General features: G+C 42.2%; 227 protein-coding genes, 7 tRNA genes, 3 rRNA genes and 11 pseudogenes (1 of these 248 cut by a window edge). 145 read left to right on the top strand and 103 right to left on the bottom strand.

Features of this window, described 5'->3' with window-relative positions:
• Positions 1-349, bottom strand: partial view of an IS701 family transposase gene (locus AC4CVD_RS15400; RefSeq protein WP_007116247.1) — the 5' end (the start) only. The gene continues 680 nt to the left of window position 1, outside the view; the window shows 349 of its 1029 coding nt (coding positions 1-349); its start codon is at positions 347-349; its stop codon lies beyond the left edge, outside the window.
• Positions 350-476: 127 nt separating this feature from the next.
• On the opposite strand from AC4CVD_RS15400, the pseudogene AC4CVD_RS15395 reads away from it, so the two are divergent.
• From AC4CVD_RS15395 to AC4CVD_RS15385, 3 genes and pseudogenes are all read left to right on the top strand, one after another.
• Positions 477-824 (top strand): annotated as a pseudogene (locus AC4CVD_RS15395) (hypothetical protein); the annotation flags it as partial.
• 317 nt (positions 825-1141) lie between these two features.
• Positions 1142-1327: a hypothetical protein gene (locus AC4CVD_RS15390; RefSeq protein WP_490753396.1), complete on the top strand. Its 186-nt coding sequence runs from the start codon at positions 1142-1144 to the stop codon at positions 1325-1327.
• Between the two features lie 33 nt (positions 1328-1360).
• Positions 1361-1552, top strand: a pseudogene (locus AC4CVD_RS15385) (transposase); the annotation flags it as partial.
• A 15-nt stretch (positions 1553-1567) separates the two neighbouring features.
• Here the strand turns inward: AC4CVD_RS15385 and AC4CVD_RS15380 are convergent.
• Entirely contained in the window at positions 1568-2596 is a 1029-nt protein-coding gene (locus AC4CVD_RS15380; RefSeq protein WP_007116247.1) for an IS701 family transposase, read from the bottom strand.
• 50 nt (positions 2597-2646) lie between these two features.
• Between AC4CVD_RS15380 and AC4CVD_RS15375 the strand changes: the two are divergent.
• Positions 2647-3399 (top strand): annotated as a pseudogene (locus AC4CVD_RS15375) (IS5-like element ISAha2 family transposase); the annotation flags it as partial.
• Between the two features lie 156 nt (positions 3400-3555).
• Here AC4CVD_RS15375 and bfr read toward each other — a convergent pair.
• The 6 genes from bfr to gmk form a co-directional block, all read right to left on the bottom strand.
• A complete protein-coding gene (bfr, locus tag AC4CVD_RS15370) occupies positions 3556-4020 on the bottom strand; it encodes a heteropolymeric bacterioferritin subunit Bfr (RefSeq protein ID WP_490753395.1) in 465 nt (154 codons plus the stop codon).
• A 251-nt stretch (positions 4021-4271) separates the two neighbouring features.
• Complete coding sequence (locus AC4CVD_RS15365; protein ID WP_010327639.1) at positions 4272-4466, bottom strand: bacterioferritin-associated ferredoxin; 195 nt, start codon at positions 4464-4466, stop codon at positions 4272-4274.
• Positions 4467-4621: 155 nt separating this feature from the next.
• Positions 4622-5005: a RidA family protein gene (locus AC4CVD_RS15360; RefSeq protein WP_004691470.1), complete on the bottom strand. Its 384-nt coding sequence runs from the start codon at positions 5003-5005 to the stop codon at positions 4622-4624.
• Positions 5006-5074: 69 nt separating this feature from the next.
• Complete coding sequence (locus AC4CVD_RS15355; protein ID WP_005401339.1) at positions 5075-7174, bottom strand: RelA/SpoT family protein; 2100 nt, start codon at positions 7172-7174, stop codon at positions 5075-5077.
• Positions 7175-7397: 223 nt separating this feature from the next.
• Positions 7398-7679, bottom strand: a complete 282-nt coding sequence (gene rpoZ / locus AC4CVD_RS15350; RefSeq protein ID WP_004978050.1) for a DNA-directed RNA polymerase subunit omega — start codon at positions 7677-7679, stop codon at positions 7398-7400.
• Between the two features lie 77 nt (positions 7680-7756).
• Complete coding sequence (gene gmk / locus AC4CVD_RS15345) at positions 7757-8380, bottom strand: guanylate kinase (protein WP_005401338.1); 624 nt, start codon at positions 8378-8380, stop codon at positions 7757-7759.
• Between the two features lie 134 nt (positions 8381-8514).
• Between gmk and ispH the strand changes: the two genes are divergently transcribed.
• Complete coding sequence (gene ispH / locus AC4CVD_RS15340) at positions 8515-9465, top strand: 4-hydroxy-3-methylbut-2-enyl diphosphate reductase (RefSeq protein ID WP_004978047.1); 951 nt, start codon at positions 8515-8517, stop codon at positions 9463-9465.
• A gap of 214 nt (positions 9466-9679) precedes the next feature.
• On the opposite strand, the gene AC4CVD_RS15335 is transcribed toward ispH, so the two are convergent.
• The gene (locus tag AC4CVD_RS15335) at positions 9680-10612 is read right to left on the bottom strand and encodes an IS5-like element ISAjo1 family transposase (protein ID WP_490753394.1); all 933 of its coding nucleotides are present in this window, start codon (positions 10610-10612) and stop codon (positions 9680-9682) included.
• A 462-nt stretch (positions 10613-11074) separates the two neighbouring features.
• On the opposite strand from AC4CVD_RS15335, the gene rpsP reads away from it, so the two are divergent.
• The 4 genes from rpsP (at position 11075) to rplS (ending at position 13192) form a co-directional block, all read left to right on the top strand.
• Positions 11075-11332 (top strand): 30S ribosomal protein S16, encoded by a 258-nt coding sequence (gene rpsP, locus AC4CVD_RS15330; protein ID WP_004718284.1) that lies wholly within the window; start codon positions 11075-11077, stop codon positions 11330-11332.
• A 28-nt stretch (positions 11333-11360) separates the two neighbouring features.
• Positions 11361-11909: a ribosome maturation factor RimM gene (gene rimM / locus AC4CVD_RS15325; RefSeq protein WP_490753393.1), complete on the top strand. Its 549-nt coding sequence runs from the start codon at positions 11361-11363 to the stop codon at positions 11907-11909.
• Between the two features lie 27 nt (positions 11910-11936).
• Entirely contained in the window at positions 11937-12677 is a 741-nt protein-coding gene (trmD, locus tag AC4CVD_RS15320; protein WP_005401335.1) for a tRNA (guanosine(37)-N1)-methyltransferase TrmD, read from the top strand.
• 140 nt (positions 12678-12817) lie between these two features.
• Positions 12818-13192 carry a 50S ribosomal protein L19 gene (gene rplS / locus AC4CVD_RS15315; RefSeq protein WP_004691454.1) on the top strand — a complete coding sequence of 125 codons (375 nt, stop codon included), beginning with the start codon at positions 12818-12820 and terminating at the stop codon, positions 13190-13192.
• 58 nt (positions 13193-13250) lie between these two features.
• On the opposite strand, the gene AC4CVD_RS15310 is transcribed toward rplS, so the two are convergent.
• The 3 genes from AC4CVD_RS15310 to AC4CVD_RS15300 form a co-directional block, all read right to left on the bottom strand.
• On the bottom strand, positions 13251-14222 hold the full coding sequence (locus AC4CVD_RS15310) for an esterase/lipase family protein (protein WP_490753392.1): 972 nt from the start codon (positions 14220-14222) through the stop codon (positions 13251-13253).
• 173 nt (positions 14223-14395) lie between these two features.
• The gene (locus tag AC4CVD_RS15305) at positions 14396-15361 is read right to left on the bottom strand and encodes an esterase/lipase family protein (RefSeq protein WP_490748047.1); all 966 of its coding nucleotides are present in this window, start codon (positions 15359-15361) and stop codon (positions 14396-14398) included.
• Between the two features lie 54 nt (positions 15362-15415).
• Positions 15416-16447, bottom strand: coding sequence for a lipase secretion chaperone (locus AC4CVD_RS15300; RefSeq protein ID WP_490747351.1), 1032 nt, complete (start codon positions 16445-16447; stop codon positions 15416-15418).
• Between the two features lie 154 nt (positions 16448-16601).
• Between AC4CVD_RS15300 and truB the strand changes: the two genes are divergently transcribed.
• The 3 genes from truB (at position 16602) to AC4CVD_RS15285 (ending at position 18927) form a co-directional block, all read left to right on the top strand.
• A complete protein-coding gene (gene truB, locus AC4CVD_RS15295) occupies positions 16602-17507 on the top strand; it encodes a tRNA pseudouridine(55) synthase TruB (protein WP_201701724.1) in 906 nt (301 codons plus the stop codon).
• Between the two features lie 35 nt (positions 17508-17542).
• Positions 17543-18310, top strand: a complete 768-nt coding sequence (locus tag AC4CVD_RS15290; RefSeq protein WP_062032328.1) for a sulfite exporter TauE/SafE family protein — start codon at positions 17543-17545, stop codon at positions 18308-18310.
• A gap of 158 nt (positions 18311-18468) precedes the next feature.
• Positions 18469-18927, top strand: coding sequence for a hemerythrin domain-containing protein (locus tag AC4CVD_RS15285; protein ID WP_126035120.1), 459 nt, complete (start codon positions 18469-18471; stop codon positions 18925-18927).
• 42 nt (positions 18928-18969) lie between these two features.
• Here AC4CVD_RS15285 and AC4CVD_RS15280 read toward each other — a convergent pair whose 3' ends face one another.
• From AC4CVD_RS15280 to serA, 3 genes are all read right to left on the bottom strand, one after another.
• Positions 18970-19842, bottom strand: coding sequence for an EamA family transporter (locus tag AC4CVD_RS15280; RefSeq protein WP_490748048.1), 873 nt, complete (start codon positions 19840-19842; stop codon positions 18970-18972).
• A gap of 175 nt (positions 19843-20017) precedes the next feature.
• Complete coding sequence (locus AC4CVD_RS15275; RefSeq protein WP_005401326.1) at positions 20018-20893, bottom strand: EamA family transporter; 876 nt, start codon at positions 20891-20893, stop codon at positions 20018-20020.
• Between the two features lie 138 nt (positions 20894-21031).
• Positions 21032-22264 (bottom strand): phosphoglycerate dehydrogenase, encoded by a 1233-nt coding sequence (gene serA / locus AC4CVD_RS15270; protein WP_004691438.1) that lies wholly within the window; start codon positions 22262-22264, stop codon positions 21032-21034.
• Positions 22265-22628: 364 nt separating this feature from the next.
• Here serA and AC4CVD_RS15265 point away from each other — a divergent pair, with 364 nt between their 5' ends.
• The 7 genes and pseudogenes from AC4CVD_RS15265 to craA all read left to right on the top strand — a co-directional run bounded on the left by AC4CVD_RS15265 (position 22629) and on the right by craA (position 28798).
• Complete coding sequence (locus AC4CVD_RS15265; protein ID WP_004978025.1) at positions 22629-24038, top strand: FAD-binding oxidoreductase; 1410 nt, start codon at positions 22629-22631, stop codon at positions 24036-24038.
• Between the two features lie 140 nt (positions 24039-24178).
• The gene (locus AC4CVD_RS15260) at positions 24179-24550 is read left to right on the top strand and encodes a hypothetical protein (RefSeq protein ID WP_004978014.1); all 372 of its coding nucleotides are present in this window, start codon (positions 24179-24181) and stop codon (positions 24548-24550) included.
• Positions 24551-24644: 94 nt separating this feature from the next.
• Positions 24645-24926, top strand: a pseudogene (locus AC4CVD_RS15255) (AbiH family protein); the annotation flags it as partial.
• Positions 24927-24979: 53 nt separating this feature from the next.
• On the top strand, positions 24980-25912 hold the full coding sequence (locus AC4CVD_RS15250; RefSeq protein ID WP_053579251.1) for an IS5-like element ISAba12 family transposase: 933 nt from the start codon (positions 24980-24982) through the stop codon (positions 25910-25912).
• Positions 25913-25951: 39 nt separating this feature from the next.
• Positions 25952-26341, top strand: coding sequence for a hypothetical protein (locus tag AC4CVD_RS15245; protein WP_490753391.1), 390 nt, complete (start codon positions 25952-25954; stop codon positions 26339-26341).
• An 87-nt stretch (positions 26342-26428) separates the two neighbouring features.
• The gene (locus tag AC4CVD_RS15240) at positions 26429-27319 is read left to right on the top strand and encodes a pirin family protein (protein ID WP_490753390.1); all 891 of its coding nucleotides are present in this window, start codon (positions 26429-26431) and stop codon (positions 27317-27319) included.
• Positions 27320-27568: 249 nt separating this feature from the next.
• Positions 27569-28798 carry a chloramphenicol efflux MFS transporter CraA gene (craA, locus tag AC4CVD_RS15235; protein ID WP_490753389.1) on the top strand — a complete coding sequence of 410 codons (1230 nt, stop codon included), beginning with the start codon at positions 27569-27571 and terminating at the stop codon, positions 28796-28798.
• A 106-nt stretch (positions 28799-28904) separates the two neighbouring features.
• Here craA and AC4CVD_RS15230 read toward each other — a convergent pair whose 3' ends face one another.
• The 5 genes from AC4CVD_RS15230 to AC4CVD_RS15210 all read right to left on the bottom strand — a co-directional run bounded on the left by AC4CVD_RS15230 (position 28905) and on the right by AC4CVD_RS15210 (position 34285).
• Positions 28905-29204, bottom strand: a complete 300-nt coding sequence (locus AC4CVD_RS15230) for a DUF3817 domain-containing protein (RefSeq protein ID WP_004977999.1) — start codon at positions 29202-29204, stop codon at positions 28905-28907.
• A gap of 114 nt (positions 29205-29318) precedes the next feature.
• On the bottom strand, positions 29319-31469 hold the full coding sequence (gene yccS / locus AC4CVD_RS15225; RefSeq protein ID WP_490753388.1) for a YccS family putative transporter: 2151 nt from the start codon (positions 31467-31469) through the stop codon (positions 29319-29321).
• A gap of 216 nt (positions 31470-31685) precedes the next feature.
• Positions 31686-32237, bottom strand: a complete 552-nt coding sequence (sodC, locus tag AC4CVD_RS15220; protein ID WP_005401320.1) for a superoxide dismutase family protein — start codon at positions 32235-32237, stop codon at positions 31686-31688.
• Between the two features lie 145 nt (positions 32238-32382).
• Positions 32383-33504 (bottom strand): AI-2E family transporter, encoded by a 1122-nt coding sequence (locus AC4CVD_RS15215; protein ID WP_490753533.1) that lies wholly within the window; start codon positions 33502-33504, stop codon positions 32383-32385.
• A 136-nt stretch (positions 33505-33640) separates the two neighbouring features.
• Positions 33641-34285 (bottom strand): ParA family protein, encoded by a 645-nt coding sequence (locus AC4CVD_RS15210; protein WP_201706832.1) that lies wholly within the window; start codon positions 34283-34285, stop codon positions 33641-33643.
• Between the two features lie 123 nt (positions 34286-34408).
• Between AC4CVD_RS15210 and AC4CVD_RS15205 the strand changes: the two genes are divergently transcribed.
• Complete coding sequence (locus AC4CVD_RS15205) at positions 34409-34882, top strand: Holliday junction resolvase-like protein (protein ID WP_005401318.1); 474 nt, start codon at positions 34409-34411, stop codon at positions 34880-34882.
• A gap of 62 nt (positions 34883-34944) precedes the next feature.
• On the opposite strand, the gene AC4CVD_RS15200 is transcribed toward AC4CVD_RS15205, so the two are convergent.
• Together AC4CVD_RS15200 and AC4CVD_RS15195 are read right to left on the bottom strand one after the other, a co-directional pair.
• Complete coding sequence (locus AC4CVD_RS15200; protein ID WP_436905873.1) at positions 34945-35589, bottom strand: class I SAM-dependent methyltransferase; 645 nt, start codon at positions 35587-35589, stop codon at positions 34945-34947.
• Between the two features lie 9 nt (positions 35590-35598).
• A complete protein-coding gene (locus tag AC4CVD_RS15195) occupies positions 35599-36480 on the bottom strand; it encodes an IS982 family transposase (RefSeq protein WP_490753387.1) in 882 nt (293 codons plus the stop codon).
• A 264-nt stretch (positions 36481-36744) separates the two neighbouring features.
• On the opposite strand from AC4CVD_RS15195, the gene AC4CVD_RS15190 reads away from it, so the two are divergent.
• Positions 36745-37305 carry a hypothetical protein gene (locus tag AC4CVD_RS15190; protein ID WP_436905872.1) on the top strand — a complete coding sequence of 187 codons (561 nt, stop codon included), beginning with the start codon at positions 36745-36747 and terminating at the stop codon, positions 37303-37305.
• Positions 37306-37522: 217 nt separating this feature from the next.
• On the opposite strand, the gene AC4CVD_RS15185 is transcribed toward AC4CVD_RS15190, so the two are convergent.
• Positions 37523-37855 carry a HopJ type III effector protein gene (locus tag AC4CVD_RS15185; protein WP_104221770.1) on the bottom strand — a complete coding sequence of 111 codons (333 nt, stop codon included), beginning with the start codon at positions 37853-37855 and terminating at the stop codon, positions 37523-37525.
• Between the two features lie 386 nt (positions 37856-38241).
• Here AC4CVD_RS15185 and crcB point away from each other — a divergent pair, with 386 nt between their 5' ends.
• Entirely contained in the window at positions 38242-38619 is a 378-nt protein-coding gene (gene crcB, locus AC4CVD_RS15180; RefSeq protein WP_436905871.1) for a fluoride efflux transporter CrcB, read from the top strand.
• Between the two features lie 121 nt (positions 38620-38740).
• On the opposite strand, the gene AC4CVD_RS15175 is transcribed toward crcB, so the two are convergent.
• Both AC4CVD_RS15175 and AC4CVD_RS15170 read right to left on the bottom strand, forming a co-directional pair.
• Positions 38741-38995 carry a type B 50S ribosomal protein L31 gene (locus AC4CVD_RS15175; protein WP_078389975.1) on the bottom strand — a complete coding sequence of 85 codons (255 nt, stop codon included), beginning with the start codon at positions 38993-38995 and terminating at the stop codon, positions 38741-38743.
• A 129-nt stretch (positions 38996-39124) separates the two neighbouring features.
• The gene (locus AC4CVD_RS15170; RefSeq protein ID WP_490753386.1) at positions 39125-40423 is read right to left on the bottom strand and encodes an ABC1 kinase family protein; all 1299 of its coding nucleotides are present in this window, start codon (positions 40421-40423) and stop codon (positions 39125-39127) included.
• A 193-nt stretch (positions 40424-40616) separates the two neighbouring features.
• On the opposite strand from AC4CVD_RS15170, the gene AC4CVD_RS15165 reads away from it, so the two are divergent.
• Positions 40617-40826, top strand: a complete 210-nt coding sequence (locus tag AC4CVD_RS15165; RefSeq protein ID WP_004691402.1) for a DUF1737 domain-containing protein — start codon at positions 40617-40619, stop codon at positions 40824-40826.
• A gap of 55 nt (positions 40827-40881) precedes the next feature.
• Here AC4CVD_RS15165 and AC4CVD_RS15160 read toward each other — a convergent pair whose 3' ends face one another.
• Positions 40882-42183: an MATE family efflux transporter gene (locus tag AC4CVD_RS15160; protein WP_114837668.1), complete on the bottom strand. Its 1302-nt coding sequence runs from the start codon at positions 42181-42183 to the stop codon at positions 40882-40884.
• A 101-nt stretch (positions 42184-42284) separates the two neighbouring features.
• A complete protein-coding gene (locus tag AC4CVD_RS15155; RefSeq protein ID WP_005401310.1) occupies positions 42285-42746 on the bottom strand; it encodes a DMT family transporter in 462 nt (153 codons plus the stop codon).
• Positions 42747-42870: 124 nt separating this feature from the next.
• On the opposite strand from AC4CVD_RS15155, the gene hemW reads away from it, so the two are divergent.
• On the top strand, positions 42871-44025 hold the full coding sequence (gene hemW, locus AC4CVD_RS15150) for a radical SAM family heme chaperone HemW (RefSeq protein WP_490753532.1): 1155 nt from the start codon (positions 42871-42873) through the stop codon (positions 44023-44025).
• Positions 44026-44170: 145 nt separating this feature from the next.
• Positions 44171-45232 (top strand): annotated as a pseudogene (locus AC4CVD_RS15145) (RNA-guided endonuclease InsQ/TnpB family protein).
• A gap of 215 nt (positions 45233-45447) precedes the next feature.
• On the opposite strand, the pseudogene AC4CVD_RS15140 reads toward AC4CVD_RS15145, so the two are convergent.
• Positions 45448-45651, bottom strand: a pseudogene (locus AC4CVD_RS15140) (IS3 family transposase); the annotation flags it as partial.
• A gap of 163 nt (positions 45652-45814) precedes the next feature.
• On the opposite strand from AC4CVD_RS15140, the gene AC4CVD_RS15135 reads away from it, so the two are divergent.
• The gene (locus AC4CVD_RS15135; RefSeq protein WP_004282344.1) at positions 45815-46516 is read left to right on the top strand and encodes an IS1 family transposase; all 702 of its coding nucleotides are present in this window, start codon (positions 45815-45817) and stop codon (positions 46514-46516) included.
• 96 nt (positions 46517-46612) lie between these two features.
• On the opposite strand, the gene AC4CVD_RS15130 is transcribed toward AC4CVD_RS15135, so the two are convergent.
• On the bottom strand, positions 46613-48436 hold the full coding sequence (locus AC4CVD_RS15130; protein ID WP_279698766.1) for an acyl-CoA dehydrogenase C-terminal domain-containing protein: 1824 nt from the start codon (positions 48434-48436) through the stop codon (positions 46613-46615).
• 231 nt (positions 48437-48667) lie between these two features.
• Between AC4CVD_RS15130 and AC4CVD_RS15125 the strand changes: the two genes are divergently transcribed.
• Positions 48668-51085, top strand: coding sequence for a hypothetical protein (locus AC4CVD_RS15125; RefSeq protein WP_279698765.1), 2418 nt, complete (start codon positions 48668-48670; stop codon positions 51083-51085).
• Positions 51086-51127: 42 nt separating this feature from the next.
• Here the strand turns inward: AC4CVD_RS15125 and aroE are convergent, their stop codons facing one another.
• From aroE to hemF, 3 genes are all read right to left on the bottom strand, one after another.
• A complete protein-coding gene (gene aroE, locus AC4CVD_RS15120; RefSeq protein ID WP_279698764.1) occupies positions 51128-51916 on the bottom strand; it encodes a shikimate dehydrogenase in 789 nt (262 codons plus the stop codon).
• A 100-nt stretch (positions 51917-52016) separates the two neighbouring features.
• Positions 52017-52223, bottom strand: a complete 207-nt coding sequence (locus AC4CVD_RS15115) for a hypothetical protein (protein ID WP_010327619.1) — start codon at positions 52221-52223, stop codon at positions 52017-52019.
• Positions 52224-52510: 287 nt separating this feature from the next.
• On the bottom strand, positions 52511-53452 hold the full coding sequence (hemF, locus tag AC4CVD_RS15110) for an oxygen-dependent coproporphyrinogen oxidase (RefSeq protein ID WP_114836555.1): 942 nt from the start codon (positions 53450-53452) through the stop codon (positions 52511-52513).
• A gap of 268 nt (positions 53453-53720) precedes the next feature.
• On the opposite strand from hemF, the gene hemN reads away from it, so the two are divergent.
• Positions 53721-55085 carry an oxygen-independent coproporphyrinogen III oxidase gene (hemN, locus tag AC4CVD_RS15105; RefSeq protein ID WP_279698772.1) on the top strand — a complete coding sequence of 455 codons (1365 nt, stop codon included), beginning with the start codon at positions 53721-53723 and terminating at the stop codon, positions 55083-55085.
• A gap of 59 nt (positions 55086-55144) precedes the next feature.
• Here hemN and ribA read toward each other — a convergent pair whose 3' ends face one another.
• On the bottom strand, positions 55145-55747 hold the full coding sequence (gene ribA / locus AC4CVD_RS15100) for a GTP cyclohydrolase II (protein WP_058870370.1): 603 nt from the start codon (positions 55745-55747) through the stop codon (positions 55145-55147).
• Positions 55748-56052: 305 nt separating this feature from the next.
• Here ribA and dxs point away from each other — a divergent pair, with 305 nt between their 5' ends.
• A complete protein-coding gene (dxs, locus tag AC4CVD_RS15095; protein ID WP_490753385.1) occupies positions 56053-57951 on the top strand; it encodes a 1-deoxy-D-xylulose-5-phosphate synthase in 1899 nt (632 codons plus the stop codon).
• A gap of 13 nt (positions 57952-57964) precedes the next feature.
• Here the strand turns inward: dxs and AC4CVD_RS15090 are convergent, their stop codons facing one another.
• Positions 57965-58993 (bottom strand): IS701 family transposase, encoded by a 1029-nt coding sequence (locus AC4CVD_RS15090; protein ID WP_007116247.1) that lies wholly within the window; start codon positions 58991-58993, stop codon positions 57965-57967.
• A 183-nt stretch (positions 58994-59176) separates the two neighbouring features.
• Between AC4CVD_RS15090 and AC4CVD_RS15085 the strand changes: the two genes are divergently transcribed.
• From AC4CVD_RS15085 to AC4CVD_RS15055, 7 genes are all read left to right on the top strand, one after another.
• Positions 59177-60007 carry an inositol monophosphatase family protein gene (locus AC4CVD_RS15085; protein WP_004691373.1) on the top strand — a complete coding sequence of 277 codons (831 nt, stop codon included), beginning with the start codon at positions 59177-59179 and terminating at the stop codon, positions 60005-60007.
• A 750-nt stretch (positions 60008-60757) separates the two neighbouring features.
• Positions 60758-62686: a DEAD/DEAH box helicase gene (locus AC4CVD_RS15080; protein ID WP_004691371.1), complete on the top strand. Its 1929-nt coding sequence runs from the start codon at positions 60758-60760 to the stop codon at positions 62684-62686.
• Positions 62687-63088: 402 nt separating this feature from the next.
• Positions 63089-63907, top strand: coding sequence for an ABC transporter ATP-binding protein (locus AC4CVD_RS15075; protein ID WP_114836553.1), 819 nt, complete (start codon positions 63089-63091; stop codon positions 63905-63907).
• Entirely contained in the window at positions 63904-64683 is a 780-nt protein-coding gene (mlaE, locus tag AC4CVD_RS15070; protein ID WP_004691368.1) for a lipid asymmetry maintenance ABC transporter permease subunit MlaE, read from the top strand. The genes AC4CVD_RS15075 and mlaE overlap by 4 nt, the downstream gene beginning before the upstream one ends.
• Entirely contained in the window at positions 64683-65357 is a 675-nt protein-coding gene (gene mlaD, locus AC4CVD_RS15065; protein WP_004691366.1) for an outer membrane lipid asymmetry maintenance protein MlaD, read from the top strand. The genes mlaE and mlaD overlap by 1 nt, the downstream gene beginning before the upstream one ends.
• Positions 65358-65377: 20 nt before the next feature.
• Positions 65378-66013 carry an MlaC/ttg2D family ABC transporter substrate-binding protein gene (locus AC4CVD_RS15060; protein WP_087527364.1) on the top strand — a complete coding sequence of 212 codons (636 nt, stop codon included), beginning with the start codon at positions 65378-65380 and terminating at the stop codon, positions 66011-66013.
• An 11-nt stretch (positions 66014-66024) separates the two neighbouring features.
• Complete coding sequence (locus tag AC4CVD_RS15055) at positions 66025-66312, top strand: STAS domain-containing protein (RefSeq protein WP_004691363.1); 288 nt, start codon at positions 66025-66027, stop codon at positions 66310-66312.
• 82 nt (positions 66313-66394) lie between these two features.
• Here the strand turns inward: AC4CVD_RS15055 and AC4CVD_RS15050 are convergent, their stop codons facing one another.
• Positions 66395-67408, bottom strand: a complete 1014-nt coding sequence (locus AC4CVD_RS15050) for a CorA family divalent cation transporter (protein WP_004691361.1) — start codon at positions 67406-67408, stop codon at positions 66395-66397.
• A gap of 152 nt (positions 67409-67560) precedes the next feature.
• Here AC4CVD_RS15050 and AC4CVD_RS15045 point away from each other — a divergent pair, with 152 nt between their 5' ends.
• Both AC4CVD_RS15045 and AC4CVD_RS15040 read left to right on the top strand, forming a co-directional pair.
• Positions 67561-68160 carry an LOG family protein gene (locus AC4CVD_RS15045; RefSeq protein ID WP_004691359.1) on the top strand — a complete coding sequence of 200 codons (600 nt, stop codon included), beginning with the start codon at positions 67561-67563 and terminating at the stop codon, positions 68158-68160.
• The gene (locus tag AC4CVD_RS15040) at positions 68157-68561 is read left to right on the top strand and encodes an NUDIX hydrolase (RefSeq protein WP_004691357.1); all 405 of its coding nucleotides are present in this window, start codon (positions 68157-68159) and stop codon (positions 68559-68561) included. The genes AC4CVD_RS15045 and AC4CVD_RS15040 overlap by 4 nt, the downstream gene beginning before the upstream one ends.
• On the opposite strand, the gene AC4CVD_RS15035 is transcribed toward AC4CVD_RS15040, so the two are convergent.
• Together AC4CVD_RS15035 and recG are read right to left on the bottom strand one after the other, a co-directional pair.
• Positions 68562-69209 (bottom strand): ComF family protein, encoded by a 648-nt coding sequence (locus AC4CVD_RS15035; RefSeq protein WP_125273538.1) that lies wholly within the window; start codon positions 69207-69209, stop codon positions 68562-68564.
• On the bottom strand, positions 69196-71241 hold the full coding sequence (recG, locus tag AC4CVD_RS15030; protein WP_201706821.1) for an ATP-dependent DNA helicase RecG: 2046 nt from the start codon (positions 71239-71241) through the stop codon (positions 69196-69198). Before recG ends, AC4CVD_RS15035 begins: the two co-directional genes overlap by 14 nt.
• Before the next feature lie 33 nt (positions 71242-71274).
• On the opposite strand from recG, the gene AC4CVD_RS15025 reads away from it, so the two are divergent.
• The 3 genes from AC4CVD_RS15025 (at position 71275) to AC4CVD_RS15015 (ending at position 74003) form a co-directional block, all read left to right on the top strand.
• A complete protein-coding gene (locus AC4CVD_RS15025; protein WP_490753384.1) occupies positions 71275-72090 on the top strand; it encodes an NAD-dependent epimerase/dehydratase family protein in 816 nt (271 codons plus the stop codon).
• 241 nt (positions 72091-72331) lie between these two features.
• Entirely contained in the window at positions 72332-72856 is a 525-nt protein-coding gene (locus tag AC4CVD_RS15020; protein WP_490753383.1) for a hypothetical protein, read from the top strand.
• 214 nt (positions 72857-73070) lie between these two features.
• Positions 73071-74003 carry an IS5-like element ISAha2 family transposase gene (locus AC4CVD_RS15015; RefSeq protein WP_419284437.1) on the top strand — a complete coding sequence of 311 codons (933 nt, stop codon included), beginning with the start codon at positions 73071-73073 and terminating at the stop codon, positions 74001-74003.
• A gap of 137 nt (positions 74004-74140) precedes the next feature.
• Here the strand turns inward: AC4CVD_RS15015 and AC4CVD_RS15010 are convergent, their stop codons facing one another.
• Both AC4CVD_RS15010 and plsB read right to left on the bottom strand, forming a co-directional pair.
• Entirely contained in the window at positions 74141-74581 is a 441-nt protein-coding gene (locus AC4CVD_RS15010) for a hypothetical protein (RefSeq protein ID WP_490753382.1), read from the bottom strand.
• A 320-nt stretch (positions 74582-74901) separates the two neighbouring features.
• Positions 74902-77475 (bottom strand): glycerol-3-phosphate 1-O-acyltransferase PlsB, encoded by a 2574-nt coding sequence (gene plsB / locus AC4CVD_RS15005; RefSeq protein ID WP_490753381.1) that lies wholly within the window; start codon positions 77473-77475, stop codon positions 74902-74904.
• Positions 77476-77766: 291 nt separating this feature from the next.
• On the opposite strand from plsB, the gene AC4CVD_RS15000 reads away from it, so the two are divergent.
• Together AC4CVD_RS15000 and AC4CVD_RS14995 are read left to right on the top strand one after the other, a co-directional pair.
• A complete protein-coding gene (locus AC4CVD_RS15000) occupies positions 77767-78639 on the top strand; it encodes an acyl-CoA thioesterase (protein WP_114836546.1) in 873 nt (290 codons plus the stop codon).
• Between the two features lie 230 nt (positions 78640-78869).
• Positions 78870-80129, top strand: coding sequence for a dicarboxylate/amino acid:cation symporter (locus tag AC4CVD_RS14995; protein ID WP_419277351.1), 1260 nt, complete (start codon positions 78870-78872; stop codon positions 80127-80129).
• Between the two features lie 54 nt (positions 80130-80183).
• Here the strand turns inward: AC4CVD_RS14995 and AC4CVD_RS14990 are convergent.
• The 6 genes and pseudogenes from AC4CVD_RS14990 to AC4CVD_RS14965 all read right to left on the bottom strand — a co-directional run bounded on the left by AC4CVD_RS14990 (position 80184) and on the right by AC4CVD_RS14965 (position 86944).
• A pseudogene (locus AC4CVD_RS14990) lies at positions 80184-81128 on the bottom strand (metal-dependent hydrolase).
• Positions 81129-81267: 139 nt separating this feature from the next.
• On the bottom strand, positions 81268-82128 hold the full coding sequence (gene yihA / locus AC4CVD_RS14985) for a ribosome biogenesis GTP-binding protein YihA/YsxC (RefSeq protein WP_078426166.1): 861 nt from the start codon (positions 82126-82128) through the stop codon (positions 81268-81270).
• 103 nt (positions 82129-82231) lie between these two features.
• Positions 82232-82681, bottom strand: a complete 450-nt coding sequence (locus tag AC4CVD_RS14980) for an RrF2 family transcriptional regulator (RefSeq protein ID WP_270428918.1) — start codon at positions 82679-82681, stop codon at positions 82232-82234.
• A 91-nt stretch (positions 82682-82772) separates the two neighbouring features.
• Positions 82773-83981, bottom strand: a complete 1209-nt coding sequence (hmpA, locus tag AC4CVD_RS14975) for an NO-inducible flavohemoprotein (protein ID WP_078390009.1) — start codon at positions 83979-83981, stop codon at positions 82773-82775.
• Positions 83982-84131: 150 nt separating this feature from the next.
• Positions 84132-85715 (bottom strand): helicase HerA-like domain-containing protein, encoded by a 1584-nt coding sequence (locus AC4CVD_RS14970; RefSeq protein WP_490753380.1) that lies wholly within the window; start codon positions 85713-85715, stop codon positions 84132-84134.
• Positions 85716-85723: 8 nt separating this feature from the next.
• A complete protein-coding gene (locus AC4CVD_RS14965; RefSeq protein ID WP_424904400.1) occupies positions 85724-86944 on the bottom strand; it encodes a PLP-dependent transferase in 1221 nt (406 codons plus the stop codon).
• 149 nt (positions 86945-87093) lie between these two features.
• Here AC4CVD_RS14965 and AC4CVD_RS14960 point away from each other — a divergent pair, with 149 nt between their 5' ends.
• The 31 genes and pseudogenes from AC4CVD_RS14960 (at position 87094) to AC4CVD_RS14810 (ending at position 104267) form a co-directional block, all read left to right on the top strand.
• Entirely contained in the window at positions 87094-87831 is a 738-nt protein-coding gene (locus AC4CVD_RS14960; RefSeq protein WP_490753379.1) for a type 1 glutamine amidotransferase, read from the top strand.
• 264 nt (positions 87832-88095) lie between these two features.
• Positions 88096-88407: a 30S ribosomal protein S10 gene (gene rpsJ / locus AC4CVD_RS14955; protein ID WP_000070912.1), complete on the top strand. Its 312-nt coding sequence runs from the start codon at positions 88096-88098 to the stop codon at positions 88405-88407.
• Between the two features lie 60 nt (positions 88408-88467).
• Positions 88468-89106 (top strand): 50S ribosomal protein L3, encoded by a 639-nt coding sequence (rplC, locus tag AC4CVD_RS14950; RefSeq protein ID WP_004691328.1) that lies wholly within the window; start codon positions 88468-88470, stop codon positions 89104-89106.
• 11 nt (positions 89107-89117) lie between these two features.
• The gene (rplD, locus tag AC4CVD_RS14945; protein WP_004691326.1) at positions 89118-89720 is read left to right on the top strand and encodes a 50S ribosomal protein L4; all 603 of its coding nucleotides are present in this window, start codon (positions 89118-89120) and stop codon (positions 89718-89720) included.
• Positions 89717-90037: a 50S ribosomal protein L23 gene (gene rplW / locus AC4CVD_RS14940; RefSeq protein WP_004691323.1), complete on the top strand. Its 321-nt coding sequence runs from the start codon at positions 89717-89719 to the stop codon at positions 90035-90037. Before rplD ends, rplW begins: the two co-directional genes overlap by 4 nt.
• Positions 90038-90048: 11 nt before the next feature.
• A complete protein-coding gene (gene rplB, locus AC4CVD_RS14935) occupies positions 90049-90873 on the top strand; it encodes a 50S ribosomal protein L2 (protein ID WP_004691322.1) in 825 nt (274 codons plus the stop codon).
• A 19-nt stretch (positions 90874-90892) separates the two neighbouring features.
• Positions 90893-91168 carry a 30S ribosomal protein S19 gene (gene rpsS, locus AC4CVD_RS14930; RefSeq protein WP_004281508.1) on the top strand — a complete coding sequence of 92 codons (276 nt, stop codon included), beginning with the start codon at positions 90893-90895 and terminating at the stop codon, positions 91166-91168.
• Positions 91169-91177: 9 nt separating this feature from the next.
• A complete protein-coding gene (gene rplV, locus AC4CVD_RS14925) occupies positions 91178-91507 on the top strand; it encodes a 50S ribosomal protein L22 (protein WP_004691320.1) in 330 nt (109 codons plus the stop codon).
• A gap of 1 nt (position 91508) precedes the next feature.
• Positions 91509-92325, top strand: a pseudogene (rpsC, locus tag AC4CVD_RS14920) (30S ribosomal protein S3).
• Entirely contained in the window at positions 92265-92678 is a 414-nt protein-coding gene (gene rplP / locus AC4CVD_RS14915) for a 50S ribosomal protein L16 (RefSeq protein ID WP_004691317.1), read from the top strand. Before rpsC ends, rplP begins: the two are co-directional and overlap by 61 nt.
• The gene (gene rpmC, locus AC4CVD_RS14910; RefSeq protein WP_004650482.1) at positions 92678-92875 is read left to right on the top strand and encodes a 50S ribosomal protein L29; all 198 of its coding nucleotides are present in this window, start codon (positions 92678-92680) and stop codon (positions 92873-92875) included. The genes rplP and rpmC overlap by 1 nt, the downstream gene beginning before the upstream one ends.
• On the top strand, positions 92872-93129 hold the full coding sequence (gene rpsQ, locus AC4CVD_RS14905; protein WP_004691314.1) for a 30S ribosomal protein S17: 258 nt from the start codon (positions 92872-92874) through the stop codon (positions 93127-93129). Before rpmC ends, rpsQ begins: the two co-directional genes overlap by 4 nt.
• A 92-nt stretch (positions 93130-93221) precedes the next feature.
• Entirely contained in the window at positions 93222-93590 is a 369-nt protein-coding gene (rplN, locus tag AC4CVD_RS14900) for a 50S ribosomal protein L14 (protein WP_004657680.1), read from the top strand.
• A 9-nt stretch (positions 93591-93599) separates the two neighbouring features.
• Positions 93600-93917, top strand: a complete 318-nt coding sequence (rplX, locus tag AC4CVD_RS14895) for a 50S ribosomal protein L24 (protein WP_004691313.1) — start codon at positions 93600-93602, stop codon at positions 93915-93917.
• 15 nt (positions 93918-93932) lie between these two features.
• Positions 93933-94469, top strand: coding sequence for a 50S ribosomal protein L5 (gene rplE / locus AC4CVD_RS14890; protein WP_004691311.1), 537 nt, complete (start codon positions 93933-93935; stop codon positions 94467-94469).
• Positions 94470-94478: 9 nt separating this feature from the next.
• The gene (gene rpsN / locus AC4CVD_RS14885) at positions 94479-94784 is read left to right on the top strand and encodes a 30S ribosomal protein S14 (RefSeq protein WP_004691309.1); all 306 of its coding nucleotides are present in this window, start codon (positions 94479-94481) and stop codon (positions 94782-94784) included.
• A gap of 12 nt (positions 94785-94796) precedes the next feature.
• On the top strand, positions 94797-95192 hold the full coding sequence (rpsH, locus tag AC4CVD_RS14880; RefSeq protein ID WP_004691308.1) for a 30S ribosomal protein S8: 396 nt from the start codon (positions 94797-94799) through the stop codon (positions 95190-95192).
• 13 nt (positions 95193-95205) lie between these two features.
• On the top strand, positions 95206-95739 hold the full coding sequence (gene rplF, locus AC4CVD_RS14875) for a 50S ribosomal protein L6 (RefSeq protein ID WP_004691306.1): 534 nt from the start codon (positions 95206-95208) through the stop codon (positions 95737-95739).
• A gap of 14 nt (positions 95740-95753) precedes the next feature.
• Positions 95754-96104: a 50S ribosomal protein L18 gene (rplR, locus tag AC4CVD_RS14870; protein ID WP_004650473.1), complete on the top strand. Its 351-nt coding sequence runs from the start codon at positions 95754-95756 to the stop codon at positions 96102-96104.
• A gap of 2 nt (positions 96105-96106) precedes the next feature.
• The gene (gene rpsE / locus AC4CVD_RS14865; RefSeq protein WP_004691304.1) at positions 96107-96604 is read left to right on the top strand and encodes a 30S ribosomal protein S5; all 498 of its coding nucleotides are present in this window, start codon (positions 96107-96109) and stop codon (positions 96602-96604) included.
• A 6-nt stretch (positions 96605-96610) separates the two neighbouring features.
• Positions 96611-96787: a 50S ribosomal protein L30 gene (gene rpmD / locus AC4CVD_RS14860; protein WP_004691302.1), complete on the top strand. Its 177-nt coding sequence runs from the start codon at positions 96611-96613 to the stop codon at positions 96785-96787.
• Between the two features lie 3 nt (positions 96788-96790).
• On the top strand, positions 96791-97231 hold the full coding sequence (rplO, locus tag AC4CVD_RS14855; RefSeq protein ID WP_004691300.1) for a 50S ribosomal protein L15: 441 nt from the start codon (positions 96791-96793) through the stop codon (positions 97229-97231).
• 45 nt (positions 97232-97276) lie between these two features.
• Positions 97277-98596, top strand: coding sequence for a preprotein translocase subunit SecY (gene secY / locus AC4CVD_RS14850; protein WP_171054269.1), 1320 nt, complete (start codon positions 97277-97279; stop codon positions 98594-98596).
• Positions 98597-98615: 19 nt separating this feature from the next.
• On the top strand, positions 98616-98732 hold the full coding sequence (gene rpmJ / locus AC4CVD_RS14845; protein WP_000867907.1) for a 50S ribosomal protein L36: 117 nt from the start codon (positions 98616-98618) through the stop codon (positions 98730-98732).
• 107 nt (positions 98733-98839) lie between these two features.
• Complete coding sequence (gene rpsM / locus AC4CVD_RS14840) at positions 98840-99196, top strand: 30S ribosomal protein S13 (protein WP_004691296.1); 357 nt, start codon at positions 98840-98842, stop codon at positions 99194-99196.
• Between the two features lie 19 nt (positions 99197-99215).
• On the top strand, positions 99216-99602 hold the full coding sequence (rpsK, locus tag AC4CVD_RS14835; protein WP_001040166.1) for a 30S ribosomal protein S11: 387 nt from the start codon (positions 99216-99218) through the stop codon (positions 99600-99602).
• 12 nt (positions 99603-99614) lie between these two features.
• Positions 99615-100241, top strand: coding sequence for a 30S ribosomal protein S4 (gene rpsD / locus AC4CVD_RS14830; RefSeq protein WP_004691294.1), 627 nt, complete (start codon positions 99615-99617; stop codon positions 100239-100241).
• A 16-nt stretch (positions 100242-100257) separates the two neighbouring features.
• On the top strand, positions 100258-101265 hold the full coding sequence (locus AC4CVD_RS14825) for a DNA-directed RNA polymerase subunit alpha (protein WP_004691292.1): 1008 nt from the start codon (positions 100258-100260) through the stop codon (positions 101263-101265).
• 18 nt (positions 101266-101283) lie between these two features.
• Positions 101284-101649: a 50S ribosomal protein L17 gene (gene rplQ / locus AC4CVD_RS14820; protein ID WP_004691290.1), complete on the top strand. Its 366-nt coding sequence runs from the start codon at positions 101284-101286 to the stop codon at positions 101647-101649.
• Positions 101650-101844: 195 nt separating this feature from the next.
• Positions 101845-103335 carry a flavin-containing monooxygenase gene (locus AC4CVD_RS14815; protein ID WP_490753378.1) on the top strand — a complete coding sequence of 497 codons (1491 nt, stop codon included), beginning with the start codon at positions 101845-101847 and terminating at the stop codon, positions 103333-103335.
• 140 nt (positions 103336-103475) lie between these two features.
• Positions 103476-104267: an alpha/beta fold hydrolase gene (locus AC4CVD_RS14810; protein ID WP_490753377.1), complete on the top strand. Its 792-nt coding sequence runs from the start codon at positions 103476-103478 to the stop codon at positions 104265-104267.
• A 35-nt stretch (positions 104268-104302) separates the two neighbouring features.
• On the opposite strand, the gene AC4CVD_RS14805 is transcribed toward AC4CVD_RS14810, so the two are convergent.
• Positions 104303-105475, bottom strand: a complete 1173-nt coding sequence (locus tag AC4CVD_RS14805) for an acyl-CoA dehydrogenase family protein (protein WP_490753376.1) — start codon at positions 105473-105475, stop codon at positions 104303-104305.
• A gap of 192 nt (positions 105476-105667) precedes the next feature.
• Between AC4CVD_RS14805 and AC4CVD_RS14800 the strand changes: the two genes are divergently transcribed.
• The 6 genes and pseudogenes from AC4CVD_RS14800 to AC4CVD_RS14775 all read left to right on the top strand — a co-directional run.
• Positions 105668-105925, top strand: coding sequence for an FAD assembly factor SdhE (locus AC4CVD_RS14800; RefSeq protein ID WP_004977895.1), 258 nt, complete (start codon positions 105668-105670; stop codon positions 105923-105925).
• Positions 105926-105930: 5 nt separating this feature from the next.
• Complete coding sequence (locus AC4CVD_RS14795) at positions 105931-106317, top strand: protein YgfX (RefSeq protein WP_490753375.1); 387 nt, start codon at positions 105931-105933, stop codon at positions 106315-106317.
• A gap of 520 nt (positions 106318-106837) precedes the next feature.
• Complete coding sequence (locus AC4CVD_RS14790) at positions 106838-107875, top strand: hypothetical protein (RefSeq protein ID WP_094148505.1); 1038 nt, start codon at positions 106838-106840, stop codon at positions 107873-107875.
• Between the two features lie 71 nt (positions 107876-107946).
• On the top strand, positions 107947-108519 hold the full coding sequence (gene rrtA / locus AC4CVD_RS14785; RefSeq protein WP_317112542.1) for a rhombosortase: 573 nt from the start codon (positions 107947-107949) through the stop codon (positions 108517-108519).
• A gap of 182 nt (positions 108520-108701) precedes the next feature.
• Positions 108702-110304: pseudogene (locus AC4CVD_RS14780) on the top strand (TRAP transporter large permease subunit); the annotation flags it as partial.
• A 140-nt stretch (positions 110305-110444) separates the two neighbouring features.
• Positions 110445-110984: pseudogene (locus AC4CVD_RS14775) on the top strand (TRAP transporter large permease subunit); the annotation flags it as partial.
• 456 nt (positions 110985-111440) lie between these two features.
• On the opposite strand, the gene AC4CVD_RS14770 reads toward AC4CVD_RS14775, so the two are convergent.
• Genes AC4CVD_RS14770 through rnr form a run of 5 tightly spaced genes read right to left on the bottom strand, consistent with a single transcriptional unit; the run spans position 111441 to position 117609 of the window.
• A complete protein-coding gene (locus AC4CVD_RS14770) occupies positions 111441-111860 on the bottom strand; it encodes a hypothetical protein (RefSeq protein WP_270428927.1) in 420 nt (139 codons plus the stop codon).
• A gap of 12 nt (positions 111861-111872) precedes the next feature.
• Positions 111873-112085 carry a YheV family putative zinc ribbon protein gene (locus tag AC4CVD_RS14765; protein WP_171262515.1) on the bottom strand — a complete coding sequence of 71 codons (213 nt, stop codon included), beginning with the start codon at positions 112083-112085 and terminating at the stop codon, positions 111873-111875.
• A gap of 52 nt (positions 112086-112137) precedes the next feature.
• Positions 112138-114180, bottom strand: a complete 2043-nt coding sequence (locus AC4CVD_RS14760; protein ID WP_490753531.1) for a M3 family metallopeptidase — start codon at positions 114178-114180, stop codon at positions 112138-112140.
• Between the two features lie 52 nt (positions 114181-114232).
• Positions 114233-115114 (bottom strand): VanW family protein, encoded by an 882-nt coding sequence (locus AC4CVD_RS14755; RefSeq protein ID WP_490753374.1) that lies wholly within the window; start codon positions 115112-115114, stop codon positions 114233-114235.
• A gap of 56 nt (positions 115115-115170) precedes the next feature.
• Positions 115171-117609: a ribonuclease R gene (gene rnr / locus AC4CVD_RS14750; protein ID WP_193791714.1), complete on the bottom strand. Its 2439-nt coding sequence runs from the start codon at positions 117607-117609 to the stop codon at positions 115171-115173.
• Between the two features lie 264 nt (positions 117610-117873).
• Between rnr and AC4CVD_RS14745 the strand changes: the two genes are divergently transcribed.
• From AC4CVD_RS14745 to AC4CVD_RS14735, 3 genes are all read left to right on the top strand, one after another.
• Positions 117874-117963 (top strand) — tRNA-Ser (locus AC4CVD_RS14745).
• A 14-nt stretch (positions 117964-117977) separates the two neighbouring features.
• Positions 117978-118054: transfer RNA gene (locus AC4CVD_RS14740), tRNA-Arg, on the top strand.
• 48 nt (positions 118055-118102) lie between these two features.
• Positions 118103-118179, top strand: a tRNA-Arg gene (locus AC4CVD_RS14735).
• Between the two features lie 65 nt (positions 118180-118244).
• On the opposite strand, the gene AC4CVD_RS14730 is transcribed toward AC4CVD_RS14735, so the two are convergent.
• A complete protein-coding gene (locus tag AC4CVD_RS14730) occupies positions 118245-118925 on the bottom strand; it encodes a hypothetical protein (RefSeq protein WP_490753373.1) in 681 nt (226 codons plus the stop codon).
• A 245-nt stretch (positions 118926-119170) separates the two neighbouring features.
• Here AC4CVD_RS14730 and AC4CVD_RS14725 point away from each other — a divergent pair.
• The 3 genes from AC4CVD_RS14725 (at position 119171) to AC4CVD_RS14715 (ending at position 120702) form a co-directional block, all read left to right on the top strand.
• A tRNA-Arg gene (locus AC4CVD_RS14725) sits at positions 119171-119247 on the top strand.
• A 270-nt stretch (positions 119248-119517) separates the two neighbouring features.
• A complete protein-coding gene (locus AC4CVD_RS14720; protein ID WP_004691260.1) occupies positions 119518-120015 on the top strand; it encodes a YcxB family protein in 498 nt (165 codons plus the stop codon).
• 42 nt (positions 120016-120057) lie between these two features.
• Entirely contained in the window at positions 120058-120702 is a 645-nt protein-coding gene (locus AC4CVD_RS14715) for a fumarylacetoacetate hydrolase family protein (protein WP_242759675.1), read from the top strand.
• 60 nt (positions 120703-120762) lie between these two features.
• On the opposite strand, the gene AC4CVD_RS14710 is transcribed toward AC4CVD_RS14715, so the two are convergent.
• Positions 120763-121569 (bottom strand): AraC family transcriptional regulator, encoded by an 807-nt coding sequence (locus AC4CVD_RS14710; protein ID WP_419284096.1) that lies wholly within the window; start codon positions 121567-121569, stop codon positions 120763-120765.
• A 104-nt stretch (positions 121570-121673) separates the two neighbouring features.
• Here AC4CVD_RS14710 and AC4CVD_RS14705 point away from each other — a divergent pair, with 104 nt between their 5' ends.
• On the top strand, positions 121674-122585 hold the full coding sequence (locus AC4CVD_RS14705; RefSeq protein WP_114837379.1) for a DMT family transporter: 912 nt from the start codon (positions 121674-121676) through the stop codon (positions 122583-122585).
• A 134-nt stretch (positions 122586-122719) separates the two neighbouring features.
• Here AC4CVD_RS14705 and AC4CVD_RS14700 read toward each other — a convergent pair whose 3' ends face one another.
• Complete coding sequence (locus AC4CVD_RS14700) at positions 122720-123970, bottom strand: YihY family inner membrane protein (protein ID WP_490753372.1); 1251 nt, start codon at positions 123968-123970, stop codon at positions 122720-122722.
• 115 nt (positions 123971-124085) lie between these two features.
• Here AC4CVD_RS14700 and wrbA point away from each other — a divergent pair, with 115 nt between their 5' ends.
• Positions 124086-124679 (top strand): NAD(P)H:quinone oxidoreductase, encoded by a 594-nt coding sequence (gene wrbA, locus AC4CVD_RS14695; protein WP_114837370.1) that lies wholly within the window; start codon positions 124086-124088, stop codon positions 124677-124679.
• A gap of 64 nt (positions 124680-124743) precedes the next feature.
• On the opposite strand, the gene AC4CVD_RS14690 is transcribed toward wrbA, so the two are convergent.
• The 5 genes from AC4CVD_RS14690 to AC4CVD_RS14670 form a co-directional block, all read right to left on the bottom strand.
• Complete coding sequence (locus AC4CVD_RS14690; RefSeq protein WP_062032472.1) at positions 124744-125097, bottom strand: hypothetical protein; 354 nt, start codon at positions 125095-125097, stop codon at positions 124744-124746.
• A gap of 212 nt (positions 125098-125309) precedes the next feature.
• Complete coding sequence (locus AC4CVD_RS14685) at positions 125310-126362, bottom strand: sensor domain-containing diguanylate cyclase (RefSeq protein ID WP_228254607.1); 1053 nt, start codon at positions 126360-126362, stop codon at positions 125310-125312.
• 276 nt (positions 126363-126638) lie between these two features.
• The gene (locus tag AC4CVD_RS14680; protein WP_004691243.1) at positions 126639-127214 is read right to left on the bottom strand and encodes a xanthine phosphoribosyltransferase; all 576 of its coding nucleotides are present in this window, start codon (positions 127212-127214) and stop codon (positions 126639-126641) included.
• A 90-nt stretch (positions 127215-127304) separates the two neighbouring features.
• Positions 127305-128015, bottom strand: a complete 711-nt coding sequence (locus tag AC4CVD_RS14675) for a DUF3108 domain-containing protein (RefSeq protein ID WP_490753371.1) — start codon at positions 128013-128015, stop codon at positions 127305-127307.
• Positions 128016-128170: 155 nt separating this feature from the next.
• The gene (locus tag AC4CVD_RS14670) at positions 128171-128848 is read right to left on the bottom strand and encodes a hypothetical protein (RefSeq protein WP_004691240.1); all 678 of its coding nucleotides are present in this window, start codon (positions 128846-128848) and stop codon (positions 128171-128173) included.
• Positions 128849-129108: 260 nt separating this feature from the next.
• Between AC4CVD_RS14670 and AC4CVD_RS14665 the strand changes: the two genes are divergently transcribed.
• The gene (locus tag AC4CVD_RS14665) at positions 129109-129966 is read left to right on the top strand and encodes an energy transducer TonB (RefSeq protein WP_490753370.1); all 858 of its coding nucleotides are present in this window, start codon (positions 129109-129111) and stop codon (positions 129964-129966) included.
• 45 nt (positions 129967-130011) lie between these two features.
• Here the strand turns inward: AC4CVD_RS14665 and AC4CVD_RS14660 are convergent, their stop codons facing one another.
• The 4 genes from AC4CVD_RS14660 to miaB form a co-directional block, all read right to left on the bottom strand.
• Positions 130012-130422, bottom strand: coding sequence for a hypothetical protein (locus AC4CVD_RS14660; RefSeq protein ID WP_178904411.1), 411 nt, complete (start codon positions 130420-130422; stop codon positions 130012-130014).
• A gap of 101 nt (positions 130423-130523) precedes the next feature.
• On the bottom strand, positions 130524-131003 hold the full coding sequence (gene ybeY / locus AC4CVD_RS14655) for an rRNA maturation RNase YbeY (RefSeq protein WP_490753369.1): 480 nt from the start codon (positions 131001-131003) through the stop codon (positions 130524-130526).
• Between the two features lie 57 nt (positions 131004-131060).
• Complete coding sequence (locus AC4CVD_RS14650; RefSeq protein WP_490753368.1) at positions 131061-132137, bottom strand: PhoH family protein; 1077 nt, start codon at positions 132135-132137, stop codon at positions 131061-131063.
• 38 nt (positions 132138-132175) lie between these two features.
• Positions 132176-133633 carry a tRNA (N6-isopentenyl adenosine(37)-C2)-methylthiotransferase MiaB gene (gene miaB / locus AC4CVD_RS14645; protein WP_114837373.1) on the bottom strand — a complete coding sequence of 486 codons (1458 nt, stop codon included), beginning with the start codon at positions 133631-133633 and terminating at the stop codon, positions 132176-132178.
• Between the two features lie 308 nt (positions 133634-133941).
• Between miaB and AC4CVD_RS14640 the strand changes: the two genes are divergently transcribed.
• The 5 genes from AC4CVD_RS14640 (at position 133942) to AC4CVD_RS14620 (ending at position 138542) form a co-directional block, all read left to right on the top strand.
• The gene (locus AC4CVD_RS14640) at positions 133942-135909 is read left to right on the top strand and encodes a lytic transglycosylase domain-containing protein (protein WP_114837374.1); all 1968 of its coding nucleotides are present in this window, start codon (positions 133942-133944) and stop codon (positions 135907-135909) included.
• 18 nt (positions 135910-135927) lie between these two features.
• Entirely contained in the window at positions 135928-136590 is a 663-nt protein-coding gene (locus AC4CVD_RS14635) for a ribonuclease T2 family protein (protein ID WP_005401247.1), read from the top strand.
• A 169-nt stretch (positions 136591-136759) separates the two neighbouring features.
• Positions 136760-137746 (top strand): malate dehydrogenase, encoded by a 987-nt coding sequence (locus AC4CVD_RS14630; RefSeq protein ID WP_004691225.1) that lies wholly within the window; start codon positions 136760-136762, stop codon positions 137744-137746.
• 172 nt (positions 137747-137918) lie between these two features.
• Positions 137919-138179 (top strand): DUF2789 family protein, encoded by a 261-nt coding sequence (locus tag AC4CVD_RS14625; RefSeq protein WP_004691222.1) that lies wholly within the window; start codon positions 137919-137921, stop codon positions 138177-138179.
• Positions 138180-138284: 105 nt separating this feature from the next.
• Positions 138285-138542 (top strand): DUF2789 family protein, encoded by a 258-nt coding sequence (locus tag AC4CVD_RS14620; protein WP_004691219.1) that lies wholly within the window; start codon positions 138285-138287, stop codon positions 138540-138542.
• Positions 138543-138625: 83 nt separating this feature from the next.
• Here AC4CVD_RS14620 and AC4CVD_RS14615 read toward each other — a convergent pair whose 3' ends face one another.
• On the bottom strand, positions 138626-139153 hold the full coding sequence (locus AC4CVD_RS14615) for a hypothetical protein (protein WP_004691217.1): 528 nt from the start codon (positions 139151-139153) through the stop codon (positions 138626-138628).
• A gap of 72 nt (positions 139154-139225) precedes the next feature.
• Positions 139226-139828: a 2OG-Fe(II) oxygenase gene (locus AC4CVD_RS14610; protein ID WP_114837376.1), complete on the bottom strand. Its 603-nt coding sequence runs from the start codon at positions 139826-139828 to the stop codon at positions 139226-139228.
• Positions 139829-139943: 115 nt separating this feature from the next.
• Between AC4CVD_RS14610 and AC4CVD_RS14605 the strand changes: the two genes are divergently transcribed.
• From AC4CVD_RS14605 to AC4CVD_RS14560, 10 genes and pseudogenes are all read left to right on the top strand, one after another.
• Positions 139944-140801, top strand: a complete 858-nt coding sequence (locus AC4CVD_RS14605; RefSeq protein ID WP_004691214.1) for a 23S rRNA (adenine(2030)-N(6))-methyltransferase RlmJ — start codon at positions 139944-139946, stop codon at positions 140799-140801.
• Between the two features lie 43 nt (positions 140802-140844).
• A complete protein-coding gene (gene pssA, locus AC4CVD_RS14600; protein ID WP_087011599.1) occupies positions 140845-141675 on the top strand; it encodes a CDP-diacylglycerol--serine O-phosphatidyltransferase in 831 nt (276 codons plus the stop codon).
• A 27-nt stretch (positions 141676-141702) separates the two neighbouring features.
• Positions 141703-142776 (top strand): DUF6670 family protein, encoded by a 1074-nt coding sequence (locus AC4CVD_RS14595; RefSeq protein WP_201701645.1) that lies wholly within the window; start codon positions 141703-141705, stop codon positions 142774-142776.
• A gap of 438 nt (positions 142777-143214) precedes the next feature.
• Positions 143215-144752, top strand: a 16S ribosomal RNA gene (locus AC4CVD_RS14590).
• A gap of 61 nt (positions 144753-144813) precedes the next feature.
• Positions 144814-144890, top strand: a tRNA-Ile gene (locus AC4CVD_RS14585).
• A 68-nt stretch (positions 144891-144958) separates the two neighbouring features.
• A tRNA-Ala gene (locus AC4CVD_RS14580) sits at positions 144959-145034 on the top strand.
• Positions 145035-145429: 395 nt separating this feature from the next.
• A 23S ribosomal RNA gene (locus AC4CVD_RS14575) occupies positions 145430-148323 on the top strand.
• A 175-nt stretch (positions 148324-148498) separates the two neighbouring features.
• Positions 148499-148613, top strand: a 5S ribosomal RNA gene (gene rrf / locus AC4CVD_RS14570).
• Together the 16S, 23S and 5S rRNA genes with 2 tRNA genes alongside form the textbook arrangement of a ribosomal RNA operon.
• 140 nt (positions 148614-148753) lie before the next feature.
• Positions 148754-149519, top strand: a pseudogene (locus AC4CVD_RS14565) (IS5-like element ISAba31 family transposase).
• Positions 149520-149593: 74 nt separating this feature from the next.
• Positions 149594-150544 carry an IS481 family transposase gene (locus AC4CVD_RS14560; protein WP_006582413.1) on the top strand — a complete coding sequence of 317 codons (951 nt, stop codon included), beginning with the start codon at positions 149594-149596 and terminating at the stop codon, positions 150542-150544.
• A gap of 173 nt (positions 150545-150717) precedes the next feature.
• Here the strand turns inward: AC4CVD_RS14560 and AC4CVD_RS14555 are convergent, their stop codons facing one another.
• The 3 genes from AC4CVD_RS14555 to AC4CVD_RS14545 all read right to left on the bottom strand — a co-directional run bounded on the left by AC4CVD_RS14555 (position 150718) and on the right by AC4CVD_RS14545 (position 153077).
• A complete protein-coding gene (locus AC4CVD_RS14555) occupies positions 150718-152115 on the bottom strand; it encodes a dihydrolipoyl dehydrogenase (protein ID WP_171355089.1) in 1398 nt (465 codons plus the stop codon).
• 208 nt (positions 152116-152323) lie between these two features.
• The gene (locus tag AC4CVD_RS14550; protein ID WP_490753367.1) at positions 152324-152749 is read right to left on the bottom strand and encodes a protein tyrosine phosphatase family protein; all 426 of its coding nucleotides are present in this window, start codon (positions 152747-152749) and stop codon (positions 152324-152326) included.
• A complete protein-coding gene (locus AC4CVD_RS14545; RefSeq protein WP_125274947.1) occupies positions 152742-153077 on the bottom strand; it encodes a protein tyrosine phosphatase family protein in 336 nt (111 codons plus the stop codon). The genes AC4CVD_RS14550 and AC4CVD_RS14545 overlap by 8 nt, the downstream gene beginning before the upstream one ends.
• 124 nt (positions 153078-153201) lie before the next feature.
• Here AC4CVD_RS14545 and AC4CVD_RS14540 point away from each other — a divergent pair, with 124 nt between their 5' ends.
• From AC4CVD_RS14540 to AC4CVD_RS14530, 3 genes are read left to right on the top strand one after another with little or no spacing between them, the layout of a single operon-like run.
• The gene (locus AC4CVD_RS14540; RefSeq protein ID WP_010327559.1) at positions 153202-154098 is read left to right on the top strand and encodes an alpha/beta hydrolase; all 897 of its coding nucleotides are present in this window, start codon (positions 153202-153204) and stop codon (positions 154096-154098) included.
• Positions 154099-154530: a thioredoxin TrxC gene (gene trxC / locus AC4CVD_RS14535; protein ID WP_201952554.1), complete on the top strand. Its 432-nt coding sequence runs from the start codon at positions 154099-154101 to the stop codon at positions 154528-154530. It begins immediately after the preceding gene.
• Positions 154531-154547: 17 nt separating this feature from the next.
• Entirely contained in the window at positions 154548-154970 is a 423-nt protein-coding gene (locus AC4CVD_RS14530; RefSeq protein WP_004697616.1) for an acyl-CoA thioesterase, read from the top strand.
• A 73-nt stretch (positions 154971-155043) separates the two neighbouring features.
• On the opposite strand, the gene AC4CVD_RS14525 is transcribed toward AC4CVD_RS14530, so the two are convergent.
• The 3 genes from AC4CVD_RS14525 to AC4CVD_RS14515 all read right to left on the bottom strand — a co-directional run bounded on the left by AC4CVD_RS14525 (position 155044) and on the right by AC4CVD_RS14515 (position 156696).
• Entirely contained in the window at positions 155044-155541 is a 498-nt protein-coding gene (locus AC4CVD_RS14525; protein WP_078425652.1) for a nuclear transport factor 2 family protein, read from the bottom strand.
• 137 nt (positions 155542-155678) lie between these two features.
• Entirely contained in the window at positions 155679-156179 is a 501-nt protein-coding gene (locus tag AC4CVD_RS14520; RefSeq protein ID WP_490753366.1) for a DUF4442 domain-containing protein, read from the bottom strand.
• A 28-nt stretch (positions 156180-156207) separates the two neighbouring features.
• Positions 156208-156696 carry a YajQ family cyclic di-GMP-binding protein gene (locus tag AC4CVD_RS14515; RefSeq protein ID WP_004697619.1) on the bottom strand — a complete coding sequence of 163 codons (489 nt, stop codon included), beginning with the start codon at positions 156694-156696 and terminating at the stop codon, positions 156208-156210.
• A 91-nt stretch (positions 156697-156787) separates the two neighbouring features.
• Here AC4CVD_RS14515 and AC4CVD_RS14510 point away from each other — a divergent pair, with 91 nt between their 5' ends.
• Positions 156788-157102 (top strand): rhodanese-like domain-containing protein, encoded by a 315-nt coding sequence (locus tag AC4CVD_RS14510; RefSeq protein ID WP_004697620.1) that lies wholly within the window; start codon positions 156788-156790, stop codon positions 157100-157102.
• A gap of 99 nt (positions 157103-157201) precedes the next feature.
• Here the strand turns inward: AC4CVD_RS14510 and mnmC are convergent, their stop codons facing one another.
• Genes mnmC through AC4CVD_RS14490 form a run of 4 tightly spaced genes read right to left on the bottom strand, consistent with a single transcriptional unit; the run spans position 157202 to position 160600 of the window.
• A complete protein-coding gene (gene mnmC / locus AC4CVD_RS14505; RefSeq protein WP_431189402.1) occupies positions 157202-159115 on the bottom strand; it encodes a bifunctional tRNA (5-methylaminomethyl-2-thiouridine)(34)-methyltransferase MnmC2/FAD-dependent 5-carboxymethylaminomethyl-2-thiouridine(34) oxidoreductase MnmC1 in 1914 nt (637 codons plus the stop codon).
• A 30-nt stretch (positions 159116-159145) separates the two neighbouring features.
• Positions 159146-159649, bottom strand: a complete 504-nt coding sequence (locus AC4CVD_RS14500) for an SH3 domain-containing protein (protein WP_078390225.1) — start codon at positions 159647-159649, stop codon at positions 159146-159148.
• 4 nt (positions 159650-159653) lie between these two features.
• The gene (locus AC4CVD_RS14495; RefSeq protein ID WP_279678817.1) at positions 159654-159956 is read right to left on the bottom strand and encodes a YciI family protein; all 303 of its coding nucleotides are present in this window, start codon (positions 159954-159956) and stop codon (positions 159654-159656) included.
• Between the two features lie 29 nt (positions 159957-159985).
• Positions 159986-160600, bottom strand: coding sequence for a septation protein IspZ (locus AC4CVD_RS14490; protein ID WP_078390224.1), 615 nt, complete (start codon positions 160598-160600; stop codon positions 159986-159988).
• A 44-nt stretch (positions 160601-160644) separates the two neighbouring features.
• On the opposite strand from AC4CVD_RS14490, the gene AC4CVD_RS14485 reads away from it, so the two are divergent.
• Positions 160645-161496: a PHP domain-containing protein gene (locus AC4CVD_RS14485; protein ID WP_490753365.1), complete on the top strand. Its 852-nt coding sequence runs from the start codon at positions 160645-160647 to the stop codon at positions 161494-161496.
• 67 nt (positions 161497-161563) lie between these two features.
• On the opposite strand, the gene AC4CVD_RS14480 is transcribed toward AC4CVD_RS14485, so the two are convergent.
• On the bottom strand, positions 161564-162475 hold the full coding sequence (locus AC4CVD_RS14480; RefSeq protein WP_004983451.1) for a bestrophin family protein: 912 nt from the start codon (positions 162473-162475) through the stop codon (positions 161564-161566).
• A gap of 75 nt (positions 162476-162550) precedes the next feature.
• Positions 162551-163243, bottom strand: a complete 693-nt coding sequence (gene radC, locus AC4CVD_RS14475; RefSeq protein ID WP_490753364.1) for a RadC family protein — start codon at positions 163241-163243, stop codon at positions 162551-162553.
• Between the two features lie 111 nt (positions 163244-163354).
• On the opposite strand from radC, the gene coaBC reads away from it, so the two are divergent.
• Together coaBC and AC4CVD_RS14465 are read left to right on the top strand one after the other, a co-directional pair.
• Complete coding sequence (gene coaBC, locus AC4CVD_RS14470; protein WP_094148278.1) at positions 163355-164629, top strand: bifunctional phosphopantothenoylcysteine decarboxylase/phosphopantothenate--cysteine ligase CoaBC; 1275 nt, start codon at positions 163355-163357, stop codon at positions 164627-164629.
• Positions 164630-164705: 76 nt separating this feature from the next.
• Positions 164706-165095, top strand: coding sequence for a cytochrome b562 (locus AC4CVD_RS14465; RefSeq protein WP_114837573.1), 390 nt, complete (start codon positions 164706-164708; stop codon positions 165093-165095).
• A gap of 60 nt (positions 165096-165155) precedes the next feature.
• On the opposite strand, the gene secB is transcribed toward AC4CVD_RS14465, so the two are convergent.
• From secB to rsgA, 4 genes are all read right to left on the bottom strand, one after another.
• Positions 165156-165605, bottom strand: a complete 450-nt coding sequence (secB, locus tag AC4CVD_RS14460; protein ID WP_004697631.1) for a protein-export chaperone SecB — start codon at positions 165603-165605, stop codon at positions 165156-165158.
• A gap of 27 nt (positions 165606-165632) precedes the next feature.
• Complete coding sequence (gene grxC, locus AC4CVD_RS14455) at positions 165633-165887, bottom strand: glutaredoxin 3 (protein WP_004697632.1); 255 nt, start codon at positions 165885-165887, stop codon at positions 165633-165635.
• A 19-nt stretch (positions 165888-165906) separates the two neighbouring features.
• Positions 165907-166314 (bottom strand): rhodanese-like domain-containing protein, encoded by a 408-nt coding sequence (locus tag AC4CVD_RS14450; RefSeq protein WP_004697633.1) that lies wholly within the window; start codon positions 166312-166314, stop codon positions 165907-165909.
• A gap of 97 nt (positions 166315-166411) precedes the next feature.
• Positions 166412-167470, bottom strand: a complete 1059-nt coding sequence (rsgA, locus tag AC4CVD_RS14445; RefSeq protein WP_004983468.1) for a ribosome small subunit-dependent GTPase A — start codon at positions 167468-167470, stop codon at positions 166412-166414.
• A 124-nt stretch (positions 167471-167594) separates the two neighbouring features.
• On the opposite strand from rsgA, the gene orn reads away from it, so the two are divergent.
• The 3 genes from orn to AC4CVD_RS14430 all read left to right on the top strand — a co-directional run bounded on the left by orn (position 167595) and on the right by AC4CVD_RS14430 (position 169990).
• Positions 167595-168149, top strand: coding sequence for an oligoribonuclease (orn, locus tag AC4CVD_RS14440; protein WP_004697635.1), 555 nt, complete (start codon positions 167595-167597; stop codon positions 168147-168149).
• Between the two features lie 158 nt (positions 168150-168307).
• Positions 168308-169042: a Bax inhibitor-1/YccA family protein gene (locus AC4CVD_RS14435; RefSeq protein WP_010327547.1), complete on the top strand. Its 735-nt coding sequence runs from the start codon at positions 168308-168310 to the stop codon at positions 169040-169042.
• Between the two features lie 144 nt (positions 169043-169186).
• Entirely contained in the window at positions 169187-169990 is an 804-nt protein-coding gene (locus tag AC4CVD_RS14430; protein ID WP_004697637.1) for an enoyl-ACP reductase FabI, read from the top strand.
• A 92-nt stretch (positions 169991-170082) separates the two neighbouring features.
• On the opposite strand, the gene AC4CVD_RS14425 is transcribed toward AC4CVD_RS14430, so the two are convergent.
• From AC4CVD_RS14425 to AC4CVD_RS14390, 8 genes are all read right to left on the bottom strand, one after another.
• Entirely contained in the window at positions 170083-170346 is a 264-nt protein-coding gene (locus AC4CVD_RS14425; protein WP_078390218.1) for a hypothetical protein, read from the bottom strand.
• A 594-nt stretch (positions 170347-170940) separates the two neighbouring features.
• On the bottom strand, positions 170941-172356 hold the full coding sequence (locus tag AC4CVD_RS14420; RefSeq protein WP_490753363.1) for an efflux transporter outer membrane subunit: 1416 nt from the start codon (positions 172354-172356) through the stop codon (positions 170941-170943).
• Between the two features lie 9 nt (positions 172357-172365).
• Positions 172366-174357 (bottom strand): MacB family efflux pump subunit, encoded by a 1992-nt coding sequence (locus AC4CVD_RS14415; protein ID WP_058870313.1) that lies wholly within the window; start codon positions 174355-174357, stop codon positions 172366-172368.
• 2 nt (positions 174358-174359) lie between these two features.
• Positions 174360-175694 (bottom strand): MacA family efflux pump subunit, encoded by a 1335-nt coding sequence (locus AC4CVD_RS14410; RefSeq protein WP_114837681.1) that lies wholly within the window; start codon positions 175692-175694, stop codon positions 174360-174362.
• Positions 175695-175809: 115 nt separating this feature from the next.
• Positions 175810-176799, bottom strand: coding sequence for a DNA polymerase III subunit delta (holA, locus tag AC4CVD_RS14405; RefSeq protein ID WP_078388511.1), 990 nt, complete (start codon positions 176797-176799; stop codon positions 175810-175812).
• A 12-nt stretch (positions 176800-176811) separates the two neighbouring features.
• Entirely contained in the window at positions 176812-177321 is a 510-nt protein-coding gene (locus tag AC4CVD_RS14400; protein ID WP_130235268.1) for an LPS-assembly lipoprotein LptE, read from the bottom strand.
• Between the two features lie 178 nt (positions 177322-177499).
• Positions 177500-180121, bottom strand: coding sequence for a leucine--tRNA ligase (gene leuS, locus AC4CVD_RS14395; protein WP_490753362.1), 2622 nt, complete (start codon positions 180119-180121; stop codon positions 177500-177502).
• Positions 180122-180253: 132 nt separating this feature from the next.
• The gene (locus AC4CVD_RS14390; RefSeq protein ID WP_419275889.1) at positions 180254-180601 is read right to left on the bottom strand and encodes a DUF4124 domain-containing protein; all 348 of its coding nucleotides are present in this window, start codon (positions 180599-180601) and stop codon (positions 180254-180256) included.
• A gap of 790 nt (positions 180602-181391) precedes the next feature.
• Here AC4CVD_RS14390 and AC4CVD_RS14385 point away from each other — a divergent pair.
• From AC4CVD_RS14385 to AC4CVD_RS14295, 19 genes are all read left to right on the top strand, one after another.
• The gene (locus AC4CVD_RS14385; protein ID WP_490753361.1) at positions 181392-183119 is read left to right on the top strand and encodes an acetolactate synthase 3 large subunit; all 1728 of its coding nucleotides are present in this window, start codon (positions 181392-181394) and stop codon (positions 183117-183119) included.
• A complete protein-coding gene (gene ilvN, locus AC4CVD_RS14380; RefSeq protein ID WP_490753360.1) occupies positions 183116-183607 on the top strand; it encodes an acetolactate synthase small subunit in 492 nt (163 codons plus the stop codon). Before AC4CVD_RS14385 ends, ilvN begins: the two co-directional genes overlap by 4 nt.
• Before the next feature lie 105 nt (positions 183608-183712).
• Complete coding sequence (gene ilvC, locus AC4CVD_RS14375; RefSeq protein WP_004983494.1) at positions 183713-184729, top strand: ketol-acid reductoisomerase; 1017 nt, start codon at positions 183713-183715, stop codon at positions 184727-184729.
• A 1012-nt stretch (positions 184730-185741) separates the two neighbouring features.
• On the top strand, positions 185742-186254 hold the full coding sequence (locus AC4CVD_RS14370; protein WP_078388507.1) for a hypothetical protein: 513 nt from the start codon (positions 185742-185744) through the stop codon (positions 186252-186254).
• 108 nt (positions 186255-186362) lie between these two features.
• Positions 186363-186695: a hypothetical protein gene (locus AC4CVD_RS14365; RefSeq protein WP_490753359.1), complete on the top strand. Its 333-nt coding sequence runs from the start codon at positions 186363-186365 to the stop codon at positions 186693-186695.
• Between the two features lie 13 nt (positions 186696-186708).
• Positions 186709-187125 (top strand): hypothetical protein, encoded by a 417-nt coding sequence (locus tag AC4CVD_RS14360; protein WP_004983505.1) that lies wholly within the window; start codon positions 186709-186711, stop codon positions 187123-187125.
• Positions 187126-187265: 140 nt separating this feature from the next.
• Positions 187266-188546: a glycosyltransferase family 4 protein gene (locus tag AC4CVD_RS14355; protein ID WP_010327534.1), complete on the top strand. Its 1281-nt coding sequence runs from the start codon at positions 187266-187268 to the stop codon at positions 188544-188546.
• 192 nt (positions 188547-188738) lie between these two features.
• Positions 188739-189290, top strand: a complete 552-nt coding sequence (locus AC4CVD_RS14350; RefSeq protein ID WP_004697666.1) for a phosphatase PAP2 family protein — start codon at positions 188739-188741, stop codon at positions 189288-189290.
• Between the two features lie 90 nt (positions 189291-189380).
• Positions 189381-189581 carry a Fe-S cluster assembly protein IscX gene (iscX, locus tag AC4CVD_RS14345; RefSeq protein WP_004697668.1) on the top strand — a complete coding sequence of 67 codons (201 nt, stop codon included), beginning with the start codon at positions 189381-189383 and terminating at the stop codon, positions 189579-189581.
• 110 nt (positions 189582-189691) lie between these two features.
• Positions 189692-190123 carry a nucleoside-diphosphate kinase gene (ndk, locus tag AC4CVD_RS14340; RefSeq protein WP_004983508.1) on the top strand — a complete coding sequence of 144 codons (432 nt, stop codon included), beginning with the start codon at positions 189692-189694 and terminating at the stop codon, positions 190121-190123.
• A 122-nt stretch (positions 190124-190245) separates the two neighbouring features.
• Positions 190246-191481, top strand: coding sequence for a dual-specificity RNA methyltransferase RlmN (rlmN, locus tag AC4CVD_RS14335; RefSeq protein WP_004697671.1), 1236 nt, complete (start codon positions 190246-190248; stop codon positions 191479-191481).
• Positions 191482-191497: 16 nt separating this feature from the next.
• Positions 191498-192298 carry a type IV pilus biogenesis/stability protein PilW gene (pilW, locus tag AC4CVD_RS14330; RefSeq protein WP_010327532.1) on the top strand — a complete coding sequence of 267 codons (801 nt, stop codon included), beginning with the start codon at positions 191498-191500 and terminating at the stop codon, positions 192296-192298.
• Positions 192289-193065 (top strand): helix-turn-helix domain-containing protein, encoded by a 777-nt coding sequence (locus AC4CVD_RS14325; protein WP_010327531.1) that lies wholly within the window; start codon positions 192289-192291, stop codon positions 193063-193065. Before pilW ends, AC4CVD_RS14325 begins: the two co-directional genes overlap by 10 nt.
• 18 nt (positions 193066-193083) lie before the next feature.
• Positions 193084-194205: a flavodoxin-dependent (E)-4-hydroxy-3-methylbut-2-enyl-diphosphate synthase gene (gene ispG, locus AC4CVD_RS14320; RefSeq protein ID WP_010327530.1), complete on the top strand. Its 1122-nt coding sequence runs from the start codon at positions 193084-193086 to the stop codon at positions 194203-194205.
• A 3-nt stretch (positions 194206-194208) separates the two neighbouring features.
• Positions 194209-195504: a histidine--tRNA ligase gene (gene hisS / locus AC4CVD_RS14315; RefSeq protein WP_078425672.1), complete on the top strand. Its 1296-nt coding sequence runs from the start codon at positions 194209-194211 to the stop codon at positions 195502-195504.
• 27 nt (positions 195505-195531) lie between these two features.
• Positions 195532-196230, top strand: coding sequence for a YfgM family protein (locus AC4CVD_RS14310; RefSeq protein ID WP_490753358.1), 699 nt, complete (start codon positions 195532-195534; stop codon positions 196228-196230).
• Entirely contained in the window at positions 196227-197372 is a 1146-nt protein-coding gene (gene bamB, locus AC4CVD_RS14305) for an outer membrane protein assembly factor BamB (protein ID WP_428870897.1), read from the top strand. Before AC4CVD_RS14310 ends, bamB begins: the two co-directional genes overlap by 4 nt.
• 169 nt (positions 197373-197541) lie before the next feature.
• Positions 197542-198951: a ribosome biogenesis GTPase Der gene (gene der, locus AC4CVD_RS14300; protein ID WP_004697684.1), complete on the top strand. Its 1410-nt coding sequence runs from the start codon at positions 197542-197544 to the stop codon at positions 198949-198951.
• Between the two features lie 90 nt (positions 198952-199041).
• The gene (locus tag AC4CVD_RS14295; protein WP_490753357.1) at positions 199042-199716 is read left to right on the top strand and encodes a 4'-phosphopantetheinyl transferase family protein; all 675 of its coding nucleotides are present in this window, start codon (positions 199042-199044) and stop codon (positions 199714-199716) included.
• Between the two features lie 31 nt (positions 199717-199747).
• On the opposite strand, the gene secF is transcribed toward AC4CVD_RS14295, so the two are convergent.
• The 7 genes from secF to queA form a co-directional block, all read right to left on the bottom strand.
• Entirely contained in the window at positions 199748-200722 is a 975-nt protein-coding gene (secF, locus tag AC4CVD_RS14290; RefSeq protein ID WP_490753356.1) for a protein translocase subunit SecF, read from the bottom strand.
• A gap of 8 nt (positions 200723-200730) precedes the next feature.
• Complete coding sequence (secD, locus tag AC4CVD_RS14285; protein ID WP_490753355.1) at positions 200731-202632, bottom strand: protein translocase subunit SecD; 1902 nt, start codon at positions 202630-202632, stop codon at positions 200731-200733.
• Positions 202633-202687: 55 nt separating this feature from the next.
• Positions 202688-203017: a preprotein translocase subunit YajC gene (gene yajC, locus AC4CVD_RS14280; protein WP_004697692.1), complete on the bottom strand. Its 330-nt coding sequence runs from the start codon at positions 203015-203017 to the stop codon at positions 202688-202690.
• A 104-nt stretch (positions 203018-203121) separates the two neighbouring features.
• Entirely contained in the window at positions 203122-204252 is a 1131-nt protein-coding gene (gene tgt / locus AC4CVD_RS14275; RefSeq protein WP_004697695.1) for a tRNA guanosine(34) transglycosylase Tgt, read from the bottom strand.
• A 296-nt stretch (positions 204253-204548) separates the two neighbouring features.
• Positions 204549-205118, bottom strand: coding sequence for a LemA family protein (locus tag AC4CVD_RS14270; RefSeq protein ID WP_490753354.1), 570 nt, complete (start codon positions 205116-205118; stop codon positions 204549-204551).
• Between the two features lie 25 nt (positions 205119-205143).
• Complete coding sequence (locus AC4CVD_RS14265) at positions 205144-206172, bottom strand: hypothetical protein (protein ID WP_490753353.1); 1029 nt, start codon at positions 206170-206172, stop codon at positions 205144-205146.
• Positions 206173-206181: 9 nt separating this feature from the next.
• The gene (gene queA / locus AC4CVD_RS14260) at positions 206182-207222 is read right to left on the bottom strand and encodes a tRNA preQ1(34) S-adenosylmethionine ribosyltransferase-isomerase QueA (protein ID WP_234951141.1); all 1041 of its coding nucleotides are present in this window, start codon (positions 207220-207222) and stop codon (positions 206182-206184) included.
• Positions 207223-207406: 184 nt separating this feature from the next.
• On the opposite strand from queA, the gene AC4CVD_RS14255 reads away from it, so the two are divergent.
• The 4 genes from AC4CVD_RS14255 to AC4CVD_RS14240 all read left to right on the top strand — a co-directional run bounded on the left by AC4CVD_RS14255 (position 207407) and on the right by AC4CVD_RS14240 (position 212906).
• Positions 207407-207493: transfer RNA gene (locus tag AC4CVD_RS14255), tRNA-Leu, on the top strand.
• 358 nt (positions 207494-207851) lie between these two features.
• The gene (locus AC4CVD_RS14250; RefSeq protein ID WP_490753530.1) at positions 207852-209120 is read left to right on the top strand and encodes a sensor histidine kinase; all 1269 of its coding nucleotides are present in this window, start codon (positions 207852-207854) and stop codon (positions 209118-209120) included.
• Positions 209121-209201: 81 nt separating this feature from the next.
• Entirely contained in the window at positions 209202-211946 is a 2745-nt protein-coding gene (gene glnE, locus AC4CVD_RS14245) for a bifunctional [glutamate--ammonia ligase]-adenylyl-L-tyrosine phosphorylase/[glutamate--ammonia-ligase] adenylyltransferase (RefSeq protein ID WP_490753352.1), read from the top strand.
• A 33-nt stretch (positions 211947-211979) separates the two neighbouring features.
• Positions 211980-212906, top strand: coding sequence for a branched-chain amino acid transaminase (locus tag AC4CVD_RS14240; RefSeq protein ID WP_078425681.1), 927 nt, complete (start codon positions 211980-211982; stop codon positions 212904-212906).
• Positions 212907-212957: 51 nt separating this feature from the next.
• On the opposite strand, the gene AC4CVD_RS14235 is transcribed toward AC4CVD_RS14240, so the two are convergent.
• Complete coding sequence (locus AC4CVD_RS14235; RefSeq protein WP_078425682.1) at positions 212958-214127, bottom strand: nucleotide sugar dehydrogenase; 1170 nt, start codon at positions 214125-214127, stop codon at positions 212958-212960.
• A gap of 174 nt (positions 214128-214301) precedes the next feature.
• Between AC4CVD_RS14235 and AC4CVD_RS14230 the strand changes: the two genes are divergently transcribed.
• Genes AC4CVD_RS14230 through AC4CVD_RS14215 form a run of 4 tightly spaced genes read left to right on the top strand, consistent with a single transcriptional unit; the run spans position 214302 to position 217813 of the window.
• Complete coding sequence (locus tag AC4CVD_RS14230) at positions 214302-215072, top strand: glycosyltransferase (RefSeq protein WP_490753351.1); 771 nt, start codon at positions 214302-214304, stop codon at positions 215070-215072.
• 35 nt (positions 215073-215107) lie between these two features.
• Complete coding sequence (locus tag AC4CVD_RS14225) at positions 215108-216091, top strand: Stealth CR1 domain-containing protein (RefSeq protein ID WP_058870288.1); 984 nt, start codon at positions 215108-215110, stop codon at positions 216089-216091.
• A complete protein-coding gene (locus tag AC4CVD_RS14220; RefSeq protein WP_490753350.1) occupies positions 216088-216846 on the top strand; it encodes a glycosyltransferase family 25 protein in 759 nt (252 codons plus the stop codon). Before AC4CVD_RS14225 ends, AC4CVD_RS14220 begins: the two co-directional genes overlap by 4 nt.
• Before the next feature lie 43 nt (positions 216847-216889).
• On the top strand, positions 216890-217813 hold the full coding sequence (locus AC4CVD_RS14215) for a glycosyltransferase family 32 protein (protein WP_490753349.1): 924 nt from the start codon (positions 216890-216892) through the stop codon (positions 217811-217813).
• Between the two features lie 37 nt (positions 217814-217850).
• On the opposite strand, the gene AC4CVD_RS14210 is transcribed toward AC4CVD_RS14215, so the two are convergent.
• Positions 217851-218780 carry a lipopolysaccharide biosynthesis protein gene (locus tag AC4CVD_RS14210; protein ID WP_490753348.1) on the bottom strand — a complete coding sequence of 310 codons (930 nt, stop codon included), beginning with the start codon at positions 218778-218780 and terminating at the stop codon, positions 217851-217853.
• Between the two features lie 69 nt (positions 218781-218849).
• Positions 218850-219755 carry a glycosyl transferase gene (locus AC4CVD_RS14205; protein ID WP_490753347.1) on the bottom strand — a complete coding sequence of 302 codons (906 nt, stop codon included), beginning with the start codon at positions 219753-219755 and terminating at the stop codon, positions 218850-218852.
• Between the two features lie 620 nt (positions 219756-220375).
• Between AC4CVD_RS14205 and AC4CVD_RS14200 the strand changes: the two genes are divergently transcribed.
• The 3 genes from AC4CVD_RS14200 to AC4CVD_RS14190 all read left to right on the top strand — a co-directional run bounded on the left by AC4CVD_RS14200 (position 220376) and on the right by AC4CVD_RS14190 (position 223998).
• Positions 220376-220864, top strand: coding sequence for a glycosyltransferase family 25 protein (locus AC4CVD_RS14200; RefSeq protein ID WP_227509232.1), 489 nt, complete (start codon positions 220376-220378; stop codon positions 220862-220864).
• 114 nt (positions 220865-220978) lie between these two features.
• Positions 220979-221698, top strand: coding sequence for a putative nucleotide-diphospho-sugar transferase (locus tag AC4CVD_RS14195; protein ID WP_058870285.1), 720 nt, complete (start codon positions 220979-220981; stop codon positions 221696-221698).
• Positions 221699-222072: 374 nt separating this feature from the next.
• Positions 222073-223998, top strand: coding sequence for an acyltransferase family protein (locus AC4CVD_RS14190; RefSeq protein WP_058870284.1), 1926 nt, complete (start codon positions 222073-222075; stop codon positions 223996-223998).
• A gap of 52 nt (positions 223999-224050) precedes the next feature.
• On the opposite strand, the gene AC4CVD_RS14185 is transcribed toward AC4CVD_RS14190, so the two are convergent.
• The 4 genes from AC4CVD_RS14185 to AC4CVD_RS14170 all read right to left on the bottom strand — a co-directional run bounded on the left by AC4CVD_RS14185 (position 224051) and on the right by AC4CVD_RS14170 (position 228330).
• Positions 224051-224272, bottom strand: a complete 222-nt coding sequence (locus AC4CVD_RS14185; RefSeq protein WP_010327507.1) for a hypothetical protein — start codon at positions 224270-224272, stop codon at positions 224051-224053.
• 152 nt (positions 224273-224424) lie between these two features.
• Positions 224425-225309, bottom strand: coding sequence for a lysophospholipid acyltransferase family protein (locus tag AC4CVD_RS14180; protein WP_490753346.1), 885 nt, complete (start codon positions 225307-225309; stop codon positions 224425-224427).
• Positions 225310-225629: 320 nt separating this feature from the next.
• Positions 225630-227414, bottom strand: a complete 1785-nt coding sequence (gene aspS, locus AC4CVD_RS14175) for an aspartate--tRNA ligase (RefSeq protein WP_490747402.1) — start codon at positions 227412-227414, stop codon at positions 225630-225632.
• Positions 227415-227565: 151 nt separating this feature from the next.
• A complete protein-coding gene (locus AC4CVD_RS14170) occupies positions 227566-228330 on the bottom strand; it encodes a DUF4184 family protein (RefSeq protein ID WP_348924106.1) in 765 nt (254 codons plus the stop codon).
• 138 nt (positions 228331-228468) lie between these two features.
• Between AC4CVD_RS14170 and znuD the strand changes: the two genes are divergently transcribed.
• Positions 228469-230544, top strand: coding sequence for a zinc piracy TonB-dependent receptor ZnuD (gene znuD, locus AC4CVD_RS14165; RefSeq protein WP_490753345.1), 2076 nt, complete (start codon positions 228469-228471; stop codon positions 230542-230544).
• Positions 230545-230686: the final 142 nt, after the last annotated feature.

Raw genomic sequence — 230686 nt, 5'->3', positions numbered from 1 at the left:
GATCTGTCGCATACAAGGTAATGAGATTAATACCCTTGACGGATCGGTGGTGTTTGCCTGACCAAAAATAGCTAACCAAGTCCATATGTTGACTATAGGGTTTATCTAAAACAGTATCATCAATACTGACTATAAGTTTATTATTATCAATATGTTGAATTGCTTCTTGATATAGGTCGTGAGGTGTGTAGTCTTCACGTTCTAGAAAGCGATTTACACTATCATGCGAGATGTTATAAGTCTCGGCAAGTTGTGTGCAGCTAATAGAGTTCGGTTCTGTCATGAGAAAGCCCATATAAATGGGTAATGTACAAGTTGCTGTAGAAGCATGTTTAATTCGTCTGATCACAGATACTTTATAAAGTATTTTAATACTTTTTTGAATCCGTCAATGCGTAAGTCCTATATATTTTTAATGCTTTATGAGATTTCAATTGTGGTTAAAATATAATCAGCATACTTTTTGAAACACCACCAAATTTCAATCTAATTTTGACAATTACTCAGCGCCATATTTACTGAAAACAGATGAGGCGCTGTATTATGAAGGTCGGTCTGGAAGCACTTTAGATGCTTCATCCGCGATTGTGTTTAAAGATGGGCGATTGTTTGCTGCAATATATTTTTCCAATACCAAGACTTTAAAATACTTTAGCAACGATGCCAGTTGCTCAGAACAGTTACATCCTGCGATTCAAGTTTTTGCTCAGCAGCGTGAAATTCAAGGTATTGAATATGCAACAGCTAGAGCCAATACCGCTTTAAAATATAATTTTGGCCCCGCTTCAAAATGTGAAACCTATTTTAAAAAATTAGGAAGATAGCTGTGTTAGCGGCAGTGTAAAAATGCCCCCCTAACGGCATTTAAAAACTGCCCCCCTTGGTTAATATAGTGGTCGATTTATTGTTCGTGTTCCATCATTGTTCATCAAAAACTTGCCTTGGAAGCAGCAGGGCGTGGTGTAAGTATGAATCATCAGGTGTTGGCAAAAATTAGCTTATGTGACTATTTCTGATCGTCTAACAAGTAAGAATAACTGGTATGCTACGAACAGTAATAGGTGATCGTTTTATCTAGTAATTTGTATGATATTGTTAGATTTAAGGCTTGATCAGTAAAATTAGAGCTTGAGGTGATGCTATGACGTTATTGGAACAGCAGGTAGTACCAGCAGCTGTATTGAGAAAGTCAGTACTTAGGGCTGCTAAACTGCTTTCCCTTAGTCAGTCTCCGCTCGCAATAGTGCTAGATATGGATGTTGAGGCAATCACTCAATTGCAAAACCAACCTGAATTAGATCCAAATGGCTTTGTTGCACAAACCTAGCCTATAAGGTTTATTCAGTCCTATAATTTCAAAATGAATAAACCTACTCCTAAAACTTATCGTACAACCAACTGGTCTTCCTATAATCGCGCTCTCATTAATCGGGGCAACATTTCCATTTGGTTTGATCCAAACACTCAGTGGTATGCACAACCACAAAACAAGCAAGGTCGAAATCAAACTTACTCCGATACGGCTATTCAATGCTGTTTAATGATCAAATCTAGGACTTACGCACTATTATTTATAGATTCTCTGTGGTAGCAGATGATTTTTATCGAGAATAAAGTCATCAATGAAGTTTTTGATAACTGGTCTAAATAATTTCTTCTGCCAACGATATACATTTTCAAAGATCCGCTCAAACTGGTTCTTTTGTATCTCGACGTAGGCCATCAAGGCTGAAAAAATATGATTCAAAATCAGTTTAGATCGTCTTACTTGAAACTTTTCAATATGACAAACCTGTTTAATCACCCGGTGATATTGCTCTATTTTCCAATGACTTGAATGTAATTCATGAAAACCCTCAAAGGACAATAAATCATCTTCATCTTGATGCACAATATAAAACCTCTGCTGTTCTTTTAACTGAGTCTTAAATAATTGTACAAAGCCAAAATCTTTGAGCCAGACCACTTGACCCTGATGGAAATTTGGCAATAAACGCAGTTGAAACCATTGTCCTTTTTCTGGGGAAACCTTACGGTTACAGTCGATACCAAACATAAATCGAATACCATATTTTCTTATGGTTTTTAGATTTCCAGTCGATGAATACCAACTATCACCTGTAATAAATTGAATCTTTGCACCCCAACTGAGTACTTCACTTAACATATCCATAAAGTAATCATTCTTGGTTTTACTTTCAGATTTGTCATAAATTCGGAAATTAATTGGAATATTTTGACCATTCTGATCTGTCGCATACAAGGTAATGAGATTAATACCCTTGACGGATCGGTGGTGTTTGCCTGACCAAAAATAGCTAACCAAGTCCATATGTTGACTATAGGGTTTATCTAAAACAGTATCATCAATACTGACTATAAGTTTATTATTATCAATATGTTGAATTGCTTCTTGATATAGGTCGTGAGGTGTGTAGTCTTCACGTTCTAGAAAGCGATTTACACTATCATGCGAGATGTTATAAGTCTCGGCAAGTTGTGTGCAGCTAATAGAGTTCGGTTCTGTCATGAGAAAGCCCATATAAATGGGTAATGTACAAGTTGCTGTAGAAGCATGTTTAATTCGTCTGATCACAGATACTTTATAAAGTATTTTAATACTTTTTTGAATCCGTCAATGCGTAAGTCCTAAAATCTTTATTTAGACTCTCTTTACGCATGGTCACGGGTTTTGTTCAAAGTCTGATTAAACTTTGTGGATTAAATTGGACCGCACCAGATTACAGTACGCTTTGTCGAAGACAAAAACATATTGATATTGCGATTAGCTATCAAAAAAGTAGTGATGGGCTACATCTACTCGTCGACTCAACTGGCTTAAAGTTTCTAGGTGAAGGTGAGTGGAAACGTAAGAAACATGGACCTGAATATCGTCGCCAATGGCGTAAGCTTCATATTGGCATCGATGCTGAAACCTTGCAAATACGTGCAGTACAGCTTACTACAAATAATGTGAGCGATTCGCAAGTACTCGGTGATTTACTTGCTCAAATTCCCTTAGATGAACGAATTGATTCGGTCTATACCGATGGTGCTTATGACACGAAGCACTGCAGACAAGTCATTCTAGATCGAGATGCACATGCGCTCATTCCGCCAAGAAAAAATGCAAAACCATGGAAAGATCAGAAATTGAGATCTTTAGAGCGGAATGAGTTACTGAAAACAGTTAAACGTTTAGGAAGAACGCTTTGGAAAAAATGGTCTGGTTATCATCGTCGAAGTTTAGTTGAAACCAAGATGCATTGCATCAAACTATTAGGTGATAAATTAACAGCAAGGAGTTTTTCTAGTCAGGTGAATGAGATTCATGCACGCATAGCCGTATTGAACAAATTTACAGAATTAGGTCGTCCTCATACCCAAGTTGTCATTTGAATTCTGTTCAAATGAGCAGAGTGTTATCTTTTAAATCTTTGTGCAACAAAGCCCCTGAGAACTGTACTCAAAATTAATGATTATTTTATCTTTGGAAATAAGCATAAACAGTAAAAAACCTGCATATGCAGGTTTTTTTTAAACAGTAGAAAAGTCTTAAATTTGACTCTGTATATAATTTTCTACACCGACGGTTTCAACCAAATTGAGTTGTGTAGTTGTCCAATCTAACCACTCTTCTTCTTTTTCTAAAATCTCTTGAACAAGATCTCGAGTAACGTAGTCCAGTTGTTCTTCGGCAAGCTTAACAGCGGCTTGAATGGATTCAATGTTCTCTTTAACTTTACGGACATCACAGTTTAGAACTTCAACAGTATGTTGGCCGATATAGAGTTTACCCAAGTGTTGTAAGTTTGGTAGACCTTCTAAAAAAAGAATGCGCTCAATAATTTTGTCAGCATGCTTCATTTGACGGATTGACTCTTTATATTCAGCTGAACCGAGTTGCTCAATTCCCCAATCATTAAACATACGAGAGTGCAGGAAATTTTGGTTAATGGCAGTTAAATGATGATAAAGCACCTGATTTAACTGATTAATTACATCACGATTGCCTTTCATGAGAAAGCTCCATTCAAACTGCGGCTTAAAAATAATATCAATAACTTATGAGAAATATCTTAAACAACAAAGTGGATTTTGGCGAGTAATTTATAGAACAGCAAATGAAAATCGCAATCAAAAGCATACGAGGTGGAAATTGGATTTTTAGGCATTTAAAAAGAAAACCCGCTTAGAGTCATAAGCGGGGGAGGAGCTACTCATAAAGAGTACGTTTATAATTATGGTTATTCTAAAAACGAATAAAATATCTAGGCAGCAATAGCTAAGCGTGAGGCAATCGCAGAGACTTCTGCGCTGATGATTGAGCGTGCTTCTGGTGCACAGCGACCACAGCATGTCCCGAGATCCAGCATCTCGCGAACTTCGCGATAACTGCCCGCACCATTTTCAACAGCGTCTTTAATATCTTGATCTGTAATACCACGGCATAAGCACACGTACATTTCAGCAAGCCACATGAATGAAATAAGATAAGTGATATTATTGATAATTGTTATCGTTTGTCAATAAAAATCATTTGAAATCTCATTTGTCTTTATTGGAATTTTGGATAAAAAAAAGCCACTCAATCGGTGGCTTTTTCTTAAAAAAATATAACTTATTGATTAATAATCACAATGCCATCCATCTCAACCAATGCATTTTTAGGTAGGCTAGCCACACCGAGTGCAGCGCGTGCAGGGTAAGGTTGTGCGAAATACTCGCCCATAATTTGATTGACCAACTGGAAGTTTGAAAGATCGGTTAAGAAAATATTCAACTTCGCGATATCAGCCAGTGTTCCACCAGCAGCTTCACAGACAGCTTTTAAATTATCAAACACACGACGAATTTGTGCTTCAATGCCTTCAACCAACTCCATACTGTATGGGTCTAAACCGATCTGACCAGAAAGGTAAAGTGTATTGCCGACTAAGATTGCTTGCGAATAAGTGCCGATCGCAGCAGGGGCATTTTCAGTATGAATTACTTGGCGGGACATCGTGTTCTCCTATTATATTCACCATCAATCATAGCCTAGATTGGCATTAAAATGTGTGGATTTAAACAATTAACTCGCAATCGATGTTTCCGCAATACTAACAGGTTGAGCCAATCGACTGATACGTGGGAAGCCAAAATGCATACGTAGATCACGAATGATTTTTGCAATTTGCTTACGGTTGTGCACCACAACATTGACATAAGTCTTATCATCTTGATTACACACCATTTCGACCCCGATTTTTTCTTTACGGCATTGATAAATTAGGTCAGAAATTTGTTCGTCATCCATGGCCATGTTAATCAATAAATATGCAGTAAAACTAATTTCTTCTTCATTCTCGTTAGTCCACTGCAACGGCATGATATTTTCAGGGTGCAGATGTTGTTCATGTAGGAGGTTATGACAACGTGCACGATGCACAATAAGACCGCGGCGTGATAAATGTCCTTGAATTGGGTCACCCAACACAGGGTTACAGCAATGTGCGTATTTAACATCGACACCCTCAGTACCTTGAATGAGTCTGTCAGATTCCTGTGCACTTTGGTCATGCGCAAACAAATGATTCGCAACCAATTGCGGCAGTAAATCGCCCACGGCAATTTGTTCAAAGAGTTGGTCTTTACTTTCAATATGTCGCCATTGTAAAAGTTCTAACCAATCTGATTCGGTTAAATCTTTAATGGATACATTGAATAGCTTTAAAGCGCGATTTAAAGCTTGTTGTCCAACAAGGCGTTGTTCTTCGATGTCTTGCTCACGCAGTATATTTTGTAAGGCACGACGGGCTTTTTGCGTGTTGACAAAGCTGAGCCAATCTGGGTTTGGGGTGGCCAAGACATCAGTAATAATTTCAATCACCTGACCACTGTGCAATGGCGTAGAAAGTGGTTTAGTTTCCCCATTGATTTTCGCACCTACCGCATGGTTACCTAAAAATAAGCTAGCAGAGTAGGCAAAATCGACTACCGTTGCACCTTGTGGTAACTCGTGTAGATGACCTTGTGGGGTATACACCCAAATTTTCTCTTGGTGTAAATAATCGAGCAGTTCGCTAAAAGTGGTTTTAGCACAGGCTCCATCGATCAAGACATTCAAGTTCTGCATCGAGGCTTGAATCGCAGAGCGGCAAGCTTGCGGAGCACTATCGCCTAGGACTACACCAAAACGCGCAGCTTTGCGCATCAGTTCGGTTTGAATGGTGACTGATAAGGTTGTGTTTTCACCTTTTAAACGTAGTAGTAGCGATTGGTTACCACCTGGGAGTGGTTTACGAATATGGTCTGCAAAGTGTAAAACTTGAAAACTCTCTCGTAACACATCGGCTAAGCGGTCACAGTCAGCAATACTATTTAGAATAATTTCAAAGGCATGACTATGCGTAAGTTCATGTAGATCAATGTCATTTTTTACAAAGTGACGTAACAGTTCGATATTATTATTTTTCTTTTTAATTCGACCTGAGATTTGATGGGTTTTTAATAGCTCAGTAAGATTATTTTCCCATTTGCTTTGATATTCACAGCGTTTGGGTTTGGTTTGCAGGAGGGCTTCTTGGACATTGTTATACATGTCGAGATCAAGGTTTTGATAACACAGATGTTCGAGGTTATCGCCCATCTCATTCATACCAACAATACGTGCCATTGGGACAAAAATATCAAAGGTTTCTTGAGCAATACGCGCACGCTTATCGGGACGTAGTGCATCCAAGGTAGTCATGTTGTGATAGCGGTCAGCCAGTTTAATAATAATGACACGTGGGTCTTGTAATGTGGCTTGCAGAATTTTTCGGAAAGAAGCGGCTTTATTATATTCTTTATCGCTGGATTGACTAAGTTTGGTGACACCATCGACCAGTTCGGAAACGGTTTTTCCAAATTTTTCTGCAATATCTTCTTTGCTAAAGTCTGTGTCTTCAATCACATCATGTAAAAGTGCCGCCATCAGGGTTTCGGGATCTAGACGCATATGCGCTAAAATGCAGCTTACCGCAATCGGGTGCAAAATATAGGGTTCGCCACTTTTACGGGTAATACCATCATGGGCAATATCCGCATAATCACAGGCCGCAAGCACTCGCTCGACGTCGCTTTCAGTTAAGTAAGCATCGATAATAGTTTTGAGCTGTTGTTTAGCTTGGCTGACCATTGGGCCTGGCATAAAACACCTTTAAGACGTAGCAATTACAAGAAAATTTTACTGATCCTCTAATGAAAAACATATTGCATGAGTTGTCAAATTTTTCATTGAGAGAAAAGCAAAAAAGATACACCTAAACCACGATGAATCCTATCTTCTAGTTATAACGTGTATTGCACAAATATAAAAGTTATCCAATAAAAAAGCCTAGTTAAAAACTAGGCTTTTAAGCGATAAATTTTTCTTATTGGAAAGAAAAACCATCTAAATTCAAATTGTTTGCAGAAAGTGCAAGATCAAGACTCGAAGTTTGGTAGTCTTGCTCACGTTGTTTCAAAATATCTTTAGAAACATGACCGATTGCGATTTCACGTAATGCAACAACAGTCGGTTTGTCATTGTCCCACTCAACAGTAGGTTCAATGCCTTGACGTGCCAATTGACGCGCGCGTTTGCTTGCCACTAGTACAAGCTCAAAGCGGTTGTCTACATGGTCTAAACAATCTTCAACGGTTACGCGTGCCATAAGAGTTCTCGTTACAAAGGCTAAAATTAAACAGACTGTGCAGTATAAAGTGCTTTGTCTGTAGACTCAAGTTTTAATCACTTTTCAACTGGGGTGATCAGCTCAGAAATCATTTTCTGATGACGACTTGCTTGCTGAGTAATGACTAAACGATTGGCAATAATCACAGACTCAAGATCGTGCAAAGCTTTATTAAAGTCATCGTTGATAATGACATAGTCGAAGTTAACATATTGTTGCATGTCTTCAACTGCACAGCCTAAACGCCGCTCAATCACTTCAACCGAGTCTGTGCCACGGTTAGACAGACGCTGACGCAGATCAAACTGGCTTGGTGGTAAAATGAAAATTTGTTTAGAGTCAGGAAAAAGCTTGCGAACTTGCTGTGCGCCTTGCCAGTCAATTTCTAATAGAACATCATGACCTTTCGCGAGTTGTTCTTTCACAGTAGCTTGAGCTGTACCATAGTAATTGCCAAAGACTTCAGCGTATTCAATAAAACCACCTTGTTCAACCAAGGCCAAAAATGAGTCTTTTTCGGTAAAATGGTAATGTACACCATCAAGTTCGCCGGGACGTTGCCCACGTGTAGTATGAGAAACAGAAACGTGAAGATTCGTTACACGATCGAGGAGGGCTTTTACGAGGGATGTTTTGCCTGTTCCTGAAGCTGCAGAAACGACAAACAAGAGACCCGACATGATATTTTTCCTGATATGATAAAATATCTTCTCTATTTTAGAGCAGACAAGGTTTAAACGAAATAGCAAGGCGTCACTTTGTTTGCATTTATTTTATTAGTTTCCGCTGATTGAAAAGTGGTATCGAGGAACATATGGAAATTGTATTGGCCAATCCACGTGGTTTTTGTGCAGGTGTTGACCGTGCGATTGCCATCGTAAATCGTGCACTTGAGTGTTTTAATCCCCCCATTTATGTAAGACATGAAGTGGTACACAATAAATTTGTCGTGGACGATTTACGTCAACGGGGTGCAATTTTTGTCGATGAGCTAGATGAAGTACCCGATGACAATATTGTAATTTTTAGTGCGCATGGGGTTTCTAAAGCGGTACAGATCGAAGCCGAGCGTCGTGGTTTAAAAGTTTTTGATGCAACCTGTCCATTGGTGACCAAGGTTCATATTGAAGTTACTAAATATGCTCGTGAGGGAGTTGAGGCTATCTTAATTGGTCATGAAGGCCACCCTGAAGTTGAAGGTACCATGGGGCAATATGACCTGAAAAATGGTGGTGCGATTTATTTGGTTGAAGATGAACAAGACGTGGCTGAGCTTCAAGTGCATCATCCTGAGCGAGTGGCTTTTGTGACTCAAACAACTTTATCGATCGATGATACTGCAAAAGTGATTGATGCTTTACGGGCGAAATTTCCTGAGATTCAAGGGCCGCGTAAAGATGACATTTGTTATGCGACTCAAAATCGTCAAGATGCGGTGCGTGATTTAGCAACCCAATGTGATGTGGTGTTGGTGGTCGGTTCACCAAACTCATCGAATTCAAATCGTTTACGAGAATTGGCCGAGCGAATGGGTAAAGCGGCTTATTTGGTCGATAATGCAGATGAACTTCAACAGGCATGGTTTGAAAATATTGCTAAAGTTGGCGTCACAGCGGGTGCATCTGCACCTGAAATTTTAATTAAGCAAGTGATTCAACGATTACAAGACTGGGGTGCAACACCACCACAAGAGCTGGCCGGAACGGAAGAAAATATTACCTTTAGTTTGCCAAAAGAGTTACGTATTGCAGTAACTCAAGCCTAAAGTGTTAATTTCATTTAATAAGTTTTTATATGTAGTTGAAAATGCCCCTTCTTTAAAAAAAGGGGGCATTTAGTTATTGATAACTGATAGAGGATGGGGTGACGGATTTAACTGTGACTGGGATAGAGTTGCCAGCAGCATCAGAATTTCCTAGTACAACATGGCTTTGTTGCATAAAGATTTAAAAGTTAAATTTACCCTGTTCTACTCAAATTCAAGTGACAACTTGGGTGAGAGGTCGACCTAACTCCGTAAATTTATTTAATACTGCCACACGTGCATGCATTTCATTGACTTGACTTTGAAAGTTTCTCGTACTGAGTTTATCCCCCAATAATTTGATGCAATGCATCTTGGTTTCGACCAAACTTCGCCGATGATAGCCTGACCATTTTTTCCATAGTGTCCTGCCGAAACGTTTAACTGTTCGAAGTAATTCATTTCGCTCTCGCGAATGAACTTTGTTATCTTTCCAAGGCTTTGCATTTTTTCTGGGTGGAATCACTGCATACGCTTGCCGATCTGCAATGACCTGACGGCATTGTTTTGTGTCATAAGCTCCGTCTGTATAGACTGAATCAATTTGCTCATCCAATGGGATTTGATCAAGTAAATCTCCAAGGACTTGCGAATCACTGACATTATTTTTTGTCAGCTGTACAGCTCGTATTTGCAAGGTTCTAGCATCTATACCAATATGTAATTTACGCCATTGCCGACGATATTCAGGCTGATGTTTCTTACGTTTCCATTCACCTTCGCCTAAAAACTTAAGGCCAGTTGAGTCTATCAATAGATGTAATCCTTCATGACTTTTTTGATAGCTGATCGCAATATCAATCTGCTTTTGTCGTCTGCAAAGTGTGGAATAATCTGGTGCTGTCCAACTTAACCCACTGAGTTGAATTAGGCTTTGCACAAAGCCTGTGACCATACGCAAAGAAAGTCGAAAGATAGATTTGATCATCAAACAGCACTGAATTGCTGTATCAGAATAAGTTTGATTTCTTCCATGCTTAGCCTGTGGCTGAGCATACCATTTAGTCTGAGGATCGAACCAAGTTGAAATATTTCCTCGCTTGATTAGAGCTTGGTTATAAGAGGACCAATTCGTTGTGCGATAAATTTTAGATGCAGGATTCTTCATTTGGAAATTATATTGCTGAAGAAGCCTTTAAGAATAGCTTTGTGCAACAAAGCCCATCGCAACTATAAAACTAGAGAAGAAGCTAAAGCAGATATTACAAAATACATAGATAGAGCTATTTTATAATCAGCAGAGAATTCAGAAAGGATTAGATTTTAAGACATCAAATTAAATGGCAGAGGACTTTTACAAGTTGGCTGCCTAGAATCTCCCAAGTGGAAGTGTCCTATTATTTCAGCACACATCACAAAGGAACAGACATTAATAGCGGTTCTGCCTGTACTCCTTCAGCCACCTCCAACTGGGACGGCAGATAAAATCCAAATTCAAAATTGTGGATAAACAAATTTTGATCTTCCTTTCGCAGTAAAGATAACGTAAAATATTGCCCTCTATGAAAGGGGTTTGAAATGTTCCGGTGGTCGGGGCAGGGATAATCCGTAAAAACTATAAGGTTGTATCATGGTAGTTATTCGTCTTGCACGCGGTGGTGCTAAAAAACGTCCGTTCTATCAAGTTATTGTAACTGATAGCCGTAATGCACGTGACGGTCGTTTCATCGAACGTATTGGTTTCTTCAACCCAACAGCTCAAGGTAAAGCAGAAAAACTTCGTTTAGATGCTGATCGTTTTGCACACTGGGTTGCTCAAGGTGCTCAACCATCTGAACGTGTTGCTTCTTTAGCTGCTCAAGCTAAGAAAGCTGCAGCTACTGCATAATTTTTGCTAATTAAGTAGTAGGTAGCCCATGACACCAACACAGAATGTTCCCGAAGATCGTATTCAGATTGGACAGTTACGTTCAGCATATGGATTAAATGGGTGGCTCTGGATCTATTCCAATACAGAACCGATGAGCAACATCTTTGACTATCTGCCTTGGTACATTGAAACCAAAGCAGGTTGGCAAACAATAGATGTAAAACGTTGGAAACCGCATGGCAAAGGCTTAGTTGTTTCGCTCAAAGGCGTCATTGATCGCACTGCAGCAGATAACCTAGTTGGCGCAAATGTTTGGATTTCAAAAGCGCAACTTCCTAAAGCAGGAATGGATGAGTTTTACTGGTCAGATTTGAAAGGCTTAACAGTGTTAGGTTTGGATGATGAAGAACAAGAAGTAAATCTCGGAAAAATCCATGAAATGTTTGAGACAGGTGCCAATGATGTGATGGTGGTTCACGCAACACCAGACAGTATTGATACTGAAGAACGTATGATTCCATGGCATAAAGATGTGGTGCAACGCGTTGATCTCGAAGCTGGTCGTATCTACGTTAATTGGAGCGTAGATTACTAATTATTTTTGGAAATACGGGGGTCTGCGATGTTTTTTGCAGTCATTACGCTTTTTCCTGAAATGTTTGAAGCGATTACAGCCTACGGTATTAGCGGGCGTGCAGCAAAAAGTGATTTAGTACAAGTAACTTGTATTAATCCTCGTGATTATGCTGAGGGCAACTACAAACGAGTGGATGAACGTCCATTTGGTGGTGGTCCAGGTATGGTGATGATGGCTGAGCCTCTGGCAAAAGCAATTCAACATGCCAAAGAGCTTGCCATGCAAGCAGGTGCAGTTCATGTTCCTGTGGTGTATATGTCACCGCAAGGAAAAACCTTAAATGAGCCTGCAGTACAACAATTTGTCGACTATGATGGATTGATTGTGCTGTGTGGTCGTTATGAAGGGGTCGATGAACGTTTGATCCAAAAATATGTTGATCAGGAATGGTCCATAGGGGATTACGTTTTATCGGGTGGAGAACTTCCTGCGATGGTTTTATTAGACAGTATTATTCGGAGACTTCCGGGTGCAATGTCTGATGAACAGTCTCATGTGCAAGACTCATTCGTGGATGGTCTTTTGGACTGCCCACAATATACCAAGCCAGACCATTTTGAAGGTTTGGATGTCCCTGAAGTCTTAAAGTCGGGACATCATGCCAATATTGAGAAATGGCGGTTTTTGCAGCGTTATCAACGAACACAACAACGCCGACCTGAGTTGGTGGACAATGTAGAGTTGACGAAGCAGCAAAAGAAATGGCTAACAGATTTGAATACTTAATTCAGAGTATTCTTTTAATAGGCTCTTTGTGCATTGAAGTGGTCAAGCATAAAGAGAAAGATAATCGGGTCTATGCGATTTAGCCTCTATACCCAGCGGATATCAGACCTCTTCTGACCCGCACATATTGGAGATACCCCATGAGCGGTAAGCATCCTTTAGTACAAGCTGTTGAAAATGCACAGCTTAAACAAGACATCCCAGCTTTTGCACCAGGCGATACAGTTATCGTTCAGGTTAAAGTAAAAGAGGGTGACCGTGAGCGTCTTCAGGCATTTGAAGGTGTTGTAATCGCGAAGAAAAACCGTGGCTTGAACTCTGCGTTCACAGTACGTAAAATTTCTAGCGGTGTTGGTGTTGAGCGTGTTTTCCAAACTCACTCTCCAATCGTTGCTAAAATCGAAGTGAAACGTCGTGGTGACGTTCGTCGTGCTAAACTTTACTACCTACGTGAATTGTCTGGTAAAGCTGCACGTATTCGTGAAAAGTTACCAGCTCGTAAAGTTAAAGCTTAATTTTAAGTTTTATACGAGTAAAAAATGCGCCCAATGGCGCATTTTTTATGCCTAAATTTTAGAGTTCTTGAAGCTTCAATCGGTTGGCGTGTTGTCGGTAAACATCAACAGGGTCTGGAGCAAAAATAGAACGTAATCCAAAGAACTGGTTAATCACATCTAAATGGTTCCAATTATAGTTATCGCGCACGGTCTTACCATACTTGGCACTACAACGTGAAACTAAGCCATCGTTATCATTGGGCGCTTGCATGAGTAAGCCTGTCGCCGCCAGTAATGAGTCTGGATCAAGTACGTTCGTCAACGTTGAGTTGCCAGAGAAAGAGTAAAAATAAATTCCATTTTCTTTCGCTAAACCTTCACCACAGCTTGTTTTTGGCATACCCAGTGGATATTTTTGTGCAAAAGCTTTAGCCCCAGCTTGACTTAAACTTTTACCCGCACCGAGTGCATCATGTGGAAGTGAGTTTGGGTTTTGCTGTTGTGCCCAAACAATAGCCTTGGACCCAAAGTTGATTAAGCCCACCAGTGGTTGTTCTAGCGGTGTACCTTGCGCGGAAATAATCAAATCCGCCACAGGAGAGCCTTTTAAAGGACTAGAAATGGCTGTTGCAGACGCGATTTTATTGGGCATAACATTTGAGACATAAGCAATACTATGCCCGCCGTGACTATGCCCAAGCAAATTGACTTTGGGTGCTCCTGTAATCGCTAAGATTTCACCAACTTGTTGCAGCAGTTGTTCACCACGAACTTCAGATGTGTTGAATGGAGAAACGCGTGTTGCCCATGCGTTTGCACCGTTACGGGCTAAATCTGGCAAGATTTGATACCAATAATCCACACCAAGTTCATCGGTTCCTGCTCGAATCCAGCCACCCATACCATGTGCAAAAACCAAAGGGTATTTGGTCTTTGCATAATTAGAGGCAACGTAGTTTGATTTAATTTGTGAAGCAGCTGCTTGCGTTTGTGTAACAGCAAGTGCGCAGGTCGACAGCAGTCCAGCTATCAATAATCCATATTTCATTGATCATCCTCGTTTTTTAGTTTTTATGACGACAATTTAAGTTGTCAAAAATGAGTATAAAGGTGAGGGAGGAGGAGCGTAGAGAAATCCGATTAAATTAAATACAGTTTGTAACTGGATAATTCTAGGAGGCATCCCTCCGAAACGTTAAAGATTCGAAGGGAAAAATAGAACTAGAGTCCTTGCATTTTTAAGCGATTGGCATGTTGGCGATAGACATCAACAGGGTCTGCGCTAAATAGTCCACGTAGTCCCATAACTTGGTTGACCTCATCTAAATGGTTCCAGTCATAGTTATCACGGATGACTTTACCGAAGTGTGTACTACAGCGTGCCACTAAACCATCATTGTCTAAATGTCCATAGGCCAATGGCCCTAACAGTGAGATCGCACTATCTGCGACATCGAGAATGTTCGTGACTTGAGACGTGCCAGTCCACGAATAGTAATATACGCCATTGCTGGATGTTGCACCGCTCTTGTTACAGTCTGAAGCCAGTGCTGTTGTTGGATATTTCTGATTAAAAACACGGGAACCTTGCTCGCTAATCGAGGTGAGCGATGCCGTTAAATTACTTTTTAACGCAGGGTTGTTTTGCCCATAAGCTAGCATAGGGCCAACAATATAATCTGCTGCTAGGCTGAGCAGTTGTGTTCCACCTTGATTGGCAAGAAGCTGGTCTGCCACTTTTGAACCTCTAAATGTTGCCCCCACACCTGTCAGTGAGGCCACATATTGCGGTTTAACTGCTTCTACATAGCGAATGGTTGGTCCACCATGGCTATGCCCAATCAAATTAACTTTGGGCTTGCCAGTCAGGGCGATGACCTCTTCAACTTGTTGTAGTAACTGTTCACCCCGTACTTCAGTTGATTCTAAAGGGGAAATTTGTGCTGCAAAGGTGGTCGCACCATTTCGAGCCAAGTCGGGTAAAATTTGATACCAGTAATCTAGTCCAAGTTCGGCAACGCCCACTCGGCTGAACCCAAACATGCCATGGGTAAATAGCAATGGATATTTGGTTTGAGCATAATTACTTTTTACGCTTGCAGTCACCGTCTGTAAACCAGCTGTGGCTGTGGTTGCGCTGAGTCCAAGGCTGGTAACCAGACCCACGAGTGACATTGTTTGTATCATTCTTTTCGTTATAAACATTTTTTTCATCCTGAAAAAGTCAAACACGGTATAGCTTTAATCTGCGAACGGAAGTTTTCCTCCCGTGTCATGCGTGGTTTCAAAGGCTCCTAGTCGAAGTTGTTCTTGTGAATTATTAAACTGTTGATCACGTAGTTTTTGAATAGCTTGCTGCTGCGCGTCTTGACTCATGTTGCTGTTGAGAATGTTGTCGCGTTGTTCTAAGTAAGTATTGACCCGAGATTTCCAATTGTTTCGATCTTGGTCGAGTTTTTCTAGGCGTACGGTCGCTTCGGCACCGACAAGATTCTGGCGCATTTGGCGAATTTCTTCGGCAGAGCCGCCGCGCGCTTTAATATCTGAGGTCAGTTTACGCAGATCTTCGAGTTTGGAGAGTTGTTCTAGGTTTTCTTTCCAATCTTCAGGCAGTTGAGCAAACAACTCTTTCAGTTTCTGCGCTTTTTGTACTTCGGTCAGGGACTGATCTGCCATGATGCTCATGCGGTCTAAGGTATATTCATGGTAGGTATTTTCAGCGCCAAAGAGACCTTCGATTTCATAGTCAGAAAAGAACTGGCTGCGTAGGTTTTTCATCAAAGTAAAAATTTTACGATAGTACTCGGGATCTTCTTTATTTAGGTTTGGCTCCTTCAGACTACCCAATTGCACACGATAATCTAAATAACGAGTCCAAAGATCTAAAATTTGCTTAAGCGCAGGTTCTTGATAACCTTGCTGGATATAGGCTTTAAAATCTTGCTTGATCTGGTCAATATTTTTTTCACCATATTGGGTAATAAAATATTCAAAACAATTACGAGTCTGTTCATTGACAACTAAGCGATTACCTTGGTCGAGCACCAGTTGGCAGTTGACTTCGGTGTCCTGTTGGCTGTTACTGACAAAAGGCAGCCCCGATGCGTTTGGCAAGTCTGACGCTGTGGGTAATAAGCCTGTAGTATTTTGAGCACTAGAGCTAATCGGCCCTTGTTTGGAGCTAACAGTTGCATTGGGTGCGAGCCAAATGAGAAAACCAAGAATGACAACGATGATCACGGCGAAAATGAGCCATAATTTCTTTTTTTGCATATCCTATGCCTAACATCCCTATTGTATTTTTTATTTGGTTCATATGACTGAACTCGATTTATTCTGAAACAAAAGGGTAAATAAACAACAGAAAAGTTGTAAAACTAGACAAGCGGTTGATAGTATTGCGGCAGCTTTAAGACGTGTCTATGTTATGAAATCATCTGCTTCAAAAATCCAGCGCCGTGCCGTGAATGGTGTATTTTTATTGAATAAGCCATTGGGGATCAGTTCAAATGCGGCATTGCAAAAAGTGCGTTGGTTATACCGTGCGCAAAAGGCGGGGCATACAGGAGCACTTGATCCATTGGCATCGGGACTGCTGCCGATTTGTTTGGGCGAAGCGACCAAGTTTTCGCACTTTTTGTTGGACTCGGTGAAGCGCTATCAAACCACCATTCAGCTGGGTCAAAGTACCACCACAGGTGATGTAGAAGGCGAGCAGTTGTTAGAGCAGGCTGTACCTGAGTTAACCGAAGATTTGATTGAAGCCGTTTTGGCTCAGTTTGTGGGTGATATTCAGCAAGTGCCGCCGATGTATTCCGCTTTGAAGAAAGATGGCCGTCCTTTATATGAGTTAGCCCGTAAAGGGATTGAAATTGAGCGTGAAGCCCGTCCGGTTACCATCTCTGCGATTGAGCTACTTTCATTCACAGCAGACAGTATCACCCTTGATATTACCTGCTCCAAAGGCACATATATTCGTGTTTTAGGCGAAGATATTGCGAAGGCATTGGGTACTTATGGTCATTTAACTTATTTACACCGCATTAAAACAGGTCATTTTGATCTGATTCCAAGTTATACCATTGAGTATTTGGAAAGTTTGTCTGAACAAGAGCGCGAAGCACTGTTGTTACCTGTATATGCACCTGTAGATCATTTTCCTAAAGTACAAGTTCCAGAAGGACGCAGTGAATACTTTAGTCGCGGTATGGAAAGTAATATTGAGCATATAGCGGAAGCAGAGGTCTTGGTTTTCGATGGGGAAAAATGCTTAGGCTTGGCTGAAATTACCGATAAGAAAAGATTGGTTCCAAAGCGGGTTTTAAATCTATAATCGAAATATATCACTCGGTAAAAAAAGGATAAGGCGTGGACATCGACATTATTATCAGTCTGATCTTTTTTGCCTTTTGTGCAGGCGCAATTGACGCCGCCGTTGGTGGTGGTGGACTGATCCAAATTCCCGCTTTGATGAATGCATTTCCGTCGATGGCACCTGCCACTTTATTTGGTACCAACAAATTAGCGGCAGTTGTGGGTACAGCTACTTCCGCCGTTTCCTTTGCCCGAAAAGTGCGCTTTGAATGGAAACTTTTGGCTGTGGTTGCAGTGTGTGCCACCATCAGTTCATTTGGGGGCGCAGCCAGTGTGGCCATGATTCCAAAAGAAGTCCTTCAACCCTTTGTCTTGGTCATGTTGATTGTGATGGCGGTCTATACCCTCATGAAGAAGCAATTTGGGCAAGTGCATATGGCACAGCGTGTGACGCCTAAAATTTTGCTGTTGGCGGGAATCGGGAGTTTAGCCATTGGCTTTTACGATGGTTTGTTTGGCCCAGGTACGGGCAGTTTTTTTATTTTCTATTTTATTCGCTATTTACGCGTTGATTTTTTGCATGCGGCGGCATTGGCTAAAATTGGCAATGTGATGACCAATCTTGCGGCGCTAAGCTTTTTCATTCCCTCGGGGCATGTGCTCTTCGCTGTAGGAGGCACGATGGCCGTCGCAAATATGATCGGGTCTATTTGTGGGGTAAAAATGGCGCTGAAATACGGCAGTGGTTTTATCCGCATTTTATTTCTTATTTTGGTAACTATTTTAATTCTCAGATTGAGCTATCAAATGTTTTTGATGTAATGGTGCGATACCTTTAAAACTTCATTACAAAAAACGCGCAGTCTGTGACCTCATTTCTCGTTTATTGCATTTATGATCAATACAGTGCACTCAATGCTGTGCCAAGAAGCTTTTCAATAAAAAATGATGTTTTAAGTTGAATGGAACTGGAGCATAGAATGAATATATTTGAAGCCTTAAGAGAAAGTCACGTTATACAACGAAATTTGGCTGAACGACTACTCCAAACTTCAGGGGATACGCCTGAGCGCCGTGAGCTATTTGAATGCCTTAAAAATGAATTATTTGCCCATGCTGTGGCAGAAGACCGTTATTTTTATATCCCGTTAATGATGACCGATTCGGGCCTCAACATTACCCGCCATGCTTTGGCAGAACACCATAAAATGGATGAGTTATTGGAACAGTTGACGGAGACGGAGTTCTCAAATCCGGGCTGGTTGGCAATTGCAAAAAAATTATCGGAAACGGTACATCATCACTTACAAGAAGAGGAGCATGGTTTTTTTCAGCAAGCAGGAAAAATCTTACTCGATGCTCAAAAGACTGCGCTCGCCAAACAGTATCAGCAGGAATACAAAAAGTACAAAAAAATTGAAAAAGACAGTTTGGTTTAAGTCCATTTTAAACAAAAGATGGCGAGTGCCATCTTTTGTGCTTTAAAGCACGTCATCACTTTGCGGTTTGGCTCTAAAGGTAACACCAACGGAGGCAATCATAATGCAAACTAGCGCCAACGTTTGCCACATACTAATTTGTTCTTTCAGTAGTAACCAACCTGCCAAGGCTGCTAAAGCCGGCGACAAACTTGAAAGCGTCCCATAGCTGAGTTTACTTAAACGTTTCAAAGCCATCAGGTCTAGAGCATAAGGAATGGTTGTGGCGAGTAGTGCAATCAATAAGGCTTTGGGCCAGTATTCCGTTTGCATTAGCGCTGTAGGATTATGCGTGGCACTAATCGGCAGAAGCACCAAGGCTGAGATCACAATAGCAATACTGAGGGCATGCATGCCGATATTTTGACGGACGACTTTTTGCCCAAAATAAATATACAGCGCCCAGCAAGCACCCGCTGAAACCGCAAATGCGGCTCCTAAGAAAGAGAAGTTGGTTGCATTGGCTTGATGCCACGGCACCATCAGTGCAATACCTAAAATCGCCAATCCGACCCAAATATAATCACGACGTTGTTTGATCGAGAGTAGCGCTAAAGTTAAAGGGCCTAAAAACTCTAAACCGACGGCAATACCTTGTGGCAATCTACCCAGTGAAGCGTAGAATAAAATATTCATGAGGCATAAGGCTGCTGTATAACTGAGTAAATCTTTCCATTTTAAATGCGGTAGGCGTTTGATGATGCTCCATGAGCGGAACATCAGCACAATTAAAATTGCGGCAAAGCACAGTCTAAGGGTCACCACGGTGAGGGGATCCAGCACAGCAATCAACTGCTTGGCAAAAGAAGCACTGATTTGATAGGACAGCATGGACAAGACCATGAACATCACTGCCATCAGTTGAGAATTAGGCATCATGCACACATTAGGTCATAGCGACCTGTTTTTTAAGAAGGTGATTAGTATAACGATTCAGCACCCAAGTTGGATGCTGAATAAGCTGATTTTTTAAATGCAACGACATGAATTTAAAAGTAATCGATAGAGCCGTTGGATTTAAAAGCTAAATTCAAACTCTGGATTACATCGTTTAAACTGTAGCTTGGCGGTTTTTCTGAGCTGTATAGGTACAACCAATAGATGCCATGATAATCACGCTAAGTGCAAGCCACTGTGACCACAATAGTTGCTCGCCTAGAAAGACAAAACCAGATAGTGCTGCAATGGCAGGCTCAAGGCTCATGAGCGTTCCAAAACTTAGAGCGGTTAAATTGCGTAGCGCAATCATTTCCAAGCTAAAAGGCAAAGCGCTGGCTAAAACTGCTAAAGCCACGAAATAAATCAGGTTTGAGGGTTCAAACACATTTGTGGGTAAACCACTGAAAAGGGCAAGCGGCATTAATATCAGCATGCCGACAAACATACCTAAGCACACGGTATGATTTCCCGAAACACCCGATGGTCGCTGTCCCGCTACGATATACAAGGCCCAACATGCACCTGCACCTAGTGCAAATGCGATCCCAAGAGGGTCTAAAGGTTGAGCTGCTTGGTCGAAAGGAAACAGTAAAACCAAACCTAAAATAGCCAGCCCGACCCAAACAAAGTCAAAACGTTGTTTGGCATAAAACAGAGCAACACTGAGCGGGCCAATAAACTCAAACGACACTGCAATGCCAAGCGGCAGGCGAGCAATAGATAAATAAAACAATAAGTTCATGCCTGCCAAAGCAAAACCATAGCTGAGAATGGCTTTATATTTGACTTGCTTAAAGTCAACCTGCCAAATTTTAAACAGCACGGCCAAAATGATTGATCCCAACAGCAAGCGCATGGCGGAAACGGTTAAAATGGGAAATTGATCGAACAGCACTTTGGCCAATGAACCACTACTTTGCAAGCTAAGCATTGCAATCAGCAATAAAAAGGTTGCTTGGAGGTGGGGAGTACTTTTTAGATTTGGCATTATTAGAATACTAGATAGGGAAGTGAATACTTGCGAAAAGTAGCGGAGAATGTGCTTGGGTCGCACATAAAACTTTAACAAGTATTCAAAAATAAAAAAACCACAGCTTGGCAGCTGTGGTTTTTAAATAGAGTCGAATTAGAACAATACGCGAACGCGGATTGTGCCTTCAACGTCTTGTAGAGTATCTAAAGCTTCTTGAGATGCTGTTGCGTCTACATCCATCACCAAGTAACCAACATCACCTTTGGTCATGAGAGACTGACCTGAGATGTTGATGCCATGTTCAGCAAACAAGTTGTTGATTTTTGACAACACGCCTGGCACGTTTTTGTGGATGTGAAGTAAACGGTGTTTGCCTTCAGTTAACGGTAACGCGATTTCTGGGAAGTTCACCGCAGATAAAGTCATGCCTTTATCTGAATAAGAAACGAATTTCTCAGCCACTTCTAAACCAATGTTCGCTTGCGCTTCCATGGTTGAACCACCCACGTGAGGAGTTAAGATCACGTTTGGAATGTTACGTAGTGGAGAAATAAATTCTTCACCATTGGCTTTTGGTTCTTTCGGGAACACGTCAACCGCAGCACCAGCAACATGACCTGATTTCAAGGCATCTGCTAAGTCTTCAATCACGACACATGTACCACGTGCAGCATTGATGAAGATTGCACCTTCTTTCATTTGTGCAAATTTTTCTTTGGTCATGAAGTTACGTGTAGAAGGAACATCAGGTACATGCAAAGAAACAACATCAGCATTGGCTAAAAGTTCGTTTAAGCTACCGACTTGACGTGCATTACCTAATGGTAGTTTCGTTACTGTGTCGAAGTAGATCACTTTCATACCTAAGCTTTCAGCAAGGACAGAAAGTTGTGAACCGATTGAACCGTAACCGACAATCCCTAAAGTTTTGCCACGAGTTTCGAACGAACCAACCGCTGACTTGTTCCAACCGCCTGCGTGCGTATCTGTTGATTTTTCAGGTACACGGCGAAGAAGAAGAATAGCTTCAGCAAGTACAAGTTCAGCCACTGAACGTGTATTTGAGTATGGTGCGTTAAATACTGGAATACCACGAACCATCGCAGCATTTAAGTTCACTTGGTTGGTACCAATACAGAAACAACCAACAGCGATTAATTTATTCGCTGCTTCAAACACTTCTTCAGTGAGTTGTGTACGGGAACGAATACCAATGAAATGAGCATCTTTAATCGCTTCTTTCAACGCTTCACCTTCAAGCGCTGTTTTACGATAATCGATGTTGGTGTATCCGGCAGCATTTAGTGTGTCGATTGCGTTTTGGTGAACGCCTTCTAACAACAAGAAACGAATTTTATCTTTAGGAAGTGAAAGATGTTGGCTCATTACGGCTCCGCTACAAAGGCCAAATTTAGTGGCGATATAATAGCACGTACCGCGCCCGATATACATTTCCTTTATGCGGACTCTGCTGGGTATTTTTAGCCTCTATAGTGCGTAAAAAAGTCTTTTTGGTCTAATTAAACTAATCATTTCAAAGGTATCCTGAATAAAACAGCTTTTTCTGCGGGAAACAGAAAAAATGCCTTATAATATGACTCCGTGAAAATAAGCCAGTTGCACACTGCTGCTTAAATACTCACGAACTGCCTGAGCCTTAGGGCATGGAAAGACTGAAATGAAGCGCTTTTCATGCAGAGAACCCTAGCGCCACAAACAACTTGTTTACTTCTTGCAAGGTCTGAAAACGATGAATGCTCCAGTCGCTTTAACCCCAGAGTTATTGACCCAATTGACAGCAATTGTAGGTGAAAACCGCATTAAAACCGATGCGGATAGCCTTGAAAATTGGGGACGCGATCATACCAAACATTTTGATCCAAACCCGTCAGTCATCGTTTTTCCATCGAGCACGGAACAAGTGCAAGCGGTTGTGAAACTTGCAAATGAGTTCAATGTTGCGATTACACCATCAGGTGGTCGTACTGGCTTATCTGCCGGTGCAGTCGCTGCCAACGGTGAAATTGTGGTGAGCATGGACAAGATGAACCAAATCTTGGAATTCTTCCCAGCAGACCGTATGGTTCGAGTCCAAGCAGGCGTGGTGACTGAACAGTTGCAAAACTATGCTGAAGAGCAAGGCATGTATTACCCAGTCGATTTTGCTTCTGCGGGTTCGAGTCAAATTGGTGGAAACATTGGCACCAATGCAGGCGGTATTAAAGTCATTAAATATGGCATGACGCGTAACTGGGTACTCGGTTTAACTGTAGTCACAGGTAAGGGTGATGTGCTGCGTCTAAACAAAGGTATGATCAAAAACGCAACGGGTTATGCACTACAACATTTATTCATTGGTGGTGAAGGGACACTGGGCTTGGTGACTGAAGCTGAAATCAAGCTGGAACGCCAACCGCAAGACCTTCAAGTAATGGTATTGGGCGTACCTGACTTTGATGCTGTGATGCCTGTACTGCATGCGTTCCAAGCAAAAATTGACCTGACTGCATTTGAGTTCTTTGGTGAACTGGCAATGCAAAAAGTGTTGGCACATGGTCATGTACAACGTCCATTTGAAACCGAATGTCCATTCTATGTATTGTTAGAATTTGAAGCACCATTTGAGCCAATTATGGACAAGGCGATGGAAATTTTTGAGCACTGCATGGAACAAGGTTGGGTACTGGATGGCGTGTTGAGCCAAAGCCTCGATCAAGTGGAAAGTTTATGGCGTTTACGTGAAGACATTTCTGAGTCGATTGCGCCATTTACACCATACAAAAACGACATTTCAGTTTTGATTACCCACGTTCCTGCATTTATTAAAGAAATTGATGCGATTGTGGCAAGCAACTACCCAGACTTTGAAATCTGCTGGTTCGGTCATATTGGTGACGGGAACTTACACTTAAATATTTTAAAACCAGCTGATTTAAGCAAGGATGAGTTCTTTGCCAAATGTCAGGTGGTGAATAAATATGTCTTTGAAACCGTGAAAAAATACGACGGTTCAATTTCTGCGGAGCACGGTGTTGGTATGACCAAAAAACCATACCTTGACTACACCCGTTCAGCAGAAGAAATTGAATATATGAAGGCATTGAAGCAAGTTTTCGATCCAAACGGAATTATGAACCCAGGTAAATTATTCGATCTTTAAGTTCGAATTGAATTTTAAAAGCGCATCCATCGTGATGCGCTTTTTTATGGCTGAAGGAACTGAATTACATTTACTAAATAGTGTAATAGGCCTAAAAAAGGCATGATGGACTGATAAATAATGAATTTTGGGTGGGATTTATGTTGCGTCTTATTTTAGCTTCGGCCGTATGTGTGGGATTATTGTCTGGTTGTGCGACGACCAAAGAGTTAGTGAATAAAGTCGGTTCGTCAGATACGCCGTTGGCTCAGGTACTTAAAGAGCGTCCAGATTTGCGTAATGAGTTGGCTACGGTTGAAATCCGCCAGTACTTTAATACGGTTGAGTCACCGACCGCGGCAGAAGTTAAAGTGACTGAAACAGGTTTGTTAGATGATTCAGTAAAATCGGTGCGTACCGTGTATAACTTTAAGTTGGTCGATGGCGACTGGGAAAAAACTGCGACGAAAACCTCTTACCAATGTGCGCGCGGTAAAAATACCAAGAACTTCCAAACAGCGAAGTGTTCATAATAAATCTTTGATTTATGGTTGAACTTTAGACAATTTTGCCTCATAAAAAGCGTATCGGTTGATGCGTTTTTTTGCTTTTTGGGGTTTTATAAAAATGAATATTTTGATTGTTGGGAACGGTTTTGATTTGTCGCACTATTTGCCGACGAAGTACGACCATTTTATGGTCGCAATGGAAGCAATAGAAAATTGGGATGTGTTAAAAGGTGACATGAATTTTGATGATCTGTTTGGTGCTTTATATGAGAAAGAAAGCTATTTTTTTGATAAAACAAAAGGAATCTATAAGACTGAAAATATAAATTTAGCTGTTGAACAAGTTGAAGAATTACAAAAGAAGCTTAAAGAAAATGTTTGGTATCATTACTTTTCAGAGGCTTTGTTGCACAAACCTATCTGTAAAGGGTTTTTCAGCGATATAATTTTCAAATGAAGAAGCCTACACACAAAATCTACCGCACAACCAATTGGCCCGCATATAACCGAGCACTCATGAGTCGCGGAAATATTGCCATTTGGTTTGATCCTGCTACGCAATGGTATGCGCCATCAAAAGGCAAACAAGGGCGAAATCAAACCTACTCCGACGCAGCCATCCAATGCTGCTTAATGATTAAATCCTTATTTCGTCTGTCTTTACGTATGGTTACTGGCTTTGTGCAAAGTCTGATTAAACTTTGCGGATTAAATTGGATAGCTCCAGATTACACCACGCTTTGTAGAAGACAAAAGCATATTGATATTGTAATCAGCTACCAAAAAAGTAGCGATGGGCTGCATCTACTCATGGACTCTACAGGCATGAAGTTTCTAGGTGAGGGCGAATGGAAACGCAAGAAACATGGACCTGAATATCGTCGCCAATGGCGTAAACTTCATATTGGTATAGATGCTAAAACCCTACAAATACGAGCAGTTCAGCTTACAACCAATAATGTCAGTGATTCACAGGTGCTTGGTGATTTACTTAATCAGATTCCACAAGATGAGCGGATTGACTCTGTTTATACCGATGGAGCTTATGACACCAAGCAATGCCGTCAGGTCATTGCAGATCGGCAAGCGCATGCGGTGATTCCACCTAGAAAAAATGCGAAACCATGGAAAGATACAAAGAGTAGCTCGCTAGAGCGAAATGAATTACTTCGAACAATTAAACGTTTAGGCAGGACACTATGGAAAAAATGGTCAGGCTATCATCGTCGAAGTTTGGTTGAAACTAAGATGCATTGCATCAAATTATTAGGAGATAAACTCAGTGCAAGGAGTTTTGATAGCCAAGTGAATGAGATCCATGCACGTGTAGCAGTCCTTAACAGATTTACGGAATTAGGTCGACCACTTACCCAAGTTACGCCTTAAATTTGGCTCAATTAGGGGCGCTTTGCATTTCAAATCTTTGTGCAACAAAGCCTTTTGGCTTTGAAAGATGAATTGAAGGGTGAAAATAGATCCAATTATCGTGATGATTTAAATAGAAGAATTAGGGCAAAGCAGAATGAGGGTAAATTGAACTTAGAAATAACAATTTGGGGACATTCACTAGATATTTCGGATAAAGATTACATTCTAGATTTATTTGGTTTAAATGATGATATCGATCGGAATGTTCGAGTTACTGTTTATTACTTTAATAAAACTGCAAAATTTTCATTACTCAATAATTTGTTGGCTATTTTGGGTAAAGACAAAGTTGAGCAATGGATGAAAAATAAATGGCTTTGCTTTAAGCCTAACCCAGAAATTAAATTTCTTGCTCAAGAAAGCCCAGATGTAGATCAAGCATCCTAAATTCAAAACACTGAAACTCATCTAACCTATCGATCGGGGTTGTTTGGTAGGCTATGATCAAATTATTCAAATGATAAGCAGAATAAAATGAAAACCCTTGCCTTTATTCACTCAGAAAGTACACGGACGGCTGTTGGCGACTTTGCCCCAGTCGTCTCTGTGTTTTCACACTATGAACTGGGAAATTCGGTTTCACCTTTTCTATTGCTCGATCATATCGGCCCGAGTTATTTACGGCCAACTCGCTTAAAAAAGGGCGTGAGTGAACATCCGCATCGTGGCTTTGAAACCGTAACCATTGTTTATCAAGGTGAACTTGCCCATCAGGACTCTACAGGCAGTGGCGGTGTGATTGGGGCAGGGGATGTACAGTGGATGACGGCAGGGGCAGGAGTACTGCACGAAGAAGTGTTTAGGGAGGCATTTTCCAAAACAGGTGGGGCATTTGAAATGATCCAGTTGTGGGTCAATTTGCCTGCCAAAGATAAAATGAATCCTGCACGTTATCAACACTTGAGTCATGAAGCCATTCCAGAGCTTGAGTTAGCGCAAGCCCAAGGAACGGTCAGGGTGATTGCAGGGACTTATGAAAACCAGACAGGGCCTGCTCAAACGCATAGCCCTATGAACGTGTTGGATATTCAGCTTACAGCAAGAACAAAAACAGTTTTACCTGCATTGGAAGGCGAAACGACACTGCTGTATATCCGTAGTGGTCGTCTTCAGCTCAATAGTGGAGAAATGATAGAAGCACAGCAGATGGCAGTCATGTCCAATCATGGCGAGCACCTTGAAATAAAAGCGGTACAAGACAGCGCTTTTTTATTACTCAGTGGGCAGCCTTTAAATGAACCGATTTATGGACGCGGTTATTTTGTCATGAACAGCTTCACCGAAGTTTTACAGGCGTATGAGGACTTAAAACAAGGGCATTTTATTGCGCCTAGTACCAAACCAAATGCGACAGATGAAACTTAAAAAAGTAACAATACAAACAGATGCAACACTGCTAAAATAGCTTAACTGAGCTTTGTTGGTGTCACGGCTCGGTCTATTTTAATAACACCTTTTCTAAAAACGCTTTGTGAATACAGCGTAAAACCAGTGTGCATTTCTAGCACCCATTACATTTTTTATTTAATTTTACAGTGCTTGCCATTGGGCTTAGTCGTCTCTCCCTCCAACGGACTTCGCTCAGGCTTGTACGCATTTTATATGTAGATAACAATGCAAAACGTACAAACTTTAAAGTTAAACCGTGCCACATTGATGTTTCCTTTGGCATTGGTTTTATTCGAATTTTCGGTCTATATCGGTAACGATTTAGTCCAGCCTGCTATGCTCGCAATTACCCAAGACTTTGGGGTAAGCAGTGCATGGGCACCGTCCTCTATGTCCTTTTATTTACTGGGCGGTGCCTGTGTCGCGTGGCTGCTTGGGCCACTCTCAGACCGGTTAGGCCGTAAAAAAGTGTTGCTCGCAGGTGTGGCATTTTTTGTGCTGACTTGCCTCGCCATTTTACTCACTCAAAATATTGAGTCTTTTTTGGCACTCCGCTTTTTACAAGGCGTGGGGCTATCGATGATTTCTGCGGTGGGTTATGCCGCAGTACAGGAAAGTTTTGAAGAGCGTGATGCCATTAAAGTCATGGCACTCATGGCCAATATTTCTCTGCTGGCACCGCTGCTTGGCCCAGTAGTGGGCGCGTTTATGATTGACCATGTGTCATGGCATTGGGGCTTTATTGGCATCGCCTTTTTGGCTTTTTTAAGTTGGTTTGGTTTAAAAGCCAAAATGCCTGCGGCACAGCAGCGTCATCCCAAAAAGCCGCTGCGCTATATTTGGGATGACTATAAAACGGTCTATAAAAATAAGACCTTTTTGGCGCTCACCTTTGGTTTGCCTATGGTCGCCATGCCTTTGATGCTGTGGATTGCACTGTCACCCGTGATCTTGGTCGAGGAGCTTGGCTTGAGCAGTATGCAATACGGCTTGGCACAGTTCCCCGTCTTGGGGGGGCTAATTCTGGGCAACATTGTATTGCTTAAAGTCATCGACAAAATGGCACTGGGTAAAACTGTGTTACTCGGTTTGCCTTTAATGTTCGTCGGTACGCTGTTGGTGGTGCTCGGCACCATTTTCCAAAGCTATTTCTTACCGTTACTGATTGTGGGGATGACTTTGGTGAGCTTCGGCGAAGGCATCAGTTTTTCTGTGTTATATCGCTTTGCTTTGATGTCATCGGAAGTGTCCAAAGGGACGGTTGCTGCAGCCGTTTCGGTACTGATGATGTTTACGTTCTTTTTCGTGATTGAACTGGTTCGCATGGCTTATGTGGCATATGGTCTTTGGGCCTACAGTTTGGTCTGCCTGATATTGATTGCACTTTGGTTTAGCTTTCCACGTGCGACCGTGAAAAAAGTGATGCAAAAACGTCTCGAGCGTGGTGTTTACTAAGATTGAATTCAGCGAAGTTCACATCATAAAAAAAGCGCGCATTCATTTGAATGGGCGCTTTTTATTACTGCTCTAAAAGATCTTTTTAAAGCCAGTTTTTTTAAATTTAGGCTTCAGCTTGCTCTGGTTCCAATTTTTTAATTTTGGCATCAAACACAAAAGGCCCAAAAGGTAAGATTGAAGCGATCAAACCTAAAATAAACATCTTCAAAGACCATTTTTGCTTTTCACAGACCACAAACAGCACGATGAGAAACAAGATAAACAATACGCCATGACCCATACCCACGTATTTGACTAGGATCGGGTTATCAAAGATGTATTTCATTGGCATCGCAACGAATAACAATAGTAAAAAAGAAATCCCTTCTAAAAATCCTACAACACGTAATGTCTGAATGTTCATGGTCAAAAAATCTATGAGAATGAAGCTCGAGTGTACGCAAGAACCAGATAAAAATGAACCACAATACACCCGTACATCATGAACCTTTTAAAGATCGTCGTTGTGTCATCCGTTTTATTTAATGTCTCGGGCGAGCAGTTCAGTTTTTAACTTCAGCAATTCGGGCAGAGTTTCCAGTAGTAGACTGATTTGTTTGAGTACCAAGTGTAAATTCTGATTCATGGTTTCTTGCGCATTTAAGCGTTTAATCTCTGCCAGTTTTTGCTGGATGTCGAGTTCAGCTAATGCCTGCTGATGGAGCAGTACATGATTTAGCGTATTTTGACACCACAGCATGAGTTCCAGCACTTGTGTATCCTGCACCAATTCTCGGTGACTTCCCAAAGCAGAAATATAACTGAGTTGACTGTGGCTATATACCAAGTAGCGAAAAGCATGATGTACCAGTTCTGGGTTTGGATTGGGTTCAGTACTAAGACTGGAGATCATGTTCGCCAGTTCAGTTTGGGCATTATGCGCAGTACGTCGCGCACTGCGGTAAGCGAGACTATTATTTTTGCCGTGTTGATATTGTTCACAAATGGCATTGAAATAGTTGAGGGTTGCATCGGATGCTTTTTTTATGGTGTTGGAAATATTGCGGAAGTCCCAATCGGGCCAAATAAAACTCACTGCGAACCAAGCAATGGCACAGCCAATGAGGGTGTCTATAATTCGTGGTAAAATAATGGCATAGCCTGCACCTTTTAAATTAAAAATCAGCAGCACCATGAGTGTTGCCATCAGGGTCGCCATGGCATATTTCTTGGAACTGAGATAGAAAAAACACACGCCAAAAATAATGGTTAGTAGCAGTTGTCCTTCAATACTCGGCACGAAATACAGCAGTGGAATCCCTAAAACAACGCCCAAAATAGTGCCCAAGGTTCGCATTTTTAAGCGGTTTTTGGTGGCGAAATAACGCATTTGGCAAACAAATAAACTGGTGAGCAAAATCCAATAGCCATGTTGCGCAAAGGGCAGAAGCGAGATGCCATAACCGACAGCAAAGACAAAGGCGATACGCACCGCATGGCGAAACAGTGCGGATTGGGGGGTGAGATGTTGGCTGAGTTTGAGCCACAGATCATGCCAATCATGGATATCATCATCATATAAGTTGAGGTTATCAATATGCTGCTGATAACGTTGTTCTTGGCGCGATTGTAGTTCGTTGAGGTGCTGAAAACGTTCATGCACACTGTCCAAATTATTTAAAATCAGTTGTAGGTTTTTGACTTCAATATTGCGTGGATGATCTAGAATCCAGTCCTGCATGGAACTGTGTAAATTCAGCAATGCCTGAGTAGTCGTTGGATCTGATACATAGGTTTGATTGGCTAAGATACACCGTGCCAAAGCCTGACAGGCAAGGGCTTGCAGCCGAATATTTTTTTGAATACGAAAAATGAGGTCAGTACGGCTAAAGTTTTGATGTAACTGCTCATAGTGCAAATAATTAGAGCTGGCTTGTTCATGAATGTCTTGAACGAGAAAGTAGAGATTGAGCCAATAAATCGTATTTTGGTTGGCGCGAGACGCTTTTAGTCGCGTCAGTAATGAGCTTTTGGTGTGGTTAAAACTTTGCACCACAGTACTATTTTGTAAGGATAAATCGTAGAGCAGCGCTTCTACATTGTCTCGATTGTCTGGGTCGAATAGACGTGCTTTCGCGTTGAGCAAATCGGCAACTTGGTTAAAACAGCGGGCTAAGTTGTCCTGAACGGCCAAGGTGGGTTTAAGGATATAAAACACAATGGCGGTACAGCCATACCACAATGCTCCCAAGACAAAACAACTGGGTTGAAAGTACCAAGCCGAATATTCACCTAGGCCAAACATACTGTATAGGGAAAGTAGAATGGTGCCAAAGCTCATCGCTGCATAGCGTTGCCCCAGTGCCCCCAGTAAAATAAAACAAGCACTAGACAGTGATAAATATAAGATGAAAAAGAATTTATAAGGATGTAAAAAATCTAAAATGCTACTAACACTAAAGAACAAGATACAGACATAGGCAAGGTTTCTAAGACGAATGCTGAGCCGATCATCGAAGTCAGTTAAGGCTGTTGCAATTGCGCCTAATGTGGTCGGAACGATGAGCTGTTGCAGTCCTAAAAAATATAAACCTAAGGTTGTACCACTCAACACAATCAGAATTTGCAAGCAATACATAAAAATTGCATTGGACTGAAAGGACTGAAACCACTGACGAAGATTGTTCACGATGTAATAGTCTAGGCTTAGTTTTATTTTGGTTTTAGCCTGAACTTTTTTCAGGGCACTGTCAATTTAATGCTGTGGTCCATTGCATGAAAAATTCACCTATGACAATAAAAATGCAGCAGAGCATGGCTCCGCTGCATTGTGTGTATAAGTTGAAACTTATCCACAGATACGAGGTCAGAACACTGTTTTATTCACAGTGCAAAGGCGATAGCCTTATTTAATCACGCCACAGGCGATACGGTCACCGCCACCGCCAAGTGGTTTAGGGGTGTCTGAATAGTTATCACCACCTGCATGTACCATCACCGCTAAGCCCTCAACGTCAGCTAAACTTAAGCGAGGAGCGAGTAAATTGACTTTTGCATTACCTGCCGAGTCGACATTCAAGATCGGTAAATCACCCATATGGCCATTCAGTGGTGTGCCGTGGTTTGGTGCTTTTTCTGGGTTAAAGTGTCCCCCAGCGGCTAAAGCAGCCACAGGTTTTCCTTCTTTTTCAGCCACATCACACGAACCTTTTTCATGGATATGAAAACCGTGTGGGCCGGGTGGAAGTTGAGTCAAATTGGTTTGAATCGCTAAACCAACAGGGCTATCAATAAAACGAATGGTGCCAATTTTTTGTCCCACACCTGCAGTTGAAACGGCGTGTACATCGACATCTTTAACCATCGTGTTGGTTTCAGTGGGAGTAGTGGTACATGCCACAGTCCCTAAACCGATTAAAGTTACAAGTGCGCTTAGTTTGAAAGCAGAAGACAACATGTTGGGTCCTTTTTTCCTTAAAATTCAGAACCATTCAAACAAAGCCAAGGCCTCGGTTCAATGTTGTCCGTAGAGTGTTTTTGTATCTGACATAAAAAAACGCATGCTTTCAATGAAAGCATGCGTTCAAGTCATTTCACTGAACTTATTTTTTTGGCGTATCTAAAGGCTCTTCGGGTGGATCATAAGCCAATGTTGCTTTCGGCATCATTAGGGGTTCATTCACTTGTTCATGTAGCCATTCCCGCCAAATGGCTAATAGTACCGCTAGAATCACGGGTCCGACAAATAAACCGACCATACCAAAGCTGGCTAAACCACCCAATACACCAAACATGATGAGTAAGAATGGAATTTGTGTGGCACCTGAGATCACCAATGGGCGAATTACATTGTCTGCTGTACTGACTACACAACCCCCCCATACCATCACACCAATCGCTTCAATAGTCTGCCCTTGAAAGAATAACCATAAAGACACGGCGCTATATGCCACAGGAGGGCCAAAAGGAATGAGTGCAAAGATAAAGGTTACAATGGTCAGTACCATTGGGTTTGGCACACCAGCAACAAAATAGCTCAGGCCTGCCAAGAGTGCTTGCGCAATTGCAGTCAGGCCAACTCCATAGACCACAGCACGCGTGGTTTCTGAAATGGTGTCTAAATAGTGGTGGATACGTGGGCCAATCACCATCTCCAGCGCTTTACTGACCTGATTTAAAATGGTTTGTCCGTCACGATAGAAGAAGAATAACGACATCACCGCAAAACAGAGTTTAAAAATATTTTTACTGATTTCACTTAGCACCAAACGACCATAACTTAAGTGGCTTTGGAACCAGCCCGTGACATTTTGCACAATACTGTTAGGATCGGTATTGATTTCTTTTAAGGTGCGAGTGACTTCTTTACCAATAATGGGCAAGTCCCGAATAAATTGCGGAACATCTAAATGACCTGAGAACACTTGTCTTTGCAGTTCATAAAACAGATTACGACCTTCATGTTGCAGCATAAAGATGGCAAAGGTCAGCGGGATACCGACAACTAACACCACCATACTGATCATGATGGTGGCGCTTAAGGTTGGACGCGGTCCACAGAGTTTCTGTACTGAGTGATATAAAGGCCAAGTGATGTAGGCAATAATCGCAGCCCAAAGCACAGGTACAATAAAGTATTTCAGGACTTGAAAGCTCAAATAGAACAGAATAAAAATCAGTCCAAATAACAATACTTTTTGTAAGGCTGGTGCGTATCGTTGCACGGTATTCACTGCTATATCTCTAAGGTCAAAGTCATATTAACTGAAAAAAATGCGCACGAGAACGTACCCTTGGTAAGTTCTCGTGAATAACCGACTATAAATAGGGAATAGCCCCGTTTTATCTATAGCAAATATTTTAGAACCAAGCACTTGGGTCATCGACAATGGCGTTGAGCAGCGGTTGCCATTGACTTTGAATGGAGAGGTAATTCTTTTGTGTTTTATCAAATACGCTTAAACCTTGCATTGCCAATTGGCCATACGCAGTACGTTCTGAAATCCATGCTACAGGTTGTTGTTCAATTTTCGCAAAAAAATCTTGGATGTCTTTGGCACTGGCGCTGTTGGCTTTGACCCGATTGGCCAAAAGCAAAATTTGCACTTTGCCTTTACGAATGCGTTTAATGTCTTGTAAATGCTTTAAAAAACGACGGGTACTGTCAATATCAAAAAACGAGGGTTGCAGTGGGGTCACAATCGCATGCGCTTCACTGACCAGCTGTTCCGCATGCTCACCAGATAGTGCACCCGGCGCATCGATAATTAAATATTCAATATTTTTAGGGACTTCACCAATTGATTTTTCATGACGCCAATCCAAACTTTCAATATGTGCTACGTGGTCAGGACGCTGTTTTAGCCACTGACGAGCAGATTTTTGATTATCGGCATCGGCCAAAGCCACTTTATAACCTTTTTGTGCGAGTGCCGAAGCTAAATTGATTGCGGTTATCGTTTTGCCACAACCACCTTTTTGGTTGGCGATTAATATCGTTTTCATGACCTTAAATGATTTTATTCTGCTCACCTCTAGCATATCATTCTTTTGTGTGTCGCATATGGCACCAAACCAAAGTTGTAAGTTTAAATCTTGCTACCTGTAGCACAAAATTAGGAAAGAACCATGTCCATATGGATGGCAATGTTGATCGGTGCAGCAATTGGTGTGGTCTTGACCACCCTCATTTTAAGTCACAGCCGAAATGGACGCATCAAAGCAGAATATGAGCGCTACATTGCTGAATTAGAACTAGAGCATCAGCAGGCTTTGGCTCAAGCACAAAAGCGCAGTGTCAATACCAGTCGTGCAGTGCTCAAAGGCAAAATGGCGGAGCAACTGGCACCGATTATGCCTCAGTTTGAATACTTACCTAGTGATGCCAAGTTTTTGGGTGATCCTGTCGACTATGTGGTATTTGATGGTTATACCGACCTGCGTGATGGTGAAGGGCGACCAGAGGATATTGAAATTGTTCTCATTGATATTAAAAGCGGTGGGGCGAGGTTAACCAAAGGACAAGTTGCTATTGCGCAAGCGATTCAAGCTGGGAGGGTTCGTTTTGAAACGGTTCGCATTGACTTTGATACGATTGAATAAGCTTGGCGATGTGCACCCATGAAAGTATCTTGCTTGATATAGAGCAGGTGCTTTCTTCATGACTATGATAGCCCGTCACTTGAGTATGGCTTTTGAGCGCGTGCAAAAAACATCAGTTGTCCGAGTTTCGGAATACCTTCGGCATAAAAGTAGTGCTGTTCTATCATATTAAATCCTGCTGCTTTTAAGGCTTGTTCAATATTTCGATTGAGATGGCAGCCATCGGCTAAACGCTTTTGCACAGGCGTGAGTAAGTGTTGTAGGCGCTGAATATAAAGGTTATTTGTATTTAATACGTGCTCCACAACATGTAAGGTGCCACCCGGTTTGAGCACCCGTAATATTTCCGCCAAAGCCTGTTCTAGCTCAGCAATACTACACAGTGTCCATGTACTGACTACATGCTCAAGGCTATGGTCAGCAAAAGGCAGCTTTTCCGCACGGGCTTGTACATGATGCACTTCAAATGCTGCTGCTTGTATCCGCTCTAAAGCCAAATGATAAATTTCAGGACTGGGTTCAAGGGCAAAGACAGTATCGACATTTTGATAAAAGGGCAGATTCAGCCCTGTACCAAAACCAATTTCCAATACCTCTCCCTGAATTGGCAAAAGCAGTTCGTGGCGCTTGTCCATTAAGCTTGGTACTTGCATGACCTGATTCAGGACATGTGGAAAGATGTGTTGTTGATAGTATTTATAAAGTATACGCCAATCTCAACTTTGAATAAGGCTTTCCAGTTGTAAAGGTGGATTTCCTAATCGTGTATTTAAAATTACTGCAATGGTATGTGAAAGAATCTTACGCGTAATTCTATGCGTTAAATGCCATAAATCTTTAGCTCTTACTTTTTGAATGTGAAATCGTTCAGTTAATTGACCTATAACAGTCTCAATTTTTCTACGAGCATTCATGAGCCTCGCCATAGCTTCCTTAGACCTGCTATCAGTCATGTTCTTTCTATAAGGTGTTTGTAAATCAATATCTTGGTACTTAAAATAGTGTTTTAATTCAGGTCTTAAGTATCCTTTATCACCACCAAGTAATCCCTGAATATCTTGAGTAATTTCTGGTGCAACATCACGTTCATCACAATGAGCTGGAGCAAAAGTATAGCCTGTAATCATTCCTGAAAAGTTAATAACGATATGTCCTTTGAAACCATAATATTTTTCTTGTTTAGCCGCACAATAACTAAAACCTGCAGATTCTTTGAAGTTTTTATGTTTTTTTGCTCTAGCATAACGACAAACAGGTATAGGAAAGCCATCGATAAAATCAATATTATCTAAACCGAAAACAGATTTTAGTTGTGACATAATCTGTTGATTTACATGCCATAATTTTGCACAATGTTTGCAAAAATTAGGATAGGAACCTAATTTTGGAAACCATTCAAACCAATTGTGTTTAAAGTAGAACCAGATATTTTTATCAGAATCTAAGCCAAGAAACTCTCCCACAATTTGTATAGTAAGAATTTCAATATCACTTAAAGCGGGTGGAAATCCTCTACTTCTTAAAGGTTGAATGACAATCGCTGAGTAAAATTGCTCTATGATTAAAAATACAGAAATGATAAATTCGTAAATGGACATAACTTGCTTTGCTTTTCTTAGTCGAAAATTAAATTGGGTTATGTCCTTTTTATTTCAAAGACTTAAAAAGTTGAGATTCGCGTAAAGCATGATTGTTTTTGGGGCTCTGTTCTTCAGCTCTAGCCTAACTGAAAAGTGCTGTGGCTAAAAGTAGACTGCATAATTCGTTCATAATGTTACTAAGTTCATAAGCTTCTTTTCAGAAAACTGGACTATGATGAGATTGGTTCATATTTTCCTAGGTCGATGGGAATGAGGTTTGCAATGAAATCTAAATTTATCCTGCTCAGTTTACTCAGCAGTTTGCTGTTACCCATCAGTGCAAGTGCCACTGTAGATTACAACATTGCCAAAGGTTTAGCGCCGACCTCTAAAGATCAATCGATTTCGGTGTTGAAACCGTTTAAAGGTGATTTTCGAATTTTAGGTTCTAAAATGTATTCGTATGATGCACAAGCCAAATTCTCTCCGATTGACTACGCCGTAAGCTGGGGCTTGTTCGCTGAACCTGAAATTGCACGCCATATTACCGTGAATCAATACGACCGTTATCTCAACTGGAAAATCGATCGTTTGCCTGTGCCTGCCGAGCAAGCCATGCAAATGGTGTCAAATATGCACATTATTCCAGCCAACCCAGAAATTGCTAAACAAATTAAACACGTGAAACGCGGTGATTTGGTTCGTTTAAAAGGCGAGTTGGTTGAAATTAAAGACAAAGATATGGTCTGGACCTCATCCTTAACCCCGACTGATACGGGCGATGGTGCGTGTGAAGTATTTCGGGTCAACTCAATCCAATGGATCGAACGGGTAAAGGGGTAATGTGGAAGTAGCGCTGAGTTACTTCATCGTGCTGTTTTAATTTTTTTAGACGATTAACACCCATATGAAGTCTTGCTCCACGTGAAACCTATTGGTCAAATCTGTGGATGCTTATAGGTGTATCAATGTTAATAGTTTTTATAAATATCTGATAATAAAATTAATCTTGTATTGTTCGAAAACCACGTTCAAGTTGCTTGAACGTGGTTTTTTATCTTTATTTTGCAGTTAATGCCGTACCGTCAAATTCAATACCATCCCAACCATTCAACATGAACTGACGAATATTTTGATGATCTGTTGCATCAGGTGTCGCTAAAACAGAAGCATAGTGTTCTGCAAATAGGCTTAAAGTTTGCGCTTGATCGAGGCCTTGAAGCTGTGCAAACGAAAACACTTTTGCGCTGCCTTGGTTTTCAGTTGCTGCATTGTGCTGTAAACCATTTTTAAATGCAGTTGGTGTATGTGTATAGGCTGCTTCAATGAATGCCAATACATCTGAAAATTTTGCTTCGCCCGCTGCAAGCTGAGCCAATAGTACTTGTGCCATGCGTCTATTTCCGACTAAATTTATGTCCACATCATACCCAAAAATTGCATGTTTGGGAGTTTTTGCCTGAGAGAAAACCTTCTGTTTTGCATGAAGAACCTGTGCTAGTGATTTTGTGAATCTATGTTGTATTGGTCATAGAGCGCACTAGGGTGAAGTAAAGATATTTGGCGATCCTGGGTTCAATATCCAATGTAAAGCATGTGTGAGTTTGAATGCTGAAGTTCACTTTTGAGAGTGATACAAGAAGATATAAGGATCAACAACCGATGTTGAAAAACATTGAAGTGCGAGGATTGATTCAGGTTTAATAGCGTTATAGTTGATGAACTGTGGATAACTTTGGACTTATCCATACCGTATTTTGTAAAGAATAGGATAGGTCAATGAATTGGATCTTGGTGGCAATGGGGGGCGGAATAGGGGCCTGTTTACGCTACAGTGCAGGATTATGGTTGTTTAAACCGAGTATGAGTTTTCCATGGCCGACATGGTGGATCAACATCATCGGTTGTTTTGCTGCGGGTATTTTCTTTGCATTCAGCCAGAAGTTTCCAGTATTACAACAAGAAGCTCGCTTGTTTTTAATGGTGGGCATATTGGGCGGTTTTACGACATTTTCGAGTTTTGGCCTCGAAACTTTTCAGCTTTTTAGACAGGGACAAACTGTCCTAGCGTTGAGCTATGCGCTGTCGAGTTTAGTGGTGGGTGTCATCGTGCTTGGGATCGGATTTTATCTGTTAGATAGTTTGCTTAAACATTAAGAAAAATGCTGGTCAAAATCAGAACCAGAAAAGAACGCATAAAAAAGAAGCCTAAGCTGGAGGAGGTCTTAGGCTTCTTGATATCTTTACTATAACGCGTATAGCTTAAAGAAAAATGAAATTATTGTGAGCGTTTGAAACGCGCGAAACGTTTATTGAAGCTTGCAACACGACCTTCATTACTAGTTTGACGTTGTTCGCCCGTATAAAACGGATGTGAAGCACTTGAGATATCTAAACTGACGTAAGGATAGGTCTTGCCTTCATGCTCACGAGTTTGATGACTCTGTAAGGTACTACCGATCACGAAAAACGCGTCGGCATTGGTGTCGTGGAACAGAACTTCACGATACTCTGGATGAATATTGGCACGCATAGACTTCTCCTTAAATGTTTTATTTTGAAATGTTATAAAATAACAATTTAGAAGTCAAAATAAACCCAGTGACTTTATGTAACTGGGTTTATTGAGTTGTAGCGATTTTATCGTGCCCGCAGTCTTTATTTAGGCGGGAGGCGGGACCAACTCTTCAAATAGATCATTGAGGTTGTCGTGCACTTTGAGATGAATCAGGTTCCAATAATGTCCTGAGACTGTGCGATTGACCATTAGTGTATCGGGTGAGGGTTTAAATACATCCCAGTATTTTAGCGATGGTTTGACCAGTTCAATACCATCATGATGCGCTGAGTTTTCGGCAAAGTCATACAAAGTGGTCAGTGGACGCATGAGCACCTCTAACCATGCTTCATACAAGTCGGCAGGGAACTTGCCTTGCTCAGACATGGAGTGTAAAGCAGTCAATTGCTGTTCCATAGCCAAGATATCACTGTCGCGCGCTGCTTGAATCAGCTGCTTAAAATGCATCACGATTTCTGTCGATAGGGTTTTGACACCACCGTAGTCATACACGATCACGCTACCATCTTCACGAAAGGCAAAGTTACCCGGGTGGGGGTCGCAGTGAAAGCGTTTTAGAAAGAAAATCTCACGGCCAATGGCACGAAATAAACGACGCCCCAGTTCATTGCGTGTGTCTTGTGACCATGTACTGGCAGTTTCAATGCTTTCGCCGTGCTCTAAGCTTAAGGTTAAAATATGGCGGCTTGAATAGTCTTTGTAGACTTGAGGAATAATAATTTTAGGGTCTAAAGCTTGATGAAAGGTACGTGCGACCTCTAAGTTTTGGGCTTCTATTTGATAGTTCAGCTCGTTGTCTAAACTGTCTTGAATTTCTTTAAAGAGTTGATCTTGCAGCTTACGGTCAATTTTAAGTACACCCATTAGGCGTAGCGCTAAACGGACTTGTTTTAAGTCGCTTTCACAGGCTTCTTCCACACCCGGATATTGAACTTTAACCACAATCTGTTCACCACTCGGTAAAGTGGCTTTATGCACTTGACCAATGGAGGCTGCGGCAAAGGGTTGTTCATCAAAGGCGGTAAATATTTGATTGAGCGGTTTGCCGAGTTCTTTTTCAACTTGAGCTTTGATCTCTTGAAAAGGCATCGCAGGCGCTTGGCGTTGTAATTTACTAATTGCACGTGCCACTTCAGGCGGAAAAATGTCTTTGTATTGAGATGCAATTTGCCCGACTTTCATCACGGCACCTTTCATTTCACCTAAGGTGTCTGCAATTTGAAGTCCAATGTCCTGAAAAAGCTGACTGCGCGCCGCATTTTTTTTATCTTCATCGGCATTGAAGTTTTTAATTGAATTGGTCACAGTTTTGGTTGCGATACTTGCCGTCATGCTGGCAAGTTTCATAAAGCGACGACCGGGCGTACGAGTCGTATTTGCCATGCGATATTCCTCGGGGCATCTTCATTACATCTCAGATTTGATCATAGGCGACAAATGCAAAACTGCCTACTTTAAATTGTTAAGCTGATGTTTCTATTTAAATAATAGTGGTCAATTGAGTGAATTGCACACAAGATGTCGCTGCATTTAAAAATCGCGTTACACTGTGCGAAAAAATTTGAGTAAGAAATAAATGAAAGTTTATCGTTATTTTACAGGCAAGGACGATGTGCATTTTTGTGCGCGTGTCACCAAAGCACTGAATGAAGGTTATAGCCTGTATGGTTCACCCACCATGACCTTTAATGGTAGTGAGGTGATCGTGGGGCAGGTGGTGGTTAAAGACGTTGAGGATGAAAGTGAAGTGCCACAAGGTCTGAAAGACGCTTTGGCACAACAGTAGAACAGCGGGAATAGGAGAAGAGTCTGGCTCCTTCCTATTCCATGCCATGCATGACTTATGGATAGTCCTGACTGAGGCGTTTATTGTTGTTATAAAGACGGAGCAAGAGCAGGGCACACGCCACGCTTAAACCGACAATCAGTCCAATCCAAACACCTGCTGCACCTATGTTGGTGTAGCGCGCCAAATAAATGCTGACTGGGAAAGCCACGATCCAATAGGCAACCATGGTAATCCACATCGGGCCTTTGGTGTCTTGCATGCCGCGTAAGCAGCCTGCGGCACTAATTTGCCAAGCGTCCATCAGCTGGTAGGCGAGTGCGAACAGCAGTAAATACATCGCAACTTCTGATACTTCATGATCAGAGGTATAAATTGCCACAATTTCAGGACGAAACAGTGCAATCAGCAGCATGGTCATCAGCGCCAAAACTGTGCCTGTAGCCAGTCCGAGTTTTTGCACCTTTCGCATAGCCTCCCAGTTTTTTTCGCCATAGTAAGTCCCGACACGAATAGTCAGGGCGATGGCAAGAGACATCGGAATCATAAACAACTGAGAGGTGACCGACATTGCAATCTGATGCGCCGCTACAATGGTTTCACCCAATGGACTCAGAATAATCGCAGCGGTACTAAAAATACTGACTTCGAAGAAAATAGCTAAGCCAATGGGTAGACCAAGTTTTAAAATGCGTTCGATCCAGTAGCGATCCATCTTCTCCCAAGTGCTAAACACTTGAGTTTTTTGATATGCCGAGGCTTTAAAAATATAAGTGGCCAAGGTGAAAAACATGATCCATTGTAAAATAGCAGTGGCAAATCCGCAGCCTGCCGAACCGAGTGCTGGAATCGGGCCGAAACCATACATAAAGACAAAGTTCAGTGGAACCAAAAGGACCAAGGCCGCTAAGCTAATGACGGTCACAGGACGTGGGTGACCAAGTGCTTCAGAATATCCACGCAGTGCGGCATACATAGTCACCGCAGGCATGCCAAAGCCAATGGCATGTAAAAATAGGCTGGCTTTAGGTAGTAAGTTTGCAGGAACACCCATGAGGGGCAATAACAGCGGCATGGCTTGTAAAATTAAACCCGCAATGCTCCCCAAAATAAAGGCCACCCACAGGGATTGACGAGCAATAGTGGCGATTTTTTCAGGGGTGCGTGCGCCATTGGCTTCTGCCACCAACGGCGTTGTCGCAATCATGATGCCACTGAATAGCAACATCACTGGTATCCATAAACCGACACCGACGGCAATTGAGGCTAAATCGGTAGGGGATAAATGCCCCGCCATGATGGTATCAATTAACCCGAGACCCGCTTGAGAAAACTGCGTGATCAGGATGGGCAGCATTAACACCAATAACTTTTTTAATTCGAAACGATGGGACGTGATTTTATTTGTAGTCGACACAAAAATTACTCATATTCATCATGTGCTTGGTCTAAATAAATTCAGCGTTGTAAAGTGAGAAGCACACCAATAAAAATTACGACGCCACCAAGTAAACGCTGCCAATTGACAGGGGTTTTTTCGGTACCAAGTAGACCATAGTGGTCAAAAATCATCGAGGTCAGGATTTGTCCAAAAATAACCAAACCTGAAAACGTGAGAAAGCCTAATTTAGGCGCAGTATAGATGCTTATACTGATGGCATAAACCCCTAAGCAACCACCGAGCCATAAGTACCATGGAATATTGGAAAAATCATGTAACTGCGGTTTGTCCACAGGTTGGAGTACAACCAAAAGTGCTAAAACGCAGGTTCCAATGAAGAAGGATAACAATGCGGCTTGTAGTGGAGAGTAAAAATATTCTCTGAGCTGTGTATTCAGCGCCGTTTGAAAAGTCATAGCAATGCCAATACCAAAGGCCAGTGGTAGCATAAACAGCAAGTGGCTCGATATTTTCATCATTTTAAACCATTCATTCTTCTTGTCTTTTTATCAGTCTAATCCAAATAGATTCAGATTTCATAAGTGTCTTGATGCAGTCATGTTAAAATATGCAAGATTACCGCTGTGCTTTAGAGTCTATTCCTTGACTGATTTACATCCTGCAAATATTCCGTTGTCTTTATATATTCACATGCCGTGGTGTGTGCGTAAGTGCCCCTATTGCGACTTTAATTCGCATGCGGTGCCAGATGGCAAACTGTCTTTAGATTTAGAGCAAGAATATTTACATGCTTTGGTCGAGGACTTTAAAACTCAGCTTGAGTTTGCTCAAGGGCGTCATATTCATAGTGTGTTCATTGGCGGCGGAACACCGTCTTTGATTTCAGCGCAAGGGTATCAATGGTTATTTGCCCAGTTAAAAGCACTACTGCCTTTTGAGGTGGATTGTGAAATTACCTTAGAAGCCAATCCAGGTACAGTCGAACATGATCCTTTTGCCGATTATTTGGCGGTTGGTATCAATCGGTTATCGATAGGGGTTCAAAGTTTTAATACTGAACATTTAACCAAGTTGGGACGAATTCACAGTAACGCCGATGCGATTTCAGCAATTGGTCTTGCGCGTGATGCAGGCTTTAAACGTATTAATGTCGACCTCATGCATGGTTTACCTGAGCAAACTTTAGAGCAAGCTCTACTGGATTTGAAGCTTGCCGTGGACAATGGTGCAACCCATATTTCATGGTATCAACTCACGATTGAACCCAATACTGTGTTCTTTAGAACTAAGCCTGTCTTACCTGTGGACGATGTGCTTGAAGAGATTCAAGTTCAAGGCGAAGCTTATTTAAGAGCACAGGGTTTTATCAATTATGAAGTTTCGGCATGGCGTAAAGAGCAGCCTTCCGCACATAATTTGAATTATTGGCAGTTTGGCGACTATTTAGCGATAGGGGCAGGTGCACATGCCAAAGTTACCCAGCCAGATGGGGTCTATCGGTTCCAGAAAACTCGTTTACCGAAAGACTATTTAGCTAAAGTCCCTGCGGAGCATGTGCAGTTTAAGCGGATTGAAGCCGACGAACTTCCATTTGAGTTTATGATGAATGCTTTGCGTTTAAATGATGGGGTTGCAGTTGAATGTTATGCGCAGCGTACAGGTTTGAATCTGGATAGTTTGGCTGAAACGTTGGACTCACTACGCATTCGAAAATTAATTGTAGATGATGCCACGCGCTTAGCATGTACCGAGCAAGGGCATGTGTTTTTAAACTCAGTGTTAGAAGAATTTATCTAAGTTTTATCAAATCGAACGTAAAACCCCGTTCTTTAGGTCGGGGATATAAGCGAGTCGCGTCAGCGATACGACATGAAATGTCGTTTTAATTAAATTATTTACTTTTTGTCATTCTATTCTTTGATTAAATTGATAAAGTAATCGTATGAAAACACTTAAATTACGCATAAAAGACAAACACAGCAAGGTGCTCGAACAGTTAGTATCTGAGGTGAACTTTGTCTGGAATTATGTCAATGATTTAAGTTTTAGACACCTAAAAGGGAAAGGTGAATTTCTTAGTGCTTACGACATTGCCAAGTACACAAAAGGCACATCCAAGGAATGTAATTTACACAGCCAAACGATTCAGGCTGTGACCGAAGAATTAGTCATACGAAGAAAGCAGTTTAAAAAATCAAAATTGAAATGGCGGGTCAGCAACAGGAAATCAGCCAAAAAATCACTTGGATGGATACCATTCAAAAAAGTTGCTGTGAAATATACAGATGGCTATATCCAGTATGGCAAGCATCAATTCAAACTATGGGATAGCTATGGCATTGGCTCATACAAGGTTAAATCGGGTTCATTTGTTGAAGATAGTCGTGGGCATTGGTATGTCTGCCTGACAGTTGAAGATCATACCAAGTCTGTCCAGTCCAAAGGTACAACTGCGATTGGTATTGATTTAGGCTTAAAAGACCTAGCCACCTGTTCAGATGGTTATGTGGTGACAAATCCAAAGCACTATCGTAAATATGAACAGAAACTAGGTATTGCTCAAAGAGCAAAGGATAAAAAACGTGTACGTGCATTACACACCAAGATCAAGAACTGTCGCAAAGATCATTTGCATAAAGAGAGTTCTAAGCTTGTAAAACGCCATGCAATGATTGTAGTTGGAAATCTGAGTGCAGCTAAACTGGTCAAAACTAAAATGGCAAAATCTGTTTTAGATTAAGGGTTTAGTGCATTCAAAACAATGCTTCGGTATAAATGCGAGAGCGCAAAAGTATTGTTTGAAGAAGTGAGTGAGAGATTCACGACCCAAATCTGTTCGAGCTGCGGTGAGATCACCGCAAGCAGTCCGAAAGGTAGGATAGATTTGCGAATAAGAGTATGGGAATGTGAATGCGGTGCTGTCAATGATCGTGATTGCAATGCTGCCAAGAACATACTCGCGCTTGGACATAAGCGCCTAGCAGTAGGAATACCCGTCCTTTAGGTCGGGGAGGATGTCAAAAAGCCATGATTGTATGAATTACTATCAGGGTTTGAGTGAAGATCTCAAGCCAATTTTTTAACTTGCATGATTACTTAAATGGCATTCGATCAAGCCAAGAACTCCAATTAGTATAACCATCATCAAAGCCGATATATTTCAACATCACCAGTGGGTGAAGTTTGCTGAATTAGCAGGAGAATTTCACTTGGGAGATTTTAGGCAGCCAACTTGCAAAAGTCCTCTGCCATTTGATTTGGTGTCTTAAAATCCAAACGTTTTTGAATTCTTCGCTGATTATAAAATAACTCTATATATTTTGTAATCTCTGCTTTAGTTTGTTCCCTCGTTTTATAACCATGATGATGAACTCATTCATTTTTGAGTATGCCCCAGAAGCCTTCGATCGGTGCATTATCAAATGAGGAATATATTCCGCAAGGCCACGCTTACTCATCGAACTCAGGTTAAGGATGAGGCCAGAAAATTGGAGCGAATGAGAAATTACAGGGGGAGTTGAATTTTAGGTGGTGTATCAAAAAGTATGCTAAAAAAAAGCAGGTTGAATTTTGATAAAATAGAGAAATGCAAATAACTCTAGAAATCAAATGTCCAACCTGCCTCAGTGACAGTATAAAGAAAAATGGCATCAAAGTAGATGGGAAACAAAACTACCAATGCAAAGACTGCAAACGTCAGTTTATTGGTGACCATGCTCTGAGCTATCTAGGATGTAATTCTGGCATTACTCGTAAAATATTACAGTTAATGGTCAGAGGCAGCGGTATACGAGATATCGCTGAAGTTGAGCGCATTAGTATCGGTAAAGTCTTACGGACTTTAACTGAATCGGCCTATCAAATTCAGCCTAAACAAAGTCATTATGAATCTCTCGAAGTAGATGAATTCTGGACTTTTGTTGGAAATAAAAATAATAAACAATGGCTTATTTACGCCTACCATCGAGAAACAGGTGAGATTGTTGCTTATGTTTGGGGTAAGAGAGATTTAGCTACAGTCCAAAGGTTGAAGACAAAGCTTAAACAATTAGGTATTCACTACACCCGAATTGCAAGTGATCATTGGGACAGTTTCATCACTGCTTTTAAAAACTGCAAGCAAAGTATTGGTAAGTTTTTTACTGTAGGAATTGAAGGTAATAATTGCAAAATAAGGCATCGAATAAGGCGTGGTTTTAGAAGAAGTTGCAATTTCTCCAAAAAGCTTGAAAACCATTTTAAAGCCTTCGACTTAACCTTCTTTTACATCAATAATGGCTTCATTTAATGTCAGCATACTTTTTAAAACACCACCGAATTTTAAGGTCAGACAGGAAATAAAAAGAGCGCCTAGGCGCTCTTTTTATGGGTCTAATACTGTTAGTTAGTAGTCAAAGCTAAAGTGTTCAGGTGCTAAAGAAGTCATGGTTTTTGAAGGATTGACCATTGCTTCAGCATGTCCTTGGGTACGTGGTAATAAACGTTCGAAATAGAAGTCTGCAACTTTAATTTTTGCTTTGTAGAATTCAGATGTTTCTTGACCTTCACCAGAAGCCAATTTTTCTGAAGCCACAGCTGCTTGTTGTGCCCAGAAATACGCCATCATTACATAGCCAGAGAACATCAAGAAATCGACAGAAGCTGAAGATACCACGTCACGGTCTTTACGAGCTGCAAGCATAATACGAACAGTTAAGGCATTCCACTGTGCGCATACTTTGGTTAAGTCCCATGCAAAACGACGCATGTATTTGTTGCGTGCCTGTTGACCACAGAATTTTAAAATTTCAGTGGTGTAGTCGCGAATCACTTTACCTTTAGAGGTCAGAAGTACTTTACGACCAATTAAGTCCAGTGCTTGAACACCAGTTGTGCCTTCATACAGTGTCGCAATACGTGCATCACGTGCAATTTGCTCCATGCCCCATTCTTTAATGTAGCCATGACCGCCATAGACTTGCATACCGTGGTTTGCAGCTTCCAAGCCCAATTCAGTTAAGAAGCCTTTTAAAATTGGGGTATAGAAACCTAAGTGATCATCATGTGCTTCAAATGCAGCAGTATCGCCACGCTCAAGTGCATCTGCCATTTTGTCGGCAATTTGCGCTGCATAATAAATCATTGAACGACCGCCTTCAGCAATCGCTTTTTGTGTTAGCAACATACGGCGAACGTCAGCGTGATGAATAATGGCATCCGCCACTTTTTCAGGGTCTTTCTTGCCAGAAAGTGCACGCATCGACATACGTTCTTTGGCATATGGAAGTGCACCTTGGAAAGAAAGCTCAGCATGTGCAATACCTTGAATTGCTGTACCAATACGTGCAGTATTCATAAAGGTAAACATGGCATGTAAGCCTTTGTTTGGCTCACCAATCAAGTAACCGACAGCATTATCAAAGTTCAACACTGCGGTTGCAGAAGCACGAATCCCCATCTTATGTTCAATTGAACCACAGGTCACAGGGTTACGTTCACCAAGGCTACTGTCTGCATTGACCAAGAATTTAGGCACAATGAACAGTGAAATGCCTTTGGTGCCTGCAGGTGCATCTGGAAGACGAGCAAGTACGATGTGAATGATGTTTTCAGTTAAATCTTGCTCACCTGCAGAGATGAAGATTTTGGTGCCTGAGATGTTATAAGTGCCATCGGCATTTAATTCTGCTTTGGTCTTTACTTGGCCTAAGTCGGTGCCACACTGAGGTTCAGTTAAACACATGGTACCAGACCATGTACCTGCCACTAAGTTCGGCATATACAGATTTTTCTGTTCGTCTGTACCAAACTGTAAAATGGTGTTCATACAGCCGATGCTTAAACCTGGGTACATTTGGAAAGACCAGTTTGCGGTGCCCATCATTTCCGATTTAATCAGATTTAAAGATTGAGGCAGGTTCTGACCGCCAAATTCTTCAGGGAAAGACAAACCTTGCCAGCCACCTTGGACAAACTGGTCATAAGCGTCTTTGAAGCCTTTTGGTGTTTTCACTTCACCATTGTCGAAGGTACAACCTTCTTCATCGCCCGATTGGTTTAAAGGAGATAAAATATTTTCACAAAAATCTGCTGCGCCTTCTAAGATCATATCTACCGTATCAGCATCGGCAGCTTCACCATTCGATAGGGTTTGATAATGTGCAGGATAGTCCAGCACTTCATTCATTAAGAAGCGAATATCATGTAAGGGAGCTTTATATGCAGGCATGTGTGTAATCCTAATTTAGAAGTAGTATTGGATTATTTAAATCGATCATTTCATTATTCATACATCGTATCAAAATACATTGATAGATCCGACTTGAGAAAATGTCAGAAAGGCGAATTGGTAGATAAAATCATCAATCTAAAAAGACAGTTCTGTTACACTGACTCGGTGGTCTTTTGATCATGTACTTTTTTAATAAACTATAATTAACTCAGGTTTTCAGCAAGTATTATGCGCTTAAAATATATAACACTTTGTTTATTGGGTTTGAGTATCAGTGGGTGTACTCAGCATGTCATTAAATCCAATGCCTCTACAGATCAACAGCTCGGGCAACAAGCCACGCATGGTCTTAATGCCATGTTTGAAAATTCCAGCTATGATTTTAAAGGTCAGTTCTCTATTCAATCTGACTTTAATTTTAATGAGTCCAAGCCAAATTCTAAGTCGAATACTCAGTCAAATGGGACGAACTTAGATCCAGAGCTGAAAAAACAATTAGATCAACTATTAAAAAATCAAAAGATTTCCTTTACTGCCAAAGAAAAACAAGCCCTATATGATGCACTTGCGCGTGAACAAAATCCGTATGCATCGTTGTATGGCGGTGGTGAATCACGTTCTGCTAAGGTTCAAATCGCAGAATCTTTGGTAAATTTACTCAATGACTTACAGTTTAGTTATAAGGGCTCTGTGCATTTCCGTCAAAAATTGGCGGCATTGACTTTGCAGTTAAGCTATCAAAAACCAACCTTACAAGTGCAAGCACAGTTGCCGATGGTGGTTGATTTTAATGATTATAAATTTTATACCAACTACTTTGCCTTTATGCCGTTCATGGTGAATCGTGAAAGTCAGGATCGCTTTGCCTACATTGACTTTTCTAAGCATAAAGAAGCATTCGGTCATATTGATTTTAAAAAGTTTGCTGAATACTTAAAGCAGATGAATGCACTGCCATATGCTTTGGCAGAGTCAAATCAGGTGCATAGTGTTGATTTAAGCAAGTCAGAAAAAGAAGCAGGGCTAAGCAAAAAAATTCGCTATATGGGTGACTTAGAACCAGCACAAGTACAATTGGGCTTATTTGAATACGTCAATAAACTGCATTATACCCAGCAGATACAAGCTTTTGATGCTGAGAGTCTGATTGAAGATGCCGCAAAAATACCAAGTGCAGCGGATGAAACAATGCAGGCGGCGAAAGAAGCAGAGAGTGCTGCAAGTAGCGCAAGTGAAGACCCGGCCTATGATTCACTCGAACGTGTCAGTCATTTGGTGAATCAAAAAATGCAGAACTTGAGTGGTTATGGGCAGAGCGATGAACAAGACATTGTTGTAGATGCCGCTGCCGATGCTACGGTTGATGCAGCAGCAGATGTGGCTTATGCGCAGGCCGCGACAGAAGATGCTGATGAGACAACAACAGAAGTGTCTGCTTCTGCAGCACCGAATACGCTATCTGAAGAAGCTTGCGATGCGCTCATCAACAGCAAGAACATTCCTATTGGTAAAGTGACCGCATGCCGTGATTATCAAGATATTGATGTACTTGCACCTAAAGTAACCAATCAATCTGTAGATGAAGAGACTTTTGGACAAGCAGCGACCAATGTTTTGGAAGAGTTGAAACCACTCTTTAGCGCGTATCAAACAGAGCAACTGGTAGACGCACAAAGCTTTAAACAACTTTGGCAAAAACATCAGGCTGAAATTACACCGATCATGGCACAGCTGGGTAGCGAGCGTTCACCGTTTGTGATGGATGTTGGACTCGACCAAAAAGGTCGTGCGCAAAACATGGATTACAACATTGTGATTAGCGATGAGCAAATTGGTAAGCTACAAATTAAGAGCACCAATCAGGTGTTTAACTATGGCAGTGCGACAGCCATTGACCGTCAAGCTTTAAGAAATGCAAAATCGATTGAGGAAGTGTCTAAAGGTTCATTACTGGAAAATGTAGTGAAAGGCATGCTGGGTCCGTTAGGTGCAGACTCATCAAGTGCAGAGAGCGCATCATCAAGCACAACAGAATTACCTAAGGCTATTTCAGATTATTACCAGCAGGCAGCGCAGCAAAGCTATGCACGTCAGCATTCTGAAGTTAAAGCCTATCAAGCGGTATTTGCTTTGATGTTTGCCGCACAGCGTCCAGAATATATTCGTTACTATAGCTCAGCGACCATCAATGAAATTTCAGAAGTTTATGCCTATGAGTTCATGGACGTTGCAGAGCCGAAGGGTGTAGCACTTAAACGTCTGAATCAGTTACGTCAAAAACATGCTTTACAACATGAACAAGACTTTGATGAGCTGGGAGAAAGTATCGCCAATATTGTTAATGATGCACTGGAAGATGTACAAGAAAATCAGCAATGGAAGGATTTGGCGAAGAAATACAAAACCAAGCAAGCGGTTTTTGCTCAGGTCTATCAAGACAAATTCACCGATACCTATGAGATTGACCAAGAGCAAACTGCATATTTGACTCAGTCTGCACACGTCTTTGCTAAAGCATTTGCAGATGACTTAAAAGGTCAATTGACAGAAAAATCGTTGCAAGGTTTGAAGCTTGAACATGACGACTTCTTTAGCGACTCGACCTATTACGAGACCTATAAAGCCGTACAGAAACACATGAACTAATGAAAAAAAGAACCTCTGCGGAGGTTCTTTTTTTATTTGTGCTTATAAAAAATCTTTCAGATTGGGTTTGATGCCATTCCAAATCGAAAAAGATTCAATCGCCTGACCAACCAGCATGCCATAGCCTTCAGAGGTGGGCACGCCGCGAGCTTTGGCTTGATCTAAAAAGGTTGAGGGTTTGCCATAGGCCATTTCATAAGCATGTTGAAAGTGCAAAGCTTCAGGCAGAATTAAAGCATCGCCACTTAGGCTGGCAGAGGTTGCGTTAATCACCAAATCAAACTGCCCTTCGAGTGCATCTAAGCCGATGGCTTGTAATTCGGCTTGCGGTACAGCTGTTTTTAAGTCAATCACCAGTTGCTCTGCACGGGCAAGAGTACGATTGGCAATCACAATTTTTTTCACCCCTGCTTGGACCAGCGGATAAATGACGCCACGAGTTGCACCACCTGCACCGATGATCAGTGCATCTGTCTGGTCTAAGTTCCAGTCCAACGCGCGAATGGCATCGACTAAGCCTTGTCCATCGGTGTTGTCACCATGTAATTGACCATCGATCATCCACAGCGTATTGACTGCTTTTGCGATTTTAGCGCGTTCAGTGAGGACTGCGCAGGCTGCAAAGGCTTGTTCTTTAAACGGGACAGTGACATTAAGACCCATGCCACCCTGTGAGAAAAATTCTTGGATATTTGCGAGGAAGCCATCGAGTGGCGCAAGACGTTTACTATAGTTGAGGTCGAGCCCCATTTTTTGTGCAAACGCATGGTGAAGTTCAGGTGAGCGAGACTGCTCAATTGGGTTGCCAATGACAGCGAATTGTTTGCTCATCGCACCAAATCCATGTGAGAAATGCTGTTCAATATACGGCAAATTACACGCAGGCTAAAGCGTTCAGTGGTTTTTTATCAACAAATAAAAGAAAGGCGGCTTATGGATTACAGATGCTGTGAATCGCATCAAACAATAATTTTGCTGCGGTCAGGGTTAAGCCGATACCTGCAAATACGGTGATGCTGATGGATGCATTGTCATTAAACGCACTTTCAGAAAAAATAGTGGTACTGATCGAGCTTAGCAACACAATAGCAAAGCAGAAAAGAACCATGGTGGTCGAGCTAACTCTTTTTGCGAACATGTTTGGGACCTCAGAGAGAACAGCAAAGGAGGATACTAAATGTTGATGTCATTAAAATGAATACATTGAAAATGACTTAATTTAGCTTACGGTTTTTGCGAACTTAAAAGAACCCAATTGCTGTTTTAAACCTGTGACAATGCTTTAATAAATGCAAAGAAATGACGCTTTGTGTAGTGGTCATTCTACGGGGAATTGATCGGGAAATATATAAAATTTAATGGATAAGCTGCCCTAATCTAGTGAAAAGGGCATGCGTGAGGGGGGAGAATTGTAAGCCTGTGTGTCTATTTGAGCAGCTTGAGCCAATCTTGGGGTTTCAGGTAAAAGTCGGTCAATTTTTTCTCAGCAGAATCGGCCTCCCATTCAGGTCGATATGACCAACCAGCCAAATTCGGCAAGCTCACTAAAATCGACTCAATCCGGCCACCTATTTGTAAACCAAAGAGCGTGCCGCGGTCATAGACCAAGTTATATTCGACATAACGACCACGACGATAGATTTGAAAGTCGCGTTGCGCCTCGCTATAAGACTTGTCTTGGTTGCGCTGGAAGATTGGAAGAATGGCGTTGAGGTAGCCATTGCCGACTGCTTGAATATATTGGAAACAGGTTTCAAAGTCCCATTGATTGAGATCGTCAAAGAACAATCCACCGACGCCACGTTGTTCGTCGCGGTGTTTTAAATAGAAGTAGTCATCACACCATTGTTTATGTTCGGCGTAGACTTCAGTGCCAAAGGGAGCACACAAGTCATGCGCCGTCTGATGCCATGACAGCACATCTTCATCATTTGGGTAAAATGGGGTGAGATCGAAGCCCCCCCCAAACCACCAAATTGGGTCTTGACCTTCTTTTTCAGCCACGAATAAGCGCACATTGGCATGTGAAGTCGGGACATTCGGGTTTTTCGGATGGATCACCAAAGAAACACCCATGGCCTGTGCCTTGGCACCTGCAATTTGCGGATGGCGTTCAGTCGCTGAAGCAGGGAGTTTAGATATGTTGATGTGTGAGAACATCACTCCACCTTTTTCAATCACTGTGCCATTTTGCAGTACGCGTGAACGACCACCACCACCTTCAGGACGCTCCCAATCATCTATTTCAAACTGTGCAGTCCCGCCACCAGCACGCTCTTGTTGTTCAAGTGCGGCACAAATACGAGCCTGTAAGTCGAGGAGAAATTCGCGAACGCGTTGGATATCCGCAGACGTTGGGTGCTGCATGAAAAGCCTCATGGGAAAAGATGAAAACTGCCTACATCAAAACATAAAACAGCAAAAAGATTAAGAATATTTTCCGAAGAGTCCTACTGCAGCATTCGATGTCGTGAAGCAAGTTAAAAATGAAAATGCTGCTATGTGCAAAATAACCTGACCAATTCGCTAGGTTGAATTCTGATTCTAAGCTCAGCAGAATAACCACAGTACAGACCTGAGTTTGGCGATGCAGAATAGGCTGCATCTTCTGAGTGCGGAAGAGCTGATGGTAAATATGCGCGATTCATTGATTCAAAAATACAATGTTCCTGGTCCACGTTATACCAGTTATCCAACGGTGCCGTATTGGGACGAGGCGCAGTTTTCTTTAGAGCAATGGAAACAGACGCTGAAAACATCGTTTGCTGAATCGAATTCGACTGAAGGCATAAGTTTGTATATTCATCTGCCTTTTTGCGAAAGTCTCTGTACTTTTTGTGGTTGCCACAAACGGGTGACCAAAAAACATGAGATGGAGCAGCCTTATATTCAGGCGGTTTTAAAAGAATGGTCTCTTTATTGTGACTTGCTTGAAGAGAAGCCGTGCATTAAAGAAATTCATTTGGGTGGCGGAACGCCCACTTTCTTTTCTCCAGTGCATTTAACTCAGTTAATTGAAGGCATCCTTGCGCAAGCAGAGATTGCCGAGCAGTATGAGTTTAGCTTTGAAGGGCATCCCAACAATACCACACGGGCGCATTTGCAAGCCTTGTATGACTTGGGCTTTCGCCGTGTCAGTTATGGGGTGCAGGATTATAATGAAACCGTACAAAAAGCCATTCATCGGATACAGCCTTTTGAACATGTCGAGCAAGTGACGCAGTGGGCACGTGAAATAGGCTATAGCTCAATTTCACATGATTTGGTCTTTGGTCTGCCTTTTCAAAACCTAGATGATGTGCTCAACACCATTGATCAAACCAATCGTTTACGTCCAGACCGTCTGGCATTTTATAGTTATGCACATGTGCCTTGGATCAAAGGCAATGGACAGCGTGGGTTTAAAGACCATGATGTGCCGAAAGATGAAGTAAAACGGCAGTGCTATGAAGAAGGGAAAAAGAAGCTGCTTGCGCAGGGGTATCATGAAATTGGTATGGATCATTTTGCTTTGGAAAGTGATGGGATGTACCAATCATTTCAGGCAGGCACTCTGCATCGCAATTTTATGGGTTACACCGCGTCTAAAACCCAAGTGATGATTGGTTTAGGTATCTCATCCATCAGCGACAGTTGGTATAGCTTTGCGCAAAATGAAAAAAAACTCGAAGATTATTATGCGCGACTGGAAAACAATGAACTTCCTGTCTATCGCGGGCATATTTTGAGTGCTGAAGATCTGATGATTCGTCGTCACATTTTAAATTTGATGTGTAGCTTTCAGACGTCATGGGCAGAACCAGATATGCAGTTTCCGGAATTGGCTGAGGTATTGGGACAACTGGAAGAAATGCAGGAAGATGGTTTATTGGAGATTGGGCCACACAGTATACGAGTAACTGAGCAGGGCAAAGCCTTTGTACGCAACATTTGTATGGCGTTTGATTTGCATTTAAAACGTCGGCGACCCGAGAGCCGTATTTTCTCCATGACGATCTAATCTTATTGAAGTGCTCTAAGCCAGCCTTTTCAAGCAGGCTTAGAGTAAGTTTTTAAATTTTAAAAATCATCTTTCTTGTACAAGTGCGCCATGCGTTCATGTTTGGTTTTTAAATATTCTTCATTGAAAGGATTTAAACCGACCGTCAAAGGCACACGATCTACCACATTGATCCCTTGCTCTTGCAGTGCTGCAATCTTCAATGGATTGTTGGTAATCAAACGGACTTGTTGAATATTTAAATGATCCAACATAATGCTGACCATGTCATAACGACGTGCATCGGCAGGGAGGTTGAGCATTAAGTTGGCATCGACCGTGTCATGCCCTTGATCTTGTAGCGCATAAGCACGAATTTTATTGGTCAGCCCAATGCCACGACCTTCTTGGCGCAAATACAGAATCACGCCTTGCCCAGCTTCATTGATCAGTTTTTGCGTGGCTTGCAATTGTGGGCCACAGTCACACTTCAAGGACGCAAAGGCATCGCCCGTGAGACATTCGGAATGAACACGGACTAAAACGGGTTCTGTGATCGGCTGATCCAAACCTTTTGAGAGTGCAACATGTTCTTCACCGGTCTTAGGATCTTGAAATACGGTGATGTTAAACTCACCAAAAGCAGTCGGTAAACGGGATGTGGCAACAAATTCAATAGGCACAGCTAAACCTGTAAATAGTTCAGAAATTGGCTAAAGTATAGCGTAATGCATCGACATTGGTAGAATTGCATCCACGAATTTATGCAGAAGATTTTCTTTTTTGTATAAAGCGAACGATAATAGTTGATAAATAGTAAGATTATTCAGGATAATCACCTGCACTAAACGAACACCCAGTGAGAGCACTGCTCAAAACTGCATCGCTAGAAATATGGCTGATTGAAGGTGATAGCATTCGACGATATGATCGAATTACCCATTTGACCTAGCTAGATTTGCCAGGCTTTAGAAGGCTTTGCCATATTATGTTGTATACAGAAATACCAGCTCATCGCCCTGTAACACCGTTGTTGGATACGATTGATCATCCTCAACAACTTCGCTCGCTTGAGCAAAGTCAATTAGCACAAGTGGCAGACGAGCTACGTCAATTTATTCTGTATGCCGCAGGACAAAGTGGGGGGCACTTTGGTGCAAACCTCGGTGTAGTCGAGCTCACCGTGGCATTACATTATTGCTTCAACACGCCGAATGACCGCTTAATTTGGGATGTCGGTCATCAAGCTTATCCGCATAAAGCATTAACGGGCCGCCGTGAACAGCTCACGACTATTCGTGCCAAAGATGGTTTAGCTGCCTTTCCTGCGCGTGATGAATCGGTATTTGATACCTTTGGAGTCGGACATTCTTCGACTGCGATTTCAGCAGGCCTAGGTATGGCGCTGGCACGTCGTTATCAAAACAATCCATGTGAAGTGGTCGCGATCATTGGCGATGGGGCGATGACAGCGGGTATGGCCTTTGAAGCTATGAACGATGCAGTCGCGCATGATGCGGACCTGATGGTGGTGCTAAATGACAACGATATGTCGATTTCATGCAGCACAGGTGGTTTTGCTAAACATTTGGCTTCGATTTGGGAGAGTGGTCAGTCCATTAATATTTCAGCGGATGGCGAAGCTTATGTGCAGCCACATCCTGAATGGATCTATAACTCACGCTTACACAGTGCAGCGACAGATGCGGCCGACAACGTCTTTAAAGCGATAGGTTTTGATTACTTTGGGCCTTTCGATGGGCACGATGTCGAACAGCTGACACAAGTCTTTACCGCATTAAAAAAACGTAAAGGGCCGCGTTTAATTCATGTCTATACCAAAAAAGGCAAAGGTTTCGCCCCTGCTGAAGCTGACCAAATCAAATACCACGCGATTACAAAAATAAATGCCAAGTCTGCTCCGCAAACAGCGCCTAAATATTCAGATGTCTTTGGTCAATGGTTATGTGATGAAGCCGTACAAGATGAGCGTTTACTGGCGATTACCCCTGCCATGTGTGAAGGCTCAGGTATGGTGGGTTTTGCTAAACAGTATCCACAGCGCTTTTTTGATGTCGCGATTGCAGAACAGCACGCTGTAACTTTGGCTGCGGGCATGGCGTGTGAAGGCTTAAAACCTGTGGTGGCTATTTACTCGACCTTCTTGCAGCGCGGGTATGATCAATTGATTCATGATGTGGCCCTGCAAAATCTAGATGTTACCTTTGGTATCGACCGTGCAGGTTTAGTGGGTGAAGATGGGCCGACTCATGCTGGGGCCTATGACTATGCCTTTATGCGCACCGTACCGAATTTGGTGATTATGGCGCCAAAAGACGAAAATGAATGTCGTCAAATGTTGCATACTGCTTATTTATACAATGGTCCTGCCGCCGTTCGTTACCCGCGTGGCAATGGTTTGGGTGTTGAGATTCAACAACAGATGACCCCAATGGAAATTGGTCAGGCTGAAATTGTAGCGAGCTTTAATGATGCCCAAGACGACGTTATTAGCATTCTTGCCTTTGGTAGTCGTGTTCAGGCCGCAGTAGAGGCAGCACATAAATTGGCTGAACAAGATTTAGCGGTTCGTGTGGTGAATATGCGCTTTGTTAAACCGCTTGATGAAAAGATGATAGCGACTTTAGCACCATCAACGGCTTTATTTGTTACGGTTGAAGAACATGCGGTGATGGCGGGTGCGGGCAGTGCGGTCAATGAATATTTGGCACAAGCTCAAATCGTGAAACCGATGTTAAATCTCGGATTAGCGGATACATTCATGCATCAAGCCACACATGCGCAAATGTTACATCAGGCAGGACTAGATGCAGAAGGCATTGAAAGTTCGGTGCGCCAGGCATGGTCAAAACTTGTACATATGTAGGACTTACGCACTATTATTTATAGATTCTCTGTGGTAGCAGATGATTTTTATCGAGAATAAAGTCATCAATGAAGTTTTTGATAACTGGTCTAAATAATTTCTTCTGCCAACGATATACATTTTCAAAGATCCGCTCAAACTGGTTCTTTTGTATCTCGACGTAGGCCATCAAGGCTGAAAAAATATGATTCAAAATCAGTTTAGATCGTCTTACTTGAAACTTTTCAATATGACAAACCTGTTTAATCACCCGGTGATATTGCTCTATTTTCCAATGACTTGAATGTAATTCATGAAAACCCTCAAAGGACAATAAATCATCTTCATCTTGATGCACAATATAAAACCTCTGCTGTTCTTTTAACTGAGTCTTAAATAATTGTACAAAGCCAAAATCTTTGAGCCAGACCACTTGACCCTGATGGAAATTTGGCAATAAACGCAGTTGAAACCATTGTCCTTTTTCTGGGGAAACCTTACGGTTACAGTCGATACCAAACATAAATCGAATACCATATTTTCTTATGGTTTTTAGATTTCCAGTCGATGAATACCAACTATCACCTGTAATAAATTGAATCTTTGCACCCCAACTGAGTACTTCACTTAACATATCCATAAAGTAATCATTCTTGGTTTTACTTTCAGATTTGTCATAAATTCGGAAATTAATTGGAATATTTTGACCATTCTGATCTGTCGCATACAAGGTAATGAGATTAATACCCTTGACGGATCGGTGGTGTTTGCCTGACCAAAAATAGCTAACCAAGTCCATATGTTGACTATAGGGTTTATCTAAAACAGTATCATCAATACTGACTATAAGTTTATTATTATCAATATGTTGAATTGCTTCTTGATATAGGTCGTGAGGTGTGTAGTCTTCACGTTCTAGAAAGCGATTTACACTATCATGCGAGATGTTATAAGTCTCGGCAAGTTGTGTGCAGCTAATAGAGTTCGGTTCTGTCATGAGAAAGCCCATATAAATGGGTAATGTACAAGTTGCTGTAGAAGCATGTTTAATTCGTCTGATCACAGATACTTTATAAAGTATTTTAATACTTTTTTGAATCCGTCAATGCGTAAGTCCTAATATGGTTTAAGCGCCGTTTTTAAATTTTAGAAACATTTTTTCCCTAAAAGCCCCGATCTTTGATAAGATGCGCGGGCTTTTATGCATTATTCTTTATCAATATCTTCAAATTGTAGTGGGTGTTCAATGGAACCTATGGTGGTGATGGCTGCGCGTGCGGCTCAATTAGTCGGTCAAGAGCTTTTAAAAGCGCATCAAAATCGTCATAAGCTCGATCTACAAGTCGAAGAAAAAGGAATTGATGGTCCTGTAACGCGTGTAGACCGTTATTTGGAACAATTGGCTATCGATACCCTACGTAAAAGCTATAAAAATCACAGCTTCCTTGGTGAAGAGTTTGGTTTTCAAGAAGGTAAAGGTCACGACGCAGATTGGTGTTGGATCATCGACCCACTTGATGGCACTCTAAACTTCATTAACGGTGTTCCTCACTTCTGTATCTCTATTGCAGTTCAACATAAAGGCATTACTCAACACGGCGTGATTTACGACCCTGTGAAAGATGAGTTGTTCTCTGCAAGTCGTGGTCGTGGTGCCATGATGAACCAACGCCGTATTCGTGTAAATGTGAAAGACAGCCTTGAAAATACATTCATGTCTGTGGGTCATGCTTACCGTGCAAAACGTAATGGTGAAGTGATTTCTTATGCAAAAAATCATTTTGATTCGTTGTTAAATGTGACTGAAGCTGGCGCGCAATACCGTCGTACAGGTTCTGCAGCATTAGATTTGGCATATGTTGCAGCAGGTCGTTTCGATGCGTACTTCGAACTTGGCTTAAAGCCTTGGGATATCGCAGCTGGTGAGTTGATCGTGAAAGAAGCGGGCGGCACAGTGGTTGATGCACGTGGTGGTAGCGAATCTATGGAAAATGGCCAAGTACTGGCATGTTCTATGAAAATGTTGAAACCTCTGATGAAAGCAGTTGTACCTGCTTGGGGTGAAGCGGCTAAGTAAATAGCATGCAGATCGTGTTTTAAGACATTGAAAAAGCCCTCAGAAGAGGGCTTTTTCTTTGATAAGGATAAAAAAAGTAAAGGCCTTTGTGGTGATTTACTTTATGGCTTTGCCCTCTATAGATTGTAAAACATAGGCTGTGCCAGAGTCTGATCACCTATTAATGAAGATAGCTCTATCTCAGAAATAAAGTGGGTTAAAATTAGCCAGCGTATAGACACCTATTTAAGCTTGCTGTGTGTAATGTTCATTACAGGTCACAGATACCAGTCAAATCACGGCAACATTAGAGAGCTAGTACAATTAATTGCGTTTTATGGCTGATAGTTGAGGGATAGAACGTAGAATGCTATTCAATATTTTTCTAGATGGTCAAAAAAATTAAAGTGAAAACCTGCATTTATTCAATCTTTGAGGAAAATATTGTATCAATTTCACGAAAAGAGGTGACTTTTAAAAATATCCTGTTATACTCCGCCCACGCACTAAATTTCGTTCATTACCTGAACATTCTCTTCTATCATTGTGTATGCGCGTCCGGTCCAAAGAGAGGACATTATTTCGCGCCCCACCCAATCGCTTAAGCGATTCCTTCAGGTTGCGGCTGTAATCAAATGTGCGTTATACGCATCGTCGTTCTCGAATCGCCGCTGATTCTATATTTTCAGCGATTATTGCTGTGCCGCTTTTTGCCGATGTCCATCAGACCATATATTTAATGGAGCACCCATTTTTCGGGTGAAATACTCTATGAGCAAAACTTTTGCTGATTTTCCTTTACATGAATCGTTACAACAAGCTTTACAAAGCTTAGGTTTTACTTCTCCTACGCCTGTACAGGAACAATCGATTCCTGCAGCTTTGGAAGGTAAAGACCTTTTAGTATCTAGCCAAACAGGTTCAGGTAAAACTGCAGCGTTCTTACTTCCAACGTTAAACGCACTTGCAGCACAAGAGACTTTCGTTCCGTTCAAAGAACGTATGAAAGCAATTACACAACCGAATATCTTGGTTCTTTGCCCAACTCGTGAGTTGGCGCAGCAAGTAAGCCAAGACGCGATTGGTTTTGTCCGTCATATGAAAGGTGCACGTATTGCAGCGATCATGGGTGGTATGCCGTTTGGTAAGCAAATCCAACAGTTAAAAGGTGCACAAGTTGTTGTTGCGACTCCAGGTCGTTTACTTGACCTTGTAAACCGTCGTCAAATTAAATTAGACCAAGTTGATGCGCTTATTGTTGACGAAGCAGACCGTATGCTTGATCTAGGTTTCTCTGAAGACTTAGAAGCAATCAGCGATCTTGCTGCAAACCGTAAACAGACTTTAATGTTCTCTGCAACATTTGCTGGTCGTATCATTACACTTGCTGAACGCATGATGAATGATCCACAACGTATTGCAATCGAAACTGGTCACTCTACGAATACTGACATCACTCAGACTTTACACTGGACTGATGGCTTTGAGCACAAGAAAAAATTACTAACGCATTGGTTAAGTGCTGAAGACGTAGATCAAGCTGTTGTATTCGCTTCTACTCAAGAAGACACCGATATGTTGGCTGAAGAATTGGCTGAAGCAGGTTTATCAGTTGTAGCACTTCATGGTGCTATGCCACAAACTGTTCGTAACCGTCGTTTACGTAGCATCCGTGAAGGTCGTGCAAAAATCTTAGTTGCAACTGACGTTGCTGCACGTGGTCTTGACGTACCAACTATTTCACACGTAATCAACTTCGGTCTTCCAATGAAGAACGAAGACTATGTACACCGTATTGGTCGTACAGGTCGTGCGGGTCGTACTGGTAAAGCAATCACTTTAGCAACTTACCGTGAACGCGGTAAAATCCGTGCTTTAGAAGATTTCTTAGATGCGCGTTTGAATGTATCTGAAATTGAAGGCCTTGAGCCATCTCCACCTCCTGCACGCGGTAGTCGTGATGGCGGCGGTCGTGGTCGTGATGGCGGTGGTCGTGGTCGTGATGGCGGCGGTCGTGGTCGTGGTGGTTTCGGTGGTCGTGATGGCGGCGGTCGTGCTCGTTTCGAAGGTGAGTCTAACTTTAAACGTCGTGAAGGTGGTGATGACCGTCCACGTCGTAGCTACGATGACAAACCTCGTGGTGATCGTCCAGCATTTGGTGGTGAAGATCGTCCACGTCGTGAGTTTAATAATGATCGTCCACGTCGTGAAGGCGGTTTCGGTGATCGTCCACAACGTTCTTTTGATGACCGTCCAAAACGTGATTTTGGTGATCGTCCAGCGCCACGTCGTGAAGGTGGTTTCGGTGATCGTCCACAACGTTCGTTTGATGACCGTCCAAAGCGTGAATTCAACTCTGATCGTCCACGTCGCGAAGGCGGTTTCAACGATAAGCCACGTTTTGACTCGAATGATGACAACCGCGGTAACCGTGTAGACTACAAACCACGTCGTGAAGGTTCTTTTGGTGACCGTCCAAAACGTGATTTTGGTGATCGTCCAGCGCCACGTCGTGAAGGTGGTTTTGGCGACCGTCCACAACGTTCTTTTAGTGATGACCGTCCAAAACGCACTTTCGGTGGTGAAGACCGTCCTAAGCGTACTTTTGGTGGCGAAGACCGTCCTAAGCGTGAATTTAATTCAGATCGTCCACGTACTGAAGGTGGTTTTGACCGCCCACGTCGTAAGTTTAACGACTAATTCTGAATGAATAAAAAAACCAGTGGAAACACTGGTTTTTTTTTGTCTACGGCTGTAAAAAAATAAATTAAAATGTATACTGAGTCATATTTTAATTGTATTGATAATAATGATGCACAATAATGAGGTTGAATCAATCGTCACACTCTCTGACGTGAAAGAGGTCAATATGGCACATTATCTCGGACTCTTTTTGCTGATTTGCAACATTCTTTTCTTTGTCTATAGTCGTTATGGATGAAGTATTTCATCTTATGTAGTTTGTTTTCGCCGTTCAAATAAATATAAATACAACCAACTGAAATCAATTCGTGCACAAAATTAGACACGGAATACGCTAACATATCGTTTTTTAATCCTTTATAGTATGCATGCTGAAAAAATGCAGGAAAACGCACAGCTATGAATAATCAAGCGCCTCTGACTGCTCAAGCCCTCATTGAGGTCAAAAACCTGAGCTTTAAGCGAGGGGAACGTGTCATTTATGATCAGGTCAATTTAAAAATTCGACAAGGTCAAATTACGGGCATTATGGGACCATCGGGTACAGGTAAAACCACTTTACTACGTTTAATTGGCGGTCAATTGACGCCTGACCAAGGTGAAGTGCTTTTTGATGGGCAAAATATTGCGAAAATGTCACGCAAAGAGTTATTCGCTGCGCGTGCGCGTATGGGTATGCTTTTTCAAAGTGGCGCATTGTTTACCGATATGTCGGTTTATGAAAATGTGGCCTTTCCGATAAGAGCACATACCAAGCTGCCTGAGCATTTACTGTCAGAAATTATATCTTTAAAACTAGAATCTGTCGGTTTACGTGGCGCAGAACAGATGATGCCTTCTGAGCTCTCAGGCGGGATGAACCGTCGTGTGGCTTTGGCACGTGCAATTGCGCTAGATCCTGAGCTGATCATGTACGATGAGCCATTTGCAGGACAAGATCCAATTGTGAAAGGTGTACTGACACGTCTGATTCGATCATTGCGAGAAGCTCTTGATTTAACAACAATTATTGTTTCACATGACGTGGCTGAAACCTTATCGATCGCAGACTATATCTATGTTGTTGCTGAAGGTAAAGTGCAAGGTGAAGGCACGCCTGAACAATTGCAGGCGAATGCTTCTCCGTTTGTTAAACAGTTTTTAACAGGTGCAGTTGAAGGGCCTGTCGATTATCAATTTAGCCATAAGGCATATCTAAATACTGAGGTGCAAGCATGAATGCGATAGCACTCTTAGGTCGACGCGTGATTGAACGGGTTCGCGGCATTGGTGTTGCCAGCCTGATGTTATTACAAATTTTATTTTCGATGCCCACTGCTTTAGGTGTTCGGTTATTTGTTTACCAAATGTACCGTGTTGGGGTGTTATCACTGCTTATTATTGTGGTGTCAGGGCTATTTATTGGCGCGGTACTGGGCTTACAGATGTATAGCATCTTGGTGACCTTTGGTAGTGAAGCGATGCTGGGTACAGCAGTTGCGTTAACCTTACTTCGTGAGTTAGCACCTGTAGTTGCAGCATTGCTGTTTGCAGGTCGTGCAGGTTCTGCATTAACGGCTGAGATTGGCTTAATGAAAGCCACAGAGCAGCTGTCCAGTATGGAAATGATCGGGGTTGATCCACTTAAACGAGTAATCTCACCGCGACTTTGGGCCGGTATTTTCAGTTTACCGATGTTGTCTGTCATTTTCGCTGCGGTGGGGATTATGGGTGGTAAAATGGTAGGGGTAGACTTCTTGGGTGCAGATGAAGGTTCTTACTGGAGTGGCATTCAAAGTAGCGTAGAGTTCTATAAAGATGTCCTGAATGGCACCATCATTAAAAGTTTTGTTTTTGCTTTAATTTGTACATGGATTGCGGTGTATCAAGGCTATGCCTGTGAACCGACATCTGAAGGTATTGCGACATCAACCACACGCACTGTGGTGTATTCATCGCTCTGTGTTTTAGGTTTTGATTTTGTGTTGACTGCGGTCATGTTTGGAGGTGTTTAATGAAATCACGTGCAAGTGAGCTGGCAGTCGGCATATTTGTCATTTTATTCGGTATCGCGTTGTTTTTTATCGCGATGCGTGTGAGTGGCTTGGTGGGATCGAATCTCAGTGATCGCTATGAAATGAGTGCAACCTTCGATAACGTAAATGGTTTAAAACCACGTGCTAAAGTGACGATGAGTGGGGTAAAAATTGGTCAAGTCGATCAAATAAGCTTAGACCCTGTGACACGTTTAGCGACCGTTTCTTTTTCTTTGGATGGTAAATTAACGACCTTTAATGCAGCACAACTCAAAGAAGTTGAAAAGAATGCACTTGAAGAGCTTCGTTACAGTAGCGACTATACCGCTGCGGATGCTGCGCAACAAAAAGAAATGGAAAAGCAACTTATTGCGAACATGAAGTCCATCACCAGCATTGATGAAGATGCTTATATTATGGTGGCAACCAATGGTCTGCTAGGGGAGAAGTACTTGAAAATTGTTCCAGGGGGTGGTTTGAACTACGTGAAACGTGGTGAAAGCATTGGCAATACCCAAGGCACAATGGACCTAGAAGACTTAATTACTAAATTTATTACGGGCGGTGCAGGTAAATCGAAAGATGCTTCAGCAACAACTGAGCAACCTGAAACTGCTGAAACAGCAGATGCCAACGTGTCATTTGTTGAATGATTTGAAGAGGACCAATTGTAGTGAATACTTTATTGAAACAAACACTGACAGCTAGCATTTTAACTACAATGTTTGCGGGTACTGCTTTTGCAGCACCAAGTGAAGCACCACCTGCTTTTGTTAAAAAAGTGGCAGATGGTTTGATTGCGCGTTTAAAAGCGGATCATGCCAAACTCCAAAACAACCCAGCTGCGGTGAAAACGATTGTTCGTCAAAACTTAGACCCATATGTGGATTCACAAGCATTTTCACGTATTGTGATGGGGACTTATGCAACCAATCAATACAGTACAGCTGCACAACGCGCGAAGTTTGAAAATAATTTCCGTGAAACACTGATTGAAAATTACGGTTCTGCATTCGCGAAATTCAGCAATCAGACATATACCATCCGTCCGTATAAAGAAACGAACAGCAAAAACCCTGTGGTGACGATCGACTTTAATAACAAAGGCGAAAAAATCCCAGTGTCTTTCCAGTTAGCGGATAAAGGCAACCAATGGAAAATCCGTAATATCAATGTGTCGGGTATCGACCTTGGTTTACAGTTCCGTAATCAGTTCGCGGCAACAGTTAAACGTAATGGCGGCGACCTAGATAAAGCGATTGCAAACTTCCAACCTGATGCAGAAGCAGCGGTTGAAAAGAAAAAATAAGTAGGTGAAAGGTGATTAACTTTAGCAATCAGGAAATGCAGCTTTCAGGTCAGATTACATATGACAATGCTGAAAGCTACTATCAACAAGGTCTGAAGGTGATTCAGTCACAGTCTTATCCTGTGGTGGTGAATCTGGCCCAGCTTGAGCATGGTAGTACATTGGCATTAGCAGTATTGGTGCGTTGGTTGCGTCAAACACCCGATGCACATAGTTTACATTTTAAAGCTGTACCTGAAAAAATGATGAAGGTAATTCAAGCCTGTCATTTACAGGATGACTTAAAGTTAATCCCTTAAGTAAAAAAAAGCACCCTAAGGTGCTTTTTTTATATGTTGCGTTTCTTAAATCTATGAGGAAAAGCCGTGTTTTAAAGTGTACTCAAATCCATTTCTTCCAGCGGAAGTAAATGAGCGGGCCAATCAGGAAGGCCATTAAGATTAGGCTTACCACAATAAAACTGGTGCCGCCTTTGGCAAAAGGCAACACATCGGTGTTCATGCCGTAAATACTGGCAATCAGCATTGGTGGAGCGAGCATACTGGGTAAGATAGAGAAGCGACGAATCGTGTCATTCTGCTCGGTGTTAATGAAGCCTGAGGTGGTGTCCAGTAAGAATCGCACTTTTTGGAACAAGAAGGCATCATGCTCAACCAGTGAGCGAACGTCTTCACTGAGCTCTCGAATATCCGCATCATAAATATGACTACCTAAAGCACGCGGGCGTGATAAAAAGGTCAGTACACGGCGTAAGTCAATCAAACACAGCTGTGCTTTTCCAAGCATATCTTCCAAGTGTGCCAGACGGGTAATCATGTCATCTAAGTCGAGAATCATCTCACGGTGACGGTTATTCAGCACTTCTGTGGAATACTTTTCCAAGTCCTTGTGGATATCTTCTAAGATATCCGCAAGCTCGTCCAGCTTCGCCTCGAGTAAACCGAGTAAGATCCACGTTGGATCTTTATAGTCGATTTCGTAGTCATTGCGGCGCGCACGCGCACGAAAGGCACGGAACGCCACCAGTTTTTCCCCGCGAAGGGTAAAGAGACGTTCTTTATGTAAAATGAAAGCGACAGTTTGTACCGTGGCAAGGGCACCGCTGCTTTCTTCAGGCTCACCATCGACTTGATAGTTTTTATTTTTCGTTAAAAAATACGTACTGATATGCAAAATACCGTCGTCATCACGGTAGAATCGAGCTGAAGATGAAATGTCTTCGAGTGATTTTAGCGTAGGTAAATTTTGTTCATATGCATCTAAAATCCACTGTTGTTCTTCTTGAGAGGGAGCAATGAGGTCAAGCCAGACCAAATCGGGCTGAAGATCGAAATCGCCATTAATGGTGATGTCTTCTAAGCTACCGCGCTCTGTGGCGTAAAAGGCTTCAAGCATGCCGTCTTTCTCCTTTGCGCAGTAATGGTTGAAGTGGATGGGTGTATTTTAGACAAGGATTGCAATAAAAACACTGATCGAATGGTTAAATTGCTAAAAAATATCCATTCATTTTAGTGAAGTTGCATGACAATTAAATATCAGAGTAAAAAATGACAAATTCAATTGCGATCTTTTGTGGTTCCGCATTAGGTTCAGATCAAATCTTTTCCGAAACAGCACGTCAGGTTGGACACGCCATTGCAGAACAAGGCAAAACCTTGGTCTATGGTGGTGGTCGTTCGGGCTTAATGGGTATTGTGGCAGACAGTGCTTTAGAGGCAGGCGGTCAAGTGATTGGCGTGATTCCACACGTGCTGGTGGATCGTGAGCTGGCGCATCAAGGCCTGACCGAGTTACATGTCGTTAAAGACATGCAAGAGCGTAAACTGAAAATGTCAGCCTTGTCGGATGGATTTATTGCAATGCCTGGCGGCGCAGGGACTTTAGAAGAAATTTTTGAACAATGGACGTGGGCTCAGCTCGGCATTCACCTCAAGCCGAATGCCTTTTTAAATGTAAATGGCTTTTATGATGATTTACTTAAATTCCTAAAGATGACCACCGACAAAGGCTTTACCCATGCACGCTTTACCGACAGCCTGATTGTATCGGATTCAGTGAAAGCAATTTTAAAGCAGATGGATCAGTTCCAAGCACCTGAACCGAAGTGGGGCATGGTTGATCCTGAGTTGTTGGATGTCAAAGCATGAAGGTGATTACTGTCGCTGCGGCTATTATTGTGAATGAACAGCAGCAGCTTTTGTTGGTGCGTAAGCAGAACACCGCATGTTTTATGCAAGTGGGTGGTAAGCTTGAGCCCAATGAAGCACCTGAGCAAACCATGCTGCGTGAGATTCGGGAGGAAATTGGAAGTGATGCGACGATTGAACAGTTTGTTGGTCGTTTTGAAACTGCCACTGCCAATGAACCTGATTTTAAATTGGTGAGCTATGTTTACCATGTTCAGCTTCAGCAAGCGCCACAAATTGCGGCTGAAATTGCAGAAATGAAATGGGTCAGTTTGAATGACCAGCAGGCTGCACTTGCACCGCTAACCACTGAGGTGGTCATGCCATGGGTACGTGAACATTTGCTGATTGACGTAGTCTAATTATTCAAGTGCATAGGCAATACACGCGGCGCTGACTTTATGACAACCCAATTGTTCAAGTTGTAAAGTCAGTGCCTGAATGGAGCTGCCTGTGGTCACAACATCATCCAAAATCAAAACACGCCGGTAGCGTTTTGCGTACTGACGTTGCTGTGGATCGATTTTAAACTGTTGATGAATTTGATCTAAGCGTTCCAGTCGACTGAGTCCTTTTTGTGAATGTTGATGCAGTCGTATCACAGGTTGCCAAATGGGCACATTTAGCTGCTTGGCTAAGTCTTTGGCGAGGATCATTGATTGGTTATAGCCACGTTCGGCTAAACGCTGGCTCGAAATCGGCATTGGAACAATTGCTTGCACTTTAGGGAAGCGAATTTGCTGAAGAATGCCTGACAGTAGAGGCTGCCAATGCAGTTGTTGTTCATATTTGAACTGCTGAATAAGATGATCTAAAGGATATTGATAATGTCCCGCCACATGAATACTCAGCTCTTGTTTTTCAATGGTCTGTGGATGCAGTGGGAGTTGTTGCCAGCAATCCAAACAGACCGAATGTAGATCTGCGCGTACAATGCCACACAACTGACAGGGCTGTGCTCTGTGTAGCAACTGTTTGGCAGTATGTAGCAGATGACTAAACATAGGCATAGCGTGGTGCTTCAGGCAGCCAGCGTTTCAGTAAGGCTTCAGCATTTTGTGGATAGTCTTTTAAAATCTGAGCTGCGACATAATGTGCCTGATTGAGCAAATGATCATCGCGTTCTAGTTTCGCCACACGAAAGCCCATATCACCCGTTTGTTTGGTACCGAGCAATTCACCAGGGCCACGAATTTCCAAATCTTTTTCGGCAATTAAAAAGCCATCATTGGTTTCCCGCATGACGCGTAAGCGTTCTTGTCCATTTTGAGACAGCGGGCTTTTATATAACAGAGCGCAAAAGCTAGCCTTGGCACCTCGACCAACACGGCCACGTAATTGGTGTAATTGAGAGAGTCCTAAACGTTCCGCATTTTCAATCACCATGATCGAGGCATTCGGTACATCGACTCCCACTTCAATCACTGTGGTCGCAATCAAGAGTTGTAATTCATTGGCTTTAAACTGTTGCATCACTGCTTGTTTTTCGTCGGCTTTCATTTTGCCATGTACGAGGCCAATGTTGAGTTCGGGGAAACGTTCTTTAATTTCTAAATAGGTCGCTTCAGCAGCTTGAGCATCTAAGGTTTCAGACTCTTCAACTAAGGTGCAGACCCAGTAGGCTTGTTTGCCTTCGAGGCAGTTGCTGGCAATACGCTGTAGGACTTCTTCACGACGGTCAAGTGGAATGGTCACGGTTTGAATCGGCGTTCGTCCGGGTGGAAGTTCATCAATCACGGACGTGTCTAAGTCTCCATAGGCAGACATGGCTAAAGTTCGTGGAATCGGCGTTGCGGTCATGACCAATTGATGTGGGGTCATATTCTGCGCGCCTTTATTGCGTAGGGCTAAGCGCTGATCGACCCCGAAGCGGTGCTGCTCATCAATAATTACTAATCCAAGTTTGGCAAAGCGGACATTGTCTTGAAACAGGGCGTGTGTACCCACCACCAGATGCGCTGTGCCATCGACAATTGCTTGTTCGGCTGTGGCACGTGCTTTGCCTTTTTGTTTACCTGAAAGCCAAGATACACTGAGTCCCAAAGGTTCAAACCATTTTTTAAAATTGAGATAATGTTGTTCCGCCAAAATTTCAGTCGGTGCCATTAACGCCACTTGCCAACCTTCCTCTAAGGCATGGCAGGCTGCGACTCCAGCGACCAAGGTTTTGCCTGCACCGACATCGCCTTGAACCAAACGTAACATCGGTTTATTAAGTTTTAAGTCTTGTACAATTTCTTTGGAGACGCGCTTTTGTGCATTGGTCATTTCAAAAGGCAAGCTGCTGAGCAGTTGTTTGGCAAACTGACGACTGGCAGAAATACGTGGTGCTTCAATTTGTTGGATATAGGCGCGACGGCTTAATAGACTGACCTGATGCGCAACCAACTCTTCAAAAATCAAACGTTGCTGGGCAGGGTGTGAGCCTTGGCTCAGTTGCAGCATATTGGCATCTACAGGAGGATGATGGATGTAATCCAACGCCTGTTTAAGTGCATAGCCATTGGTAAATTTTGCGGGCAGCAGTTCAGGTAAATCATCACTGTGCTTGGCTAAAGCCTGTTTGATGTATTCACGAAACTTAGGTTGCGTCAGACCTTCTGTGCTGGGGTAAATCGCAGTCAGTTGGGTTTGTGGAAGTGGCGTATGTTCTGTAATGAGTTGAATTTCGGGGTGATACATTTCCAGACCACGCGCACCCACACGGACTTCACCAAAAATACGCAGACGGTTGCCAACCTTTGCGCGATCCGTTAAGCCTTTATAGATATGGTAAAAGCGTAAAGTCACTTTGCCAAAGTCGTCTTGCAGTCCAATCGCCATCGATTTACGTTTACCAGGCGGAAAGTCTACACCTTGAATCGTGCCTTCGAGTAAATAGCTACGCCCCACAGTCAATTGGTTCATGGGGATGATCGTGCTACGATCTTCATAGTCTCGTGGCAGATGAAACAGCAGATCATCTGTAGTGAAGAGATTCAACTTTTCAAGTAGTGCAGCAGAGGCAGCTCCGACCCCCTGCAACTGATGGACTGCAGCCATGTCCCCTCAACTTTGTCTGTGATTTGGTGCTAAATGCATATTTTATTTATAGGTTATGGTAAAACATCTCAGCGTGTTGCTAAACAGTTATTTCAGCAAGGCCACCAAATTACCACAATTAGCCGAAGTCCGAAATCAGATGATTGGGCTGAGCATTTGATTCAAGATATTCATCAGTTGGATTTGTCTCAAGTCGCACCGATTGATGCCGTATATATCTTACTCTCGCCTGAGGGCACTACGGTGGAGGCGTATCAGCGAACTTTTATAGACTCGATTGCACCCATGCTACATGCCTTAAAAAGCCATCCTTTAAAAAAAGTGATCGTGGTTTCTTCCACACGTGTTTATGGTGAAAGTGCAGGTGAGCGAGTTGATGATGACACTAGTCCCCAACCGAGCGATGCACAAGGGCAGGTGCTATTGAATATGGAAACTTTGTGGCAACAGGCTTATCCCTCTGAATGTGTGATTGTACGTCCAACAGGAATTTATGGGACTTCAGTTGCACGTATGATTAAACTTGCGGGGACCACAAAATCTTATCCCAAACTGCATTGGTCGAACCGAATTCATGTTGAGGATTTGGCTGCTTTTTTAGCGCAATTGCTTCACGTGGAACATACTGAAAAGTCTTACATTTGTAGTAATAGCCAACCGCTACCTTTACATGAAATCATCCAATGGTTTCAACAGCAGTTAGGACTGCCAGTTTTGATTTTGGAAAGTGATGTGCCATCAGGCAAGCAAATTTATGCTTCACGTATGCAGCAGATGAATTTTGAATTACAGCATTCTCATTGTTTTGATGATTATTTGGCGTTGTTAGCAGAGCGTGAGTCAAAATAATTTTTTATTTTCACTCATAAAAAATGTGAAGCATCGTTTGGAAAATGGCTGTGGAACGTGAAGAATCATGACAAATCCGTTCCAGTGCGTTTAACCCTAGAACGGCTTTTATTAAGATATTGATGCTTATAGGAAAATTTTAAGAATTTCGTATAAGGTGTATTATGTTAATTTAAAAAGTATTGATAATCCCCTAAATTATGTACTACTCAAAATTCAAAAAATTGATGATAGGAAAAAGATGAAAAATTACAAATTTTATCTAATGTTTATTTTATCGACATTGATACTTATTATTTTTATAACATCATCGCCACTATTAAAAAATAAATTTTTTTTAATGACTCATAGTAATTGGGTTAAAGTTAATAATTTTAAGATTATAGAAACATATACTTATTGTTCAAGTGAACCTTGGAGGAGGGGCATCGATAGAGCTGCTTATCGATACATCAAGTATGAATACTCTTTTGATAAAAGGAAATATATTGGAGAAAACGAAAAACTTTTTGGAGTGTATAGAATCAATCTTTTAGACAACTGTGAAAAACTTAAAGAAAAAAATGAAGTGCTATGGAATGAATACAATAAGAATAATTATCCATTATATGTAAATATAAGTAATAGTAAAATACTAATTTCAAATAATTTATTTAAAATTGGTACATCTTTATTTTTATCTATACTATTTGAAATACAAGGAGTAATTATTACTCTAGTTATAGTTGTTTCAAGTGCGTTATTCTATGATTTAATTAGAAGATAGTTCATTCAACTCTTTTAAAGCTTCACCTGCTGCCGCATTGCCATTTTCATATGATTTAGTAAACTAAAATTTTTCTTTTTCTAAATCATTATAAGTATTTGCATATATATATGCTGCATTACTCTGAGCTTCAGGTAGGTTTTGTTCTGCTGCTTTAAGAGGCTTTGTTGCACAAACCTAGCCTATAAGGTTTATTCAGTCCTATAATTTCAAAATGAATAAACCTACTCCTAAAACTTATCGTACAACCAACTGGTCTTCCTATAATCACGCTCTCATTAATCGGGGCAACATTTCCATTTGGTTTGATCCAAACACTCAGTGGTATGCACAACCACAAAACAAGCAAGGTCGAAATCAAACTTACTCCGATACGGCTATTCAATGCTGTTTAATGATCAAATCTTTATTTAGACTCTCTTTACGCATGGTCACAGGTTTTGTTCAAAGTCTGATTAAACTTTGTGGATTAAATTGGACCGCACCAGATTACAGTACGCTTTGTCGAAGACAAAAACATATTGATATTGCGATTAGCTATCAAAAAAGTAGTGATGGGCTACATCTACTCGTCGACTCAACTGGCTTAAAGTTTCTAGGTGAAGGTGAGTGGAAACGTAAGAAACATGGACCTGAATATCGTCGCCAATGGCGTAAGCTTCATATTGGCATCGATGCTGAAACCTTGCAAATACGTGCAGTACAGCTTACTACAAATAATGTGAGCGATTCGCAAGTACTCGGTGATTTACTTGCTCAAATTCCCTTAGATGAACGAATTGATTCGGTCTATACCGATGGTGCTTATGACACGAAGCACTGCAGACAAGTCATTCTAGATCGAGATGCACATGCGCTCATTCCGCCAAGAAAAAATGCAAAACCATGGAAAGATCAGAAATTGAGATCTTTAGAGCGGAATGAGTTACTGAAAACAGTTAAACGTTTAGGAAGAACGCTTTGGAAAAAATGGTCTGGTTATCATCGTCGAAGTTTAGTTGAAACCAAGATGCATTGCATCAAACTATTAGGTGATAAATTAACAGCAAGGAGTTTTTCTAGTCAGGTGAATGAGATTCATGCACGCATAGCCGTATTGAACAAATTTACAGAATTAGGTCGTCCTCATACCCAAGTTGTCACTTGAATTCTGTTCAAATGAGCAGAGTGTTATCTTTTAAATCTTTGTGCAACAAAGCCTATTTTAATTAAAGTTTTGGTATTTATATAAAAACTTAATAATATAGCGTAAGAGGTGTTATGTTAACTATATAAAAAAAAACATTATTCGCATACTTCTATACTTTTTTCTCTTTCAGTGAAATTAATTAAGTTATTATTTTTTATGAAAAAATAATTTTTAAATTCGTATTGTCGAAAAGCTTTCCCTCTTTGTAGTTCAACTTGAATATATGTTTCTAAAAAATCTGATTTCAAACTACTTTTTGAAAAGCAAAAAATATATTTACTATTTGTATTAGATAGATTTTTTAAACTTTCTTTATAAATAGTTTCTGATAATTCATCATTAGGGTTTCCAGCCATATCTCTAAAAAATGTATCGAACATTGAAAACTCTTTAGAATCAAAAAATTCCTTAGGTTTCAATGAACAAATACTTTCATTGCTTACAATTTCATATTTAAAATAACGTACACGTTTTTCTTTACAACCAATGAGTGATAATGATGCCAATAACATACTTAAAAGAACTATATATTTCATTATTTTATACTTTAGTAAATTAAGAAAAGCAGTGGAACTACTGTAATTAGCGTAATATTTGAAACTAATTTATATTCTACTGGATCATTAATGATTGGTTGTACTAGCTTGTTGTTCAGTATTTAATTTTAAAGTTTATATTTCTTGCTAATTCATGGATATATGGATCATAAATAGAATTAGGTAAAGTCCAAATTTATAAAAAGTATTCCTTAACTATTTATCTATTTAACCTATATTGGCTTAAATTTTTTATTTAGTATTTTTTTGTTGAACAGCATAGATACCTACCTTTTGTAGATACCTATGCACTTAAAAAATTACTTCTTCTTACGTTTCAAACGCTTCTTCGCCTGTTCAGCAGCGACTCGGTCTAGTACATCTTTTAGCTCTTCATCGCTGAAAGTAGTGATGTGTTGCAACATTTGTAGCGTGACATCATCTAGTACCAAGTTGGCATATTGCGCAACGTTTTGAAAGTTCTCATCAAACACAATCGCGTTGTCTGAGTTGGTGCTGATATAACCCTGTTGCGTGAGCACTTTAATAAAGCTCTGGAACAAGGCTTTATCAAAGAATTCAGGTGAATTGAACTCATATAGGACAGACAAACGCTGACCCACCAAATGACTGAGCTCTTCAACCTGACGTGCTGAAATGTTCCCAGAACCTCGTTGCGTAATCAGCGCAAGCGTCATGTAGTAACGCTCAAGACTCTGCATGACTGGCGCAGCCAATACCACCAATTGGTTATGATCTTCGCTGTTTGGAGCAGGGGAAATCAAGTGGCCTTCGGCATCTTCAGAAATCAGTTTAGCTTGAATCAAACCGTCTACATAAGCGCAGATTTGATCTTTGAGTTCAGCATCTTCCCATTTTAAAAACAATTCTGCTTTTAAGAACGGATATAGCGTGCGAATCACATTGATTAAATCACCGCGGCCAATGGTTCCATTGTGTTCAACCAAAGCGGCAACGAGTGATGGCAATACAAAGGCATGCAAAATGTTATTACGGAAGTAGGTCAGCAGTACCGCTTGATTGTCCGCAATCGCAATAATGTCGCCCAGTACGTGATTGACGCGTTTGATCAGTTTTAGCTTTAAACCATAAGCAATGATTTCTTTACCTGATAATGGTGTTACCAAGAGGCGCTCATCATAAGGAAGTGTCGTCAACAACTTGCGATAGGTATCGAGCTGTTTGATGCAGATTTCTTCATCAAGCGTATGCTTCTCAGTGGCCAACAGAACTAAAGATAGTAATGAAACAGGATTCACCACAGCCGCACGGTTAATATTTTCTAAAATCGCATGTGCAGAACTGTTGACGGCATCAGAGACTTCTTGCGGAATTGGATCATCATTTTTAGCAATTTGTACATTCTCAGCGCCATGCTTTTTCAGCATGTCATCGAGGAAAACGGGTTCACCAAAGTTGAGATGTACTTTTCCGAAAATACGTTCAATTTTGCGTAAAGTTTGCAGAATCCCAAAGACAGACTCGGCTTCTTTTGGTTTACCGTTCATCTCACCGACGTAGGTTGCACCTTCCATCAATCGTTCATAGCCAATATAGGTCGGAACAAAGACAATCGGTTTGGCACGCCCACGCAAGTGACTGTGCACCGTCATGGCTAACATACCTGTCTTCGGTGGTAGCAGACGACCTGTACGTGAACGACCACCTTCGATGAAGTATTCTAAAGGCGTGTTACGCGACAAAATACTGTATAGGTATTCTTTAAAGACCGAAGTGTAGAGCGCATTACCGCGGAAAGTACGGCGAATAAAGAATGCACCGCCACCACGTAAAATTTGCCCAACAAATGGCATATTTAAGTTATCGCCCGCAGCAATATAAGGAACCATCAAACCACGGTTATACACCACATAAGACAGCAGTAAATAGTCGATATGGCTACGGTGGCATGGGGTATACACAATTTCGTAGTCTTTAGCCAACTCACGAACCGTATTGAAGTTATGGACTTCAACCCCGTCATAGAGCTGCGTCCATAAACGTGCTAGCGCCATTTCTGCAAAACGGATGGTTGAATGCGAGTAGTCCGATACGATTTCATTGACATAACCAATAGCACGACGTTCTGCGTCCAACATGCTAATTTTGCCGCGGATACTTTCACGGCGAATCGCATCCTGTACATCACTGGCTTTAATCAATGAATGCATCACGTTGCGACGGTCTGAAAGGTCAGGGCCGAGTACCGCCTCACGGTGTGCATCGAGCTGATTATTTAAGGTGTTTAGAATATAGGTCGCAGGCGATAAATTCGGATAGGTGGTTTTTGCAAAGTTCACCAAGGTACGTAAAGACTGACTTTCATGAAACTCTAAAAATGACTGACGACCATGTAAACCGATATTCATCAGCTGCTTCACCGTACTTGGCGTTGCCCAAGTGTCGGTAAATAACAATTTAAACCAAGAGTCTTCTTTGTCCGGTGAACGTCCCCACAGTACCGTCACAGGCACCAGCTCCACGTCTAAATCGGGTTGTTGTTCTAAAGCTTCAACTAGACGTAACAGGCGCGGTGGAAAGGTGTGTGGTGAAGGGTTCAGTAAATTATTTTCATCGTTGTGCTGTAAAAACACGATCGATGCTTTTTCTTGATGTGTCCCCACGACCAAAGGATCGAGTGCAGGAGCAAGCTTTAAACGACGTGTTTCACCATCCACCAACAGCGCATTACTGCGTGAGTGATTTTGAAGCACATAACAGACAATTTTTTTGGGATGGCCTGAAGCTGCTGGGTCAGCATCTGTTGCTGTCGGTTCTGTTGGAACCTCACCCAATACATGTGGGGTTACTATGAGGTCAAGAAGCTTACTTGAAAGCTTTCTATACATTTGACCAAAGCCACTTTTGGACATATACACTCCTGCTTAAATGACCAATCCCGCAGTTTGTCTGAAGGGGTATTTATTTTGCGTAATTGTAAACATAAACCGTATGTCATTTCCTGACAAATTTGTTTTATATGGTGAATTTTATCGTTAAAAATCGTATTTTTAGTCGGAAATAACGAAAAAAACTTATGACAACTCAGTCAAGCAATCTATAGGGTTTTAGTCTGAATTTATGGCAAAATAGATTTTAATATCGATATCATACCTCATCACTTTACAGAAAAATCTGGTCTCTCACCATTAAGTAGGTTGCTTATGAATGCCTTAACCCAAGAGTTGGTTGAATTACTGAGCCTCGAAAAAATTGAGGAAAATATCTTTCGTGGACAAAGCCGTAATTTGGTTGGGAAGCGTGTTTTTGGCGGACAAGTCTTAGGTCAGGCCCTACGTGCAGCGTCATATACGACGGATCGTCCAGCTCATTCTTTACATGCATACTTTTTATTTGGTGGCGATGTGAACGCACCGATTATCTATGAAGTTGATCGAATTCGTGATGGTCGTAGTTTTGTCAGTCGCCAAGTGCGCGCTATTCAGCATGGTAAAACCATCTTTATGTGTATGGTGTCTTTTGCTGACAATGAAGACGGCCTGAACTATCAAATCGGTGAGCCTGAGTATCCAGCACCCGAGTCTTTAAAGTCTGAGGCTGAACTGAAAAAAATGATGGTGGAATTTGTGCCTGAAAATGTGCGTGCAAGTTTCATGCGCGATCGTCATGTGGAAATTCGTCCAATCAATCCACAGAACCCGTACCAACCGCAGCCTGAAGCACCTGTGTATGCGCACTACATTCGCACGCATGACCGTATAGCAGCAGAGGTGGATGAGATTTCATTGCATCAGGCGATTGCGGCATTCTATTCAGATTTTACTTTAATGACCACGGCACTGCGCCCGCATGGTTTAAGTTATCTTTCGCCAAGTTTACAGTGTGCGAGTATCGATCATGCCATGTATTTCCATAAACCCTTTCGCGTGGATGACTGGATGCTGTATGACATGGATGCCACAGTCAGTGCCAGTTCACGAGGTTTAAATTTTGGACGAATGTGGCAAAACGGTGAGTTGGTGTGTAGTACCACTCAAGAAGGTTTGATTCGGCTCCGTGAAATCGAAGCCCAATAAAGCCTAAGTACAGAAAAAGCTGAGTGATATGACTCAGCTTTTTTTATGACCGACTTTATGACTGAAAGGTGGTCAGAGCAGAGCTAGAAGTTGAGCTTGAATTGTAATGGTCTCATCTTTTGGGGAGAGGTATATGGGGAAATGTGCAGTACTTGTGACAAAAAAATGCTCGATTCTCACCTGTTCACATGGCATAGTTTCCCAAAGAAATCTTTGAAAAGCATGAAGCTATGAGCTTAAACACGCAAATTCTAATTGCAGCGATCTTTGGGGTCATCTTCGGATTTGTTCTCAATCTTTTCCCGGGTACCGTTTTTTTAGAGATGAGTTTGTATGGAATCGGGGTGGTCAGCAGTATTTTTATTGGTCTGTTAAAAATGCTATTGATTCCCCTCATTTTTAGCTCAATTGTGGTGGGAGTATCCAACTTGCAAGCGGGCGGACAGCTCTCCCGTGTTTGGAAAATTACGCTGGCATGCTGTGTCACCACCACGACTTTGGCCTTGATATTGGGTTTAAGCTGCGCGCATTTATTTGAAGTCGGCAAAGGTGTCGATATCGCCATGTTCCAAGACGCCATGGCCGCTCATCAAACTCCAGATACGCTCACCCCATCTTCGTTCTTCACCAACTTTATTCAAAATACGCTGATTAATCCCTTCAAAGCCTTTGCCGAAGGCAATGTTTTAGCGGTAGTGGTTTTTGCGTTGTTCATAGGTGTGGCACTCGTCAAGGGCGGCGAAAAATTCCGTACCGTACGTAAGCTGAGTCAACAGTTCTTTGACATCATGATGTTGATGATTGGTTGGGTGATGAAGCTAGCCCCGCTAGGAATTTTTGCCTTACTTGCTAAGTTGATTGCCACTGAAGACATTTCTGTATTGAGTCGTTTGGCAGAGTTTGCGGCTGTGGTAACGGGCACTACCATTTTTCATGGTCTGGTGGTTTTGCCGCTATTACTGTGGATTTTTGGCAAGATGAACCCGATGACCTTTTTTAAAGGCACGCGTGTGGCGTTGATTACGGCTTTTGCCACCAGTTCAAGCTCGGCAACTATGCCTTTATCCCTCAAGTGTGCGCAAGAAAATCTTGGTGTACGTCCGCAAACGGCAGGCTTTGTGATTCCGTTGGGGACGCAGCTCAATATGGATGGTACTGCGCTGTATGAGGCAGCGGCGGCTTTGTTTATTGCCAACTTGATGGGACTCGATTTGACCTTGAGTCAGCAGCTGGTGGTGTGTCTGACGGCGATGATTGCTTCTTTAGGTGCTCCAGGGATTCCGAGTGCAGGCATGGTCACTATGATTATGGTATTGCAGTCTGTCGGGCTTCCTGCTGAAGCGATTGCGATTTTATTACCGATTGATCGCTTACTGGATACCGTGCGTACTGTGGTGAATGTACAAGGTGACATGATGATTAGTGTGGTGGTGGATCGACATACCCAGGATCTGGATGCACCTTTGCCCAATTTATCGAATCCGTCTTAAGTTTTGCTCTAAAATAAAAAAGCAGCTATTAAGCTGCTTTTTTTATTTTAGGATTTAAGCGACTTTGAGCATGGCACGTTTAGCCGCTGGGGATTGGTCTAAGTAGGCAATCGCATCTTCTGTTTTGGCTTCGTGTACAGGGTCATACCACGGCACTAAATAGCCAAATTGCTGTGAGATGAGCCATAACGGACTTGGTAAAACTTGATGATTCCGTTTAGAAATAGACAGCCACTCACGCCAAATTCAAGGTTTAAACAGACTGGGTTGAATCGACTTAAAGCGGTCATCTTGTTTCATAATATGAGCTGCACCATCGACCCATAAGCCCAGAACGGCAGCAATCACCACCAGACTCAAATAATAGCGCGCAATATAACCCCCGCCTAAATGTCGGTACAAATCAAATGCGACGGTACGGTGTTCAATTTCTTCTGCGCCGTGCCATTTGATCAAGTCTAACATCGCAGGGTCAGCGCCCATTTTCTCCCATTCGGTGTTGTCCAGTGCATATTTTCCAAGGACACAGGTCATGTGTTCCACCGTGGCAATAATATCGAGTCGAAACAGATCCCACTGGTGCTCAAGTGCTTTAGGTACAGTGAGATCTAGTGGTTTATCGGCCAGTAATTTTCCAAATAAGAAATCCATCAACTCTAGATTACGGGAGACATCAATCTTTCTTTGGCTGAGATACTCTTTATTGACTGAGTTGTGTGCTTGCGCATGCATGGCTTCTTGGCGGATAAAGGCTTGTACATCTTGCTTCAGCTTTTCATCGCTAATTTGTGGTAAGACTTTGGTATAGAGGCGGCAGAACCAGAACTCACCTGCGGGTAGGATCATATTAATTTCATTGATCAAATAGCTGGCAAAAGGTTGGTTGGGAATCCAAGCAATCGGACTGTCTAGCCACTCAAATTTAACTTTGCGGGGCTTAATGGTGTAGGCAATAGAGGAACGAATTTTGTTTTTTTTTAATCGAGACCATAATTTCATATGCTGACCTATTTTTATATGTGTTGAACTTTTTCACGAGCTGAATAACGTCAGTATAAAAAAAGTCCCCGATTGCGATTAGCAATAGGAGACACAGATACAGCAATAGATGATGCTTTTATAGGTTGGCGTTTAAAACTTAAGCCTCAGACTGTGGTTTGGTTTCCACATCGTCTTCAGCATCAAGATCCATAGCGGGTTCAGGATCTTCATCGAATTCGTCTGCATCTAGCTCATCGGCTGTCGCATCTGGAATACTGCTTAAGTCAAAGTGTTGAGCTTGGTCTAAAGTAAAATTCAGTCGTCCGCCCATCACACTTGCCAGTTCTTCTAGGCCTTGTTTATTGAGAGAAGAGAACAATTGAATTGAGAAATCAAGTTTCATCTTTTTCAATTGGGCTTTCACTTCTTGTAATGCTTTAGAGGCAGGGCCACGGTTGAGTTTGTCGGACTTGGTCAGTAGCACATGCACAAACAATTTACGTGAATACGCCCATTCCAACATCATCACGTCAAAGTGCTGTAGCGGATGACGAATATCCATCAACAACACTAAACCTTGTAAGCTTTTACGCTGAATCAGGTAATTTTCTAACTCTTTTTGCCACACGATTTTCATCGCTTCAGGCACGGCTGCATAACCATAACCGGGTAAGTCGACGAGACGTTGGTCAGGATTACCCAGACTGAAAAAGTTAATCATCTGCGTACGACCTGGTCTTTTCGAGGCACGAGCCAATTGCTTTTGGTTGGTTAAGGCGTTGATCGCACTAGACTTACCTGCATTTGAACGACCCGCAAAGGCAATTTCGTAACCTGTATCTTCTACACACAGGTTGAGCTTCGGGGCACTCATTAAAAACTCTGCTTTACGCAGCCAGTTGAGAGCGCGCACAGCATACTCAGTAACTGCAGAATCTACCTTTTTTTCATAGCTAATTTTTTGCTTTGGGGCAGCAGCAATTTTACTGTTTTTGGATTTTCCTCGGCTGTGGTGCATAACTCAACTTCAATTTATGATCTACAATCAGCCATTATAATGGAAGTCGAGCAGGCAATCGACCTTTGCAGCGTAAAGTCCGCAATCTTGTCTATAAAAGACCTTAATCGGCAAGATTGATCAGGTTAATCGGCGAGTGGGTCGTGAACTTATTCTGAGCCTCAGTACCCAGTACATCCGCTAAGGTATATTGGTCTAAGCTGTGATAGAACTGATCCAACGCTTGATCTAAGATCCCTTTCAGTCCGCAATTTGAACGGAGTACGCAAGGTGGGGTGTTGCATTCCACAATGTTCTGATCCGCTTGCAAGACCCGTACAATTTCGCCCAGTCTTAAATGTAGGCTTTCTGGATTGAGTCGAATCCCACCACCACGACCGCGTGCGGTAATAATCCACTGCTGTTTCGCCATAAAGTGTACGATTTTCATCAAGTGGTTTTCAGACACTTGTAGTGCTTGCGCCAGTTCTGCAATGGTATGCGGCAGCGCTTTCGGCTGCGAAACATACATCAGAATTCGCAAAGCGTAATCGGTAAATTTATTGAGCTGCATGAGGGTACTGATCGTTGATAAGCAAAAAAAAACAAAGGGCTAGTCTAGCATAACCTGACTAACCCTCTCTATTTTATGCCGATGGCATGGGTTAGTGGTGAACACCACCTGTGCCAAAAGCTTCACTGTGAATATTTTCGGCAGGAACACCACGGGCAATCAGGGCTTTTTGTTGTTCAGCCATAAATGGCATTGGGCCACATAAGTAGTAGTCTGCTTGAACAGGTAGAATCGCGCTATCAATGGTACTCAAATCAAGGCGACCCTTCGCATCATAATCTTGACCCAAAACATCGCTTTGATGTGGGAACTCGTACGCAGTAAAGGTGCTTAAGCGTGGGTATTTGGCTTTTAAGTCATGAATGTGCTGTTTCATGGCATGCACTTGTTTGCTGCGGCAGGCGTGTACAAAAGTCACAGGTTCTGGCATATCTAAAGTCACCAACTGATTCAGCATCGCCACCATTGGTGTGAGGCCGACACCACCACTAATAAAGACATTACGTTTGTTTGGGTCAATCAGGTAGAAGTTACCTGTTGGTGCAGACACTTCAATTTCAGCACCTTCGGCTAAACCATGCAGGGTATTTGACACCCAGCCGCCTGCCAAATCGCCTTTTTCATCTTCGCGTTTGACCGAGATACGTAAATAGTCAGCTTGAGGGCTGGTTGAAAGGGTGTATTGGCGAGGTTGTTTTAGACCAAGTTCCTCAACAAATACACGTACTGAAATGTACTGACCTGCTTCATATTTTGGTAAATCACCACCGTCCACAGGGGCAAGATAGAAAGAAGTTATTTCATCGCTTTCAACCACTTTCTTCGCGATTTTAAAGTTGCGCCAGCCTAACCAGCTCCCTTTGGTTTGTTGATGTTGCTCATAAATCGCTTTTTCAGTGCTAATGAATAAATCAGCCAATTGACCATACGCCGCAGCCCAAGCATCAATCAATGGATCCTCCATTGAAATACTTAAAACTTCACTAATCGAATGGAGGAGGTTTTCCCCAACAATATTGTAGTCGGGTGCTTGAATATTCAAGCTGACATGTTTGTGGGCAATCAGCTCAACCACAGGGAGTAATACTGAAGGATCTTCAATGTTTTCTGCATAGGCCAATACAGCGCCCGCCAAAGCTTGTGCTTGAGCGCCACTGCGTTGATGCCCCATATTAAAGGTTTCTTTTAAATTAGGATTATTGCCTAACATACGGTTATAAAAATAACCCGTGAGTGCGACACCATTTTCACGAAGGACAGGAACAGTTGCTTTTACAAGTTCAATTTGCTGCGGAGTCATGTTTGATCTCTCTTGGCTATCATTTATAAGATGTATTTAAAATATACCTTTAAAGATGTAATGTAAATACATCTTTTAAAGAAAAGCTTAATTTTTTTATGAAATATAATAATATCTCATAAATTTTGATTTTTAGATTTAAAAAGTAGATCACTTACGCCCAAACAAAGAGCCGAGTAAACCACGGACGATTTTTTGTCCTGTACTGCCCCCAAGGCTACGTGCTGCACTTTTAGCAAAGGTTCCGACCGTGTCTTGAATTAGCTTGTCACGCTGTTTCGCTTCACGTTCAGCTCCTTTCTGCTGTTCTTTCGCAATCCTCTCTTGCTCACGTGCTTGTTGCTTAGCCAGTGTTTCAGCTTCTTTGGCTTGCTGTTTCGCTAGCGCTTCTTGTTCTTTGGCTTGTTGTTTCTCTTGCTCTATCTGTACCGCTTGTTGTTGGCGTTCAACCACTTTATTTTGTAGAAGTTCAAAAGCACTTTCACGGTCTAGGCTTTTTTCATAAATGCCTGCCACGATACTTTGTGAAATTAAGGTTTGACGTTGCTCTGGGCTAATAGGACTGAAAGACGAGTAGGGTGGCATCACCCATGCGCGCTCCACGACTTGCGGCGTGCCTTGTTCATCTAGGCAACTAATCAAAGCTTCACCCACAGCTAGTTCAGTGATGGCTTGCTCAACCTTAAATTCAGGGTTGGCACGGAAGGTATCCGCAGCCGTTTTTACTGCTTTTTGATCTTTCGGGGTAAAGGCACGTAAGGCATGTTGTACGCGATTACCGAGCTGTCCTAGGACGCTTTCAGGCAAATCCAGTGGGTTTTGCGTGACAAAGTAAATACCCACCCCCTTGGAGCGGATCAGGCGCACCACTTGTTCAATTTTTTCTTGCAGCGCTGCACTGGCATTATCAAACAGCAAATGCGCTTCATCAAAGAAGAACACCAGCTTGGGCTTGTCCATATCGCCAACCTCAGGCAGCTGTTCAAAGAGTTCAGAGAGCATCCAGAGCAGAAAAGTGGCATAGAGCTTTGGAGTATTCATGAGCTTGTCTGCGGCTAGAATATTGATATAGCCATGACCATTACTGTCGGTCTGAATAAAGTCTAGAATATTTAAGCTGGGCTCCCCGAAGAATTGATCACCGCCTTGATCGGCCAGTGCCAATAAATTCCGTTGAATCGCGCCAAGGCTGGCAGGAGATAGGTTGCCATATTCGGCTTTAAGCTCTGCGGCATGTTCACTGACATAACCAATCATGGCTTTTAAGTCTTTAAAGTCGATCAGTAACATGCCTTGATCATCTGCAATACGAAATACCGCAGAAAGTACCCCTTCTTGGGTGTCATTTAAATTCAGCATACGTGCCAGCAACAGCGGGCCAATTTCGGTAATCGTGGTACGAATAGGATGACCTTGTTCAGCAAATAAATCCCAAAACACCACGGGGGATGCAGCAAAGGGAATGCTGTCGATGCCTAAACTTTTAATGCGTTCATCAAATTTTGGGTTGGATGCGCCTGCCTGCGCTAAGCTGGAAACATCGCCTTTGGCATCGGCTAAAAATACGGGCACCCCGAGTCTGGAAAAACTTTCAGCCAACACCTTCAGGGTTACGGTTTTACCTGTCCCTGTTGCCCCTGCAATTAAGCCATGACGGTTGGCAAACTTCGAGTGTAGAACAACATCTTGTTGGGTATTTGTGGTTTTCTTAGCAATGATGATCGGGGTGCTCATACTTCTTCCTATTCAATTTTCTTGTGATGGTTATTCAGTTGTTTTAGTGCATTTTCTATATCTTGAATTAAATCGGTAGGATGTTCTAGTCCTATACAAAAGCGAACCAATAAACCTTGTTGTAAATGTGTATGCTCAAGTGTACGCATGTCTTTGAGGTCATACAGCATCACCAAACTTACAGGACCACCCCAACTAAAGCCGAGTTTGAAGAGTGACAGGGCATCACAAAACTGACGAATATCCTGTAGATCAAATTCGGGCTTGAAAATGACACTGACTAAACCTGCACTGTGTTGATCGACACAAATGTCTTTCCAATATGAATGACCCGCAGCACTCGAGTCAGCAGGGTGTAATACCTGCACAAATTCGGGTTGTTGTTTTAGCCATGCCAGTAGCTGTAGCGCACTTTCAGACTGTGCGGCATACCGAACACGCATTGATGCCAGACTACGTTGGACTTGAGCAACATCATCCCCAGAGACGCTAATGCCTTGAATGGCATGCGTGCGAAAGAGTTGATGATGTAAAGCTCGCTCACGTGTCACGACTGAGCCCATTAAAATGTCTCCACCGCCACTTGGGTACTTGGTTAAAGCATGTACCGTCACATCTACACTTAAGTGCACATCACTAAAATCAAAAGCATTAAAGGCAAGACCTGCGCCCCACGTGTTGTCTAAAGCAGTGAGCATATGATGTGCTTGTGCCTTTTTTACCAGCCCGACCAAATCTGGAAACTCCAGTGTGACCGACCCTGTGGCTTCTAGCCAAATCAGTTTAGCTTTTTCCGTCGGTTGGAAAGAGGACACATCAATAGGGTTATAAACACGAACATCAATGCCATAGCGTTTTTCTAGATTACGAAGATGCTCCATGTTTGGCCCGTAAATATTATCTGCCACCCAAACTTCATCACCATGACTTAAAAAACATGAGTTCACTAGGTTGATGGCAGATAAACCACTTGGTGCCAATAAGCAGTAGGTTCCACCCTCAATTTGTGCAATGTTATCGCCCAATGTAAAGGTGGTGGGGGTGCCATGGGTGCCATAACTATAGTCATAGTCATCGGTCCAATGGCGATTAAACAGTGCATCTGTATCTTTAAAAATAATCGTCGATGCACGATACAGGGGAGGTTGGACAGTTGAAATGTACTGAGGCGCTTGTCTTGGTGCATGAACCAATGCGGTTTGCGGGTTTTTTTTCACGAATCGACTCATCATAAAGCGATAAATTGTTTTTAGCTTAAGAGAAAGTTTCTAAATAGGCGAGAAAATTGAACAAATGTGAATAAAGGTAAACAAAATAAAAAGTTGGCTTCAATTTTGCTAAATCATCGATAAGGATAGTAAAAAGAAGGCATAAGCGCATGACGTCGCATTTAAAAGTACATTATTTTCAGCATATTGCTGGTGAAGGGTTCGGCAGTTGCTATACGTATTTAAAACAACAAGGTGCAGTGATCAGTGCAACAGAGTTTTTTGCTTTACCTATAGATCAAGCCTTAGAGATAGAAGCTTTACCGAGTGTTGAGGATGTCGACTTACTCATCATTATGGGCGGTACCATGAGTGTGAATGATGAAGTGAATTTTCCATGGTTAAAGATCGAGAAGCGTTGGTTAAGACGTTACTTGGCCGCAGGAAAACCCGCGATTGGTTTATGCTTGGGTGGGCAATTGATTGCCAATGCGCTCGGTGCCGCGGTCAGTCGCAATGAACAACAGGAGTTGGGTTGGGCGACAGTACGCAAAATCCAGCACGTCCCAACAGAATGCTTTGAGTTGCCTGAACAGTTTAATGTGATGCAATGGCATAGCGAGACTTTTGAGATTCCAAAAGGTGCCGTACATTTGGCTGAAAATACCGTGTGTCGTAATCAAATGTACCAAATTGGAAAGAATGTATTGGGTTTTCAATTTCACCCAGAGATCGTGCCAGAAACCTTGGCACTCTTTTTAGAGAATGATGACGAACTGAATAAGTTTTCGGGTCAATACGTGGCAACTGAAACCGAATTGAAAAAATCACCAAAATTAAATTTTATTGAGGGAAATCAAATTCTTAATAGTGCAATTGATTATGTGTTGCGGCAAACAGTCCATTGATGCTTTTTTAAGCTACTGATAATCCAAACAAATTGAATATATTGTAAAAAATCAAAAATGGATTTGCTTATGCATTAAACAATGGCTATAATGAGCGACCCTTTAATGAAAGGGGGTTAACTGCGAATAAAGTAGTTAACATCGTGACAGTCGTGGCATCGATCATGACCTTAGTGATATTTCACTGCTCTTGACACTTACCTTTTAGTGGGGTGAGATGCGTCAGGAGTGATTCTTTATATATTTGGCTTGGAGTTTACTGGTATGTCTAACCAGAGAATTCGTATCCGTTTGAAGTCTTTTGATCACCGTTTAATTGATCAATCAGCTCAAGAAATCGTAGAAACAGCAAAACGTACTGGCGCACAAGTTTGTGGTCCAATTCCAATGCCTACACGCATTGAACGTTTTAACGTTTTAACATCACCACACGTTAACAAAGATGCGCGTGACCAATACGAGATCCGCACTTATAAACGTTTGATCGACATCGTTCAACCTACAGACAAAACTGTAGATGCATTGATGAAGTTGGATCTTGCAGCTGGTGTTGATGTTCAGATCGCATTGGGTTAAGGCTTTCGGGTTAATTAACGCTCTAAGTTAATTAGGCCGCTTTTTTAGAGGTTTATGCACATGGCTATTGGTTTAGTCGGTCGCAAGTGCGGTATGACACGTATCTTTACAGATGCTGGTGTTTCTGTGCCTGTTACAGTGATTGAGGTTGATCCTAACCGCATCACTCAAATCAAAACGCTTGAAACTGATGGTTATCAAGCGATTCAAATCACTACTGGTGAACGTCGCGAATCTCGCGTAACTAACGCTCAGAAAGGTCACTTCGCGAAAGCGGGTGTTGCTGCTGGTCGTCTAGTTCAAGAATTCCGTGCAACAGAAGCTGATCTTGAAGGTCGTGAAGTTGGTGGAACTATCGGTGTAGACATGTTCACAGTTGGTCAAGTAGTTGACGTAACTGGTCAGTCGAAAGGTAAAGGTTTCCAGGGTGGTGTTAAGCGTTGGAACTTCCGTACGCAAGATGCGACTCACGGTAACTCACTTTCTCACCGTGTTCTGGGTTCTACAGGTCAAAACCAGACTCCTGGTCGCGTGTTCAAAGGCAAAAAAATGGCTGGTCATTTAGGTGCTGAGCGCGTAACTGTACAGGGTCTAGAAATTGTATCTATCGACGCAGAACGTTCAGTTTTAGTAGTGAAAGGTGCGATTCCTGGCGCTACTGGTGGTGACGTAACTGTTCGTCCTACGATCAAGGCCTGAGGGGAAATAACGTGAATTTAAATACTGTTTCCGGCTCTGCTGTTGAATTATCAGAAGTTGCGTTCGGTCGTGAATTCAATGAAGCTCTTGTACACCAGGTTGTTACAGCTTATTTAGCTGGTGGCCGTCAAGGTTCAAAAGCTCAGAAATCACGTGCAGACGTTTCTGGCGGTGGCAAAAAGCCATTCCGTCAAAAAGGTACTGGTCGCGCTCGTGCTGGTTCTATTCGTAGCCCAATCTGGGTAGGTGGTGGTAAAACTTTTGCTGCTCGCCCACAAGATTGGTCTCAAAAAGTTAACCGCAAAATGTATCGCGGTGCAATGCAATGTATCTTAGCTGAACTTGTTCGCCAAGATCGTCTTGTATTGGTTGAAGAGTTTGCTGTTGCTGCTCCAAAAACTAAAGAGTTGCTTGCAAAACTTAACGACTTGAATGCTACTCGTGCATTGATCGTTACAGAATCTGTAGATGAGAATCTATACCTTGCAGCGCGCAACATTCCACACGTTGATGTGGTTGATGCTGCTGCTATCGATCCTGTTAGCTTGATTGCGTTCGATAAAGTTGTTATGTCTGTAGCTGCTGCTAAGAAAATTGAGGTAGAACTCGGATGAACAACGAACGTATCTATCAAGTCCTGCAAGGACCTGTATTCTCAGAAAAAGCACAAGTTTTAGGCGAAACTGCTGGTGTTCAAGTTTTCAAAGTTGCACTTGATGCAAACAAACTTGAAATCAAAAAAGCTGTTGAGCAATTGTTTGGTGTTCAAGTTGTTAAAGTTAACACAACGATCACTAAAGGTAAGACTAAACGCTTTGGTAAAACATTAGGACGTCGTTCTGATGTTAAAAAAGCATACGTCACCCTGAAAGCTGGCCAAGATGTTGAAATGGCTGACTTGGGCGATACCGCTGAAAGCGCAGCGGAATAAGGACGAGAATTATGCCAATTCAAAAATGTAAGCCAACGTCTCCTGGACGTCGCTTTGTAGAGAAAGTCGTTCACGACCATCTTCACAAAGGTGCGCCTTATGCTCCGTTGGTTGAAGCTAAAAAACGTACTGGTGGTCGTAATAACAACGGTCACATCACGACTCGTCACGTTGGTGGCGGTCACAAGCAGCACTACCGTCTAGTTGACTTTAAACGTAACAAAGATGGTATTCCTGCAACTGTAGAGCGTATTGAATACGATCCTAACCGTACAGCACACATTGCACTAGTATTGTATGCTGATGGTGAGCGTCGCTACATCATCGCGCCTAAAGGCCTTCGTGCTGGCGATAAAGTTCAATCTGGTAACGATGCTCCAATTCGTCCAGGTAACTGTTTACCGCTTCGCAACATGCCTATCGGTTCTACTCTTCACAACATCGAACTTAAAATCGGTAAAGGCGCGCAATTAGCTCGTTCAGCTGGTACTTCAGTTCAGTTGTTGGGTCGTGACGGTTCTTACGCTATCGTTCGTTTACGTTCTGGTGAAATGCGTAAAATTCACGTTGAGTGCCGTGCAGTTCTTGGTGAAGTTTCTAACCAAGAAAGCAACCTTCGTTCACTTGGTAAAGCAGGTGCAGCACGCTGGCGTGGCGTTCGTCCTACCGTTCGTGGTATGGCGATGAACCCAGTAGATCACCCGCACGGTGGTGGTGAAGGTCGTAGCAAAGGTATTCAACCTGTAAGCCCATGGGGTCAAAAAGCTAAAGGGTACAAGACACGTACCAATAAGCGTACGACTAAGATGATTATTCGCGACCGTCGCGTTAAGTAACAAGTAAAGGAATCTGACAATGCCTCGTTCTCTGAAAAAAGGCCCATTCGTCGATGCGCACTTGTTCGCTAAGGTTGAAGCGGCTATCGCGGCTAATAACCGTAAGCCGATCAAAACTTGGTCGCGTCGTTCGATGATCCTCCCGGATTTTGTTGGTTTAACAATTTCTGTACATAATGGCCGTAACCATGTTCCAGTGATCGTATCTGAACATATGGTTGGTCACAAACTTGGTGAATTCGCGCCAACTCGTACCTATCGTGGTCACGGTGTTGACAAGAAATCTAAACGTTAAGGTGCTATGATGGAAGTTACTGCTAAATTACGCGGTGCCGCTATCTCGGCACAAAAAACTCGTTTGGTTGCAGATCTAATCCGTGGCAAATCTGTTGCTCACGCGCTTAATATTCTCAACTTCAGCAACAAAAAAGCTGCAGTTTTGGTTAAAAAAGCATTGGAATCTGCAATTGCAAACGCTGAACACAATAACAGTTTAGATGTAGACGACCTTAAGGTTACTACGATTTACGTTGACGAAGGCACTAGCCTTAAACGTATTATGCCACGTGCTAAAGGCCGTGCAGATCGTATTACTAAGCGTACTTGTCACATTACCGTTAAGGTAGGGGTTTGATATGGGTCAGAAGGTTCATCCAATCGGTATCCGCCTTGGTGTTGTAAAACGTCATAACGCCAACTGGTATGCGAGTCCGAAACAATACGCTGAATACTTGCTTAAAGATCTTCAAGTTCGTGAGTTTTTAACTAAAAAACTTAAGAATGCAATGATCAGCAATATTCTTATCGAACGTCCTACGGGCGCTGCTAAAGTAACTATTAGCACTGCACGTCCTGGTATCGTTATCGGTAAAAAAGGCGAAGACATTGAGAAACTACAGCGTGAACTTACTCAAATTATGGGTATTCCAGCGCAAGTTAGCATCAATGAAATCGATCGCCCAGACTTAGACGCTCGTTTAGTTGCTGAAGCTATCGCTTCTCAATTAGAAAAACGTGTAATGTTCCGTCGTGCTATGAAGCGTGCGGTTCAAAACACAATGCGTGCTGGTGCTAAAGGTATCAAAGTTGAAGTATCAGGCCGTTTAGGTGGTGCTGAGATTGCTCGTACTGAGTGGTATCGTGAAGGTCGCGTACCTTTGCATACACTTCGTGCAGACATCGATTATTCAACTATGCGTGCTGAAACGACTTACGGTACGATTGGTGTTAAAGTTTGGATCTTCCGTGGTGAGATCTTGGGTGGCATGAAACAAGTCATGAACCCAGCTCCAGCTGAAGAGCGTCCAGCTAAACGCGGTCGTGGTCGTGGTGAAGGTCAAGAGCGTCGTGGTCGTCGCAATGATCGTTCTGCTGAAAAAGGAGAATAATCCATGTTACAACCTAAACGTACTAAATTCCGTAAAGTGCAGAAAGGCCGTAACACTGGTCTAGCTCACCGCGGTAGCTCGGTATCTTTTGGTACAATCGCACTTAAATCTGTTGAGCGTGGTCAAATGACTGCTCGTCAAATTGAAGCAGCGCGTCGTACAATCAGCCGTCGTATTAAACGTGGTGGTAAGATCTTTATCCGTGTTTTCCCAGACAAGCCGATTACTTCTAAGCCTCTTGAAGTGCGTATGGGTAAAGGTAAAGGTTCTGTGGAATACTGGGTTTGTCAAATCAAACCAGGTAAAGTCTTGTACGAAATTGATGGTGTTAACGAAGAATTGGCTCGCGAAGCGTTTACGCTTGCAGCTGCTAAACTTCCGTTTAAAACCACTATCGTGACTCGGACGGTAATGTAATGAAAACTAAAGATCTACGTGAAAAGTCGGTAGAAGAGTTGACAGCTTTGCTTGATGAGCAACAGCTTAACCAATTCCGTCTTCGTATGGCAAAAGCAACTGGTCAATTGGGTAAATCGCACGAAGTTGCACTTACTCGTAAGACAATTGCTCGTATTAAGACACTCCTTACCGAAAAACAGGGGAACGGACAATGAGTGAACAAACAGTTCGCACGTTAACCGGCAAAGTAGTAAGCGACAAAATGGACAAGTCTATTGTTGTACTTATCGAACGCCGCGTTCAACACCCGTTGTATGGCAAATCAATCCGCCGTTCAACTAAATTACATGCTCACGATGAGAACAACACAGCTAAAACTGGCGACGTTGTGACTATCAAAGAAAGCCGCCCAATTTCTAAAACTAAGTCTTGGACTCTAGTTGAAGTTGTTGAAGCTGCTGCTGAGTAATTAGACGTATCTGTTGCATCATCGGTTAATTTCGAGTACTCTTTGAGCCTTTCGAAATTGTGACCGGTGATGCTCGGTTTTGGAGTAGGGCAATGATTCAAACCGAAAGTATGCTAGACGTAGCAGACAATAGTGGTGCTCGCCGCGTACAATGTATTAAAGTACTTGGTGGTTCACACCGTCGTTATGCTTCTGTTGGCGACATTATTAAAGTTACTGTAAAAGAAGCTATTCCACGCGCACGTGTTAAAAAAGGTGACGTGATGAATGCTGTTGTAGTTCGTACAAAATTCGGTATCCGTCGTCCAGACGGTTCAGTGATTCGTTTCGACGATAACGCTGCTGTTATTTTGAACAACAACAAAGCGCCGATTGCAACTCGTATTTTCGGACCAGTGACTCGTGAACTTCGTACTGAACAGTTCATGAAAATTATTTCACTGGCTCCTGAAGTTCTATAAGAGGCAATCATGGCTAAGATTAAAAAAGGCGATCAAGTTATTGTGATCGCAGGTAAAGAAAAAGGCAAACAGGGTACTGTTCTGTCTGTTTCAAATGACCGTGTTATGGTTGAAGGCCTTAACTTGGTTAAGAAGCATCAAAAGCCGAACCGTGCAACAGGTGCTGAAGGCGCTGTAGTTACACAAGAAGCTTCGCTTCATATCTCTAACGTGGCAATTTTTAATGCTACAACCCAAAAGGCTGACCGTGTTGGTTACCAAGTGACTGAAGGCGTGAAAACTCGCGTTTACAAGTCAAATGGTGAATCAGTGGCGGTAGCGAAGTAATAGGTTGAAAAGGCAATGGCCAGACTTAAAACGCGTTACAACGACGAACTTAAGGCTCAATTACAAGAGACTTTAGCCGTTAAAAATGTGATGGATATTCCTCGCATTACTAAAATCACGATCAACATGGGTGTTGGCGCAGCTGCTGCTGACAAAAAACTCCTTGATGGTGCTCTTGCTGATATGCAAGCTATCGCTGGTCAAAAACCAGTTCTTACGTTAGCTCGCAAATCAATCGCTGGTTTCAAAATCCGTGATGGTTGGCCGATTGGTTGTAAAGTTACTTTACGCGGCGAACGTATGTACGAATTCTTAGACCGTCTAATCTCGATTGCGATCCCTCGTATCCGTGACTTCCGTGGTTTCTCTGCGAAATCATTTGACGGTCGCGGCAACTACTCAATGGGTCTTAAGGAACAAATCATGTTCCCTGAAATCGATTTTGATAAGATTGATCGTATTCGTGGTATGGATATTACCATCACTACGACTGCTCGCACCGATGACGAAGGCCGTGCGCTTATGCGTGCATTCGGCTTCCCGTTCAAATAAGAGGTCGATATGGCTAAGAAAAGTATGATTAATCGCGAATTGAAACGCGAAGCTACTGTTGCTAAATACGCTGCAAAACGTGCTGAATTAAAAGCTGTTATTGCAAACGTAAATGCTAGCGACGAAGAGCGTTTCGAAGCGATGATGAAATTCCAAGCATTACCACGTAATGCGTCTCCAGTACGTTTACGTAACCGTTGTGGTTTGACTGGTCGTCCTCATGGTTACTTCCGTAAGTTCGGTTTAAGCCGTAACAAATTACGCGATACAGTAATGCAAGGTGATGTACCGGGCGTTGTTAAGGCAAGCTGGTAAGGAGCGCTATAGATGAGTATGCAAGATACCGTTGCCGACATGTTAACTCGTGTTCGTAACGCGCAAATGGCAAAGAAACAAACAGTTTCTATGCCTAACTCTAAGTTGAAGGTTGCTATTGCAAACGTTCTTCAACAAGAAGGTTACATTTCAAACGTAGAAGTTGCGGATGCTGAAGGCAAAGCAACTCTTACTTTGACTTTAAAGTATTTCGAAGGCAAACCAGTTATCGAAACTGTGAAACGCGTAAGCCGTCCAGGTCTACGTCAGTATCGCGGTAAAGATGCACTTCCGAGCGTTAAGCAAGGTTTAGGTATTGCAATTGTTTCTACAAGCAAAGGCATCATGACTGATCGCGCTGCACGTGCTGCAGGTATCGGTGGTGAAGTTATTGCTTTTGTTTCTTAATAGGTGATTCCTCATGTCTCGTGTGGCTAAAGCCCCAGTAACTGTACCTAACGGTGTAACAGTTACTCAGAACGGCCGGCAGGTCGAAGTGAAAGGTAGCAAAGGTACTTTGTCTTTCACCCTGCATGCGCTGGTCGAGCTTAAACAGGAAGACGGTATTTTAGCGATTGCTCCAAAAGCTGAGTCGAAAGACGCTTGGATGCAAGCTGGTACTGCTCGCGCTGTGCTTAACAACCTTGTAAAAGGTGTGAGCGAAGGCTTTGAACGTAAGTTACAACTTATCGGTGTTGGTTATAAAGCTGCGGTTAAAGGTAACATTGTTAACCTTAACCTTGGTTTCTCTCACCCGATCGACTATACGCTTCCTGAAGGTGTAACTGCTGAAACTCCTACAGCAACTGAAATTGTTCTTAAATCTGCTGATAAAGCACGTTTAGGTCAGGTTGCTGCAGATATCCGTGGTTACCGTCCACCAGAGCCTTATAAAGGTAAAGGTGTTCGTTATTCTGACGAAGTTGTACTTCGTAAAGAAGCTAAGAAGAAATAAGGCGCGAGGTTCTTATGAACGAAAAGAAACAATCCCGTTTGCGTCGTGCGAAAAGCACACGCTTGCACATCCGTGCGTTGGGTGCGACTCGTTTGTGTGTAAACCGCACTCCGCGTCACATCTACGCTCAAGTTATTTCAGCAGATGGTGGCAAAGTTTTAGCGCAAGCTTCAACTTTAGATGCTACTTTACGTGCTGGCACAACTGGTAACGTTGAAGCAGCTACTAAAGTAGGTGCTTTAATCGCAGAACGCGCTAAAGCAGCTGGTGTTACTAAAGTTGCATTTGACCGTTCTGGTTTCAAATATCATGGTCGTATCAAAGCCTTGGCTGATGCTGCTCGTGAAAACGGCTTGGAGTTCTAATCATGGCTAAAGTTGAACAAAACGAAGGTCTTGTTGAAAAGCTGGTTGCCGTTGATCGTGTAGCCAAAGTTGTTAAGGGTGGTCGTATCTTCTCTTTCACAGCATTGACTGTGGTTGGTGATGGTAATGGTCGTGTAGGTTTTGGTCGTGGTAAAGCACGTGAAGTTCCAGCTGCTATTTCTAAAGCACTTGAAGCTGCTCGTCGCAACATGATTACTGTTGACCTTGTTAACGGTACTGTACAGCACCCTATTAACGCGCGTCACGGTGCAAGCCGTGTTTACATGCAGCCTGCTTCTGAAGGTACTGGTGTAATCGCTGGTGGTGCTATGCGTGCAGTTCTAGAAGCTGTAGGCGTACGTAACGTATTAACAAAATGTTATGGTTCTACTAACGCTGCAAACGTAGTAAACGCGACTTTTAACGGTCTGCGTGATATGACTTCTCCTGAGAAGGTTGCTGCGAAACGTGGTCTTACAGTAGAACAAATTCAAGGGTAATCAATCATGAAAACGATTAAAGTTACCCAGACTAAATCTTCTGCGCATCGCTTGAAAAATCACAAGCTTAGCCTACAAGGTTTAGGTCTGCGTCGTATTGGTCATACTGTAGAAGTGCAAGATACGCCTTCTAACCGTGGTATGATCAACCAAGTCTACTATATGGTTAGTGTAGAGGAATAAGCCATGACTCTGCGTTTAAATGAGCTTGCACCTGCTGAAGGTGCAAAACGTGAAAATCGTCGTCTAGGCCGTGGTATCGGTTCTGGCGTTGGTAAGACTGGTGGCCGTGGTGTCAAAGGTCAGAATTCACGTAAGAGCGGTGGTACTCGTCCAGGCTTTGAAGGTGGTCAAACAGCGTTATATCGTCGTTTACCTAAATTCGGTTTCACTAGCCAAATCGCTTTGAAAACTGCTGAAGTACGTTTATCTGAGCTTACTAAAGTGGAAGGCGACATCGTTAGCCTAGAAACTTTAAAAGCTGCAAACGTTGTACGTAAAGATATGTTACGTGCTCGTATCGTACTTTCTGGTGAAATTACTCGTGCATTCACTGTTCAAGGTGTTGCTGTGACTAAAGGCGCTAAAGCTGCTGTTGAAGCTGCTGGCGGTAAAGTCGAGGAGTAATCGCTAGTGTCTATGTCTCCTAGTTCTTCAGGTCATGTCAATATGATGAAAGGCCAGCCATTTCATGTGAAATACCGTGAAATTATTCGCCGCATGATGTTTCTCATCGGTGCATTATTGGTTTTTCGACTAGGAGCACATATTCCAGTACCAGGCATTAATAATGCCGCACTTGAAAATCTTTTTAATGCAAACCAAGGCACGATCCTTGGTTTGTTTAACATGTTTTCAGGTGGTGCATTAGAGCGTATGTCCATTCTTGCTCTTGGGATTATGCCGTACATTTCTGCATCGATTATCGTGCAGTTAATGTCTACTGTTATTCCTTCGCTGGAAGCTTTAAAGAAAGAAGGCGAACAAGGCAAGCGTAAGATTAATCAATATACGCGACAGGGTACATTGTTCCTTGCACTCGTGCAGGCAATTGGGATGTGTGCTGGTCTGATCAGTCAAGGGATTACCTTAACTGCAGGTCTGGCTTTCTACGTACCAGCTGTAACCTCTTTGGTTGCAGGTACAATGTTCTTGATGTGGTTAGGTGAGCAAATTACCGAACGTGGGGTGGGCAATGGTATTTCCATGATCATCTTCGCCGGTATCGTTGCAGGTTTGCCGAATTTAATTCTGCAATCAATATCATCAGTAGATAATGGTCAAACCAGTCTAATCGGCTTGGTAATTTTTGGCGTGTTGTCACTGGCTGTATTAGCTGCAATTGTGTTTATTGAGAAGGCGCAACGTCGTATTCCAGTAAACTATGCTCAAAAACAACAAGGACGTCGTGTATTTACTGCACAACAGTCGCATTTGCCATTAAAAATTAATATGGCGGGTGTGATCCCAGCGATTTTCGCAAGTTCATTGCTTTTGTTCCCTGCGAGCTTAGGGCAATGGGTGGGTAGTGCAGATCCGAATGCGGGTATTATCAAACGTAGTTTGCAAGATTTGGCATTAGTGCTTTCGCCTGGTCAGCCGTTGTATTTGGTGCTCTTTGGTGCGTTAATTATCTTTTTCTGTTACTTTTATACAGCGCTTGTATTTAGCCCGAAAGAAGTATCGGAAAACTTGAAACGCAGCGGGGCTTATGTACCTGGTATTCGTCCAGGTGAGCAAACTGCTCGTTACTTAGATCATATTCTTAACCGTTTGACATTTATTGGCGCGATTTATATCACCATCATTTGCTTAATGCCGATGATTTTACAAAGCTCATTTGGTATTCCATTCTCTTTAGGTGGAACATCTTTGCTTATTGTTGTGGTGGTAGTGATGGACTTTATGGCTCAGCTACAAGCACATCTCACCTCGCATCAGTACGATAATCAAACGTTAATGAGAAAAACGACTGCTCATCCTAAGGGATAAGCGCACTTGAGGTTTCATCATGAAAGTACAAGCTTCTGTAAAGAAAATTTGTGGTAGCTGTAAAGTTATCCGTCGTAATGGGGTTATTCGCGTAATTTGTAGCGCAGAACCTCGTCATAAGCAGCGTCAAGGTTAATCTGATCAAGACCTGTTGATTTCAGTAGGCTAATTAGGTTATTATCCGCCCCTCAAGATTTTTGTGGGGCGGTTGATTGTCTTAACTGCCTTTTTGGAGAAAATTGAATGGCTCGTATTGCCGGTGTAAACATTCCGGATAACAAGCATGCTGTTATCTCTCTAACGTACATCTTTGGTGTAGGTCGCCACACTGCTAAGAATATCTTGGCTGCTGTTGGTATCGCGCCGACTACAAAGATCCGTGAATTAGATGACGCTCAGCTTGATGCGATTCGTGCAGAAGTTGCTAAGGTTCCGACCGAAGGTGATTTACGTCGCGAAATTTCCATGAACATTAAACGTTTAATGGATTTAGGCTGCTACCGCGGTCTTCGTCATCGTCGCAGCTTGCCTGTCCGTGGACAACGCACCAAAACTAACGCACGTACCCGTAAAGGTCCGCGCAAACCTATTAAGAAATAAGATTTCTGGAAGCTAAAAGATGGCTAAAGATACTCGCACACGCAAGAAGGTCACTCGTACCGTCTCTGAAGGTGTTGCACACATTCACGCTTCTTTTAATAACACCATTGTGACTATTACCGATCGTCAAGGTAATGCACTGGCTTGGGCTACCTCTGGTGGACAAGGCTTCCGTGGATCACGTAAATCAACTCCGTTTGCTGCTCAGGTAGCTGCTGAAGTTGCTGGTAAAGCTGCTTTAGACTACGGTTTGAAAAACTTGGACGTCCTTGTAAAAGGTCCTGGTCCTGGTCGTGAATCTGCGGTTCGTGCTTTAGGTGCAGTGGGTTATAAAATTAACAGCATTACCGATGTGACGCCAATCCCGCACAACGGTTGCCGTCCACCTAAAAAACGTCGCGTGTAAGGAGAAACATTCATGGCTCGTTATATTGGTCCAAAATGCAAACTCTCTCGCCGCGAAGGGACAGACCTGCAATTAAAATCTGGCGTTAAACCATTTGACGTCAAAACTAAAAAAGCTGCTAAAGCTCCTGGCCAACATGGCGGAGCGCGTGGTGGCAAACAATCTGAGTACTCACTACAATTACGTGAAAAACAAAAAGTACGTCGTATGTACGGTGTTTTAGAGCGTCAATTTAGTAATTACTATAAAGAAGCTGCTCGTGTGAAAGGCGCAACTGGTGAAAACTTGTTGAAACTGCTTGAAAGCCGTCTTGATAACGTCGTTTATCGCATGGGTTTTGGTTCTACACGTGCAGAAGCTCGTCAGCTTGTATCTCACCGCTCGATCACTTTGAATGGCCGTCGTGTTAACATCGCGTCTATCCAAGTTAAAGCTGGTGATGTAATTGCTGTGCATGAAGGTGCTAAACAACAATTGCGTATCAAAAACGCAGTTGAATTAGCTGCACAACGTGGTATTCCTTCTTGGATGGAAATTGACCATTCTAAGTTGGAAGGTACGTTTAAAGCTGCACCAGATCGTTCAGATTTACCTGCTGAAATCAACGAAAGCTTGATTGTAGAATTGTATTCTAAATAATCCTTGAGGTAGCAATATGACGCGTACTGCAAATGAGTTTCTAACTCCGCAAGCGATCAAGGTCGAAGCGGTTAGCGGGACCTCGGCAAAAGTTATTCTAGAACCCTTAGAGCGTGGCTTTGGTCATACTCTGGGCAATGCTTTACGTCGCATCCTTCTTTCTTCTTTACCTGGCGCTGCTGTGGTTGAAGTTGAGATTGAAGGTGTCGAGCACGAGTACAGTACTTTGGAAGGCTTGCAGCAGGACATCGTCGAGCTCTTGCTGAACCTAAAAGGATTGTCTATTAAGCTGTTCGATCAAAATGAAGCTTATTTGACATTAGAGAAACAAGGTCCTGGCGACGTAACTGCCGCTGACCTTCGTTTACCTCATAATGTTGAAGTGGTTAACCCTGAACATTTGATCGGTACTTTAAGTGCTTCAGGCTCATTAAAAATGCGCTTGAAAGTTTCTCAAGGTCGTGGTTATGAAACTTCTGACTCGCGTTTCCCAGAAGGCGAAACTCGCCCTGTAGGTCGCTTACAGTTAGATGCTTCTTATAGCCCAATCAAACGTGTGTCTTACACAGTGGAAAACGCTCGTGTAGAACAACGTACAGACCTTGATAAATTGGTCATTGATCTTGAGACCAACGGTACAGTTGATCCTGAAGAAGCGATCCGCAAAGCGGCAACAATCTTGCAACAACAAATTGCAATTTTTGTTGACCTTCAGAAAGATCAAGCTCCTGTTGCTCAAGAACCTCGTGAAGAAGTTGATCCGATTTTGCTTCGTCCAGTAGATGATCTAGAGCTTACTGTTCGTTCTGCTAACTGTTTGAAAGCAGAAAACATTTACTACATTGGTGATCTTGTACAGCGCACTGAGGTTGAGTTACTCAAAACTCCTAACCTTGGTAAAAAATCGCTTACTGAGATCAAAGATGTTCTGGCTTCAAAAGGCTTACAACTCGGCATGCGTTTAGAGAACTGGCCACCAGCTAGTCTCCGTATGGACGATCGTTTCGCCTATCGTAGCCGTTAATTAAGTAGGACTATCACCATGCGTCATCGTAATAGTGGTGTGAAATTAGGCCGTACAAGCAGCCATCGTAAAGCGATGTTTCAAAACATGGCTAACTCTTTGTTTGAGCACGAGTTGATCAAAACAACTGTGCCTAAAGCAAAAGAGTTACGTCGTGTAGCTGAGCCTTTAATCACTTTAGCTAAAAACGATACTGTTGCAAACCGTCGCTTAGCGTTTGCTCGTACTCGTTCAGCAGCAACTGTTGGTAAATTATTTACCGTTCTTGGCCCTCGTTACAAAGAACGTAACGGCGGTTATCTACGTGTTCTTAAAGCGGGCTTCCGTGCAGGTGATGCTGCGCCGATGGCTTACGTTGAACTAGTAGATCGCGAAGTTAAATAATTTCGTAGAACTATTCAGTTGTTCTTAGAAAAAGACCAGTGTTTCACTGGTCTTTTTTTATGGGTTTTTGTTCGACAATCTTTGTATTTTGGCCTGTAGTGACATATTTTACGAAAGATCTGCTTAAACTTGACATTGTGTATTGTCAGTTTTATGGTTTAATAAGAACAGAATATAAGACAGGATAAAAATAACATGGATAAGCACGTCGATCTGCTCATTGTAGGTGCAGGTATTTCAGGCATTGGCCTTGCGGCACATTTAACCAAGCATTGTCCACAACGTTCGTTTGAAATTATTGAACGTCGTGACAGCTTTGGTGGAACATGGGATTTGTTTAAATACCCAGGTATTCGTTCTGATTCAGATATGTCGACCTTTGGTTTTAATTTTAAACCGTGGCAACAAGCCAGCGTTTTGGCAGATGGTTCTTCGATTAAGGGCTATTTAGCGGAAGTCATTGATGAACAGAAACTCAAAGAAAAAATTCATTTTAAACATCGAGTACTTAGCGCCAATTATGATTCTGCTCAGAAAAAGTGGCAGGTCGTGATTGAGAATGCAAAAGGCAAAAAAGAAAACTGGATTGCAAATTTTGTGTTTGGCTGTACAGGCTATTATAACTACGACCAAGGCTACCAACCTGATTTTCCAAATAAAGAAGTATTTAAAGGCGAGTTTGTAAATCCACAGTTTTGGCCTGAAAAATTAGATTATACAGGTAAAAAAGTCGTCATTATTGGTAGTGGTGCGACAGCAATTACACTGGTGCCTGCGATGGCCAAAGGTGGGGCGGCGCATGTCACTATGCTACAACGCTCTCCAACCTATATTGCTTCGGTACCATCGATTGATTTTGTGTATGACAAAATGCGTAAAGTGTTGCCGGAAGATGTGGCTTATAAACTGACTCGTGCACGTAATATTGGGATGCAACGCGGGATTTATGCACTCGCGCAGAAGCAACCGAAGTTGCTACGCCGACTGCTGCTCCAGTCGATTAAGATGCAGCTCAAAGGTAAAGTGGATATGAAACACTTCACCCCAGAATATAATCCTTGGGATCAACGTTTATGTGTGGTGCCAGACGGTGATTTATTTAAAATTCTTCGTTCAGGCCAAGCCAGTGTTGAAACAGATCAGATTGAACGTTTTACTGAAACGGGCCTTCAATTAAAGTCTGGCCAGCATTTAGAGGCAGATATTGTCGTCTCAGCCACAGGTCTAGAAATTCAAATCTTGGGTGGTATACAAGCGACCATTGACGGTAAATCGTTAGATACCTCTAAACATATGTTGTATCAGGGCGTGATGGTCAGTGATGTACCGAATATGGCGATGATTATTGGTTATATTAATGCGTCATGGACCTTGAAAGTGGATATTGCAGCTGAATATATTTGCCGCTTACTCAACTATATGGATCAAAAGCAGTGGGCTGAAGTGATCCCGAAAGGGGATGCGACAGAGCTGATGGATGATACGGTCATGGGCAGTTTAAGCTCGGGTTATATTGCACGTGCTGCAAATGTGATGCCAAAACAGGGTAAACATGCGCCATGGAAAGTCAGCAATAATTATCTTGCGGATCGTAAGACATTGAAAAGTGCTTCTTTTGAGGATGGAGTACTGAAATTTGCTAAACGTGATGCAGCATTGGATCAAAAACCTAAACTGGTGTCTTAGACTGAATGGTTGATTTTAAAAAGGAGCGTAACGCTCCTTTTTTTATGGAAATGACTTTAGGGTGTTCTGTTTTTACTTTCTTAAAAAGTAGGACTGTTGGATGATTTTAAAAACTTAAAAGATAAAGAATAGGGAATATTTTGAATATCTTAGAACAAAGCTACCAAGTCCCATCTGCATCAAATATGATTCATGCCAAAAAATGGCACACTGATGCAGCAGATCATGCTTTAGCCCCGATTATTTTAATGCACGATTCATTAGGTTGTGTGGCTTTGTGGCGGGATTTTCCTGCTCAACTGGCACAAGCGACCGCGCGCGTGGTCTATGCTTATGATCGATTGGGTTTTGGTTTATCCGATGCGAGTAAGCAGCCACTGGCATATAGTTTCGTTATCACTGAAGCAGAACAGACCTTTAAAGCTGTATTGGATTATTTTTCGATCCAGAATTTTGTGATCCTAGGGCATAGCGTGGGTGGGGGGATGTCTGTTGCGATTGCTGCGGCGTATCCAGAGCGTTGCCAAGGATTAATTTCAATCTCTGCACAATATACGGTTGAAGCGCTAACACTGGCGGGTATAAGTGAAGCAAAAGTTGGTTTTCAACAAGCGGGACAAATGGAACGTTTAGAGAAATATCACCCTGAAAAGGCGCAGTGGGTACTTGATGCATGGACTGAAACATGGCTATCGCCCATTTTCCAAGATTGGAATTTGGCCAGTGTGATTAAAGATGTGCGTTGTCCAACCATGGTTATTCATGGTGAACTGGATGAATACGGCAGTACGGCACAACCCCAGCAGATTTTTGAAGGGGTATCTGGGCAGGCTGAACTGCACATATTAGAAGGTTTACATCATATGCCACATAAAGAGCAACCAGAGTTGGTGGTTGCCTTGATTGCGGAGTTTCATCAAGTACATTGTTAAAAGTAAAAGCCCATCTCTAGATGGGCTTTTTGATCTTAGAGTGAACGGGAAATTAACTCTTTCATAATTTCATTGGTTCCTGCATAAATACGATTGGCGCGATTATCTAGATACGCTCGTGCAATCGGGTATTCCAGCATATAGCCATAGCCGCCATGCAGTTGTAGACATTCATCGACAACTTTAGAAAACATCTCGGAAATTTTATATTTGGCAGCCGCTGCGGCATCAATGCCGAGACTCTCTTCCAGTTGCAATTGCATACAACGGTCGAGGTAAGCGCGGCAAAAATCGATTTCTGTACGTAACTCTGCCAGTTTAAAACGGGTATTTTGAAAGCTTGAAACTGTTTTTCCAAAAGCTTTACGCTCTTTGGTGTACTGAACAGTATGCGCCAGTGCTGCTTCAGCACCCGCTTGGCAGATAATGGCCACCAACATGCGCTCCCAAGCCAGTTCTTTCATCAGCATCATAAAGCCCATGCCTTCCATACCGAGTAAATTTTCTTTGGGGACTCGAACATGATCAAAAAATAATTCGCAGGTGTCTTGCCCTTTCATTCCAATTTTATTGAGAGGTTTCCCTTTACTGAACCCCGCACGATCAGCTTCTACAATAATTAATGAGAGATTGGCTGAACCTTTTTCACTGTCGCCCGTCTTACAGACCACAATCGCCATATCGCAGAGATAGCCGTTGGTAATGAAGATTTTGGAACCATTGATAATATAGTCATCCCCGTCTAAAACAGCCGTTGTTCGTACTGCTTGCAAGTCTGAGCCTGTGCCAGGTTCAGTCATCGCAATGGCTGTGACGGTTTCACCCGAAGCCATCCGCGTTAACCAATAGTGTTTTTGTGCTTCACTGCCAAAGTTATTGATATAGTTCGCGACAATGTCAGAGTGTAGTGAAAACCCGGTCGAGGAATCCATGGCATAGGCTTGTTCTTCAATCAAAATCATACTGTACAAACGGTCTACACCTGAGCCACCATAAGCTTCAGGCATGGTGGCACACAGTAGCCCCATGGCACCTGCTTTATTCCATAGCTCACGATCGACATGCTGCTGTTGTTCATATTTTTCAATATTTGGAACAACTTCTTTGGCATAAAACTTTCGCACAGTTTCTCGAAATGCCTCATGTTCAGCATTAAATAAGTTGCGCGGCAGCATATTGTTTAACGGGCGAATTGCGCCTGATTGCATGGAAGCTCATCCTGATGTTGTTATTTTGCTAAGAGAGTAGTGAAAAGCAGGACATGCGACAATGGACTGAATGCTCAAATCTATTTGATTTTTTGATGAGTTTTGCCAGTTGTTAAAATTGCGACATTTAACTAGTGGCGAGGGAGGTGTGATCGGTTAAACTAAGCCGTTTCAATTAATTTGGGGAATGTAATGACTGAAGAAATGAGCTTGGAAGAACGTAAAGTAATCTACCGTGCACGTCGTGGTTTAAAAGAAATTGATGTGTACTTTGACCCTTATGTGAAAAATTATTATCTTCAGGCAGATCCTGCGGAAAAGGCCATGTTTGCGGCCTTGGTTGAACAAGAAGATCCAGATTTGTTGGATTGGTTTATGGAAGTCTCTGAGCCGCCCCGCCCTGAAATGAAAACCTTGATTCAAAAATTAAAGCATTATGTACACGGATAAGTGCAATGGAACATCGTCATTTTCAACTTAAACCCAGCCGTCTGGCTTATGTGTTTCAGTTGTCGATTTATGCCGTTCTGATGCTGGTCTTGTATCAGCTACTTCCTTTAGGAGTGTGGCTGATCACTTTGGTTGCTGGCTTTGTGCTGTATTTGTTTTTTCTACGTGGGCCGCAACATTTTCAGCTTCAGCATTTAGATGGCCGTGATTGGTCTTTGTCACTTCAGAAACAAACCAATGTGCAACGGGTACAGATCAGCCATATTGTTGATCATCGTGCTTATATTGTGATTTATTTTCAACACTTTAGAGCAAAACCGATGTTGGTTTGGTGTGATCAGTTACCCATCACGCAATGGAAAGCCCTGAAAATACTCACTAAAATGCAATAATTGTTGGACAATTTTAATTCGTAATATCCATCTAAACTATTGAAAAATAATAAATATAACCATATCTCATTTTCTGTTGTCTGACATATCTGAAGAAACTGATATGCTTTTTAGGATTGTCAGACAACTTTCCTACAGATTTTTGATCTTAAAATGTACATTCAAATTACCAACAGCAAACAAGGAAAATCGTATGATGATCCCAACTTGGATGTTTCTAGTGGTAGCAATTGTGTTAGCGATTGTTATAGGACGATTAGGAACTGTGCTGAAGGAACGATTTGCACCAAACAAAGCCTAGCTAGGCTTCCCAGTTGATAAGTAGCATGTGCCGAACCGTCGCTATGCTACTTTTTTTTGCCTAAAAAAAAGTTGAGGCGTCATTTTAGTCAATTTTCCGCTTTTTATTTCATGGCAGAGTAGTGGTCTGATTTAGAGTAAATACTCTTTTCTTCGGAAAATGCTTCTGCTATGTTTGTCAGCATGGACACATACAATTATACAAATAGAGGACAGGAAAATGTCGCAAGTCCAAAAAATAGGCCAAGGTGTGGCTGTTGTAGCGCTTACAAGTTTATTATTTTCGGGTTGTTCACAAGTGGTTAAAACAGGTGCCAATGTTGCGCTTGGGTTTAGTGAAAAACATATAGTACCGCCTATTTTAGCCATGGAAGATGCTGAGATGGTGTGTAACTCAGGCAATGCTTTGACTCCAGCGATTATGTCGACCAAAGATATGGGAGCAGATCCAACGCGTGTGGCAGTTTTACTGTATTCAGCATCAGGTATTTGTGCGGAGAATCAGGCGCTTGAGGCAGAGTTACGTTATTTGCGTGCCTCGAAAGCAGGCAATGTTTCTGAAGCACAGGATGCTCGAATTGAACAAAAGCGTTGGGCGGCGACTGCAGCACAACGTCAATATACTGGCTATCAACTTTTTCAAAACCGCTGGGAAAAGAAATATAAGAAACCATTGGGCGAAGGCTGTCCAAAAATGAACAGCGATTTGGATCAAACTGTATATATGCTGGGGATGTTGAGTGGTTTACAAGCCATGACCAATGATATTAACTCAGGTGGTGCAGTCAATGTTCCTAAAGACATTGCGGCTATTGTTGAACGTGGGATGGTGTGTCTAGACAATGAAAAGTTTTGGGGTGCACCGAATGCAACACGTGCGGTGATTTGGACCTTATTGCCAGGTGCGGGTGAAGGTAAACCTGATCCGTATCAGACCTTGAAACAATCGATGCAAATTGGAGAGCAAAAAGGGGTTCGTTTATCTCATGCAATGTATGCTGTAGCGGCTCAAGCCAGTGGTGACGATGCTAAAATTCGTGATGCATTGAAAAGTTATGCGGCCTCTTATAGCGATGAAAAACAGAGCAATCCACAATTTAAACTGATTGATAGTATGGCCTCGAGTATGGTTCAAGGGATTTCGGATCGTTATTGGACTGAACATACTGGGACACGAACTGGGGATGGTGGTATGGCGCACTTCTGGGATGAAAAAGAAGACCGTTCTGAGCTAGATGAGTTGTTTAGTGAAAGTTAACCAATTTTAAACTGAGCCGAAGGGCAGAAAAAATAACAATAAATGAATGAGCAACACGATAAGGACATGTGATGCATGATCAATTTCTGAATCGAAAAATCATTTTGATTGCGTTTGTCGTGTCGATCTCGGCATGCCTACAGATTTTTAAAGATCAATTTATTTATTGGCGAGTGGATATTTTTCCTGAAATTTGGCGCTTGTGGACAGCGCACTGGGTGCATGTGGGATGGATTCATTTTGCACTCAATATGCTGGCTTTTATGTGTTTGCCTTTTATTTTTCCACGGGCCCGTGTTTGGCATTTTGTGGCGTTATTGCTGATTTTACCGCCGCTGATTAGTTTGAGTTTTTATTATTTTTTGGGTGATATTGAAGCCTATGCAGGGTTGTCAGGTGTGCTGCATGGAATGTTCACTGCCATAGCCATTGTCCATTTGCTATACCGTAAAGAACGGATGTTTGCGAGTTTGGTGTTGTTTCTTATTTTAGGCAAATTGATTTGGGAAAATACCTTTGGCGAGAGTGCTACGGCTGAACTGATCGGGAGTCCAGTTTTGGTCGAAGCACATTTGTTGGGCGTGATCTGGGGAATTGTGATTGCAGCTTCGTATTTAATCGGGGTGAATCTATTTGATGAATAGAGGATTGACCTAAATTCTAAAAAGAAAATCTAGATTGTCATATTCAAAAATATAAATTTGATGCAAAGATAAACAAAATAAAAATCTAAAGGCATAGAGAAAGGACAAGCTCGAGCCAACTAAAACGACTGGTTCTACGGTGTATTGCGCTGGACAGAACGGTAATAAAAATAGGAAACAACATGCAAAATCATGGACAGCGCAGATCAGGACTCGATCTGCTGAAGTATATATGGACCGAGTGGATTTCTACTTTTGTCATTCTGATTTTACTGTTACTTACGCTGTTAATTGGTACAGGTGAAATGATTCATGGCCAATTACTGCGTATGGGTGAGCGCTTATATGGCGATCCAGCCACGGGTATGCAGTACTCTTTTTTAAGGGCAGAGCCTGCCAAACCAGAGTGTAATCGTCAGCCGAATGTGGATGCTTTGGTCAAGACTCAAATGCAAGCCAACGCTGCAGATGAGTTCGCAGACTTTTTTGGTACGGCTTCGGAGGCTGATGTGCGTGCGTCCATTTTGGCAGGTGTGCAGCAGTGTGAAGAAAAGTATCAGTTTTATGATAAAGCCATGCAACATATGGAGGCACATCCAAGTATCCGTGCCTATCGTAATTTTGAAACCACTTTTTTTGGTATTTTTAAGTTTGGAACAGAAAATCGCGCCATTCTATTAATTTTTATGGTGGTTTTAGCTGCGATTAGTGCCACCTTAAAAATCCATCATATTGGTTTGCGTGGCCCTGCAACCAAGCTGGATTATCGAGTTTATAGCCTACTGATGACACTGGGTAATGGTTTATTGACTTACTCGAGTATTAGCCAATTTAACTCAGTCAAAGACTCGGGTGTACCGATGAATGGCGAAACCCAGCTGATTTATTGGCTGTGGATGATTCTGTTTTCGGTACTTACCTTGATAAGTGTGTGGCAGCTGTTTAGCCCACCGAAAGAGGCCAAAGCCGGCGGGCGTCTAGGCTTTGCTTTCCTGAGTGTGCCTCTGTATGCCTACATGGCGGTGATTACGGGTGTGGCGTTTATCTTCTTCATGGACTACCCCATGGGGCAAGGGATTTACTTGGGACAGCTGGTTGAATTCTCCAGTATTTTCCTGAATTTAGCCCTATTTATTTGGGCGGGTATGTTGTTGAAACAAACTCGTGTCGTGGATCTGTTCTTAAATATTTTGCGTCCATGGAATTTGGCGCCTGAAACTTTAACTTGGTTGATTTTAATCGCTGCGGCTTTACCGACCGCATATACCGGTGCATCGGGGATCTTTGTGATTGCAGCAGGGGCGATTATTTATAAAGAAGTCTGGAATGCAGGTGGACGTCGTCAGTTTGCTTTGGCTGCAACGGCAATGTCGGGTTCGCTGGGTGTAGTTTTGCGTCCATGCTTATTGATTGTCGTGGTGGCTTCCTTAAACAAAGAAGTCACGACGGACCTGCTTTATCAATATGGTGTTTACACGTTCTTACTGACCTCAACACTGTTTTTAGTAGTTTCACTCTTCTTTGCAGAGAGTAAATTCCGCATCGCGGCACCGAGTTTGGCCGCACCGAAATCAGGGCGCGCATTCCTAGCAGTTGTGCCTTATATCGTGATTTTTGTCCTCACGTGGATGTTCTATAAATTCTTATTAGACACTGACCTAAATGAATTTACTGCACCCGTGATGATGCCTGTGATTTTATTGATGATCGTGTTGTTTGATAAATTACGTCATCAGCCTGCGCCTTTGCCTGCTGTGGGGCATTGGGATGAGACACTCAGCGCAAATTATAACTCGGGTGGTGAGCCTGCTTTAGCGGGTGCACAAGTTGCCCATGCAGAATACCGTGAAGGGCTACATGGCAATGCTGCAGATGATGGACAGGTGGTGAATCATGGGGTGGTTCAATCTAGTTCCATGGATGTATTACGCCAAGTTGGTTTTTGGAAATCGATGCATATCTCGACCAGTGAAACCGTTGGACATATCGGTGCTTTGGTCATTTTAATGGCACTGTCAGTCAGCGTGGGCGGATTGCTTGAACGTACGGAGGTGATGAGTTTCTTCCCAACTGATATTAACAGTACGTTCTTGGTTATTAGTCTGATTTTGGGGTTGATGGTCTTTGTTGGGATGATTATGGATCCGTTTGGCGCCGTGATCTTGATTTCTGCGACAGTTGCGCCTGTGGCCTATCAATATGGTATTCATCCTGTCCATTTTTGGATGATCACCTTGATTGGCTTTGAGTTGGGCTATGTGACACCACCTGTGGCCCTTAATCATCTTTTAGCAAGACAATCCATTGGTGATGCCGAGGTGAATGAGGCCGATGAGGAAGTGCGTCATTTGTCTTTCTATTATCGTTATGAACGTTGGATTTTACCCTTGATCGTGTTGTTCCCAGCGATGCTGATCATTGCTTATGTTCCATACTTCTTTAAGTTATTTGGCTGGTATCACTAAGTTGTGAACTTGAGTTAGACCATAAAAAAAAGCATCTTCGGATGCTTTTTTTATGTTTTGGAGTTATTGGAGATACTTCTGAAGAAAATAGCTTCTTTCTAGGAATTACCCACTCAAATCGTCACTTATATCAAATCAAAGTACAACGATATTGCTAAGCATCCTATCTTAAAAAATCAGCCCGTACTTAGGCTCAATGATAAGAGCCAATCGACAAATAAAGTCCATCTAAAAGATATCCTTGGCATGAGCTAGGGGTTGTGATGTATAGCGACTAGAGACTTTATTAGTGGAGGTAGTTTAAAAGAGATGATGAGTTGTGTAATGGCTTTGCGCTGATTGAATAGGTGGGTGAAGCAGCAGGGCAAAAAAAGACGTTAGCGTATCAGTCGATAGGCTAACGTCTTTAAAATAATAACCGTATTTTACTGAGCAGCCAATTGGGCTTCTAACAGTTTAATTTGTTCTTCTTTGGGCTTCTAACAGTTTAATTTGTTCTTCTTTGAGCTTTACCAGTTCATCGGCATCTTTGTGCTGTGCTTGCAAGCTCTTTTCCTGTTCCTTCAACTGGCTTTGAATATCGTCCAGTTTCGCCACTTCTTCTTTGGCAAGTGAGGCATTTTCAGGTACAGGTGCTTTTAAAATATCTTCTTCGACCAATTTAATGGTGTTGTCAGCCATGGCGGTCGAAGCTGCTTTTTCAGCTTCTGGAAGCGCCTTCACGGTCGGTTGAATCAACTCCGCTTGGTGCATCGGTGTTGCAGACTCTTGTGCAGCAAACAACCATTGATAAAGTGCAAAAATCGCAATGATTGCGACTAAACCTGCTGTAATACCCCAGAGTAATTTAGGGTTGTTGTGTTGTACGGACGACATTCGATTCAACCTTTATTCTTTGGATTGACGTGGTTTAAATTGAATGACCCCAACCTCGTCAGGGATAGCGGGGATCTGAGGCTCGTCTACATGAGTTGGACGATTCTCAGAATAACTACAGTCGATACATTCAATCCATTCATCGTCATTCGAGGTAAGCATAACAACGCGATCCATCGCCTGACATTTAGGACATTTCGCACCTGCAATGAAACGACGTTTAATAGTCATTAGACTTACCTTCTGAACAATTTAGGCGCCTAGTTTACTCACTTTTTTAGCGGTTCGTCCAACCTTGATGACGAAGTAAAGCATCTATTTTTGGCTCGCGCCCACGGAAATTGATAAATGCATCAAGCGCTGTATCTTTTCCGCCAACTGCTAGAATAAACTGACGAAATTCTTTTCCAGTGGCAGTATTAAAAATCCCTTCATTTTCGAAACGATCGAAGGCATCACTGGCCAAAACTTCCGCCCATTTATAAGAATAATAACCTGCTGCATAGCCGCCTGCGAAAATATGGCTGAAGCTATGCTGGAAGCGGTTATAAGGCGTGGTCTCTAAAACAGCATATTGTGCACGGATCTGGTTTAAGGTGGCTTGGATTTGATCCGCTTTCAAAGCAGGAGCTGCTTTATGAATGCTGAGGTCAAACAGGGCAAACTCAATTTGACGTAAACTTTGCATGCCAGATTGGAAGAAACGCGCGTCTAGCAAGGCTTTGAGTAGACTTTCTGGTAAGGTTTCTTGGGTCTCAATATGGGCACTGAGTAGGTCTAAGCTTTCAGTATCCCATGCCCAAAACTCCATGAATTGGCTTGGTAACTCTACCGCATCCCATGCCACGCCGTGTGTCCCCGCAACTGCAATATTGTCGACTTCTGTCAACATATGATGTAAACCATGTCCAAATTCATGGAACAAGGTGACCACTTCATCATGTGTCAGTAGTGCTGCTTGATCCCCCACAGGTGGCGTAAAGTTACACACCATATAGCAAATCGGTTTTTGTAGGCCGTGCGTTGTTTGGGTGCGAGAGCGGAAACCACTCATCCATGCGCCACCACGTTTGCCCTGACGCGCATAGAGGTCAAAGTAGAATCCACCGACCACTGCGCCTTGATCTTCTAGTTCAAAATAACGTGCATCTGAGTGCCAAACGGGGGCTTCACGCTCCACAATTTGAATCCCATAAAGACGATTCACAATGCTAAATAAGCCCTGCAAAATCTTGGGTGCAGGGAAGTAGGGCTTGAGAGCTTCTTGAGATAAATTGAACTGCTGGACTTTCAATTTTTCCGAATAATACGTGCTGTCCCACGGTTTTAAATCCTCAATGCCATCTTCAGCTGCAATAGCTTTCAGCTCCGCCACTTCTTTGAGCGCAGGGGCACGTGAATGTTCAGCTAAATCACGTAAGAACTGATCCACCGTTGCTACATTTGGCGCCATTTTGCTGGCCAATGAAAGCTCGGCGTAGTTATTGAAACCTAACAGTGCAGCCATTTCCTGACGCAGGCTTAAGATTTCTACCATCGCCGCGGTGTTATCAAACTCAGTGTGTTCAGACTGATCAGATGCACGTGTGGTATAGGCACGATACAGTTCTTCGCGTAAAGGACGGTTTTCCGCGTAGGTCATAATTGCCAGATACGATGGGAAGTCTAAAGTGGCAACGGGTTGATCAAGTTCGTGCTGCTGACCATATTGTTTTAACAGCTCAATACTGCTTTGTGGTAAGCCTGCCAGTTCGTGTTCCGCTAAAGGTTTGAAATAGGCTTGTGTTGCATCCAGAACATGGTTGGAAAAGTCGGACGACAGTTGTGATAAACGTGCCGAAATTTCTGCGTAACGTTTTTTGGCTTCACCTTCTAAAGCCACACCCGATAGTTTGAAGTCGCGCAGTGCAAGTTTAATCGCACTTTGTTGGGCTTCGGGGAGGTGATCAAATTGCGCAGCATCATGAATGTGTTGATAGGTTTGATACAGCGCTGTGTGTTGACCTAACTCGGTATAGTATTCACTTAAGCTTGGTAATAGTGACTGGTACACCTCACGAGTTTCAGCATTGTTCATCACTGCATTGAGGTGGGACAGCACACCCCATGCTTCACTCATATTATTTTCTAAATGATCAACTTGTTCTAAGACCGCAAGCTGTGCCTGAATCGATTCAGGGACTTCGCTCAGGTCTTTTAAGAAATGTTGACCCTGTTGAATGGCTTGTTCGATCTGCTGTTGGAGTTGTACTAAGGTGATTTGATCAAACGGTGGAACAGGCAAGGTTGCTTTTTCTAATGTCATGCGTTTAAGCCAAATTAAATGTTCAGTTATCACTAGATGTAAGGGTGATGCCGTGGGAAATCAAGTTTTAATTGGTTTTGATGTTTTGCACCGCTTGAAATTCAGCCCATGAAAGGTAGTGCTGATCAATGCGTGAGGGCTGATAAAGCACTTTGGCAAAGTTACGGGTCATGCATTCAGTTGCTAAGATTTCACCGCTTTTATATTTTTCTTTACGGTGTCGCCAAATTTCGTTTTGTCGGTAGTAATCCGTCCCGATTTTAAGGAAGGCATGCTGTTGTTCAAATACATGATAGACATAGCCTAAATCGGCAGAGCAACGCAGTTCACCTTCTAAACATTTCTCACTAAACCACAGCCGAATTTGAAAACTATGTGGGGTGGGGTTGTAAAATTGATAATCGATATAGTTATAAAAAATTGCAGCGCCACTCCCAAATGGAAGTACACGGCCATGATCTGGGAACGGGTCAAAGGAATGCTGTGAACGTTGTACCACTTGTAGCGGGCTATGTAAGACAAGCCAGTGAATGAGATTGGCAATTTGGCAAATCCCGCCACCAATACCACCGCGTGCTTGACCAAAGCTGAGTTCCATTCCCTCGACATAGCCTTTTTGAGTTGTTGGTTGTCCCACCAACTGACAAAAAGAAAAAGTTTGTTGTGGATGGATTAAAATCCCGGAAATACACGGACTGGCAATTTTAAGATTGATGACTTTATTGTGTTGCCAGTGCTGATTGCTGTCGCCTAATTTACGAATCATAACGGACTGATGCTTTTTGACGCGGAAAGCCAAAGGGACGTCAGAAAATGAATGGGCATAGTCTTTCCCATCTGTTTTCCACTGCCAATAGCGCATCATACGTCGACTACGCGTGGCCATGAAGTAAAGCAGGGGATGATATTGGCTGATGGGTTTGCTTAAAAATAAACGCAAAAAATTCATATTGGCCCTATGAAAAAAGGTGCTAGGGCATGAAGCCCTAGCACCTTTTACATCATTTACTCAGTTTTCGTTTTTGCGTTGGATTTTTTCTTTTTAGGTTTCGACTTTTTCTTCACTTTATCTTTAACCTTTGTTTCAGACTTTGATGAAGATTTTTTACTAGGCTTTTTGCTGTAGGAGCTAGGTTGGGATTTATCTTTTTTGCGTCGTATGGGCTGGTCTCCGCTGTTACTGGGAGAGGCGTTTGTCGACTCGCTGAAGACTTCTTCTTTACTTTCGCTTCGTGCTGTTTTGGCTTTACCAACACGGGGTGCTCGACTACGTATGGGCCGACCACCATGTGAGAGTTGCTGCAATAATTCAAAATCAATTTTGCGGTCTTCTAAATTCACTGCTGCAACTTTGATTTTCACTTCATCGCCCAAGCTAAAGCTTTGACCACGTGCTTGCCCAATCAAGCTCTGACTTGGTTGGTCATAGACAAAGTAATCATCGCCCAGTTGGCTGACATGGATCATGCCGTCAACATATAAGTCTTTGAGTGTCACAAACAGACCAAATTCTGCTACTGCAGAAATGGTGCCGACAAACTCTTCACCCAAATGCTGCTGCATATAATGACATTTCAACCATGTGGTGACAGAGCGAGATGCTTCATCTGCACGACGTTCAGTCGCTGAGAAATGTTGACCAGCATCATCTAGCGCAGCCCCTGAAAGAGGTGCCGGTTTATGTTTTAACTTGGCTTTAATCGCACGGTGTAATAACAAGTCTGGGTAACGACGAATTGGAGAAGTGAAGTGCGTATAGGCTTCATATGCCAAACCAAAGTGACCTGCGTTATTCGCGCCGTAGTAGGCTTGCATCATCGAACGTAACAGCACGGCATGGATACTTGGGGCATCAATACGGTCTTTGGTTGCATCAATCACGGCTTGGTAGTCTTTCTGAGTCGGCTGTTCTGGGAACGGTAGACCGAGCAGTTTGACAAAGTCGCGTACTTTTTGAATACGTGAAAACTCAGGTGGTTCATGAATACGGTATAACATTGGCACATCATGTTGTAGCGCATATTCAGCCGCTGCCACGTTTGCCAACAACATACATTCTTCAATCAGTTTATGCGCATCATTACGCGTACGCGGTAAAATTTCCTTAATGCCGCCCAGCTCATCAAATGTCATGTAAGTTTCAACGGTTTCAAATTCCATGGCATGACGTTCAGCACGTAAACCTTTGAGGACTTGATAGAGTTGGAACAGGGTGTTCAAGGATTTGCGAACATCACGGTCTTCTGGGATGGCACTGCTGTCACCTTCAAAGTATTGAGCAACGTTGGTATAGGTTAAACGTGCCTTTGAATGCATGACTGATGGATAGAACTCAAACTTGGTGACCCGACCAGCACGTGACAGGTTTAAATCACAGACCATACACAGACGGTCCACATGCGGATTGAGTGAACATAAGCCATTCGAAAGAGCTTCAGGCAACATCGGTAAAACAAAGTGCGGGAAATACACCGATGTACCCCGTTCTTGAGCTTCATCATCCAGTGGTTTGCCAGAACGGACATAGTGACTGACATCCGCAATCGCCACCACCACACGGTAACCACCACCTGGACGTTTTTCTGCATAGACCGCATCATCGAAGTCGCGTGCATCTTCACCATCAATAGTGACTAAGGCTAAATCGCGTAGGTCAATACGACCTTCACGGTCTTGCGCTGAAGGCTCTTTAAAGCTTTCTGCTTCTTTAATAACTTCTTCTGGGAACTCATATGGCAAACCAAACTCTAAAATGGTTTGCGGAATAATAATTTCAGTGTCGGCCTTGTCTGCCATCGATTGCACAATATGACCTGTCGCCAACTCATCTTTGGTTGGGTAGTCATCAATTGCGACACGAACCGAATCGCCCACTTTGACTTGTGCGTGTTCGATTAATTCTTTTTCTAAAGTAATCGGTTGGTGCGCATTCGGATTTGCTGGCTGAATAAAGTATTCACCATCATGTATTGATACTTTACCAATAATTTGCTTCACACGGTGTTGCACTACCTCAGTAATAAAGCCCCAAGCTTTACCTTTGCGGTCTACTGAGGTTTGACGCACTTTAACACGGTCACCATTAAACACTTGGCGCAGTTCGCGTTCAGGTAGAAGTAAGTCTTCATGCCCTGCAATATTCGCCGTGCCAAAGCCTTTACTGTTGATGTAAACCGTTGCTTCATGTTCAGGTTGCTCTTCGGCAATTTGAAACTTGAAGCCATCTTTCATCAGTTGACCATCACGAACCATCGCAATTAAGCGATGGCTGAGTGCTTCAATGCTTTTTTGATCTGCAATTTCAAAAATTTCGACCAAGTCCGCATGCGATAAAGCCGTCTTTTTTTCTTCGATGGTTTCTAAAATGAGCGTGCGGCTCGGAATAGGGTTGTCATAACGTTCAGCTTCAGCTTTTGCTTCAGGATCGACCCAATTTTTCATAATGTCTTTGGCTGTATGTCAGTAGATAGGATTAGCATAAGTCATGCGAAGACAGACTGCACGCAAATGATTGCAATATTGTGTTTTATGTCGGCAATTTAGAATATCTGCTGTTTTATTCAACATGCAGATGTAGGGAAAAGAATAAATTCGGCTGAATCCGCTCTAAATTGTTTAAAAAGTATTTAATTGAACGAAAATATGCAAAAAATTGAGTGTCTGTGCTTGCAGTGCTAGCATGAAGTTTGTATTATGGCCGCACGTTACGGTGAGATGGGTGAGTGGCTGAAACCACATCCCTGCTAAGGATGCGTACGGGTAACTGTACCGAGGGTTCGAATCCCTCTCTCACCGCCAACTTTACTTATGTCGCGCTCATAGCTCAGCTGGATAGAGCACTTGGCTACGAACTAAGGGGTCGGGAGTTCGAATCTCTCTGAGCGCACCAATAAGTAAACTGTATGTAACGTATCGCCTGAATTGGCACACAAGTAATGCGCTCATAGCTCAGCTGGATAGAGCACTTGGCTACGAACTAAGGGGTCGGGAGTTCGAATCTCTCTGAGCGCACCAACTTGAACAATCAACCGCACATGTTGCGGTTTTTTTGTGTCTGATCATTTTATATTTGAAAAATATTAATTTCTCAAGAATGTAATTAATGTGATTGCAATTAAATAGCAGTAACACATACAGATTGCGAGAATAATAGTTTTATTGATCTTTTTTTGCATTTTAATATTTTGAGGAATGCTATCGGAAATCTGAAAAGATGCCAGGGATCCGAAGAATAAATAACTTATAAATATGAGTATGAGTGAAATCCATAAACTATTTTTTTTATTAGAAATAGAGTTTTGATCATCTGGAGAAGTAGTTAAATAATTAAATGTTTGTTGGCGATTATTTTGATCTATGAAAACGATGTCTTTTAAATGTAGTGAAGTATATCGCCCTGTCCGTTTATGTATTTGAGCATAAAAAAGTACACTTTCAACTTTTATTTCAGATGAATAAACTAATTTACAGATATTTTTTAGTTTGTTAGTGCAAAGTTGAGAATAAAATACGTCACCATTTTGGCTTATATATAGGCTTTGACTATTATCTCGAAATTTTGACACGGTAAAAAAATAGTTTGACGTCATATGCCTTTCAAATACGTGCCATTCGCTTGAGTGTAAGCTTTCAATATATCGAACTTGATTTTTTATTGTTTTAATAGAATAGCCAATGACGATGAGCAGGATAAGTATAGATGCTATTGCTGGTCCAATTTTACTCATGTTTAAAGTTGATTGATCTGCTTGATTTGGCATTTGTATCTTAAATTAATTTTATGTCATTCTTCTATTTGATTATAAAGAATCTCATACTAGTTGTGGTTGCTGTTTGTGAATTGGCACTAATTTTTAATGTATTGAGTGAATGTTGTAATTATTTATATATTTTTTAGCGACTTAATCTGATTTATGTACGATTAATAAACATTTGATAGTTTGTTACTACAAAATGACTTATCAAAATGAAATAAACCATATACAATGCACCCCATCAAGACGTCGCGCTCATAGCTCAGCTGGATAGAGCACTTGGCTACGAACTAAGGGGTCGGGAGTTCGAATCTCTCTGAGCGCACCAACTTGATCAATATTGAAAAAACCGCACATGTTGCGGTTTTTTTGTGCCTGCACTTTCTGTTCAGTAGAAATCCATAGCAGGGATGGATTTTTTGCCGTAGTTATTCAGTTGTTTCTTACATCTTAGTTTTAAGATGTGGCTGTGATATCGGTATGGCCTCGGCTTGAGTAAATCGCCGCTAATCAACATCGATCTGCTAAAGTCCTAAAAAAATGACTGATTGTGTTGTAGTATTGAGCACAATATTTTTAGCATATTTGATATGACCTTATGTCAGAGAACAAGCCTGCATTATCGACACGTTATTTCCTCACTTTAGAAGAATCCCAAGATGGTTTTGCCTTGGCAACCTTTGGTAAAAAGCAAATGACGCGTTTTATCACGCCGTTGATTAGTGTCGGGATTATTGTGTGGGGCTTTATGCTCGGCTTTTCAGGTGTTGGTCGCTACTATGTGGCGTTGGGTATATTTTTCTTAGTTTTACAAATTCTCATGCGCTATTGGTTTCTGCCGATGATGTTTAAGCGCCAATTTGTGAAATATCAATTTGGTAAAAGTGAGCAAGGCATCGATTTATACCAAGATTATGCGGAAATTTATGCCAATGGCCGCAAGCAAGTGGTCCATTATAATGAAGTGCAAAAGTTTGCCAGTGGCAAGTTGACCTATATGCTTGAGCTGAAAAACCGTACTGTGGTGATTGTACCTAAGCGTGCGTTGGCCGATAGTGCGGATCAAGCAAAATTTGAAAACACTTTCAAAAAATAAGCATTTTGTTCCATAACACCATCAAAAAATCAGAGGAAGATCATGAGTACACGTCCATCTAAAATTGTCTGTGTCGGTCGTAGTTATGCAGACCATGCCAAAGAATTAGGCAATGCGATTCCTGATCGTCCGGTTTTATTTATCAAGCCACCGAGCAGTTTGCTCAGTTTAGATGAGGGCATCTCTTGGAATCCTGCATGGGGCAGCTGCCATTATGAGTGTGAACTGGTTTTACGCATTGACCATCGCCTAAGTAAAGCAGTCGATCCAGCTCAAGCCCTGCAAGCAGTGGGAGCTGTGACTTTAGGTTTGGACTTAACCTTGCGTGACTTACAAGATGATCTGAAAATCAAAGGTCAGCCTTGGGAGCGTGCCAAAGCCTTTGATGGTTCGTGTGTGTTGGCAGACTGGGTTGCTGTTTCCGATGTGGTACAGGACTGGGATGATGTGCACTACAGTTTTCATGTCAATGATGAGCTGCGCCAAGCGGGCAACACTGCACACTTAATTTTTGACATTGGCACCTTGTTGGCCGACATTAGCCAAGTCTTCACTTTGGAAGCGGGCGATGTAGTCATGACAGGTACACCTGCTGGGGTTGCTGCACTACAGGCGGGTGAGCAGTTGAAAATGACTCTAAAAGGCAAAAACCAAGACTATTCTTGGAATACCTTTGTTAAAGCTTAATTTACAGGCTTTCAAACCCCATCATTCAAAAAGATCACTTCGGTGATCTTTTTTTTAGCGTTATTGGTGGCTATGGTACAGTTTGCGGAACTGATCGGGGGTATACACCATCCAGCGTTTAAACATATTAATAAAGGCCGATGCATTGGCATAGCCCAAATCCAGCGCGATACTTTCGACTTTTTTTCCTTCTGTCAGCATGCTCATGGCTTTCATGACTTTTAAACGCTGTCGCCATTCATTCAAGGACATGCCAAGTTCTTTTTGACTATAACGTGCCAGTGTGCGTTCAGTCATATTGTGCTGTACTGCCAGTTGTTGCAAAGAACTGTTGTCCGCAGGGTGCAGATGTAAAAAATCTAAAATGCTTTTCAGGGTAGGGTGTTCAGAGTGCGGTAAATAGCTGCTGACCAATTCTGCATGATGTAATTGGTCAAGCAAGACATAGAGTAAGCGCATGTGCTCAGGTGAATCATCTGGCAGACTATGTTGTCTCAAATGTTTGAATAGTGCCGAGACCAAAGGTGAGCTGAGCATAATACCCGCTTGTTGAGGCAGATGAGTGCATAAGCTTTCATGGATATACAAGGTGCCATGCGAAACATCGGTACGATTTAAGCTGCTATGGGCTACATTGGGTGGAAGCCAAATACCATAAGGTGGCGGGGTAAGGTAGTCAATCTGGTTGATATTCACTTCCATCACACCATTAAAGGCGTATACAAATTCGCCCCATGCATGTCCATGCACAGGATAAACCGACTGCGCGGGGTCTTCGCGAAAGCTGATCCACAATAATTTATCAATATGATCATTGGTCGGTAATTGTTTGAGTGGCACGCTCTTTTTTTGTTGTCGTTGGGGCATGGCTGAAATTGCCTGAATAAGAAGATCTCTTGTCTGTTTTAAATTATATGTTTTATTTCAGACAAATCTATAGTGAGCTTTGATCTTTTTCAGTGGAGCAGGTCGTGAGTAGTCGTCAAGCGCTGGACAGTAAAGCTTCAGGGATTATGTTTGGGCTGTGTATTTTGTGGGGATTGCAACAAGTGGTGTTAAAGCTTGCTGCCCCCGATATTTCTGCAGTGATGCAAATTGCACTTCGCTCAGGTCTCTCTGCGTTGATGGTTTACCCCATGATCAAGCTGGCAAAGGGCACATCTTTATGGGGGCGAGACTACTTAGCCGCAGGAATTTTAGTTGGGCTTTTATTTGCAGCAGAATTTTTTCTGGTCGCTCAAGCTTTACGTTTTACCTCCGCGGCGCATACCGTGGTTTTGCTGTATACCGCGCCTATTTTTGTAGCATTGGGTTTGCACTGGAAATTACCCTCTGAACGTTTATCGCTCATTCAGTGGTTGGGCATTGCATGTGCATTTTTCGGGATCGTGATTGCATTTTTATTTCGTCCTGCAGCTTCACAATCGGCTGCGAGTTCGGCACTTTGGGGTGATGCTTTAGCACTTTTGGCAGGGGTATTGTGGGCAGCCACGACCATTGCAGTGCGGCTGACTAAACTAGCAGAAGCACCTGCGACCCAAACTTTGTTTTATCAGCTCTTTATCGCCTTTTTAGTGTTATTGCCTGTGGCTTTTTTCATGGGACAAGCGACGATTCACTGGTCTGTATTATCCGTTACAAGTTTGCTTTTCCATACCGTTGTCGTGTCATTTGCCAGTTATTTGATTTGGTTTTGGCTGTTGAAAAAATACTTGGCATCGCAGTTGGGAGTCTTTTCTTTTTTGACCCCAATCTTTGGGATGTGTTTTGGTGTGGTGTTACTCAATGAGCATCTGGAACTCAACTTTTTGGTGGGAACATGCTTTGTGTTGATGGGGGTGATGGTGGTGAGTTTGCATCATAAAATTAAGCAGTATGTATAGGCCTTTAAAATGGCTTTGCAGTAAATACTGAGTTGGCTTGAATCTGCCTTAAATTCAGGATGAAGCTTGAACTCAGACGGATTTGAGTGAGCTGATAAAAAAACGTGTCTTAGACACGTTTGTTATATGAAGGCTTAAGATTTATCATCAAAAATTGTAGACAGCGGAATAGCGAGTTTAGCCGCCAAGTAATCATCCGATTCTACTAACGCTGGGCCAATTTTTTGCATCCAGACATCATCAGGATGGACATTACCCAAATCTTTACGCTTTGGTAAAGGGTAAGGAAGTTTGCTGTAAAAACTCCAAAAATCGACTTGAGATAAATTACGTACCAGCACATATTGGTTGTCATCGGTACGTTTGACTAAGTTTTGCTGTTCAAGCATAAACACGTAACTCGGCCAACGTCCCAACTCATCCCGCCCTAATACATCTAAAGCTTCATCATCAGAGACACTGAGTCCTTGCTGTTGCTTTTTATAAAACAGCTCCAGCAAATCCAACAGCATAATGACAGGGTGTCGTTTTTGCTCTTTATGGGAGGTAAATGCGGTGAGCGCGTAGCTGATTTCAACCCCAATCAGGACAATATTCCACGACAAAAAAATCCATAATAAGAAAATAGGAATCGCAGCAAAGGCACCATAAACGACTTCATAGCTGGTGAAGTTCGACATGATAAAGCCGAACAAGTTTTTCAGGAGTTCAAACACGACGGCACTAAATAAGCCTGCAATCAAAGCGGATTTAATCGGGACACTTCGGTTTGGAATGGTCCAATTCAGAATAAAAAAGCCGACGACGGTTAAGCAGAATGAAATTAGCCACAGGACAAATGCGCCATTAAGCTCATAGCCTGCAAAATTATTGCTCAAAACATTGAGGGAAGCCATTGTCGACGAAATAACAAAGGCACTACCAAGTAGAATGGGGCCTAAAGAAATAATGGTCCAATAGCGCATAAAGCCAATAATGCCGCCGCGGGTTTCACGAACGCGCCAAATTCGGTTAAAGACCGTTTCAATACTGGTTAGCATCATGACGGTAGTAACGAATAAAAATAAGATCCCGATAATGGTTAAATTACTGGATTTATCGGTAAACGCATTTAAGGCCTTATCAAAAGCAATCGTGGTTTTCGGTAAAAAATTACTATAGATCAGTTGTTGTAATTGCTGCCGTGCAGGTTCAAGCGCTTTGATTGAGGAAATGATCACCAAAAAAACGGTTAGCATCGGAACGACGGCAAACAGGGTGGTGTAGGTCAGTGAACCCGCTTGTTCACGACATCGATCGGCCTCAAAGCGTCGCAGTACAAATAAAACGAACTGAAACCAAGTTTTCTCATAGAAAGGAAGTTTTCTTAAGTACTGTTTTAACATAGGCAAAGTATCTCTTTTGTTTTCTTCATCTTTTCTACATTTTTCACCCTAAGCTTAACCAAAAAATAGGAAAAATACCGTATAGTTTTATTTTTTCTGTCGCCGAACTCTATTCATGCAAACCTATGTTTTAGTTTTATATTACAGCAAATACGGCAGTACCCGTGAAATGGCGCATCTGATTGCAAATGGAATTGAAGTCAGTGGTGTTGCAGTTAAAATTCGAACGGTGCCAAATATTGCGGCTGTGGTGAAGGAAGCAGAGCCGAGTATTCCTGCAGAAGGCGATATTTATTGTAGTTTAGAGGACTTGGCAAACTGTGCTGGTTTAGCGCTAGGTTCACCAACCCGTTTTGGTAACATGGCTTCTGAAATGAAATATTTCCTCGATCAGACCACCAGTCTTTGGCTCAATGGAGCACTGCATGGCAAGCCGGCTTGTGTGTTTACCTCATCAGGTTCGATGCATGGTGGCCAAGAAAGTACTTTATTGACCATGCTGCCACCGTTGTTTCATCATGGCATGATGATTTTAGGGTTGAACAATGCCATTCCCGCATTGTCACATACGAAAACAGGTGGAACACCGTATGGTGCGAGCCATGTCAGCGGGCCTCGACATGATCAGCGCTTAAGCCAAGATGAAAAAGTGCTGTGCGAAGCTCAAGGTAAGCGTCTTGGGGAAGTTGTGAAGAAACTACAAGCCTAGAACACTGAGACATGAAAAAAGCCTATCCATGATGGGCTTTTTATTATTGGGCTGGCGTCAGATGCTACTCTTTGAACTTTGTACCGCACTTGAGACATTTATAGTCAAGAAATACATTTTTATCGACAATCACCCCCGCTTTTTTACCAAAACGATGTCCTAAAAACCCGCCTGTTACGCCAATACTGACCGCACCGACAAAAGTGCCAATGGTACCACCCATAATCACCCCCAGAGGTCCAGCCGCTGCACCGATCGCTGCACCAATAGAGGCCCCAGATGCTGCACCACCGACGGTACCAGCGGTTGCACCTGCCGAACTGAGCAATACGCCCCCAATTTTAGTCAGTTGTTGCTCGTGATTGCGTTTTTCAACCTCACTAGAGCCACATTTTGGGCAGAGAATTGTATTTTCCATAGTCTATTGGCCTATTCGGGTGACCAGTGATTGAAGCTGGCAGCCGTTTTACGGTGTGGATGACACGTTGCGCAGAACAACCGTGTTTTGCGCTTTAATTTGAAAGATCTAAACAACTGAATCTAGAGTAAATCTTAGTTGAACTTGCAGCAATAATATTTATTAAACTTGTAATTTTCTTGAGTAGTTTATGCTGTGTTTTTAAATATGGTTTAGTTGGCAAAGTGAATTCGGTTTCTTCCTGCTTGCTTGGCACAGTACAAGGCTTTATCTGCACGTTTAAAGACATCCTCTGCATCTGCGTCATGTTTGCCGACTTCAGCAACCCCTATACTGACTGTGAAACACAGCACTTCTTGCTCATAATGCACTTCCATGGCTTCAATCGTTGAACAAATGCGTTTAAAGACCCGCATGGCTTCATCACCCAAGCAGGCGGGTAAAATAATCGCAAACTCCTCACCACCGATACGGGCTAAAAAGTCTTCGTCACGCAGTACACTGCGGATTTTTTTGGTCATCTTTTTCAGCACATGGTCACCTGCGGTATGCCCATAACAGTCATTCAGCTGTTTAAAGTGATCAATATCTAAGATGCCTATCGTAAAGGGCACGCGAGTATGGCTGAAGTGCTGCATGGTTTGATTACTTTCTTGCACAAATACCCGGCGATTAAAGGTTCCTGTGAGTTCGTCAGTAGACGCTAAGACAGCCATTTCTTGCACTTGTAAATGCAGTTTAATGTTTAAAGCTAACCATGTGGCGAGGCTCTGTAAAAGAATCGCTTGTTGTAGGGTGTAGTGATGTTTACGTTGATCTGCCACATTTAAGGTGCCAATACACACGCCATTATGAATCATGGACGCATCCATACAGGTGCCCATGCCATGCTCGGAAAGCATTTTACAATCCAGCTCATCCGACTGAGCGAGGTCATCGCAAATGATCAGTTGTGATTGGGCAAAGACTCGTCCGACAAAAGTCTGCCCAATCGGAATTTTAAAATCCATGGGAATCGCATGATTGCCTGAGATCGAATACAGCTTGAGATATTCTTCAGTATCTTGCAGGGTAATGCTGGCCCGATCCGCATCAAACACGTGAGAAATCCAGTAAGCAATCGTATCTAGAACAGCTTGCAAGGAGTCTGCTTTACTCAAGTCGTGAATGAAGTCTACAGGGAGTTGGATGGAGTGCGCGCCATCAAAGCCAGATAATTGGCTTGGGGTAAATGATCGTTCAGTTAATTGGTTCTTGTTTATCATTCAATTCGGTATCTCTATAAAATAGTATCCAATTTAGTCTTTGTTTGTTTTGCTCTTAGAAAGTGGACATTACCTTTTAGATTTGATCATGCTATATAAATCGCATTTCTCCAACGTCAATGTGTAATTAAATTGAAAAAAAACGATATATTTTTACTTTAAATTAAAAATAACCTACAGCGCAAATGTGGCATTTACATGTGGATGACCCGTGGGTCATCTGAGTGACAAAAAAAGAGCACCTGAAGTGCTCTTTTTTGAAGTTAAACACCGTGATTAGTCACGAACAAATTCAACAGTGCCATTTGCCAATGACTTTACGCGTGCCAAAGATTCAACGCGGTAGCCTTTTTCAAGCAAAATGTCACGACCAGGTTGGAATGATTTTTCAATCACAATACCCACACCAACAACTTCTGCTTTCGCTTGGTGAATTAAGTCAATCAGACCCAATGCCGCTTGACCATTGGCCAAGAAGTCATCAATCACGAGGGCTTTGTCTGCTGAGCTGATGTGCTTATTTGAAATTGCAATCGTGCTTTCGGTTTGTTTGGTAAACGAAAAGACTTTTGAGCGGTAAAGGTCATCTTTTAAGGTTAAAGATTGGTATTTACGCGCAAAAATAACGGGCACGCCCAGTTCTAAACCTGCCATGATTGCAGGTGCGATACCTGATGCTTCAATCGTGATGATTTTAGTGATGCCTGCATCTTTAAAACGAGCAGCAAATTCTTTACCGATTAATTGCATCATAACCGGATCAATTTGGTGGTTTAAGAAAGCATCAACTTTCAGAACTTCATCAGATAGAACGATACCTTCGCTTAAGATTTTCTGTTCTAGTGCGTACACGGGAGAATCCTCTAGGGGCAGGTGCTTTTTCAAGCAAAAGCGTATTTTAGGAAGCACCTGAAAAAATGCAAGTAAAATTCGTCAAAATGACTAATTGCTTGCACCTTTATAACCCGTTAATAGCAATCCATAGGATGTTTTCTTATCCACATGGCTGACTTTGACAGGAAGGTAGTCCAATTTAGGTGCTAACCAAAAAATGGTTTCGCGGCCAGGTTTGTCATGTTTCATGACCACTTTAATGGTGTCAAAGGTGCCATAATCGGTTTTGATTGACTCAGAACCTTGCCTTACAAATTTACGTGCTTCCACTTCTTTGGCATCGGCCAAATAATAAGTCGATTTTAAACCGCCATTTTTGATGTCTTCACGAAGTTGTAATTCAGCATTCAGTTCATCCAGTACGCCGGCTTTCCAAGCGAAAGAACGCGCTTCTTTGTCTTTCTTGGTATTGATGGTTTTTGCCGCTGGATTGAAGTTAATACTCATGGTGTTGTTATGCACCAAAATTTTACTACTACGGCTAAAACTGCTGGACTGAATTTGCTTACCATTGAAACTAAAGCGACTGCTTTCGGTCGCAGAGGCGATACCACCAGCTTTGGCTGCAAAGACATAGTTCCAGTTGTTGCCCGATTTCGATAACGTACGTGTCGCTGAGCCCATGTTTTTGCCATTATAATTAAATTGATAACTGGCTTGGAATGGACTCATGGCAAAGGTTTGGTTTGAAAAACCGACAAACAGCAAGGTGCTGACCCCTGTTGCCATTGCGACTGTTTTCAACATTGATTTAGCCATAAGAAAAAGTTTCCTATTCAGTTGTAGGCACAAATTTTTTGCATAGAAATATTATGCACGTTGATTATGAAGAAAAAATTCGAAACATAGAGCAAACTGTAGTTTTATGTTTCTTTTACACATCTTAAGTCACATTTTAGTCGCGGAATATCGAGTTATTTTTGTCGAATTGGTGAGACCGTGCTTTCATCTAGATTGGGTTCAATCAAGTCATCGATAGAGGTTTGCGAAAACTTATTAAATAACGCTGTTAAGTTGACATTACCGATCACCACCAATTCTGCTTCACGCAATACGGCATGATTGACATGGACTTTACCTAAGGTATCGATAATAGAACGATTTTTTCCTAACCAGCGATTCAGATCCAAATGCAACAGATCATCTTTGACTTTAATCACATTCAGTTTTTCTAAAATCATGCCTAAGGGGTCTTGGTTCAGGACTTTTTGATAAAAGAATAGGGCACAGCGCACGCCAATTTTATGAAAAACTGTCGGGTATTCAGCATCTAGCACACTGGTGTCACTGATTTGCTCAAATACGATCAACTGCGTTTTTTTATTTAACTCCATTTGTGCCAGTTTCAAATCTACCGAAAGCGTGAGTTTGAGCCCGTTATAGTCGAGCGTGGCATATAAACGTAACCAGTCATCATGTAAGTCGGCATGCAGGTCTTTCAACATTCTCACGTTGTCGGTCACAAAACGTTGAAAAGTGGCATTTAAAAAGACTTGAGACATTGGAAACTCGCGCTCATCCTCAATAAATCCTTCCGCCTTTTGATAAACTTGGCGTAAACGATTTGAAATGTTGGAAATAAGCGTTTGCATAAGAGGTGTCCTAGCTAATCAACGTGTTTGAGCGATCAGATCTCTGGTCGAAATGTTTGAAAAATACTGCTCATGAACCTTGCAGTTTAGCAAAATTAATTGCACCATTTTCATGATTTTACGAAACAGTGAATCTAAAGGGCACAAGGTCTCATTCTACGCAATAAAATGAAGACTGTGTCTATTTTATACTGCGCGCATGCGCTTTGGGGAACAAGACAAATTGTCGGTTTGGTGTGATGCTTAGAAAAATAAATGTAATGCCTTTGGCTCATGATTGGTGGAAAGACCCAATTTTTACAGCGACCGTCGTACTGGCGGTATTTTTGCATCTCGTGATTTTGACTTTGCAATTTGCTATGCCTCAAGAAAATGATGCGGCAGTGAAAGAAATTGCTGTCACTTTACGCCCTTCTGATAAAAAAATTGAAAATGCAGATTTTTTAGCGCAAGCCGATCAACAAGGTTCAGGGACCTTTCGTGAATCACATCGTATGTCGAGTGACATGCCCGCACCGATGCTTGAGCAAAGTACAGGCGAACAGCAGCGTGAAACTTTAGAGCAGATCCAACAAAAACGTGAACTGAATTTTGAAGAAAAACTGTTGATGACGACTTTAAGTTGGCAAAAACAAGCTGAGGATAATCAGCGCAAAAAAGCCATGGAAGAAATGAACAGTCAGTTTCAAACCAAAGCAGCAATGGTGGCCAGCCTTGAAGCGCAATATTTACAACGCCAACAAAACTTTAGTCGTCAGCAAAAAATTAAAACAGTCGATGGTATTCAAGCCAAGCAAGATATTTCGGCCGCCTATCTTGAAAAGTTCCGTCAGAAAGTGGAGTTTTATGGCAACCGTTACTATCCAGAAGCAGCTAAACAGCAGCGGCTGGCGGGTGAAGTGCGTTTAATGGTGATTCTAAATGCATCAGGAGGCATCCGTGCTATTCGCCTGATTGATAGTTCAGGTCATGAGATGCTCGATGAGGCGGCAAAAGCATCGGTACGTAAGGCTGCACCATTTGGTGGATTTGATGCCAAAATGAAGGATATTTCTGAGTTACGCATTGTGCGTACATGGCGTTTTGACCCAGCAGAGGCAGAGTTTGAAGTGCACTGAGCTGTTCACTTTTAAGTGTACTTTGATGATTTTGCTTACTTCGGATTATTGGGTTGCGCGGACATAGGCTCCGTCTTGACGTCCACCGATCCAAGTCACAGTTAAATGAGACTCTTCCACATCTAGGCGGCTAGGAAAGATTTCTAAATGCTTGCTATATTTTGGCAGTGCCTTTAAACCAATGCAGTTGCCATTTTTCCACCATGTCCCCTCAGCATATTGGTCTAAAGAGCCGACAGCTAAGTACCATTTAAATTTACCGTTGGGTTCTAGTAAAAGCTCGGAACCGACCTCCATAACGCCGTTTAAATAATAATGTCCAGCCCACACCTGAGCTACGTCTTGAAATTTCACTTCCTGACAAGATGTTTGATTTTGATCATTGCTCTTGGCATAAAGTGGTGTAGTGCAAGATAGGGCGATAATGCAGAGTAGTTTTGAAATTGGTGTATGCATTTTTATAATCTCTTCATCTATTTTTTCATCTTGTATTATTTTTAGCATAAATAAACCCGACACATCGAGATGAATCGGGTGAGTTGTTTCAGATCTAGTAATTATTGTTCTAAATAAGGGTTTTCAAAACCGAGTTTATCCAAAATTTCAATTTCGATGCCTTCCATTTCTTCAGCATCTGCTTCTGACGTTTCATGGTCATAGCCCATGAGGTGCAAAGTGCCATGTACCAACATATGAGTGAAATGCGTCAGTGGCGCTTTGTTTTGTTCTTTCGCTTCCAAGAGCACCACAGGAATGCAAATGACCAAATCGCCAATGGGAAATGAGTCAAGGATTTGCGCCATTTCATCGGGTAAGTCGCTCGGGAAAGACAATACATTGGTTGATTTATCTTTGCCGCGATATTCCAAATTCAATTTATGACTTTCGTCATGGTCGACACAAGCAATGCCAATTTCACAGTTACTCTGTGTGCCAATATGACGTAAAACAGTTTCTACAACTTTTTTGAGATAGCCACGTTTCAAGACCAATTCAGGGGCTTGAAAGTCCTGTTGTAGAGAAAGACTCAGTTTCAAAATAGATCCTTAAATAATGACATCTGCGGGCATTTTAAAATGCCCGCAGACTTTAACTTAATGCTGAGCATCGGCAGCGGCATCATTTTCAGCCACTAAGGCCTCTTGACGCGCTTTGCGTTCAGCACGCGCTTCAGCCGTTAAGCGATGTTGTTCTGCATCCCATCCCTCATAAGCTTCAACAATTTTTTGTACTAATTGGTGACGTACCACATCACGAGAGTGGAAACGAGTAATATGAATTTCTTTGATCTTGTCGATGATGCGTAAAGCATGCGCCAGACCAGATTGCTGACCACGTGGTAAGTCGACCTGTGTGATATCGCCTGTAATCACTGCGCGCGAACCAAAGCCTAAGCGTGTGAGGAACATTTTCATTTGTTCAGGCGTGGTGTTTTGCGCTTCGTCTAAAATCACGAAAGAGTGGTTTAAAGTTCGACCACGCATATAAGCCAGTGGTGCCACTTCAATCACTTGACGTTCAATCAGTTTGGCCACTTTCTCAAAGCTAAGCATTTCATACAAGGCATCGTAGAGCGGACGTAAATATGGATCAATTTTCTGGCTTAAATCACCCGGGAGGAAACCAAGTTTTTCACCTGCTTCAACGGCAGGGCGAACCAATAGAATCCGTTGAATTTCATTGCGTTCTAGCATGTCAACTGCGGCTGCAACGGCGAGATAGGTTTTACCTGTACCCGCAGGTCCAATACCAAAAGAAATATCACTTTGGAGAATACGCTGCACATAACGCTTTTGGTTGGCACCGCGTGGATTGATACGACCTTTACGGGTTTGGAGCCATACTTCATCTAAACCAGTGTGCTCTTGTCCGTCGAGGTCTTCTTGCAATTCACGGTCAGTCTGACTGCCTTGAATCATGAGGTGTAAGGTATCGGCACTGATTTGTGCCGTATTTTCTGCTTCTTCATGCAGGCGATGGAGCAGACCTTCGGCTCTCTCAACTGCATCCATTTCACCATCGACATAAAATGCATCACCTCGATGGGAAATAGTGACATCTAAACGCTGTTCGATTTGTTTCAAATGACCGTTATAAGCACCGAGCATGCTCTTTAAACGTTCTATTGAAACCCCAGGAAAAGTTACTGTACGTCGAATCGCTGCAGTCAAGAGAATTCCTTTAAGTAGTCAGAATCTATTCCCTTACATTACGCCACGTCAGGCTCAAGATTCAAGAGTTCACCATAAACAAAATTCAAAGTTTTAATCTCTGTCACTTCGATTTCGGCGAAACGTCCGACCCATGTTGCATCACCAATAAAACTCACATAACGAGTGTTATCCGCCGTGCCAATCAGAAAGTTTGGATCTTTGTCTGAAACTTTCTCGACCAAAACGCGTTGAATGGTGCCGAGCATGGCATCAGTCTTGTCAATACTCGAGCGTTTGATCCATTTTTGAACTTTACTGAGACGCTCTTTTTTCACCTCTTCAGAGGTGGTGTCTTCAAGATCAGACGCAGGTGTACCCGGACGTTTTGAATAAACAAAACTGTAAGAATGATCGAAATCCATGTCTTTGATAAACTGATAAGTTTCTTCAAAGTGCGCATCGGTTTCACCCGGGAAACCAATGATGAAGTCACTGGATAAATGCATATCTGGACGGACTTTGCGTAATTTGGCAATTTTGTCGATATACACATCAATGGTGTGGTTACGCTTCATGGCTTGCAATACATCGTTTGAGCCGCTTTGTACAGGTAAATGTAAATGCGATACCATTTGTGGGAGGTCACGGTAACATTCAATTAAGTCATCATTAAACTCAAGTGGATGTGAGGTGGTGTAGCGTAAACGCCCAATCCCCGGAATTTCTGCAACAAGACGTAACAAGTCTGCAAAAGTACAGATATTGCCTTCAAACGTTTCACCACGGTAACCATTGACGTTTTGACCCAATAAAGAAATCTCACGGACGCCTTTTTCGGCTAAGGTCGCAATTTCTGCTAAAACATCATCCAATGGGCGAGAAACTTCTTCACCACGGGTGTAGGGCACCACACAGAATGAACAATATTTTGAACAACCTTCCATTATTGAAACAAAAGCCTTGTAACCTTCCACACGCGGTTCAGGTAAAAAGTCGAATTTTTCAATGTCTGGGAAAGAAATATCCACCAATTTGATTTTTTCTTTCTTGGGTTTTTCGATTTGATCAAAGTGCTGATCAAGCATCTGTGGTAAGCGGTGCAAGGTTTGCGGGCCAAAAATCATGTCGACATAGTTAGCACGTTTTTGAATGTTGTCACCTTCTTGAGAGGCCACACAACCACCGACACCAATGATCAGTTCAGGATTTTTGTCTTTCAGCTTGCGCCAACGACCCAATTCAGAGAACACTTTTTCTTGGGCTTTTTCACGAATCGAGCAGGTATTCATGAGTAGAATATCTGCTTCTTTCGGGTCTTGGGTCAGCACATAACCGTGCGAGTCGCCAAGTAAGTCTGCCATACGGTGACTGTCATACTCATTCATCTGACACCCTTGCGTTTCGATATACAGTTTTTTAACTGATCCATCGATGGCTGGGGTGTGCTGTGGCTGGGTAACAGTGTTTTCTGAGGCAGCTTGGGCACCATTTGGAATGAAGGTTTGAACCGTCATGTAGGCTCCTAAGGGGGGATAAATCTAGGTTTTTGTGTCTGATCAGTATCTGTGGCGGCGAAAGCAGAGCTTGGCTGGCGACAAAAGGGTGATCAAACACCATGTGAAATCTACGAAAGGCGCATATTTTAGCAGGAAATCTGAATAAACTTATAGCTTTAAATCTGAAGCTAAAAAGATTGATTTGTGAAGCGAAAATGCAGGAAAATTAATATTGTCTAATCATAAGGTTACATAAGAGAACAATAGAGTCTGTTATGAGTTATTAAACTAATGAAAATGATGAGACGAGACTAGGCAATCCAAAGATGACTGAAGGCAAACCCATGTTAAAACGATTACAGAATAAATATTATCAAGTGTTTGCGTTGGGTGTGGCTGCCTTGGGTCTATCGGCAGTGACACATGCCGCAGATGAACAATTTAATGATGCCTTGCGTGCAGCAAATGCTGGCAATGTTGGTTTATTACAGCAATATCAAAGCAGTATGCAGGGTGATGTGCTGGGCTATTATCCTGAATATTGGGTACTTAACAGTAATTTGGCATTGCAACCTGCGGCGAATATTGTTGGATTTGCACAGCGCTATCCGCAATCTGCTATGGCTGAGAAGTTAGCCGCAGATTACATCGAAGAAAAAGTTAAAATGGCCGACTTTGCTTCCGCGCAGCCGGTATTGGCCTATGTGTCCAATGCAGATCGCGCAGAAAGCTGTGCCATGGCGCAAGTCCGTGCCAAGTCAGGCGATCCTTTGGTTTTTGCCGAATATAAAGATGTTTGGCTCACGACCAATTCACAACCTGAGTCTTGTACAGGGCTGGGGCGTATGATGTTGTCTAGTCCACTGATGACGGAGCAAGACAAACAACAACGTTTATGGGCGCAGCTACGTGCAGGGCAGTCAGGTCAAGCGATTGCAACCGCACAAACCATTGGCATGAATCTGTCGTTGGCACAGCTGAATAGCATTCAAGCTGATCCCCTGAACTATCTCTGGTCCGCACCGAAAGCATCGGCGGCAAATCAAGCGTATTTAATTTATGCCATTGGGCGCTTAGCCGACAGTGATCTAAATACTGCGCTGGCATCGGTAAAACGTGCTGCAGAGGGTACACCTGAGTCGGTACAAAAAGCGTTGTACCGCGCCGTGGGGTATATCGGTGGCACAACTGTTATGAAAAATAATTTTAATGTGGAAGTGTTGCAAGCCTTCGATCGGAGCTATGGTTTAGCACTGAGTGAAGAAGAAGCTGAAATTTATGCACGCCAAGCCATTCGTTTCGGTGCATGGGAGAGTGTTATTCGTGCCATTGATGGCATGAGTGTGACGCAAAAACAAGAAGATCGCTGGCAATATTGGTTAGCCCGTGCTTCAGAACAACGTGGTGATGCAAAGTCAAAAGCACTGGCGCGCGAGATCTTCAAAAAATTGTCAGTAGGTGACGATTATCATAACTTATTGGCAAAAGATCGTATTGGTCAGCGTTATCAAACGATTCCAGCAAATACCCAACCGAGCAATGCGGATGCGCAGCGTTTGAGCCAAGATATTCACTTTAGTCGCGCTTTTGCACTGCGTAACGTCAATGCGCCAGACAATTATGTTAACCGTGAGTGGAACTGGGCGGTTCGACAAGCTTATTTAAAACAAGATGATGGCTTAATTTTGGCTGCTGCCAAACGGGCCACAGAAATGGGATGGTATGACCGCGCTATCTATGCAGCCGATCGAACCGTCAAGCAACATAACTACAGTTATCGTTATGCTATGCCACATCAAAGCTATGTGGTCAGCCATAGTCGCAATGCAGGCATAGATCCTGCATGGGCGTATGGGTTAATGCGCCAAGAAAGCCGATTTGTTACCCATGCACGTTCGCATGTTGGGGCAGGTGGTTTGATGCAAATCATGCCGGATACGGCAAAACTGGTCGCTAGACAAATGGGTGAAACCTATAATCCTGCTGCACTGAGTGATATGAATACCAATGTTCGTTATGGCACATTCTACTTGTCCATGATTCAAAGCCAATTAAGTAATAGTCCTGTACTTGCCACAGCAGGTTATAACGCAGGGCCAAATCGTGCGCGCCGTTGGCAGCCTGAAAATCAGCCGATTGCGGCGGATCAGTACACAGAAAGTATTCCTCTGACTGAAACTCGTGATTACGTCAAGCATGTCATGAGTAATGCGACCCATTATGGTGTTCTGCTTGGACAGGGACCACAGTCGATCACCCAGCGCATGCAAAATATTCCTTTTAGAAGTCAATAATAAAGGCCTAGGCATTTTATGGTTTTGATGTCATCCCAATCAGTCTTAACGCAAAAGCTTCTGCTGTTGATCAGCAGCGGCATTGCTATGGGGTTTTTTGCGACATCAGCCCATGCAACACCGACCGTGTTTGGCTATGTGATGGAAGTTCAAATGACACCCGCCGTGTGTTTGTTCGATAACCAAGGCTCAAAGAAACGGAAATGTTTGGAAGGCTATTCACTCAATATTACAGGCTTGTACCCTGAAACCACGACACGAGAGTGTCAGACCAAGTCTTCAGCTGTATTGTCTCCGCTTCAAACTAAAGTGGTGGCTAGGGTCATGCCCGATGAGCATGCACGTCGTCAGTTGTGGGCAGAGATTGGGGGGTGTGTGCCGATGAGTGCCAGTCAATATTTCCGTAACGTGATTAATTATGCAGAACGTTTAAAAATCCCCGCAGATTTGACTTCATCTGAAAATAAAACTGCGCAACTTAATACCTTACGAGGGCAGTTTCAGCGTTTGAACCCCGGACTGCCTGCAAGCGGGTTACGTTTTAGCTGCCGTACTCACCGTCAAACCAATATTTTGACCGAAGTCAAGGTCTGTTATAAACCCAATGGTCAGTACAAAGGTTGTGCAGAGAATATACAAGAAAACTGCCCAAATTCTTTTGCGATCAAGGGTTCTTACTAATCTCTTTCCTTAAATTAATTTATATTTCCTATCATACTTTTGTTGGAATTCATTCTCTTTTACATGCATCTGCCAAAGTATTGGAGTACAATCTTTGCCGTTTATGATTATTAAGATTAGATAGAACAGCTATTTAATCATATAACGTTCCTCAAATGGAGATAAGTACATGAAGCAACCTGTTCGCGTTGCCGTTACTGGCGCTGCTGGTCAAATCGGTTATAGCCTATTATTCCGTATCGCTAGTGGCGAAATGTTAGGTAAAGACCAACCAGTTATTCTGCAATTGTTAGAAGTTCCTTTTGAGAAAGCTCAAGCTGCGCTTAAAGGCGTAATGATGGAATTAGACGACTGTGCTTTCCCATTATTGGCTGGCATGATCGGTACTGATGATCCAAAAGTTGCATTTAAAGATGCTGACTACGCGTTATTGGTTGGTTCACGTCCACGTGGTCCTGGTATGGAACGTGCTGACTTATTGAAAGTGAACGGTGAAATCTTCATCGGTCAAGGTCAAGCACTAAACGAAGTTGCTAGCCGTGACGTTAAAGTACTTGTTGTAGGTAACCCTGCAAATACAAATGCTTACATCGCAATGAAATCTGCTCCAGATCTTCCAGCGAAAAACTTCACAGCAATGTTACGTCTTGACCACAACCGTGCGTTGACTCAAATTGCTCAAAAAGCGGGTGTTGCTGTAGCAGACATCAAAAACATGACTGTTTGGGGTAACCACTCTCCAACGATGTATGCTGACTACCGTTTTGCAACTGTAAACGGCGAAAGCTTAAAAGACAAAATCAACGATGCTGACTGGAACGCGAATGTATTCCTTCCAACCGTTGGTAAACGTGGTGCTGCGATTATCGAAGCGCGTGGTTTGTCTTCAGCTGCTTCAGCTGCGAACGCTGCGATCGACCATATGCGTGATTGGGCTCTTGGCACAAATGGCGAATGGGTAACGATGGGTATTCCTTCTGACGGTTCTTATGGTATTCCTGAAGGCGTAATGTACGGTGTTCCTGTAACTTGCGAAAATGGCGAATACACACGTGTTGAAGGCCTAGAAATCGATGCGTTCAGCCGTGAACGTATGGACAAAACTCTTCAAGAACTTGAAGAAGAGCGCGCAGCAATTGCTGACATGCTTAAATAATTAAAAACTAATCTGTTCAAGATCTGTTTTGAAAAAGCACTCCGTTTGGGGTGCTTTTTTATATGGGGGGGTGTTGAACAAAAAATAACATGCTGTGATGTAGATACAACTGAGCATAGATGGCCAAAGGTTTATTCTAAGAGGGCATGATCAGGGCTTGAGGAGAACAATGATGTTTGACCAACAACCGACTTTAGAACTTTTATTTGAACAATTGGGGCTTGATGCGAGTGCAGAAGCAATCGATCAGTTTATTGAAACACACCAACTTACTTCAGACGTTCCATTGCATAAAGCACCCTTTTGGTCAAAAGCACAGCATGACTTCATTATCAGTAATTGGAAAAAAGATGATGAATGGGCAATGGTGGTCGACCTGTTAAATGAACAATTGCATACAGAACATACGCTTTCAGGTTCGTGTCATTTATAATCACAAATTGAAACAACAAACCTAGTTTTATGACTAGGTTTTTTTAGAAAATACATATAAGTTAATTCAATAATAATTGACAATAGTATTGATAAGGAGGCCGAGATGCTCAGTCAACATAAACCATCCTTAGAGCTTTTATTTTCGCAACTGGGACTCGCCAATAGTGCGGCTGCCATCGAGTTATATATTCGTACGCATCAACTTCCTGCTCATCAATCTTTACACGACGCACCGTTTTGGAATTCCGCACAACGTGCTCTATTAATCAGTCATTTGGTTCAAGATGATGATTGGGCAATTATGGTTGATGAACTCAATCAACAGTTACACCTCGATGCTTATAAACTTCAAACTGCCTAAATTAATTTTATGTCGCCGCCATTTGAATACTGGAATTGACCCATAAAAAACGCCTGATTTCAGGCGTTTTTTATTTGTAGATTTTAGTGCAATTTACTTTGCATCAGCTTGATAAACCAATCTTCTTGATGAAGGTCAACAAAAGCGGCATGTTCACGCAGTAAAACGAAATCGAACTCGGTGCTTTTCGCATATTTGCCTAGCCAGTGTCGTGCCAATGCTGACTCTTTTCTACTGACCGAGGCATAGGCCAAAAACAGGTAAATATCGCCCTGACCATAGCTGGTCAGTGGTTTTAGAATTTGCTGTGTAATCAACGCAAAGCGATCTTCTTTGGTAATTTCAAAGTACAGCATATAAGCCTTAGCAAGATGCAAAGACAAATTGAGGTACAAAGACAGAGGCATTTCCTCAAACTCAATTCGGCCTTGCTCAAGTAATACCACCGCTTCTTGTAAAAAGTGGACTTGCTCTTGGCGCAGTTGGCTCAGTGTGACTAACTGTAAGCGCAAATCAGCGCGCTCAAGGGCTAATTCAGGGCTATTGCCTTGTAGGTAGAGTTGATCTGTTTCACCAATACGCTGAATAATTTGTTGACTGCTGGCACGCATCGGTTACATCCTCATCAATTGATGTTCAGTATATGAGGATACTTCTTACAATTTAAAGTCTTTTTGCTTGAATCACAGGATTGTACTGTCACTCCGTAACCATCCAGTAATCGATAAACGCTGATGTTTAGCTTCTAAGACCTCATGCAGTAAGTCACTTTGAAACAGCGCAATACGATTCGGTTTGGGTTGTAGCACATGCCAAATGTCATTTTTATCTTGCAGATGAAGTTCACCGCCCCAATCGTCTTGCCAGTCTTCGTGTAAATAATAAACCGTAGAAATCATGCGGCCATTTTTGCCTTGAGGATTATCACGGTGTAGGGCATAAAACTCGCCAGCGTTATAGCAAGCAAAATGTGCTTCGACGTCTCGAATACCGAGATAAAAGGCACGATTTAGTTCCTGTCCCAAACTATAAAGGGATTGAACATGTTGATGAGAAATAACGAGCTCGGGATTGAGCCATAAAATGTGATCACTACGGATCTTGCTGATAACACCGTTTTGAATAGCGGCTTCACGAAAGCGGTTTAAGTTCGAAGTACATTCTTCAATGAGTTGATGTACATAGTCATCAGAGTAGGCGTCATCAATGATGGCAAAACCATGTTGATCTAAATCATCTAGGATTTGATCAACATTCCAAGACTTTGGGAGAAGAACTGCTTCCATTACATTAACCTAAAAAAGACAAAGAAAAGCCACGGTTATTCTAGTGTATGAAAGCAATCTGAACGAAACTATTTTTCATGCTAAAATACTCATTGATTTTAGGAATGATAGAAACATGAATTACCGTCACCACTTCCATGCAGGTAACTTTGCAGATGTCATGAAGCATGTCCTTTTGCTTCAGATTTTGACTCGCCTCAATCAAAAAGATAAACCGTATCGTTATATTGATACGCATGGCGGTGCTGGTAAATATGATTTATCGACTTCAGAAGCACAAAAGTCGGGTGAGTTCTTAAATGGTATTCACCGTTTAGTAAAACTTGATGACTCGATTAAGCGTAATGCGCCTGAAGGTGTTCAGCAGTATTTAAAAATTGTTGAAAAAATGCGTGAAGGTTCAGGTAAGGGCGCTTATCCAGGTTCGCCGTGGTTTGCACTGGAAGGCATGCGCGAAATCGATAAAGCCACCATTTTTGAAATGCAGCGTGATGTATTCCAACAGTTGTATTACAACGTTCGTGATAAACGCGCAGGCTTACATGAGCGCGATGCGTATGAAGGGCTATTTGGCGTTATTCCACCCAAAGAAAAACGCGGATTGGTGATGATTGATCCACCTTACGAAGTAGAGCGTAAAGATTTCCCTCAATTGGTTGATCTCATAGCGACTGCATATAAAAAATGGCCAACGGGTGTGTTTGCAATTTGGTATCCAATCAAAGATCGCGCCATGATTGACCGTTTTGAAAAGAAAATGATCAAAACCGGTATTCGCCGTCAGTTGATCTGTGAAGTATGTGTATGGCCAGATGACACTCCAGTGGGCTTAAACGGTTGTGGTCTGTTGGTGATTAACCCACCTTGGAAGTTTTCTGAAGATGCAGATGAAGCACTACAATGGTTATTCCCACATTTGCGTATGAGTGAAAATGGTGGTCATGCTGCTGTTCGTTGGTTAGTTGGCGAATAAAGATAGACTATAAGAGAAAAGGCTACATTAGGATCGACAGAGAATGACAAATATAAATAAACCTGAAAGCGAATCTTCACCCCGCAGTACGCCTACTTTTGATGGGATTACTTTCGAGGTGGAAGAAGAAGAGCACACACAGGAAGGTCAAAAAGTAAAACGTCGAGGTATTTATTTGTGGCCGAACCTGATTACAACGGCAGCGTTGTTGTCAGGCTTTTATTCCATCATTGCCAGTATGAATGGCAACTTCCAGCAAGCGATTTATGCCATTTTCTTGGCAGCTTTGTTGGATGGCTTGGACGGCCGCGTTGCACGAGCCATTGGTGCGCAGAGTGCTTTTGGTGAGCAGTATGATTCTTTATCTGATCTATTGGCGTTCGGGGTTGCACCCGCTATTTTGATGTATAGCTGGAGTTTGGATTCGCTCGGCCGTATTGGTTTGGCGTGTTGCTTTGTCTACACTGCCTGTGCTGCGTTCCGTCTAGCTCGTTTTAATGTGCAAATCGGTGTGGTCGATAAGCGTTACTTTATTGGTGTAGCTAGTCCACTTGCTGCGATTATTATTATTTCATTGGTTTGGGTCGGACTCGATTTCCCCGAAATTTTTGATATTCGTGAGCGGGGGATTCAAGCCATTAGCGCAGCAGTGATTGTGTCTGTCGGACTCCTCATGATTTCGAATATTAAATATTATTCATTTAAAACGGTAGATCGTAAGCGAGTACCATTTTTTGTCCTTCCTATCGCGGTCTTTATTTTTGCTGCAATGACTTACAATATTCCTGTGGGTATTTTAGTTATTTCCTTGATTTATGCATTATCTGGCTTTATTACTACGTTTTTAGCACGACGTCAGCACAGCCCATCATGAGTTAATGATATGTAGAAGGAGTATGATATGTGGTTGTTTCAAGATTTTCTCGATCAGTCTAAACAACTTAATCAGGCTCCTTCACGGTCACTTCCTGCTTATCACCCACCCAATAAAAAATATAAAATTATTCATCAAGCTTTAACCATTCCCAATCTTCCTGCACCATTACATTATTTAAATTTTTTGAGCATGATTGGTCAGCCCAATACGCCCATGTTTCGGAATAACAGCGCAATCAGAACTACACCCTTAGATACTGCGACCGTATTGGCCAGTAGTAGTCCACATATGGCAGGGCAACTGAACCGCTATTCAATTTCTGCGGAATGTTCATTTCAAGAAAAAACATTTAAATTTGCCAATAAAGAACAGCTCATGGGAACCTTCCCAAAATTTCAAATTCAAAGAAAAGACACAGAATTGAGTTTTGAAATTGAAATAACAACAACACCGCTGATTTCACATTTCACAAAATTGCGTTTTGGTCTTGCCGAGCATTGGTCCGTATTGTGTCGATGTCAGGGAGAAGTTAAATATAAAGAACAGTGCTTTGACATTGACCAGTTGGGAGCTTTTGAATACGCGCGCAGTATCGACTTTAGTTATTTACCCTTAGCGTTTTTCACATATCAAGTCATTAATCTGGTGGATCAGCGTCAGTTATTGTTAGAACAAATTCGAGATTCGTTTAATCGAATTGTACAGTCACGTATCTATATACGGGATTTGCAAAAACAACAAACCCATATGTTTGATCGGATGGTGCGCTTTCAAGTTCATCGTGTTTATCCTGCTGTGAAAACTCCCAATGGGCAAAAAATGTATTTGCCGCGAGAGTTTGAATGGCATTATCAAGATGAGCAGGGACATCACATCCATCTTTGCGCGCAAAGTCGTGGTGATTTTAAATTTGGTTTAGCTGCGGGTTATGTGGGTAGCTTTAAATATCAACTCAAAATGGATAATTACGAGGAACAGGGCGAAAGTGGTTATTGTGAATATGTGGATTGTCGTGCATTAAAGTGGCAAGAAAAAAAATCACAAGAAAAAAATCGAAATGAAATTGGAGAAATTGTTCCCTTTTCACTCAAAAAATAAGAAAAAAGCGACATTTTGCTGAATAAGTAAACAAGTGGAAGTTTTTTTATAAAAAATTGAGTAAAGGGGGTTGTGTTGGATATGAAATGCTGTAGAATGCACATCCATCGGCGGTGATGTTGATTAAAACTTGTTGAGAAACAAGGATTTAGCCCAAGCGGTAGAATCTGGAAGTCTTGAATAAGTTTAAAAATAATTAACAAAACCAGTTGACTTCTTCTTGAAAGAGAGTAGTATAGCCGACCTAGCTTGCTGATGACGAATCAGCAAGAAGATCATTAAGAGATTATGAAGAACAACTTGTGTGGATTTTTACTGATTGATCGATCGAAAATATTTCATTGATTGAATGGTAAAAATTACTCGAAGTTTATTTGAGAAATATTTGTCAGAAAATTGATGAGCCAAGATTTGTAGCCATAAGCTACTAATGATTTTTAACTGAAGAGTTTGATCATGGCTCAGATTGAACGCTGGCGGCAGGCTTAACACATGCAAGTCGAGCGGGGAAGGGTAGCTTGCTACATTTCCTAGCGGCGGACGGGTGAGTAATGCTTAGGAATCTGCCTATTAGTGGGGGACAACATTCCGAAAGGAATGCTAATACCGCATACGCCCTACGGGGGAAAGCAGGGGATCTTCGGACCTTGCGCTAATAGATGAGCCTAAGTCAGATTAGCTAGTTGGTGGGGTAAAGGCCTACCAAGGCGACGATCTGTAGCGGGTCTGAGAGGATGATCCGCCACACTGGGACTGAGACACGGCCCAGACTCCTACGGGAGGCAGCAGTGGGGAATATTGGACAATGGGGGGAACCCTGATCCAGCCATGCCGCGTGTGTGAAGAAGGCCTTTTGGTTGTAAAGCACTTTAAGCGAGGAGGAGGCTACTTAGATTAATACTCTAGGATAGTGGACGTTACTCGCAGAATAAGCACCGGCTAACTCTGTGCCAGCAGCCGCGGTAATACAGAGGGTGCGAGCGTTAATCGGATTTACTGGGCGTAAAGCGTGCGTAGGCGGCTTCTTAAGTCGGATGTGAAATCCCTGAGCTTAACTTAGGAATTGCATTCGATACTGGGAAGCTAGAGTATGGGAGAGGATGGTAGAATTCCAGGTGTAGCGGTGAAATGCGTAGAGATCTGGAGGAATACCGATGGCGAAGGCAGCCATCTGGCCTAATACTGACGCTGAGGTACGAAAGCATGGGGAGCAAACAGGATTAGATACCCTGGTAGTCCATGCCGTAAACGATGTCTACTAGCCGTTGGGGCCTTTGAGGCTTTAGTGGCGCAGCTAACGCGATAAGTAGACCGCCTGGGGAGTACGGTCGCAAGACTAAAACTCAAATGAATTGACGGGGGCCCGCACAAGCGGTGGAGCATGTGGTTTAATTCGATGCAACGCGAAGAACCTTACCTGGTCTTGACATAGTAAGAACTTTCCAGAGATGGATTGGTGCCTTCGGGAACTTACATACAGGTGCTGCATGGCTGTCGTCAGCTCGTGTCGTGAGATGTTGGGTTAAGTCCCGCAACGAGCGCAACCCTTTTCCTTATTTGCCAGCGGGTTAAGCCGGGAACTTTAAGGATACTGCCAGTGACAAACTGGAGGAAGGCGGGGACGACGTCAAGTCATCATGGCCCTTACGACCAGGGCTACACACGTGCTACAATGGTCGGTACAAAGGGTTGCTACCTAGCGATAGGATGCTAATCTCAAAAAGCCGATCGTAGTCCGGATTGGAGTCTGCAACTCGACTCCATGAAGTCGGAATCGCTAGTAATCGCGGATCAGAATGCCGCGGTGAATACGTTCCCGGGCCTTGTACACACCGCCCGTCACACCATGGGAATTTGTTGCACCAGAAGTAGGTAGTCTAACCGCAAGGAGGACGCTTACCACGGTGTGGCCGATGACTGGGGTGAAGTCGTAACAAGGTAGCCGTAGGGGAACCTGCGGCTGGATCACCTCCTTAACGAAAGATTGACGATTGGTAAGAATCCACAACAAGTTGTTCTTCATGACGATGTATCTGAGGGTCTGTAGCTCAGTTGGTTAGAGCACACGCTTGATAAGCGTGGGGTCACAAGTTCAAGTCTTGTCAGACCCACCAAATCTGACTAACAAGCATTATTAAATGCTGAATACAGAAAAACAGAAACATTGACTTATTGATAAGCTGGGGACTTAGCTTAGTTGGTAGAGCGCCTGCTTTGCACGCAGGAGGTCAGGAGTTCGACTCTCCTAGTCTCCACCATATATTGTTCTTCAATATATAAGCTAAGTAGTTAGATTATAGAAATTAGTAAGAGGTAGACATTGGTTTACATTTTATTAACTTCTGTGATTTATCACAGTTTCCTGACCTGACGAAGGCTGGAAAAATCATTAACAGAATATATTTGAGTTGAAATAATTTGTTCATACTCGTTTTTAAGATCGACATTAACAGTGATTTATTACTGATTGATGAAGATTGAAGAAATGAGTTACTAGCGAAATTAACTGAATCAAGCGTTTTGGTATGTGAATTGAATTGAAGCTGTACAGTGTTTAAGTACACAGAACAACAAACTGTAAGGAAGTGATGAGAAATCATCATAGACTGTCTTAATCCTACTTGTAGGGATTAACGACTGTTTGGGGTTGTATAGTCAAGTAATTAAGTGCATGTGGTGGATGCCTTGGCAGTCAGAGGCGATGAAAGACGTAATAGCCTGCGATAAGCTCCGGGGAGGCGGCAAATATCCTGTGATCCGGAGATTTCTGAATGGGGAAACCCACCTGTCATAAGGCAGGTATCGTATGATGAATACATAGTCATACGAGGCGAACGAGGGGAAGTGAAACATCTCAGTACCCTTAGGAAAAGAAATCAATTGAGATTCCCTCAGTAGCGGCGAGCGAACGGGGAAAAGCCCATTAAGTCATATCAGTTTTAGTGGAATGCTCTGGGAAGTGCAACCATAGTGGGTGATAGTCCTGTACACGAAAGGGCTGATATGATGATGTCGAGTAGGGCGGGGCACGTGAAACCTTGTCTGAATATGGGGGGACCATCCTCCAAGGCTAAATACTCCTGACTGACCGATAGTGAACCAGTACCGTGAGGGAAAGGCGAAAAGAACCCCTGTGAGGGGAGTGAAATAGATCCTGAAACCGCATGCATACAAGCAGTGGGAGCCGACATGTTCGGTGACTGCGTACCTTTTGTATAATGGGTCAGCGACTTACATTCAGTAGCGAGGTTAACCGCATAGGGGAGCCGTAGAGAAATCGAGTCTTAATAGGGCGTTTAGTTGCTGGGTGTAGACCCGAAACCGGGTGATCTATCCATGAGCAGGTTGAAGGTTGGGTAACACTAACTGGAGGACCGAACCCACTGTCGTTGAAAAGCCAGGGGATGACTTGTGGATAGGGGTGAAAGGCTAATCAAACTCGGTGATAGCTGGTTCTCCCCGAAAGCTATTTAGGTAGCGCCTCGGACGAATACCATTGGGGGTAGAGCACTGTTTCGGCTAGGGGGTCATCCCGACTTACCAAACCGATGCAAACTCCGAATACCAATGAGTACTATCCGGGAGACAGACTGCGGGTGCTAACGTCCGTAGTCAAGAGGAAAACAATCCAGACCGCCAGCTAAGGCCCCAAAATTATAGTTAAGTGGGAAACGATGTGGGAAGGCATAGACAGCTAGGAGGTTGGCTTAGAAGCAGCCACCCTTTAAAGAAAGCGTAATAGCTCACTAGTCGAGTCGGCCTGCGCGGAAGATGTAACGGGGCTAAAACTATATGCCGAAGCTGCGGATTTGCAATTTATTGCAAGTGGTAGGGGAGCGTTCTGTAAGCCGATGAAGGTGTATTGAGAAGTATGCTGGAGGTATCAGAAGTGCGAATGCTGACGTGAGTAACGACAATGCGAGTGAAAAACTCGCACGCTGAAAGACCAAGGGTTCCAGTCCAACGTTAATCGGGGCTGGGTGAGTCGACCCCTAAGGCGAGGCCGAGAGGCGTAGTCGATGGGAAATTGGTTAATATTCCAATACTTCTATGTAATGCGATGAGAGGACGGAGAAGGTTAAGTCAGCCTGGCGTTGGTTGTCCAGGTGGAAGGTTGTAGGCATGTATCTTAGGCAAATCCGGGGTACTGTATGCTGAGAACTGATAGCAAGCTGTACTTGTACAGTGAAGTGGCTGATACCATGCTTCCAGGAAAAGTCTCTAAGCTTCAGTTACATAGGAATCGTACCCGAAACCGACACAGGTGGTCAGGTCGAGTAGACCAAAGCGCTTGAGAGAACTCTGCTGAAGGAACTAGGCAAAATGGTACCGTAACTTCGGGAGAAGGTACGCTGCCGACGGTGATAGGATTTACTCCTTGAGCTATTGGCAGCCACAGAAACCAGGCCCCTGCAACTGTTTATTAAAAACATAGCACTCTGCAAACACGAAAGTGGACGTATAGGGTGTGATGCCTGCCCGGTGCTGGAAGGTTAATTGATGGGGTTAGCGTAAGCGAAGCTCTTGATCGAAGCCCCAGTAAACGGCGGCCGTAACTATAACGGTCCTAAGGTAGCGAAATTCCTTGTCGGGTAAGTTCCGACCTGCACGAATGGCATAATGATGGGGGCGCTGTCTCCAGCAGAGACTCAGTGAAATCGAATTCGCCGTGAAGATGCGGTGTACCCGCGGCTAGACGGAAAGACCCCGTGAACCTTTACTGCAGCTTGACATTGAACTTTGATCTTACTTGTGTAGGATAGGTGGGAGGCTTTGAAACCGAGACGCTAGTTTCGGTGGAGCCAATCTTGAAATACCACCCTGGTAATATTGAGGTTCTAACTCTGTCCCGTTATCCGGGACGAGGACCATGTCTGGTGGGTAGTTTGACTGGGGCGGTCTCCTCCTAAAGAGTAACGGAGGAGTACGAAGGTGCGCTCAGCGTGGTCGGAAATCACGCGTAGAGTATAAAGGCAAAAGCGCGCTTAACTGCGAGACCCACAAGTCGAGCAGGTACGAAAGTAGGTCTTAGTGATCCGGTGGTTCTGTATGGAAGGGCCATCGCTCAACGGATAAAAGGTACTCTGGGGATAACAGGCTGATACCGCCCAAGAGTTCATATCGACGGCGGTGTTTGGCACCTCGATGTCGGCTCATCTCATCCTGGGGCTGAAGCAGGTCCCAAGGGTATGGCTGTTCGCCATTTAAAGAGGTACGCGAGCTGGGTTTAGAACGTCGTGAGACAGTTCGGTCCCTATCTACCGTGGGCGTTGGAAATTTGAGAGGATCTGCTCCTAGTACGAGAGGACCAGAGTGGACGAACCTCTGGTGTACCGGTTGTGACGCCAGTCGCATCGCCGGGTAGCTATGTTCGGAAGGGATAACCGCTGAAAGCATCTAAGCGGGAAGCCTACCTCAAGATAAGATTTCCCTAGGACTTTATGTCCTCTAAAGAGCCGTTGAAGACTACGACGTTGATAGGTTGGATGTGGAAGCATAGTGATATGTGAAGCTGACCAATACTAATTGCTCGTGAGGCTTGACTATACAACACCCAAACAGTTGGTGTTGTGGTTCAAATCACTGCAAACAACTTGATTTAGTTATAAAGCTAGATAAAATATCCAACTCAAATATACCTGTTAATAACTCATTTGATGAAAGTTAGGCACGAAGAGCACTGCTCTGAGGTTAGACCCAACGAATAGTCATAAACAGTTGTGCTGGCGACAATAGCAAGAGTGAACCACCTGATCCCTTCCCGAACTCAGAAGTGAAACCTCTTAGCGCTGATGGTAGTGTGGAGTTATCCATGTGAGAGTAAGTCATCGCCAGCTCATTAATTCTAAATCCCCCTCCGCTTAAAGCAGAGGGGGATTTTTTTATGCTGAATATATTAGGGTGTGTTGACACTTTTAGCTTAAAAAAATAGCGAAGTAGTAAAATCAAATCGCCAAACCCAATTTTACTATTCGCTATGCCTCGTACCATGCTGACAGATCAACACTGGCAAAAGTTGAAAGTTATTCTGCGTAATTTATCCATTCACCACAACTCAAATTTACGCAATTTTATTGAAGCTATTCTCTATAGAATTAGAACAGGCTGTCCGTGGCGAGATATTCCTTGTTGTTTTGGTCATTCAAACTCTATTTTCAAACGTTTTAATCGTTGGTCAAGCAGCGGTAAGTTACTTAGATTATTCAAATTACTAGCCTCATGCCCCGATATGGAGTGGATTTTTATTGATGGCTCTCATGTACGTGCTCATCAACATTCTGCCGGCATAGCGAATCAATCTATTTCTAAAAGTGTAGGAGGAAACTCCTCAAAAATACATTTGATTGTTGATGCACATGGCAATCCTATTGATTTCATGATTACCGATGGAACCACACATGATGTTAAAGTTGCACCTGATTTAATATCAACATTAGATTTAAAAGAGACAAAAGTGGTATGTGCAGATAAAGGCTATGATTCAGAACCACTGCGTGAACAGATCAGGAAAACAGGGACTAAAGCGAATATACCAAAGAAAACAAATAGCCAATCGAACAATGACCATATGGACTGGTATTTATATAAAATCAGGCATTTAGTTGAAAATATGTTTTGTAGATTAAAGCAATTTAGAGGAATAGCTACTCGATATGACAAGCTCAAAAGAAATTATCAAAGTTCTGTTGCTTTAGCCTGTATATTTTTATGGCTACCTTTATAGGGTTAATTATGAACAGTAAATGTCAACAGACCCTAAATGTTTAGTCCCAGATTTTAATGGTGCAATATTCTCAGATAAATGGAAGGAAGCACTATGGGACAAGTTCTACACAGCAGCGCCACAACGACACAGGCAGTGCGTCGAGCAATACAAAATAGTCAAGAGAGCTTAAGAACGCTAGCCAAGCGTTACGGCATCAATCAAAAGACCGTCGCAAAATGGAAGAAACGTACTTCAGTAGATGATCTTACAACCGGCCCAAAGAATCCTCGCTCAAGCGTGTTATCGCCTGAAGATGAGGCGGCAATTGTTGCTTTTCGAAAACGCACTTTGTTGCCGCTAGACGATTGCCTTTATGCATTGCAGCCGAGTATTCCTTATCTGACACGCTCGTCGTTACACCGCTGCTTACAGCGGCATGGTATTTCACGACTGCCTGAGGTACAAGGTGATCGCCCTGTCAGGAAGCGCTTCAAGAGCTACCCCATTGGTTACTTTCATATCGACATCGCTGAGATGCAAACAGCACAGGGTAAGCTTTATCTCTTCGTTGCCATTGATCGCACTTCCAAGTTTGCGTTCACTGAATTGCATACTAAAGCCAGTAAGATGGCAGCCGCGGAGTTCATGCGCAATCTGGTTAAGGCTGTGCCCTATAGAATCCATACGGTGCTAACAGATAACGGCATCCAGTTCACGAACCGCACCTGTGATCGCTACGCCTCTGAGCACATCTTTGATCGGGTTTGTACTGAATGTGGCATTGAACATCGTCTTACCAAGGTTAAGCATCCATGGACCAATGGACAGGTCGAGAGGATGAACCGAACGATTAAAGAAGCTACTGTCAAACGGTTCCATTACGACGATCACACTCAGCTATGCATTCACCTTGCTGATTTTATTGCTGCATACAACTTCGGCCGCAGACTCAAAACACTCAGGGGCCTGACTCCCTACGAATTCATCTGCAAACAGTGGACAGATGAACCTGAACTTTTTAAAATTGATCCGATCCATCAAATGCCGGGACTAAACACCTAAATAATATAAATAAAGAATTATTAAGTGGGAAAGAAGAGAATTAGATGAAAAGAGCTGGAAATAAGCTATCTATAAGGGCCTAAATAGTAAAAAGCCAGCATTTGCTGGCTTTTATATCTTATTTGATGAAATCATTTAATTGCACACAGAAAATCTTATTAAAAGAACATGCATCATGAATTTCGCAGTTTAGGTATCGTATCTAGCTGTCGGCGTGCATGCTTTAATGCTGTTCTTAAACCTTCTTCAATAGTTGGGTGATAAAATGGTTTTTCCAAAATTTCATCGACGGTCAGTTTTTCTGAAATCATCCACGCCAGTAAATGGGCCAAATGTTCAGTAGAGTCTGTGAGTAATTCAGCACCTAGTAGCTTACGGCTGCTTTTATCCACATAAACCTCGATGGCCCCATGGTTTTTACCTAAAACTAATGCACGTCCTTGTTTGACATAAGAGACTTCGCCGATGACAAAATTGATAGGTGCACTTTGTAGTTGCTTAAAGTTTTGTCCAACCATTGCCATTTCCGGACTACTAAACACGATGCCTAAAGGCGTTAGAGTTTTGCATGATTCTATAGTGGGAAAGTTCAATGCATTTTTTACCGAAACTTTACCTTCGTGTGCGGCTTCATGTTGTAGTGGAGTATCAGTATATGCATCGCCAATGATAAAAATCGGGTAGTCTGCAAGTTGTTTGGTCTCAGAATCAACAGGTAAATGTTTTAAGTCCGTGAATGAGGTATCGATATTTTCGAGTTTAAGGGTATTTAAAAGACTACTTCGTCCTGTGGCAACCAGTAAGTAATCAACGTTGAGTGTTTTAGACTGACCATTTTCAGTAAACCTAAGTTCAACTTGATTATTTATATACTTAACCTCTGTGGGTAAAACTTCGAAGTTGATCTCAAGTTCGGTGCTAATTTCTGTTTGTGCCAACAGCTGTAATTTCGGACTGGTGAGAACACCGACTTTACGGCTGCGTGCAAACACGGTGGTCTTGACCCCAAGTCGTTGCATGGCTTGGGCAAGTTCAATCGCGATGACACCACTACCAACGACCGCTAAAGAATTGGGTAAAGCATTTAATTCAAAGATTTGATCGGAGGTGATGAGCCGATCACCGAGTTCATTCTTCCATGCTGGGTCAAAGCTAGGTGTGGAGCCTACAGCTAAAATAAAGCTTTTGGCTTGGTAGTGTTGCCCATTAACTTCGACCGTTTTTTCATCGACAAAGCGAGCACGGCCCTGTATTTTATGAGACTCAGGCCAGCTCTCTACGGTTTTAAGGGTACTATGAGTAAAGCGATCACGGAGTTTTTGTACGTGTTGCATGACCTGACTGCGGTCTATTTTTGACTCTACTTGCAATCCGACACGATCCGCATGTTGTATATCGTGCATGCGATTTGCTGTAGAAATCAGGACTTTTGATGGCATACAGCCAACACGTGCACAAGTGGTGTCCCATGGCCCATCATTAATGATTAATAGATTTTGTGTGGACTTCACGGCTTGCTGGTAGGCTGCGATACCCGCAGTTCCAGCCCCAATAATAATCAGATCATACATAAGCAAACGTTTATCTAAGCGAGACATACTCTATAGTTAACATATTCAGGGCTGTAGATGATTATATTTTGTAAAAAACGGCACTAGATGCCGTCTTCACTTTCATTTGACTTATAAGCTAGTGCCAACGCTTACCCCAACGGTAGGACGGACATTCATTGAGCTACATGCTGTCATTAAGGTACAGCAGACTACAAGCAGCAACAGTTTATTCATGGAGTAATCCTCGTTGTTTTGCCTGATTGAACAGCAGACTAGAGCGTGCACCACTCTTACAGACCATTAAAATAGGCTTGGGCAATTCATTATAATATTTAGCAAATTCGACCACGTCTGTTTCAGAAATTTTACTGCTGGTAACCGGTTGGTAAATTACGCTGACTTTGGACTGTTCCGCAATATTACGCAGTTGATCAACGCGAATGGTATTGCCTTGTTCTTGATCTGGTCGGTTGACAATGACCGACTTAAAACCTTGTTTCATCAATTGTTGAAACTTGTCTTGGGTCATTTCCCCTGAAACGCTGAGCTGTGGGCTGAGTGCTTGACTCAGGTTATTCGTTGCCGCCCACAATGCACTGCTCGTTAAAATAAGAGCAGTGCAGATGACACTTTTAAACAACCGTTTAGTCATCTAACAGGTCCATTTGCTTCGCCAGTTGGTATAAGTTGTTTGAGCGATTGCCTGTACGGCAGAACATTAAAACAGGTTTTGGTAGCTCATTGAAATGATTGGCAAAAGTGCGTACATCCATTTCTGTGATTTGCCCTGCAACCACAGGTTGATAGACATAATCGAGGCCTGCAACACGTGCTGCTTCTTCAATTTGAGCGCTGGTCGGTTGTTCTGCGCCACCTTCCATATCTGGGCGGTTATTGATCACAGATTTAAACCCTTTTTCAACCACTTGAACCAAATGTTCTGGGCCAATTTGACCTGCAAAGCCTACATTTTCGCTCATGCTGTCACTCCAAAATTAAACTAATCGAGATATGCTTTATGATAGCATTAAGCTGAAAGTTCAGCCTATGCTGTTGAAATATTTATAAGCGATTACAACCATAAAATAACGCAATGGAGCAGGTATGCACGCCTATACCGTTGAACCACTATATGTCAAAAGTGGCCAAGAGGTCATTGCTGCGGATTTTTATCGTCCGAAAACCGAAGAAAAACCAGCAGTGATTGTGATGGCCCATGGCTTGGCTGGGCTGCGCCAATTCAAACTAATCCAATTTGCGCAGCGTTTTGCACAAGCGGGTTATGCAGTCGTGTTATTTGACTACCGTTATTGGGGCGGGAGTACGGGGCGCCCAAGAGAGCTGGTGTCGATTAAAAAGCAGCTCGAAGACTGGCGCACCATGATTAACCACCTCAAAGAACGTAAGTCGATCGATAGTCGACGGATCGTGCTGTGGGGGACGGCACTCAGCGGTGGATATGTACTCGATATTGCTGCAGAGTTCAAAAATGTTCAGGCGGTGATGGCGCAAGTGCCTTTTGTCGATGGTGCTGAAAGTGCCAAGCTTTACCCGTTACAGCAACTCCCGAAAGCGTTAAAGCTGTCCAGCCAAGATTATATGGGGGGGAAAGTGGGGATGTCCCCGACCACTTTACCTGTGGTTAATCCACGAGAGTTATGTTTTTTACCGACGCAAGATGCGTATTTGGGTTATCGTTCGATTATTAATCCTGATTATTATTGGAGTGGTGAGATACCTGCCCGATTATTTTTTAATTTAATTCGTTATCGTCCGATTCAAAATGTCAGACAAATTAATATTCCTGTACTTTTCATTGCCGCCAAGCATGATAGTTTAATTCCGATTGAATCCAGTCGTGAAGCAGCTACCAATATTGCCCCTTTTGTTCAATATCATGAATGGGAGATGCAGCATTTTGATATTTATCATGCCAGTTGGTTTGAAAAAGCCATTTCGACCCAATTAGAATTCTTACATCAACATATTGGAGTCAACTAAATGATTATCGTCTGTCCGACCTGTATGGCAAAAAATCGTGTCCCTGAAGAGAAGCTGAATGCTAATCCGAGTTGTGGTCAATGCCACGCAGCGCTTTTACCTGCGGCACCGATTGAATTGAATGAGCAGAATTTTAGCCAGTTCATTAGCCATAGCGATTTGCCTGTATTTATTGATTTATGGGCAGAGTGGTGTGGTCCATGTAAAATGATGGCTCCGCACTTTGCTGAAGTGGCGAAACAAAATCCACAAGTGATTTTTGCCAAAATTAATACCGAAGAATCTCCACGATTAAGTAGTGCCTTTAATGTGCGAAGTATTCCAACCTTAGTTTTAATGAATAAAACTACTGAAATTGCTAGAATAAGCGGCGCGCTCCGTGCGCCACAATTGCAACAATGGTTAGATCAACAGTTGCAAGCCCAGTCATAACGAAAATTGGAGTCAACGTGTCAGAGATTCATGTGAAACCAGAAGGGATGTTGTCTCTTCAGACAATTGCAATGCCAGCCGATACCAACTGGAGTGGAGATGTTTTTGGTGGTTGGATTGTGTCACAAATGGATTTGGCGGGTGCAATTCACGCAGAGCGTTTTAGTAAGGGACGCTGTGCAACTATTTCAATTAATCAGATGACGTTCTTAGTTCCAGTGAAAGTCGGCGATGTCATCAGTTGTTATACCAAACTGTTAAAAGTGGGCAATACGTCTATTCAGATGGAAATTGAAGTGTGGGATAGCCATGACAGTTCACGTCCGCCTGTACGTGTGACTGAAGGTGTATTTACCTTTGTTGCAGTTGATGTCAAAGGCAATAAGCGTCAGATTCCAGCGGATGTTAAAGAAAAGTTTTTGGCGAGCCAATCCAACTAAAGCTTGAGTTGGTCTGCAAAAAAAAGCCAGTGTAATCACTGGTTTTTTTTGCTATTCCATGCAGTCCGATGGATTAAAACATAGTATTGCGGTTGGCGGACTCCGCGGGAATGCTTTGTATCACATCCCAATGTTCTACAATTTTGCCTTGTTCGACGCGGAAAATATCGACAACGGCCTCACCACGATCTTGTGCATTTTGAGTGGAATGTACATGGAGCACCACCAAATCACCTTCGGCTACGACACGCTTGATGGTGTTTTTTGCATCTGGATGTTCTTTAAAGTACTGGGTGAAGTAGTTTACAAAAGGTGCTTTGCCGTCTGCCACATAGGGATTATGTTGAATGTATTGTGTACCAATATAGCGGTCAGAATAGGTTTGAACCTGATGTTTGCTAAAAACCCCTTCATAGAAGTCCACTACAATTTTTTTATTTTGTTCGGTCAGGGCAGGGGTCGAATAGTCATTCGGCGTTGTTGAAACCAATGTATTGGCGGGATTGTGCTGTTGGCAGGCCACCAGCCCTAAAGAAAATAAGGCAGTCGCTAAAATTAGTCTTTTTTTCATTAAGTCAGCTCAAATATTCATGTTATGTAGCATGATTTTGAGCTGAGTCGAAGTAAAGATATAGTAAATTTTAGTCGCAGCTTTAGCGTAATGTTGTAAATTTTATACTTACTAAACAGTAAGTTATATTTACATTTTTACTTTTTTAATGATGCTTTGTCGAGCCATGCCCATAACATTTCACATTGAACAGGTGCTTCACCCGATTCATCCATCACTGTCACAGAAACTAAAGTTTCACCTCTGGCGGTGGTTTGCATCAACTGCTGCTGTTCTGGTGTTAAGGTGGCTGTCGCTGTCATGGCACCTTTACTTGGACGTTTAAAGTCAACGTGCATGCTTTTAATCAGAACGATGCAATGATCAGGCACATTCATCCCTGTTACAAAACCTGTTGCCGTTTCAGCAATTAAGGCCATGGCACAGGCATGCAGCTGACCAATATGGTTTTGCATGGCACGGTGATTTTCGATTTTGACTACGACTTCGCTGTGACTGACTTGCAAATAACGAATATTGGCACTGCCGACCATGAGAACTATGCGACCAAAAGCTTGACTCCATAATCGCGTACGCAACGCTTTCGGCAAGCGTGACGTGGTTTTTACAAGTTTTGATAAGCGATTGGCCTTTGGCATAGTTACCTCAAATGATCAAACAAGAGTATTAGTCTTTAAAGTTATTGAACTGTAAAGGCAGACCAAATTGTTGTTCTTTTAAAAAGGTCATTACTTGCTGTAATGTATCGCGCTTTTTATCAGTCACACGAATTTTGTCGCCTTGAATTGAAGATTGCACTTTAATGCCGCTTTCTTTAATGGCCTTGTTAATTTTTTTTGCGGTATCTGAGTCAAGTCCGTCTTTTAATTTCACCACTTGAAGTACATTTTTACCTGAAGCAGTCATTTTTTGTGGATCAAGCGCTTGAATATCGACTTTACGCTTAAAGAAATGGTTCTCTAACATGGTATACACTTGTTCACACTGGAAATCACTTTCAGTTGAGATTTTGATTTCTTTGTTTTTTTCATTGAGTTCAATCGAAACATCCTGACCACGGAAGTCGAAACGGGTTGCGATTTCCTTTTGGGTGTTCTGAACGGCATGATTTACTTCAAAAATTTCTAATTCTGAAACAATATCAAAAGATGGCATGGATTAAACCTTTACAAATGGAAAGAATATCTGAGATGCTAGGGATGTTTTCTTCATTTGCCAAGTGTTGTTTACATCAAAGGAGTGCGCAATGATCCGTAAACAAGAAATTACAACATTTGAGTTCCCAGAGGATGCGATCATCTGGGATGTACGCGATTCAAGTGCTTATGCTGAAGCACACGTGAAAGGGGCGATTAATCAGCCAATCACAGAACTTTCAGCACAAAGCCTTACTCAAGTGTCGACGGATCAACCGATTTACATTTTATGTGGTGGCGGTAGTAAAGCGCCACGTGCTGCAGAGTTACTCGAAGGTTTTGACAGTGAGCGTGAGTATGTGATTTTAATGGGGGGTACCCGTGCTGCTCGTGATGCTGGTTTAGCCTTAGAACAAAGTAATTAAGCAGAAGCAAAAAAAGCGCCGTAAGGCGCTTTTTTAATGTCTTGGAAATGTGATTTTTTCTCTATAACGCCATTCGCTGCTCTTGAGTCATAAGCAGAACTAAGACTGCGCTTTAAAATAAGGCTTTTTAGCTTTGAGCTTTTTCTGGAATCGGGTCGGACTGAGCTTTTGTAGCAATGACTCAGGAACAGGGCAGGCCTCTTTTAGTATCTGTGCCGCTAAAATTTCACTACATAAAGGGGCAAACAAAAAGCCTTTAGAACCCAAGCCAGCAAAGCTATAAATTTCAGTCTGTTCAGACATTTTTCCAAGGACTGGAAAATAGTCCAAACTTTGCGCGCGAACGGATGCACGGCCTTGCCAAGTCCTCACATCAGGAAGCGATTGTGCATAATCTGGAAAGACACTGTGGATAAGCTCGTAGTTACGCACATGGTCTTCAAGCAAAACATCGCTGTCGTCCCGATTGGGATGGAAGGATGCACCTAAAATGAACTGTTGAGCATCAAGCTGCATACAGTAGCCGCCATAGCTATAGGCTTGATCGAGGGCCAAAGGTTGTGCAGTATTCTCCACCCAACTGACTTGTCCGCGAATGGGCTTCAGCACAGGATATTGCTCAAAGAAAGCAGCCGTCTGGCGTGCACAACACACAATGACATGATCAAACTGACCTAGAGATTGGGCTTGTGCATTGAAAAGTTCATTGTGCTCTGGATGGATTTGAGTAATGTTGGCTTGTACGAACTGAATGAGCGGATGCGCTAAGATTTGATCTTTGAGCTGATGTGGTGATACAGCGCCGGCTTCAGTTAAATTTAGACTTGGATATTCAGTAATTAACGCAGAATCAGAAGCGGTTTCGGCTGTTAAAAGATCCGCAGGGTATTGTTGTTCGAGATCGAGTAAGTCTTCGGCTTTTTTCAGCGCCAGTTGATGTACTTGAATGGGGCGAAAAGCCTGAAACTTGGGATAGTGCTGTAAAGCATGTTGCCAAGCCAAGGTCATTAAATGTTCATGACTTTGTTCAATCGGACAAAGTTTGGGGTTGAGTAAGGCCAGCGGGTTGCCTGAACCTCCTGCAAGTGGCTCAGATTGGTCGTAGAGCGTGACTTGGTGCCCACGCTCAGCAAAGGCCCATGCACTACTTAAACCTGCAATCCCTGCGCCAATGATAGCAATTTGGCGTTGTTTAAAAGTGTATGCTACTTGATCAGGTTGATTTTGATTCAATACTGATTGGGTATCTACAGCATCTGATGTATTTTCAGGCTCAGCAGATAACCAGATGGCTTTGAGCATTTCGCGTTTATGCTTATAGCCACGCGGACGTGAAATAGAAATACCATGCTGTGTTAAACCACGTTTGAGCACGCCTGCGACACTAAATGAAGAAAATGTCGTTCCAATACCAGATAAGCGAACGATGTGATTCAGTACTTGCTCTTCCCATATGTCTGGGTTACAGGCAGGCGCAAAACCATCGAGGAACCATGCGTTAACGCTACTGGTTTTTACCATGCTTGGGAAAACATCGTGGGCATCGCCTAACCAAAGGTCAAGGCTAAAACGTTCCTCAGGGAAGTTCAGGCGATGACAACCCGCAATTGGGTGCGGGTACTGTGCGATCAGTTGATCGGCGATCGGTTTGAGGTCAGGCCAGACATTGAGTGCACGTATCAGATCCGTTTTAGACAGCGGAAATTTTTCAACTGAAATGGCATGAAGGTGGCTGTGGTTATTTGGGCGAACCTGTTGCCAAAGTTGCCAAAGCGCCAAGATGTTGAGCCCTGTGCCAAAGCCTGTTTCACCAACACTAAAATATTCAAAGGGCTGAAGATTGGACAGACGCTCAGGTAAATCATTGCCATTTAAAAACACATGGCGAGTTTCGAGTAGGCCATTGTCTTTGGAAAAATAGACATCGCCAAATTGTTTTGAGACTGGCACATCTATGCCATCAATCTGTTGCCACTCTAAATCGGCAGTTTGAATTGCACGCGACACAACCACAGCACCCTATTGTTTTCAATAGGGCTTAGCTTACCACTGACGACGACGTTTGGTATAAACGTAACTGGCAATTAAGAAACCCAGTAATACACCAACAGCGATGGTTGCCGCACCGTAGAGGAACATTTGCGCACTACGTTCGCTTTGTAAGACCTGAACTTGTACACCGAGGCTATCATTTTTGAGTTGAAGCTCTTGGTTTTGCGCCAAAGCATCGAGATTGGCTTTTTCCAATTGTGCAAGACGTGAAGCTTGGTCTTTGACCAATGCTTTGACTTTGGCATCTTGCAATGCTTTGTTCTTTGCCAGTTGTTCAGCGGTGAGTGGTTTGGCTTCTTGCGGTTGACCTGTTGGGCTAACTGTGGCCACCGCAGGAATGATTTTCGGTTGAGTCGTACTGCCTTGCACTTGAACAGGTGCGGCAGTCGTTGCTGGTACAGCAGGGGCTACACTTGGGGCAGGAGCGGTTTCAACGGCCCACGCCATAGAAGAAAGAAGAGATAAGCCCAATAAGCTTGTGACAACAACGCGCATGACCTTATCCTTGAGGGAATGCTTTATTAAATGGTTTAACATCAATCTGACGATAAACCCCTGCTTTTAAGAATGGCTCTTCCTGTAACCAGACATCGAGTGTTTCACGGGAGTCAAAGTCAACAATGATTGTACTGCCGTAAAAGCCTGCTTGCGGATTGCTTGGATCTTTCGGCATCGCTCCTGCAACAATTAAACGACCTTCATCATTGAGCTTTTGTAAACGAGCAAGATGTTCTGGACGTGTAGCAAGACGTTTTTCGACTGTACCTTCTTGATCGGTACATGTGACGACGAATAGCGGCATAAGAGTTCTCGATGTATATTCTGGCTAAATTACTCTTCAGAAGATTTAAAGTATTTACGCAATACAATAAACTGAATAATGATAAAGGAAAACATCACGATCATGTCACCAAAAGCCGTGAATTCTCCCCAATATTTTCCGTCCATAAATAAAAATGCGAAAAATACGTGTAAAAAAGACATGAGGGCAAACATAGCAGCCCATGCAAAGTTTAAATTTATCCAACCCGAGTCGGATAAATTGAAGATTGGGCCGAACAAGCGTTTGATCAGCGGTTTGCGTTCTTTGCCAAAATAAGGAGAAAGTAAGAAAGCGCCTGAGAAAATAATATTCAGTAAGGCCGCTTTGAGTTTGATGTAAAAGTCATCCGACAGCATTAAGGTGACACCGCCGAAAATAACCGTCATAAACAACACAATCCACTGTTGTTTGTCTAAACGGAACTTTTGCATGAAGAACAGTGCGCCGTAAACTACTAGCATCGAAATAATCAAACCTGTGGTCGCTACAAGAATATTATTATTATCGACACCCCCAGCAGAACCAATCAATTGGAGCAATGGGTGATCAGTATTTTTAGGATCTACAGTTTTATATAAATAAAAGAAAATTATCAGCGGCACAAAGTCTAAAAGTGCTTTCATGTTAGAGTATCTAAATCTGTTCAAATAAATAGCTAGTATAAGTGATGGAAGGCGTAGATTTACATACTCACAGCAATATTTCTGATGGTACTTTCACACCGAAGCAATTGGTTGATGCTGCCGCGGAAAAAGGCATCCACACCTTGGCTTTGACAGACCATGACACCATGGATGGTCTTGCGTTGGCAGAGTCGGCTGCAAAGTCGCATGCGATGCGTATTATTTCGGGGGTAGAAATTTCGAGTCAGTGGTCGAGACCCTCAACCCAGAAAAACTATGGTGTACATGTGGTTGCATTGAATATGCAAGACTTAGAACCACTGCAAAAATGCCTTGAACAGCAAAAACAAATCCGTGCGCGACGGGCTAAGCAAATCTGTGATTTGTTGATTCCACTGATTGGTGAAGATATTTATCTCGATGTTTTGGCGAAAGTTGAACAGATGCCTGACCGTGTGACTCGAACGCATATTGCCAAGACCTTGGTTGAAAAAAAGTATGTGAGTCGTGCGCAACAAGCGTTTGATAAATATATTAAGGAAGGTAAGAAAGCCTACGTGAAATTTGATGGGCTGGGCTTAGAAGAAACCATTCAAGTGATTCATGCCAGTGGTGGTTTTGCAGTATTGGCGCATCCGACACGTTATGACTTATCTGCTACGAACATTCGTTATCTGATTGAAATATTTGCGCAGTTTGGTGGGGATGCGGTTGAATTGCCGCCCAATGTCGAACCGACATCTACCCGTCAAATGGTGGATCGGATTATTGCCGAGCATGGTTTAAAAGTATCGATCGGGAGTGACTTTCATGGTGACAATATGCCGTGGATTAAGTTGGGCAATATTCCCAGAGTCAAAGACGGGCAAGTGGGGATTTGGGAAAGTTTTATCTAACGAGTACAGGTCATTCCCACCTTCTCTATGAGCTATGTAGCCTAAGAGAAGGTAAGCATGAGCCCGATTAAAGTAAGTTATTGTCTTGTGCTTGAATGGGTGGTGGGGTAGGTTTACCTAAAGTCCCAAGCAGTTCAATTTCGATGGTACGTACCATCGAGTCCAGCGGTAAGTCATTACTTTGCGTTCCGAAAGGTTCTTCAATTTCCGAACTCAAAGCATCGAGTCCTAAGAAAGTATAGGCCAATACACCAACCAAGAGTGGGGTAAAAATACCCAAGGTTGAACCTAAGCTAAACGGTAAAATGAGACAGAAAAAATACACCGTACGATTGAGTAGTACTGAGTAGGCAAAAGGTAGCGGCGTTGTCGCAATACGGTCACAACCAGTTTGCACCACACTCAAGTCAGCAACGTGCTGATTCAGCTGCGCATAGACAATGTCACTAATTTCACCTTCTTTTAATGCCTGCATCAACTCCCACTGAATCAGACTGAGTGTATACTGTGGGGCATTGGCTTGTTGATACAGCTGAGTCAGTGCATTTTGACTTAGGCCACTGGTTTCCACCAGTTCCGTAGGATTGGCTGTTTGATGGCGTAAACGGTCACGCAAGACATTGGCAAAGACAATCACATGTTGAATCACACGTTCACGACGACCTTGGGTCAAGATACGACAGTCACGGTCAAAGTGACGTGAATTGGCAATTAAAATACCCCATAGCTTCCGTGCTTCCCACCAACGGTCATAGCAGGCACTATTTTTAAAGCCGAGGAAAATGGAAAGTACCACCCCAATGAGAGTGAAGCCGACCAAGGGCAGTTCAGGGAAGTGGAAATAGCCGACATAGGACAAAATGCCAATAATGGCAGAGACCAACATGACCACACCCAAAGGGGGTAAAACTTTGGGAAGAATGGTGCCACGCCATGAAAAAAGCACCTTAAAAATACTTGGCTGATCACGCACAATCATGTGATTAGAATTCTTTTAAAATTTTGCTTGATCTTCATATTTGTCGCGGTATTTGTCAATCATTTGTCTGCATATTTAAACGGGTTGGATCAGGCCGTGTTCAGCAAAAGAAAAAGCACCTTCGGGTGATAAAATGAAATGATCAATCACTTGAATATCCACGAGCTGACTGGCTTGAAGAATGCGCTCGGTCAGTTCGATGTCCGCCGTGGAGGGTTGAGCTTTTCCAAGCGGATGATTATGTGCAATCACGATAAAGGTAGCGTGTTGAGCAATACAGTAACGTAGCAATTGATTGATCGATATTTCACAAGAATTTACTGCACCAAAGAACAATTTTTTAAAGTTTATTTTTCTTAAATGTGCATCCAAGCAGAGCACCGCAAAGACTTCTTGGTTTTCGCCTGAAAACTCATACTGTAAAAATTTGAGTAGTTGAGCTGAATGATTGAGTTCCAACTTGTGTTGCTTGAGCTGCTGGCTACTGTAGCGTCGCCCCAATTCTTTGACGGCCATTAATTGTGAATACTTGGTCGGGCCAATACCGTGAAATTGGCTGAGCTCGGGCAGTTCAGCATCAAAAACCGCATTCAGACTACCAAAATGTTGCAACAAAAGACGTGCCAATTCGACTGCAGAATGTTGTGTTGAACCCGAGCGGATGAAAATAGCCAGCAGTTCTGCATCGGAGAGGCTGGCTGGTCCTTGTTGTAATAAGCGTTCACGTGGCCGCTCTTGTTCGGGCCATTTTTTTATGGATAAGTGCATTATTTTATACTTTTTTATTCTTAATCTGAGAAACAGGGCCCAATCGATGATTGGGTACGAGACTATTTAATGCTATTGTGAGCGCCACTGCAACAGAAAGGTAGCCTGTTCGTGAGCTTTGATCTCAGTGTAATTCCAAATAAAAATATCCTTTTAGCTGTTACGGGCGGTATTGCTGCCTATAAAAGTGCCATTTTGGTCCGCCGTTTAAAAGATGCGGGTTTTCAAGTCCGTGTGGTGATGACCGAAGGTGCACAGGCTTTTATTACGCCGCTAACTTTTCAAGCTTTGTCGGGCAACCCCGTCCATACAGAACTTCTCAACCCTGAAGCCGAAGCGGGCATGGGGCATATTGAGCTAGCACGTTGGGCAGACTTACTCTTGGTTGCGCCTGCCAGTTGCAACACCATTGCAAAGTTTGCTGCGGGTTTAGCCGATGACCTGCTTTCTACTTTATATTTAGCCACCAAAGCCCCTGTATGGGTCGCACCAGCCATGAACCAACAAATGTGGGCAGCAAAAGCGACGCAGCGTAATTTAGCGACTTTGGTGGAAGATGGCGTGCATGTAATCATGCCAGATGCGGGTGCGCAAGCTTGTGGTGATGTCGGGTTAGGCCGTATGCCTGAGCCTGAGGATTTGGCACATCAAGTGACAGAATACTTCCATAAAGCGCAGCGTGCCATGGCTGAAAAATTTGGGATGTTGGCGGGTAAAAAAGTAACCATTACTGCCGGGCCAACGCGTGAAGCGATTGATCCTGTGCGTTATATTTCCAACCACAGTACTGGGAAAATGGGCTTTGCCATTGCTGCTGCATGTTATGCGGCAGGAGCCAAAGTGACTTTAATTGCAGGTCCTGTCAGCTTAGACACACCGAACGGTGTACGCCGAATCAATGTTTCATCTGCCATGAAAATGCTGGATACCAGCATGCAAATGTTAGATGAAGGCTGTGATGTGTTTATCGCGACAGCCGCTGTTGCTGATTATCGTGTCGCAGAAGTTGCAGAGCATAAGATTAAGAAAGCAGGGGACGAGCTCAATGTTTCTTTAATCAAAAACCCTGATATTGTGGCGACCATTGCACAGCAAGATAAACGCCCATTCATGGTGGGTTTTGCAGCAGAAACACGCAATGTCGAGGAATATGCCGCAGGTAAATTGGTGGCGAAAAAGCTCGATATGATTGCCTGTAATGATGTGTCACGTCCTGATATTGGTTTTGCTTCTGATGAAAATGCGATGACGGTCTTTTTTGCAGAAAGCTATAAAATGGAAAAGCGCGATTTGGAAAAAGCGTCGAAACAAGAAATTGCTTTGCAGTTGGTTGAAGCGATTCATGATGCTTTACATCGAGACCCTGAAAGTGATGATGATTTTTAATTTACATCGGTCTTCATTTTTGCGATATTCAATGCAGCCTTAGGCTGCATTTTTTTGCAAACTCATAGGAATAAGAATGAAAACATTATTAAAGGTTGTGCTGTTGAGCAGTGGTTTATGTTTGGCAGGACTTGCACAAGCGTCGGAAGTGCTAGAAGGTGCGATGAAATCTTTGGCGAAGAATTCAAAAGCTTTTGCTCAAGCCAAGACTGCCACAGAGGCGAATACCGCATTAACTGAAATGCAAAAAGCTGCGGCAACTGCCAAGCAAAACAAACCTGACAGTTTGGTGAAACAACCAAAAGACAGTGTTAAAGTGAAACAATATGAACAAAAGTTTGATGCATTAACCCAAGAAATTGAACATGCTCAACATTTGGTACATGCTGGGAAACTTGCGGAAGCCAAACAAAGTTCAACCAAGTTTGAGGCTATTAAGCAGCAAGGCCATAAAGCATTTAAATAATTCAGTACAATAAAAAAGACCGCAAAAGCGGTCTTTTTTATGTTTGAAGGGCTTAAAGTTTTAAGCTTGACCTTCAACAGCAGCTGCTTGAGCACGCTGCATATTTGCTTCGAACTCAGCATCAAAGTTAATTGGTGTGAGTAACAATTGTGGGAAACTGCCTTTAGTAACCATATCATTCACCGCTTCACGAAGGAACGGGAACAAGATGTTCGGGCAATATGCACCTAAGATGTAAGGAAGACGTTCTTCTTCAACACCATCTACAAGGAAAATACCCGCTTGAGTAACATCGACAATAAACGCCGTGTCGCCTGCATTGTTTGCTTGTACAACCACTTTAAGTGAAACTTCATAGTGAGTTGGATCAACTTTTTCAGCAGAAGATGACAAGTTGATGTTCAACTCTGGTTGCCATTCTTTGGTAAAAACTTGCGCCCCAGGAACTTCAAAAGAAATATCTTTTGTGTAAATACGTTCTAAAGCAAGTTGTGGTTGAGCTTCACTCATTTTCTAATCCTTAATATGCTGAGCTAATTATGCCAATAGTTGGTCGAGTTTGCCTTCACGCTCTAAAGCATAAAGCTGATCAAAACCACCAATAAATTGGTCATCAATAAAAATTTGTGGAACCGTACGGTGATTGGTGCGTTGCATCAATTCAATGCGGACTTCTGGCGCTTCTTTAGATAAATTAATTTCTTTATATTCAACGCCTTTACGCTCAAGGAGCTGCTTTGCGCGAACGCAATATGGACATACAGTCGTTGAGTAAATAGTGACTTGAGCCATGAGTTTCTCCTTGTGCAAATTATTTAGCTTTAACCAGTGGTAAGCCTTGAGCCTTCCAGTTGCTAATCCCGCCATCTAAACGATAGCTGTCAGTATGTGCAACTTGTTGTAAAGCAGTACCTGCCACTTGGCCTAAATTACAGATGAAGACGAGTGGACGATCTGCAGCTTTTAACTCTTCAGCATGTTTTGTAATTTGGCTGTAGGGAATGTTGCGACTTCCACTGATATGACCTTCACGGAAATCTTTGGCATCACGTAAGTCAATCAACATGGCATTTTTAGCTTTCACTAAAATACCTAAAGATTGTGGTGAAATTTTGCGACCATTGCGTTGTCCTTCAAGTACGAAAAACAAAACAACCAATACCGCAAGTGTTCCAAATAAGAAGGGGTGATTCCCCATAAACTCGAACCAACGTTCCACAAGTCACCTAAATTACAATTCAAAAATTGCTAGAGAGTATAGCTCATAAAATATGGTGATCAAAATCACCGCTTCAAGGGCTAAGGTTGAATAAAAATTAATTTTTTTGCTGAGCTTCAGCAATTTCATCAATCAGACGTAAATAGCTGTCTAAACGGCGCGTTAAAATTTCACCATTTGCCGCAGCTAAGCGTAAAGCACATTGTTTTTCATGTTTATGGGTGCAGTTACGGAACTGACAGTAGCCCAACAAGTTTTCAATTTCAGGAAAACCACGTTGCACTTTGTCCGCATCTAAGTGCCATAAACCAAACTCACGAATTCCTGGTGAGTCAATCAGTGAAGCGCCTTCGCCAAAACCAATCAAACGGGTAGAGGTCGTGGTGTGCTGCCCTAAGGCTGAGTTTTCAGAAATCACATTGGTTTTCTGCGCAGCATCAGGCACGATGGCATTAATTAAAGTGCTTTTACCAACACCAGACTGGCCAACAAAAGCGACAGTTTCATTTTTTAAACGCTGGGTCAGTGCCGTTAAGTCACCATCGGCTTGGGTTTGCATCACTTCATAGCCTAAGGCTTGATATTCCGCAATCAACGCTAAAATCGGGTCATTGTCTTTGAGCAAATCAGTTTTATTCAGCACCAAAAGTGCTGGAATATTGGCATCGGCACAGGCCACCAAATAACGGTCAATCAGACCTGGTGCTGGCTCAGGCAGTGGCGCAAATACAATCACAATCAGGCTGATATTGGCCGCGACAGGCTTCACTTTGTGATAACGGTCTGGACGAGTCAGTAGTGACTGACGTGGCTGTATGGCATTGATGATCCCGAGTCCTGTATTTGGGTCGGCTTGCCATTTGACACGATCACCTGTGACCAGTAGTTCGAGGTTGGTGCGTGTGTGACAGCGCCAAATGCTGCCCAGTTCAATCGGTTTCCAAAACGGTTCAGGTTCACCTGCTTGTACTGTCGGTTTGATGGGATGTGGATCTGGAGTCGTAAGGGCTTGCACTTCAAGCTGACGGCCGTAGTGTTGTACCACCAAGCCTTCTAAGTCATTTGAAGTGTCGATATCTTCTTGACGTGTTTGCTGTTGTTTCTGAATGCGGCGTTGTTGCTGTTCAGTTAAACGACGTTTACGAATTAAAGCCATTCATATCCTAAAAAACCATGAATTCAAGATGGCAAAAATAGCACGAAGCAGGGTATCAGTTACAGCATCGAAGCAATTAATTTGCTACTATCATCGTTTTTAAGCCGAATAAGATTGCACATTTATGAGCAGCACCGCTGATACGCGTTTGATTTGGATTGACCTTGAAATGACAGGTCTCGATACTGATAATGACCAAATTATTGAAGTTGCTACAATTGTGACGGATGATAACTTAAATATTTTAGCTGAAGGGCCTGTGCTTGCTGTACATCAGCCAGACCGTGTGCTGAATGCAATGGATGAGTGGAACACCCGCCAACATGGTCAATCAGGCTTAATTGAACGTGTACGTCGCAGTAAATTGACTGCGCAAGATGCGGAGCAGCAAACTTTAGAATTTCTAAAAAAATGGGTCAATCCAAAAAGCTCACCAATGTGTGGCAATTCAATCTGTCAAGACCGCCGTTTTTTACACCGTTTAATGCCTGAAATGGAACAGTATTTCCACTACCGTAATTTAGACGTGTCTTCGGTAAAAGAGTTGGCTAAACGTTGGCGTCCAGAAATTATGAGTGGTTTGAAAAAGAATGCTTCACACTTAGCGATGGATGACATTCGTGATTCGATTGCGGAACTGAAGTATTATCGTGAATACTTTTTTATTATGAATAAATAAGTATTACAGAAAGAGGCGCTAGCCTCTTTTTTATTGAAATCGAATAGAATAGAGCTGAGGGTATTGGTGTAGAAAAAAGAAACACTTTTTTGCTATACAAGTTTAAAACAAGCTTTATGATAAAGTAAATTAATTAAATTATAACAAAGAGTTGAGTTATGCAAAGTAATAACCCTATTTTGAACCGCGTGGAAACACATGCGGACTATAGTCAACCAATGACTGTTCAAGGTGCTATTCAGAAGTCTGTATTACTTACAGTGATTGCAGCTGTGGTCGGTATGGCACTGTTTTTCTACTGTTTCATGACCTTAAATATTTCGCTAGCCTATGCTGCAACCTTAGTCGGTGCGATTGGTGGTCTAATTTTAGGCCTGATTGCAACTTTTAAACCAAATACCGCACGTACCCTTGCCATTCCATATGCCTTGTTTGAAGGTGCTTTTTTAGGTGGGGTGTCGGTCATTTTCCAATTGAAATATCCGGGTGTACCTTTACAAGCGCTGTTGGCAACTTTTGTCACCACTTTAGTGATGTTTGGTTTGTATCGTTTTCAAATTATTCGTGCTACTGAAAAATTCAAATCGGTAGTGATGTCAGCATCGATTGCCATCGCGATTGTCTTTGTGGTGCAGATGGTTATGCGTTTGGCTTTTGGTTCAAGCATTCCATTTTTATTTGAAAACAACTTATTAGGTCTAGGTTTTGCCGCTTTTGTTGCAGTGATTGCATCACTGAACTTAATTCTAGATTTTGATTTAATTGAAAGTGCTGCGGCTCAACACGCTCCGAAAGCGATGGAGTGGCTTTGTGGTATTGCACTACTAGCGACTCTGGTGTGGATGTACTATTCATTCCTACGCCTACTCAGCATGCTGCGTGGTGACGACTAAGTTCCACAGTTTTAACAAATACGCCCCTTCATCGGGGCGTATTTGTTATTGAATGTTGATGAATTGAAAAAAGGCGCATTATGCAATTTCGGTTTCAACTTAAACTTGGCATTATGCAGATAAATTATTTTGAGTGAGAGTCACATGGCACAAGGACTATTGGCTGGAAAGCGTTTTTTAGTAGCAGGTATTGCAAGTAAATTATCAATCGCATTTGGTATTGCTCAAGCACTTCACCGTGAAGGCGCGGAACTTGCGTTTACCTATCCAAATGAAAAACTGAAAAAACGTGTAGATGAATTTGCAGCACAATTTGGCTCAACGATTGTTCTACCATGTGATGTGGCTGTCGATGCTGAAATTGAACAAACTTTTGTTGAATTGGCAAAACATTGGGATGGTTTAGACGGTGTGGTGCATTCGATTGGTTTTGCGCCTGCGCATACATTGGATGGTGACTTTACCGATGTAACTGATCGTGATGGTTTTAAAGTGGCACATGACATCAGTGCATATAGCTTTATTGCTATGGCGCGTGCTGCGAAGCCATTACTTTTAGTTCGTCAAGGGTGCTTGTTGACCTTGACTTACCAAGGTTCTGAGCGTGTGATGCCAAACTACAACGTGATGGGTATGGCGAAGGCATCATTAGAAGCGGGTGTACGTTATTTGGCTTCAAGCTTAGGTGCAGAAGGGATTCGTGTGAATGCGATTTCAGCAGGCCCAATCCGTACTTTGGCGGCATCTGGTATTAAATCGTTCCGCAAAATGTTAGACGTAAACGAAAAAATTTCACCACTTAAACGTAATGTGACCATTGAAGATGTGGGTAATGCTGCATTATTCCTTTGCTCACCTTGGGCAAATGGTATTACGGGTGAAATCATGTATGTCGATGCAGGTTTCAATACTGTGGGGATGAGCCCAGACTTGATGCTCGATGACTAATTAGATTGATTCAAATTATTTGATAAAGCCGCTTTGATAGCGGCTTTGTTTTGACGTGAAATTTGACAAATGATAAGGGTACTTTATCTGTTTTAATTTTCTGGAACACTTAGATCAAGTTCACCTTCACGATAAAGTTGCCATTGCTCCCATGCCTCAGGAGCATAAAGATCATAGTAGCCACGGCTCTTCAATAGAGCAGGCATAGCTGACAACGGAGTCATAATAACTGTGGCATTATCTCGGATTCGTAATATTTCTTCTTTTGAAAGTGGCCTTTTAGCAATTTCTTCTGCCCTGACAAGCAATGTCACCAGCGCAGGAATAAAGACTTCTACCATTTTTTCCTCAGCCATTTAAAACCCCTTTTGCACAGAACTTTCATATAATAGGCCTAGGTTTGTGTTTCTTCTAATTAATGTGCTTACTAGGTTAATCTTGCTCTGGGTATTGATATTATAAGTTTAAGATCAAACCCATTAAACTTATGATCTTCCCAATTTTCTACAATTAACTCGATTGTTCTACCTGCTACTTTTTCAGAATATGGATAACAACCTAAAATAGCATTTTTCATTTCTTCAGATAAAGTTACACCTAGGCTAGATAAACACAAAATTTCTGCTATCGATCCCTTAAGTATGTAATTACTGTTATATAGTACATCACCATATAACCAATTGATCTTAAAATTATTTTTTATCAGTATATGAACCAGTAATATTTACGTCAAAACATAAAATATGTGAAATACAACAGTTTCTAATTTCAATCTGATACTCAGTTTCTTGATTAGTTATATTATTAGTTTATCTGAGATTTATTTTAATGGTCAGCAACTTTCGTATGAAGTTGTTTTTGATGATCAAGATAAGATTAAACGTATTCACCAGATCCAGAATAATCCAGATCTGGTGAAAGAATAAGAGAACAAAACAATAGCGCTAGGACTATTGTTTTGGTAGTTCTTTTACAGGACTTCCACCCAAGGCTTGCATCAACGTCACATAGGCGTTGTACTGACTCTGTTTGGTATTGACCAATGTTAAGCGTGCAGTACGCGTGGTTTCTTGTTGATCCAATAAGGTTTTTAAAGCTACGGCACCATAGCGATAACGCACTTGAGTCAGGCGTTCTACCTTTTCAGCAAGCTCCAAATTGCGTTGTTGCAATTGTACCTGTTGACTGAGTTCAGTACGTGCTGACAATCCATTTTCTACATCGGCAAAAGCTTGATACAAGGTCTGACGATATTGCACGATAGCTTTTTCATAGTCCAATTGACTAATCGCAAGGTCACGTTTCATGTCGTTATATTGTAAGAACGGCAGACTTAAACTTGCGCCTAAGGTGAGGGCTGGGTTCTTGAGCAGTTGCGTTAGCGAGGTACTGCTTGAACCAAGATTCCCAGTCAAACTGATCGAAGGATAATAGCTCGCCGTGGTGGCATCTTTGGTCGCTAAACTCTCTCGTAAACGTAGCTCAGCTGCTTTTAAGTCTGGACGGCGCGACAAAATGTCGGCAGGTAAGCCCGCTGCGATACTTGGCAAAGCTAAGCGTGGTAAACGCTGAGGTTCATCAATATTCAACTGCTGTACAGGCATATGCAGTAACACGGCAATTGCGGTACGGGTCTCGACCAAACTTTGCTGAATTTGACTCAGACTGGCTTTTTGACTTTGTACTGACTGTTCAGCTTGAGTTAAGTCCAGTCCTGATACAGCCCCAGCTTGATACTGAACTTTAACCAAGTCATACAGTTTTTGTGAGGTCGCAAGGCTTTGCTCGGCAGTTGTACAACTTTCATTATAATAGGCCAACTGCCAATATAACTTCGCCGTGGTGCCAATTAAGCTTTGAGCAGTGGCTTGCAAATCTTGCTCAGTTGCCAGTGCTTCCCATCGCTTTGCTTCAGTTTGACGGGCCAATTTACCAAATAAATCGACTTCATAACTGAGTCCTGTTTTGGCAGATAATCCGCTTGATGTGTCATTTCCATCATTTAAATTAAAACTATGTCCAGTAGATAAACCTGTACTTGAACTCACTCTAATTTTTTGCTGATTCTCAGCCAGTTCTGCTTGTAAGCGCGCTTGCTTTAAGGTTATCCCTGCAACGGCCAAATCGGCATTCTTTGCGAGCACGGCATCGACCAGTTGATTGAGCTGTGCATCACCAAATAACGTCCACCATTGATCGGCATACAGGGCTTGTTGGCGTTGTTGTGATGTTACTTTGTCGTACTGAAACTGGGTCGGCGTCTGTACCGCTGGTGCTTGATAAGGTGTTTTAACCACAGCTGCACAGCCAACCAAGGTGCTGCCAAGCAGCATCGCGGTACAAAGGCGCGTTAATAAAAAAGGCATATTGTTTCCTTATTCTCTGGCAAGTGCTGCAACAGGGTCGAGTTTGGCTGCATTTTTTGCAGGCAAGAAACCAAACACCACACCAATTAAAGTCGAGCATACAAATGCGGCGATAATAGACGTGGTTGAGTAAGCAACCCCGAAATTACCCCCAGCAAATTTTTGAATGATTTGTCCTAGACCCAGCGAGAGCAATACCCCTAAAACCCCACCAATCAGGCAGACTAAGATGGCTTCAATCAGGAACTGCTGCAAAATATCACTTTGACGCGCACCCACCGCCATTCGAACCCCAATTTCTTGCGTCCGTTCGGTGACCGAGACCAACATAATATTCATTACCCCGATACCACCTACCACCAAAGAAATCACGGCAATTGCGGAAACCAATAGGGTCATGGTACTGGTGGTCTTTTCAATGGTTTGGCGAATACTGTCGCTGTTCATGGTGAACACATCTTGTTGACCATGACGCAAGGTGAGTAAGTTTACAATTGCATTTTCAGCCGCACTGGTGGAGTACTTATCATTGATTTGCACTACGATATTGCGCACATTACTTTGACCGAGCATACGACTCATGACCGTGGTGTAGGGCATATATACATTCAAAGTATCGTCGGAACCCATAGCGCTGGTTTGTGGTTCGACTACACCAATAATTCGCGCAGGAACACTGCCTAAAAGTACGACCTGCCCAATCGGACTGCTACCATCACTAAAAAACTGTTTTTGTGTATTGGTGTCAATGACCACGTCTTGGGTGCGGTCACGGACGCTCCGCTGGTCAAAGGTTTGTCCATTTTTGAAGGTCAGGCCTTTCACTGTGAAATAATCGCCACCGACACCATTAATGGTGGCATTGGCTTCACTTTGTTGATAGCGAATCGTTTTGGATGAACTCACCATGGGACTGACCGCACTCACATACGGTTGGGTGGCGAGCGCTTCAGCATCGGCAGGAACAAGGGTTTTAAAGTTGGCCGTTTTGGAGTTGTCACCAAAACCACGACCTTGGAACACCGTAATGGTGTTGGTTCCTAAACTACTGATGTTACTTAAAATTTGCTGTTGTGATCCATTTCCTAAAGCCACCACTGTCACGACGGAGGCAATCCCGATAATAATGCCAAGCATGGTCAAAAAGGTTCGCATGCGGTGCGCATTCATCGACAAAAGTGCCATACGAAAGGCTTCACCTAAACGGTCGAGTAGGGAACGCCATGCGGAGACACTTTTATTTTTTTCTTGTTGGGCAGAAATCGCAGTTTCTGCATCAGGATCGCTATGCAGTTCAGTGTCGTGCTCAGGTTGATTGACACGGTCTGCAATGATTTGCCCATCACTGATCTCGATAATCCGCGAGGCATTTTTCGCCACTTGCATATCGTGGGTGACCAAAATAATAGTATGGCCTGCGGCATTTAACTCACGCAAAATCCTCATCACTTCCACGCCGCTATGCGAGTCTAGGGCACCTGTCGGTTCATCGGCGAGAATGACATCACCGCCATTCATCAAGGCACGTGCAATCGAGACACGTTGTTGCTGCCCCCCAGAAAGTTGACTCGGACGGTTTTGAGTTTTATTACCCAGTCCTAATTCTGTCAGTAAAGCAGTGGCACGTTGTTTACGCGCATACGGTGTTGCACCTGCATAAACGGCAGGTACTTCAACATTACCTTCTGCGGTTAAGTCGCCAAGAAGATGGTAACGCTGGAAAATAAAACCAAAATACTCACGACGTAATTCAGCCAATTGGTCTGGTTCGAGTTTACCTGTTTCGCGGCCATTGACCTGATAACTTCCTGAGGTTGGACGGTCGAGACAGCCCAAAATATTCATCAGGGTCGATTTACCTGAACCCGACTGGCCGACAATGGCAACCAATTCACCTTCGTAAATGGTCAGATCAATGCCTTTGAGAATTTGGACAGTACTTTCGCCAGCTGGAAACTCTCGCACCAAATTGCTGACTTCAAGCAAGGCTTTTTTGGTCATGCTTACATTCCCATCGGTGGACTGTTACGACGGCGGTTGCTGCTATTGGCAGAAGCCGCAGAGTTCTCTGAACTGTCTGCAATCACCACTTGATCACCTTCTTTTAAGCCTGCAAGCACCTGTGCATTGACACGGTTATTGATCCCCACCAAAATTTGTTTGGGTTGAGCTGAGCCGTCCGCTTGTAAGACACGAACTACGCTCAGCGTAGCTTTACCTTCTTTAACCAATTGTTGTTGTGCTGCATTTAAATTTAGACGTTCAAGACGTGGACCTTGTGGACGGTCTGAGTCCGATTTGGTTTGTGTAGATGACGCTGCTTGCGTATTTGAACCACTGTTACGTTTTGCATTTGCAGGACGATTGGAAATTGCAGAAGAAGGGACTAATAACGCATTTTTTGCAGAATCGAGCACGATGTAGACTTGTGCAGTCATATCAATACGTAGCTTGCCATCATGGTTGGGTACATCAAATAGAGCATTGTAGTAAATTGCGGTGCTGGTTGATGTGCTGGTGGTACTTTCATCGGTAATCGAGTCTGGCGCGGGCTCAACTTGACGTAGGCTAGCATAACGCTTGCTGTCATCACCTAAAGTGGTGAAATACACCTGTTGGCCTTTTTCAACTTTCATGATGTCCGCTTCACTGACCTGCGCCTTAATGGTCATGTTTTGCAATTTTGCAATTTTAACAATAGTTGGCGCACTTTGATTGGCATTTACAGTTTGACCTTCCTCAGTCACGATCGCCACCACGGTACCGTCAGTCGGTGCCACAATGCGGGTATAACCGATATTGGTTTGTGCAGTCGACTTGGTTACTTTTGCAGATTCAATCTGTGCATCAATGGCTTTAATTTGTGCTTGTGCTGTTTTATAGCTGGCCTCAGCCGATTCTAATTCTGCTTTTGATGTAGCATCTTGTGCATACATTTGTTGTTGACGTTTATATGCCAGTTGCGCCTCATTAAGACTGGCTTCTTGTTGTAGACGCTGCGCTTGCAAATTTTTAATATTGGCTTCTGCTGTTTTGAAGCTGTTTTCTTGAGTGGTTGAATCAATCTGCGCAATCAATTGACCTTGTTTAACTTCATCACCCAGTTGCACATACATTTTCTGTACTTGACCTGAGACCTGTGCGCCTACACTCACCAGTTTGGTTGCATCTAAAGTACCTGTCGCCAATACCGTATTTTCAAGATCACCACGAGTGACAGATTCGCTAATATATTGTGGTTGTTCTTGTTTTGGTTTGAAATATGTCCACGCGACATAAGCAAGTACGGCAACACACAGTACCGCGATAACCATTTTGACAGCTTTTATTTTTTGCATTGGAATCAGGGAGTAAACAGAATTGCAGATAGTATAAAAGCGAAATACGGATAAATCGTGAATTTTTTGAACAAATAGAAATGATTATTATTTTTAAAAGACTCGTTGCGGTAATTTAAGCGGGAAAGAGTGATTTTCCACACAGCGTTGCAATGGCTTGCATCACGACATGTTCAGCATTTTCATGCCCCAAACCTTTGATCGAAGCATCAATGCGAAGCAGGAGACTGGGCCACGTTAAAAAGCACTGCGGATTCAGTCGACGTAATGCTTGTTGATAGACGCTGACTTTATTCTTCCAAATCCCTAGTTGTAGTGCATTTTGCGGTTGCTCAAACAGTTGCATGAGTAAACGCATTTCTTTGCTTATGCTCCACAAAATCAGACTGAGGGGTTCACCTGAGGCAATCAGGTATTGGTAAATTTTAATCGATTGCGCCAGATTGCCTTCGAGCAGAGCATCACTCAAATCGAAAGTACTATAGCGGGACTGATCTTGTAAGCAGGCATGTAAATGATCAATCTGAATCAGCTCGACCTCGGCAAAGGTGTCGCTGACACGCATTAAGCTATTTTTAGCTGCAAGTAAGTTGTGTTCATGGTGTTGTTCTAGCCACTGCCATGCATCCTGACTCAGTTTAACCCCAAGCTTATCTGCTTCAATGCTTAAAATCTGCTGACGATCACGCGGATAATTCGCGGTCAGGGCAACATGCACTCCATTGGCTTCAACCGTTTGGAAAAAGCCCGTTTTTAGGCTGGCGCTGTCCTGTTTTGGCATCACCACCAAAAGCAAGTTCTGTTCATTGCTTTGGATATAGCTTTTTAGCAACTTTAAAGCGTTAGCATCGGGTTTAATATTGCCATGAACTTCAATGGCAAGCTGGCTTGAAAACAAGGACAAGCTGTTGAGCGCATTAAAGACATTTTTCCAGTCATTGACATTACTGATGTCATGCCGTTGTCGTTCAATCTCTTGCTTTTGCCAACTTGCTCGAAATGCATCCAGTAAGTTTTGTTCAAGCAATGGCTCTTGACCTTGCATAATCCACGCGCCACGAGCTTCATCGACACGTTTTAAGGCTTGCAAATAGTCAAGTTTCATTGTTAATAAACCTTACTGCTGTGCAGGTGGTAGACGGTTCGATGAAATTTGACGCACAATTTGCTGCGCGACATCATCCACGATGACTTGATTCAGATAGTTTTTCTCTTGGTCATCGGTATTGACCGTTTCAACGTTGTATTGATAACTACGTGATGCGACTACGGTGCGTGGTTCAGTGATTGGACGGCCTTGTGCATCTTCAATACGGAAGGTGACATTGAGGCGTAGTAATACTTCAATCAGTTTACCGTTCAGCTCTAAACGCTGCGGTTTATAGTCTAGCACGCGAAGCACATAGGCATCTGAACCACTGCTCAGCTGTACACCAGACGCACCCAAATAAATGGCCAATTTTTCATGTAATTCATCGGTGTTCTTCGGAAGCACCAAATTCATTTTTGAATAAGCAATCGGCGTTGCGCTTGGATTGGTGCCTTTTAAATGAAAGCCACACCCGACCAAGCCAGCACTTAGGCCACAAGTTAAAACAATAGCTGCCAAACGTTTGCCTAAATGCATGTGTTGTCCTCTGTTTGCTCTTTTTGATAAAAGAAAAATAATATGTCGTGATTGTATGTGCAAAGCCCGTTGACTGGCAACGGGCTTTGTTTGGGTTTTGTTTAGAAATCCCTCCCGACCTCCCTTTGAAAAGGGAGGAGTTCCCCTCTTTAATAAAGAGGGAGTCAGGGAGATTAAGTTAAACCACCAAATTCACTAATTTATTTGGCACCACAATTTCTTTCTTGGTTGGACCTGTCAAGAATTGTTGAACTTCTGGCAAGGCTTTAGCCAATGCAAGCAATTCATCTTTCGATGTATCGACAGACACTTCTAATTTGCCACGCAGTTTACCATTCACTTGAACAACAATCGTTTGCGTATTACGTGTGAGTGCAGATTCGTCTACAGTCGGGAACAATACGCTGGTTAAGTCTAGTCCAAATTCAGCCAATAAAGTCTGGCTTAAATGTGGTGCAAATGGCGCAAGTAAAGTTAAAAGCGTTGTAATCGATTCACGAGCAACCGCAACATCATTATCATTTTTCGCTTCAAACTTATTGTTCGCATTTAACAGTTCCATCATTGCTGCAATAGCCGTGTTAAAGGCATGGCGGCGTTCGATGTCATCACCCACTTTTTGAATGGTTTCATGCGTTTTACGACGTAAGTCTTGTGCTTCTGTAGATAGTTGAGCAGTATCAATTGCAGATGCTGCATTGCCTTTTTCAAGGAAGCTGGCAACCAAACGCCATACACGTTTCAAGAAACGGTTTGCTCCTTCTACACCTGCATCAGACCATTCAAGTGATTGATCTGGTGGAGCTGCAAACATCATGAACACACGTGCCGTATCTGCACCGTACTGATCAATAATAGCTTGTGGGTCGATACCATTATTTTTCGATTTCGACATTTTCTCTTGGCCGCCAACAATCACGTCTTGACCATCGCCTTGGTATTTCGCAGATAGAATACGACCTTTTTCATCACGTTCGAGGTCGATATCCGCAGGGTTAAACCAAGTTTTCTTGCCTGATTCAGCTTCACGGTAATAAGTGTCTGCCAAGACCATACCTTGAGTTAACAGGTTGGTAAATGGTTCATTGCCTTGTACTACACCTTCATCACGCATTAACTTGTGGAAGAAACGTGCATAAAGTAAGTGCAGAATCGCGTGTTCAACACCACCGATGTATTGGTTTACAGGAAGCCATGTTTGAGCAGCTTCAGGCTTAACTAAACCATCAGTAAAATCAGGAGATGCATAACGTGCATAGTACCAAGATGATTCTACAAAGGTGTCCAAGGTATCGGTTTCACGACGTGCATCGCCACCACAACTTGGGCATTTGGTTTCGTAGAATTCAGGCATCTTGTTCAATGGGTTACCCGAGCCATCAGGTACGACATCAGTTGGTAAGACCACTGGAAGTTGCTCTTCAGGTACAGGAACCTGACCACATTTTTCACAGTTGATCATTGGAATTGGGCAGCCCCAATAACGTTGACGCGATACACCCCAGTCACGTAAACGGAACTGAACTTTCGTACTTGCAAGAGTTGTTGGTTCTAATTTCGCAAGGAACGCATCATAAGCAGCTTGGAAGTCTAAACCGTCAAATTCTGCTGAATTGACCAATTTACCTTCTTTAGAGCCGTACCATTCTTGCCATTGTGCAGCATCAAAGTCTGCATCGTCTGCACCTTGAGCATCAATCACTTGTTTAATGGTTAAGCCGTATTTATTGGCAAATTCAAAATCACGTTCGTCGTGTGCAGGTACAGCCATCACAGCGCCAGAGCCATAAGACATCAACACGTAGTTGGCAATCCAAACAGGAATGTCTTCACTAGTGACAGGATGCTTCACAGACAGACCTGTTGCCATACCTTTCTTTTCAGCGGTAGCTAAGTCAGCTTCAGCCACAGAACCCATACGGCATTCTTCAATAAATGCTTTAAGTTCAGCATTATTTTCCGCAGCTTTCAGCGCCATTGGATGTTCTGCTGCAACTGCAACATAAGTCACACCCATTAAGGTGTCAGCACGTGTGGTGAATACAGTAAGGCCATCTGCGTAAATTTCAGGATTCGCTGAAGGGAAGGTGATATCCATTCCTTGTGAGCGACCAATCCAGTTACGTTGCATGGTCAAGACTTGTTGTGGCCAACCGTCTTTTAAGGTGTCTAAATCGTCTAATAATTCTTGCGCATAGTCGGTAATGCGGAAGTAATACATTGGAATATCACGTTTTTCAACCAATGCACCTGAACGCCAGCCACGACCATTTTCAACTTGTTCATTGGCAAGTACAGTCTGATCCACAGGATCCCAATTTACGGTAGATAACTTACGGTAAATAAGGCCTTTTTTATAAAGTTGCACGAACAACCACTGTTCCCAGCGGTAGTATTCAGGGGTACACGTTGCAAATTCACGATCCCAATCGACTGAAAGACCTAATTTTTTTAATTGGTCACGCATATATGCGATGTTTTCAAAGGTCCATTTTGCAGGTGCAACTTGGTGTGCAATTGCAGCATTTTCAGCAGGTAAACCAAAAGCATCCCAACCCATAGGTTGCAGGACAGTTTCCCCTTTAAGGCGGTGGAAACGGCTGATGACATCACCAATGGTGTAGTTACGCACATGACCCATATGCAGTTTGCCACTTGGATAAGGGAACATCGAGAGGATATAACGACGTGGACCTTCTACAGAGTCGGCAACTTTAAAGGCTTTACGAGCTTCCCAGTCTTGTTGGACGGTAGGTTCAATCGCGCTCGCTTGATATTCAGGGTCAATGTGAGTAGTCATATACGTATGTAGAACAATGGTTAAAAAGTTTGTTGCACAGCATAGCGCAAAATGCACCTAAAAGTGAATTTTGCGCTATGCTGTGCAGGAAATTAAACAAGCTGAAAATAAATCCGGAACCGTACGGAATGATTAAACCGCAGGGCGGACTTGTTGGCCTTGTTGAAGTGCTTCATTCGCTTCACGTCGTTGATTTTCTAAATCAACTGCTGGTGCTGCTGGGGCAGCGCTTGGTACAGCATTGGGGGGAGCTGGTACGGTATTTGGCATATTGGCAGGTGGAGGTGCTTCCGATGACGCAGCTTGTGGCGAATTTTTCCAACCATAGGTATCGACTTTGCCTTTTTTCTTTGCTGTTTTGGGTGGAGGTGTCGTGGTGTAATGTGTCGAGCCTTGGCTATCAACCCACTTATAATACGTCTTGGCAAAGCTTTGTGTACTGCCCATTGCAATCCCCATCCCCACCAAACATGCTGCCATTTTTGCAAACTGAATACTCATCTACCATTGTCCTTTTTATATCCGGAGTCATTGGATTTTATCGGGTTTATCGTTGTCGTTATTTTATGCTAATTTGAGAATAATAAGCAGTGTTTGATGCATTTTTCATCTGAGTTTTTTGAAATATTTTGCAGGTCAAATCCTCAGTTTAATGCGTGAAATATGCGTCATGGCACAGTATGAAAATCAGAAGGTTGTGCTAAAAACTGATGAGCAAATGCTGATCTATACTTAAAAATGAAAAAACCTGAGATAGATGTTGAATTCAAATTTGGGTGAATATCTTATTAAACTTATTTATGGGTTTTATTATGTTTTTTTATTAATAAATTCAGTGAAATAGAAATCTATTTGTTTTTGAACTAAAAAACCAAGAAAAAGCGACTCAGTTTTCTTTGTTCGCGATGAATAAAAAACAAACGCTCTGTAAATAAACAAAAAAAAGCTAATTTTTAAACTTGACTTTAGTCACGAAACTCCTAAAAATGCTGTCTTTAGTTTTATATGCCTTTACTCGATCACCCTTCGATAAAGTGTCATTTCATGCAATGGACACGCTTTCTAGCCGAGACCGTGAACAAAGTAAAAAAATGTGTTTATCCCAACACGTTTTAGATCTCATATTGCTCAAACAGCATACAGATCAGAATTTTTTCCTATTGCTATGAAAACTAAGAAATATGTGTGCTATAACAGTGCAGACAATCAATGAATGAAACACTGCTGGTGCCTTCCACCATTGCAGTGATAAAGATTAGGGTGAATCACGTTGGAACTTTTATCTGGTGGTGAAATGCTCGTTCGCGCATTGGCGGACGAAGGCGTTGAACATGTATTTGGATATCCAGGCGGCGCAGTTTTACATATCTACGACGCGTTCTTTCAACAAGACAAAATCAATCATTACCTCGTGCGCCATGAACAAGCTGCTGGCCATATGGCAGATGCTTACTCACGTGTAACAGGTAAGACGGGTGTGGTCCTCGTGACTTCAGGTCCGGGTGCAACCAATACTGTGACTCCAATTGCAACGGCTTATATGGACTCAATCCCAATGGTGATTTTGTCAGGTCAGGTTGCGTCACATTTAATTGGTGAAGATGCATTCCAAGAAACAGATATGGTCGGTATTTCTCGTCCGATCGTAAAACATAGTTTCCAAGTGCGCCATGCCAGCGAAATTCCTTCGATTATTAAGAAGGCATTTTATATTGCAGCTTCTGGCCGTCCGGGTCCAGTTGTGGTCGATATTCCAAAAGATGCAACCAATCCTGCTGAGAAATTTGCTTACGAATACCCAGAAAAAGTGAAGATGCGTTCGTATCAACCGCCGCATCGTGGTCACTCAGGTCAAATTCGTAAAGCGATTGAAGAGCTGATTCACGCTAAACGTCCTGTGATTTATTCAGGCGGTGGCGTGGTTCAAGGTAATGCTTCTGCACACCTAACTGAACTGGCGCACATTTTGGGCTTCCCAGTCACCAATACCTTGATGGGGCTTGGTGCATTTCCTGGCAATGATCCGCAGTTTATTGGCATGTTGGGTATGCATGGGACGTATGAAGCGAATATGACCATGCACAATGCTGATGTGATTTTGTGTATCGGTGCGCGTTTCGATGACCGTGTGACCAATAATCCAGCAAAATTCTGTCCAAATGCCAAAGTGATTCATATTGATATCGACCCTGCGACGATTTCAAAAACCATCATGGCGCATATCCCGATCGTGGGTGCGGTAGAACCTGTCCTTCAGGAAATGTTGACACAGTTGAAACAAATGAATGTGTCTAAACCAAATCCTGAAGATATCGCTGCTTGGTGGGCGCAAATCAATGAATGGCGTAAAGTTCACGGCATGCGTTATGAGTCTGGTGCAAACGGCGTAATGAAACCACAACAAGTGGTGGAAGCGCTGGATAAAATCACCAATGGTGATGCGATCATTACTTCTGACGTAGGTCAGCATCAAATGTTTGGTGCGAACTATTATAAGTATAAACGTCCACGCCAATGGATTAACTCAGGTGGCTTAGGCACCATGGGTGTAGGTTTACCCTATGCGATGGCCGCGAAATTGGCTTTCCCTGACCAACAAGTGGTGTGTATCACGGGTGAAGCATCGATTCAGATGTGTATCCAAGAGCTTTCGACCTGTAAGCAATATGGCCTAAACGTAAAAATCCTCTGCTTGAATAACCAAGCTTTAGGGATGGTGAAGCAGTGGCAAGATATGAACTATGAAGGACGTCATTCAAGTTCTTATGTAGATTCATTGCCTGACTTCCCTAAATTAATGGAAGCATATGGTCATGTTGGCATCCAAATTGACCATGCGGATGAGCTAGAGTCAAAGCTTGCTGAAGCAATGGCGATCAACGATAAATGCGTATTTATTAATGTGATGGTTGACCGTACAGAGCATGTTTATCCAATGCTTATTGCAGGTCAGTCAATGCAAGATATGTGGTTAGGTAAAGGGGAGCGCACGTCATGAGACACATTATCTCTGTACTTGTAGAAAACGAAGCTGGTGCGCTTTCTCGTTTGGTGGGTTTATTCTCTCAACGTGGTTATAACATTGAGACTTTAAACGTTGCGCCAACCGAAGATCCGACTTTATCTCGTTTGACATTAACGACTTATGGCGATGACCATAAAATTGAACAAATCACCAAACAGCTCAACAAATTGGTTGAAGTGGTGAAAGTGGTTGATTTGTCTGAAGGTGCGCACATTGAGCGTGAGTTGATGTTGATTAAAGTCAAATCACTTGGCTCGGCGCGTGCTGAAATCAAACGAACTGCGGACATTTTCCGTGCGCAAATTGTTGATGTCACCCCAACGACGTATACCATTCAAATCACGGGTACGACTGAAAAAATTGATGGTTTTATTGATGCTTTAGCAGAGAACACCATTTTGGAAGTTGTACGCTCAGGTGTTTCAGGCATCGCGCGTGGCGAAAAAGTTTTAACCATTTAATTATTTAACACGATTCAACCTCCTTTTGAGTAAGAGGGGGATTTCATCAAACAATAAATCCCTTGATGGAATTACAGAATACCAAGCATTTTAGCGGAGACAGCAATGCAAATTTTTTACGATAAAGACTGCGACTTATCTATCATCCAATCTAAGAAAGTAGCGATCATTGGTTACGGTTCACAAGGCCACGCACACGCGCTTAACCTTAAAGATTCTGGTGTAGACGTAACTGTAGGTTTACGCGCTGGTTCTACTTCTTGGAAAAAAGCTGAAAATTCAGGTCTTAAAGTTGCTGAAGTTCCTGCTGCTGTAGCACAAGCTGACGTAGTCATGATCTTGACTCCAGATGAATTTCAATCACAACTTTACCGTGACGTGATTGAGCCAAACATCAAAGAAGGCGCGACTTTAGCATTTGCTCATGGTTTCTCTGTTCTTTACAACCAAGTAGTTCCACGTGCTGATCTTGACGTAATCATGGTTGCACCAAAAGCACCAGGCCATACTGTACGTTCTGAATACCAACGTGGTTCAGGCGTTCCTGACTTAATCGCGATTCATCAAGATGCGTCTGGTAATGCACGTAACCTAGCACTTTCTTATGCTTCAGGCGTAGGTGGTGGTCGTACAGGTATTATCGAGACTTCTTTCCGTGAAGAAACTGAAACTGACTTATTTGGTGAGCAGGCAGTTCTTTGTGGTGGTGCAGTAGAACTTGTGAAAATGGGCTTCGAAACTTTGGTTGAAGCGGGTTATGCGCCAGAAATGGCTTACTTCGAATGCTTACACGAACTTAAGTTAATCGTTGACTTAATGTTTGAAGGCGGTATCGCGGACATGAACTATTCAGTGTCTAATAATGCTGAATATGGCGAATACGTAACTGGCGTTGAAGTAATCAATGAACAGTCTCGTGAAGCGATGCGTAATGCTCTTAAACGTATTCAATCTGGTGAATACGCGAAGATGTTCATTAACGAAGGTGCATTGAACTATCCATCAATGACTGCGCGTCGTCGTCAAAATGCAGCGCATGGTATTGAAGTAACAGGTGGTAAGTTGCGCGCGATGATGCCTTGGATTCAAGCAAACAAGATCGTAGATAAAGAGAAGAACTAAGGTTACGTTACGTGCCTTTAAAAATGGGAAAGCAATGCTTTCCCATTTTTTTCGTACCTTGGATTCAAGCGAATAAGATCGTAGATAAAGAAAAGAATTAAGTTTCTGATCTAGCTTATTTTAAGTAATAAAACCCTGCTTCGGTAGGGTTTTTTATTGATCTACTATCATGTTTTATGTGGGGCAAAGCTATTAATTAAAAAATGTGAATATAAATAGGGCCATGATATGGCTATCGGTACACAGCTATAAGTTGATCTTACCCGTGTTCAAAATAGTTATATGGTGTCAACGAGAATTCCATTTCAGTGCTAGATATATGGGCAGCATATATTGTCAAAAAACTATTGGATTAATAACGTATCTATGAGCTTTATTGCAATAAATGCAACTCTCAAAAAGTGTACTTATGCTTACGTTTGGGTTTTTAGTGTGAGATTTAGATTTCTAAAATAGTAGGTCATGTAAATTTAAGGTTTGATTATGTGATTTTAGTCATGTTGTTCAATAACTGAAATTGGGTAAATAGCATGTGAATAAACTTTGAATTTTAGCGAGATGATCGACCTAAATTGAATAATTAGTAGAAATGTAAAGTAAAAAAAAGATGAAAAATGGATTTTTTAGCGGGTTAAGAAATTATTCACCCAAATATGTAATTAAATGTAAATTTGAAATGTTAAAAATTTCTAAGATAAAACAGAGATCTACTTAAAATATAAAAAAACACTAAAATTGTGCATCACTGAAAGTGGTGTAACTATTTTCAGGGATTTATTAAATTAATTAATAAATAAAATGACAATAAAAACAATATATTAATTTTACTTTGTTGAGATTTTAAAGTTGGGTCTCTATTTGAGTGAAAAAGGCTGCATAGATGGTTTTTTATACAGAACAACTAGAATAAAAACACGCTTAAGAAAAGCTTGGTAGCCAAACAAGGTCCAGTTTAATTAAGGGTGATCATAACAATTAATCAGTTTTAAAAGAAAAATCTCGGAGAGTCGCTATGAATAAATTACTACAAGCATCGCTAGTTGCAACGCTAATGAGTGCAGGTTCTACAGCCCTTTATGCAGAGGATGATACAGCATCACGCCCTAGTTATAACTGGGGGAACTGTACTTCTCTAGGTTGTGAAAAAGATATTCCTATTAAATTAGAAATCCCTAAAAAATGTGAAGTGCTTGGCGGTAGTGCCATTACGCTGAATAAAAATGGTGGAACACAAAGTTCAAATTACACTGTACGTAGTAATACGCACTATACACTTAACATTCAAACAGCCAACACAGGTACAAGTGCAAGTACTTATGTTAAACATGAGGACGATGGCAGTGTTCGTGTACCAACAACAATTGTTACAAATAAAACAGGTGGCGGTGTAATTCCATTCGGTAATTCAAATCATAATGGTCTAGCTGACGATCAATATTCTGTTTCGGTAACTAATGCAGCAGTTGGTGCATTCCAACGTGCGGGTACATATACTGATACTTATCGTATCAAAGTCTATTACTAATTTTTTACGGCTTTGTTGCACAAAGATTTCATAACTATATGATTTTAAAAGTTTTGATTATTTTTTGATCCAAAATTAAATTTATTTAAATCAGATGCTTACATATTTATGCAACAAAGCCGCAAACAATTAACAGCTTTAAATCAACGCGGTTATATCATCAATTTCCCAGTATTCCATGCGAAACAAGTCACTGTTAAACCAGTAGACAGTAACAATCGGTCTTTTGCTGCTGGTTCAGAGCTTTATATTGATAATAATGGTGAAGGAGAGGTTTATCCGATTTCTACTGATGGTAGCGTAACGCTTTATGGTTTGATTCCGGGAACATATAAGATACAAATTAAAACTAAAGAAGCACGCAGTTGTTCGGCAGAACTTACAATTACAGATACTAAGAATGATGACAACTCATCAGTACTGGATCTTCAGTGTAAATAAATGGAGTAGAGCCATGAAACTGAACATTATTATACTGCTGTTTTGTGTGGCGGCTACCCCAATAGCTTATGCAAAACAGTGTCAAATTGAGCGTTTAACTTCAAGCCAGTTGAATCTAAGTTCATCGTATCTTAGTCAAGCTGCAACTTCTTTCTCAGTGGCTTGTGATAGTAATTACGCGATTAAATTCAATTCGCGTAATTTAACTAATGCAACAGGGAGTAGTTATTTAGTCAATGAGAAAAACTATAAATTGAGAACTCAAATGAATATTTCAGGAGCAAGTGCATCACGTTGGAATAGCCCTATTGCTCAACCAGCAACTGAGCAAAATAAGTTTGTAGTCTTGGTGCAATTGATGGAGCGCCCAACTGCCTTAACCCCAGCAGGTGTGTATAAAGATAGCTTGTATATTAATTTGATGTTTTAAATTTTAGGTCTTTAAACTATTAATATGTAAAAAGATACCTACTAATCATAGGTATCTTTTTATTTGATTGCATTCATTATCATCAAACTGTCAAATAGTTTAACTAAACTTGGAGGAAAATAAGAAAAGTTTGGAATAACATGATCGGTTCAATGACAACAAAATTATTCAAACAGCACAATTTCCCAGAACCACAGCGGTTTTATCTCAAGCAACAACATCTGCATAATTTTCAGCAAGAACTCTCTCTCCTTCAAGAAACACTCAAGCCCAAGTTAAAAATAACCATTGTGACGGAAACATGGTCACCAGAAATCAATGGTGTTGCGAACTCTTTATTACAGCTGTGCAAAGGTTTACAAAAACTGGGGCATCGTATTCAGCTCATCCGCCCAATACAAAAAACGATGTGTACTGACTTTCAGGCAGAACAGGAGTGTTTGGTCTGGGCAAAAAGCATTCCTAAATATGCCGACATGCAATTTGGTATGCCACAGTATGTTAAAGTCAGCAAAGCGATTGAACGCTTCGCACCAGATGTGGTCCATATTGTGACGGAAGGACCGTTGGGGTTGACGGCACTGTATGCTGCTCAAGCACATCAAATTCCAGTGTCGAGTGGCTTTCATTCAACTTTTCATGACTTTAGTCGCTTCTTTGATTTGGCTTTACTGGTCAAACCGATCGAAAGTTATCTTCGCTGGTTTCATAACCATACGCTACTCACCTGTGTGCCGAGTCAAACTACGTTAAATCAGCTTAAGGCCTTTGGTGTGACTTGCCCTTTGGTTGAGGTTGGACGAGGAGTAGATACAGCTCGCTTCCATCCTGAGCATCGCTCAGAACAACTGCGTCAGCGTTGGGAGGCAGATGCAAATACCACTGTGCTTTTATATGTAGGGCGTTTATCTCCTGAAAAAGAGGTGGATGTGCTCATTCAAAGCTATTTGAATATCAAGAAGCAGTCATCACGCAAATTTAAAATGGTGATTGTGGGGGATGGGCCAGATCGTAAGCGTTTAACGGAGATGGCAAATGGCTCAGATGTTATTTTTACGGGAAGCTTAACAGGGCAGTCACTCGCTCAAGTCTACGCCAGTGCAGATGCTTTTGTTTTTGCTAGTCAAATAGAGACTTTTGGTAATGTGGTACTCGAAGCCATGGCCAGTGGCTTACCTGTGGTGGCCTATAACTATGCCAGTCCGCAGCGTTATATCAAGCAAGGTATAACAGGGTGGTTGAGTCCTTTTGGACAAGTGGCACACTTTATGCAAACTATTATTCAGTTGCCAGAACAAAAGGTGCTTAGATGTATGGGAACACAAGCGCGTCAAGACATTGAAAGTGTGGGCTGGCAGTATCCTGTGAAACAGTTTGAGCAAGCCTTATATCACGTGGCCAATATTAAGGCAGCACCTTAACCAATAGCTGTATTAAAAGCGTTAGTGATAAAGACGAGTTGGGTAATTTTGATGGGTTTTAACTTAAATCATCAAACTGTCAAAAACACCCTTTAATATGAGCTTAACGAGAAGCGATTTTGATGAATTAAATCGTCATATAACAATGATTTTCCAGCTGAACTTTCAACATTGTTGTTAAGGAGAAGTGGTATGAATCTTAAAACTGCAAAAATAAGAATATTAGATTTAGATTTAAAAGGTTGTGTCTATCTCAATCATTTTTCCCATTCGCATGCTGTAGCCAATTTTTTTAAGCGGATCAGTCGATTGGGGGATGGCATCTTTTGGTACACCATGTTGGCTTTAACTTGGTTGTTGCAAGGATTGGTCTACAGTTTGCAAATCGTGTATTTGGTGCTTGGTTCATTGTGCGGGACTTTAATTTATAAAGTCCTAAAAATTAAAACCATTCGCCCAAGACCCTATCAAGTGCATCAGGTGATTCGAATGGGTGAGCGACCGCTTGACCATTTTAGTTTTCCTTCAGGTCATACTTTACATGCGGTGATGGTCAGTACGTTATTGGGCTTCGTACAGCCAATTTTATTGGTGCTTATGTTGCCTTTTACTGTTCTGGTTGCTGCATCACGCATGATTTTAGGGCTGCATTATCCAAGTGATGTGTTGGTCGGAGCGGCTATAGGTGCAGTCGTAGCCGTCGCTTTAATTTGTAGTGCACCATTTTTAAATATTGTGTTGTAAAAAAGCCCAATTTTATCTCAAACAAACTAGCGCTTAAATTTCAGAGTTTGCTACAGTACAGCATCTTCTACATTGTGATGAGACTCCACCATGGGCTTACGTTGGTCAGACACTATTGATATTGCTATTGAGTTGTATGAAGCTCATCCAGATGTCGATCCGCAGTGGATTCGCTTTACAGACTTACATGCTTGGGTGTGTGCCTTACCAGACTTTAGTGATGATCCGACCAAGTCGACTGAAGGTTTGCTTGAAGCAATTCAAATGGCATGGATTGACGAAGCGCGATAATCCTTGTATCGAAAAAAGCAACTTTTTACAGAGTAAAAGCAGAAAATTGTGCATTATGTCGGTATAATGCGCCAAAATTTTCATGTCTACATTGACTTAAGGAGCCAATCATGGCTATTGAACGTACTTTATCTATCGTAAAACCAGACGCAGTTGCTAAAAACCACATCGGTGACATTTTTGCTCGTTTTGAAAAAGCTGGTCTTCAAATCGTTGCAACTAAAATGAAACACTTGACTCAAACTGAAGCTGAAGGTTTCTACGCAGAGCACAAAGAACGTGGTTTCTTTGCTGACCTAGTTGCGTTCATGACTTCTGGTCCAGTTGTTGTTTCAGTTCTTGAAGGCGAAAACGCAGTTCTTGCTCACCGCGAAATTCTTGGCGCAACTAACCCTAAAGAAGCTGCTCCAGGTACTATCCGCGCTGACTTCGCTGTAAGCATCGACGAAAATGCTGCTCACGGTTCTGACTCTGTAGCATCTGCTGATCGTGAAGTTAACTACTTCTTCGCTCAAACTGAGATTGCTCCACGTACTCGTTAATTCGAAGTATTCAAACCAGATAAGTGTTATTATACTTATCTGGTTTTTTTATTCCCTGAATAAATTTCTGCTCGTTTATTGAGCTTCTCCTTTCATCGTTAGACATGGTTTAGGTAATACACATGAGTACTGAAGTGGTCGCTGTCTCTACAGTTTCGGCTGAACAGCAACAATCTCCATCCGCTCCTGCACAGCAAAACTCTGTTGCGAAAGTGAACTTACTTGGCATGTCACGTCCGCAGCTTGAAAAATTCTTCGAAGATATGGGAGAAAAAAAGTTTCGCGCAGGACAGGTGATGAAATGGATTCATCAGTTTTTTGTGACTGATTTTGCTGAGATGACCAATATCTCAGGCAAGTTACGTGAAAAACTTGAAAAACTTTGTGAAATTAAAGCGCCAGAAGTGGTGCATAAAAATTATTCTAAAGATGGTACGCGTAAGTGGGTCTTTCGCGTCGGTGAGGGCGAAGGCTCTTTGGTTGAAACCGTATTGATCCCTGCTGAGCATCGCAGTGGTTTGCGCCGTACTTTATGTATTTCATCTCAAGTGGGCTGTGCACTGGATTGTTCATTCTGTTCAACCGGTAAACAAGGTTTTCAGCGCGACTTAAACCCAGATGAAATTATTGGTCAGCTATGGGTCGCAAACTATTCTTATATGGAAGATGTGCCTGTAGCTGAGCGTGAGCGCTCGGTGACCAACGTCGTAATGATGGGGATGGGCGAGCCATTACTCAACTATGATGCCGTATTGAGCTCAATGCGTATTATGCTAGACGATTTTGCTTATGGTATGTCTAAGCGCCGTGTGACCTTGTCGACTTCAGGTGTAGTGCCGAAAATTGATCAATTGGCACAAGATATTGATGTTGCATTGGCAATCTCCCTACACGCGCCAAATGACGAACTACGGAATGAATTGGTTCCAATCAATAAAAAATATCCATTGGCACAATTGATTGCAGCATGTCAGCGTTATATCGCTAAAGACGGTAATGAAAGTGCGCGTAAGCATGTCACAATTGAATATGTGATGTTGGATGGGGTGAATGATCATCCTGAGCATGCGCAGCAGATGATTAAGTTGTTGAAGAACTTACCAAGTAAAATTAATTTAATTCCGTTTAATCCATTTCCACATGCGCCTTATGGTCGTTCAAGTCGCAACCGCATTATTTCTTTCCAAAAAACTTTGTCTGACGCTGGATTTGTGTGTACGATTCGTCAAACGCGTGGCGATGACATTGATGCTGCCTGCGGACAATTGGTCGGTCAAGTGGCCGATCGAACACGTCGTGCTGAGCAGTGGAAAAAGAAAGTAGCAGAGAAAAACGAGATTCTACGTTCACAAGGATAATATAAGGGGATGCCAATTGAAAAAACCCGTTTCTAAACTTTACCTTGCGCTGACACTGGGTGTGTCAGTGTGGTACTTGGTGGGTTGCCAAACCGTGAATACGAAAGGTGACCCAAGTAAAGCAGTACAAGTTAGAACGCAATTGGCGGCTGAATATATTAAGTCGAATGATTACGATGCTGCGAAACGCACATTGGATCAGGCATTAGACATCGACTCTCGTGATGCATCTGCAAATATGATGATGGGCGTTTTGTTACAGCGTGAAGGCAGTCCACAAAATGTGGAAAAGGCAGAGCGTTATTTTAAGCATGCAATTGCGGCTGAGCCAAAAAATGCACAGGCTCGTAACAACTACGGTACGTATTTATATCAAATTGGGCGTTATAATGACGCGATTGATCAACTTCAAGTTGCAGGTTCAACTTTAGGGTATGATCAACGTTATCGAGCATTGGAGAATTTAGGTCGTGCGTATCTACAAGTAGGTCGAGTGGCGGAAGCAGAAGCTGCTTTTAAACAAGCCCTACAGGTAAACTCAGGTGCCTATCTTGCCATGATCGAAATGGCGGAAATTTCATATTTACGTCAGCAAAATGCTGAAGCTACGCAGTACTATGAACAGTTTGTGCGAGCGGTTGGCGAGAAAAACTTAGATGCACGTGCGCTTTGGATTGGGATCCGAATTGCGCGAGCAAGTCATGACACGATGGGTTCGCAAGTACTGGTCAACCAGCTACGTGCATTGTATCCAGACAGTCAAGAATACAAACGTTATTTGCAATTACAGTACACTACTGAGGCCGTATGGAAGTAAATCCTAATTCACCACAATCGAATGGTTCTAGCAATGCTTTAGGAAATATCCAACGTCCGGGTGATTATCTTCGTCAAATTCGTATTACACAAAAACGTGAATTAAGCGACGTTGCCAAAGAGTTGAATATCCCACTCAAGACTTTAACTGCGCTTGAGCAGGATGAATATACGGCGCTTCCAGAAGCAACTTTTATTAAGGGTTACTATCGTACTTATGCGAAGTTCCTAAAAGTGGATGCTACTACGATTATTCAGCGTTTTGATGATATCTATGCCAATGATACGGGGCTATTGCCAAATCATGCATTGAATAATTCACCGATTAAAATCATGGGTAAATTACCTGGCTCTAACCGTGACCGTAACCGTAAATGGTTGAAACGTGGACTGATTGCGATTGTTGTAATTGCGATTTTGGCAGCGTTGTTCGGCATGATTCAGAATTGGTCAGGCAGTACAGATGAGGCTACGACTCCGCAGACTGAATCTGATGTACAAATCATCAATATGAATGGGGCTGCTGCAACCACAGGGGATCAGTTGAAACTTGAGTTCAATCGTCCTACGTCTGTACATATTGTCGATTCAACTGGGAAAGTACTGGCAACAGGGCGTCAAGCCTCTACACTTGAGCTTGCTGGCGAGACACCTTTTCAAATTCGTATCGATGATGCTGCTGCTGTGTCACTCAGCTTAAATAATGAAAGTATTTCATTGTCACCATATACCGTCGGTGGAAAAGCAGATTTTCGCTTGTCACGTTAATGGGATCAAGGAAAAGCAATGATTGTAAATCCAATTAAACGCAAGCCTACTCGTAAGATTCGTGTAGGTTCAGTCTATGTCGGTGGCGATGCACCCATCAGCATTCAAAGTATGACCAATACTGAAACTTGTGATGTGGAAGCAACGCTGGCGCAAATTCAGCGCTGTGCAGATGTAGGTGCGGACATCATGCGCGTTTCTGTACCAACGATGGAAGCGGCAGAGGCTTTTGGTGAAATTCGTAAGCGTTCATCGGTGCCGTTGGTTGCAGATATTCATTTTGACTACAAGATTGCACTGCGTGTTGCGGACTTGGGTGCGGATTGTTTACGAATTAACCCTGGAAATATTGGCTCTGAAGCTAAAATCCGTGAAGTAGTGGCTGCAGCGCGCCATAACGATATTTCTATGCGTATTGGGGTGAATGCAGGTTCACTGGAAAAAGATATTCAAAAGAAATATGGTGAGCCAACCGGTCAGGCATTGCTTGAGTCGGCGATGCGTCATATTGATATTTTAGATCGTCTGAACTTTCATGAGTTTAAGGTTTCTGTAAAAGCATCCAATGTGTTTTTAACCATGGATGCTTACCGCCTACTTTCACAGCAAATTGATAATCCGTTACATCTGGGTGTAACAGAAGCTGGGATTTACCGTACAGGTTCAGTGAAATCTGCGATTGCATTGGGCGGTTTGTTGTTGGATGGCATTGGTGACACCATGCGTATTTCCTTGGCAGCGGAACCTGAAGAAGAGATTAAGATTGGTTTTGATATTTTAAAATCACTCAGTCTTCGCTCAAATGGAATCAACTTCATTGCTTGTCCAAGTTGTTCACGTCAAGAATTTAATGTGATTTCAGTAATGCAAGCCTTAGAAGAGCGTTTGGAAGACATTCGTACCCCAATGGACGTATCGGTTATTGGTTGTAAAGTGAATGGTCCCGGCGAAGCCAAAGAAGCTGATATTGGCGTGGTGGGGGCAAGTCCACGTTCACTGGTGTATCGTAATGGTGAAAAGAGCCATTTAATTGACACAAATCAGTTGGTTGACGAAATCGAAGCGATGGTTCGTCAACGTGTTAGCGATCTTGAAGACGCTAAAGCTAAAGAGATTATTCGCACAAGTTTTTCTGAGTAGATCATGAGTTCAATTGTCGCAATCAAAGGTTTTAATGACATTCTGCCAATGCAAACACCAGCGTGGAGACGTCTGGAACAGCATCTCGCATCATTGATGGATGCGTATGGCTACCAGCAAATTCGTTTGCCTATTGTTGAGCAGACCAATTTGTTCAAACGTTCGATTGGTGATGCAACGGATATCGTTGAAAAAGAAATGTACACCTTCTTGGACAAAGGTAATCCGCCTGAGTCTTTGACTTTACGTCCTGAAGGAACAGCAGGCTGTGTACGTGCCATGCTGGAGCATAACTTGCTTCGCGGTGCGACGCCTCGTGTCTGGTATATCGGGCCGATGTTCCGTTATGAAAAGCCGCAAAAGGGTCGTTACCGTCAGTTCCACCAGTTCGGCGTGGAAACCTTTGGTGTCGCAACCCCTGATATGGATGCTGAGCTGATTTTGATGACGGCACGTCTGTGGAAACGCATGGGTGTAGCAGATAAAGTTCAACTTGAGTTAAATACTCTCGGTGAGTCTGATGAGCGTGCAGCTTATCGTTCGGCATTGGTGGAGTTCCTAGAATCACATAAAAATGATTTAGATGAAGATTCACAGCGTCGTTTAACCACCAACCCACTACGTATCCTTGACTCTAAAGATGCAAAAACCCAAGCCATTTTAGAAAATGCGCCGAAGTTGCATGACTTTATGGGGGAAGAGACACTACAGCACTTTGCCACTTTGCAGCAGTATTTAACCGATGCAGGTGTGAGCTTCGTGATTAACCAAAAACTGGTGCGTGGCTTAGATTATTACAATAAAACTGTATTTGAATGGACCACCACGCATTTGGGTTCACAAGGTACAGTCTGTGCGGGCGGTCGTTACGATGGCTTAGTGGGTCAGCTTAAAGGCAAGGCCGATCAGTCTGTACCTGCAGTTGGCTTTGCGATGGGTATGGAGCGTCTGTTGTTGTTGCTTGAGCAAGTCGAAGACGCTACACCTATACGTGATTGCGAAATGTTTTTATTGGCAGATCCTGCTTCTCAAGGCAAAGCTTTGGTCCTTGCAGAACAAATTCGTAACCAGTTAGATGCTGCATCAAGTACGCTTCGTTTGAAAGTTGGTTCACATGGTTCAATGAAGTCGCAAATGAAAAAAGCGGATCAGTCTGGCGCATTGTTTGCCCTCATTTTGGGTGAGCGCGAGGTGGAAGCTGCACAGTTTGCCGTAAAAGAGTTGGCAACAGCTGAACAAACTTTGGTTGCGGTGGATGACATCGTGCCATTTATGATTGAAAAATTTTCTTCAAAATAAGCCAAAATATAAGGAAAGGGTAGTCACATGAGCGCATTAAGTGATGAAGAACAACTTGATAGTTTAAAGTCTTTCACTAAGAAATATGGTTCAGCCATTATTAGTGGGATTTTAATTGCGCTGATTGCCTTTTTTGGATGGCAATACTGGCAGAAGAAGACTTTGGCCGAGAATCAGATGAACACGGCTAAAGTTCAGCAATTGATGGATGAAGCACGTGCAACGCAAGGTGATGCATTTACAGCCTTGTCTGCAACTGCGGACAAAATTGTGAAAGAAGCACCAGATTCGGTGCAGGCCATTCAAACGCAATTGTTGATGGCAAAATTGGCCTATGACAAAGCGGATTATGCCAGTGCTGAAAAAGCGTTGAAGAAAGTTGAAAACTCGAAAGTGGATGACGACGGCTTAGTGCAAATTGTGAAATTGCGTTTAGCGTATGCACAATTGGCGCAAAAGAAGTTTGATGATGCGATTAAAAACCTTGCATTGGTAAAAGATCCTGCTTTTAAAGCGACAGCCGATGAAGCTTTGGGCGATGTCTATGTGGCTAAAAACGACATCGAAAATGCAAAGAAAGCCTATCAAAGTGCATGGGATCAGTTGGTTGAACGTAAACAAGAACGCCAAATTTTACAAATTAAACTCGAAAGTGTTGGTATTTTAGTTGATGATCCTGAAATCGAACGTCCACTTATAGAAACAGCAGCGGAAGAAACTGAATGAATAGAAAATACAAAATTTCGTGCGCATTAACCGTATTAACTTTAGCACTTGCGGGTTGTGCAAGTAGCGGAAAAGTAGAAGAAGTTAAGCCGAATCCACTTCCAAAACTGACGCAGGCGAAAACCCTGACTCCTGTATTTTCTCAAAGTGTGTCTTCAACTTCGACTGCTGATCCTTTACGTTTACGCTTAGATGCAGACAACGGTGTAGTTTTTGCACTTGACCCTAAAGGTCTAGTGACGGCATATCAAGGCAAACAAAAACTATGGCAGAAAGAAGTATCTAAAGCCGGTTTGAGTTCAGGCGTTGAAGCTGCCGATGGTCATGTCATTGTAGGTAACGCCAAAGGTCAATTGTTTGCTTTAGATCAGGCAACTGGCGAGCAAAAATGGACAGCACAATTAACAGGTGCACTTCTTGCGCCATCGTTGATTCAAGCGGGTCGTGTCATTTCTGTAAGTAATGATGGCACTGTTTTTGCGCATGATTTGGCAACAGGTCAGCAAGTGTGGACCTATAACTTACCAAATGTACAACTTAGCTTACGTGGTAATGCAGCGCCTGTTCCTGTTGATGCGCGTACAGTGCTCATTTCTTCAGCTAATGCCTATGTTTATGCTTTAGATGTGATTACAGGTGTACCACGTATGCAGCGCCGTGTAGCTGTGTCGGATGGTCGTTCGGATATTCAACGTTTGAATGATGTTGATGGTGATCCTGTAGTGGCAGGTCAGTACTTGATTACGACCAGCTATCAAGGTCAAGTGACCATGACAGATTTGGCTTCACAGCAAGTGGTGTGGAGTGAAGATTCGAGTAGTACGCAGCGCCCTGAAGTGGTGGGTAATGGTGTATTCGTGGCGCAAACTGACGGCAAGTTAGTGGCTTATGAAATTAGCACGGGTCAAAAGCTTTGGGAAAATGACAGCCTGCTGAACCGCCAATTGAGTAATCCAGTGATGTTAGGCCAGGACCTAATTGTTGGTGATCTAGATGGCGTTTTGCACATGCTGAACCCTGCGACAGGTGAGTTGATCGGTCGTGCGAAGACGTCTGGTGAAGTGCGTACTTTACGTGTGATTGATGATCAACTCTATGTTGCGACACGAAAGGGTGCATTAAGCATTTGGCAGAATCGTTAATTCTGTTCGACTTATGTTAAACTAGTCGAAATTCGTATTTTTTTAAATTCCTCGGGGTGTTTGCTTAGTCAAAACCCCGAGTTTTTATTCAGGTTTTTCACCTAATTTTTCTTCCAGTTTCTGATGTTCAGACCAGTCTCACTGGCTGATCTTGAATAAAGGTTAATCTATGAAACCCGTAATTGCGCTCATTGGTCGTCCGAACGTCGGAAAATCAACGCTATTTAACCAGATCACCAAAAGCCGAGATGCGCTTGTTGCTGACTTTGCCGGTCTGACTCGTGACCGTAAATATGGTGATGCTGTATTTCAAAATAAGTCTTTCATTGTGGTTGATACTGGTGGTATTGGCGAAAATGAAGGCGGTATCGACTCTTACATGGCGGAACAGTCTAAAACAGCAATCAATGAAGCCGATATTATTGTATTTGTCGTCGATGCACGCGCAGGCCTACTCGCATCGGATGAGCAAATTGCGCGTGAGCTGCGTACACTTGGTAAGAAAGTTTACCTTGTAGCGAACAAAGTTGATGGTGTACATGCCGAAGCTGCACTTGTTGAATTTTACAAGTTGGGTATGGGCGAACCTATGCAAGTGGCTGCGAGCCATGGTCGCGGTGTACAGCAAATGCTTGAAGACGTGCTTTCAAGTGTGCCCGAAGATGAAGATGCAGATGAGCACGACAAGAACACAGGCTTACGTTTAGCGATTATTGGTCGTCCAAACGTCGGTAAATCGACGCTAGTGAATCGTTTATTGGGTGAAGAGCGTGTAGTTGCATTTGACCAACCGGGGACAACCCGCGACTCGATCTATATCCCGTATGAACGTGATGGCCGTCAGTACACCTTAATCGATACTGCAGGTGTGCGTCGTAAAGGTAAAGTCGATGAAATGATTGAGAAGTTCTCAATTGTGAAAACGCTCCAGGCCATTAAAGATGCCCATGTTATCGTGGTTGTACTTGATGCACGTGAAGGTGTGGTTGAGCAAGATTTACATTTGATTGGTTATGCGCTTGAAGCGGGCCGAGCGATGGTGATTGCGATTAATAAATGGGACAACATGTCTGAGTATGATCGCAAACAATGTAAATTGGATGTCGATCGTCGCTTTGACTTTATTCCTTGGGCAAAAGTACATTTAATTTCTGCATTGCATGGTACGGGGGTGGGGGATCTATATCCATCGATTCACCGTGCTTATGATTCGTCACATTTGAAAGTTTCACCTGCAAAAATCACACAAATTTTAAGTGATGCTACGGATGCGCACCAGCCGCCAATGGTCGGTGGTCGCCGTATTAAAATGCGTTATGCCCATATGGGCGGACAAAATCCACCTACGATTGTGGTGCATGGTAACAAAGTTGATAAAACGCCTGCGGATTATCGTCGTTATTTAGAAAACGTATTCCGTAAAGTGTACAAACTTGAAGGTACGCCAGTACGTATTGAGTTTAAAACCTCTGAAAACCCATTTGAAGGACGTAAGTCACAGGTGGATGAACGTACAGCAGCGCGTAAGCGTCGTTATGTTCAGAAATTTAAGAAAGCTGAGAAGAAATTCAAACGCTAATCAGGCATTAAGTTTTTGATGCTGAAAAGCCCAAAGTGATCTTTGGGCTTTTTTATTTTATGATGCATAAAACCATGATAGGAAGGCAAAGTGGCAAGGACAATACGTGTTGAGCTGAAAAAGATTGAGGACATTGTACAGGTCGATCACAGCCTGTCACGTGTTGAGCAAATTGCACAGCGAAAACAAGCCATTTATCAATATCGTAATCAATGCTTATCTGAACAACGGCAGATGATTGTGGATGATCACTCCATTGCGCTGAGTGAGACAGGTAAACCTTATTTACTTGATCAACCTTCTTTTCATTTCAATCATAGTCACAGCCAAAACTACTACGCTTTAGCTACCAGTGAGCGGATGCAAGATCTAGGCGTGGACGTGGAAGAATTAAGCCGAAAAGTACGCTTTGAGGCTTTGGCTAAACATGCTTTTCATGTAGAGGAACTTCGCGTGTGGTACGAGTTTGATCAGGACAAAGCATACTGGTTTAAGGTCTGGACCACCAAAGAAGCGGTACTTAAAGCCTCGGGTTTAGGCATTCGTTTAAACTTAAATGAACTGAACACTCAAGCACATCCAACGCATAATGGCGGCATGTGTAGTCATCCGCTGATTGGGAGTTTTGCATATCAGAATTTTGAGTTTGGAGATGTGATGTTGACCGTGGCTTGGCGGGCAGAGCAGTCCTGTCGTGGCTATGCGTTGCCTCAGATTGAGCTGGTACAACACCTTCACACCGACATAAAAAAGCCTCTCGATTGAGAGGCTTTCTTTTTCACACTATGGTGTGCATTTATGGAATTTCATTTTCTTCTTCAAACTCAGGCTTCACTTGAACAATGAAGTCTTGACGGTTTAAGCCACGCCATAAAGCAAAAGCTGTACCGATGTAGATTGAAGAGTAGGTACCCACAAAAACGCCCACAAACATTGCAACAGAGAACCATTTAAGGCCATCACCACCGAGGACCATCATCGAGATCACCACCAACAATAAAGTCATTGAGGTGTGAATGGTACGACGTAGGGTCTCAGTTAAAGCGATGTTAACGATCTCTAAAGGCGAAGCGCCACGAATCTTACGGAAGTTTTCACGTATACGATCCGAAACGACAATGTTGTCATTCAGTGAGAAACCAATCAGAGCCAGAATTGCAGCCAATACAGTTAAGTCAAATGGCCACTGCATCATGGCAAAAATACCAATGGTAACCACCACGTCATGGAACAAAGACAGTACCGCACCCATCGCCAGTTTGAACTCAAAGCGAACCGTTACGTAGACCAACATCAGCAGTAACGCTAAAGCCACAGCACCCGCTGAGCGAATGTAGAGTTCATTCCCGACTTGTCCACCCACCACATCAACTTTGTTAACTGAAGCAGAGTTACCCGGTAGCTGTACAGCTTGGGTAATGGTTTTGGTTAAGTCTTCTGCGGCTGTGTCCTCTTGTACAGGCATACGCACAATCAAATCACGATCTGAACCAATGGTTTGTACCACAGGGTCATGAAAGCCAGCTTTGGTCAGTGCAGCAGAGACATCGGCTGACTTCACTGGTTTGCTATAGTTCAATTCGGCAGAAATACCACCAGTAAAGTCCAAACCTAAGTTAAGACCCTTGGTGAAAATAAAGAATAGGCTGCCGATGGTTAAGACAATAGAAAGAATGGCTGCAGGCAGCGCAATCTTCATAAAATCAATTACACGTTCATCATCTGGACGGCCGTATTTTTTTGAATCTTGTTGAGTCACATCAGTCATCATCGATCTCCTTATATGCTCAACTTTTTCAAGTTACGTTTTTTGCCATAAATGAGCTGTACAATCGCACGTGTTACTGTAATAGCAGTAAACATAGAGCAGATAATACCGATCATTAAGGTCACAGCGAAGCCTTTAATTGGGCCTGTACCGATAGCAAATAGGATAAACGCAACCAAGAATGTGGTTAAGTTTGAGTCGAAAATGGTGTTATAAGCACGGTCATAACCCGCCACAATGGCTTGTTTGGGCGATGCTCCCCACTTCATTTCTTCACGTATTCGCTCACAGATCAAGACGTTGGCATCGACCGCCATACCAATGGTAATCACGATACCCGCAATACCCGGCAGGGTGAGGGAAGCACCAATCCAAGACATGACCGTTAGAATCATGGCTAAGTTGAAAACCAAGGCAAAGTTAGCTATTAAACCAAATACGCGGAAGAAGACCACCATCCAGATCGCGACTAGTAAGAAGCCGATTTGAGTTGATAGCACACCTTTATCAATGTTTTCTTGGCCCAGGCTTGGACCCACTACACGTTCTTCAACAAAGTACATTGGTGCAGCAAGTGCACCTGCACGTAGCATCAATGCAAGTTCAGATGCCTCTTGAGGAGAGTCTAGACCCGTGATCCGGAAAGAAGAACCGAGTACCGCTTGAATGGTTGCAGCGTTAATCACTACAGACTCTGCATAAGGTGTACGGACTTCGGTTTGCGCACCAGTCGCAGGATCAGTTATATAGCTAATACGTTGTTTATTTTCGATGAACAACACAGCCATACGCTTACCCACCGCATTCCGGGTTGCATCTGCCATCAGTTTGCCACCTGCTGTGTCTAAGGTAATGTTTACCTCAGCACCGCCAGTGTCTTGGCTAAAGCCACTTGATGCGTTTTGAACACGTTCACCCGTTAAAATACGGTTACGGTTTAAAAGTAATTCACGTCCGCTGTCTAAAGATTGATATGCAAAAAGTTCGGTTCCTGGTGGAAGCGGTTGACCATTGCTCTTGCCCGTATAAGGGTCAATCACTTGGTCATTTTGGTCAGAGACCAAACGGAACTCTAGGTTTGCTGTACGACCCAAGACACGTTTTGCCTCAGCAGTGTCTTGAACACCTGGAAGCTCAACCACGATGCGGTTACTACCTTGTGTTTGTACCAAGGCTTCTGCCACACCTAACTCATTAATACGGTTACGTAAAGTGGTTAAGTTTTGGTTCACGGCATAAGATTGAATTTCTTGGCGGCGAACATCGGTATAGGTTAAACGTAAGGTTGAACCTGTCGCAGTTGCGACCGCTTGTTGATTAAACTCATTACCATTGCTACGTAAGTAGTCTTGAGCCGCAGTACGATCATCATTGTTGGCGAACTGAACGGTAATGGTGTTGTTGTTTAATGCAAGGCTGTTAAATTTAATTTTGTTGTCACGGAACTGACGGCGTAAATCAGTCGCAGAGGTTTCCATGCGCTGAGCAATTGCTTTATCCATATCCACTTCTAATAAGAAGTGAACACCACCACGTAAGTCCAGACCGAGCTTCATTGGTTTTGCACCAATTTTTTGTAGCCACTCTGGCGTGGTTGGCGCCAAGTTCAACGCGACAACATAGTCATCACCAAGGCCACGACGTAACGCTTCTTTGGCTTTTAATTGTGCTTCGCTAGAGTCAAGACGTAACAGTGCAGCATTATTGCTAAAACTGTTGTCATGGCTTGAAATACTTTCAGATTTTAAAATCTGCTCTGCTTTTTGTACGATGCTTTGGTCAATTTGGGTACCAGCTTTGGCACCAGAAATTTGAACCGCAGGCTCATCCGGATACAAACTAGGCAGGGCATATAATGTACTGATCGTCAAAACCACGAGAATCAGTAGATATTTCCATGCTGGGTAACGCATTTGTTTTCTTCTTAAAATGAAAAAAGTCGTGCGGATGCACGACTAATTTTTTTGATTAAAGGTTATTTAATGTGCCTTCAGGAAGAACTGAAATCACACTTGCGCGTTGAATTTTTACGTCTACACCGCGGCTCAGTTCAACCACTGCAAAGTCACCTTCGAGTTTAGTGATTTTACCCATTAAGCCACCAGCAAATACCACTTCGCTGCCTACGCCAAGACTTTCAACCAAAGAGCGGTGCTCTTTGGCACGTTTTGCTTGAGGGCGCCAAATTAAGAAGTAGAAGATTGCAATAAAAACAGCAATCATCAATAAGTTTGCGACCATACTTGGTTGTTGCGCAGCTTCACCCGCTGCGTGAGCTGTAGAAATAAAAAGGCTCATTTCAAATTCCTAAACTAAAAAAACGGTGACCAACGAATTGATCATAAATAGACTTGTTCTGCAATTTACCTTGTCTTTTTACCAAGCGCAAATGCTCACAACAATTAATCTTGGGGGCAAGGTGGAACTTCTAAACCACGACGTGCATAAAAATCTTCAACAAAGGCATCAAAGCGATCATTATCCAATGCATCACGAATGTCTTGAGTGAAGCGTTGGTAGTAACGTAAGTTGTGAATAGTACCCAGCATTGAACCTAGCATCTCACCACATTTTTCCAAATGGAATAAGTACGCGCGAGTAAAGTTGGTACAGGTATAACAGTCGCAGTGTGGATCAAGCGGACTTTGATCATGACGGTATTTACTGTTACGGATACGTACTAAACCGTCGGTCACAAAATAATGTCCATTTCGGGCATTACGTGTAGGCATGACACAGTCAAACATATCGACGCCACGGCGGATGCCTTCCACGATGTCTTCAGGTTTACCTACGCCCATTAGGTAGCGCGGTTTGTCTGCTGGCATTTTTTCTGGAAGATAATCCAGCACTTTGATCATTTCTTCTTTCGGTTCACCGACGGACAGACCACCAATGGCATAACCGTCAAAACCCACTTCAAGCAAGCCTTTTAAAGACTCATCTCGTAAGTCTTCATACATACCGCCTTGAATAATGCCGAAGAGCGCATTTTTATTTTCAAGCACATCATGATGCTGAGTCTTACAACGCTTTGCCCAACGCAATGACAATTGTAGCGACTTTTGCGCTTCTTCATGCGTTGCAGGATAAGGCGTACATTCGTCAAAAATCATCACGATGTCTGAGTTCAATGTATGTTGGATGTCCATTGAGATTTCAGGAGACAAAAAGACTTTAGAGCCGTCAATTGGAGAGCGGAACGTTACGCCATCTTCTTTAATTTTACGCATTGCGCCCAAACTGAAGACTTGGAAGCCGCCTGAATCGGTCAGAATGGGTTTATCCCACTTCATGAATTTATGCAGGCCGCCATGCTCTTTAATCACTTCAAGGCCAGGGCGTAGGTAAAGATGGAAGGTGTTACCTAAAATAATTTGCGCTTTGATGTCTTCAATATCACGCGGGAGCATGCCTTTCACCGTACCATAAGTACCGACAGGCATGAACACAGGGGTTTCAACCACACCATGCTCTAAAGTTAAACGACCACGACGGGCGCGACCCGACTGACCTAATTTTTCAAACTTCATAAAATATCCTGAACAAGAGCAAAGCACTGCTCTGCTTGCAGTGCAAGAGCGAAAAAACAGTTCGCCGCTAAAAGGAGGCTATTTTCCTTGATTATGCAAATAAACACCAGTGTTGTAACACTTTTAAAGCAAAGCTTTTTAAGTTGAATCGTAGCTGGTTACGGTTGTTTAAAGTTGTGTTGATGCTGTGGAGTGGTGTTAGATGAGATGGGAGGCTTTGCTGGAAAAAATAACACAGGAGGTGAAAAAGGCACTCATCGGAGGACCTTTAAATATACCTTTGGCTCATTACGGCTTTAATTGAAATTTGGACGGTAATCAAAATTTTGTAGTGCAGTCGCGTCGCGGAATGGACGCACAGCTTTTTTACCGACGGTCATGGTGTTTACAATGTTGTTCGGAAAGATTTGAATGTGGTTGTTAAACAGTTCGACATTGCGGTTAAAGATGCTGATCGCAGCCCCGACATTTTCATTTTGCTCTTCAATTTCATTCATCATTTTTAGATAAATATCATTGGCTTTAAGTTCAGGGTAGTTTTCGACCACAACATTGAGGCTACGCATTAGCTCTTGGTTTAATGCTTCGATACGCTGCAACTGATTGACATCTGTATTGTTCAAGTTCAGGTTGAGAATGTTCTGACGGAGCTCAGTAACTTTTTCCAAGGTGCCTTTTTCAAAGCTGGAGTATTGTTCGACCAGAGGCTCTAAGCCATCTAGAATTTTTATTTTCTGACGCTCATAGGTTGCTACATCCGACCATGCGCGAATGGTTGCATTGTGGTGTCGCACAATATTATTGCGAATGACGATTACGCCAAACACGATCGCAATAATAATCAATAAGAAAATCAATAGCCCCATACAGTCCTCAAACGGCAAAATGTCATTATTTTAAAAATTGCGTTAGATCAGATTCTAAGCGCTCTAGATAAGGTAATTTAAAAGTGCGTAAGTGTCCACGCAATGTCGAAATGTCATTGAATTTTTTTGCTTTGCTGGATATTTCAAACAGGTTTTGTGGGCTGATATAGCACAAGATATTTTTTTCAGGATGAAAAAGTAAATCGCCTTCACGAGAACGGAAAAAATCGGCAGTACGTAGTACAAATGCAGGGGAGAGAAGTTTGGCCATCTGCATCTGGTCAGTACCAAAAAATTTGAGTTTCTGGTTAATCTGAATATCACTGCTATGCCATGGAAAGCTATAAGGATAATAAAACTTTTTATTGTATGCGGTAATCGCGAGTCCTTGCGTGGGTACCTCAAAGACAAAACATCCCCATAAGTCTTTATGCACTTCTTTAACTTTTAACTCATTGCCATCTTTATCACGCACGCGAATTTCATCGACAAAGTGGTATTGAAACAGCAAAACCTGATGTTGTTGTCCTGCTTCATCCTGCCAAGTGGTACTGGCGTAATAAGGGATATCATTGCTGATGGTGCCTTGATTAAAAATTGGAAACAGCTGTTTGAGATGGGCAATAAAAAATGCAGGTTGTAGGGCCACACCAATATGCTGTGGAGGGGTGAACTCGTTGAGTTGGTATTTTTTATGAATAATTTGTTTTTCGAGATAGTCAGTGACCTCTTCAAGCGGATCATCTTGCTCATAACTTAAATAGGCCCAAAGCAGACAGCCTAAGCCGAATAAAAAGCTAAATAAGGTCCAAATATGTTCTCCAATAAAGAACACTGGCACAATAAAAAAAATGCCGACTATTCCAAGTAGAATAGGCAGCACATTTTCAAATTTCAGGGTAATCGGGGCATTCCAAGGGTGCAGTCGGTCAAGAATGTCTTGTGCCGAATCGGCCCCTCGGCCGATGTCCCAAAGTCTGTCGATATTATCAAACACAACTTTATTCTTTTTACGTCGAATATGAATGGAATGTTTGATCGTATCGATAGGCATATGAGGTTCTTATTTGGGTTGAAGTTGGTCGACTAACATAGCATCGCCATAACTAAAGAAGCGATACTGGTTGGCCACCGCATGTTGATAAGCTGCCAAAATATTATCACGATTTGACAACGCTGAAACCAACATCAGCAGGGTCGATTCAGGCAGATGGAAGTTAGTGATAAGACGATCCACCACTTTGAACTCATAACCTGGATAGATAAAAATTTGAGTATCTCCCGTCCATGCTTTAAGTTCACCATCATGTGCCTGCGCTGCACTTTCTACGGCACGGGTGGCGGTTGTTCCAACAGAAATGACTTTGTTGCCACGAGCTTTCGTTTGGCGAATCAGCTCAACCGCGTGCTCTGGAACATCACACCATTCACTGTGCATAATGTGATTGGCAATATCATCGGTACGTACAGGCAGAAAGGTACCAGCACCCACGTGTAAAGTGACAAAGGTTTTCTGAATACCTTTGGCTTCAAGTTGATCCAACAGCTTTTGGTCGAAGTGTAAGCTTGCGGTAGGTGCAGCGACACTGGCTAATTTGGTTGGATCATTAAATACTGTTTGATAACGCTCGGTATCAATGGCTTCAGCTTCACGGTTGAAGTAGGGAGGGATCGGAAGTTGTCCGTATAAATCCAGCACCGTTAAAATTGGCTGGGAAAACTCCACAATAAATAAATTTTCATGACGACCTAGCACCGTGACTTTAACGGCATCTGGGCCAATAAAGAGCTCAGCGCCGGCTTTGGGTGTGTTGCTGGCTTTGATGTGGCAGTGTGCAATAAATGCATCTTGCATGCGTTCAACCAGAACTTCGACAGCTCCGCCGCTGGCACGTTTGCCTTTGAGACGTGCTTTCATCACTTTGGTGTCATTTAAGACCAGTAAATCACCTGCATCGAGCAAATCTAAAATGTCGGTGAATTGAAAGTCATGATGCTGACCTTGAGCATCGAGGTGTAACAGTCGAGAAGCACTACGCGTGTCTAAAGGATAACGGGCAATGAGTTCATCGGGGAGGTCGAAATTAAAATCAGAAAGTTGCATGATGGGAAAGCAGCGTCAAAATAAGGGAGGTCAAAATTGCGCTTAGTATATGCGGTTTTGTTGAAAAACGCTGAAATTGCACAAATATAAAGCTAAAAAAACAAATGTGACTTAAAAATAGCCAATCACTATCAACTTGCGTTGACAAGTTTTTCAAAAAGTTTAATATACGCATCAACACCTTCCCGAGGTGGTGAAATTGGTAGACGCGGCGGACTCAAAATCCGCTGTCAGAGATGACGTGTCGGTTCGAGTCCGACCCTCGGGACCAAGATATTAAAAAACCCAAGCATATTCAGTCTTGGGTTTTTTATTGCCTGAAATTTAAGATTTGAATCAAATCGCCATAAAACATTACAGATGGCTTAAAGTAATTGAATGTTTGGTGCGGGTTTGCTTAATTATGTCCTCATATGATGGACTCACAATTTTGTTTTAATCCTTCTGATAAATAACGAGTTTTCAAAAAGAGAAAGTAGTCACAAGATAAAATTCTGAAATAATTAATTTTTTTGTTAAATGCCACGCTTGTATTGTTGTATTTTTATATTGTTTTAATGTTGAAAATTTGCTAATAAATACAAGTAAATAATAGGTTTGTGCCGAAAATCACAAAAGATGAGGCAGAAATGGGTATTCAATTGCTAGATATCGGGTCTGATACAGAACAGTTAAGTGCTTGTCACTTATCTTTATTGTTGGGCGTGAACAGTAATGACAATAAAATTAAGAGCTTTCTCAAATTTGCGCGAAAAATTTTAGGTGCACATGCCGCAATTCTAACGTTTAGCAATGAACCTTATAGTTGGTATGCGGGCAAACACGCATTCAATGCTTTTCAGTTACCCGCTGCAGCCAATTTTGCTACTCATTTTGAAGGGGAGATTGCGATTGATAGCCTGCATTGCCATTATCATCATCTTTCTCAGCAGGTGACTGCTTTAGGGTTTAAACATCAGCGGATCATCGCATTGGATTTAAAGGTATCGGATAAATCTGTAGGGCAAGTGATTTTCTTTGATGAGCAGTTGGAAGCTTTTACGCAAGATGCTGTAGAAAATGTCTATGAACTGGCCTCTGGGTTTCTTAATCTGCTGCATTTGCGTGTGGAAAATGCGGAGCTCAAAGAGTTGTATGAACAACAAGTGGCTATGAATGTCAGTAAAACCAAATTTTTCCAAATTATTGCACATGACTTAAGGGTGCCTTTTCATGGCTTAATTGGTTTCTCAGAAGTGTTGGCTGAAGAGCGCAAAAGTTTGGATGAGTCTGGTGTGCAAAGCATTGCAGATTATCTGCATGATACAGCACAATCGACTTATAGCTTGTTAGAGAGTTTATTGAATTGGGCGATGGCAGAAGGCGGGCGCTTTGTTTATCACCCTATCCATTACAAGCTTAAGCAGTCCTCTCAAATTGTTTTTGATGTGTTGCATGCGTTGGCTATCAATAAAAATATTCAACTGATTGACCGTGTCCCCGACGATTTAAAAATTTTTGCAGATATCAATATGGTGACCTCGGTGATCCAAAACTTGGTCTCAAATGCGCTGAAATTTACCCATATGCATGGCGAAGGTGTTGTGACGATTGATGCCAAAAAACGTGATGATTTTATCGATATCTACATTCAAGATACGGGTCTAGGTATGACCTTGGGGCAAATCGAATCTTTGTTTGAACCGAAACTAACCGTTAGTTTTAAGGGGACAGCTGGGGAGAAAGGTACGGGTCTAGGTCTGGTGTTGTGTAAGCGTTTTGTTGACTTAAATAAAGGTGAAATTTCAGTCACATCGAAAGAAGGCGTCGGTTCAACTTTTATCGTCAGCCTGCCACGTTCGAACAGCGCACATCAAGCCTTGTCACTCGAGACATCCCAGCAAGAATTTAGTGAATAATCATACTTTTCTTATAAAATAATTCGCCTAATCTCATGATCTGCTGTTATAAATAACCAAAACAATGCGAAAGAGTCGATCATGAATGCTGAGCAATTGCAAAAGACATTGCGCGCAAGTCAATATGCGGAACAAGTCCTATCTATACATCAGGTTTATCTTGAACAAGATTATGCAATTGATCAATTTTCTCAGCCATTGACCACCGAACAAATTTTCGATGTCGTTCAAAACACCTTAAAAGAGATCAGTGATGAAACTACATGGATGCGAACCATCCGAATTTTACGTGCGCGTTTAATGTTTCGCTGGATTTGGCAGGATGCCAATCAACTGATCGATGTGATGACGCTAACGCGGGAGTTATCTGATTTTGCTGATGCAGCCATTTGTGTGGCAAAAGCGTTTGCCTTAGCGCCATTGGTGGCTAAACATGGTCAGCCTGTGGGCTATAACCATAAAATTCAAGATTTAATTGTGGTTGCAATGGGGAAGCTCGGTGCACAAGAGCTGAATCTCTCCAGTGATATCGACTTGATTTTTGCTTTTGATGAGCAAGGTGAAACTGATGGTCGTAAATGCATCGACGTACAACAGTTTTGCATTTTGTGGGGGCAGAAGCTCATTTACTTGTTGGACCATATCACGGCTGATGGTTTTGTGTTCCGTGTGGATATGCGCTTGCGCCCTTGGGGTGATGGTTCTGCATTGGCCATTAGTCATGCGGCACTGGAGAAGTATTTAAGCCAACATGGGCGCGAGTGGGAGCGCTATGCGTGGATTAAAGCTCGGATTGTGGCAGGGGGCAAAGAGGGAGATGAGTTGTTGGACATGACTCGTCCTTTCGTGTTCCGTAAGTATGTCGATTACACCGCTTTTGAAGCCATGCGCGAAATGAAAGCCATGATTGAGCGTGAGGTATTACGCCGTAATATCGAAGATGATATTAAGCTAGGTGCGGGCGGTATTCGTGAAGTCGAATTTATTGTGCAGGTTTTTCAGCTAATTTATGGCGGGGCAAAATTAGAATTACAAGACCGTCAATGTTTAGTGAGCTTGCATCATTTGGGTGAGGTGGGTTTGCTGGATGGTCAGGCGGTCAGTGAGCTGGAAGATGCTTATTTATTTCTGCGCCGTGTAGAGCATGCAATTCAAGCTCTGAATGATCAACAAACCCAGTCTTTACCAACAGAACCAGAACTCAGACAAAGGATGATTGACACCTTGGGTTTTGTAATTTGGGAAGCATTTATTGAGCACTTAAACCAAAAGCGCGCCAAAGTTATTTACCAGTTTGAGCATTTAATTAAAGAAAAAGAGCATGACCCTTTCGTAGAAAGTTTTAGTCAGTTAGAAGCGCGGTTAAATGAGGTGTTGGATGCGAATGCAAAAAACCTCATTCATGAATTTTGGAATGGTCATGCGCTAAAAAAGCTGCCTGCAAAAGCGGTGCAGCGTTTAAAAATGTTTTGGCCGCATTTGATTGAAGCGATTTTACAGTCAGATAAGCCGCAAGCCGCGCTGCTACGCCTTATGCCCTTGGTCGAGTCTGTGATGCGACGTACCGTATATTTGGTCATGTTGATTGAGAGTAAAGGGGCTTTACAGCGCTTGGTGAAAATGGCAACCGTAAGTCCATGGATTTGTGAAGAATTGACCCATTACCCAGTGCTATTGGATGAATTTTTGTCCATGGACTTTGAGCTGCCGCGCCGTCAAGATTTAGAGGATTCGTTGCGTCAACAGTTGCTTCGTATTGAGCTTGATGATGTTGAAGATTTGATGCGTGTGCTGCGGCTATTTAAAAAATCCAATGTTTTGGCGGTTGCGGCTAGTGATGTTTTGGCTGAAAGTCCGTTGATGAAAGTATCCGATGCTTTGACCGATATTGCAGAAGTTTCGGTCAGTACAACTTTAAATTTGGCTTACCAAATGACGGCAAAGAAACATGGTTATCCGCTCGATGTCGAAGGACAGCGCTGTTCGATCGATCATTTGGCATTTGCTGTGGTGGGGTACGGAAAAGTTGGCGGGATTGAGTTGGGGTATGGCTCGGACTTAGATCTGGTCTTTATTCATTATATGGATGAGCAAGCCGATACCGATGGGCTGAAGTCGATCAGTGGGTTCGAGTTTGCAATGCGTGTTGCGCAGAAATTTATGTCATTGATGACCACGCAGACCCTCGATGGTCGGGTTTATGAAATCGATACGCGCTTACGCCCATCGGGTGAAGCAGGGGTATTGGTTACCAGTTTAAAAGCCTTTGAGCAATATCAGTTGAAAAATGCATGGGTCTGGGAGCATCAAGCATTGGTACGTGCTCGTTCGATTGCGGGTGAGCCAAGTTTGCGTGATAAGTTTGAAGCATTGCGCTGTCGGATTTTGACGCAGCCACGTGATGAAGAAAATGTACGCGCAGAAGTGCTGAAGATGCGTCAAAAAATGAAAGACCATTTGGGTTCTTCTAAAGAACAACAAAAAGATGGAATTTTTCATTTAAAACAAGACGCAGGTGGTATCGTCGATATCGAATTTATGGCACAGTATGCTGTGTTGGCATGGAGCGGATCTCATCCAGATCTTGCCCATTATTCCGACAATGTACGAATCCTTGAAGACGCCGCAAAAGCCAGTTGCTTATCCAGTGACGATGCGACTGCATTGATTCAAGCTTATCTCAGTGAACGAGCCGAGAGCCACCGTTTAGCCCTTGCGAATCAATCCATGCAAGTAAATGCTGCGGACTGGCGCGATACCCGAGTGATCGTTTGCAAATTATGGCAAAGATTAATTGATCCAAGCTCAATCGTGAGCATTGGGTAACATGACTGTGTATATAAATTTGGAGTGTGTGTCATGAATTTGGCTGATCGTGATGGTTTTATTTGGCAAGATGGACAATTGGTTGACTGGCGTGAGGCAAAAACTCACGTATTAACACATACTTTGCACTACAGCATGGGTGTGTTTGAAGGTGTCCGTGCCTATGAAACACCGAATGGCACGGCTATTTTCCGTCTAAAAGAACACACTAAGCGTTTATTGAACTCTGCAAAAATTTATCAAATGAAAGTCCCATTTGATCAAGCAACACTAGAGCAAGCTCAAATTGATGTGGTTCGTGAAAATAAATTAGCGTCTTGCTACTTGCGCCCAATTATTTTTATTGGTTCGGAAAAATTAGGTATTGCTGCAACAGACAATACGATTCATGCGGTGGTTGCTGCGTGGAGCTGGGGTGCGTACCTTGGTGACGAAGCAATGGCGAAAGGTATTCGTGTGAAGACCTCATCATTTACTCACCATCATCCAAACGTGACGATGTGTAAAGCAAAAGCGTCAGGTAACTATACCTTGTCGATTTTGGCTCACCAAGAGGTGGCACATTCAGGCTATGACGAAGCAATGTTGCTCGACCCTCAAGGTTATGTATGCCAAGGTTCTGGCGAAAACGTATTCTTGGTGAAAGATGGTGTTTTACATACACCTGACATCGCAGGTGGTGCACTGGATGGCATTACGCGTCAAACCATTATTACCATCGCAAAAGACTTGGGCTATGACGTGGTTGAGCGTCGTATTACACGTGATGAATTCTACATTGCAGATGAAGCATTCTTTACAGGTACAGCTGCTGAAGTGACGCCTATTCGTGAATATGATGACCGTGAAATTGGTTCAGGTACGCGTGGTCCTATTACTGAACAAATTCAAACCACATTCTTTAATGCGGTTAAGGGTGAAGACCCGAAATACGCACACTGGTTAACTTATGTAAAATAAGTAATTAGGTGGAAAAGGGCTCTTCGGAGCCCTTTTTTGTTGGTCTTCAGTTTAGTCATCGATACCGAAAATATCTCGAGTGTAGAGTTTATTTTGGACGTCATTTAGTTCTGATGTTTGACGATTGCTAATAATTAAGTCAGCGACTTGCTTAAATTTTTTGAGATCGCGAATAACTTTACTATTGGCAAATTTTTTTTCTGAAATATTTGGCTCGTAAATAATCACCTTGATGCCTTGCGCCTTAATTCGGCGCATAATTCCTAAAATTGCGGATGAGCGAAAATTATCAGATCCTGATTTCATGATTAAACGGTAAATACCAACTACTTTGGGATTTTTTTGAATAATCGTTTCAGCAATGAAATCCTTGCGGGTTCTATTTGCATCTACAACTGCTTGAATTAAGTTACTTGGGACTTGCTCATAATTTGCTAAAAGTTGTTTAGTGTCTTTGGGGAGGCAATATCCACCATAGCCAAAAGAAGGATTGTTGTAAAACTTTCCAATACGCGGATCAAGACACACGCCATCAATAATTTGACGAGTATCTAAATCAAAAACTTGAGCATAGGTGTCAAGTTCATTGAAATAAGCGACACGCATGGCGAGATAAGTATTGGCAAATAATTTGATAGCCTCTGCTTCAGTGGAGTGAGTAAATAGTACAGGGCAGTCTTTTTTAATGGCACTATTAAGAAAGAGTTGTGCCAATGTTTCAGCACGTTCCGATTGCTCACCTATAATAATTCGAGAAGGGTAAAGATTATCCTGAAGTGCTTTGCCCTCACGTAAGAATTCTGGTGAAAAAATAATATTGTTTGTGTTAAATCGCAGTCGCATTCTTTGTGTAAAGCCGACAGGTACTGTCGATTTAATGATGATGGTGGCAAGTGGGTTAGTGTGCTGGATATCGTGAATGACTTGCTCCACACTTGAAGTGTCAAATTGATTGGTGATGGTGTCGTAATTGGTGGGCGTTGCAATCAGAATAACCTCAGCATTGATGTAACTATCTATTTTATTTGACGTTGCTTTAAAATGAAGGTTTTCATTTTCTAGGAATAATGAGATGTCTTTATCTTGAATTGGGGAGATTTTTTGATTTAACTGATGAATACGATTTTCATCGATATCAAATGCAGTGACACAGTGCTGTTGCGCTAAGATCAAAGCATTAGAGAGTCCAACATAGCCTAAACCGACCACTGTAATTTTCATTCTGTTGATTCTGAATTATTTTATAATACGGTGCAGGAGCAAGATGTCACGTAAATGAACAATACATTTCAGTTTAATTACCGTGTAATTACTTGGGATTTTATGGCTCTAATCTTCAATCAAACCTAGACTATGTTATGATGCAAAATACTATGTAGATCGGTAGTTTCAAGCATGTCTATACATGAAAATGATGACGTTTTAAATACAACAGAGCAACAAAATCAGAATATTGTGCTGTGTATGAAGTGGGGGAGCAAATATGGTTCGGACTACGTTAATCGCTTGTATAACATGGTAAAACGCCACACTACTGTTGACTTTAAAATGGTGTGTTTAACTGACCGTACCGATGGTATTGATCCTGCTGTACAGTGTTTTCCTATTCCTCCATTAGCACTTCCAGAGGGGAGCCCTGAACGTGGCTGGAATAAATTGTCTACGTTTGAGCCAGATCTTTATGGTTTAAAAGGCAATGCGCTCTTTTTAGACTTGGATGTCGTGATTGTTGATAACATCGATAGTTTCTTTACCCATTCTGGGGATTTTCTGATTATTCATGACTGGAAGCGTCCTTGGCGTATTACGGGGAATAGTTCAGTTTACCGTTTTAAGTTGGGTGCTTTTCCAGGATTGATGCCATATTTTCGTGAGCATTTTGATGAAATTCGTCAAAAGTTCCGCAATGAGCAAGCTTATTTGTCTTGGTATGTCGATCAAGAGAAAAAGCTCTCTTACTGGCCTGACAGTTGGTGTAAAAGTTATAAGTATCATTGCTTGCAAAAAATACCTTTGGCGTACTTTAAAGCACCCGTAAAACCCGAAGGTGCAAAAATTATTGTTTTCCATGGGGAAATTAATCCACCTGATGCAGTAAATGGTGGTGGTGGCAAGTGGTATCGTTACGTCTTGCCATCAGATTGGATTAAAGAGGCTTGGCATTAAAAACCCAATGTTGGTTTACTTTTGATTAGAAAATTATGAAAAAACTAGATTTTGTTATTGCTTGGGTTGATGGAAGTGATGAAAATCATCGATTGAAACGTCAACAATTTCAACCTGAAAATGTTGTAAAAGGTGCAGCGGAAGACACTCGATTTGCCCATAATGATGAAATCTATTTTTCGATTGCTTCAATTCTGAAATATGTTCCGTATTGTGGAACGATTTACATTATAACTGATCACCAACAGCCGAGTTTTGTTGGGGAGTTTGAAGCGCAGGGGCTATGTCGCTCTGGTCAAATTCAAGTGGTTGATCATCAAGAAATATTTAGAAATTACCAACAGTATTTACCTACTTTCAATTCACTTACAATTGAAACGATGCTTTGGAATATTCCAAATTTATCGCAATATTTCATTTATTTAAATGACGATTTTTTCTTTAATGCACCATCTAAAATCAGTGATTTCTTGCTCGATGATTATATTAAGATTTATGGGCACTGGTCTAATAATTTATTAGTTAAAACTAAATTTAATATACGTAAAGGGTTGAATAAATATTTTGCTAAACCCTTAGCGCCTAAATATACGGTTGCTCAGATGTTGAGTGCGGAGTTGTGTGGGATGAGCCGCTATTTTGAGATTCATCATCGACCACATGTTTTAGATAAAATATTATTTCAAAAATACTTTGAAGCCCATCCATCTGTTTTAGAAAAGCAAATTTCCTATCGTTTTCGTAGTGCCTTACAGTTTTTACCTGTAGGGCTCAATAATCATTTAAAAATTAAGTACAAACAAGCTGAGCTTTTTAATGATATCGAAATTGCATATTTGAAAAATGAAACATCAATTGAATTATTTTTAAAAAATTTGAATAATTCTAATGTTAAATTTGGTTGTATCCAAAGTTTAGATCAATTTGAAGAGAAACAATTTCAAAAAATATCATCAGCTTTGAATTTGAAATTTAAAGACTATTTACCTAAATCTATTGCTTTTAAGAGTCCATCATGAAAGTTGTTACTTATTTGATTAATTTGGATGGCAGTCAAGAACGACTTGAGCGAGCAACGCAGCAGCTGAATCAAGTCAACTGGCCTTTTGAGCGCTTTTCTGCAGTCGATGGTCGTGGTAAAGATTTAACTGAATTTGCAAACTACGATGATCAAGGGGCGAACGACGTACTCGGTCGCAGATTGATGAATTCAGAATTGGGCTGCTATTTAAGTCATTATGGCTGTGCGGAACAATTTTTAAGTACGGATGCTGATTATTTGGTGGTACTTGAAGATGATATGAAAATCAACCAAGACTTCAAAGACAAACTTGATGGTGTGATTGAGTATCTCGATCAGCATAAAGAGCTGGATTGGTATCTGATTAATATTGCAGCCAAAAAGAAAAAACTGAGCAAAGATATTACGAATATTGATGGCATGAGTTTATGGCACGCTTTTTATTTTCCTATTCGTGGTCTCGGTTTAGTTTGGTCGCGCAAAGGTGCAGAAGCATTTATACAAGCAGGAAAATCAATGACCATGCCTGTTGATATTTTCTTTCAAACCTGGCTCAGTAAAAATGGTAAAGGTTTAGGACTATGGCCTGCATTGGTCAAACCAGCGGGTCTGGACAGTGATATTTTGGGAACTGTAGCCGCACAAGGAATTTCTCGTAAAGAAAGAGAAGGTCGAAGCTTTTCTTATGGGATTAAAAAACAAAAACGAATGTGGCGCGACAAATTTTATGCAGTGAAGCATAAGTATTTGTAATTGTCCTAAGGTGTTTCGATACAAGGCTAAATGATCGACTAAAATGAAAATTTTTAAAAAGTTATTTTATATTTTAAAGTTTTATACACTGCTTAATTTAAAACAACGAAATAAATGTGATGCCATAGATAACTATGCAGATCAGATTGTTTTACAGGCTAAGCTAGAGAATCAAGGCATTCAATTACCTAAAAAGATATGGATCTATTGGGAAGGGAATATGCCAGCTTTGGTTCAGCATTGTATTGATCGTATTGAGAAATTACATCCTGACTATACCGTGAATTTATTAAATCCAAAGAATGTTGCGGATTTTATAAGTTTTGATTTAACTTCACCTATTTTGCAGAAGGCAACATCTCAACAACGTGCAGACTTAATTCGGTTCGACCTAATTTATCATTATGGTGGAATTTGGTTGGATGCGAGTATTATTATTTATAAAAAATTAGATTGGATTGAAAAGCTCATCCAGCAAACACAAACGCAAAGTTTTGCCTATTATCGGAAAAAAAATACCATATTAGCTGATTATCCAGTAATCGAAAACTGGTTGCTGGCTAGCGTAGCACACAATCCATTTTATCAATTATGGTTTAAGGAACTCTTTAGCGCTATTGAAATCGGGCCAAAACAATATATTCAATATATTCAATCTAACTATGATAATTCTCAAGATTATTTCCAGCATATAGGTCGCTTAGAATACCTCGTGGCTTATGTTGCATGTCAGAAAGTGATGCGTGATATATCGCCGAGTATGGTTTTAATCAATTGTGATGAGAATGCATTTTTCTATCAAGTGAAGAATAAATGGGTCAAGGAAAAGACCCTAATTGATCTGGCTATTTGTGAGGCTCCAGATGAGTATCCGAATCTCATAAAACTTGCAGGGAAAGAGCGTAAAATACTGGATAGGCATTTTGCGCGAGGGCAATATTTCAAGCACTCACTTTTGGATTTTTAGTCAGCACTCGAAAAAATAGCCTTGAATCGGGTGTATTTTATTGGAATTTAAATAAGTCCTTTGCATTTACTTTTGGAAATGCTTCCACAGCACTATGTTCGGAAAGGTTATATACGGTAATTCCTTGAGCCTTAAAGAACTGTGCTGCTAAGTCGAAAGCTGGTAATGTGAAATCTAATGATCTGTCTAAAAGCGTTGGTTGTTTATTTTCAGCACTCTCATAGAAACGGGGCTGGGAAAAATTATTCATGTCTAACCCAGCTAAGTAAATCTCTTGATAGCGGAGTGAGTGAATAATCTGTAGTGCAACATAGGCCACAGTAAAATAATCAAAGATCGCGGTATATATTTGAGTTGAAAAACCCAATTCATTGTGGGTAAAGAAATAATTTTTTTGCATGTCGACCGCTTTTTTAGGCTGTAAGATTGGTTCAATTTCACCGCGAGTAATAGGTTCTACGACTCTAATGTTACATTGGATATCCTGAAATAAAACTTTTCTTAAAATCTGGTCTAAACAACGTGGTGTAGTGTAAAACGTACAATTGCTATTGAGGACTTTCAACACCAAATCAAAACGGCTCTCAACGAAATTATGGTCAATAATGACATAATGCTTAAACGCAACATTAGGCATCGAAATTGCGCCATTTAATCCAATATAATCTATGTCGGAGCGGGTAAAAGCTTCGGGAGGGATCCGTTGTACTGATGGCCCAGTTGCAATCATCATGCATAGCTTGTTTTTTGTACAAACGGCTTGCGTATTATCGACGACTAACTTCTGTTTGAAAAAAAGTTTTTGTAAGCCATTTTCAGTATCACGTTCAACCTGATAATACGGCCAAAAACGGCGATTATGTTTGTATTGATTTGAATGACTCAGTTTGTAAACGACTTTATAAATGCTTCTAAAACACAAGTTTGAAAAAAATAATTGTAAGGTCTGTAGCTTTTTAGGAATCATAAATAAGTCATTAAGGTTGAACGTTTTAAAAAATTGGCTAAGTTGTGACTAAAGCAGTCACTTTAAGCTTTAGTCATCTAGTCTAAATTTGTTGCTATTGAGTTTAGACTTTAATTTATTGAGCTTTTGAGTGAACCAAGATTCTTTCTGCCCTGGACGTGTAATTTTATTGCCGTGATAGTTGGCTTGAGTTGCTTTGGTAAAAGCACCAAAAGGTTCAATCATATATTGTTCTGGTTTGTATCCAGCAGTTAGTGCTTCGTCATAATATTGATCAAAAAGTGCTATTAGATCTGCCCTAGGGTGAGGCATGATTTCACCATCAAACCAGTGCTTTTGGCCTGTTGCTTCAAGACGAGTTAATGAATACTTATGACTGAACTGCGTGCCCATATCTGAGTAATGTAGAATTTTGATTTGTTCAATCGACATTCCTTCGCCATCAATATTATTGTAAGAATCTTGATAAGGTTGTACGAGATTTGGTTTTTCTTTTAGAAGGCGCATTAAATTCTTATGTGCATCTGGATTGGATTGAATGTCTTTCAATGCTGGAAGATATTGTTTGGCTTTTTCACAATCCCATACACAAGTACATAGACGCGCTGAGCTTTTGCCGCCCTTAGCGATAACAATGGCATCGTCTTGCATTGGATGAGACCAAAGTTCTGCAATATCACAAAGTACAATGACGTCGGCATCCATGTAAATTGCGCGGCCTTCGAAGTTACACGATTCAGGAATGGCCCAACGGAAACCAGAAAAAGGAGTAGCCCATTTTTCAGTACGCCATCCCTCACCAGTCTCCTGATTGGTATACCAAGGGCTGTTTGTGTCATGACTCAGTTGCATCCAAGTAATATTCACAGGATGCGAAGTGTGCTTACGAAGACTATATTCAAGAACCATCATTTGTTCTAAGTCACAATTATTGGGATCACAACCTACAAATACTTGAATTACTTCATTATTCATCTTGATAACACTTTTCATAAATTATAAAAATTAATGCAATTAAAAGAGAATCGTTATCTTCGATAAACTGCATACCCATGTTTAAATTACTATTGTAATTATAGTACTTTAACTTTTCTAGTGTATTGAAGATCCTTATTTTTTTCACTATTAAAATCATACACTTAGGAGTGTTGGTTGTGAGATGAGATAAGACGCGTTTGAAAGTAAGATAGGGTAATTGGTAGTTCAAGATTGTATGAATCTTGGGCGAAATGCTGTACACTAATTAATTACGCTCATATGAATCCTTTTTAGTTGTACAATCGTTCAGTCACAATTATGCAAAACTTTGTTATTAGTCTGGCTTCCGAGAATGAACATATTACATCGGAATTTAGTAAGTAAGGAATAGTATTCAGTTTTTTTAATGCAATTACTCCTGATTTAATTGATCGGGTAGCAAAAGATTTATTTTTAGATATCGGGAGCTTAGACTTAAAGCTTAGTGAAATTGGTTGTTTATTAAGCTATGTTGTACTGTGGTAAAAAGCAGTGATGACAATCTAGACTTCATTGGTATATTTGAAGATGATATTCATTTAGGACAACAGGCGGCAACTATTTCTAGCTAGAACCGAGTGTCGGTTCCAAAAGATAGTCATATCATAAAAGTAGAAGCATTTTATCCCAAAGTAAGTGCTTCTATTTATTCAAAGCGTATCCTGTCATCTACTCGAAAATTGGTTGCTTTGAAATCAAAGAATATGGGGACAGGGGGCTATATTTTGTCAAATCAGGGTGCTCGTGCATTATTGGCTTTTATTAAAGAATATAATAAGTTAATTCCAATCGATCATATTATGTTTAAAGACTATCTAGTGAGTGGTGAACATAAGGTTTATCAAATGTTACCAGCGCTTTCTGTCCAAGATTTTATCTTAATGAGAGGCAAAACCAGTCTACCTAGTTATTTAGCACAAGAGCGTAAATTAAGAAAAGTAAATATTTCTAAAGTTGAGGAAAGGTTAACGCTTAAAGGTAAGTTTACAAAAGAGTTTAGGCGGTTTTTAGCTCAACTGATACGCTTTAGGAAGGTGGAATATATTGTTAAAATTAAATTCAGATAGTATTGCTGGCTATCTGAATTTATGTAATTTGGTTATTTTGAACTTCCTATTCGTTGACGAAGCCCCAATGACTATTTAAGATTATTCTTTATTATTTATATATATAGGGCTTTCATGCTAACAATTTTTGGATTTCATACGGATGATAGTCTTTATACGAAACATGCCAAAATTTTAGAATGTTCTGCAATAAAATTTGGAATAAAATTTCATTTTGAAAGCCTACCTCAAGATGAATGGCAGAGAATTATTGCATTAAAGCCTTCTTTTATTGCTGAATTTCATAGAAAATTAAAAGAGCCAGTTCTTTATATTGATGTTGATGCAATTATTCTGGAGGATATTAAACCGTATTTTAATTCTATTACTGAAGATATTGCAATTCATTTTATTAATGGTAATCGATTATTAAGTGGGACAATGTTCATCAATAATACGCCTAATGCATACCTTCTTATGGATGAGTGGGAGAAAAGGATGTTGGCTGAACCTGATGTGTGGGATCAAATTATTCTTCAGAAGTTGATACTTGAGTGGGTAGAAGAAAAGAAAATTACATTGAAAAATCTTCCTCCTGAGTATACTTTCATTTTTGATACCTCTCGAAAAGCATATGGAGACTCTGTAAAGCCTGCTATTGAGCACTTACAGGCCAGTCGTGATAAGCGTTGGGTTCAAAAATATCAGCGTAGGAATGCTTTTTACCGCTGGTTTATGCGTTCAACAAATTTAGCTAAAAGTACACGGAAAATTTTGACTCGACATGCTGTTGTTAATGCTCGTACGAAACAATTGGGGATCAATATACAGTTAGAACTTCAGGATTTAATATAGATATTTATTATTTATATAATTTTTTATTTTTGTGTTCATTTTTATGAATCTTTCCCATAAAAGTGAAGAGAATGTAAGTGACAAAACTTTATGTGCTAGCCATACATAAAGTTTGATTTAGGAAAAACCTACTTTTATCGAATGATTTGCATAATGTTGAACAAGGACTGAACCACATGAAATGCAGTATTCTTGAGTGAGGTTATGATTTTGCTATTATCTGCATAAAGATGCTAGGTGTGTTTCGATATAGATTGCCTTACATCTTTTATAGAAGGTACTTGTTTCTTAGTGATCGCAATAATATTCTTGAATCACATCTCTCCTCTTTGCTGAGAAAATTCAGCATTCTGTAATTGAATAAGTTGCTATAAATGAACTTTAGATACGATATAAATGGACTTCGTGCAATTGCAGTTCTTGCAGTTGTACTTTTCCACTTCAAGCCACAATGGTTACCTGGTGGATTTGCTGGAGTTGATGTTTTTTTTGTCATTTCAGGCTTTTTAATGACCTCCATTATTTTTAATGGTGTAGAGAAAGACTCTTTTAACTTATTCAAATTCTACAATGCTCGCGCTAATCGTATTATTCCAGTACTTGCCGCAGTATCCACAGTATTAATTGTTTTTGGTTGGTTCTACTTACTACCTACAGATTACAGTGATCTGGGCAAACAGATTGAAAAAAGCGCTTTATTCATCTCAAACCTTTTATTTGCGGAAGGTGGTGGGTATTTCGATACAGCAGAACATACTAAATGGTTGCTACATACTTGGTCACTTTCTGTAGAATGGCAATTCTATATTTTTTTCCCAATTATCATTATTACACTGAAGAAATATTTAAATTTCACTAATCTTAAGCGTGCTGTAATTAGTTTATTTATAGCAAGTTTTATCTTTAGTATGTATGCAACATACAAAGACAGTAAAACAGCTTACTTTTTACTAACCAGCCGTGCTTGGGAGATGTTATTTGGTGGATTAGCATTCCTCTACCCTTGGTCATTAAAGAATAAATTACAACAAATCAGCACACAGTGCTTCGGACTAATCTTAATAGGCACTTCGTATTTTTTGATTTCAAAAGATACACCGTGGCCAGGCTATATGGCATTGATTCCAGTATTGGGAGCCTATCTTATTATTGTAAGCAATTACCAGAACAATTTATTGATTAGCAATCCTATTTTTAGTTACATTGGGAAATGGTCATATTCAATATATGTCTGGCATTGGCCATTGGCTGTCTTTGGATTCTACTTTGTGCTTCCTGATTGGTGGATGTATGGAATACCACTTTCAATTTTACTCGGGTGTTTAAGTTATCAACTTATTGAAAAAATCAATTTCCCTAGATATTCTTCATGGAGAGAAATTTATAAAATTACGCCTTTATATATTTTTCTAATTATTTTAGCTTGTGGATATATTATTAAAGAAACTGATGGGATGAAATTCCATTATTCAGATAAAGTACTAAGTATACTTTCTGAGGTTGAAGATATGAATCCATATGATTGTAATGAAAATATTCAAACCTCAAATATTTGCAAAATTGGAAATGATAAAAAAATAAAGGCCATTGTGATCGGTGATAGCCATGCGACAGCGCTCAGCACCTCTGTATCAGCCAGTTTAAACCTTAATCACGAAGGTATATTGTTCATAACAAATGATGCATGCCCACTTTTACTTGATGCTCAATTTCGCAGTCATCAAAATAAATGTGCTGAGATTAATCAAAAACGCTTTAATTTCATCAACTCAAAAAAGTTTGAAAATGTTCCTATCATTCTAATTGCAAGATTTCCCTTATATATTGATGGAGAGACAGATCCATCTAGACGTAGGGTGGAAGATGAAAAACCTGCAATTTACTTTAATAATGATCTAGAGATGCCTAGATTAAAAGTTTTTGAGATTTTTTCATTGAAATTAGAAGAGACGTTCTGCCAAATAACAAAAACAAACCCGCTATATATTGTGCAACCTATCCCAGAAATGCCGAATCATGTCCCCAAAATGTTAGCTAGAAACCAGCTTCTTGGAACTAAATTTGTAACTTCTGTCCCATATATAGGTTATATGCAGAGATCTAGAAAATTTAGAGATGCCATTAACTTCAGTGCTCAACGATGCAATGCAAAGGTTCTAGATCCTGCCAAAATCTTATGTAAAAATGGAGAGTGCATCAGTCAATTTAATGGAAGACCCATATATCGAGATGGTGATCATTTAAGTGAGTATGGTAATAAACTGTTAACGCCAATTTTTAAAGAAATTTTGAATAAATAAATTTTGTAAATTCCCTTTAAAAAGTAAGTATTTATTTACTTTTTAAAGGGCCCTAATTAGGTTTATCCGCATTTCCTTTCAAGACCATATAAATTAAGCCGACAAAAATGACAAAAGCACCCGCAAGGCTACTTACACAGAAAAAGACAATGCGGTCATAGGTTGTTAAATTAAATAATTGATTGTCTAAAATATAGCGCATGAAAAACCACTGTACGATTGCAAACACAATTAGCACAATACCACGACGACGGACTTCAGGGCGCATAGCCATTTGGTTGCTCACAACTTATCTAAAACAGTGAGCTATTATGCCATTGCTGAGAATTGATCTCAAATGAATAAAAGTATTCTATTCAGGCCGTTAGGAAATAGCATACATTATTGCTTTCAAACTGCTTGAGATCACGTGTTTGTTTGTGGAGACTACATTGGTGGCTGTATCTGATAAGCATTGATATTGCCATAACAATTTCTAAAACGTCTATAGGACCAAATATATTGTTCAGGTGCTTGGTTAATCATGTCTTGCATGGCAAGATTTAAACTGTCTACAGATAGCTGTAGATCTGTCGATAAAATATCTTGAGATAACTCAGTACAGTACACATCAAAACCCGCTGCGTCAGCATTACGAATACAACTTAATCCAATCACATTGCATTGTGTTTTAGCCGCCATTTTAGAGACCAGTGTTGTGGACAAAGTATTCTGCTGGAAAAAATATGAATAAATACCGCCACTCGGTTTTGGCAGATGATCCGGTAAAATCACCGTCAGCCCACCTTGTTTCAAGTGTTTGAAGATACTGCGGATACCTGTTTCATCGGTGGGAACCAGAGTTGCATTAAACTTTTGGCGCGCATCTAAAATGTAGCGATTTAACCCTGTATTTTTATTGGGTTTATACATAATCATCGGTTGTGTATAGACGTTTAACCATGCATTTAATAATTCCCAACAGCCAAAATGAGGAATGACCACAATCACGCCTTTTTGATTGGCTAAAGCTTCTGTTAGAACGGATTCCCCATGAATATTTTTTAATAAATCTAGGTTGTATTGTGGTGGCATTCCCCAACATTTTAAAAATTCAATATAGGTCTGACATTGGCTTTGAATGCTGAGATGAACGCGTTTCTGGAGTGTTATTGGGTCGAGTTCAGGGTAGGCCAACTGCAGATTAATGGTGGTGATACGCTTGATTGAAGAGTCACTATAATAAAGCAGGTGCGCAATTCCGCGTGCGATATATTGTAAAAAGGACAATGGAAAAAGTGAGATGATTTTAAGTAGATAATAAATAGCCATATTTTGACTCAGAAATCTTTTTAAAAGATGAGATGAGAGAAAATTTTGCAAAGAGACTTAAAAATCTAAGATAGATAAAATCAAAAAAAGATGAGCGTCTTAAGAACAAAATAAATGAATAAATCAATAGAGTGATTCAGTGCAAGAACGGCTGCAATAAAATATAGACTATCGTGACCCACTGTAAGTGTGATAGATCAAAAGTTCAAAGGAAATTTTGGAAAATTTGAAGCGAAAATAATATCTATGGAATGGATGGTCTTGCCGTGAATTAAAGAAACCCTGCACATGGCAGGGTTTCTTTAATTAAAATCTAAAGATTATTTAGTTTCTTCAGCTTTTGGTTTTTCACGTAAGCGAATACCCAAATCACGTAGTTGATTTGATTCAACTGGAGCAGGTGCTTGCGTTAATGGACATTCAGCAGTTTTGGTTTTCGGGAATGCAATCACGTCACGAATAGACGCGCCACCCGTCATGAGCATGACTAAACGGTCTAGACCGAATGCTAAACCACCATGCGGAGGAGCACCGTAACGTAATGCGTTGAGTAAGAAGCTGAATTTCTCTTCTGCTTCTTCTTCACCAATACCTAAAGCTTCAAAAATTGCTTTTTGCATTTCTAGGTTATGAATACGCAGTGAACCACCACCAATTTCGGTACCGTTTAACACCATGTCATAAGCCACAGAAAGCGCAGCACCTGGGTTATTTTTCACATCTTCAACGCTTGATTTAGGCAGTGTGAATGGGTGGTGAACAGAAGTCCATTTGCCATCATCTGTTTCTTCAAACATTGGGAAGTCTACCACCCAAAGCGGTGCCCACTCACAAGTCGACATTTTCAAGTCATGGCCGACTTTAATACGTAAAGCACCCATGGCATCGTTCACAACTTTAGCTTTGTCTGCACCGAAGAACACGATATCGCCATTTTCTGCACCAACACGTTTCAATAGATCAAGCACGATTGGCTCGATGAATTTCACGATTGGAGATTGTAAGCCTTCGATACCTTTTTCAAGCTCGTTTACTTTGATGTACGCTAAACCTTTTGCACCGTAGATGCCGACAAATTTCGTGTATTCATCAATTTGGCTACGTGGTAGTGAACCTGCACCCGGAACACGTAATGCAACGATACGGCCTTTAGGATCTTTCGCTGGACCTGCGAATACTTTGAATTCAACTTCTTGCATCAGGTCTGCGACGTCAACCAATTTCAAAGGAATACGTAAGTCTGGTTTGTCCGATGCATAGTCACGCATAGCATCTGTATAGGTCATGCGCGGGAATTTATCGAATTGAACATCAAGAAGTTCTTTGAACATCTTAACCGTCAACGTTTCCATTAAATCCATGATGTCATCGTCACTCATGAACGATGTTTCAACGTCGATTTGGGTGAATTCAGGTTGACGGTCTGCACGTAAGTCTTCATCACGGAAACATTTTGCGATTTGGTAGTAACGATCAATACCACCCACCATCAACAATTGTTTGAACAGCTGTGGTGATTGTGGAAGTGCATAGAAGCTACCATTTGAAACACGGCTTGGCACTAAGTAGTCACGTGCACCTTCAGGCGTTGCACGGGTTAAAATCGGAGTTTCAACGTCCAAGAAACCATTGTCTTCGAAATAGTTACGAATGAGGTTGGTTAGTTTAGAACGGAAACGTAAACGATCTAACATTTCAGGACGACGGATGTCCAAGAAACGGTATTTCAAACGAATTTCTTCAGAAATATTGGTGTTGTCATCATTCAATGGGAACGGCGGAGTTTCTGATGCAGCAAGAACTTCGATTTCTTTACCTAAAACTTCGATTTGACCGCTCACCATATTGGCATTTTCTGTGCCTGCATAGCGACGACGTACACGACCTGTAATTTTTAATACGAATTCTGAACGTACTTTGTCTGCAGTTGTAAATGCTTCAGGAGTGTCTGGGTCAATAACTACTTGCACAAGACCATCACGGTCACGCATATCAAGGAAGATGACACCACCGTGGTCACGGCGACGGTGTACCCAACCGCAGAGGGTTACTGTTTCATCAATTTGAGCTTCGGTTAAAGAACCGCAGTAATGAGTTCGCATCATGGCGTTAAAAATCCAACTATATGGCTAAAGGTAGCGAATACGTAAACAGCGTACCGCCAGAAATAAAGGTAGGATTATGCCTCTTTGGGCATTGACTCTCAAGGTATAGCTTAAAAAAGGCATGAAATAGCATTTAAGCGTTGGTCTAAATTCAGCCTAAACGATAGTCTCGATCTAAAAATAAAAACAGAATGCAGCCAAAGATTAGAATTAGCAAAGCGACTTGGCTAAACTCATTAATACTTCGCCCCGTAAAATAATACAGGTCTGACTGCCAAACATGCGTGGGAATATAACGTGCATAGTCCCAGACACTGACTAAACCGCCCAAAAGGCTGAGTATAAACAGTCCAATCGCATAGCGTTTGATTTTTAAACTCACTGGAAAATGTTGCTGATAGGTTTGGTAATAGCACCAACCCATCCATGCTAACAAGGGCAGAGCCAGTGCCGATGTGCCAATTTGTAAAATGCGATGTAGCGGATAATAGTGCCCTAACAAAGAGATCTTCTGGCTTAAAAACTCATGTCCGAACAAAGTTCGGTGATCAACATGGGTGAGTCCGTCCCATAACAGATGCGTAGCCGTGCCGAGCAATATTGCGAGAATAACGGCCACAGAAAATTTAAAAAAACGCAGCATACTGCTCAGCCTTAACTCATGCTGAATACCTAAAAAACGATAAAAACAGGGCCGCAATAGCGCGTACCACAAAACACAAAAACTGAGTCCAATCCAAAGATCGGGGTGAATCAGTGAAGTCCAGTAGTGGGTAGTATTTGAATTGGCTTGTGTAAACAGTCGATAAAGATCGGGGGTCATACTGCCAATGGCAATGGCAGCAATCGGTAAACGGTCACCACTGAGTTTGGCTAAAGGGGGCGCGAGAACGGCATGTGAAATGGTAAAGGGCATTGATCTGTTGGCGTTGGCATCGACTTAGATGGATAGGGAAGTTTATCTTTTTTCTGCGATTGGAATGTTTTTTATTGCAATGAGTTTGAAATGTTATACTATAACAATATTCAAAAATTGTACGCTTGAGTGAGTTCCATGGCTTTCCATAAAAATTTGATAACGCTCTCTATTTTGGCGGTGGTCGCACCTGCCGTTTTTGCAGATGACACAACAACACAACAACTTGAAACGTTGACCAGCCAAGCACATCCACTCGTTCAGACCGCTGCTGATTTTGCGGTGGCTGATCAGGTTGTCGAGCAAAAAAGCTTAAAAGAACGTGCACCGACCATTGGGGATGCTTTGGCCGATGAGCTAGGCGTATATTCAAATCAATATGGTTCAGGTTCAAGTCGACCCGTGATTCGTGGTCAAGATGGCCCACGCGTGAAAGTCTTACAACATGCTTCAGAAACTGCTGATGTCTCGACTTTATCGCCAGACCATGCCGTGACGGTCGATCCGATTTTGGCCAAGCAAATTGAAATCATCCGTGGCCCTTCAACCCTGTTATACAGTGCAGGCACCGTGGGCGGTTTGGTCAATGTCACCGATCAAAAAATTCCAACCAGCATGCCTGAAAAAGGTCTAGAAGGTACGGCGGGATTACGCTACAACTCTGGCAGTGATGAAAAGTTGGCCAGTGCTGGGGCGACGGTTGCTTTGGGCAGTCAGTTTGCTCTACGGGTTGAAGGTTCAAAGCGTGAAGCGAATGACTATATTGCGCCGAACTATTTCCACGAGCATGAGGGTGAACTCGAAAAAGAACGTCGTGTTGGAAATACCTTTGCCAAAGGCGAAACTGTCAGCGTTGGTGGCTCATGGATTGGTGAGCGTGGTTTTGCGGGTATTGCCTATACCAACCGTCAAGATCAATACGGTTTACCTGGGCACAGCCATGAATATGAGAGCTGTCATCCACATGATGATCATTTGCACTGTGACGGGAGCGATAATCATGGACATACGGATGAACATGATCACTCAGGACACGACCATGCACATGACGAACATGAGACAGGGCCTTGGGTAGACTTAAAGTCGGAGCGTTATGACTTCCGTACAGAAATTTTAAATCCGATTGCAGGGTTTGAGAAGTTACGTGCCCATGCCAGTTATACCGACTACCAACATGATGAAATTGAAGGCGATAGTGTTGCAACCACCTTTAAAAGTAAAGGGTATGATGCGCGTCTAGAAATGGTGCATCAGCCGATTGCGGATTGGGAAGGTGTGGTTGGCGTACAGTACAATCAACAAAAATTAGATATCACGGGTGAAGAGTCGATTTTAGAACCGACCAAGACGCAAAAGTGGAGCGTATTTGGTTTAGAACATAAGCAGTGGAATGACTTCCATTTTGAGTTAGGGGCACGTGTCGATCAGCAGACGATTGATATTGAATCTGATCGAAAAGACTATGATGATTATGCCGTGTCCTATTCGGGTGCTGTGAATTGGATGTTTGCACCGAACTATAAGCTGTCTTTGGTAGGGTCACATCAAGAGCGGTTACCTTTGGCACAAGAGCTTTATGCCAATGGTAAGCATCTTGCAACCAATACCTATGAGCGTGGCAATGAAAATCTCGATGTCGAAAAGTCAAATAACCTAGAGTTAGGTTTCCATTACGATACGGATAAAATTGATTATCATGTTCATGTTTACCACAACTGGTATGACAACTACATTTATGCTCAAACCGCAGACCGATACGAAAACTTCCGTCTAGTGGACTACACCCAAGACAAAGCACGTTTTTATGGGACTGAAGCGGAAGCGTCTTATACCATCAATGATGTGTATAAAATGAGTGTCTTTGGTGATTATGTCCGTGGCAAAATTGACAATGAAAATGCTCCGCGGGTGCCTGCTGGCCGTTTAGGAACAAAAGTGAATGCGAACTTTAGTGACACGTGGTCGGGAACGGCAGAGTACTACCATGTGTTTGAGCAAGATCGAATTGCAAGCTATGAGACCGAAACCGAGGGTTATAACATGGTGAATTTGGGCTTGGCGTATAATGGTCAGTATATGCAGGGCAATGATTATCGCGTGTATTTCAAAGCCAATAACCTCCTAGATGAGACGGTTTATTCGCATACTTCTTTCTTATCAACCATTCCACAAGTGGGGCGTAACTTCACGGTCGGACTCGACTTTAGTTTCTAAGGTGTTATTTCAAGTTTCAACCCAACCTTTTCCGTAGGGAGGAGGTGCTCCCTCTCCTTAAAGGTGAGGGTTAGGGAGAGGTTGCCAAAACATTGACAACAGAAATCCTCTTGAAAAATCAAACAATAAAACCTAGTCTGAG

This window comes from Acinetobacter sp. LipI_23 (assembly GCF_058243045.1).
The sequence above is the reverse complement of the archived record's forward strand: the minus strand, read 5'-3'. Positions and strand labels throughout refer to the sequence as shown.

What these genes read in the sequence shown, in the direction of transcription:
- AC4CVD_RS15390 (WP_490753396.1), top strand. Translation starts at nt 1,142, where the DNA reads ATGACGTTATTGGAACAGCAGGTAGTACCAGCAGCTGTATTGAGAAAG.
- bfr (WP_490753395.1), bottom strand. Translation starts at nt 4,020, where the DNA reads ATGAAAGGCAATCGTGATGTAATTAATCAGTTAAATCAGGTGCTTTAT.
- AC4CVD_RS15365 (WP_010327639.1), bottom strand. Translation starts at nt 4,466, where the DNA reads ATGTACGTGTGCTTATGCCGTGGTATTACAGATCAAGATATTAAAGAC.
- AC4CVD_RS15360 (WP_004691470.1), bottom strand. Translation starts at nt 5,005, where the DNA reads ATGTCCCGCCAAGTAATTCATACTGAAAATGCCCCTGCTGCGATCGGC.
- AC4CVD_RS15355 (WP_005401339.1), bottom strand. Translation starts at nt 7,174, where the DNA reads ATGCCAGGCCCAATGGTCAGCCAAGCTAAACAACAGCTCAAAACTATT.
- rpoZ (WP_004978050.1), bottom strand. Translation starts at nt 7,679, where the DNA reads ATGGCACGCGTAACCGTTGAAGATTGTTTAGACCATGTAGACAACCGC.
- gmk (WP_005401338.1), bottom strand. Translation starts at nt 8,380, where the DNA reads ATGTCGGGTCTCTTGTTTGTCGTTTCTGCAGCTTCAGGAACAGGCAAA.
- ispH (WP_004978047.1), top strand. Translation starts at nt 8,515, where the DNA reads ATGGAAATTGTATTGGCCAATCCACGTGGTTTTTGTGCAGGTGTTGAC.
- AC4CVD_RS15335 (WP_490753394.1), bottom strand. Translation starts at nt 10,612, where the DNA reads ATGAAGAATCCTGCATCTAAAATTTATCGCACAACGAATTGGTCCTCT.
- rpsP (WP_004718284.1), top strand. Translation starts at nt 11,075, where the DNA reads ATGGTAGTTATTCGTCTTGCACGCGGTGGTGCTAAAAAACGTCCGTTC.
- rimM (WP_490753393.1), top strand. Translation starts at nt 11,361, where the DNA reads ATGACACCAACACAGAATGTTCCCGAAGATCGTATTCAGATTGGACAG.
- trmD (WP_005401335.1), top strand. Translation starts at nt 11,937, where the DNA reads ATGTTTTTTGCAGTCATTACGCTTTTTCCTGAAATGTTTGAAGCGATT.
- rplS (WP_004691454.1), top strand. Translation starts at nt 12,818, where the DNA reads ATGAGCGGTAAGCATCCTTTAGTACAAGCTGTTGAAAATGCACAGCTT.
- AC4CVD_RS15310 (WP_490753392.1), bottom strand. Translation starts at nt 14,222, where the DNA reads ATGAAATATGGATTATTGATAGCTGGACTGCTGTCGACCTGCGCACTT.
- AC4CVD_RS15305 (WP_490748047.1), bottom strand. Translation starts at nt 15,361, where the DNA reads ATGATACAAACAATGTCACTCGTGGGTCTGGTTACCAGCCTTGGACTC.
- AC4CVD_RS15300 (WP_490747351.1), bottom strand. Translation starts at nt 16,447, where the DNA reads ATGCAAAAAAAGAAATTATGGCTCATTTTCGCCGTGATCATCGTTGTC.
- truB (WP_201701724.1), top strand. Translation starts at nt 16,602, where the DNA reads ATGAAATCATCTGCTTCAAAAATCCAGCGCCGTGCCGTGAATGGTGTA.
- AC4CVD_RS15285 (WP_126035120.1), top strand. Translation starts at nt 18,469, where the DNA reads ATGAATATATTTGAAGCCTTAAGAGAAAGTCACGTTATACAACGAAAT.
- AC4CVD_RS15280 (WP_490748048.1), bottom strand. Translation starts at nt 19,842, where the DNA reads ATGCCTAATTCTCAACTGATGGCAGTGATGTTCATGGTCTTGTCCATG.
- AC4CVD_RS15275 (WP_005401326.1), bottom strand. Translation starts at nt 20,893, where the DNA reads ATGCCAAATCTAAAAAGTACTCCCCACCTCCAAGCAACCTTTTTATTG.
- serA (WP_004691438.1), bottom strand. Translation starts at nt 22,264, where the DNA reads ATGAGCCAACATCTTTCACTTCCTAAAGATAAAATTCGTTTCTTGTTG.
- AC4CVD_RS15265 (WP_004978025.1), top strand. Translation starts at nt 22,629, where the DNA reads ATGAATGCTCCAGTCGCTTTAACCCCAGAGTTATTGACCCAATTGACA.
- AC4CVD_RS15260 (WP_004978014.1), top strand. Translation starts at nt 24,179, where the DNA reads ATGTTGCGTCTTATTTTAGCTTCGGCCGTATGTGTGGGATTATTGTCT.
- AC4CVD_RS15250 (WP_053579251.1), top strand. Translation starts at nt 24,980, where the DNA reads ATGAAGAAGCCTACACACAAAATCTACCGCACAACCAATTGGCCCGCA.
- AC4CVD_RS15240 (WP_490753390.1), top strand. Translation starts at nt 26,429, where the DNA reads ATGAAAACCCTTGCCTTTATTCACTCAGAAAGTACACGGACGGCTGTT.
- craA (WP_490753389.1), top strand. Translation starts at nt 27,569, where the DNA reads ATGCAAAACGTACAAACTTTAAAGTTAAACCGTGCCACATTGATGTTT.
- AC4CVD_RS15230 (WP_004977999.1), bottom strand. Translation starts at nt 29,204, where the DNA reads ATGAACATTCAGACATTACGTGTTGTAGGATTTTTAGAAGGGATTTCT.
- sodC (WP_005401320.1), bottom strand. Translation starts at nt 32,237, where the DNA reads ATGTTGTCTTCTGCTTTCAAACTAAGCGCACTTGTAACTTTAATCGGT.
- AC4CVD_RS15210 (WP_201706832.1), bottom strand. Translation starts at nt 34,285, where the DNA reads ATGAAAACGATATTAATCGCCAACCAAAAAGGTGGTTGTGGCAAAACG.
- AC4CVD_RS15205 (WP_005401318.1), top strand. Translation starts at nt 34,409, where the DNA reads ATGTCCATATGGATGGCAATGTTGATCGGTGCAGCAATTGGTGTGGTC.
- AC4CVD_RS15195 (WP_490753387.1), bottom strand. Translation starts at nt 36,480, where the DNA reads ATGTCCATTTACGAATTTATCATTTCTGTATTTTTAATCATAGAGCAA.
- AC4CVD_RS15190 (WP_436905872.1), top strand. Translation starts at nt 36,745, where the DNA reads ATGAAATCTAAATTTATCCTGCTCAGTTTACTCAGCAGTTTGCTGTTA.
- AC4CVD_RS15185 (WP_104221770.1), bottom strand. Translation starts at nt 37,855, where the DNA reads ATGGCACAAGTACTATTGGCTCAGCTTGCAGCGGGCGAAGCAAAATTT.
- crcB (WP_436905871.1), top strand. Translation starts at nt 38,242, where the DNA reads ATGAATTGGATCTTGGTGGCAATGGGGGGCGGAATAGGGGCCTGTTTA.
- AC4CVD_RS15175 (WP_078389975.1), bottom strand. Translation starts at nt 38,995, where the DNA reads ATGCGTGCCAATATTCATCCAGAGTATCGTGAAGTTCTGTTCCACGAC.
- AC4CVD_RS15170 (WP_490753386.1), bottom strand. Translation starts at nt 40,423, where the DNA reads ATGGCAAATACGACTCGTACGCCCGGTCGTCGCTTTATGAAACTTGCC.
- AC4CVD_RS15165 (WP_004691402.1), top strand. Translation starts at nt 40,617, where the DNA reads ATGAAAGTTTATCGTTATTTTACAGGCAAGGACGATGTGCATTTTTGT.
- AC4CVD_RS15160 (WP_114837668.1), bottom strand. Translation starts at nt 42,183, where the DNA reads ATGCTGCCCATCCTGATCACGCAGTTTTCTCAAGCGGGTCTCGGGTTA.
- AC4CVD_RS15155 (WP_005401310.1), bottom strand. Translation starts at nt 42,746, where the DNA reads ATGATGAAAATATCGAGCCACTTGCTGTTTATGCTACCACTGGCCTTT.
- AC4CVD_RS15135 (WP_004282344.1), top strand. Translation starts at nt 45,815, where the DNA reads ATGCAAATAACTCTAGAAATCAAATGTCCAACCTGCCTCAGTGACAGT.
- AC4CVD_RS15130 (WP_279698766.1), bottom strand. Translation starts at nt 48,436, where the DNA reads ATGCCTGCATATAAAGCTCCCTTACATGATATTCGCTTCTTAATGAAT.
- AC4CVD_RS15125 (WP_279698765.1), top strand. Translation starts at nt 48,668, where the DNA reads ATGCGCTTAAAATATATAACACTTTGTTTATTGGGTTTGAGTATCAGT.
- aroE (WP_279698764.1), bottom strand. Translation starts at nt 51,916, where the DNA reads ATGAGCAAACAATTCGCTGTCATTGGCAACCCAATTGAGCAGTCTCGC.
- AC4CVD_RS15115 (WP_010327619.1), bottom strand. Translation starts at nt 52,223, where the DNA reads ATGTTCGCAAAAAGAGTTAGCTCGACCACCATGGTTCTTTTCTGCTTT.
- hemF (WP_114836555.1), bottom strand. Translation starts at nt 53,452, where the DNA reads ATGCAGCACCCAACGTCTGCGGATATCCAACGCGTTCGCGAATTTCTC.
- hemN (WP_279698772.1), top strand. Translation starts at nt 53,721, where the DNA reads ATGCGCGATTCATTGATTCAAAAATACAATGTTCCTGGTCCACGTTAT.
- dxs (WP_490753385.1), top strand. Translation starts at nt 56,053, where the DNA reads ATGTTGTATACAGAAATACCAGCTCATCGCCCTGTAACACCGTTGTTG.
- AC4CVD_RS15085 (WP_004691373.1), top strand. Translation starts at nt 59,177, where the DNA reads ATGGAACCTATGGTGGTGATGGCTGCGCGTGCGGCTCAATTAGTCGGT.
- AC4CVD_RS15080 (WP_004691371.1), top strand. Translation starts at nt 60,758, where the DNA reads ATGAGCAAAACTTTTGCTGATTTTCCTTTACATGAATCGTTACAACAA.
- AC4CVD_RS15075 (WP_114836553.1), top strand. Translation starts at nt 63,089, where the DNA reads ATGAATAATCAAGCGCCTCTGACTGCTCAAGCCCTCATTGAGGTCAAA.
- mlaE (WP_004691368.1), top strand. Translation starts at nt 63,904, where the DNA reads ATGAATGCGATAGCACTCTTAGGTCGACGCGTGATTGAACGGGTTCGC.
- mlaD (WP_004691366.1), top strand. Translation starts at nt 64,683, where the DNA reads ATGAAATCACGTGCAAGTGAGCTGGCAGTCGGCATATTTGTCATTTTA.
- AC4CVD_RS15050 (WP_004691361.1), bottom strand. Translation starts at nt 67,408, where the DNA reads ATGCTTGAAGCCTTTTACGCCACAGAGCGCGGTAGCTTAGAAGACATC.
- AC4CVD_RS15045 (WP_004691359.1), top strand. Translation starts at nt 67,561, where the DNA reads ATGACAAATTCAATTGCGATCTTTTGTGGTTCCGCATTAGGTTCAGAT.
- AC4CVD_RS15040 (WP_004691357.1), top strand. Translation starts at nt 68,157, where the DNA reads ATGAAGGTGATTACTGTCGCTGCGGCTATTATTGTGAATGAACAGCAG.
- AC4CVD_RS15035 (WP_125273538.1), bottom strand. Translation starts at nt 69,209, where the DNA reads ATGCCTATGTTTAGTCATCTGCTACATACTGCCAAACAGTTGCTACAC.
- recG (WP_201706821.1), bottom strand. Translation starts at nt 71,241, where the DNA reads ATGGCTGCAGTCCATCAGTTGCAGGGGGTCGGAGCTGCCTCTGCTGCA.
- AC4CVD_RS15025 (WP_490753384.1), top strand. Translation starts at nt 71,275, where the DNA reads ATGCATATTTTATTTATAGGTTATGGTAAAACATCTCAGCGTGTTGCT.
- AC4CVD_RS15020 (WP_490753383.1), top strand. Translation starts at nt 72,332, where the DNA reads ATGAAAAATTACAAATTTTATCTAATGTTTATTTTATCGACATTGATA.
- AC4CVD_RS15015 (WP_419284437.1), top strand. Translation starts at nt 73,071, where the DNA reads ATGAATAAACCTACTCCTAAAACTTATCGTACAACCAACTGGTCTTCC.
- AC4CVD_RS15010 (WP_490753382.1), bottom strand. Translation starts at nt 74,581, where the DNA reads ATGAAATATATAGTTCTTTTAAGTATGTTATTGGCATCATTATCACTC.
- plsB (WP_490753381.1), bottom strand. Translation starts at nt 77,475, where the DNA reads ATGTCCAAAAGTGGCTTTGGTCAAATGTATAGAAAGCTTTCAAGTAAG.
- AC4CVD_RS15000 (WP_114836546.1), top strand. Translation starts at nt 77,767, where the DNA reads ATGAATGCCTTAACCCAAGAGTTGGTTGAATTACTGAGCCTCGAAAAA.
- AC4CVD_RS14995 (WP_419277351.1), top strand. Translation starts at nt 78,870, where the DNA reads ATGAGCTTAAACACGCAAATTCTAATTGCAGCGATCTTTGGGGTCATC.
- yihA (WP_078426166.1), bottom strand. Translation starts at nt 82,128, where the DNA reads ATGCACCACAGCCGAGGAAAATCCAAAAACAGTAAAATTGCTGCTGCC.
- AC4CVD_RS14980 (WP_270428918.1), bottom strand. Translation starts at nt 82,681, where the DNA reads ATGCAGCTCAATAAATTTACCGATTACGCTTTGCGAATTCTGATGTAT.
- hmpA (WP_078390009.1), bottom strand. Translation starts at nt 83,981, where the DNA reads ATGACTCCGCAGCAAATTGAACTTGTAAAAGCAACTGTTCCTGTCCTT.
- AC4CVD_RS14970 (WP_490753380.1), bottom strand. Translation starts at nt 85,715, where the DNA reads ATGAGCACCCCGATCATCATTGCTAAGAAAACCACAAATACCCAACAA.
- AC4CVD_RS14965 (WP_424904400.1), bottom strand. Translation starts at nt 86,944, where the DNA reads ATGAGTCGATTCGTGAAAAAAAACCCGCAAACCGCATTGGTTCATGCA.
- AC4CVD_RS14960 (WP_490753379.1), top strand. Translation starts at nt 87,094, where the DNA reads ATGACGTCGCATTTAAAAGTACATTATTTTCAGCATATTGCTGGTGAA.
- rpsJ (WP_000070912.1), top strand. Translation starts at nt 88,096, where the DNA reads ATGTCTAACCAGAGAATTCGTATCCGTTTGAAGTCTTTTGATCACCGT.
- rplC (WP_004691328.1), top strand. Translation starts at nt 88,468, where the DNA reads ATGGCTATTGGTTTAGTCGGTCGCAAGTGCGGTATGACACGTATCTTT.
- rplW (WP_004691323.1), top strand. Translation starts at nt 89,717, where the DNA reads ATGAACAACGAACGTATCTATCAAGTCCTGCAAGGACCTGTATTCTCA.
- rplB (WP_004691322.1), top strand. Translation starts at nt 90,049, where the DNA reads ATGCCAATTCAAAAATGTAAGCCAACGTCTCCTGGACGTCGCTTTGTA.
- rpsS (WP_004281508.1), top strand. Translation starts at nt 90,893, where the DNA reads ATGCCTCGTTCTCTGAAAAAAGGCCCATTCGTCGATGCGCACTTGTTC.
- rplV (WP_004691320.1), top strand. Translation starts at nt 91,178, where the DNA reads ATGGAAGTTACTGCTAAATTACGCGGTGCCGCTATCTCGGCACAAAAA.
- rplP (WP_004691317.1), top strand. Translation starts at nt 92,265, where the DNA reads ATGTTACAACCTAAACGTACTAAATTCCGTAAAGTGCAGAAAGGCCGT.
- rpmC (WP_004650482.1), top strand. Translation starts at nt 92,678, where the DNA reads ATGAAAACTAAAGATCTACGTGAAAAGTCGGTAGAAGAGTTGACAGCT.
- rpsQ (WP_004691314.1), top strand. Translation starts at nt 92,872, where the DNA reads ATGAGTGAACAAACAGTTCGCACGTTAACCGGCAAAGTAGTAAGCGAC.
- rplN (WP_004657680.1), top strand. Translation starts at nt 93,222, where the DNA reads ATGATTCAAACCGAAAGTATGCTAGACGTAGCAGACAATAGTGGTGCT.
- rplX (WP_004691313.1), top strand. Translation starts at nt 93,600, where the DNA reads ATGGCTAAGATTAAAAAAGGCGATCAAGTTATTGTGATCGCAGGTAAA.
- rplE (WP_004691311.1), top strand. Translation starts at nt 93,933, where the DNA reads ATGGCCAGACTTAAAACGCGTTACAACGACGAACTTAAGGCTCAATTA.
- rpsN (WP_004691309.1), top strand. Translation starts at nt 94,479, where the DNA reads ATGGCTAAGAAAAGTATGATTAATCGCGAATTGAAACGCGAAGCTACT.
- rpsH (WP_004691308.1), top strand. Translation starts at nt 94,797, where the DNA reads ATGAGTATGCAAGATACCGTTGCCGACATGTTAACTCGTGTTCGTAAC.
- rplF (WP_004691306.1), top strand. Translation starts at nt 95,206, where the DNA reads ATGTCTCGTGTGGCTAAAGCCCCAGTAACTGTACCTAACGGTGTAACA.
- rplR (WP_004650473.1), top strand. Translation starts at nt 95,754, where the DNA reads ATGAACGAAAAGAAACAATCCCGTTTGCGTCGTGCGAAAAGCACACGC.
- rpsE (WP_004691304.1), top strand. Translation starts at nt 96,107, where the DNA reads ATGGCTAAAGTTGAACAAAACGAAGGTCTTGTTGAAAAGCTGGTTGCC.
- rpmD (WP_004691302.1), top strand. Translation starts at nt 96,611, where the DNA reads ATGAAAACGATTAAAGTTACCCAGACTAAATCTTCTGCGCATCGCTTG.
- rplO (WP_004691300.1), top strand. Translation starts at nt 96,791, where the DNA reads ATGACTCTGCGTTTAAATGAGCTTGCACCTGCTGAAGGTGCAAAACGT.
- secY (WP_171054269.1), top strand. Translation starts at nt 97,277, where the DNA reads ATGAAAGGCCAGCCATTTCATGTGAAATACCGTGAAATTATTCGCCGC.
- rpmJ (WP_000867907.1), top strand. Translation starts at nt 98,616, where the DNA reads ATGAAAGTACAAGCTTCTGTAAAGAAAATTTGTGGTAGCTGTAAAGTT.
- rpsM (WP_004691296.1), top strand. Translation starts at nt 98,840, where the DNA reads ATGGCTCGTATTGCCGGTGTAAACATTCCGGATAACAAGCATGCTGTT.
- rpsK (WP_001040166.1), top strand. Translation starts at nt 99,216, where the DNA reads ATGGCTAAAGATACTCGCACACGCAAGAAGGTCACTCGTACCGTCTCT.
- rpsD (WP_004691294.1), top strand. Translation starts at nt 99,615, where the DNA reads ATGGCTCGTTATATTGGTCCAAAATGCAAACTCTCTCGCCGCGAAGGG.
- AC4CVD_RS14825 (WP_004691292.1), top strand. Translation starts at nt 100,258, where the DNA reads ATGACGCGTACTGCAAATGAGTTTCTAACTCCGCAAGCGATCAAGGTC.
- rplQ (WP_004691290.1), top strand. Translation starts at nt 101,284, where the DNA reads ATGCGTCATCGTAATAGTGGTGTGAAATTAGGCCGTACAAGCAGCCAT.
- AC4CVD_RS14815 (WP_490753378.1), top strand. Translation starts at nt 101,845, where the DNA reads ATGGATAAGCACGTCGATCTGCTCATTGTAGGTGCAGGTATTTCAGGC.
- AC4CVD_RS14805 (WP_490753376.1), bottom strand. Translation starts at nt 105,475, where the DNA reads ATGCAATCAGGCGCAATTCGCCCGTTAAACAATATGCTGCCGCGCAAC.
- AC4CVD_RS14800 (WP_004977895.1), top strand. Translation starts at nt 105,668, where the DNA reads ATGACTGAAGAAATGAGCTTGGAAGAACGTAAAGTAATCTACCGTGCA.
- AC4CVD_RS14795 (WP_490753375.1), top strand. Translation starts at nt 105,931, where the DNA reads ATGGAACATCGTCATTTTCAACTTAAACCCAGCCGTCTGGCTTATGTG.
- AC4CVD_RS14790 (WP_094148505.1), top strand. Translation starts at nt 106,838, where the DNA reads ATGTCGCAAGTCCAAAAAATAGGCCAAGGTGTGGCTGTTGTAGCGCTT.
- rrtA (WP_317112542.1), top strand. Translation starts at nt 107,947, where the DNA reads ATGCATGATCAATTTCTGAATCGAAAAATCATTTTGATTGCGTTTGTC.
- AC4CVD_RS14770 (WP_270428927.1), bottom strand. Translation starts at nt 111,860, where the DNA reads ATGTCGTCCGTACAACACAACAACCCTAAATTACTCTGGGGTATTACA.
- AC4CVD_RS14755 (WP_490753374.1), bottom strand. Translation starts at nt 115,114, where the DNA reads ATGAATTTTTTGCGTTTATTTTTAAGCAAACCCATCAGCCAATATCAT.
- AC4CVD_RS14730 (WP_490753373.1), bottom strand. Translation starts at nt 118,925, where the DNA reads ATGCCAAATCAAGCAGATCAATCAACTTTAAACATGAGTAAAATTGGA.
- AC4CVD_RS14720 (WP_004691260.1), top strand. Translation starts at nt 119,518, where the DNA reads ATGTCAGAGAACAAGCCTGCATTATCGACACGTTATTTCCTCACTTTA.
- AC4CVD_RS14715 (WP_242759675.1), top strand. Translation starts at nt 120,058, where the DNA reads ATGAGTACACGTCCATCTAAAATTGTCTGTGTCGGTCGTAGTTATGCA.
- AC4CVD_RS14710 (WP_419284096.1), bottom strand. Translation starts at nt 121,569, where the DNA reads ATGCCCCAACGACAACAAAAAAAGAGCGTGCCACTCAAACAATTACCG.
- AC4CVD_RS14700 (WP_490753372.1), bottom strand. Translation starts at nt 123,970, where the DNA reads ATGTTAAAACAGTACTTAAGAAAACTTCCTTTCTATGAGAAAACTTGG.
- wrbA (WP_114837370.1), top strand. Translation starts at nt 124,086, where the DNA reads ATGCAAACCTATGTTTTAGTTTTATATTACAGCAAATACGGCAGTACC.
- AC4CVD_RS14690 (WP_062032472.1), bottom strand. Translation starts at nt 125,097, where the DNA reads ATGGAAAATACAATTCTCTGCCCAAAATGTGGCTCTAGTGAGGTTGAA.
- AC4CVD_RS14685 (WP_228254607.1), bottom strand. Translation starts at nt 126,362, where the DNA reads ATGATAAACAAGAACCAATTAACTGAACGATCATTTACCCCAAGCCAA.
- AC4CVD_RS14675 (WP_490753371.1), bottom strand. Translation starts at nt 128,015, where the DNA reads ATGGCTAAATCAATGTTGAAAACAGTCGCAATGGCAACAGGGGTCAGC.
- AC4CVD_RS14670 (WP_004691240.1), bottom strand. Translation starts at nt 128,848, where the DNA reads ATGCAAACGCTTATTTCCAACATTTCAAATCGTTTACGCCAAGTTTAT.
- AC4CVD_RS14665 (WP_490753370.1), top strand. Translation starts at nt 129,109, where the DNA reads ATGCCTTTGGCTCATGATTGGTGGAAAGACCCAATTTTTACAGCGACC.
- AC4CVD_RS14660 (WP_178904411.1), bottom strand. Translation starts at nt 130,422, where the DNA reads ATGCATACACCAATTTCAAAACTACTCTGCATTATCGCCCTATCTTGC.
- miaB (WP_114837373.1), bottom strand. Translation starts at nt 133,633, where the DNA reads ATGACGGTTCAAACCTTCATTCCAAATGGTGCCCAAGCTGCCTCAGAA.
- AC4CVD_RS14640 (WP_114837374.1), top strand. Translation starts at nt 133,942, where the DNA reads ATGACTGAAGGCAAACCCATGTTAAAACGATTACAGAATAAATATTAT.
- AC4CVD_RS14635 (WP_005401247.1), top strand. Translation starts at nt 135,928, where the DNA reads ATGGTTTTGATGTCATCCCAATCAGTCTTAACGCAAAAGCTTCTGCTG.
- AC4CVD_RS14630 (WP_004691225.1), top strand. Translation starts at nt 136,760, where the DNA reads ATGAAGCAACCTGTTCGCGTTGCCGTTACTGGCGCTGCTGGTCAAATC.
- AC4CVD_RS14625 (WP_004691222.1), top strand. Translation starts at nt 137,919, where the DNA reads ATGTTTGACCAACAACCGACTTTAGAACTTTTATTTGAACAATTGGGG.
- AC4CVD_RS14620 (WP_004691219.1), top strand. Translation starts at nt 138,285, where the DNA reads ATGCTCAGTCAACATAAACCATCCTTAGAGCTTTTATTTTCGCAACTG.
- AC4CVD_RS14615 (WP_004691217.1), bottom strand. Translation starts at nt 139,153, where the DNA reads ATGCGTGCCAGCAGTCAACAAATTATTCAGCGTATTGGTGAAACAGAT.
- AC4CVD_RS14610 (WP_114837376.1), bottom strand. Translation starts at nt 139,828, where the DNA reads ATGGAAGCAGTTCTTCTCCCAAAGTCTTGGAATGTTGATCAAATCCTA.
- AC4CVD_RS14605 (WP_004691214.1), top strand. Translation starts at nt 139,944, where the DNA reads ATGAATTACCGTCACCACTTCCATGCAGGTAACTTTGCAGATGTCATG.
- pssA (WP_087011599.1), top strand. Translation starts at nt 140,845, where the DNA reads ATGACAAATATAAATAAACCTGAAAGCGAATCTTCACCCCGCAGTACG.
- AC4CVD_RS14595 (WP_201701645.1), top strand. Translation starts at nt 141,703, where the DNA reads ATGTGGTTGTTTCAAGATTTTCTCGATCAGTCTAAACAACTTAATCAG.
- AC4CVD_RS14560 (WP_006582413.1), top strand. Translation starts at nt 149,594, where the DNA reads ATGGGACAAGTTCTACACAGCAGCGCCACAACGACACAGGCAGTGCGT.
- AC4CVD_RS14555 (WP_171355089.1), bottom strand. Translation starts at nt 152,115, where the DNA reads ATGTATGATCTGATTATTATTGGGGCTGGAACTGCGGGTATCGCAGCC.
- AC4CVD_RS14550 (WP_490753367.1), bottom strand. Translation starts at nt 152,749, where the DNA reads ATGACTAAACGGTTGTTTAAAAGTGTCATCTGCACTGCTCTTATTTTA.
- AC4CVD_RS14545 (WP_125274947.1), bottom strand. Translation starts at nt 153,077, where the DNA reads ATGAGCGAAAATGTAGGCTTTGCAGGTCAAATTGGCCCAGAACATTTG.
- AC4CVD_RS14540 (WP_010327559.1), top strand. Translation starts at nt 153,202, where the DNA reads ATGCACGCCTATACCGTTGAACCACTATATGTCAAAAGTGGCCAAGAG.
- trxC (WP_201952554.1), top strand. Translation starts at nt 154,099, where the DNA reads ATGATTATCGTCTGTCCGACCTGTATGGCAAAAAATCGTGTCCCTGAA.
- AC4CVD_RS14525 (WP_078425652.1), bottom strand. Translation starts at nt 155,541, where the DNA reads ATGAAAAAAAGACTAATTTTAGCGACTGCCTTATTTTCTTTAGGGCTG.
- AC4CVD_RS14520 (WP_490753366.1), bottom strand. Translation starts at nt 156,179, where the DNA reads ATGCCAAAGGCCAATCGCTTATCAAAACTTGTAAAAACCACGTCACGC.
- AC4CVD_RS14515 (WP_004697619.1), bottom strand. Translation starts at nt 156,696, where the DNA reads ATGCCATCTTTTGATATTGTTTCAGAATTAGAAATTTTTGAAGTAAAT.
- AC4CVD_RS14510 (WP_004697620.1), top strand. Translation starts at nt 156,788, where the DNA reads ATGATCCGTAAACAAGAAATTACAACATTTGAGTTCCCAGAGGATGCG.
- AC4CVD_RS14500 (WP_078390225.1), bottom strand. Translation starts at nt 159,649, where the DNA reads ATGCGCGTTGTTGTCACAAGCTTATTGGGCTTATCTCTTCTTTCTTCT.
- AC4CVD_RS14495 (WP_279678817.1), bottom strand. Translation starts at nt 159,956, where the DNA reads ATGCCGCTATTCGTCGTCACATGTACCGATCAAGAAGGTACAGTCGAA.
- AC4CVD_RS14490 (WP_078390224.1), bottom strand. Translation starts at nt 160,600, where the DNA reads ATGAAAGCACTTTTAGACTTTGTGCCGCTGATAATTTTCTTTTATTTA.
- AC4CVD_RS14485 (WP_490753365.1), top strand. Translation starts at nt 160,645, where the DNA reads ATGGAAGGCGTAGATTTACATACTCACAGCAATATTTCTGATGGTACT.
- AC4CVD_RS14480 (WP_004983451.1), bottom strand. Translation starts at nt 162,475, where the DNA reads ATGATTGTGCGTGATCAGCCAAGTATTTTTAAGGTGCTTTTTTCATGG.
- radC (WP_490753364.1), bottom strand. Translation starts at nt 163,243, where the DNA reads ATGCACTTATCCATAAAAAAATGGCCCGAACAAGAGCGGCCACGTGAA.
- AC4CVD_RS14465 (WP_114837573.1), top strand. Translation starts at nt 164,706, where the DNA reads ATGAAAACATTATTAAAGGTTGTGCTGTTGAGCAGTGGTTTATGTTTG.
- secB (WP_004697631.1), bottom strand. Translation starts at nt 165,605, where the DNA reads ATGAGTGAAGCTCAACCACAACTTGCTTTAGAACGTATTTACACAAAA.
- grxC (WP_004697632.1), bottom strand. Translation starts at nt 165,887, where the DNA reads ATGGCTCAAGTCACTATTTACTCAACGACTGTATGTCCATATTGCGTT.
- rsgA (WP_004983468.1), bottom strand. Translation starts at nt 167,470, where the DNA reads ATGGCTTTAATTCGTAAACGTCGTTTAACTGAACAGCAACAACGCCGC.
- orn (WP_004697635.1), top strand. Translation starts at nt 167,595, where the DNA reads ATGAGCAGCACCGCTGATACGCGTTTGATTTGGATTGACCTTGAAATG.
- AC4CVD_RS14435 (WP_010327547.1), top strand. Translation starts at nt 168,308, where the DNA reads ATGCAAAGTAATAACCCTATTTTGAACCGCGTGGAAACACATGCGGAC.
- AC4CVD_RS14430 (WP_004697637.1), top strand. Translation starts at nt 169,187, where the DNA reads ATGGCACAAGGACTATTGGCTGGAAAGCGTTTTTTAGTAGCAGGTATT.
- AC4CVD_RS14425 (WP_078390218.1), bottom strand. Translation starts at nt 170,346, where the DNA reads ATGGCTGAGGAAAAAATGGTAGAAGTCTTTATTCCTGCGCTGGTGACA.
- AC4CVD_RS14420 (WP_490753363.1), bottom strand. Translation starts at nt 172,356, where the DNA reads ATGCCTTTTTTATTAACGCGCCTTTGTACCGCGATGCTGCTTGGCAGC.
- AC4CVD_RS14415 (WP_058870313.1), bottom strand. Translation starts at nt 174,357, where the DNA reads ATGACCAAAAAAGCCTTGCTTGAAGTCAGCAATTTGGTGCGAGAGTTT.
- AC4CVD_RS14410 (WP_114837681.1), bottom strand. Translation starts at nt 175,694, where the DNA reads ATGCAAAAAATAAAAGCTGTCAAAATGGTTATCGCGGTACTGTGTGTT.
- holA (WP_078388511.1), bottom strand. Translation starts at nt 176,799, where the DNA reads ATGAAACTTGACTATTTGCAAGCCTTAAAACGTGTCGATGAAGCTCGT.
- AC4CVD_RS14400 (WP_130235268.1), bottom strand. Translation starts at nt 177,321, where the DNA reads ATGCATTTAGGCAAACGTTTGGCAGCTATTGTTTTAACTTGTGGCCTA.
- leuS (WP_490753362.1), bottom strand. Translation starts at nt 180,121, where the DNA reads ATGACTACTCACATTGACCCTGAATATCAAGCGAGCGCGATTGAACCT.
- AC4CVD_RS14390 (WP_419275889.1), bottom strand. Translation starts at nt 180,601, where the DNA reads ATGGCAGCATGTTTGGTGGGGATGGGGATTGCAATGGGCAGTACACAA.
- ilvN (WP_490753360.1), top strand. Translation starts at nt 183,116, where the DNA reads ATGAGACACATTATCTCTGTACTTGTAGAAAACGAAGCTGGTGCGCTT.
- ilvC (WP_004983494.1), top strand. Translation starts at nt 183,713, where the DNA reads ATGCAAATTTTTTACGATAAAGACTGCGACTTATCTATCATCCAATCT.
- AC4CVD_RS14370 (WP_078388507.1), top strand. Translation starts at nt 185,742, where the DNA reads ATGAATAAATTACTACAAGCATCGCTAGTTGCAACGCTAATGAGTGCA.
- AC4CVD_RS14365 (WP_490753359.1), top strand. Translation starts at nt 186,363, where the DNA reads ATGCAACAAAGCCGCAAACAATTAACAGCTTTAAATCAACGCGGTTAT.
- AC4CVD_RS14360 (WP_004983505.1), top strand. Translation starts at nt 186,709, where the DNA reads ATGAAACTGAACATTATTATACTGCTGTTTTGTGTGGCGGCTACCCCA.
- AC4CVD_RS14355 (WP_010327534.1), top strand. Translation starts at nt 187,266, where the DNA reads ATGATCGGTTCAATGACAACAAAATTATTCAAACAGCACAATTTCCCA.
- AC4CVD_RS14350 (WP_004697666.1), top strand. Translation starts at nt 188,739, where the DNA reads ATGAATCTTAAAACTGCAAAAATAAGAATATTAGATTTAGATTTAAAA.
- iscX (WP_004697668.1), top strand. Translation starts at nt 189,381, where the DNA reads ATGGGCTTACGTTGGTCAGACACTATTGATATTGCTATTGAGTTGTAT.
- ndk (WP_004983508.1), top strand. Translation starts at nt 189,692, where the DNA reads ATGGCTATTGAACGTACTTTATCTATCGTAAAACCAGACGCAGTTGCT.
- rlmN (WP_004697671.1), top strand. Translation starts at nt 190,246, where the DNA reads ATGAGTACTGAAGTGGTCGCTGTCTCTACAGTTTCGGCTGAACAGCAA.
- AC4CVD_RS14325 (WP_010327531.1), top strand. Translation starts at nt 192,289, where the DNA reads ATGGAAGTAAATCCTAATTCACCACAATCGAATGGTTCTAGCAATGCT.
- ispG (WP_010327530.1), top strand. Translation starts at nt 193,084, where the DNA reads ATGATTGTAAATCCAATTAAACGCAAGCCTACTCGTAAGATTCGTGTA.
- hisS (WP_078425672.1), top strand. Translation starts at nt 194,209, where the DNA reads ATGAGTTCAATTGTCGCAATCAAAGGTTTTAATGACATTCTGCCAATG.
- AC4CVD_RS14310 (WP_490753358.1), top strand. Translation starts at nt 195,532, where the DNA reads ATGAGCGCATTAAGTGATGAAGAACAACTTGATAGTTTAAAGTCTTTC.
- bamB (WP_428870897.1), top strand. Translation starts at nt 196,227, where the DNA reads ATGAATAGAAAATACAAAATTTCGTGCGCATTAACCGTATTAACTTTA.
- der (WP_004697684.1), top strand. Translation starts at nt 197,542, where the DNA reads ATGAAACCCGTAATTGCGCTCATTGGTCGTCCGAACGTCGGAAAATCA.
- secF (WP_490753356.1), bottom strand. Translation starts at nt 200,722, where the DNA reads ATGATGACTGATGTGACTCAACAAGATTCAAAAAAATACGGCCGTCCA.
- secD (WP_490753355.1), bottom strand. Translation starts at nt 202,632, where the DNA reads ATGCGTTACCCAGCATGGAAATATCTACTGATTCTCGTGGTTTTGACG.
- yajC (WP_004697692.1), bottom strand. Translation starts at nt 203,017, where the DNA reads ATGAGCCTTTTTATTTCTACAGCTCACGCAGCGGGTGAAGCTGCGCAA.
- tgt (WP_004697695.1), bottom strand. Translation starts at nt 204,252, where the DNA reads ATGAAGTTTGAAAAATTAGGTCAGTCGGGTCGCGCCCGTCGTGGTCGT.
- AC4CVD_RS14270 (WP_490753354.1), bottom strand. Translation starts at nt 205,118, where the DNA reads ATGGGGCTATTGATTTTCTTATTGATTATTATTGCGATCGTGTTTGGC.
- AC4CVD_RS14265 (WP_490753353.1), bottom strand. Translation starts at nt 206,172, where the DNA reads ATGCCTATCGATACGATCAAACATTCCATTCATATTCGACGTAAAAAG.
- queA (WP_234951141.1), bottom strand. Translation starts at nt 207,222, where the DNA reads ATGCAACTTTCTGATTTTAATTTCGACCTCCCCGATGAACTCATTGCC.
- AC4CVD_RS14250 (WP_490753530.1), top strand. Translation starts at nt 207,852, where the DNA reads ATGGGTATTCAATTGCTAGATATCGGGTCTGATACAGAACAGTTAAGT.
- glnE (WP_490753352.1), top strand. Translation starts at nt 209,202, where the DNA reads ATGAATGCTGAGCAATTGCAAAAGACATTGCGCGCAAGTCAATATGCG.
- AC4CVD_RS14240 (WP_078425681.1), top strand. Translation starts at nt 211,980, where the DNA reads ATGAATTTGGCTGATCGTGATGGTTTTATTTGGCAAGATGGACAATTG.
- AC4CVD_RS14235 (WP_078425682.1), bottom strand. Translation starts at nt 214,127, where the DNA reads ATGAAAATTACAGTGGTCGGTTTAGGCTATGTTGGACTCTCTAATGCT.
- AC4CVD_RS14230 (WP_490753351.1), top strand. Translation starts at nt 214,302, where the DNA reads ATGTCTATACATGAAAATGATGACGTTTTAAATACAACAGAGCAACAA.
- AC4CVD_RS14225 (WP_058870288.1), top strand. Translation starts at nt 215,108, where the DNA reads ATGAAAAAACTAGATTTTGTTATTGCTTGGGTTGATGGAAGTGATGAA.
- AC4CVD_RS14220 (WP_490753350.1), top strand. Translation starts at nt 216,088, where the DNA reads ATGAAAGTTGTTACTTATTTGATTAATTTGGATGGCAGTCAAGAACGA.
- AC4CVD_RS14215 (WP_490753349.1), top strand. Translation starts at nt 216,890, where the DNA reads ATGAAAATTTTTAAAAAGTTATTTTATATTTTAAAGTTTTATACACTG.
- AC4CVD_RS14210 (WP_490753348.1), bottom strand. Translation starts at nt 218,780, where the DNA reads ATGATTCCTAAAAAGCTACAGACCTTACAATTATTTTTTTCAAACTTG.
- AC4CVD_RS14205 (WP_490753347.1), bottom strand. Translation starts at nt 219,755, where the DNA reads ATGAATAATGAAGTAATTCAAGTATTTGTAGGTTGTGATCCCAATAAT.
- AC4CVD_RS14195 (WP_058870285.1), top strand. Translation starts at nt 220,979, where the DNA reads ATGCTAACAATTTTTGGATTTCATACGGATGATAGTCTTTATACGAAA.
- AC4CVD_RS14190 (WP_058870284.1), top strand. Translation starts at nt 222,073, where the DNA reads ATGAACTTTAGATACGATATAAATGGACTTCGTGCAATTGCAGTTCTT.
- AC4CVD_RS14185 (WP_010327507.1), bottom strand. Translation starts at nt 224,272, where the DNA reads ATGGCTATGCGCCCTGAAGTCCGTCGTCGTGGTATTGTGCTAATTGTG.
- AC4CVD_RS14180 (WP_490753346.1), bottom strand. Translation starts at nt 225,309, where the DNA reads ATGGCTATTTATTATCTACTTAAAATCATCTCACTTTTTCCATTGTCC.
- aspS (WP_490747402.1), bottom strand. Translation starts at nt 227,414, where the DNA reads ATGATGCGAACTCATTACTGCGGTTCTTTAACCGAAGCTCAAATTGAT.
- AC4CVD_RS14170 (WP_348924106.1), bottom strand. Translation starts at nt 228,330, where the DNA reads ATGCCCTTTACCATTTCACATGCCGTTCTCGCGCCCCCTTTAGCCAAA.
- znuD (WP_490753345.1), top strand. Translation starts at nt 228,469, where the DNA reads ATGGCTTTCCATAAAAATTTGATAACGCTCTCTATTTTGGCGGTGGTC.